The organism is Mammaliicoccus fleurettii (assembly GCF_002018435.1).
In the GTDB taxonomy this organism is placed as follows: Bacteria; Bacillota; Bacilli; order Staphylococcales; family Staphylococcaceae; genus Mammaliicoccus; species Mammaliicoccus fleurettii.
This window is the reverse complement of the sequence record NZ_MWJM01000002.1, coordinates 1-230,686: the sequence shown is the minus strand read 5'-3', so window position 1 is coordinate 230,686 and position 230,686 is coordinate 1. Positions and strand designations below refer to the sequence as shown.

The window sequence follows — 230,686 nt, the reverse complement described above, 5'->3', positions numbered from 1 at the left end:
TAGTTATATTAGAGAGAATTTGCAAGTTGAAAATCCAATAGCACGAATTATGCCGAATACAAATGCACACGTTGGGCATTCTGTTACAGGAATTAGCTTCTCAACTAACTTTGGTCCAAATTCTAAACAAGAAGTATTAACGCTTATCGAAGCATTTGGTACTGCTTTAGAAGTAAAAGAAGACCATTTACATCAAGTAACTGCCATTACAGGTAGTGGTCCTGCATTTCTATACCACGTATTTGAACAATATGTAAATGCTGGTACTAAACTTGGTATCGAACAATCACAAGTTGAAGAGTCTATAAAAGAATTAATTATTGGTACAGGTAAAATGATCGAACGTTCAGATTTAAAAATGGATCAATTACGTAAAAACATTACATCTAAAGGTGGTACAACACAAGCAGGATTAAATGCTTTAAGTAATCATGATATCGAAGCTGTTTTCTTAGATTGTTTGAATGCTGCTGTAAAAAGAAGTATCGAGCTTGCTGAAGCTGAAGAAGATTAATAAAAAAGATGAAAGTATCAATACGATACTTTCATCTTTTTTTCGATTAAGCCTAATCTGTTTTTATCTCAATAGTTATTACTACATATTTATAGAAGACTTCTTATTTATATTTGAAAATGATCATAATCTTTTACAAAGTAAAATTCTTGATCTGTATTTTTTATTAAGGATTGTTCTATTTCTTTTATATCTTCTAGTTCATATCGATTAGATAAATGTGTGAACAATCCTTTTTTAACGTTTTCATCTCTCATTAATTGAAATACATCATCAATATGACTATGAAAATAAGAATTAGCTAAATTTTTATCGCCTTCTATATATGTCGTTTCATGCACTATTACGTCTGCATCTTTAGCTAGAATTAGTTCATTTTGACAAGGCATAGTATCTCCAAATATCGTGATAACTTTACCTTTCTTCTTTGGTCCCTTGAAATCTTTTGATTGATAAGTTTGATTATTATATTCGAATGTTTCATTAGCTTTAACTTCTTGATATTTTGGGCCAGGTTCAATACCTAAAGCCTTAAGCTTTTCTACATCTAATTTACCTTCTATGTCTGGTGCTGTAATTCTATAACCAACAGATAAAATACCATGCTTTAAAGGCAAAGCTTGAATATGAAAACTATCTACATTTAATTCAGTTTCTGTATTAAACTCATTTACTGTAATTTGATAATTTAAATTTGATTGTGATATTTCTAGAGCCGTATGAATAAATTTTGCAATTCCTTTTGGCCCTATTATCGTTAACGGTTTATCTTTACCACCTTGGAAGGAACGACTCGTTAATAATCCAGGTAATCCAAATATATGATCACCATGTAAGTGCGTTATAAATATGTGACTTACCTTACCCAGCTTTATGCCTGTATGCAATATTCTGTGCTGAGTTGCTTCTCCTACATCAAATAACCAAATTTGATTTTCATGTGGAAGGCAATTAAAGGCAATAGATTGTGTATTTCTTTCTTTAGTCGGTAGTCCGGCACTTGTGCCTAAAAATGTTAGTTCCATCGTCTTCCTCCTTACGAAATTATTATAACATGTTCTTAACTGCGATTTATAAAAATACATAAATAAACCTGTTATTATACAAATTACTGAATAAATTGAAAATTAACAGTTTAAATTGAAGAATATCAATTAGTAACATGTTATAATAAATGATATTGTAAATAGCAACAAAGTTAGAGAATCGAGGTAAATAAATGACAACCGAAACTAAAAATATCCCATGTTTAATTACAATATTTGGGGCAACAGGTGATTTAAGTCATCGTAAATTATTCCCATCTATTTTTCATTTATATCAACAAAACCAACTAGATGACCACATTGCAATTATTGGTGTTGGACGAAGAGATTGGTCTACTGAAAAATTCAGAAATGAAATTAAAATTTCAGTAGAAAAGCATGTTCAAGATACAGATAAATTAGATGAATTTATGGAACATGTATTTTATCAATCACATGATGTGAGTGACCCTTCTAGTTATGAAGCGTTATTAACTTTTTCAAATGAATTAAATTCTAAATATCAATTAGAAGGCAATAGATTATTTTATCTAGCTATGGCACCTCAATTTTTCGGAACTGTAACTGACTTCTTAAAATCATCTGGCTTAACTGAGACTGACGGTTTCAAAAGATTAATTATAGAAAAACCTTTTGGTACTGATTTAGCATCTGCAGAAGAATTAAATATACAAATAAGACGATCATTTAAAGAAGAAGAAATATATAGAATAGACCACTACTTAGGCAAAGATATGGTTCAGAACATTGAAGTGTTAAGATTTGCTAATGCTATGTTTGAACCATTATGGAATAATAAATACATTTCAAACGTACAAGTAACTTCATCTGAAATTTTAGGTGTCGAAGATCGTGGAGGCTATTATGAAAATAGTGGCGCACTTAAAGATATGTTCCAAAATCACATGTTACAAATGGTAGCTTTATTAGCAATGGAACCCCCTATTAGTTTAAATAGTGAAGACGTTAGAAATGAAAAAGTAAAAGTTTTACGTTCTATAAGACCTCTAAATGAATCAGAAGTAAAACAAAACTTTGTTAGAGGACAATATGACAAAGGTCAAATTGACGGAGAACAAGTTAAAAGTTATAGAGAAGAAGAGAAAGTGGCTGATGATTCTAACACACCTACTTTCGTTGCAGGTAAATTATTAATCGATAACTTTAGATGGGCTGGCGTACCATTCTTTATTAGAACTGGTAAAAGAATGAAGAAAAAAGGTATTCAAGTTATTGTTGAATTTAAAGAAGTACCTATGAACTTATATTATGACCGTGATTCAGAATTAGAATCAAATTTATTAGTTATCAACATCCAACCTAATGAAGGTTTATCATTACATTTAAATGCTAAAAAACAAGTTCAAGGCATTGAAACTGAACCAGTACAATTATCATATTCAATGAGTGCTCAAGATAAAATGAACACCGTAGATGCATATGAGAATCTAATATTTGATTGTCTTAAAGGCGATGCTACCAACTTCACTCATTGGGAAGAACTAAAAGCTACATGGAAATATGTAGATGTAATACAAAATGTGTGGGACAATGATAAAGCACCATTCCCAAATTATAGAGCTGGCACTAATGGACCAATAAAAAGTCAGCTATTATTGTCTATCGATGGATTTAAATGGTGGGACGATATTAACTAATCTTTCTACCAACAGGAGTGACTGAACATTGGAAGTAATTAAAGTTTTACAGAGAGCGATTGTGTACATAGAAGACCATTTACTGAGCAATATTGATTTGCAAACTTTAAGTGAACATGTAGACAAATCACCATTTCATTTGAATCAAACATTTACAATGGTGATTGGTATGACGCCTATTGAATATCAAAATGCGAGAAAAATGACAGAAGCGGCTTTTGATATACTTGGTGGTCACTCAAGAATACTAGATATTGCACTTAAGTATGGCTATAAAGACGCTAACACTTTCGCACATGATTATAATGAATATCATGGTATAAGTCCTTTACAAACAAAGACACATCAATCTATGTTAAAAATCAAAAAACGTGTATCTATAAAGTTAACAGCAACTGAGACGGAACCTTTAAATTATTCATTACAGTATAAAGATGATTTAAAATTAGTTGGTAAGAATCATCATTATCATTCAAACGAACTAGATAATCATTTTTTAATACCTGATTTATTAGAAATGTTATTAGAAAATAAATATATCGAAGATTTCATTAAATATAATGATGTAAAACCCCATCAATTATTTATTGTTAGAAGACCACTTATAGATGGACTAGAAGTATTTGTGGGTGTTCCTAGTGATCGCTACCCAGGTCATTTAGATAATTATTATTTACCTGGACATCACTTCGCAACATTTAATTTACAAGGTGAATTAGATTTTGTAGTAAGTGAAGCCTGGCACCATATTGAAAATCAATGGCAACTTAAAATGCCCTATTTGCATGATGACTTTTACGTAGAAGTTTACCCATTAGATGTTAACTTTAATCAGGAAATATCAAAAGTACAACTATGGGTTCCAATCGATCATAAAAGATTGAATTAATCAAAATGATAAGTGAAAGCACCTCGTTAATTTAGTTTTTATTATTATTAATTAAATTATACGAAAGTGCTTTTTTGTATAAAAATAATTATTTATCACGATTTTGTAGTGCTGACGCCTGAGGAAATAGTATGCGCGAGAGACTACAGGCTCGAACCATACCCTCTGGCAAATGCACGTACAAAATCAAAAGATTTTATATAAATAGATACTGTTAACGATTTTGTAAAGTGCGGACGCCTGAGGGAATAGTATGCGTGAGAGACTACAGGCTCGAACCATACACTCTGGCAAATGCACGAACAAAATCGAAAGATTTTATAAAAAATAAGCATATCACTGTAAACTTTAAAAAATCAGTTTAGTGATATGCTTATTTATTTTGAGTTAGGAAATATGTTCCAAACTCTATTTATTTAGTCCACTCAGTGTGGAAAATACCTTCTTTATCTTTGCGCTCATAAGTATGTGCACCAAAGTAATCACGTTGTGCTTGAATTAAGTTGGCTGGTAAATCTTCTGATCTATAACTATCGAAATAGTTTACAGCTGAAGAGAAACCTGGTGTTGCAATACCAGCTTTTATAGCTGTTGCTGACACTTCTCTTAATGAACCTTGATATTTAGCAACAATATCATTGAAGTATGGATCTAATAATAAGTTCGTTAAATCTTTATCATTATCATAAGCTTCTTTGATTTTTTGTAAGAATTGAGCACGAATGATACAACCTTCTCTCCAAATCATAGCTAATTCGCCTAATTTCAAGTCCCAGTTATTTGTTTCACTCGCAGTTTTCATTTGAGCAAACCCTTGAGCATAACCACAAATTTTACTCATATAAAGTGCTTGTCTGATTTGTTCTAAGAATGCCTCTTTATCTCCATCGAATTCTGTAACTTCTGGATTAAATGCAGTGCTTGCTTTAACTCTTTCATCTTTAAATGATGAAATAAATCTAGCAAATACTGATTCAGTAATAATAGTCAATGGAATTCCTAATTCTAAAGCATTAATTGAAGTCCATTTACCAGTACCTTTTTGTCCAGCTTTATCCATAATTTTTTCAACTAATGGTGTTCCATCTTCATCTAATTTGTTAAAGATTTCACCAGTAATTTCGATAAGATAACTTTCTAATTCGCCAGTATTCCATGACTTAAATGTTTCTGCAATTTCTTTATGATCCATGTGTAATACACGTTTCATTAAGTCATAACTTTCTGCAATTAATTGCATATCTGCATATTCAATACCGTTATGCACCATTTTCACATAGTGTCCCGCACCATCTGGTCCAACGTATGTCACACATGGTGATCCGTCAGATGCTTTTGCAGAAATACTTTCTAAAATTGGTGCTACCAAATCATAAGCTTCTTTCTGTCCACCAGGCATGATTGAAGGTCCAGTTAATGCACCTTCTTCTCCACCTGAAACGCCAGTACCGATGAAGTTTATTCCACTCTCGTCTAAGAATTGATTTCTACGAATAGTATCTAAATAGTTCGTGTTTCCACCATCAATAAGAATATCGCCTTTATCTAATAATGGTAATAAGCTATCAATCGTTTTATCTGTTGCTTCACCAGCTTTTACCATAAGTAAAATTTTTCTTGGTTTCTCTAATGAATCTACGAATTCTTCAATAGAATAGTTCGGATGTATATTTTTGCCTTTTGATTCTTCAACCATTTGGTCGACTTTTTCTTTAGAACGGTTATATACTGAGACTGAGTAGCCACGTGATTCAATATTCCAAGCCAAGTTTTTACCCATTACAGCTAAACCAACTACGCCTATTTGTTGTGTCATGAAATTAACCTCACTTTTTTTCATTTTCTAGTATATTTTAACATAATTTGAATTGGTTTCGCGTCTTATAGCACCTTAAAATTAAATGAATACGTTTACATTAGTGTTTTTTATGCTAATTCAGATATTGCGACTATTTGCTCTGTAATTTTTTGTAATTCTTCAACTGGCATACGTTCATTTTTAGTATGAATATATTCGTAACCAACACCTAATACTACAGTAGGTATTCCAAATCCACTTATAATATTACCATCTGAACCGCCACCTAATTTTACAAGTTCTGGTTGACGACCTATTTTTTCTGACGCTTTAATAGCTAATTTTACAACTTCATCTTTTTCAGATAAATTAAAGCTTGGGTACATGATTTGTACATTTACTTCAGCAGTACAACCAAATTCTTCTGCTGTTTTTTCAAAAGCTTCTTTCATATGTGATACTTGTTGATTCATTTTTTCGTCATTTAATGATCTAGCTTCTGCAAGTATATATACGTGGTCACTAACGATATTAGTAGCTGTACCACCTTCAAATCTACCAATATTAGCAGTCGTTTCTTCATCAATTCTTCCTAAACTCATATGACTAATAGCTTTAGCAGCAATATTTATTGCAGATACTCCTTTTTCTGGTTCTAATCCAGCATGAGCAGTTTTTCCTTTAATAATTGTTTCAATTTTAGCTTGAGTTGGAGCTGCAACAACTGTTGTTCCAACTTTACCAGGAGCATCAATTGCATAACCAAATTTAGCATTTATGTCTTCAGGGTTTAATGCTTTAGCACCTACTAGTCCTGATTCTTCGCCAACAGTAATGATAAATTCAATATCTCCATGCTTGATATTGTCATCTTGCATAACTTTGATTGCTTCTAATATCGCTGCCAATCCAGCTTTGTCATCTGATCCTAAGATTGTTTCACCCTTTGAATATATATAACCATCTTCACGTAGTTCCGGTTCAATATTATTCCCAGGAGTTACTGTGTCCATATGGCTTGTAAAATAAATTGGAGTTTTGCTACTATCCTGACCTTTTAATTTACATATTAGGTTTCCTGCCCCATAACCCGTTTCAGTTGCTGAATCATCTTCTTTAACTTCTAAACCTAGTTCAGTAAATTTTTGTTTAAGTAAGTCAGCAATTTTTCTTTCATTTTTAGTTTCAGAATCAACTTTTATTAATTCTAAGAATGTATTAAGTAATCTTTCTTCATTGATCATGATGGTCCCTCATTTCATTTATTTAAATATCTCATTAACTAGTGTATAATAGTTAATAAATATATACAAAATTATTGTTCAAAGTGAGGGTTTCCATGCTAAACAAGAAAGTTCGTAAAATAGTCATCATAGTAATGTTAGTAGCAATAGTTGCAGCATTAGTACTATCTGGTGTTTTGCCATTTCTACTATCATAAACTAAAAATAGCGAGATATAATTATCTTTCTCAAAATAAATCACCCAATCCATTGAATTCATTTTCGGATTGGGTGATTTTTTTAAAATATTAACTTATAAACTTACTATTTTTTCAAACTACCAAATTGTGATTTGATTAATAAATATTCCTCAACTTCATTTAATAATTGAATGAGTGCTGCTATACTTTCGAGTTCTTCATGAGTTCTAGGTAAGTCTATAGATTGTAATTTAATTTTTATTTCGTATAAACTATGCAATCTCATTAATGAGTAATCTTTACTTTGAACATTCTGAGAAACATCAAGCATTAATTCACTACATAAATAATGAGCGTGATTACTGTGTTGCATTGATTCAATCAAATTTTTCATGCGTTTCAATAATGAGAGTTGTTCTTGTCTCATATCAAAATAATGATAGTAAGAATTTTCATTTCTAACAAAATGATTTTTAACTTCTCTGAACGCTAATGATTTAGCTTTTTTAATATTTTGAGATACTTGATCAAATGAAGGTGTATTTATTTTTTTGTTAGGGTCTTTTAAGGATTCACTAAATACAAAAGTAATAATAATAAAGTCATCTTCAATTTTTCTTTTATATTGATTGAGTTTATGATCTAAACTAGGCATAAACATATTCATGATTAATGCAATACCGATACCTATAATTAGTAATAAAATTTCATTTATGATTAAGTGAAAATCAATTGTTTTAGCCATGTATAAATGTAAAATTATAACACAACTCGTTACAATTCCTTCTTGAACGCCTACCATAACTGTGACTGGAATAAATAATAAAACCATTATCCCTAATATTATAGGTGTGCTACCTAAATATGTGAAAAATACAGATCCTATCATTATCGCTATGAAACACGCTATAAAACGATATATAGCTGCTTCAAAAGACTTGATCCTTGTATCTTTAATGCAAAGTACAACGAGAATTGCACTTGAAGCGTAATTATCTAATCCTATTAACTGAGAAAGGATGACAGCTAATGTCATCCCTAAGGCAGTCTTTAAAGTTCTATAACCAATTCTATACGGTTTTATTTGCATAGGAAATTAACCAATCCTTTATAATTCTGCACAATGTTCTTCAAATAATGCTTGAATGTTTGTAATAACACTCATTGGATCATGTCCTTCAATTTCATGTCTTTCAATCATTTTAACAATTTTTCCATCTTTAAGAAATGCAAATGATGGACTTGATGGTGGATAACCTTCAAAGTAATCTCTAGCAGTTTCTGTAGCTTCTTTATCTTGACCAGCGAATACTGTAACTAATTGATCAGGTAATTTATCATAGTGTAGTGCGTGTTGAGCTGCTGGTCTAGCTATACCACCTGCACATCCACAAACTGAATTTACCATCACAAATGTTGTTCCTGGTTTATTAAAAGTTTCTTCAACTTCTTCTTTTGATGTTAATTGTTTGTAACCTGCTGATTCAATCTCATTTCGAGCAGAACTGACTACATCATTCATATATAAATTGAAATCCATTTCCATATAAAAAGCCTCCTGTAATAATAGATAAGTCTATTTTACAGGAGAATTAAAGTTAAAACAATGACAAGGTTTCATTAATATATAGAAGTGTTCTCAACAGTCATGCTTTGTATTCTTTCTTTTACATATTTCAAAAATTCACCAGCCATTAAACCATCTAATATTCTATGATCAATTGATAAAGATAAATTGACCATATCGCGTATGCCAATCATATCATTTACAACGACTGGTCTTTTTACTATTGATTCTACTTGTAAAATAGCTGCTTGAGGGTAATTAATAATTCCCATAGAAGAAACAGATCCAAATGAACCTGTATTATTCACAGTGAAAGTTCCACCTTGCATATCTTGAGAAGTGAGTTGATGTTTTCTACCTCTAGTAGCTAAATCATTTATTTCTTTTGCAATACCTTTAATAGATTTATCATCTGCATTTTTAATAACTGGAACGTATAATTTATCTTCACTTGCAACTGCTATAGAAACGTTTATATCTTTATGAATTTTAATTTCATCATTCGCCCAAGTACTATTAAGCATTGGATATTTTTTCAAACCTTCTGCTACAGCTTTAACAAAAAATGCGAAAAATGTTAAATTATAACCTTCATTTTGCTTGAAGGAAGTTTTATGATGCTGTCTTGTTTTAACAAGATCTGTAGCGTCTACTTCAACCATCATCCAAGCATGTGGAATTTCATTAACACTTTGAACCATTTTATTAGCTATTGCTCTTCTTACGCCATTTATAGGAACAGAATCTCCAGGTATATTTGTACTTTCGTTTGATACGTTTTGGAAACTCGCATTGGATACTTCAGTCGTTTTTTCTTCAACATTTTGTTGAGTGTTAGATACATCAACCGTACCATTTTCAATCGCATTTAAAATATCTTTCTTTGTCACTCTACCTAGGTTGCCAGTACCTTTTACATTCTCTAAATTAATGTTGTTTTCACTTGCTAATTTAAATACAACAGGTGAATATTGACCATTATTTAATTTATTATCTGAATTATTTTTGTTAGCAACATTATCTTCTTGATCAGTTTCTGCTACTTGTAAGCTATCATGAACTACTTCAGAAGAACCAACATTTTCATCTGTTGGAATATCGCCTTCTACTTCCATACGACAAATAATAGTCCCAACATCAACAGTTTCGCCTGCTTCGACAACGATTTCTTTAATTGTACCACTATATGTTGAAGGTACTTCAGCTGTAACCTTATCTGTAATCACTTCACATAATGCATCATATTCTTCAATCGTATCTCCGGGTTTAACTAACCATTGTTCGATTGTACCTTCATGAACACTTTCTCCAAGTTTCGGCATCTTTACGTCCATAATTTAACCTCCTAAAATTCAGCTAATGTTCTCATTTTTTGTTCTATTTTCTCTGGATTCATCATAAAGAAGTCTTCCATTGGCGGTGAAAATGGCATAGCTGGTACGTCTGGACCTGCAAGTCTTGCTATTGGCGCATCTAAGTCAAACAAACAGTTTTCAGCTATTATAGCTGAAACTTCACTTATAACACTACCTTCTAAATTGTCTTCTGTAACAACCAATACTTTACCAGTCTTTTTCGCACAATTAATAATAGTTTCTTTATCTAATGGATATATTGAACGTAAATCCACAATTTCAGCATCGATACCTTCTGTTGATAATATTTCAGCTGCTTGAAGTGCATAGTTTACACATAAACCATACGTAAACACTGTAATATCAGATCCTTCTCGTTTAACATCCGCTTTATCTAATGGCACAGTATAGTATTCTTCAGGTACTTCTTCTTTTAATAATCGATAAGCTTTTTTATGTTCAAAATACAATACAGGATCGTTGTCTTCTATTGATGCAAGTAATAGGCCTTTAGCATCATATGGACTTGATGGAATAACAACTCTTAAACCTGGAGTTGAACAAAATATACTTTCAATACTTTGGGAATGATAAAGCGCACCGTGAATTCCTCCACCAAAAGGACTTCTTATCGTAAGCGGACAATCCCAATCATTATTTGATCTATATCTAATTTTTGCAGCTTCATTAATGATTTGATTAGTCGCTGGAACGATATACTCAGCAAATTGAATTTCTGCTACAGGTCTTTTTCCCATCATAGCCGCTCCAATTGAAGCACCCACAATATTAGATTCTGCTAATGGTGAATCTAACACTCTGCCATTACCGTATTTATTATATAGATTTTTAGTAGCACCAAATACGCCACCTTTAAGGCCAACGTCTTCTCCAATTACAAATACATTATTGTCTTTTTCCATTGCTTGGTCCATTGCTTGATTAATTGCATCAAGATAAGATAACTTAGGCATTTTTTTCGCCTCCTTGATCATATACATGTGTTAAAGCTTCTTCAGGTAGTGGATAAGGTGCTTTTTCAGCATTTTTTGTAGCAGTATTTATTTCCTGTTTAATTTCTTCTTCAATTTGATTAAACCACGCATCATTAGCAACTTCATTTTCAACTAAATATTCTTTGAATTTAATCATACAGTCATTTTCTTTTTCAAGTTTCATTTCATCTGAAGGACGATAATTATCATCATCATCTGATGAGTGAGGCGTCAACCTACTACATAGAGCTTCAATCAAGGTTGGTCCTTCACCATTTATTGCACGTTCTCTTGCACGCTTAACAGCTTCATAAACAGCTATTGGGTCATTACCATCAACTTGTTCTCCAAAAGCACCATAACCTGCTGCTCTTGACGACAGGTCATCTGTCGCATATTGCAAGTGACTTGGTACTGAGATAGCGTATTTATTATTTTCAATGATACAAATATAAGGTAATTTATGGACACCTGCAAAATTCATAGCTTCATGAAAATCACCTTGACTCGTACTACCTTCACCAAGAGTCGCAAGAGCAATACTTTTTTTGCCATCCATTTTTAATGACAAACTTGCTCCAACTGCATGCAGCACTTGTGTAGTAACACATGATCCTTGTGTTAGGATATTTAAATCTTTTTTACTGAAGTGTGAAGGCATTTGCTTACCACCACTTGACGTATCACCTTGTTTTGCAAATGCAGCTAACATAGATTCTTCAGCTGAAATACCACGCGCAGTTACTAGAGCTAAATCTCTATAGTAAGGTGCTAATACATCTTCATCTTTCAAAGCAAAATATGTACCAATTTGAGTTGCTTCTTGACCTTGGCAACTAATGACGAATGGCAATTTACCCGCACGGTTTAGTAACCACATTCTTTCGTCAATTTTTCTTCCTAATAACATCCATTTATAAATTTCTTTTAAGTCTTCATGCGTTAATCCGACAGTCTTATAATCTAACATCTAATCTCTCCTCTTTAGACGTGAATAGCACGATTCTCAGATTTTAGTCCTAATTCCATAAGCACTTCTCCTATAGATGGATGTGCATGTACAGTAGTTGCTAATTCTTCAGTTGAGCCATTCATAAATGTAAATAGAGCTGCTTCATTAATCAATTCTGTTACTTTAGCACCAATCATATGAATACCGAGCACTTTTTCATTTTCAATATCTTTAATTAAAATACATTCACCTAATCCATTGTTCTCAATTACAGATTTGCCAATAGCTTTAAATGGCACTTTAAATTTTTTAAAAGAAATGTTTTCATTTTTAGCATCTTGTTCAGTCATGCCAATTGAAGCCACCTCTGGATTTGTATAAATACATCTAGGTATTGTTAAATAGTCTAACAAAATTGGATTTTGATCGAACATATGTTCAATCGCAATTGTCCCTTCTTTTGTTGCAACGTGGGCTAATTGGTAATTACCAATTACATCTCCAACAGCATAAATATGTTTATCATCAGTTTGATAAACATCATTCGTAATTATATAGCCTTTATCATCAGTTTTTATTTTAGTATTGTTTAAGCTAAGCTCTTCAGTGTTTGGTGTTCTACCAACAGCGACCAATACTTTATCAAAGGTTTCGTTACTATCTTGAATCTGAACTTCAACATGATTATCTTGGACAAGAATATTTTCTTCTGACAATGGCAATTTTTCATATATTTTAATACCATTCTCTTCAAATGAGCGTTTAATTGTCTTACTAATTTCTTGTTGCTCATTAGGAATGATAGAATCACCTGCTTCAATGACAGTAACTTCTACTCCTAAATCATTCAATAATGAAGCAAATTCAAGACCAATTACACCACCACCTATAATTAAAATATTATGAGGTAAACTTTCTAATTGCATCATATCGTCACTAGAAATGACTGTATGATGATTAAATTTTAAAAATGGTAATTCAACAGGTCGAGATCCAGTTGCTATAAGCACATTATTGTTCACAAGAAGTTCTGATTCTCCATTTTCAAACTCAACGGAAACTGTTCCAGCTTGAGGTGAAAACAGTGAAGGTCCTAGTATTGTGCCATTCCCTTCATAAATATCTATTTTATATTTCTTCATCAGGCTTTGAACACCACTGTACATAGTTGAAACTGTTTCATCTTTTTTCGCAACGATATCTGTCATTTCAAAATCTGCTGAAGCTGTTTTTATACCATATTCATTCGAATGGTTAATATATCTTAAAATTTCACCTGTTTTTAAATACGATTTCGTCGGAATGCAACCTTTATGCAAACATGTCCCACCAATTTTGTATTTCTCTACTATTGCTACTTTTTTTCCAAGTTGAGAAGCACGTATTGCAGATACATAACCTGCAGTTCCTCCACCAAGAATTACTAAATCATATTCTTTAGACATAGTATTACTCCTTATTCATATGACTTGGTACTAATTTTACCGTAAAAGAGGTCCAAAACACCAACATTTAGGGCATGCATTTCTTTTTCACCTTCATATATAGTAACATTTTGTAGCCAAGATACATATTGTTTTACTTTATTTATTATATATTTTGAATAACTTAAGCCACCTGTAATAATAATTTGATCCACTTGACCTTCAAGTACAACTGCACAAGAACCGATTGATTTCGAAATTTGGTAACACATAGCATCTAATACTAATTTCGCTGCTTTATCGCCATTTTCCATTAATTGTTCAACTTTAAGACAATTATTAGTACCAAAGTATGATAATAAGCCAGAATTTTTACTCAGTTCATTATTTGCTTCTATAGAGTTGTAGTCATGGTCAATCGCCCATTTTAATAGCGCATCATTTGGTATAGAACCTGCCCTTTCAGGACTAAGTGGTCCTTCACCTAATAAACCATCATTTACTTCAATAACTCTACCTTTTCTGTGAGCGCCTATACTTATACCACCACCAAGATGAGCTACGATGACATTTATATCTTCGTAATTTTTACCAATTCCATCTGCATATTGTTTAGCAACGGACTTCTGATTTAGTGCATGGAAAATACTTCTTCTTTCAATACCTTTTATTCCAGTTATCCTTGCTTCAGGAAGTAATTCATCTACTACAACAGGATCTACAATATAAGAATCTATATTGAGTTCTTGAGATAGTTCATATCCTATAACACCACTTAAATTAGACGCATGAAACCCATATTTAAATGATTTTAAATCATGATACATTATGTTATTTATTAAATAAGTGCCACCTTCTATCGGCTTTAAAACACCGCCTCTACAAGCTATAGCATCTATAGCTTGTAGAGTTATTTGGTGTTGTTCTAATGATTTCTTGATACTTTCAAGTCTAAATGGGACTTGATCAATTAACGGAAGATTTGTTTGATCGACATTATGTCTTATAACATCTTCAAATAACATATCATAATCAGAAAATACTGCAACTTTAGATGATGTGCTTCCTAAATTAAGTACAAGAATTTTTTTCATTAGTTTTTACCTCTAGATATAATTGATCTTTCCGTTTTTAAGAAATTACTTCTTACTTTCATCAACTGATCAATACGTTCTTCTGCTAAAATTTCTGCAGCGCGAGCTGTAGTAATGTTATCTCTTTTACTAATTTCAAATACTTTATCCATTTGATCATAGATTTTTTCAATATTTGAAATAGCACGTGTTTCATTATAGCCATCTAATTCATCTGCTACATTAATAACACCACCAGAGTTAGCTACGAAATCTGGTGCATATACAATACCTTTTTCTTCTAATTGAGCACCGTGTTTATCAATATCTTGTAATTGATTATTTGCACTACCACAAACAGCTTTAACTTTTAAACGATTAATTGTATCATCATTTAATACGCCACCAAGTGCACATGGTGCAAATATATCTGCATCTACGTCATAGATATCGTTAATACCTACACTTGTAGCATTAAAATCATTTAAAACTCTATCTATAGCTTCTTGATTAATATCTGTAACAACTAATTTAGCACCAGCTTCATGTAAATAGCGACATAAATCATAAGCAACATGTCCTACACCTTGTACTGCAACAGTTTTTCCATCTAATTCATCTGTACCAAACGCTTCTTTAGCAGCACGTTTCATTGAAACAAATACACCTAAAGATGTTTTTGGACTCGGATTACCACTTGATTGATGACTTTCAGATAGGCCAACTACATAATCAGTCTCTTCAAAAATGATATCCATATCATCTTCAGTTGTACCTACGTCTTCAGCTGTTATGTATCTGCCATTTAAACTTTCTACATATCTACCTAAAGCTCTAAATAAAGCTTCTGATTTATCTTTTTTAGGATCTCCGATGATTACTGTCTTACCTCCACCAAGATTTAATCCTGCAGCAGCGTTTTTATATGTCATACCTCTTGAAAGGCGTAATGCGTCATTGATTGCTTCTTCTTCATTTTCATATGGCCACATTCTGCAACCACCAAGTGCTGGCCCTAATGTTGTATCATGTATTGCAATAATCGCTTTTAATCCTGAACTTTTATCGTGACAAAATACAATTTGTTCATAGTCATATTTCTCAATCGTTTCAAATAACATAATAATCCCCTTTTCATCCTTTAATATATTAACTCTAAATCTAATTTTACATCAAATGTTTTATTTATCAAATAAATTAACGAAAAATGATAGCGCTTTCAAGAAGTAAAAATTTTTAGAAAATTCAAAATAAATTGATATAAAAGCAATGTAAACACTTTCATTTAACACTTTAATGGAGTATAGTTATTTATTTATTATTATAATATACTAAATAAGCATTAAAGCACTACAAATCGAATGGAATTTATCTCGAGAAGAATCTGAACGGGACGTTAAAATTATTGGTATTTTTGCACCAATAATCACAGAAGCTACATCTGCTTTTGATAAATACACGAGCGATTTATATAAAATATTACCACTTTCAATTTGCGGCACTACAACACCGTCAACATTACCAGAAATTTCAGAATCTATATTTTTAATAATCGAAGCTCTTTTATTGATTGCAGCATCAAATGCCATTGGGCCTTCAATTTCTAGATTTGCCATTTTATTTCGAATTCCTGAAACGACTGCATCAGCATCTACCGAGGACTTCATTTTAGGATTCACTTTTTCAATTGCAGATAAAACTGCTATTTTTGGAGATTGAATACCTATTTTTTGTAGACATGTTATTAAATTCGTCGTAATATCTATTTTTTGTTCTACATTAGGTTCAATATTCATCGCAACATCTGATACAGTTAGCATTTTATGATATTCAGGAATATTAAATAATGCAATATGACTCATTCTATCTGTTGTTTTTAATTTATATTTATTATTTAACACTTCTTTTAATAAAGTAGAAGTATCTATTAGACCTTTCATTATTAAATCAGCTTGTCCTTCATCTACTGATTTAACGCACTCAGAAACAGTATGTGCTTCATCATCTGTTTGTATAATTTTAATTCTATTTAATTCATCATGGGTTAAATTGAATGATCTAATCAACTCATCTTGCGGCTGTTCATCAAATAATATAAAATTCGCTTGAGTGTATTTTATAGCTTTAACTATTGCTTTAATAACCCCTTCATCATTTGATTTACAAACTGCAATTGTTGCTGAAATATTTTGACCTTGATTTATCATATCTTTAAATTGCATTTAATCCCCTCCTTCTAATATCATAATCAAATTTTGATGATTATTCCATTTTTTCAATGTTTACTTTTAATCATTATCTCATATATAATATAAGTTATTAATCAATAGGAGTTTTAACTTATGCAAAAGTACATTGCATTACTCATTTTAGTAATACCAGGAATAATAGCAGGATTAGGTATTAAGTGGATGAGAGACGCAGTTTTTGGTGAACTTGTTCCACAATTACAATTTATCTGGCTGCAATTTTTCTTAGGATTCATATTTTTCGTATTCGGTGTTATTTTTATTGGTGGATATATTTTACATCGTGAAAAGAAAAATAAAAGAGCGCAAGAACACTTTATGAAAAAAAATAATACAAAAAAAACTGATAAATCATAATTTGATTTATCAGTTTTTTTCATTTTGTGTTTCTTTATACTTTTTGTAAAGATGCGTAATCAACTCACCATTTGTTGGTCTTAAGTAAGATTTTTCACTATTATACCAATACGTTTTTAATTCTTTTTCCCAAGCTAATTTAATTGCATGTCTGATTGAACGCTCTACATTATTAGCTTGAACGTCATAATAATCTGAAATAAGTGGGTATAATTCTTTAGTTAATTGCATTTTGTGTGTATGTTTAAGCATTAAATGAACACCACATTTAATATATTTATAACCGTTCAAATTATATGAAAAGCCTATCTTTTCAAGTAATAAATCTAAAGCGTCTATTTCAGAAATATTTGTTTCACTTGTATTTAATACGCGTTGTATTGTATTTAGTAAGACATCAAATTCAATAGGCTTAATTAGAAAGTAATCTACACCTAATGAAACAGATTCTTTTAATACATCATCGCTTACGAATGCGCTCATACATATTACTTTATATTGTTTATTTGGGTTAATATATTTTTTAAGCAAAGTCATACCATCAATATGTGGCAAGATTAAGTCTAGTAGAAGAACATCGAAAGCTTCTCCACTTAAAATATCAAGAGCTTCTTTACCATTGTATCCAATATTAACTATCTCAATATCATGATTTTTTAGATACTGAGCCATTTCACTTACATATGCTTTCGAGTCTTCTATAATTGCTACCTTAATTACCATGCTAACACCCTATCAAATCATTTTATTTTAAATTTTTATTTTGTAAAATCATTTCTTTAGCATGTTGTTTAGTTAATTCTGTAACTTCAACACCTGAAATCATTCTTGCTATTTCATCTATTTTATCTTCACCATTTAATTGTTTGATTGAAGTAGTTGTTCGATCGTTTACTGTTTCTTTAGTTATATATAAATGATTATCACATATTGCAGCCACTTGTGGTAAATGTGATATACAAATTACTTGTAAAGATTGCGAAATTTGATGCATCTTTTCTGCCATTTTTTGAGCTACTCTACCAGATACACCAGTATCAACTTCATCAAATAATATTGCAGTTTGTCCTTTTGATGATACAAATATACTTTTTAATGCAAGCATAATCCTAGATAGTTCACCACCAGAAGCTATTTTATTTAGACTTTTTAGTGGTTCACCTTTGTTTGGACTAATTAAAAATTCAACTTCTTCTAATCCATAAGCGCTAGGTTTAGTTTTAGTGAAAGTTATCTCTATATTTGCATCTTGCATATGTAGATTTTGAACTTCTTCTACTAATCTATCTCTTAACTTCAAAGCAACTTGTCTTCTCTTTGTTGAAAGCACTTGACCATATTTCATTACATCATCATATAAATTATTTATTTCATCTCTTAACTGCGTTGTACTTTGTTCATAATTTTCAATTTTAAATATTTCATCATCAATTTTATCTCTATATTTTATTAATTCGGCTATACTCTTACCATATTTACGATTTAAATCTGTGAGTACATTTAAACGTGATTCATAATCATTTAATAATGACTCATCAAAATCATTTGATGTTAATTCATTATATAACTCATGTTTGTAGTCTTCCAAAGTATAATACATTTGATCTAGTTCTTCACTAAACGATGTATATTTATCTGGAATAATATCATTAATATGTTGAATCTCTTGATTGAGTTCATATATTTTATCCGTAATGTTCTCTTCACTGCTCAGTAAGAAATGTGCTTTATTAAGACTTTCGTTAATCTTTTCATGATTTTGAAGCATTTTAATTTCTTTATTTAAAAAGTCAATTTCATCTTCTTTTAAGTCTGCATCTTGTAATTCATCACGTTGGAATTTTATTAAATCTAATCGTTGTAGTAATGCTTGATCTTGAGATTCTAATTTTTCTAATTCTTGCTTTTTCGAACGATAAGAATGAAAAGCTTTTTCAAATTGATCAATTTCTGATTGATAAGTCCCATCCGCAAAATCATCAAGCAGAGATAAGTGATACTTAGGCTTTAATAATACTTGCGTCTCATGTTGTCCGTGTATATCCAATAATTCTTGCATGACGGTTTTTAAATCAGATAAAGTAACATTTTGATTATTTAATTTACAAATACTTTTACCAGATGAGAAGATTTCTCTTTTTACAAACAAAAAATCTTCATCGTAATCAATATCTAACTCATTTAAGATTTTATTTACGTTTGGTACATTATCAATATCAAATACGCCTTCTATAGTCGCCTTTTGCTCACCATGTCTTACAAAGCTTTGCGATGCTCTTGCACCTACTAATTGGCCGATTGCATCTATAATGATAGATTTACCAGCGCCTGTTTCACCACTTAATACAGTTAGTCCATCTGAAAAATTTATTTCTAAAGATTCAATTATAGCGAATTGTTTAATCGTAAGTGCTTGTAACATAGTATTTAAAATCTCCTTTAAAGCATATTAAAAATTCTATCAGTGATAACTTCAGCAGCATCTGTATCTTTACATATGATAAGACAAGTATCATCTCCACAAATAGTACCAATAACTTCTGTCCAATCAATTTGATCAATGATTGCCCCAATTGATTGAGCATTGCCTGGTAATGTCTTTAATACTAATAAATTATCCGCACCATCAATTTTAACGAATGAATCCATTAAATATCTACCTAATTTATCAATCGGATGATATTTTCTATCTCTAGGTAAACTATAAATGTATTGACCAGAAGGAGCTGGAACTTTTATTAGTTGTAATTCTTTTATATCACGAGAAATCGTAGCTTGTGTAATATTCAATTCGTATTCATTTAATCGCTTTACGAGCTCTTCTTGAGTTTCTATTTGTTCGTTAGAAATTATTTCTCTTATCTTAATTTGACGCATTGTTTTGTTCGCCATTTCATACACCTCTGTTAATGAATATTTATACACTTATAATAGCATAAAATTAACAAAAATAGTAATGTAAGCGCTATTAATATATTAAAAGACGCTTTAGAACTACTAAAGCGTCACTTTCAATATAATTATTCATATGTTTATAAATATTATTTTATTAAAGATTTTGCAAGTGATTTAATTTTTGCTTTAGAGATACCTATATCTTCTAATAATAAATCTACATCACCATGTTCGATATATTCATTATCAATACCAATTCTACGTAATACATTCTTATAATCATGATCTTTTAAGAAAGTTGCTATTTGGCTTCCTAATCCACCTGTTAACATTGATTCTTCTATCGTAATAATAGGCATAGACTCTTTGCCTAATTCATGTAGCATTTCAAAGTCCATAGGCTTAATAAATCGTGCATTAATGACATTAACATTAATACCTTCTTTTAATAATTCATCTGCAATATCAGAAATGAAATTAACAGTTGGACCATAACTAATTAAAGATAAATTACTTCCTTTTCGTTCATACGTCCATGTGCCAATGTCTAAAATTTCATGTTCTTTAGTATCCCTTAGCATAGGAGCATTTCCACGAGGATATCTTATAGCCATAGGACCATGATCTGTTTTAAATGCTGTATTTACCATATCAATTGCTTCATTACCGTCTTTAGGCATCATAATAGTAAAATTCGGAAATTGACTTAAAAATCCAACATCGAACACACCTTGATGTGTTTCACCATCCGCACCTACAAGACCTGCTCTATCAACACCAAATAATACGTTTAAATTCTGTCTATCTACATCATGTAATAATTGATCATACGCACGTTGCATAAATGTTGAATAAATCGCTACATACGGTTTCATACCTTGAGTTGCTAATCCAGCTGCCATCGTAACGGCGTGTTGCTCGGCAATACCAACATCAAAAAATTGATCTGGTAATTCTTGCTGGAACTTAGTTAGTTTTGAACCTACTGGCATTGCAGGTGTAATAGCAACAACACGTTTGTCTTGTTTAGCGTACTCTAGAACTTGATTACTCATTAATGCACTCCAAGCTGGTCCTTCTTCATTACCTTTAATAACCTCACCAGTTTCAAGTTTATAGGGTCCAAGACCATGCCAAGTACCAATAGTATCTACTTCAGCAGGTTTATAGCCTTTACCTTTTTTTGTTACAACGTGTATTAACACAGGTTTATTTATTTGTTTAGATGTATTGATAGCTTCATCTAATTCTTTGAAATTATGACCATCGACTGGTCCGATATATTTAATGCCTAATTCTTCAAAAAATATACCATCTACAACTAAATACTTTAAACTATCCTTTATTTTGTCTGCTGAAACTCTTAAACGATCTCCACCAGGAAGTCTATTCATAAAACTTTCAGCATCAAACTTAAATCTATTGTAGTTGTGATTTGTTCTAATTCTTCCAAACATATTATGCATAGCACCTACATTAGGCGCTATACTCATTTCATTATCGTTTAATATAATCGTTAAATTAGTTTTGTCATGTCCTATATGGTTCAGTGCTTCAAGTGCCATCCCACCTGTCAAAGCACCATCACCAATAACAGGTACAACATGATTTGTGTTTCCTAAAATATCACGTGCTTTTGCCATCCCCATAGCAGCTGATAATGAAGTAGAGCTATGCCCAGCTTCCCATACATCATGCCGAGACTCTTTCGTTTTAGGAAATCCACATAAACCTTTATATTGTCTTAAAGAATTGAATTCATGACCTCTACCAGTTAAAATTTTATGAATATAAGATTGGTGTCCAACATCCCATATAATTTTATCTATAGGACTATTAAAATGTTTATGCAAACTAAGCGTTAATTCAACCACACCTAAGTTAGCTCCAATATGTCCACCAGTTATTGAACATGTTTCTATTAAAAATTTTCTAATTTCACTGCTTAACTGTTCAAGTTCTTGATTAGATAAATCTTTGATAAAGGATGGATTTTTTATGCTAGATACATCCATTGTTTAACCACCTTCAGCACTATTTCTTACGAAACGATCTAACGCTTTAGTTTACTGTTTTTAATTTTCTCTATTTGCAAATAATTGAGTAAGTGATTTCAGTTCATCAATATTATATTTATCTTCTAATTGTTCAAGTAAATACAATGCTTGATTTACGTGTTGTTCTAAAGCAACTTTAGTATTTGTCTTACCTAAGAGTGAAACATAAGTACTTTTATTATTATTTTCATCGCTTCCAACTGATTTACCGATTTTATCAAAGTCACCTTCAATATCTAATAAATCATCTTTAATTTGAAAGATCAAACCTAACTCTTGGCTAAAAGAATCTAGTAGTAAAAATGTTTTGCTATTAACTTTTGCTATTGTACAAGCAGCAACTACAGAGAAACGTATGAGTGCGCCAGTTTTATATCTATGGATTTTACGTAGAGTGTCTAGTGATATTTCTTTATCTTCACTGTCCATATCTAATACTTGACCACCAACCATTCCTTGATGACCAGCTGATTCTGAAAGCAATCTAATAATTTTAACTTTTTCTTCTGAGCCTAAATATGTATCTTTAGTAATAAGTTCGAATGCTTTAGTTAATAATGCATCTCCAGCAAGTATTGCAGTAGCATCTCCATAAACTTTATGATTTGTCTTCATACCACGTCTAAAATCATCATTATCCATAGCAGGTAAATCATCATGTATTAGAGAATAAGTATGTATCATTTCTAGTGCTTTCGCAGTTTCCATACCTTTTTTGATATCAATTTTAAGCATCGATAATGTCATTAAAAGTAAAACAGGTCTTATACGTTTTCCACCAGCTGATAATGAATATCTCATGCTTTCTTCTAGCTTAGTTTCAACTACTGGATCAAGCTTTGTAGATTTTATAGCTTCATTAAATTTGTCTACATAATTATTCATGATCTGACTCATCTGAATCACCTTCTTTTTGAACAAGTTTATTTACTTTTTCTTCAGCTTCTTTAAGTTTCAATTCACATTTACTACTTAATTCGATTCCACGTTGATAAAGTTCAATAGATTCTTCTAATGAAATATTTTCTTCATCTAGTTTACCTACGACTTTCTCTAATTCAACCATCATTTCTTCAAAAGTTTGTTCTTTAGCCACATTGTCACCTAATTTCTTTTACATTAGCTTCTATTTTACCATCTTTTAAATTGATAGTAATGTCATCTTCTACATTTAAATCATCTTTACTTGTAATGATTTTATCATTTTTTTCAATTATTGAATAACCTCTAAGCATAATTTGCGTTGGACTCAGTGCATCTAGTTGGGCCAACTTGCTTTTAAGTATTTGCTTTTTCTGCGTAATAATCCTGTTGATAAGCTGATTTTGCATAATATTTAATCTGTCATAATCTTGTCTATATTGTATTGTTTTATTATAGATTGGAGCTATTCTCAATTTATTTTGCAATATATCTATTTTATGTTTATTTTGTAAAATAGTTTGTTCTAAATTTCTAGTTAATTGTTTTTGATAATCGTCTAATTTCTGTGTTTCTTGATCATATAATAATGAAGGTGTCTTCAATTTATAATATGATGAGAGCTGCTTTAATTTTTGTTTATCTTGTTGAATACTTTGAGTAACATGTTTTGTTAAATATTGACGAGCATTAGCAATTAGTTGATATAGTGCATTAATATCTGGTGTCGCTATCACAGCTGCTTGTGTTGGTGTAGCTGCTCTAACATCACTTACAAAATCACTTAAAGTGGTATCCGTTTCATGACCTACAGCAGAAATAATAGGTGTGGAACAGTTATAAATTGCTTCTACAACTTCCCTTTCATTAAAACTCCACAAATCTTCAATAGATCCACCACCACGACCAACGATAATAACATCAACGTCCATTGCGTCAGCTTGTTGTATATTGTTAATGATATTATCCTTAGCTTCTTTACCTTGTACTAGTGTGCTAATTAATACTTGCTCAGCAAGTGGATAGCGTTTGTCTAAGGTAGAACAAATATCTCTAATTGCTGCCCCAGTAGACGCAGTTAATACAGCTATTTTTCTAGGATACTTAGGAATATTTAATTTATGTTCACTATTAAAATATCCTTTTTCCATTAATTCTTTTTTTAGAGCTTCAAATTTCTCATATAAAAGACCAACACCATCTAATTGCATCGATTGAACATATATTTGATACGATCCTCTAGATTCATATATACCAATACGTCCTTCAATTAACACTTGGTCGCCTTCTTTAGGTTCAAATGACAGTTGATTAGCATTTGACTTAAACATCATCGCACTTAATACACCTTTATCATCTTTTAAAGCAAAATAAAGGTGTCCACTTGAATGTCTTTTGAAATTTGATATTTCACCCTTTATAAATACATTTTGTAAATGCGGATCTTGATCAAATTTATATTTGATATATTTTGTTATAGCTGTAACTGATAAATATTTATCCATTTATATCACTCTTTATTATTTTGATAAACTGCTTAATACACCGTTTATAAATTTATAATGATCGTCATCACTGTATATTTTGGCAATTTCAACTGCTTCATTAAAAATTACCTTCTGCGGTGTATCTGTATAATTTAATTCATATGATGCCATTCTTAAAATGATACGATCTGTTTTAAGCAGACGTTCTAATGTCCAATTTTTCAAATGAGGTTTGAATATTTCATCAAGTTCTTCTTTTTTGTCAGTGACTTCATTAACAAAATTCTTAACATATAAATATTGTTCACCTTTGAAATCATCAACTAAGTAGTTAATTGCTTCTTCTACCGTTAATTCTGTTTTGTTATTTTCTAATTGATATAATGTTTTAAAGACGAGTTCTCTTAATTCTGTTCTTTTCATATTCTTCTCCTTCAAAGAATAAGAGGATGCACGCATCCTCTTAATTAATCATTTTTTATTATTGGAAATGTATATTAACGATATGAACATTAACTTCTTTAGGAGTTAATGCAGTCATCGTATTTAATGCTTGTTTAATTTCTGATTGAACTTTTCGTGCAGTTTCAGAAATTTTTGTACCATAATCAAATGTACAATAAACATTAATATAAATGCCTTCATCTTTTATATCGACTTTTATACCTTTACCAAAATTCTTTTTCCCGAATTTTTCTAGGGAATTCTTATTAAAAACGGATTGCATATGAGATACACCTTTAATATCAGTAGTAGCAATACTCGCTATTACCTCAATTACTTCTGGTGCAATCTCAATTTTACCTAAAGAAGGCTTTTCATTCTCAATTGTTTTAGCCACTTGAATCCCTCCCTATTTATCTTCATTATTTATAATATCATGAATCTCTAGGAAATTGGTATTAAAATCACCTGATTCAAACACATCGTTTTCTAACAATCTTAAATGGAATGGGATAGTCGTATCAATGCCTGCAACTAAAAATTCTGTTAACGCTCTTTTACCTATTTGTATAGCTTCAGTTCGGTCTTTTCCATGCACGATTAGTTTAGCTACCATTGAATCGTAATATGGCGGGATTGTATATCCTGTGTAACAAGCTGAATCTATTCGAACACCAAATCCTCCTGGTGTTAAATATTGATTAATTTTACCTGGAGAAGGCATAAATTTCTTAAATGGACTTTCAGCGTTAATTCTAAACTCGATTGCATGCCCATTTAAATTAACTTCATCTTGTGTTAATGGTAAAGTTTCACCACTGGCAACTTTAAGTTGTAACTTAACTAAATCCATACCCGTAACCATCTCTGTTACTGGGTGTTCAACTTGAATACGTGTATTCATTTCCATAAAATAGAATGCTTCAGCATCTAAATCGTAAATAAACTCAATCGTCCCTGCGTTTTCATAATTAACAGCTTTTGCTGCTCTAATTGCCGCTTCACCCATTTCTTTTCTCATAACTTCTGAAAGAACTGGAGAAGGAGATTCTTCTACTAACTTTTGCATACGTCTTTGAATCGTACAATCACGTTCTCCTAGATGGATAACATTACCTTCCGAATCGCCCATTACTTGTATTTCTATATGTCTAAAGTTTTCGATGAATTTTTCTAAGTAAAGCCCTTTATTACCAAATGCTGTTTCAGCTTCTTGTTGAGTCATTCTAAATCCAGTTACAAGTTCTTCTTCATTTCGCGCTATTCGTATACCTTTACCACCACCACCGGCAGTTGCTTTAATTATTACAGGGTATCCAATTTGTTTAGCACATCTTTTTGCAATTTTAACTGTATCTACTAGACCTTCACTACCAGGTACAACAGGTACATCAGCTTTAATCATTTCTTCTTTAGCTACATCTTTTATACCCATTTTTTGTATCGATTGGTAACTAGGTCCAATAAATTTAATTTGGCACGCTTCACACATTTCAGCGAAGTCACTATTTTCAGCTAAGAAACCATATCCTGGATGGATGCCATCACATCCTGTTGATTTTGCTATTGAAATAATATTAGGTACATGTAAGTATGAATCTTTAGATTGTGTTGGTCCTACACAATAAGCTTCATCTGCAATTTGAGTATGTAATGCATCTTTATCAGCTTCTGAATAAATTGCAACTGTTTGTATGTCTAGCTCTCTACAAGCTCTAATGATTCTTACAGCTATTTCCCCTCTATTAGCAATTAATACTTTTTTCATATTATTTCACCTTGAATAACGGTTGGCCATACTCTACCATTTGTCCGTCTTCAACTAATATTTCAGTGATTTCTCCAGAAACCTCTGCTTGTATTTCATTAAATAGTTTCATAGCTTCTAAAATACAAACAGTTGAATCAGCATCAACATGTGAGCCTACTTGTACATACGGACCTTCGTCTGGAGATGGGGATTTATAAAATGTTCCTACCATTGGTGCATTAATAGTTAAACCACTTGGTGCCTCTGCTTCAACATTTTGTTGAGGAGAAGGTTGAGAAATTTGTTGTGGTTGTTCAGCAACTACGTTCGAAGTACCTTGGCTATAAATAATTTCTTGCTTAATTTCTTTTTTTAAAGTTAATTTAAAATCTTTATCATTAATGTCAATTTCAGTTAAAGAAGAATTGTCTAGTACATCAACTAATTCTTTAATTTGTTTTAAGTTCATTTGAAAATCTCCTTTTAAATTCTAATTCTTTACACTTCATACATTTTACTTTAGTGGTCATACCAATTCAAGAGATTTTAATATTTAATCAAAAATGACCAATAGAATTTATATCTATTGATCATTTTATCATTTATTCTTTCTGATTAACCTCTTGATACGTAACTACCATCAGTAGTGTTTATAACAAGTAAATCTCCTTCATTAACAAATAAAGGAACATTTAAACTGTAACCCGTTTCTACTGTCGCTTGTTTAGTTGCACCTGTAGCAGTATCACCTTTGATACCTGGTTCAGTTTCAGTTACTTGTAATGTTACTGTATTTGGTAATTCAATACCAATTGTTTCGCCTTCATAAGATTGAATATGAACTTCCATATTTTCTTTAATGAATTTAAGTTCGTATTCTAATCTTTCCTCTGGTAATTCTAATTGATCATAAGTTTCGTTATCCATAAATACATGGCTATCACCATTTGCATATAAATATTGCATGCGACTGTTTTCAATTTGAGCTTTTTCTACTTTTTCGCCAGCTCTGAAAGTTTTTTCTTGGATCGCACCAGTTCTTAAATTTCTTAATTTAGAACGAACAAAAGCTGCACCTTTGCCTGGTTTTACGTGTTGGAAATCTAATACTTTCCAAATCCCATTTTCAACTTTAATTGTTAAACCTGTTTTAAAATCATTAACTGAAATCATTCATTTTCCTCCTATTTATACCTTCTTATAAAATAATAAGGTCTTTTGAAGTTTTAGTAAAGCGTTGTAAGCCATTTTTTGTAACTAATACATCATCTTCTATTCTAACTCCACCTAATCCATCTATATATATACCTGGTTCTAATGTTATACACATATTTTCTTCAAGTACAATATCTGATTTTTGGGATAGTCCAGGTCCTTCATGCACCTCTAAGCCAATTCCATGCCCTAGAGAGTGACCAAACGCATCTCCATAACCATATCCTTTAATAATATCTCTCGCAATTGAATCTGCCTCTTTACCTGTCATACCTGGTTTAATTTGCTCTAAAGCAGCTAATTGAGCTTCTAATACAATATTATATATTTTTTTCATTTCTTTTTTCGGTTCACCTATCGCAAATGTTCTCGTCACATCACTTACATATCCTTCATATAGTGCACCATAATCTAATGTAATCATGTCACCATGTTCAATTACTTTATTACTTGCTACACCATGAGGTAGTGCACCACGATGACCTGAAGCAACTATTGTATCAAATGATGAACAAGTAGCCCCTTTACTTCTCATAAACATTTCCATTTCATTGTTTACTTCATTTTCAGTCATCCCTGGTTTAATCCATTTAAGGATATGTTCATATGTTTCATCTACTATATCAGCAGCTTTTTGAATTTGTTTAATTTCAAATTCATCTTTAATCATTCTAATCGTTTCAATTACACCTTCAATAGAAGAAAGCTCAACATTTTCTGTATTCAATGATTGATAATTATTATAAGTTATTAAATCAGCTTCAACACCAACTTTTTTATACTTACCTTGTTCAATTAATTCATTTATTTTTGCTAACATTGGACCTTCTTGATTTATAACTTCAAAATCTTTAGCTTGATCATTTGCTTGTTGAATATATCTAAAATCTGTAATTAATTGGGAATCATCTTGTGTAATTAACAGACTACCACTAGTACCAGTAAATCCAGAAAGATATCTAGAGTTATATGGTGAAAGTATGACTACTGCATCTAATCCTTTTTGATTCATAACTTGTCTCAATTTATTAATTTTCATATTTATCCCCTTTCTATTTGTACAATAAATCTATATACATTAAAATAATAGCATACATACAATAAATTTTTCACAGTAAAACATTGGGAGTTAATAAACATGAGAAAAACAATAATAGCAATCATGGCAAGTTCAGTTGTATTATCAGCGTGTGGTAATGATAAAGTTCAACAACTAGAAGAAAAGAAATCAACATTAAAAAGCGATAATAGAAAACATAAACAAGAAGTTCTAGATTTAGAAGATAAAAACAAAACATATAAACAAAAAGAATCGAGTATAGAAAGCTCAATAAAACAAACTAAAAAACAATCTACCAAACAATTTACAACTCAATATTTAAAATCATCAACTCGTTTTGTGAATGAAACTAAGACAAATATCTCGAGTTACAACAAAATCAAAAAAGATGTAACAACTAAGTTTAATGATGAAGATACAAAAAGTGAACTTGATAACATATATAATGATCAAAAGACTATTACAAATAAATATAAAGACGAAATGAAAGGGAAATCTATCCCGGAAGATTATAAAGATTTGCATAAAAGTATGCTAAAATTATCCAATGGAATCGAAAAAGTATTTAAAGATTTAAATGAAGCTTATAATAAGAAAGATAAAAAAGCAGTAGAAAAATCAATCAATCAGTTAAATAATTTAGACAAAGAAATAGGACAAATTAAGTGAGTACAAAGTTGATTTGTGCTATATTTAATAGACTAACAAATTAAGGTGAGATTCTATGAAAAATGTTTTATTTTATTTAATTATTGCAGTGGCACTATTCGGGTTAATTATGAACCTTGATTTCTTTATAATGGGATTTATTAGAATGATTATTTCACTCATAATATTTGGGTTAATCATTTATTTGATTTACTATTTCTTCTTCTTAACACCAGATCAAAGAAAATATAAGAAAGCTATGCGTAAACAAAAGCGTAGAAATAGATAAAAAAAGAGACCTCTGTGGTCTCTTTTCAGAGTGTCGACAAAGTCTTAGACTTTGCCGGCATTTTTTTATGCGCATGCTTTCCGCGGGCATGTTCTCAGCCTGTAGTCTTCGAATCATGCTTTTCCCGCAGGAGTCAGCGCAAAAAAATGCCAAATATTAACAAATTATTTTATAATATAGATGAAATTTAATTTAGGAGTTGATTCTATGTTAAATAAATGTACGGAAAACAAAACCTATATTAGAGAAATCCGTAGACATGTTTGGCAAGATGATTTAGACATAATCGAAGATTTAAGATTTATAGATACAATTAAAAAAGCATATAAATTAAGAAGTCAAACAGTAGATAGACGATTTGGCGATGCAAAAGAACAGACTAGTTTAAACGCAGTTTAAGCTTAAATTTAATAAAACATACTTATTAAAACAAACTGAAAGAGACCTCTGTGGTCTCTTTTTTTTACTATTCGACTAATGCGCAATGTAAGAATATGAATATTAATATGTCCTTTATTTTCTATACGTCCATTCTTCTGATTTATATTTTTCTTCTAATTGTTTAATCTCTGTTAGTTGTTCATCCGTAAAGTTCAAAGGCTTATATTCTATATCTAACCCTTTTTTAAATCCATCATGAAATGCTTGTTCCATTTCTTCAATAGTAATATGTCTGTCAGCTAAATCATTTATGGCCACTGCTTTATCCACGAATGCTGCTTTCATTTTATCTTTCAATCTATCATTTCTATATATGAACATATCAAATAATTCGTCTACATCTATATCTTGTAAAATAGATCCATGTTGTAAAATAACACCCTTTTGTCTCGTTTGAGCACTCCCTGCTATTTTTCTACCCTCTACTACAAGTTCATACCAACTTGGTGCATCAAAACAAACTGAACTCCGAGGTGTCTTTAATTTATCTCTTGCTTCTTTTGTCTTAGGAATAGAAAAATAAGCATCAAAGCCTAATGATTTAAATCCTTCTAATAATCCTTCTGATATTACTCTATATGCTTCTGTAACTGTTTTAGGCATATTTGGATGCGATTCTGGAACGATAACACTATATGTCAGTTCTTTGTCGTGTAAGACGCCTCTACCACCTGTTGCACGTCTAACAAGTCCATAACCTTTTTCTTTAACTTTCTCAATATCTATTTCTTTAGTTAGTTTTTGAAAATACCCTATAGATAATGTTGCAGGGTTCCATGTATAAAACCTGATTACAGGGTCTATTTCTCCTCTGCTTACGAAGTTCATGAGTGCTTCATCTACTGCCATATTATAGTATGGATCATTTGATTTTGTGTTTATAAAGTGCCAAGTTTCTTTCACAATTAAAAACTCCTATTCAATTAATTCTATATACTTGTCTATTTTAGCAAAAAAATTTTGATAAATCTCACAAGAAATCTTATAATAGTAGTATCGACTTGAATTGGGAGGAATTAGACCATGAATTATTGGTACATCGCGCTCATAGTCCTAGTCTTGATTATCATTTATATGGCAATTAACTATTCATTGAATAAGCGCGCAGTTAAAGAATTAGATCAAAATGAGTTTCACAAGGGTTTAAGGAAGGCACAAGTTATCGATTTACGTGAAAAGGCTGATTTTGAATATGGTCATATCATCGGGGCAAGAAACATACCAATGAGTGTCTTTCGTACAAGATACCAAGGGTTACGTAAAGACCAACCTATTTATTTTTGTGATGCAAATGGTGTAGCAAGTTCCAGAGCTGCAAGAATGATGAAGAAAAAAGGTTATACAGACTTGTACATGCTTAAAGGCGGATATAAAAAATGGACTGGGAAAGTTAAGTCTAAATAATAAAAAAGGATGAATTCTAATTGAATTCATCCTTTTTTATTAATTTTTTTCTTCTTTTAGCAACTCAAATTTTAAAACAGGTTTTCTAGCTGCTTGTGTTTCATCTAAACGTCCTATAACAGTAGTATGTGGTGCATCTAAGACTGTTTCTGGATTCTCTTCCGCTTCTTTTGCAATTTGTATTAAAGTATCACAAAAAGCATCTAAAGTTTCTTTTGATTCAGTTTCTGTTGGTTCTATCATCATACATTCTTCCACATTTATTGGGAAGTAGATTGTAGGTGGATGGAAATTGAAATCTAATAGTCGTTTTGCAATATCCAATGTTCTTACACCAAGTTTTTTCTGTCTAGAACCACTTATTACAAATTCATGTTTACAATGTTGCGTATATGGCGTATCGAAATGATCTTGTAATCTTCTCAACATGTAATTCGCATTTAGAACTGCTGTTTCAGAAACAGCTTTTAATCCATCTGGCCCCATCGTTCTAATGTAAGTGTAGGCTCTTAAGTAAATGCCAAAATTACCGAAGAATGGCTTAACTCGACCAATAGAATTTGGCATATCATGTTCGAATTTGTAAGAATCATTTTCTTTCACAACTGTTGGTTTAGGTAAATATGGTATTAAATCTGATTTAACGCCAACAGGTCCAGATCCAGGTCCACCGCCACCATGTGGTCCAGTAAACGTTTTGTGTAAGTTTAAATGTACTGCATCAAACCCCATGTCTCCTGGTCTTACTTTACTCATTATGGCATTTAGATTTGCACCATCATAATAAAGTTTACCACCAGCTTGATGGACGATTTCTCTAATTTCTACAATATCTTCTTCAAATAAACCTAATGTATTTGGATTTGTTAACATAATTGCAGCAGTGTCATCACCTACAACTCGTTTTAAATCTTCTATATCTACTAACCCTTTTTCATTTGATTTAACTGTAACAGTATCAAATCCTGCTACTTTAGCTGATGCTGGATTCGTACCATGTGCAGAATCTGGAACGATTACTTTAGTTCTATTAAAATCATTATTTGCTTCGTGGAAGGCTTTAATCATTAATAGTGCAGTCCATTCACCATGAGCTCCGGCTGCAGGTTGTAATGTTACTTCATCCATTCCAGTAATTTCTTTTAAATGTTCTTGTAAGTCGTATATTATTTCTAGTGATCCTTGTACTGTTGATACATCTTGTAATGGATGTGCATTAGCAAATCCAGACATTCTTGCTACTTTTTCATTTATTTTAGGGTTGTATTTCATAGTACATGAACCTAAAGGATAGAAACCTGTATCTACACCATGATTTTTATTCGACAATTCTGTATAGTGTCGCATTAAATCTAATTCACTAACCTCTGGCAACTCGGCTTTTTGTTTTCTAGTAAATTTATCTCCTAGTATTTCTTGAACATTTTGTGTTTCAACTTCTTTTTCTGGTAATGAATATGCAAATCTATCTTTTCTAGATCTTTCAAAAATTAATTCACTTGATGGTTTACGCACTATATTCACCTACTTTTTGGATAAATGTATCAATATCATCTTTAGTTCTTAGTTCAGTTACGGCAATTAGCATGTGATTTTTAAAGTCGTCATTCATAAATCCTAAATCAAAACCACCTATTATACCTTCTTCTAATAAATCTTTATTGATGTCACTAATAGATTTATTAAATTTAACAACAAATTCATTAAATGAAATACTTTCTAGTACTTCAAAGCCTGCTTCTTGCATTTTACGTTTCATATACGTCGTATTTTCCATATTTAGTTTTGCCATTTCATATACACCATTTTTACCTAATGCACTCATGCATACTGATGCAGCCAAAGCATTCAATGCTTGGTTAGAACAAATATTTGAAGTAGCTTTATCTCTTCTTATATGTTGTTCACGAGCTTGTAGTGTTAGCACAAAGCCTCTATTACCATCTTCATCTTGTGTTTGACCAACTAAACGACCTGGTAGTTTTCGCATTAATTTCTTAGTAGATGCAAAATAACCACAATGTGGGCCACCGTATTGGGCTGGAATACCGAATACTTGAGCATCCCCAACGACGATATCTGCTCCAAATTCTCCAGGAGGTGTAATTAAACCTAGTGCTAATGGATTACTAGAAACGATAAACAATGCCTTTTTATCTTCAATCAATTGTTTAATTGCTTCTAAATCTTCTAATGAACCAAAGAAGTTCGGATATTGAACACAAACAGCTGCAGTATCATCATCGATAACTTCTTTTAATTTATCCAAATCAGTTACTGTGCCGTCTAAGTCAACTTCGACAACTTCAATATCTTGGGCTTTAGTATATGTTTTAAGCACTTCTATAGACTGGTAATGTACTGACTTAGATACAATTACTTTTTTCTTTTTTGTGTGTCCTGCAGCAAGTACTGCAGCTTCTGCAAAAGCAGTACCTCCATCATACATTGACGAATTTGCTACATCCATTCCTGTTAATTCACATATTAATGTTTGGAATTCAAATATAGCTTGTAATTCACCTTGAGAAATTTCAGGTTGATATGGTGTATATGCAGTATAAAATTCAGAACGAGAGATGACATGATCTACTACAGTCGGTATATAGTGATCATAAACACCTGCTCCTAAAAATGACGCATGTGTTTCACTCGTAATATTCTTATTAGCAATTTGTGATAATTCTCTTAATAATGTAGTTTCTGGTTTTTTCTCTTTAATATTCAGTGTTTTATTAAATCTTACAGATTCAGGTATATCAGTAAACAATTCATCTACAGATTTAATACCTATGAAATCTAACATTTCTGATTTATCTTTTTCAGTTAAAGGTATATAGCGGTGACCCATTTTATTCACTCCTATGATTTAAATGATGATTTTTTTACAATTTTAGCTTTTACTTGTCTTTTTCTTACTTGAATTAAAATGTCTTTATCTAGTTCAAACGCTTCTTTCTTGATTAATCCCATCGCTATTGCTTTTCCAGTTGATGGCGATTGAGTGCCTGATGTGACATATCCAATTTCATTACTATCAACATCTAAAATTTTATAATCCGTTCTAGGTATGCCTTTATCAATCACTTCAATACCAATTGATTTTCTTTCTGCACCATTTTCTTTCTGGTCTTTAAGTACAGACTTACCAATAAAATCTGCCTCAATTAACGGTTTGACTGCAAATCCAATACCTGCTTCATAAGGTGTGATTTGTTCAGATAAGTCTTGACCATGTAGCGGTAGAGCAGCTTCTAATCTTAGTGTATCGCGAGCGCCTAAACCACAAGGCACGACGCCTTCACTTATGAAACCATCCCAAATTTCTTTAGTGTCTTCAGATTGACAATATACTTCAAAACCATCTTCACCTGTATAACCTGATTGTGACAAAATAACTTCTTTACCAAATAAACTAACTTTTTGTTGAAACTCAAACATTTTCATTTCACTTACATTTACATCTACTAATTTTTGAACTAAATCGCGAGCTTCTGGTCCTTGAATAGCTAATTGACCATATTCTGAAGATTTATTTTCAATGTTTACATTAAATCCTTCAATTTTTTGTAACCATTCAAAATCTATATCAGTATTACCAGCATTAACAACTAAGAAATAAACTGATTCATCCAATTTATATATAACTAAATCATCAACAACCCCACCTTTTTCGTTACAAAGTGTTGTATATTGTGCTTTCGTTTCATTTAAAATTGAAGAATCGTTTGTTAAAGCATATTGAACAAATTGATCTGCTTCTTCACCAGTAACAATAATTTCACCCATATGGCTAACATCAAAGATGCCAACTTTTGTTCTTACAGCATTATGTTCCTCTTTAATACTTGAAAATTGAACTGGTAATGCCCAACCAGAAAAATCAATAACTTTAGCACCTTGATCGATATATGTTTGATATAAAGGTGTTTTCTTTAATTCTGTAGTCATCATACCTCTCCCCTTCTAAATATGTATAATAAAAAAACAGGGTAGCTTTCGCTACCCTGTTGAAGTACTCTTCAGGAATGCGTCACAAAGTTATCCTTTTGCCTGAGAGATTCACTCAAAAATGGTTTGCTCCTTCGGCGATGAATATAACATTCACTCTCTCTAACTTTGATCATTCGCAATTATATATGCTTATAAAGATTCAATAATCTCACTTGCAACTACTTCTTCAGGTCTGCTTGCATCAATATGTTTGTATGCGATTTCATTATAACTTAATTCTCGTTTTGAATACAAGGTTTTTAATTCATTTAAAGATTTACCTCTTGCATTCGGTCTATTATTATCATGATTAATTCTATTAAATAGTATTTCAATATCACATTTTAACCAGAATGTATTCAAATTATCTTTCAAAATATCTTTCGAAAGTTCAGATTCTATAATACCACCACCAGTTGAAATAATAACATCTTTACCAATCCATTTTTGCAAAGCTTTATATTCTAAATCTCTAAAATATGCTTCACCAAAATTTTCAAATATTTGTGGAATTGGTAATTGTGTAATTTCAACGATATAAGTATCTATATCTACTAAAGGCCTGTCATAATGTTCACTTAACAATTTACCTATCGTTGTTTTGCCAACACCCATAAAACCAACTAACACTATCGACATTAAATCTACTCCTTAGTTGTTACATTTCAACTTAAACTTTATTCTATCTCATTATTCAGAAAATAAAAAGTCTAATATTATTTATTATTTAAAATTATTTTTATTTCTCGTTGATAGTACTGCTCTAAATTATGATAAATATTTAATTTATAACTATATTGAACTAAATAAAATGATAGAAAAGCTGAATAAATAAATAATATCCCTAGTACAAAAGGCAGAATAAATCCTTCATTTTTAAATATAAATTTCTTCATGAACTTTTTTGTCACCCTTCCTAATCAGTAAATCTAATTTGAGGGTATTTTGATGTAATTGCTGTATATTCAATCTTTCAACATTATTTAGTAATGTAATATTACCTTTACCGTTTATACTTTTAAAAATTTTTGAATTTAATAAAGTGTATTCTGTTGAGTTTTTATTGCGAATACATTTTATCCTCGTGTTTGAATAATCGATGATAACCTTACAATCTTCAATTTCTTCAGATAAATCTTTTCTAAACATGATTAATTCGTAATTAGTATGGTCGATAGCATTATCTTTTAAAGTATAAATACTTTTAATTAATATAGGTATAAGCGCGAGTATAATTAATAAAAATGATAAAGACAGCAACATCTCGATCATAGTAAACCCTTTATTATTTTTTAACACAAACTTTTTCATTTTTCATTTCATCTTCCAAGCAAATTTGATTTTTTAAATTTAAATATTTATATCGATTTACATCATATTTAAAATCATCGCTGGGAGATTGAATCGTTTGATATAACAACTGATATAGTTTTATTTTATTATGTTCTTTTTCAATATTTTTATTTAAAGAAGTCACTAATGGTAATAAAGTTCCACTCAATAACATGATAATAAATATCGAAAGCATAAAATCTATAAAAACATACCCGTTATTATTCTTCAACAATTCTATATCTCCCTTTCTCAATCCGAAATATAATTTTATATTTTTTGTTGTTAAAAATGATTTTCAAAGTACCAAACTGATTGATATTTCCTTCACCATCATATACTAACGTAGTAAACTTATTATCTTTTGAAATATTTCCTTTATATAAAGTAAGTGTCTGAATTTGATTTCTTTCTATTTGATAATAAATTTTCTCTGAATTAGGTTTAAACCAAACTAAAATCGGCTTTTTTGTAGCAATAGATTTTGTTTCTAAATACTCTAACTTTGTTTCTAAATCATATATTCCATTTGTTAAATCAACTTTATCGATTGCATTAATTGATAAGAACATTGTTAACATCATAATCATGCTTAAAATTGAAATTACAAATATCATTTCAATTAAAGTAAATCCTTTATTGCACATTAATTAGCAACTACTTCGCCATTTTGCAAAGTTATTCTTTCGCCTGATTTACAAGTAAGCTGTTTATCATTGATATAACCATCACTTACTAAATCATTTACAGAATTCGGTTTAGCATCATGCTTTAACGTATAAGCTTCAACTTGTCCAGCTACCATCTTTACTTGAGCTTGACAACCAGTACTTTTAACTGTTTCCGATTGCTTACTAATGTTAGGAATGATGATAATCAACAAGATACTTATGATTAAAAGTACTATCAACATTTTCACTAATGTGAAGCCTTCTTTTTTACAAAATAATTTAAAACTTTTCATCTACTACACCCTTTCATTTTATTCCTTCTACCATCTGTAACATTGGTAAAATTATAATTAAATAAAGCGTTATAATTAGTAATGCTAAAATGCCAAATACAATTGGCTGAATCCATTTCAAATGTTTTATAAAAGTTTTTTCTAGTTTGTCTAACATAAATACACTGAAATAATGCAATTCCATATCTAACTTTGATTTGTTTTCTCCGTGTTTAATATAATGAATTAAATGCTCCTCGAAACATCCTAATTTTTTTATGGCATCCGGGAACGATTCACCTTTTTCCATAGATTTATTAATTGATAAGCCAATGTACTTTAAAAAGCTATCTTTTGTTTGCATCATGTATATTTCAATTATTTTATTAAGCGTTATTCCGTTTTGTATAAAAAATGAAAAGTCCCTAGATATTCTATATGAGTGATACATAGATATATATTTGTTTATTAAAGGTATTTTATTGGAGAATGAAATTCTTTTAGACACGTCTTTACTACTATAATTTAAGTAAATGATGAGGAGAATAAGTACTAAACTTAAAAACAATGTAAAAATAGTTGTGGGTAAATAAGAAAAAATTGTCGTTATTACTTTTAATGAAGTTGAAATTTCAACATTCATAGATTCGTATATTTCACTAAATTGAGGAATGATTGTCTGGTTTACTGCAGCTAATAACATGAAAAAAATGCAGAATAATAAAGCAGGATATTGAATTGTTTTTATAAATCTTTCTTTTACTTGCTCAATTTTTCTTAAATATAAAATGGAATGATCAACTGTTTCAATCAAGTTTCCATATTGTTCACCAAAATATATTTGAGTTAAGATTACTTGAGGATAATTTAAAAATTTTAGAACTTCGTGTAATTGTCCAGTATCTTTGACTAGTCCAATTACTTTTATCTTTAATTCTTTTTTAGACAATTGAGGAAATTGATCATTCAACAATTGAATTGCTTCTAACAAGGTAAAACCTTGTTTCAACATGTCTGAAAGTCTTATTAGATATAATACTTTTTCTTTTTTTAAGACATTGCCTTTATTCATTAAAATCACACACCATATACTTAACAATGTCATCAGTGAATAAATAAGTCATAACTCTACTGCGACTGGAGTCATTTTGTTTAACTAAGCGCTGATTTGCGATACATGATATACCTTGTTTAATTTGTTCAGTAGTAATACCTAATTCGATTAACCTGTGTATTGCGCCAATATTATTTTTAGCATGCATTGTTGAAAGTACTAAATGACCACTTAAACTTGCTTGAATAACTTGTTTAGCAGTTTCTTTATCTCTAATTTCACCAATCATAATGACATCAGGATCACACCTTAAAATGGCTTTGAATGACTGATTATAAGAGATATTTGCTTTTTCATTAACAGAAACTTGTACAATACCATCTAAAGTTTGTTCAACTGGATCTTCAATAGTGATAATATGTTTGTTTTTCACTTTTTTTAAATCATGCATTAATTCATACATCAATGTGGACTTTCCCGATCCAGTGGGACCAGTAAACAGAAATAATCCTTCAGCATTATATATTTCATTTCTAATTTTTTTAAAATCTAAATCATCCTTACTAAATCCTCTCTCACTAAAATATTGTGGCGTTATTCTAATAGCGCACGATTCAATACCTAAGCTAATTGGTATCGTGGATATTCTCAAATAATAACTTATCTCATGCTCATATAAATATTGTCCGCTTTGTGCTTTATTCCTTTCACTTACATCTAAATGAGAGATGAATTTCATATAAATTAATAATCTACTATACAACTTCGAATCCATCGATAAATCATAGTGATTATTATCGCCATTGATTCTCATTTGGATAATAACCTTATCAGCAATTACTGGGATAAAGTGTATATCACTAGCTTCTAATTTCACTGCGTCATTAATAATTGATTTGAATAATTTCTCCATAATCTCCTCCTCATATATATAAACGCTTTCAATTTCGCTGATTACTTCTATGATAGTTTTTAATTTGCTAAAAATGCTATTTACTTTTGTATAGAGTAACTTTATAATTAAATGTGAATAAGAAAGTAAACACAGAGGGGGTTCTTAAGAAGATGGATAAAGTTTATAAAACTCTAGGCTTCTGGACTGCTATATTTGCTACAATGTTTTATGTCGGAGGAATGGACATGATGGCGTATTTCTTTGTAGCACAGACAGGATTTTTCGTATTATTGGGATACTTAAAATTAACAGAAAGAATGTATATGTATATATTCGCTATTTATTTAGTATTATGTTTTGTTGGATTTACATATTATTCAACATTCTTATTAGAGCCAGGCTTCGGTCATCATTAAAAAAAGCATTACACATTATGTGTAATGCTTTTTTATTTAACTAAACCCATTTAAATATGGATTTGTCATTTCTTCTTCAGAAATAGTTGATTCGGGACCATGTCCTGGGAAAATTGTAGTATTGGGATCTAATTCTAATAATTTATCTTCAATTGATTTAATTAAAGTTTCAGTATCACCTTTATATAAATCCGTTCTACCTATTCCACCTTTAAATAAAGTATCCCCAACAATTGCAAAATCTCCAAAAACGAATGACAAGCTACCTGGTGAATGCCCTGGTGTATGTAGAGCTTCAAACTCAAACTCTCCTATTTTGTGAGTTCCTTCATCCATAACTAAAGGTACTGTATGTTGTACAACTTGAGGTAATTGATATGCTGCGAATTTTTTAGATCCATTTTTCACTGTATCTGTTAACCATGATTTTTCTTCTTTATGAACATATACATCGACGTCATATTTTTTAACGACATCATCAATGCCACCTATATGGTCAAAATGAGCATGTGTAAGTAGAATACCACTTAACTTTTTATTAAATTTCTCTATGCGTTTGTTTATAAATTGTCCATTATCACCCGGATCAATTACTAGCAGTTCCTTGTCTCCTTCGATAATATAACAGTTAGTTTCAACTATTCCTAAAGAATAACTATGTACTTTCATTGTATTTCCTCCTCTTTTTTTAAAAAGTACCTCGACAAAATCACATATTAATTATACAATTAATATGATAATAAAAGAAAACGTATTGGGGGTATTGGAATGCCATTTATCGACACAGGGGAACTATTTGAGTTGTTTGGAATAAAAATCCATATCGGCGTTAATATTTTCTCTTTATTAATGCTTGCCGTTTTTATTCTTGCAATATTTGGTTTGATTTCAGCATTCAAAAACAAAAATATTTTGGGCATTCTTTTTGGTGCAATAACTGTAGTATCTTTTGGCTTTTTCTCATTAGCAACAATATTTACATACGGTTATCCAATTTTGCATCATTAAAGAAAAGACGAGTTTACACTCGTCTTTTTTTATTTGTTTAAATGTCTGTTAACTGATTCTAACTTTTCATTCATTTTTCTTGATTTGTCTCTTCGATCATCAATTCTTATGTTAGTACATACTCTATCCAAACCTTTATTAAATGGACTTTCATGAATTTCTTGAATTACTTCAAATAAATCTTTCAAGTCACCTTCGATTAAAGTGTTCATAGGTGTAAGTTGGAAATCAATTTTTCCAGATTGTTTATGTTTTTCTAAAATCAACTGGATATCTGCTATATATTCACTTACACTCGGTCCTTCTGTTCCTACCGGTATTACAACAACATCAACGATTGCCATTATTGATTCTCCTTTTCTAGTACATATGTCTTAATAAGGCCAGCTGCACCAATTATACCTGCATCATTGCCTAATTGTGCTACTTCAATGTGCGTATCTTCTTGAGCAGGTTTAAAAGTCATTTCTTCATAATGCTTTTTAATGAATTCGATAAGAATATCTCCAGCTTTACTAACGCCTCCACCAATTATAATATACTTTGGATTCGTCATAACACTAATTACGCTTGCTGCATAAGCTATGTAGCCACCCACTTTATCTATAATAAACAAACTGAATTCATCACCAGCTTTAGCAGCATCAAATACATCTTTAGCCGTTACGTTCTTGCTTGCGATTAATTCATGCAGTCTAGACTTCATATTAATATTTGGATAATAATGATGAACTAAATTTATAACTCCTGTTGCAGATGCAACTGTTTCCAAACAACCTTTTAATCCACAATTACATTGAAATCTTTTCTTTTGATCTACTAAAAAGTGACCGATCTCTGCTCCTGAACCATTATGTCCATGAATTAACTCACTATTGGATACAATTCCACCACCAACACCAGTTCCAAGTGTGATACATACGACATCACTTTCATTTCTTCCTGCACCTTTAAACTTCTCACCTAAAGTTGCTACATTCGCATCATTATCAACATAAACTGGGCCATCAAAATATTGTTGCATAAGTTTTCTTACTTCAATATTTCCTTTCCAATTTAAATTAACTGCACCATGTACAATACCATTGTCAAAATCGATAGGTCCTGGAACACCAAGACCCATACCGATTATATTTTCAATGTCTATATTTTTACGATTCATATGGACCATAAATGAATCGTAAATGTTTTCTAATATACCTTCTCCAGTTCTATTCGTAGAAATTTCCCATTTTTCTTCAATATTTAAAGAACGATCAAATATTCCTAATTTACATGTTGTTCCGCCTATATCTGCTGATAAAATATGTGTCATTTTTTCTCAATCCTTCTTTGGTTAATAATGAGTCTTGCTTGTAAAAATGTGTCTTTGTCAATTAGCATAGATTGATACATGGTTTTGATTTCTTGTTCCATCATTTCTAGTTGATCATCTTCATTTTTAAAATAAATGATATATCCAAACTTTTTTAACAATTGTTGTACATCATATAAGTTTTCCATATATTAACTCCTAAATGCAGTTATTTCTTTCTTTAAAGCTTTATAGCGTTTATTATCTTTATCAAGCTTCAATGATTGATTTATAAATTTACTGGCTTTATCATAATCGTCTTTAGCTCTATAACCTAACGCTAATTGATAATTTAACTGTCCAGATTTTGGAAAAACTTTTAAACCTTTTTCCCATTCTAATATTGCTTCATTTAATGAAGTTTTATTTGCAACAATCAATCCACTTAAAATATATGTTTCATCTGATTCAAAATCTTTTTCTTTTATTTGTTTTACCATTGTTTCAGCACTATCAAAATCACCGTTATTCATAGCATTTTTCGTTAATTCATCATATATATAATGCTGCTGTCTACTAAAAATAACTATGATTAGAATAATAATTAAAACTATAAACCCAATGATATAATATAATTTGAATTTATCATGTTCCATCCAACGATATATAATATACATTAGGATAGCACCACCTATAAATCCACCTAAATGTGCAAAATGGTTCACATTATTAATGAATAAGGCTAATAGTGAAATGATTGCAATGCCAATAAAAGTTTGCAATACAAATTGTTTATTTATATTTTTTCTAGTAAATAAGTAAACAATAAATGCACCAATCAAACCAAATATTGCACCACTCGCACCAATCGATATAGATTCTGTGTCAATACTTAAAGATACTAATCCTGCAAATAGCCCAGATGCCATGTAAATCGTAAACATCTTGACCGATCCTAATGCACCTTCAATTAATTTACCAAATATAATAAGTGAAAATACATTCATTATAAGATGTGTAAAATTGGCATGTAAGAACATAGATGTTAATAATCTATACCATTCCCCATGTACAACATTAAAATGTACTAGACCACCGTAATCTACTAAATTTATTTGCGCTACTTGATTAAATATTAATACTAAAGATAACCAAACAATCACATTAATTGCTACTAAAATATATGTAACTGGTGAGAATTTCAACATAAAACTATCAATAAAACTGGCATTAAGTAGCTTGTTTTTATAAGTTGTTACGGCCGATGTCTTTGAGCGTTTAATTTGCTGCTTAGTAATTAAATGCCCTGAAACTTTTTGAAAATCTTCCACATTACTTAAAGCGTAATACCGTATTTTTGGACGCTTATAATGATTAAACTCTGTGAAATCTATTTCTTTATCCGTTACATAGTATATATCTAGTTGTTCAAAACTAAACCCTATACTTTCAATCAAATTGCTTAAATGATCTGTTGTTTTCTCAAAATCAAAATCAACTTCTTGATGTGTCGGGGTCTTATGTATAAATCTTTTAACGATTTTTTTAGATTCATGCGTTAACCAAATTTCTGATTCATCTTCATCAATCGATAATATATTAAACCCTTCTGTATATACTAAATAATAAATCGATTTCCACATTTGCTTTATTTTATCCATTTATTCTTCTCCATTTAAAACGTTTGGTAATATAATTTCTTCAACAGGTATATCATGTTCTTCATATTCAAAAGATTTAATTTGGAATGGATATACTAAGCTAAGCGTATCTCCACTATATTGAGATAAGAACTTATCATAATAACCACCACCATAACCAATTCTATAACCTTCATTATTAAATACTACACCAGGCACAATTATCAAATCAATATTGTCCTCTATTTCTGTTTCTTTATCTATAAATTTAATGCCTTTTTCGTCTATTGCAATTGACTCTAAATCTGTTAATCGCTGGAATTTCATCATTTTTGTATTGTAATTTGTTGTAGGTACATAAACCTTTTTATTATCCTTCAATATTTTTTGGATAATCGGCAAAGTATCTACTTCATGATCCATGCTCATTACAATAGCTACAGATTTTGCATTTTGATATTTATAGTGCGCATATAATTGTTCATGTAAATTAAAATCATAATCGTCCTTCTGAGACTTTTGTTGATTTTTCATCAAACCTAATATTTCTTTTCTCAAATCTTTCTTCATCGTCATGAGTTTAACACTTCCCAATTATTATTTCATTTTTACCATTTTATACATTTAATGATAACACAAGAAATACTGTGAAAGGTAGTTGTAGGTCTCCTAAAAACGAATAAAAAACACATCACCAAAGCTGGCAATGTGTTCTTATTCGTTTTACTATTTTGTTTCTCTATGAAGAGTGTGTTTACCGTCACGAGCACAATATTTTTTCATTTCAATTCGCTCTGGGTTATTACGTTTATTCTTTTTAGAGATGTAGTTTCTTTCACCACAATCAGTACATGCTAAAGTTACATTTACGCGCATGATGAACCCTCCTATTCTTATTTCAATTAATATACGACCTTATTATAATACCATCTATGGTTATATAATTCCAGTATTATTTTTCAACGGCTTCATAGTGTTTGCCTGTAATATAATAATAACAGCTTTCACTAATATTTGTAATGTGATCACCAATTCTTTCTAAATATCTTGCAGCTAAGTGTGCTTGTGCAGAAATGAATGGGTCATTGTCTATTAAATAAGTCGTATTATTAATCTCTTTATACAAATCATCAATATCATCATCACGTTCAATGATTTCTTTAATTAATAATATATCTTTATTATTAACAGCAGTTTCTAGATCTCTAAGCATTAACATAGCCAATTTACCCATTGTTTTTAATCTCATTAATATAAAATAATCAGTAATTTTAGCTCTTTTTCTAATTTGAGCTATATTAGTTGAGTTATCTGCCATTCTTTCTAGCTCTGAAGCAATTTTTAAAGCTGAAATCATTACACGTAAATCAGTGGCAATTGGTTGCTGTTTTGTAATTAACATAACGACTTTTTCATTTATATCATATTCCATTTGATTAATTTTTTTATCATATGCAATTAGATTTCTAGCATTATCTTTTTTCTCATCACTAAGAACGGAAATGGATTGCTCAATCATATTATAAACTTCTTTGCCAAGTTTAAACAAATCTTCAATAAGTAGGTTTAACTCGCCTTCGTATTTTTCTCTAATAACCATATTAACCAAATCTCCCAGAAATATAGTCTTCAGTTTTCTTATCACTTGGATTTGAGAAAATTTTATTCGTATCATCAAATTCATTTACATATCCATTTAAGAAAAATGCTGTCTTGTCTGAAATTCTAGCAGCTTGTTGCATATTATGTGTCACGATAATAATTGAGTATTTTGATTTTAAGTCTTGAACAAGTTCTTCAACTTTTAATGTAGAAATAGGATCTAATGCAGATGTTGGTTCATCCATTAAAATTACATCTGGCTCTATTGCTAAACATCTAGCGATACAAATTCTTTGTTGTTGTCCACCAGATAGTCCATACGCATTTTTATCAAGTCTATCTTTACATTCATCCCATATAGCTGCACCTTTTAAAGAACGTTCAACAATTTCGTCTAATACTTTTTTATCCGTAATTCCATGAATTCTTGGTCCATAAGTTATATTGTCGTAAATAGACTTAGGAAATGGATTTGGTTTTTGGAATACCATACCTACATTCGTTCTTAATTCTTCAACACTATATTTTTTATCAAAAATATTTTTATCTCTATAAATGATTTCACCAGATGTTTTAACACTTGGAATTAACTCGATCATTCTATTTAATGTTTTAATATAAGTTGATTTACCACAACCTGATGGACCAATTATCGCTGTTACTTCGTTTTCAGTGATATCAAGATTAATATTTTTTAATGCGTGAAAATCACCATACCATAAGTCTAGGTTATTCGTTTTATATACAATATTTTTATCTTCAACCGCTATTTCTTTATTCTTTGTCATTTCATTTGAAGATATATTTTGAGATAAATCTCTAATTTTTACGTCTGTCATTTTAATGACCCCTCTTCATTTTGATTTTATAGTTTTCTTTGATATTTATTTCTAATGTAAATTGCAACTGAGTTCATAAGAATTAATATTACGAGTAGAACAATAATTGCTGCTGATGATACAAATTGGAATTCGGCTTGTGGCAATTTAGCCCAATTGTATATTTGCATCGGCAATGCTTGGAATGATTCAAAAATACTATTTGGCGTTTTCATTAATATTGCAGGTATACCTATTACAACCAATGGTGCTGTTTCACCAAGAGCTCTTGATAACGCAAGGATTGTTCCTGTCAAAATACCTGGTATAGACGCAGGTAATACAATATTTTTAATCGTTTGCCATTTAGTACTTCCTAGACCTAATGATGCTTCTCTAATCGAAGAAGGAACTGATTTAATCGCTTCTTGACTAGCTACAATTATTATAGGAAGAATCATTAATGACATTGTTAAAGCAGCTGCAATAACTGTTTTGCCTAATGATAAATTCTCAATCCCTGCTCCACGAACAAATATCGTTAATCCTAGTAAACCAAATACAACTGATGGTACACCAGCTAGATTCGATATATTTACTCTAATAAATTTCGTAAACCAATTTTCTTTTGCATATTCAACCATATAAATCGCTGTACCTACACCTAAAATAATTGATATTGGTGCAATCGTCATCATTAGCCAAAGTGTTCCTAATAATGCACCTTTAATACCAGCTCGTTCAGGTGAAGTAGAAGAAAAGTTAGTGAAGAAATCAGTACTTAGATAAGGAATCCCTTTTTTAAATATGTCAAAAAGCAGTATAGCTAATACGATTAATCCAATTAAGGTACATACAAAAAATATCGATTTGATTACTTTATTTTTCAATAATCTCGTTGGTAATTTTTTTTGAACAACGGTTTGATCAACTAAATTCACTTCTGACATATTAATACTCCTCTCTAAAGCGCTTAGTAATCCACTGAGAAATAATATTCATGATAAAAGTGAATATAAACAATGTGAAACCAACCGCATAAATACTATAATAAATATCCGAACCATATGTTGCGTCACCAGTAGCAACTTGAACGATAAACCCTGTCATCGTTTGTATTGAACCAATTAAGCTAAAGCTTGAATCTGGTGTACTACCAGCTGCTAATGATACTATCATCGTCTCTCCAATTGCTCTTGAGATTGCCAATACAATAGAAGCAATAATCCCTGATAAAGCTGCTGGAAATACAATTTTTGTAGCTAGTTCAAATTTTGTTGCACCTAAGCCAAGTGCACCCTCTTTAATCGATTCCGGCACTGAACTCATAGCATCTTCACTCATACTTGTAATCATTGGTATAATCATGACCCCCACAACTAAACCAGGACTAATTGAGTTAAAGCTACCTAAATCAGGGAAAATCCCTCGTAATATAGGTGTAACAAATGTTAAAGCAAAGAAACCATACACAATTGTAGGAATACCTGCCAGTATTTCTAAAACTGGTTTAATCAATCTTCTTGATCTGTCTGAAGCATACTCACTTAAATAAAGTGCTGCTCCTAATCCAACTGGTACTGCAAATATAGTAGCAACAGCAGTTACTTTTAATGTACCTAATATAAGAGCGAATATTCCATATTTAGGATCAGAAGAAAATGGTGCCCAATCCTTAGTAAATAAAAATTCAAATGGATTTACTCTTGTGAAAAATGTTACCGTTTCAGTAACTAGTGTAAACAATATCCCGATTGTTGTAAGTACAGAAACTGAAGCTATTAGTAATAAAACAATTGGAACAGCTTTGTCAGCAAAAACTTTCCCTTTGTTATTATTATTTCGTTTTATAAGTTCCTGTACTGAACTTTGTTCTTTCATAAAAATAACTCCTTCATTTTGAAAAAGGGCGACAATTAAGCGCCCTTTGTATTGATTTATTAATGATTATTTTTTAAACTTTTCTAATGTTTCTTTGTCTTTTTTGTATTCTTCATCTTTCAATGGAACGTATCCTGCATCTTTAGCAGCATCAGCTGAGTTATCAATAACATATTCCATGAATCCGTAGAATGCATCGTTATCTTCTAATGATTTATTCTTCGCATATACGAATAGTGGTCTACTTAATGGGTAAGAACCGTCATTAACAGATTCATCAGTAGGTTCTACTGCTTTACCTTCATCACCTTTAATTTTCACTGCTTTAAGTGAATCTTTATTTTCTTGATAGAAGTTGTATCCAAAGAAACCGATAGAATCTTTGTTATCTTGTACAGATTTAACAATTACGTTTGTATCAGCATTTTTCTCTGATTGTAGATCTTTTTCATCTAATACTTCTTCACTAAAGAAGTCGTATGTCCCGTGTGATTGGTCAGGAGAAAAGGCTTTAATTTTTTTATCTGGGAATTTTGAGTTAACATCTTTCCAAGTTTTAGCTTTCCCGCTATAAATTTTTGCAAGTTCGTCCATGCTTAGTTCTTCTACAAAGTCATTATCTTTATTAACCGCTACAGTTAAACCATCTTGAGCAACTTTAAACTCAGTATAATCAATTTTTTCTTTTTTTAATTTTTCTTTTTCTTCATCTTTAATATCTCTAGATGCATTTGAGAAATCTGTCTCACCCGCGATAAATTTCTCAAATCCTCCACCTGTTCCTGATACACCGATTGAAACTGAAACATCAGGTTGTTCAGCAGAAAAATCTTCATTTATTTTTTCCATTACTGGTGCAACAGTAGATGAACCGTCACCTTTAACTTCACCGCTTAATTTTTTATCATCTGAAGATTTAGTATCCCCTGAATCAGATTTTTCAGCTGCTCCACCACAAGCTCCTAATAATAGTGCAGAACTCAAAGCTGTTGTTGACCCAATTAATTGCCACTTTTTCATGTTAAATCCTCCTAATTAATAACGCCTTAATCTTTATTACACCTTTACTTTACATTTTCTTTATTAAGTACAAATAAATTGAATGTAAATTTTGTGTTAACATTTTATGTAAACGTTTTAATTTAACGCAAAAAAACTGAGACAATTACATTGTCTCAGCGTTATCATTATATCTGTTATTATTTTTTATCTTTAAAATAGTAATTTATAATATCTCTACCTAAATCTCCACCTGGTAACCATGGTTCTGGTACTGGTTGATTTGTGTAAGTTATTGAGAATGATAGTTCTGGATTTTTTGCTGGAGCATAACCAACATAAGTAGAATTTACTTTTGGTTTTCCATCTTTAAACACTTCAGCTGTACCTGTTTTACCTGCAGATCTTACAACAGTATCATTAAAACTAGAATATCCAGTTCCTTCTTCTTCATTAAATGCCATATCAAAACCTTTTTGTACTTGTTTGATTTCTTTATCACTATTATTTACTTTGTTCATCACTTCACCTTTAAATGACTTTTTAATAGGTCCAAGTGAATCTTCATTTGTAGAATTTCTTATTTCTTTAGCTAAGTGTGGTTTTAACCTATATCCATCATTAGCAATTGTTGCTGCATATTGGGACAGTTGTATTGGTGTATAAGTATCAAATTGTCCAATAGCTAAATCAATATAGTTACCTGGGTTATCTTTAATAGGTTCTATTTGACCTGCTGACTCGTTTGGTAAATCAATACCTGTTTTTACACCTAATCCTACTTGATTAAGTCCTTTACGTAATTTTATTCCAGCTTGTTCAACATCTGTCGGTAAGGACATACCGTTTCTATACGGTGAATCTGCTAGTAAAAGTGCTGTTTTATACATGAATACGTTTGAAGAATGCATTAATGCTTCAGCATCAGTTATTGTCTTTTTACCGTCTTGGTTGAAATAAGAACGTTTAGTTAATCCACCATTGAATTTCAACGGTTCATCGACCATTTTATCTCCAACATCTAAAACGCCATTTTGGTAACCCGTAAGTAACGTTGCACCTTTCACTGATGAACCTACCGTATATTGACTAGTAAAGTTACCGATATGATTATCAGTAATTTCTCCGTTCTCATCAATATCTCGACCCGCCATCGCTAAGACGTCTCCATTTCTTGGATCTTGTACAACTACCATAACTCTATCCATATCTTTTGCGCCTTCACTACGCAATGACTCAATATGCTTATCTACATACTCTTCTACTTTTTTCTGTAATTCAATATCTATAGTTAATACTAAATCATTACCTCTGGATCCTTCTGATATTACTTCTGAACTTGTAATCTTTCCAGATTTATCTGTAACGTATTTCATTTTTTTCTTAGAACCCTTTAATATATCTTCGTATTGATATTCTAAATATGATTTACCTACTCTATCATTTCTAGAATAACCTTTAGCTAAATAATCATCAACAAGCTCTTTCGGTAATCCTTCTTCTTTACTAGATACATTACCAAATAATGTTCTTAAAGTTTCTCCATATGGATATCGTCTTTCCCAATCCATAGTTGTATTAACTCCTGGTAGTTCTGATAAGTGTTGTGATACAGCTGCATATTCATCATTTTTCACACCTTCATTTTTTATAACTACAGGGCTAAGTTGAGAGCCTCCATTCATTTCTCTAAAGATTGCTAGAATTTGTAAATCTTCTTTTGATAGCGTATTTGTATATTTAGAAGTAACTTTGTTATATAGTGCTTCATCATATTCTTCCTGGCTAATATTGCCATCTGAGAATAAAGCTTGTTCATCTTTCATTAACTTTTGAACTTCAACTTGATTTCTTAAAATCCAAAAGTCTTGTTTATCTCTATCCGTTATATTTGATGTGTCCATCTTCATTAAATGGGATAGTTTTTCAGCGATTTCTAAAATATCATCCTGACTTGTTCTTCTATCTCTCGTATATGTAATTGCTTTTTTAGATTCGTTATCTACTAAAACTTTGCCATTTCTATCATAGATACGTCCTCTAGGTACGGATTCATTAACTGTGATTGATTCCGTACTATCAATTGTCCTTTTGTATTCTCCGCCTTTAACAATTTGCAAGTAACCTAAACGCATTATGAGTACAGAAAACAATATGACTACAACTGCTAATATAAGACTTACTCGTTTGTTCATTAAAAGGCGAAATGCTTCTTCTTTAGATTTCTTTTTTACTCGTTTCAACAACTAAACCTACCTTTGTAACTCTATATTAATAATTTCATCATATATGATTATGACGTACATTGCTATTGATAAAGTTAAAATTTTATAAAAAAAGCCGAGACAATAAAATTGTCCCGGCCCCTATTAGATAGTCGAATTATTTTGCTGCTTGATATAATTCGTTAACTTTATCCCAATTAACAACATTCCAGAATGCATTAATGTAGTCTGGACGTCTATTTTGATAGTTTAAGTAGTAAGCATGTTCCCAAACATCTAAACCTAAAACTGGAAGTTTACCTTCTGAAATAGGATTGTCTTGGTTTGGAGTTGAAACGATTGCTAATTCACCGTTATCTACAACTAACCATGCCCAACCTGAACCGAAACGGCCAGCTGCAGCAGCTGCAAATTCTTCTTTGAATTTGTCTAATGAACCGAATGTAGAACTAATTGCGTCAACAACTTCTCCTGAAGGTTCAGAAGCATTTGGAGTTAATAGTTCCCAGAATAATGAGTGATTATAATGTCCGCCACCATTGTTTTGAACTGCAGTACGAATATCGTCTGGAACTGAATTTAAATTCTTAACGATGTCTTCGATAGATTTACTTTCTAAATCTGTACCTTTAACTGCATCATTTAGTTTTGTTACATAAGTGTTATGGTGTTTCGTATGGTGAATCTCCATAGTTTCTTTGTCGATGTGTGGTTCTAATGCATCATATGCATATGGTAATTTTGGTAATTCAAAAGCCATAAAAAATCATCCTCCTCATTTGTTTTACATACTTATCTTATCAAGATTAAAGTTTTATAACAAACAATTTGTTTATATAATATTTAAAAAATTTTGTTTTCTAACTTATCATGTTGCAACTCTTGTTTTTTATCATTATTATTGAGTCAAGAAGAGGTGAAATTATGCAGTACATGAAAGAACTAAAAAGGTTATTTAAACACCCTAATAAATATCCTATGTTTAGAATAACTAAATTAAGATACATATTTCTACATATTCTATTACTCAGTTTTATATTAATATTACCTAATACAGTTCAATACATACAAATCACTCAAAACTTATCCACCCTAGCAAATGAACAAGTAGATGAAATACCTAATTTTAAAATAGAAAATAACAAAATGATTTTATCTTCTGACAAAAACATCAAAATGAACGATAAACAATCCATTATTTTCACAAGTTCTAATCAATTTAATATGGAAGCTAATCATCTTATCGTTTTCAAACCTGACCATATTGAAATATCAAATTACAATGACTATACCGAAATCAGTTACGGTTCTTTATCAACTGTTGTCACTGATCAAGATGATTTAATTAAATTCATAGATACGATCAATGATTCCAAGTACTTCTATTTAAGTATGATAATTATATTCTTATTAATAATTCAATTTATCAGTCTATCAATTAAAATTGGTATTCTAGCATTAGTAGGTCATTTATTAGGTATGTTACTTCGAAAGAAAACACGATACATGACATGGTTTAAAATGATGACGTTTATAATAACGCTTCCAACTTTAGTACTCTTATTAGGTATAGTTGCGTCGAATACTTTATTAATCCTTGTTTCATGGTGTATAATTGTGATTGGTATTCTCATAACAGTGTTTTACTTACCAAATGGAAAGAAACATGCTAATGTAAAATAATAAGCAAATCTATACAAAGGAGTCTTATCATGTCAGAAATCATTCATCGTACTAAAACTAGGCCTGTTAAAGTTGGGGATTTAACGATTGGCGGTTCAGATGAAGTCGTTATTCAAAGTATGACTACTACAAAAACATATGATGTCGAAGCAACAGTAGCAGAAATTAAACGTTTAGAAGAAGCTGGTTGCCAAATTGTTCGTGTCGCTTGTCCAAACGAAGAAGACGCATATGCAATTAAAGATATTAAAGCCCAAATAAACATTCCATTAGTTGTTGATATTCATTTCAACTATAAACTTGCTTTGATTGCTATTGAAAATGGCGCAGATAAGATTCGTATTAATCCTGGAAATATTGGTAGACGGGAAAAAGTTGAAGCGGTTGTTAAAGCGTGTAAAGAAAAAGGAATTCCTATTAGAATTGGTGTAAATGCTGGATCGTTAGAAAAACATATTATTAAAAAATATGGTTACCCTACCGCAGATGGTATGGTTGAAAGTGCCTTGCATCATATAAAAATACTAGAAGATCTAGATTTTCATGATATCATCGTTTCAATGAAAGCCAGTGATGTTAATCTAGCCATAGAGGCATATACGAAAGCTGCACAAGCTTTTAATTACCCATTACATCTTGGCATTACAGAAAGTGGTACGCTTTTCAATGGTACAGTTAAATCGTCTGCAGGCTTAGGTGCAATCTTAAGTTTAGGTATAGGTAATACTTGTCGTATTTCTTTATCAGCAGATCCAGTAGAAGAAGTTAAAGTAGCAAAATCACTACTTAAAGCATTCGGTTTAGCAAGTAATGCTGCAACATTGATTGCTTGTCCTACTTGCGGACGTATAGAAATAGATTTAATATCTATAGCTAATGAAGTAGAAGAATATATCTCTAATCTTCAAGTACCTCTTAAAGTAGCCGTTCTTGGATGTGCAGTAAATGGTCCAGGAGAAGCAAGAGAAGCCGATATCGGTATTGCTGGTGCTCGAGGTGAAGGCCTTTTATTTATGAAAGGTAAAACAGTTCGTAAAGTACCAGAAGAAACAATGGTAGACGAATTAAAAAAAGAAATAGATAAACTAGCTTTAGAAATGGAACAAAATAAAGAAATTCAAAACTCATAAATATAATGTTTGAGGCTGAGACAATTAATTTGTCCCAGCCTTTCATTAAATAATATATAAAGGTGATTTTTATGAACCAAAAACCAAGACTAGGAATAGATATAGATGGGACTGTCACTTGCCCAAAAACATTTGTCCCTTATTTACAAAGAGACTTTAATGAACAATTGAAATATGAAGATATTACAGAATACAATTTAGCAAATGTCTTAAATTGTGAAGAAGAAGAAATGCTTAACTGGTTTAAAAATAATGAATCATATATTTACCAAAACTCTCCAGTTGCAGAAGGCGCTAAAGATATTTTAAGCCAACTTCAATATCAATATGAACTATATTATATAAGTGCCAGGCATAACTATTTAGAAGACATAACAAAAGAATGGTTTAATTTGCATAACATTCCATTTGATCAAATTACATTAACAGGTAGTCATAACAAATTAGAAATAACTAAAAATCAGAATATAGATGTATTTTTTGAAGATAAATTAGACAATGCTGAAGACATCAATCACCAACTAAATATTCCAGTATTTTTATTCGACACACCATATAATCAAAAAGAACTTCAATCTGGTATATATAGAATAAACAGTTGGCATGAAGTATCTCCATTATTAAATAAATTATAAATTATAAATTAAAGAGCTTGGACATAACTATCCTAGAATTCTATTAAGAGCAGAAATTCAATTTTAATAATGAATTTCTGCTCTTACTTTTTAAAAATCATTTAAGTAGCTTATAGAATTTGTTGGCATTTTTATGCGCATGCTTTCCGCGGGCATGTTCTCAGCCTGTAGTCTTCGAATCATGCTTTTCCCGCAGGAGTCAGCGCTAAAAAATACCAAATATTAATTAAATATTTATAATATAGGTGGAATTCATTCAAGAGTTCACTCTATGTTTAATAATCTACTTATTAAAACAAAAAACAAACTGAACTTATAAATTTAAGTTCAATTTGTCCACAGTACAAAATAGTGATTAGAGAAACCATTTTTCTATTTAAAAATAAATATTGAGAGTGATTTTGTGAAGTGCTGACGCCTGAAGGAATAGTATGTGGGAGAGACTACAGGCTCGAGCCATACCCTTAGGCAAGCATGCACGAACAAAATCGTAAGATTGTATAAAAGGTAGGCAAGCATGTACGTACAAAATCGTAAGATATTAAAAAATAAGCATATCACTGTAAACTAAAAAATCAGTTAAGTGATATGCTTATTTATTTTATACTGTTTTACAATGCTCACATTTACCATATACCTCAAGTTTATGTGATGAAATTTCTACGTTTGGTAGTTGTTGCTTAATTGAATCCATTGGACAGAAATCGATGACTTTTGTTGTTCCACACGAATCACATATAAAGTGATGATGGTGGTGGCTTTGACATGAAATACGAAACTTCATTTCACCGTCAATTTCAGTACTTTCAATTATATTTAAGTCTTTAAATAAGTATAAATTACGATAAATTGTATCGAAAGACAAACCTGCATAATCATCTTTTAAAGCTTCTTGTATATATTTTGCTGTTATATATTTATCTTCGTTAACGAATAAAGAAATGATATCACGTCGTTTATTGGTATACTTATGACCATCATTCTTCAATATTTGAATGGCTTCTTCTACTTTCAAGATGATAGCCTCCTTTTTTTATCAATACTTTACTATATGCAATACTTGCAAGTAATTCTATAATTAACAATCCTACTATAATACCTCCAGGTGAAATATTCAGATAGAAGGAAAGTATCAGACCAACAATGACAGATAATTCACCAAATATAATACTTAGTGCAATTAATTGTTTAAATCCTTTCGCAAGTCTCATACTAGTAGCAACTGGCAATGTCATTAAACTACTTACAAGTAATATCCCTACTACTCTCATTGAAGCCGAGATAACCAATGCAACAATAACTATAAATAAGAGTTGAATCCATTTAGGCATCCCTATTACTTTTGAATATTCTTCATCAAAAGATAGCACGAAAAGTGATTTATACAATAACATGACAAAAATTAACACGATTAAAGTAATAATAATGATTGTAAATAAATCACTCATATTTACTGCGCTGATAGAACCAAATAAATATCCAAATAAATCTTGGTTAAATCCATTAGCTAATGAAATGAAGATTACACTTACACCAATACCACCACTCATAATAATCGGTATAGCGATTTCTTGATAATGTTTATATTCAGTTCTTAATTGTTCAATGAGTAAAGCACCAGCTATTGAAAATATAATACCGAACCAAATCGGGTTAATGGAAGCAAACAAAGGACTAATACTCATTAAGAATAATCCCATTGAAATACCACCTAAAGTAACATGGCTTAAAGCATCTGCAATAAGCGATAATCTTCTAACTACAATAAATGCACCGATTAGAGGTGCAATTAAACCAACTAAGACACCACTTATAAATGAATATCTTATAAAATCAAAATTTAAAAACGCATCAATCATTCTTTAAACACCCCTCACATAGGAGGTTTAAAGAACTTATATTATTAAAGTACTCAATCTCACTTTCCATATACTATCTCCTTACCGATACTTATCTACTAGTTCTATTTATTTAACAAGCTCTTCTAATTGTTCTTCTGCACAGCAATCACGATCATGTTGGTGGTCAACAAATTGTACTGGATGTCCATAAATTTTAGATATTGAAACTTCATCTAGTGATTTGAATGATTCACTTGTCCCATGGAAATGAATATGTTGATTTAAACAAGCAACTTTACTTGCTGTATCAGCAACGACACCAATATCATGTGTTACGAGTATAATTGTTATGCCTTCTTGTTTTAATTGTGTAAGTAGTTGGTAAAATTCTGATACGTGTCTTGCATCTATACCAACTGTAGGTTCATCTAATATTAAAATGCTAGGCTTAGAAATTAAAGCTCTCGCTATGAATGTTCTCTGTTGCTGTCCACCGGATAGTTGTGCGATATTCTCGTTTTTAAGTTCGATTATATTTAATCTTTCTAATATTTCATCGACTTTTTTCGCATCTTCATTATTAAACCATTTGAACAAACCTTTATTTTTAGTTAATCCACTCATGACAACTTCTTTAACAGTTGCAGGAAATCCTGAACTAAACGCATTAGATTTTTGTGATACGTAACTAATTTTTTCCCAAGATTTATATTGATTTATTTTTTTACCACTTATGAATATATCACCTTTTTGTAAAGGTAAAAGTCCTAATATTAATTTAAGTAAGGTTGATTTCCCTGAACCATTTGGTCCTACTATTGCTAGAAAATCACCTTTATAAATTTGTATATTGATATGGCTAAGCGCCAATTTATTTGGATAGCTATAACTTATATCTTTTAATTCAAAAATTGGTGTTTCTTTTTCCACATTCATCACCTCGTCAATAGAATACTATACAATGAAAATGGATTAATGTAAATAGGAATGTTTACGAATAAAAAAAGGAATGCTATTAATTTAGCATTCCTTAAGTATTATTTATTGATTAAAAATTTTATCTTTTAAATCTGGATCGAAAGTACCATTTTTAATCATTTCAATTTCGTATTTATATGGTGGTTTTTTATTCTTTTTATCATCACCTACATAAGGTGTTTCTAAGATTTTAGGAACATTAGTAAAGGCTTCATGATGAACAATATAATGTAATGCATCATAACCTAAAGAACCAAAGCCAATGTTTTCATGTCTATCTTTTTTAGCACCTTGTGGGTTTTTACTATCGTTTACGTGAAGGACTTTTATTCTATCAATACCGACGATTTTGTCGAATTCGTTTAATACACCATCAAAGTCTTCTTTAACGTTGTAACCAGCGTCGTTAGTATGACAAGTGTCAAAACATACTGATAATCTTTCATTATGATCTACACCATCAATAATTTGTGCAAGTTCTTCGAATGTTTTACCACATTCTGAACCTTTACCCGCCATAGTTTCTAAAGCTATACGAACATCGTTATTATTCGTTAAAACTTCATTTAAACCTTCAATAATTTTTTTAATTCCTTTTTCTTCTCCAGCACCTACATGAGCACCAGGATGAAGTACGATATCTTTAGCTCCTAAAGCTTCAGTACGTTCAATTTCAGATTGTAAGAATTCAACACCTAAATTAAATACTTCAGGCTTTGTAGTATTCGCAATATTAATGATATATGGTGCATGCACAACAATATTTGATAAACCGTATTCTTTCATTGCTGCTTGACCATTCTCAATATTTAAATCTTCAATTTTTTTACGTCTTGTGTTTTGAGGTGCGCCAGTATAAATCATAAATGTTGAAGCATTATAACTTGCCGCTTCTTCCGCTGCTTGAAGCAACATCTTCTTACCACTCATTGATACGTGTGATCCGATTAACATATATGACACCTATCCTTTTCTGCTTTGTTTTTTAGTTCTTTTAGAATGTGCTTTCTTTTCTTTGAATTTCAATTCATCTAATTCACGTTTGAATTTCTTCTTATAACCAGGTTTAACTTTATTTTTGTTATTTCTTTTAATTTTTTGTTTAAGCGATTTCTCAATATTATCTTCTTTTTTAACACGTCTTGTTCTATTTTGACGATCTTTTATTTCTACAAATTCGTCATTTTTAATATCAACATGTTTAAGTTTATAATTATTCTTCTCAATTTGAGTTATTAGATCATCTTCGTCTGGTGTATATAAAGTGATTGCTACACCTTTATAGTCACCACGACCAGTTCTACCTACTCTATGCGTAAAGAAATCAATCTCTTTAGGTAAATCATAATTAATAACGTGACTAACACCTTCAATATCAATACCTCTTGAAGCTAAATCACTTGCTACAACAAATTCAAAATCTAATTGTTTAATACGTTTCATTTGTTGTGTTCTTTCTCTAGGTGTTAATCCACCATGAATAACACCAACTTTATATCCTTCTTCAGATAAATGAGCGACTAATTCATCAGCTCTATCACGACTATTTGCAAATATAATTGCTAAATAAGGATTTATAACTTTCATAACTTTTAAGATTTTTGTTTTTTTCTCTTCACCTTTAGTAGGAATTAAGTAAAAATCAATATTATCTTTATTTGAAGATGCTGTTTCAATTTCAACAAATTCAGGATTGCTTAAATATTTATTTAAGAAAGGATGTAATGCTTTAGGAATTGTTGCACTAAATACGGAAATTTGTGCTTTTCCATCTAATCTACTCGCAACACTATCAACCTTAGGCATAAACCCTAAATCAATCATTAAATCTGCTTCATCAATAACAACTGACTTAGCTAAATGTAAATCTAAAGCTCTTTCAACAGCCATATCATCAATTCTGTTTGGCGTTCCTACAACTACATGTGGTGTGTTTTTAGATTTATCAATATCTCTCGATTTATCAGTTCCACCAATATATAAGCTTACTTTAACACCTGTTTTAAATTGTGCCAAATGTGATGCAGCGTCATATAATTGTTTAGCCAACTCTCTCGTTGGAGCTAAAATAATTATTTGTGGTTCTTTTATATCAACATCAATTTTATCAAATAATGGTAATAAAAAGGCGTGAGACTTACCAGTACCAGTCTGAGATTGACCTATAATATTAGATCCTTTTTTAATCTTAGGTATAACTCTACGTTGTATTTCTGTCGGCTGATCAAAGTGTAAATCTTCAACTGCCTTTACTAATTCATTTTCTAACTGAAAATGTTCAAACGGATGCTTAGACATAAGCGACCCTCCTCGTTTCTTTTTCACTTCATACATTATATAGTAAATACGTAGTTTATGATAGGCTTAAAGATTTATTTTGAATTTTTATTTAGTTTCATTCAATCTTAAGTGTTGTTATAATAGATATTAATAAGGAGGGCAATTAATGGAGATTATAAAAATTACCCCTAGAGGCTATTGTTACGGCGTTGTAGATGCTATGGTGATTGCAAGAAATGCTTCACTAGACAAATCACTTCCTAGACCAATTTATATACTTGGCATGATTGTTCATAATAAACATGTAACAGACGCGTTTGAATCAGATGGAATTATTACTTTAGATGGACCAAACAGATTAAAGATTTTAGAGCAAATAGAAGAAGGAACTGTAATCTTTACTGCACATGGTGTGTCACCTGAAGTAAAAAAACGTGCTAAAGAAAAAGGACTTGTTTGTATCGACGCAACTTGCCCTGATGTAGACAACACACATCAACTTATAAGAAAAGTTAAATCAGAAGGATACCATGTCATTTATATTGGCAAGAAAGGTCATCCAGAGCCTGAGGGAGCAGTTGGTGTTGCTCCAGATATTATTCACCTCGTCCAGACATTAGATGATATAGAAGATTTGCCAGAAGATATTAAAGATAAAAAACTCATCGTAACTAATCAAACAACGATGTCACAATGGGATGTTAAACATTTAATAGATAAACTACAAACTAATTACCCGCACATCGAAGTTCATGAAGAAATTTGTTTAGCAACACAAGTAAGACAAGAAGCTGTTGCTAATCAAGCAAATCAAGCTGACTTATTAATAGTTGTAGGCGATCCAAAAAGTAATAACTCTAATAGACTCGCACAAGTATCCAAAGAGATTGCACACACAAATGCATATAGAATTTCTGATTTAAGTGAACTAAAACTAGAATGGTTACAAGACATTGGAAGTGTAGCCGTTACTGCAGGTGCATCAACACCTACTCCAATAGTAAAAGAAGTCATTGACTATATTAAAAACTATGATCCAACTCATGTGCCAACTTCAGCTCTTAAGAGTAATGTACCTGTTGAAAAAATATTACCTAAGATTAAAAAACCACAACCAGTAACAATAATGGAATAAAAAAACTGCCGACTTTTTCGGCAGTTTTTTTACATATAACAATAAGGATCTGTATTGATTTTAGAACTTTTTATTTCTATTGATTGATTTGTCCATTCTTCTAATAATGACTTCAATCCTTCTCTCATTACATATTCACTATAATGATTTATATCTAGAACATTAATACCATCCATTTTGGCATCTAATGCTTCGTGATGCTTAACATCACCAGTTATAAATAAATCTGCTTGTTTATTTTGTGCAAGTTGTGCGTACTCTATTCCAGCGCCACCAACTATTGCCACTCTATTTATTTTCGCCTCTTTATTCCCTATAAATCTAACAGCTGGAATGTGTAGTTTTTCTTTATAGTGTTCAACAAATTCATTTATTGATTGTGTTTTATCTAATTCTCCAACTATTCCTAATCCTATTCTAGAAGTCTTCTTCATTTCTATAAAATCAAAAACAGGTTCTTCATACGGATGATTTTCATAAATAAGTTGTTTAGCTAGTGACTTATCTTTTCCATCTACCATAAGCTCTAATTTAGTTTCATAAACCGTTTCAGTCTTATGAGATTGTCCAATATGCGGGTTAGCATTCTCACTTGGTTTAAATTGACCTTTTCCTTGCGATTGGAAAAACACTTCGCTATACTCTCCTGTTTGTGCTAAATGATGTTTGTTAAATGCAGACTTCATTAGTTCCACATCTTTATCTGGTATAAATATCTGTACTTTGAAATAACTTTCTTCTTTGTCATCTAGAACAGACATGTTTTTCAAACCTATTTGGTCACCTATCATGTAACTTACACCTTTTGGATACACATCTAAGTTTGTGTGAAGCGCGATTAAATTAATATCATTTTGAATCAGTTTTTTTAGAATCAGTCCATAACCTTTTTCTGTAATGTTTTTAACACCTTTAAAAATAAGTGGATGATGCGCAATAATTGTATTTAAATCGTTTTCTATTGCTTCATCTACTACTTCCATAGTGCAATCTAGTGTTGTTAATATGCCCGTCACTTCACTATCTTCAGTTCCAATTAATAAACCAACATTATCCCATGATTCACTACTTGAAAATGGAATATGTTTATTAATGACATTTAGTAATTCTTGAATAATCATTTAAGCACCTCTTTAATTTGAAGTATTTGTTGATTAATTTCATTATACCTAATTTGATCATCATGATGTTCTAACTGTTTACTAATTTTATTTAACGATTCAAGTTCTCTCTGCCATTTTTCATAAAACAAATCGCTTTTATTTTTTAATAATATTGGTCCAAATCTCATTTCTTTTTCATCTAGTAGCATTGTTCCTTTTTTAGCGACTAATATTTCATATATATGTTTTTTATCTTTTATTAATTGTTCGTCATAAATTTTATATCCAATTTTTTGTAACACTTGTCTAATTGGTAACGCATGTATATTTGCTTGTAATATTAAATCAGGATATTTGTTTAATTTATGTTGACCTTCTTCAATAATTTGTGCAATTAATGGTCCACCCATACCACATATCGTAATAACATCTATTGTTTCGTCAATCACTTCTAAACCATTTCCAAGTTTAACTTCAATACTATCTGTCATACCATAAGTTTTAGTGTTCTGTTGTGCTGCCAAAAAAGGACCTTTAACTACTTCTCCAGCTATCGCTTTGTTAATTAAGCCTTTTTGTATAGCATATATTGGTAAATAAGCATGATCAGATCCAATGTCAGCTAATTTATTATGATTGAGGTATTCGCTCACCTTCGTTAAACGTTTGTTTATCTGGATCATCATTTTTTCCTTTCATAAAAAAAATCTTTTGCAATAGCAAAAGATTTTTTTGTGTTATTTAGCGCCGTCTTTTAAGTATTTGACAAGTGTGTCTAAATCTTTGTCTGAAATAGTCGCTTCATCGTGGGCAGGCATTGAACCTTTACCATCACGGATGATTTTTTTCATTTCGCCAGCTTCTTTAGAAGAACCAGCTAATTTAGGTCCCATTCCACCTTCAAGATTTTGTCCATGACAACTTGTACAATTATCTTTTGCGAATGTAGCTGCGTCAAACTTCTCAGTTTTTTCACCGCCACCGCCTTCTTTTTCTTCCTCTTTGTTAGCACCATGTGCTGACATGAAGAATATTAATCCCACACCGAGTAATAATATCAGAATAAACGGGATAACAGGATTACGATTCATTCATACAACCTCCCTTTTGTTAAACCTTCATACAATTATATTTTATATTAAAACAAGGCATTGTCAAAGGCTTTTTGGGATTAATATAAACTTTTCGTGATTAATCCATAAAATCTTTCAATCGCTTACTTCTAGATGGATGTCTTAATTTGCGTAAAGCCTTAGCTTCAATTTGACGAATACGCTCTCTAGTAACGCCAAATACTTTACCAACTTCTTCTAATGTTCTTGTTCTTCCATCATCAAGACCGAATCTTAATCTTAAAACATTTTCTTCTCTATCAGTAAGTGTATCTAATACATCTTCTAATTGTTCTTTTAACAATTCATAAGCAGCGTGATCAGATGGACTTTGCGCATCTTGATCTTCAATGAAGTCTCCTAAATGACTATCATCTTCTTCGCCTATAGGTGTTTCTAGTGAAACTGGTTCTTGTGCTATTTTTAAAATTTCACGCACTTTTTCTGGAGGTAAATCCATTTCTTCGCCAATTTCTTCAGGAGATGGATCTCTACCTAAATCTTGTAACAATTGACGTTGAACACGTATTAATTTATTGATTGTTTCAACCATATGAACTGGAATACGGATTGTACGTGCTTGGTCTGCGATAGCTCTAGTTATCGCTTGACGAATCCACCAAGTTGCATATGTCGAGAATTTAAATCCTTTATTAAAATCGAATTTTTCAACTGCTTTAATTAGACCCATGTTACCTTCTTGAATAAGATCTAAGAATAACATACCTCTACCTACATAACGTTTAGCAATACTAACTACAAGACGTAAGTTTGCTTCAGCAAGGCGTGATTTAGCAATATCATCACCTTTTTCGATACGTTTAGCCAATTCTACTTCTTCTTGTGCAGTTAATAAATTAACTCGTCCAATTTCTTTTAAATACATTCTAACTGGGTCATTTATTTTTACGCCTGGAGGAGCACTTAAATCATTTAAATTTAATTTATCATTTGTATCAGTTGAGTCTTTTTCATTGATTAAATTAATTTCATTCTCGTTAATTAAATCAAAGAAATCATCCATTTGATCTGGATCCATTTCGAAGTTTTGTAATTTATCTGCAATCTCTTCATGACTTAAATGTCCTGCTTTTTTACCTTGTTCAATTAATTGATGCTTTACTTGATCAATAGTAAGTACTGCTTCATTATTAGCGCTATTAATTTTGTTTAATTCTTTATCAGACATGAATAGGCCTCCCGGTTTATTAACTCTTACATTCTATTCCGATTATATTGTACAATTTGTTCTAAATACTGTCTTTGTAGTGCGATGTCGCCTGCTTGCATTGCCTTATTCAATTGTTCATTTAAATATTCTATTGATGTTTCTACTTGCTCATTAGGATGAATGACATTAATATAATCTTCCACTTCATCCGTTTCTGGTTCATCATTGATTGATAATGAATCTAAATACATTACTGTCTCCATGATTTGATGTTCTTCAATGTAACTTGAAAAATCACTAATGTTAAAAACATCATTATTCTTATAATACCCGTTTAAACGTGAAAAAATCACTCTATTATTCAATGAAGTGAAGTCTTCTTGATTAATCCTAGAATGATATTCTAAAAATAACTGTTTATGATTCATAAAATGTTTTAACAACGCTTGTTCAGCTCTACCAATTTTATCTAGTTTTTTTTCCTTTAATTCAGGAACGACATAATTATAATCAGCATTATTTTGAACAATATTCGGCGATAGTCGATTTTTAAGACTGTTAACATCTACTTTATACAAATCAGCTACTTGTTGCAATACTTTTTTTCTTAAAAATTCAGAACGAATCAGATTGATATCATGAACTAACTCTTCTAAATGCTGTCCATGCTTTAAATCATTGTTTTCGTTGGCATAATATAATTGTTGAGCCTTAAACCCTACATAAGATTGTTTTTGCCCTTCTACAAATGATTTAAACGCTTCACTTCCATATTCAGAGATATAGTCATCTGGGTCCATTTTTTTAGGTAAATTTACAACAAAGACATTTAAACCTTCATTTAATAATTCTTTACCAACATTCATCGCTGCTTCTTTACCTGCGAAATCTCCATCATACAGTAATGTTACGTTTGACGCCAGTTTTTTGACCATAATAATATGTTCTTTTGAAAGAGCAGTTCCCATTGTAGCAACAACTTGTTTTATATCCGCTTCTGATGATTTAATAACATCCATAAATCCTTCTAGGAGAATGACTTCATCATTTTGTCTAATGAATTTTCTAGCACGATCAATGTTATATAACATTTTTCTTTTTTGGAAAATTGGCGTCTCTGGGCTATTCAAGTACTTAGGCGATTGGTCCGTATATGTACGACCGGAAAATCCAACCGTTTTACCTTGAAAATTCAATAACGGAAAAATAATCCTATCCCTAAATCTATCAAAATAGTCAAACGTTTCATCATTACGACTTAATAATCCAGCTTCATAGGCAATCACAGCATCGTAGCCATTTTTTTCTAAAAAGTCATGTGTAAATTTAGAATGGTTTGGAGCATATCCTATCTTTCTATCATTTATAAGTTCATCTGTGAATCCTCTTGATTTTAAATAGTTTAAGGCTGCTTCGCCTTCTTCTGTATGTTTCAATATGTAATGATAATTATTTGCCATAAGCTCGTGCATTTCTATCATTTTTATGTGATCATCAACCATTGAATCAGTTGCAGAAGGTTCTTGCTTTTGAATATGAATATCTACTTTATCGCCTAACTCTCTAACAGCATCAACAAAGGATACACCTTTAATTTCTTGAATAAACTGAAAGACGTTACCACCTTTTTTACAACCAAAACAATGGCATATTTGTTTATCTTCTGATACTGAAAATGAAGGTGTTTTTTCGTCATGGAAAGGACATAACCCTATATAGTTACGTCCTCTTTTTTCAAGCTTTACATATTCGCTTACCACATCTAAAATATCGTTTTTTTCACGAATTTCTTTTATTACATCTTGTTCTATACGCATCATTTCACCCTTTATCGATTTTGTTGAGTAATAATTTTTATGATGTCATTTGCTGTTTCTTCAATTGCTTTATCCGAAACGTCTAAGACAGGGCAACCAATCTTTTCAACAATTTCTTCAAAGTATCTTAATTCCTCTTCAATTCTATCATCTTTAGCATAATCTGCATCATCACTTAGACCTAGTTGAATTAGTCTAGCTCTTCTAATTGCATTTAGGTTTTTTTGATTGATTTTTAATGCTATACATTTCTTAGGATCTATATCAAATAACCCTTCTGGAGGTGCAACTTCTGGAACTAACGGTACATTCATTACTTTATAACGCTTATGCGCTAAATATTGAGAAAGTGGTGTCTTTGAAGTTCTAGATACACCAATAAGTACAATATCAGCTTTTGGTAAACCTCTAGGATCTCTTCCATCATCATATTTAACTGCAAATTCTATTGCTTCAATCTTTTTAAAGTAGTCTTCATCAAGTTTATGAATATTACCTGGTTCATTAAGTGGTGATTCATTTAATTCATTACTTAAAATACTCATTAAAGGTCCCATAATATCAACATTTTTTATATTATTTTCTTCTAGTTTTTCTTTTAAGTATAATCTCATTTCAGGTTTAACTAATGTATAAACTACTATAGAATTTTGTTCTAATGCTAATGAAACAACTTCATTAATATTACTTTCATTCTCTATATAAGGTAATCTGACAATATCTAATGCATTGCCTTCAGTTTTATATTGAGATGTACATGCCTTAGTAACCAGTTCGGCTGTCTCGCCTACTGAATCTGACGCTATAATTATTCTTATTTCTTCCATTTTAAATTTATCCCCCTACTCATCTTCAATTAATGAAACAAATGCTCTTGTTATAGTTGTTTTTGTTATTCTACCTTTTACTTTCATCTTATCGCCTTTTAATTTTTTCACTACAGGTAATGCATCTATTTGTTTATCAATTAATAATTTTGCCGCGTATATTAGTAAATCGTCTTCCAAACATACCGTTATGTTAGGCATTCGACTCATATTTATACTTACTGGTGTTTCTTTTAAACTCTGTCCACCTATTGCTGCTCTTAGCAAATCTTTTCTGGAACAAACACCTATTAAATAACCTTCTTTATTAATTACAAATAATGTACCGACATCTTCTAAAAACATTTTACATATAGCTTCATATACAGACACACTTTCTTCTATAACAACTGGTATGGCCATAGATTCTTTAATTGTCATCTTCTTAATAGAATCACTTAACAACTGTGTGCTCGATTTTCCTGTATAAAAATATCCAACTCTTGGTCTAGCATCTAAATAACCAGCCATAGTTAAAATAGCTAAATCAGGTCTTAAAGTTGCCCTAGTTAAATTTAATCTTTCAGCAATTTTTTCACCTGTTATAGGACCATTATTTTTAACAATTTGTACAATATGTTCTTGTCTTTGATTTAATTCGATTGCTCTCACCCCTTCAAACACAACTCAGTTAGATTAATTATAACATGTATCGCAAATTTTGCTCAATTTGAATATCTGTTTTTACTTGATAAGTCTTACATACCATGCTATATTTTAAATAACTTTGAAATTAAAAGCGAGTTAAGGTTGGTGAAAGCTTAACATTAAAAGTTCTGGCTTATAAAATTTCATATAAAGAGAGTGGCTACACTAATTTGGGTGGAACCGCGGGTTATATACTCGTCCCAAGGCATTATTTAATGATGTCTTGGGACTTTTTTAATTTAAATAAGGAGTGAATTATTTATGGCAAATGATATGGACAAAGTAGTAACGTTAGCAAAACACAGAGGATTTGTATTCCCTGGTAGTGAAATTTATGGTGGTTTAGCAAACACTTGGGATTACGGTCCACTAGGTGTTGAATTAAAAAATAATATTAAAAAAGCATGGTGGCAAAAATTCGTTCAACAATCTCCATACAATGTTGGATTAGATGCTGCAATTTTAATGAACCCAAGAACTTGGGAAGCTTCAGGTCATTTATCTAACTTTAATGATCCAATGATTGATAACAAAGATTCTAAAATTCGTTATAGAGCTGATAAACTGATCGAAGACTACATGCAAAATGTTGAAGGCGACGAGAACTTTATCGCTGATGGCATGAGCTTTGACGAAATGAAACAACTTATCGATGACAAAGGTATTACATGTCCTGAAAGTGGAACAGCAAATTGGACTGACATTCGTCAATTCAACTTAATGTTCAAAACTTTCCAAGGTGTAACAGAATCATCAACAAATGAAATTTTCTTACGTCCTGAAACTGCTCAAGGTATTTTCGTGAACTATAAAAATGTTCAACGTTCAATGCGTAAAAAATTACCATTTGGTATCGCACAAGTTGGTAAATCTTTCAGAAATGAAATTACACCAGGTAACTTTATTTTCAGAACAAGAGAATTTGAACAAATGGAACTTGAATTCTTCTGTAAACCAGGCACTGAAATTGAGTGGCAAAATTACTGGAAAGAATTTGCTGCAAAATGGTTAAAAGATTTAGGAATTAAAGAAGAAAACACTAAGTTACGTGACCATGATGATGATGAATTAAGTCACTACTCTAATGCAACTACTGATATCGAATATAAATTCCCATTCGGTTGGGGTGAACTATGGGGTATCGCTTCAAGAACAGATTTCGACTTGAAACAACATAGTGAATTTAGTGGTGAAGACTTTAATTATCATGATCAAGAAACGAATGAAAAATTCGTACCATATTGTATCGAACCATCATTAGGTGCTGACCGTGTTACATTAGCGTTCTTATGTGATGCTTATGAGGAAGAAAACGAAGGCGAAAAAGAACAACGTACAGTTCTACACTTCCACCCTGCATTAGCACCTTACAAAGCAGCTATTTTACCATTAAGTAAAAAGCTTTCACCTGATGCAATTAAAGTATATGAAAAATTAAGCGAAAAATTCGCAATTGACTTTGACGAATCACAATCAATCGGTAAACGTTACCGTCGTCAAGACGAAATTGGTACACCATACTGTATTACATTCGACTTTGATTCTTTAGAAGACAATCAAGTTACAGTTCGTGATAGAGACACAATGGAACAAATTCGTATGCCAATTGACGAAGTTGAAAGCTTCTTAGCTGAAAAAATTAGATTCTAAATAAAAAAAGAGCAAAGACTTTTCGATAAGTCTTTGCTCTTTTTTATATATTTAAGTTTTCTAGTTGTTTTAGTAATTTTTTTGTTCTGAATACAATTCCAACATATTCATCATACATATTATCAATCAAAGTTACGATTTCTTTCTTAACTTGATCATTAATTGTAAAGCTATTTAAATGTTGTATTGGTAGCTGGTACATTAAATTCATAAAATATAATGCTCTATTTGAAATTCGATAAGCATGTTCATCATTTACGAGTGCTTGGTTACTTAATGGGCCATTATATTTAAAGCTATACGCATTTAATTGTTGTTGATCCATATCACCTGTAATGACACATGCATTAAATCTAGGTTCATAACCATATTTAGGCATACATTTCAAAGCGACTATCATACTCATTGTATCGGCATCAACGCCTTTTTCAACAGCTTGAAATACACTTAAAAGCAAGTCATAGAAAAATACATCATGTTCATCTTCTTCCAACGCTTTATCAACTATCTCTATACAATAAGCACCATAAGCACTTTTAAAAATATCGCTTTGCATCATTCTATGACTATTTATAATATCAGCTGACGACAACGTTCCCATACCTTTAAACTTTGAAAAAATAAACAAGCCATGTACAAAGGGCTGTGTAGCACCTTGTAAAGGATGACTTGTTTTTTTAGCACCGCGTGCCATTAATGGAACTTTATGTCCATGTTCATTTAATATAGTTATGATTTTATTATTCTCACCATAATTTACTGAGCGAATGACAAATCCTTCTTGTTTATAAAGCATTTTATCATCGCCTCCATTCTAAATATTACTCGTCTTCTCTGTAACCAATTTGCTTAATGAAATTAGGTTTATTACGCCAGTCTTTTTGAACTTTTACCCATAGATCTAAATATACTTTCGAACCAAGTAACATTTCTATGTCTCTACGTGCACGTTTCCCTATTTCTTTAAGCATTTTACCACCTTTACCGATAACAATGCCTTTTTGAGAATCACGTTCTACATAAATTGTAGCTTCAACATGCACCTTTTCACCTTCAACTTTAGTCATTTTATCAACACTAACGCCAATTGAATGTGGTATTTCTTGGCTAGTTAAATGTAGTGCTTTTTCTCTAATCAATTCTGATACAACAAATTGCTCAGGATGGTCAGAAATTTGATCTTTAGGATAATACATTGGACCTTCTTCTAAATATTTCTTGAATTGTGCTAGAAGCGTCTCAATATTTAATCCTTCTAGTGCAGAGATAGGTACTATTTCTGCAAATTCCATTCTTTTTTGATATTTTTCAATCTCAACTAGTAACTGATCTGGATGTACTAAGTCTATTTTATTTAATACTAAAAATACTGGCGTCTTAGTATCTTTTAACAAATCAATGATAAATTCATCGCCTTTACCGATACTTTCATCTACATTAACCATAAACATAATTAAGTCTACTTCTTTTAATGTATTTTTGGCGATTTTCATCATGTAATCACCTAACACATGTTTAGGCTTATGGATACCTGGTGTATCAATAAATATCATTTGAGAATCATCAGTTGTTAAAACACCTTGCACTTTATTTCTTGTCGTTTGTGCTTTATCTGACATAATTGCTACTTTATGACCTATTACTTTATTCATAAAAGTAGATTTTCCAACATTAGGTCTACCTATAATAGATATAAAACCTGATTTAAATTCATTCATTTATTCTAAATCCTTTCCTGAGAAACCTAAAGGTAATAAATCATTAACAGTAGTTTCAATTCTTTCATCTGTTTGATGTGTTAAATAAACAGGCATGTCATCATCACAAAGCTCTTTTAAGACTTGTCTACAAGTACCACATGGTGATGAAGGTTTATCTGCATCAACAGTTATTGTAATACATTTGAAGTCTCCAGGTCTATAGCCATCTGACATTGCAGCAACTAAAGCTGAGCGTTCAGCGCATATTGTAGATGGATATGCAGCATTCTCAATATTTGCACCATAATATGCTTTGCCATCTTTAGTGATTAAATATGCACCAACATTAAATTTCGAATATGGTGTATAAGCCCTTTTCTGTGCTTCTCTTGCGCCATCGTACCACTCTTGTTTAAATTCCATAATTCTTCCCCCTTATACTTACTATATAATTTTTGGTAAAAATATAATTATCCCGATTATTGCTGCCATAATTGATGACATTAATACAGCTAATGCAGCTGTATCTTTTGCATGTTTAGCAAGTGCATGATATTTATCTGTATACATATCAACAACATATTCTATAGAAGTGTTTAAAATTTCTGTTATTAAAACACTAAATATTGCAAGTATAATCCATAGCCATTCGTTTTGATTTAAATTTAATATTAAACTAACAATGATGACAATAATTGCAAATGCTAAATGTAAAATAAAATTACGGTCTTTCTTCAGTATCGTTATTAAACCAGCTAAAGGAAATTTAAAACGATTAATAAATTTAATCACGAGTTAAACCAAATTCATTTAAAATTTCATCTTGTCGAGAAAACATTTCTTTCTCATCAACTTCAGTCATATGGTCATAACCTAATAGATGTAAGAAGCCATGTAATGCTAAGAACCCTAATTCCCTACTTAAACTATGATTATATGAATCAGCTTGTTCCTTAGCGACTTCTAAACATATGATTATATCCCCTAATACTCTAGGAATATCTAGCCCTTCAATCTCTGGTTCATCCTCTTCAAGTGAAAATGAAATGACATCAGTAACTTTATCTTTATCTCTATAATCACGATTAATAGCTTGTATTTCTTCTTCATCGACAAATGAAATAGAAAGCTCTGCTTCTTGAGTTATATTTTCTTTTTTAGCAGCAAATGTCAGTAATGATTCAATTTGATTTTTTGTATCTTCATCAATCACTTGTTGTTCATCAATAAAATCCATTGTTAGCATATTAAATCTCCTCTTCGTATGCATTTATTATTTTACCTACTAATGGGTGTCTTACAACGTCTGTTTGTTCTAAATAAGACATTGAGATACCTTTGACTCCACTTAATCTTTGGTCAGCTTCAATCAGACCACTTTTAACGCCTTTTGGTAAGTCGATTTGTGTTCTGTCACCAGTAACAACCATCTTAGATCCAAAGCCTAACCTTGTTAAGAACATCTTCATCTGTGGATGCGTTGTATTTTGTGCTTCATCAAGAATAACAAAGGCATCATCAAGTGTTCTACCTCTCATATAAGCTAAAGGAGCAATTTCAATTGTACCTCTCTCAATTAATCGAGCCGTTTGCTCTGTACCCAGTACTGTATGTAGGCCATCATATAGTGGTCTTAAATAAGGATCTACCTTTTCTTTCAGGTCACCTGGTAAGAATCCTAGTGATTCACCTGCTTCGACTGCTGGGCGCGTTAATACGATGCGTTTAACTTGTCCTAGACGCAATGCTCTTGCTGCCATTACAACGGCTAAGAACGTCTTCCCTGTCCCTGCAGGACCTATACCGAAAACTAAGTCATTTTTTTTAATATTATTAATATAAACTCTTTGGCCCATTGTTTTTGCTCTTATTATTTTACCATTACTATCTTTAGTAATTTCTTCGTCATATAAATTAATAAGCTGATCTATTGTGCCTTTTTCAGCCATTTTAACAGCAGCTTGAACATCATTGATTGTTATACTTGCTCCACTTTCAATCACTTTTAGTAAGTTCATTAGGACTTTTTCTGCTTTTTCAACATTTTCTAAACGTTTTCCGCGAACACTAATTTCTTGTCCTCGAGTTAAAATATCCACCTCGAGTTCATTTTCAATATATTTTATATGCTCATCTCCATTACCTAATAATGCTTGAGCTTGATCCATATTTTCGATTTGAATTAATGTAGGCATTAAATATCTCCTTTATAAGTTGAATTGTTAACACTTTAAATGTACCAAACCTTACTATAACGTGCAATCTTATGCACTTTATTTTGCATATTATTTAATTTTTCTTGTGAAGTTATCAAATGACTTACTTTTTCAAATTCACGTAATCTATTACTGTTATTTAATTTAATTTTAGGATTGATACGCATAAGCGCAATGATAAATTCTCTTTCTTCAAGCGGACTAACCTTTTCAACTAATTCACCACTTGATACGATTTCTAACATGCTATTACCTTCTATAGATTTAGTCATGTTAATTTGCTCAATTTCAAAGATGTTATATGTGTTTTTAAAAAGACCTCTTCTAATCGTTAAAAAATGTTCTTTTATTGTGTACCTTTCAAAAAGAATGTTTAAAATAATAAGAAATACCAAGACGAAAGTTATCATTATTAAGTATTTGTTACTAATAAAAAGAGGTATTAAAGCAATTAAAAACACTATAAATGAAATCAATATAGATAAAAAACTAAGCTTTTTCTTAAATACCATTTTTATCACACCTTCTTGATTCCTACTTATATTGTAAGACTAAATGGTATTTTTGTGAATAAAAAAACAGGCTGAGACAATTAATTTGTCTCAGCCTGTATCAATATATTAGCAGTAGATGACTGAATTGAATATATGATTATATTAAGCTTATTTCAACTCATTTGGTCTTTTAAGTATTTCTGACCAAATTATACCGTTAACCACTTGGTTCTCATCAACGTTTATAGCTTCATCATTAAATTTATGTTTACTGTTCAAATAAAGTTGTTTAACCATTGAGCGTCTTGTTCTCTCAGAAAGTTGAGTATTCTTAATAATTTGTTCTGCCTCAGCTTCAATTTGAGAAATGTTATCTCTTTGTAAGTTTGATAAAGAATTTTTTTCATCTTGACTAAATTGTAATAGTTGTTTTATTACTTGCTCTTGTTTTTTAGGTCTATTTTTATGAATTTGCTCTTTTTTCTCATTTATATACGCATTTTCATGTTCATTAGATGTGTGTTGAGCAGTATTTTCTTTAGGTCTTTCACTTACTTTAGGTTGTTCAACGTCAATATTATATTGTTTAAGATGAGTTGCAAGTTGATCAGCTAAATTTTTATAGTGACCTGACATACGATCAGTAGAACTCGTTTCAGCTTTTTGTTTATAAGATTCGTATTTATTAACTAAATCTTGTAATTGTTGCTGAGCTTTATCTGTTTTTTCTGTTGCTTGTTTATTTACTGGATTTGGTCTTTGATTATTTTGGGGTTGTTTATTCTTTTTCTTTTTAGAGCTACCTTCAATAATTCCACTAACTACACTAAAAATCACCCAAATAACAAAGACGATAATGCCTATTTCCATTTCAAATCACCTCTCTTATTGGTTCGGTGAATTAGAATCTTGTGGCTTTGTACTCTTGTTAATTGCTTCTCTCATGCCAGTATCAGCTTCTACATTTTTTAAATTGTAGTAATCTTTAACACCTAAATTACCTGATTTAAGTGCTTCTGCCATTGCAAGTGGTACTTCTGCTTCTGATTCAACAACTTTAGAACGCATTTCTTGTACTCTTGCTTTCATTTCTTGTTCAGTTGCTACAGCCATAGCACGACGTTCTTCGGCTTTAGCTTGTGCAATGTTTTTATCTGCAAGTGCTTGTTCAGTTTGAAGATCTGCACCAATATTTTTACCGATATCTACATCAGCTATATCGATAGATAAGATTTCAAATGCTGTACCTGAATCAAGACCTTTACTTAATACAGTTTGAGAAATACTATCTGGATTTTCTAGAACTTTTGTATGGTGTTGACTTGAACCAATTGTAGAAACAATACCTTCACCAACACGAGCGATGATTGTATCTTCACCAGCACCACCAACTAAACGTTCAATGTTAGCTCTAACTGTAATTCTGGCTTTCGCTTTCACTTCAATACCGTTCATTGCAACACCTGAAATAAATGGTGTTTCAATAACTTTAGGGTTTACTGACATTTGAACTGCTTCTAAAACGTCACGGCCAGCTAAATCTATTGCTGCACCTCTTTCAAATGCTAAATTAATTTCTGCTCTTTGTGCCGCAATAATCGCATCTACGACTCTATCAACATTACCTCCAGCTAAAAAGTGAGACTCTAGTTGATTTGTTGTTAATGCTAAACCTGCTTTGTGTGCTTTAATTAATGGATTGATAACACGTCTTGGTGATACACGTCTTAAACGCATACCGACTAAAGTACCAATTCCAACTTTGACACCTGCTGCTACAGCTGAAATCCATAATCCTACTGGAACAAATGAGAATAAAATCATAAGCAGTACGATTAAAATGACAGCAATAATTATAAAGGCAATTAAACCTGATAACATATGCAATTCTCTCCTTCACTATCTTAAATTTCTCTTACAACAACTCTTGTACCTTCAACCTGTACAATCTTTACTTGTTTATCATTCTGAATAAATGTACCATCTGAAACAGCATCTATTCTTTCATCATCAACAAGGATAATGCCTGAGGGCCTTAATGCAGTGTATGTTGTACATATTTTGCCAATCAAATGACTTCTATCTTCGTGAGATGTATAGCCAGATTCTTTATTTGTAGAATCTCTAAGAATGACTTTATCAAAGAATGGTATTTTACGATTAAATCCTTTCACTAATATCACCCACTCTATCGTCGTTAAAATTAATGCTACAGCAATAATCATACCCATAACTAATATATTCTCTCCAACTAATATAAAACTACCTATAATAGCTACAAAGCCTAGGATACCCAAAATTGCGCCAATAACAAATAATTCAATTATTACTAATAACGCTCCAATACTAAAAAGTAAAACAGAAATCAAACTTATTTCATCAATTATAACGTAACCTATAAAGAATATAAGTGTACAAATGAAACTTAAAATTCCAGCAAAATTAATATGTTCAGAATATAATTGATAAAGAGCGCCAAGAAAAATAATACAAGTCAAAATTAACGTCACTAGAGGCGAAGTTATAAAGTCGCCAATAGTTGAAATACTATGACTTGAAACAATACCTAAATTCAAATTATGTTGAATAAAAGCAAATATGTATTCATACGCTGATGTCAATAATCTCACCCCTCATTAATATTATACAATAAAACAACTACGAACTAAAACGTATACACGTATTATTTTATATATATATGTACTTAAATATTTTTAATATAAGCAAAAGAACACATAAACAAGATGTTTATGTGTTCTTCATACATTTTAAACGTTAAATTTGTTCATTATAATTAATTAATATTCATTGAGGGAGTTCAATAAACTATTAATTATTTAACTTTACGTTTACGAGCTGCTTCTGATTTCTTCTTACGCTTAACGCTTGGTTTTTCATAGAACTCACGTTTACGCACTTCTTGAATCGTACCGCTTTTTGAAACTGTACGTTTAAAGCGACGTAATGCATCTTCGATTGATTCGTTTTTACGAACTACTGTTTTAGACATCTGTATTTCCCTCCCTCCAAATATCAACAAAGCTTTATATGTCATTTACATAGTAAATAAATTACTATGTACTTTAACATTATAAAATAACTCATTTTTTAAGTCAATAATCATTTGTTATGAATATTAAAATGTAACTAATCTTTCATCTTTATTAGTTGCATGATTGACTACTTTTACAAGTTTTCCTTCATTTATAGGATAACCTGGTGTCATTACTTTAACTTTCACTATTTCACCAATTAATGTTTCATCGCCATCAAATTCAATCTTCATGTAATTATCAGCATAACCAATTAATTTCCCTTCAGATGAACCACTCTCTTCGGGAATAACTTCTAAAACAGTTTGATCAAATTTAGATGCATAGTCTTTTGCTAATTGGTTAGATAACTCAATTAGGCGATGCACACGATCATTCTTAACATCTTCATCAACTTGATCTGTCATTCGTGCAGCTGGTGTACCTGTTCTCATAGAATAAGGGAATACATGTAATTCTGAAAATTGGTGTTTCACGATAAAATCATATGTTTCTTGAAATTCTTTTTCAGTTTCACCAGGGAAACCAACAATAACATCACTTGTTACAGCTAAACCAGGTAATGCTTTATGAAGTTTCTGCAACCTTTCAGAGAAGTGTGCCATCGTATACTTTCTTCTCATACGTTTTAACACAGTATCTGATCCTGATTGTAATGGAATGTGTAAATGTCTTACTACTTTAGTAGACTTATCAATTACATCAATCACCTCATCAGTAAGTTGACTTGCTTCAATTGAAGAAATTCTAATTCTTTCAAGATTCTCAACTTGTTCCAAATCTCTAAGAAGTTGTGCTAAGTTATAGTCTTTTAAATCTTCACCATAGCCACCTGTATGAATACCAGTTAAAACGATTTCTTTATATCCTGAATTAACTAAAGTTGTTGCTTGACTCACAACTTGTTCAGGATCTCTTGATCTCATTAAGCCTCTTGCCCACGGAATGATGCAAAATGTACAGAAGTTATTACATCCTTCTTGGATTTTTAATGATGCGCGAGTTCTGTCAGTAAAATATGGTACTTCTAATTCTTCATATTTTCTGTTCTTCATAATATTACCTACACCATTAATTGGTTGTCTACTTTGCTTATATTCTTCAATATAAGAAAGTAATTTATGTCTATCTTGAGTACCTACAACTATATCAACACCAGGTATTGCCATGATTTCTGCTGGAGAAGTCTGAGCGTAACAACCCGTTACACAAACAACTGCATCTGGATTTTTACGAATAGCTCGTCTGATTACTTGTCTACTTTTTTTATCCCCAGTGTTTGTAACAGTGCATGTGTTTATAATAAACACGTCAGCATTTGTTTCAAATTCTACTCTTTCGTAATCATTTTCCTTAAATAATTGCCAAATCGCTTCAGTCTCATAGTGATTAACTTTACAACCTAAAGTATGGAACGCTACTGTAGCCAAATATATTCACCTCATTAATTCTAATTGATAGCTTAAAGCAGCTAAAGCATACAATGGAGCAGTTTCAGCCCTTAAAATTCTAGGTCCTAAACTCATCTTTACTGCATCTTTAAAAAGATGGACTTCACTTTCTGTTAAGCCACCTTCTGGACCAAAAATAATTAAAATTTTCTGTCCATGTTTAAGATTAGAACCAATTTGATGTAATTTACTTGTTTCCCCACGTTTTGCCTCTTCTTCATAAGCTATTAATATATAATCATATTCATTCATATTATCATAAATACCTTTAAAATTCGATTTATACTTAATATCTGGAATTGTAAGCCTCATACTTTGCTCGCTTGCTTCTTTTACAATTTTTTGCCATCTTTCGAGTTTCTTATGAAGTTTCTTTTCTTCTAATTTAACAATTGATCTTTCTGATTGAACCGCAATAAAATGATGAGCACCCATCTCTGTTGCTTTTTGAATCATCCATTCGTATTTGTCACCTTTAATGAGTCCACTAGCAATTGTGACTTCAATAGGAAGTTCAGTTTGTCTTGTTGTATCTTCAAGTGTAAGTACTTCAATACAATCATCATGATAAGCAGTTATTTCAGAAATTAGAGATTTTTTATCTTTAAAAGTTAAAATAATTTTTTGTTCCACATTCATACGCATCACATTTTTAATATGATGTATATCATCAGTATTATGTATAAAAAAACGCTGATTTAACTCAGCGTTTTCGAGTAAGAAATATCTTTGCATCATTTCTCCTACTTTCTAGCTCTTATTGAAACCCATCCATCTTCTCGTAATACTTTTTCGATAGTATAACCAGTTTCTTTTAGTTTTCCAATAATTTCATCAGATTTTTCTTCTATAATTCCAGAAGTAATAAAGTAACCATTATCGTTTAGCCTTGTATAACTATCCTCAATCATTAAATCAATGATATGTGCCAAAATATTTGCAATAATCACATCATACTGTTCAGTTTCTTCAGTCAATAAATTACCTGTATCAGCTAATATATCTTGCTCACAATTATTTTTCTCGAAGTTTTCCTTAGCAACTTTAATAGCTAAATCATCTAAATCTACAGCTTTTATTGATTTGACACCAAGCAAATGACAAGCAATACTTAAAATACCTGAACCAGTACCAACATCAATAACTTTATGGTTTGGGTTCACAACTTCTTCTATATGTTTCAGACACATGCTTGTTGTTGGATGGTCACCAGTTCCAAATGCCATTCCGGGATCAAGTTTTATACATAAATCATCATCTTGGTTATCATATTCTTCTTCTTCCCAACTTGGTACTATAGCAAATCTCTCAGAAGCTTTAAATGGATGGAAATAATTTTTCCACTCATTTTCCCAATCAGATTCTTTAATTATTGTTTTAGAAAAAGAAAGAATTTCTGAATTTATTCCTTCGACATCAGCAATTGAAACTTTAATTTCTTTTTCTAAATCATCTGTAAAGACTAATTCATTAAAGTAACATTTTATCCTAATATCGTTATCAGGATAGTCGTCAGGATTCAACTCATATATTTCACCATATACATCTGCATGGTCTTTTTCTAATTCAGCTGAATCTTCAATTACTACTCCATTTGCTCCTAATTCATTTAAAAGAGCAGTAACAACTGGTTCTGCTTCTTTATTAATCATTATAGAATACTCAATCCAATTCACAGGCTATTCTCCTTTAAAAAACTTTTTGGCTCTATCTTTTAAACTAGATGGTTGTTCTGTTAAATCTTCTCCACCAATTTCAGCAAACTCACGAAGAAGTTCTTCTTGTCTTTCTGTCATTTTATCTGGAGTTACAACTTTAACAGTTACAAAATAATCACCTTTTCCATAACCATGAACATTTTGTACACCTTTTTCTCGTAGTCTAAACTGTTTACCTGTTTGAGTACCTGCAGGAACAGATAGAGATACATTACCAGTTAGTGTAGGGACCGTTATTTCATCACCAAGTGCTGCTTGTGGGAATGAAAGGTTTAGATCATAGAATATATCATCGCCTTCACGTCTGAATTTATTATGAGGTTTAACTCTAAATACTACATATAAATCACCAGCTGGACCACCATTAACACCTGGACCACCTTTGCCTGCAAGACGTATTTGTTGGTCATTATCAACGCCTTCAGGTACTTTAACTTTAATTGTAACTTTTTTGTTTTGTGTACCTTTACCATGACAATCTGAACATTTTTCTTCGAATATTTCTCCAGAACCTTCACATTCAGGACAAACTTTTTGAGTTTGCATTCTTCCAAGAATAGTATTTTGTTCTACTGTTACATGTCCTTGACCATTACAATAAGTACATGTTTTTTTCTTAGTTCCTGGTTTAGCGCCTTTACCATGACAAGTATCACATTCAACGTCTTTGCGAACTGTAATATCTTTTTCAGTACCGAATACAGCTTCTTCAAATGTTAGAGTCATACTGTATTGTAAATCATCACCTTGTCTTGGAGCGTTAGGATCTCTTCTAGCACCACCGCCACCAAAGAATGAACCAAATATATCTTCAAATCCACCGAATCCAGAGAAGTCTTGTCCACCAAATCCTTGTGAACCACCGAAACCTTGTTGCGGTCCATTATGTCCAAAACGGTCATATTGAGCACGCTTATTTTCATCACTTAATATTTCATAAGCCTCAGATATTTCCTTGAATTTAGCGTCAGCACCTTCTTCCTGATTAATGTCAGGATGGAACTTTTTTGATAATTTTCTATAAGCTTTTTTTATTTCGTCTTTAGAAGCATCTTTAGATACACCTAGCACTTCATAATAATCTCTTTTTGCCAATATAATCTCTCCTTTACACACTGATTTATAATACGGATATGCATTAAAAAAGTCAAAGCCAATCACATTGACTTTGACTTTTTAATAATGAGTATTATTTTTTATCGTCTTCGTTAACTTCTGTATAATCAGCATCAACTACGTCGTCATCGTTTGAAGTAGATTGGCCTTCAGCTGATTCAGCACCTTGTTGTGCTTGAGCAGCTTGTTCATACATTTTTACTGATAATTGTTGAACGATTTCTTGAAGCGCATCTTTTTTAGTTCTGATGTCTTCTATATCAGTGCCTTCTAATGCTTTTTTCAATTCTTCTTTAGCATCTTCAGCTTTAGCTTTTTCGCTTTCATCAACATTATCACCAAGATCAGTTAATGTTTTTTCAACAGTAAATACCATTTGGTCTGCTTCATTTCTTACATCTATTTCTTCACGACGTTTTTTGTCTTCTTCAGCATTTTTTTCTGCATCTTGTACCATACGATCGATTTCTTCATCAGATAATGATGAACTTGATTCGATTGTAATTTTTTGTTCTTTGTTTGTTCCTAAATCTTTAGCTGTAACATTTACGATACCATTTTTATCGATATCAAATGATACTTCAATTTGAGGTACGCCACGTGGTGCTGGTGGAATATCAGTTAATTGGAATCTACCAAGTGTTTTGTTATCTGCTGCTAATTGACGTTCACCTTGTAACACGTGAATATCTACTGCTGGTTGATTATCAGCTGCTGTAGAGAACACTTGTGATTTAGATGTTGGAATTGTTGTATTTCTTTCAATTAATACTGTAGATACGCCACCCATAGTTTCAATACCTAAAGACAATGGTGTAACATCAAGTAATACTACATCTTTAACATCACCAGTGATAACGCCACCTTGAATAGCTGCACCCATTGCTACAACTTCATCAGGGTTAACACCTTTGTTTGGTTCTTTACCAATTTCTTTTTTGATCGCTTCTTGTACAGCTGGGATACGAGTTGATCCACCAACTAAAATTACTTCGTCAATTTCAGAATTAGATAAACCAGCATCTTTCATAGCTTGTTTAGTTGGACCCATAGTTCTTTCAACTAATTCACTTGTTAATGATTCAAATTTAGCTCTTGATAAAGTAGTTTCTAAGTGTAATGGTCCATTTGCTCCACCTGAAATGAATGGTAATGAAATTTGTGTTGAAGATACACCTGATAAATCTTTTTTAGCTTTTTCAGCTGCGTCTTTAAGACGTTGTACTGCCATTTTATCTTGTGATAAATCTATACCATTTTCTTTTTTAAATTCTTCAACTAAGTGTTTAATGATAACATCATCAAAGTCGTCCCCACCTAGTTTATTGTCACCTGCTGTAGCTAATACTTCAAATACACCGTCACCTAATTCAAGGATAGATACGTCGAAAGTACCGCCACCAAGGTCAAATACTAATACTTTTTGATCAGTTTCAGTTTTATCTAAACCGTATGCTAATGCAGCTGCAGTAGGTTCGTTAATGATACGTTCTACTTCTAAACCAGCAATTTTACCAGCATCTTTAGTAGCTTGACGTTCAGAGTCATTGAAATATGCAGGAACAGTGATTACTGCTTTAGAAACACTTTCTCCTAAATAGCTTTCTGCAGTTGATTTTAAGTTTTGTAAAATCATTGCTGAAATTTCTTGTGGTGTATACTCTTTATCTTCTACTTTTTCTTTATAATCAGTACCCATATGACGTTTAACTGATTGAATTGTGTTAGGGTTTGTTACTGCTTGACGTTTAGCAACTTCACCAACTTGTGTTTCTCCATCTTTAAATGCTACTACTGATGGTGTTGTTCTGTTACCTTCTGGGTTTTGAATTACTTTAGGTTCTCCACCTTCTAATACTGATACTACTGAATTTGTTGTACCTAAGTCTATACCTATTACTTTACTCATAATAATTATTCCTCCAATTTATAGTTACGTTTGAATTAAATTATTTATTCGTTCACTTTAACCATTGCTGGTCGAAGAACGCGGTCTTTTAATTTATAACCTCTTTGTAGTTCTTCAGTTACGACACCTGATTCGAAATCAGGATTACTATCTTGCATTACTGCTTGATGTATATTTGGATCGAATTGTTTATTATACGATTCAATTTCTTCTAATCCATTATCTTTCAATGATCTTAGTAAATCGTTATAAACCATATCAACACCCTTTTTGAATGTTAAAAAGTCTTCAGATTCGCCATCTTGTTGTAAAGCGCGATCCATGTTATCTAAAGCAGGTAATACATCAGTAAGCACTCTTTGTGCTTGATAGTCTTTCATGATACTAGATTCTTGTTTCATTCTACGTTTATAATTTTCAAATTCCGCATATAAACGTAAGTATTTTTCTTCTTCTTCATCAGCTTTTTGTTTTAATTGTTCGAGTTCAGCTTCCGGAATTTCGACTAACTTTTCTTCTTCAACCTCTTCTACATCTTCTACTGAATCATGAGTATTTGCTTCTGCTTCTTCAGTAGCGACAGATTGAGCTTGATCATTTGTTTCGTCGAATTGTTCATTTTGCTTTTCTTCCGTCATTTCATGCCCTCCATATTTTCTTATTTAAAAATGATTCAGTAATTGAATCACTTTGTTATAATGCATAGCAGTTGGACCGATAACGGCTAAATGACCGCTTATATCTCCAGAAATTTCATAATTTGTACTTACAATCGATATACCATGTAAGTCTTTATTAATTTCTTGTCCAATATTGACACTTATTGAATCATTAGTCGTTTCATTTAAAAATTGAGCAATGCGTTCTGATTCAAGATATTTTAATATAGATTGAATCATCGTTATATTCGTAACATCCATTGCCTCAATCAGGTGCATCTTTCCACCTAGAAACATTTCTTCACTTTGATTATTAATTTGAGTTAATAATGCATGTTTAAACTTCTTGATAAAGTTGCGATCTATGAATGACAACGTTAATGATTCTAACGTGTTTATCATTGTAGATAAAGTATTTTGCTTAAAATGTTGATTTAAATAGTTCATTAGTTTCTCTATTTGTTGCTGATTCAAAGATTCTAATACCTGAACATGAACTTTCTCAACATATCCATCAGTAAATACAATGACACTCATTAAATGAGTAGGGTTGACTCTAACAAAATGAATTTCAAATATATATCTTGAAAATTTATTTGGTCCAAGTACAACAGTCGTATAATGTGAACGATTTGATATTTCTAAAGCTAACCATTTGAGCATAGCATTTACATCGTATTGGTTTTCATCATGGAATTGATTAAACCAATTTGCGCTTTTCTTACTTTGTGACTTAGACTTTAGTAATTGATCTACATAATGTCTAATTCCACTTTCAGAAGGAATACGCCCAGATGATGTATGTGTCTTTTCTAACAAATCTAAATCTTCAAGTTGCTTCATTTCATTTCTAACTGTTGCTGGACTTATAGGCAATTGATGCCTTTCGATAATCGACTTAGAACCTATTGGTTGTCCTAACTCAACATAATCCTCAACAATCACATTTAATATTTGTAATTGTCTCTCAGTAATCATGTCATCACCTCGATTAGCACTCTCTCTTATCAAGTGCTAATTACAATTTATCAAATTGGTCAAAGAAAGTCAACGTTAAAGCATTCGATTTTTCAAAACTTTTTTCAAAATAATAATTAACTTAACAAAAATCTCTCAAACACTTCATTACCAATGTTTTGACCCCTATTACTCAAACGTAAATAATCATTTTCATCTATTAATAATTCTCTTGAAGTTAATTCATTAACATGATCACCGAACACATCTTCTATTGATCTTTTGAATTTATTTTTAAATTTAGACTTGGAAACACCTTCAGTCATTCTAAGACCAAGAAACATTTCCTCTTCCATTTGTTCTTTAATAGATACATCGCTGCTTTGTAATTTAGGCATTTCATTATGACTAATCTTTTTAATGTATTGATTAACGGGGTTAATGTTTCCATATCGAACCCCTTTTATATAGCCATGCGCACCTGCACCAAATCCGTAATATTCTTCGTTTTTCCAATAAACCATATTATGTAGGGATTCATGTCCAGACTTTGAAAAGTTTGAGATTTCATATTGATTTAAATTTGAATTTTTCATTTTTTCCTTTAAATGCTGATACATCTCTTCCCCTAAATCTTCATTTGGTAATTTTAATTTACCTTTTCTATATAAATTATAAAATTGAGTTTTTGGTTCAAGTATAAGTGCATAGCTTGAGATATGATCAACATCTAGCGCTAATGCTTTGTTTAGTGAGTCATCAAATTGTTTTAATGTTTGTCCTGGCAAATGAAACATTAAGTCTAGACTAACAGAATCAATTTGATGCTTTCTAGATAAGTTGACTGCTTTTTCAATATCTCCACTATGATGTGTTCTTCCTAACACTTTAAGCAATTCATCGTCAAATGTTTGAACACCTAACGACAATCTATTTACGCCATATTGTTTTAATAATTTTATTTTAGCTTCAGTCAATTCATCTGGATTAGCTTCAAAAGTATATTCTTTTGTAATTACGAACAAGTCATTAATCGCTTGAAGCAATTTTTCTAATTGTAGTTCTGATAAAGCTGTAGGTGTACCACCACCTACGAACATTGTTTCAACTATTTTATCTTCCCTAGTTGCCATTTCTTTAATCAAGCAATCTAAATATTCATCAACTGGTTGATTGGCTATATAAAACTTATTAAAATCACAATAAGTACAAATTCTCACACAGAAAGGTATATGAATATATACACTTTTAGCCATATAAACTCTCCTTTAAAAATAGAAACAGCTACATATTATGCAGCTGTTTCAAAATTAGTCTTCATCCATTTTAAGTACAGCTAAGAATGCATCTTGAGGTATTTCAACATTACCTACTGATTTCATTTTAGCTTTACCTGCTTTTTGTTTTTCAAGTAATTTACGTTTACGGCTAATATCTCCACCATAACATTTTGCTAATACATTTTTACCCATCGATTTAATATTTGTACGTGCGACTATTTTATTACCAATTGCTGCTTGAACTGGCACTTCAAATTGTTGTCTTGGGATTAATTTTTTTAATTTTTCAACTATTACTTTTCCTCTATCATATGCAAAATCTTTATGAACGATAAAACTTAATGCATCCACTTTTTCACTATTTAAAAGTATATCCATCTTAACTAATGTACTTTCTTGATATCCAATTAGTTCGTAATCAAACGAAGCATAACCTTTTGTATTAGATTTTAGCTGATCGAAGAAATCAAACACAACTTCTGATAATGGAATTTCATAAATAATATTCACTCTAATATCATCTAAATAATCCATTGTTTTAAAGTTACCACGTTTTTTCTGACACAGTTCCATAACAGCACCGACATAATCATTAGGAACCATCATTGTTGCTTTAACATATGGTTCATAAATTGTATTTATTTTTTGTGGGTCTGGAAATTGTGACGGATTATCTATTTGAACTTTTTCTCCATCTGTTAGTTCACATTCATATACAACTGAAGGAGCAGTAGCAATCAATTCAATATTAAACTCTCTCTCAATTCTCTCTTGAATGATTTCCATATGCAATAATCCTAAAAATCCAGTTCTAAAACCAAATCCTAGTGCTTGCGAAGTCTCAGCTTCAAATTCTAATGAAGCATCATTAAGTTGTAATCTCTCTAACGCTTCTCTTAAATCATTATATTTACTATTATCAATCGGATATAATCCACAGAATACCATTGGATTCATTTTTTTATATCCTTGTAGTGGTTTTTCAGCAGGTCTATTCGCTAATGTTATAGTATCACCAACGTTTGAATCTCCAACATTTTTAATAGATGCAACAATATAACCTACATCACCAACTGATAAATTTTGAACTGGAAGTTGTTTAGGTGTATTAATACCTACTTCTGTAACTTCAAATGTCTTCCCAGTAGACATCATTTGAATTTTATCTCCTGCTTTAACAGAACCTTCAACTACTCTAATTGAAGAAATTACGCCTCTGTATGCATCAAATGAAGAATCAAATATTAAGGCTTGTAATGGATTCTCAGGATCACCTTCAGGAGGCGGAACCATTTCTACTACTTTTTCTAAAATATCTTCAATTCCAATATTGGCTTTAGCACTAGCTAAAACGGCATCACTTGCATCTAAACCAATTACGTCTTCAATTTCTTGTTTCACACGTTCAGGCTCAGCAGCAGGCAAATCAATTTTGTTAACCACTGGTATTAATTCCAAATCGTTATCTAACGCTAAATAAACATTAGCTAAAGTTTGAGCTTCTATCCCTTGAGCAGCATCTACTACTAATATCGCACCTTCACACGCTGCCAAAGAACGTGAAACTTCATATGTAAAGTCGACATGTCCTGGTGTGTCTATTAAGTGTAAAATATATGTTTCCCCATCTTTTGCTGTATAGTTCAATCGAACAGCATTAAGTTTAATCGTAATACCACGTTCTCTTTCAAGATCCATAGAATCAAGCAATTGTGCTTTCATGTCTCTTGTCTCTACAGTTTTAGTATTTTCCAATATTCTATCTGCTAACGTTGATTTACCATGGTCAATGTGAGCAATAATTGAAAAGTTTCTAATTTTATTTTGGCGCTCTAGGCGTTTAGTTCTGTCCATTTGAACTCCAACTTTCTCGTTAATTTTACATCTCTTAAATGTAAGTCGCATCTTTGATATGATACCGTCTTTATGAAATAAATGCAAACGTATTACCAAACTAACAATAAAGTGGTATGCTTTATAAGGAATGTGCAAATAATGATTGCACTTATGTCCTACATTTGATAAAATATTTTTTGTTGCAATCAAATAATTTTTGATCACGGACAACATACTTAGGAGGTGACTCTCATGCCAAACATTAAATCTGCAATTAAACGTGTTTCTGTAACAGAAAAGAAAGACGCTGCAAACATATCACAAAAAAATGATATGCGTTCAGCTGTAAAAGCTGCTAGAACTGCTATCGAAAATAATGCTGATAACAAAGGTGAATTAGTTTCATTAGCTGTTAAAAAAATTGATAAAGCTTCTAAAAAGAACTTAATCCATTCAAATAAAGCTGATAGAATTAAATCAAGCTTAATGTCTAAAGCTAACTAATTATTAAAGCTACAGAATTTTCTGTAGCTTTTTTATTTTTATATTTTTAAGATGAATAGTTCTAAAATAAGCACTTTATCCATATATGAAGATTTTAAATCATAGTCTGTTTCTGCACATACATCAATTGTTGCTAACAATCTTTCTAAAGATAATTTCCTCACTATACGAAGTGCAAGTTTAACTCTATATGGATGAACGCCTATTGTTTTAGCTATTTGTTGTTCACTATAATGCTTACTAGCTAATATTTTACATTGATAATATAACCTATAATTACTTGTTATCAATGCTAATAGTTTAATAGGCTCTTCTTTCATATTAATTAAATCTTTCAATAAGTTTATAGACTTCTCTTTCTGCCCTTTTTGTATATATTCTGTAAGTAAAAATACGTTTTGCTCTAACGAACGACTCACAATATCTTTTACATCTTGTTTATTTATTACCGCTTCATCGCCTATAAATAATACTAATTTATCAAGTTCAGCTTTTATTATATTAAACTGTATACCTGTAAGCTCTAAGAACGCTACTAATGCATCTTCTTTAATATCTTTGTATTGTTCATTTAAATAAGACTTAATCCACTGTTTTATTTCTTGCTCTGTCATTTGATCAATTTTATTTAATCTAGCATTTTTCTTAACAGATTTGACTAACTTTTTCCTTTCATCTAACTTTTCATTGAATACATCAAAAACAACTAATGTTTCCCCGTCATATTGCTCAATAAAACCAATCAATTGATCAACATTTTGATTAATATTATTTGTTACTTTTTCTCCTGTAAAAAGGTATGCATTCTTAATATGTACTACTTTCTTATCTGAGAGGAATGGTAAAGTTAATGCTTCTTCAATTGCGCTCGAAATGGATGTCTCATATAAATCATATTTTACATAGTTGAACTCATCGCGTTCTCCATCTAAATATTGATTGATAATTTCGTCAGATTTTTTCTCTATTAGTGCATCTACTGCACCATAATTCAACACAATATTATCTTCCAAAATAAGTCTCCCTCTCTTATAAAGTTCTAATTAAGTATAGCATTTTTAAGTTTATTATCATATAATGAATGTAAGTATAGGAGGGAGTCATATGAACAGATTTGAAGGTGAAAATACTCAAGGGCGTAACAATGACGTTAAAGACTCTGGAATGGGATTTTTAGTTGGTTTCTTATTCTTGGCTGCAATTTATATAATTGCTCAAGTATTTAGTTTACTTCCAAATTAAGATTTACATAATAAGACCATTTTTATAAAGCGTACAAAAATTCAATGATTTTTGTACGCTTTTTTATTATACTCATTTAATCCATTATTGACTCTAATACTATTTTCTTCGATTACAAAGTTTATCACTCCATAATTTTGTGTATTAAAGACTTTACATTTATTTCCTTCAAGCTTTTTTACTATTTTCTGGCTTGGCAATCCATATCTATTGTTACGACCTGAACTAATGACACATAATTTAGGGTTTACTTTATATAAAAATTCATCACTTGTACTAGTTGAACTACCATGATGACCAACTTTTAAAAGATCATAGTTTTGTTTTAAATCACTTATTATAATATCTTCTACTCTTTCTGTTGCATCTCCTGTTGCTAGTATTTTTTTATTGTATGCTCTTATTTCTGTAACGATAGAAGTATCATTTTTATCTTCATGATTTTCACTATCATTATTATATAATTGATAAATAGATTCACCAATTTTTAATTTATTAATATTTCTACTATCTATTATACTTGTGCTAGTATTAGCAACTTCACTTATTAATAACTTTAAATATGGACTATCCCACGTCTTTTGATTGATAACTAAATTTTTAATTTCAACTTTCTTTATCAAATTGCTCAATTCACCCATATGGTCAGCATGAGGATGCGAAATGATTAAATAATCAATTCGATTATAGCCATTCTCATGTAATTCAGGGACTAGCACTGAATCAGTATAAGTAAATTCTTTATTCCTAATTTGCCATTTTTTCTTATTTCTCTTATCTTTGCCTCCTGTATCAATCATAACTACTTTATCTACATCTTGATGATAAGCAATCATTGCGTCTCCTTGACCTATATCTAAAAACTTCAAAACCACCCTATCATAATTCGGTCTTATGGATATAGCTAAAATTAATATTGAAAATATAGTTATGGATTTAACGATATGTTTTTTAAGCACTAAAATTGAAATTGATACTACAACTATAAATATTAAAAAATATAAAAATCCATCTAGATTTCTAACAACTAAATCATTGATTGGTATATTATTTATTTTCTCAATTAAGTCAATTGTTTTACTTAGTAAGGTTTCAATAACATCACTCAATAAAAATGGTACTTTTTTAAATATGATAAATATGATTAAAAATGTCATTACGAGAGGAAATATTATTAGCTCAAAAAGTGGAATAAAAATAAAATTACTTATAAAACCGAGCCATTGAAAAGTATTAAAGTGGAGAATCAAAATAATAAATGAGGATAATTGCGATATTATATTTATGGTGAATATTTTATAGAAGGTTGTAAATGTTTTAATAATTGGAATACATAATAGGATAAATGTGGAAATAATATAAGATAATTGGAAGCCAATGTCAAATATGACATAAGGATTATAAAGGGTATATAAAATGAATGTAATAGATAAAATTTGCAATGAATCAATATTCGTAATTCTTTTAATAACCATATATACCATAACGACACCAACAGCTCTTAAAACGCTCGGACTTAAACCTGTCAAAATGGCGTATAACGGCAATGCTATAAAAATAATCAACTCCGCATGGTTGTATTTCACATTAATTCTTAGTAAAAATCGAAATAAAAATACATTGACTAATGCAACATGAGAACCACTAACAGCATACAAATGATAAATTCCTAATTTTTTTAATTGCTCTATTCTTTCAGATGATAAATAACGTGTTTCACCTAAAGTTAAGGCAATAATATCATCTATATTTTTTACGTCTAGTTTTTTAAGATTTTGTATTAACCTCTCTCTGTATAGTTGTCCCTTCTCAATAACATTTAAATAACGCTTTTTACAACTTCCTACTGAAAAATTTTTCAGTTTTAATACTCCGTCTATTTCATGCTCTAGCAAATATTCGTTATAATTAAACTTTAAATTGTTAGTGTTAGGCAACGTGATTGTTTTGTTATAAGTAATGATGCAATTCTTCATAAATGGCATTGTGTTTAAAAGCTTATTTTTTTCATGTTCATTTTTCAATTTGTAAAACACTTTATATGATTTACCATTTATATCGCCATTAGCTTGAAAAAAATCTCCATCTATAAGCACTTTATCTCCAAATTCTATTACGTTAGTGTAACTTTTATGATCAATAGGAATATTAAAAGAATCAATTTGAGGTAATAATAACTTTGGATATGTTAAATAGCCCATGAAGATAAACGATAAACTCATTATCATTATTTTAAACGAGTGGAGCTTAATAAAACAGCTTAACGAAATGATAATGAGTATGGATAATCCTACATATAAATTTAGATGAAAAATATAGCCACATAATAAATAAAGTGCAAAATAAAACCACATATATTTATTCAACCATTAATTCAAATATTTAATAATATCTTGTGGATGAAAATCAATTTTTTCATAATGTACACCTGACTGTTCTAATAACTGAATTGCATATGTATGATTATGATAATCTTCAGCATAATAAATTTGTTTAATACCTGCTTGAATTATTGTCTTAGTACAATTTAAACATGGAAAGTGTGTAACATATATTGTTGCGCCTTCTGTAGAAACACCGAGTTTAGCACATTGAATAATAGCATTCATTTCAGCATGTATTGTTCTAATACAGTGACCATCTACCACTAGACAACCATTATCGATACAATGTTCTTCTCCAGAAACTGATCCATTATAGCCACCAGCAATTACTCTATTATCTTTCACGATTGTAGCGCCAACCGATAGTCTTTCACATGTTGATCTTAATGATAAGAGATGACTTTGAGCCATAAAATATTCTTTCCATTGTATTCTTTCCATTCCATATCGACCTACCTTTCATATAACCTTATTGTAATTATTTAAAAGTGTAATTGCAATTTCAATCTAATACAATATATTCCTTTAATGATTCAACTGTTTTTTCTCCAAAACCTTTAACTTTTTTTAAATCTTCAATAGTCTTAAACTCGCCTTTTGTTTCCCTATATTGTACGATTGCTTCTGCTTTATTAGGACCAATACCTGGTAATTTTTCTATTTCTGCTTTATCACCTGTATTTATATTAACTTCTATCTTGTTTTCTGTGGGCTGATTTAACATTGCACTAGAAACATGTTCTCCTTGTGATGGCACATAAATATACATTTGGTCCTTTAATTTCTCAGATAAGTTTATTTTTGTAATATCTGCGTTGCCTTTTATTTGTGCTTTCTTTAATACATCATCCACTCTATCTGATGTTTTCATGTTATATGTATTCGGAAAATTGACTGCACCTTTCACATCTACAATGACATTTTTATTTGCTTTTTCTTCTGGTGATGACTTTGCTAACTCTTGTTTATCTTTGTTCTCAATGGATGTTTCAATCGTCTCACGATGAATTGAACGATCTTCCATATTCATTTGTTCTGAGTCTGGCTCAATAAATAAAAATTTAAATACAACAAATAATAAAATTACGCCTATTAAAACGAAATGATAATTGTTACGTATCCAATCTTTTATTTTTATAACATTATTCAAAAAAACACCTCCTACTTTATTAAACGTAAGAGGTGTAAATGATTACTTATTTTTGCGCAACAATAAAATGTCTATCGCCATCTTCATTGTAATCATCGATATTAAAATCTGTAAAAACGTTCTTCACTTCAAAACCAGCAAATTCTAAAAGTTGTTTATATAATGGTATTTCAAATGTTATTTGATAATGTTCTTCATCAAATCTTTCGTATAAACCATCTTCTCTTTCAGCAAAAAATGACATTTGATGATATACACTATTCGGTTCTTCGCCTGCAATTGCTTGCCAAGTTAAAGTTAAGTGTTCTGATTCATCAATATAGTTACAATTATTAAACTGGTGATTCATTTTATGAATTGAATGAACATCAAAAATTAGTAAACCATCTTTCTTTAAGTAATTGTTTATATAGTTAAATACTTGAAGAACATCTTCCGGATCAGTAACATAGTTTAAACTATCACAAAATATCGTAATGACATCATAATTTTTGGGTAAATCTAAATCTCTCATATCTTGGCAATACCAATCAATATTTGGATTTCGACTTTCAGCTATTTCTAACATTTCAGCACTTAAATCAAGGCCACTAACATTACCAAAGTCTAAAAGTTTAGTAGTTAGTCTCCCAGTGCCACAACCAATATCTAAAATTTCATTATCATTACTTTTTAAAAAATGACCGACTATTTCTTTCCATTTGTCATATGGCTGATCATGAGTTAATAAGTCATAATAATTGCTCATACGATTGTATGCCATTAATTAGCAACCTCATCTAAAGTAATGAATGGTGGTGCATCTTTATATAATCTTTCTAAATTATAATAATCACGTTCTTCTCTATGGAAAACATGAACAACTACATCACCTAAGTCGATTAATATCCATCTTGCTTCGTTAAAACCTTCTAATCTTTTTACATTTATGTCATTAATTTCAGCTTCATCTTTAACATTTCTAGCGATAGCTTGAACTTGCTTATCACTATTACCATGACAAATAACAAAATAATCCGAAATGTCACTTATACCTTGCATATTAATTGCTATAATATCTTCAGCACGCTTATCATCACATGCTAATATACTTTGTTTCATTAATTCATTCGAATTCATTTAACCATTCCTTTATTGTTCTGAATGCAAATTATAATAATTCAAACATTCAATAGTTTTTAAGTGTACTGTTTTATCTTTATTAATTAAATGTAAGACAGTACGTTTTGAAATTTCATAAACAGCTTTATCTAAGCTACGTTCTTTGAATACGATATCTCTAATTTCTTCAACACCCGGTGTAGTTCTTTTAGGCTCGATATAATCAGCGATAAAAATAATTTTTTCAGTCTTGTTCATTTGAGCTCTACCTGTTGTATGACTATATATAGCATAATAAATTTCTTCATCATCTATATCATATAGATCTTTAAGACGAGCTGCAGCAACTGGTCCATGTAATATCTCTGATCCATAGCTTAATAAATCATGCCCTAAATCATATTGAGTCACACTTTGATATAAATCTGAAAGCTCTTCATATTTACATAAATCATGCAAAATACCTGCTAATTCAACTTTTTTAGAGTCACCATCAAAAATTTCTGCTATTTTTTTTCCTGTTTCTGCTACTCTAATTGAATGATTATATCTTTTTGAAGGCAAAGTTTCTTCTACTAACTTTACTGCTTTTTTAATTTTCATACAATCGTCCCCTTTTGATATATGTTTCAATTCTTGGTGTAACCAACATCTTTATAGATTGACGATTTTTAGATCGATTACGAATGTCTGTTGAACTTACATCTATTCTAGGTATGTGTAAAGCTAACATACCTTCATGAACATCTTGGGTATCGACTTCTCTATTAACAACTACAAAAGTTAACATATTTTTCAATTCCTCTATGTTTTTCCATTTATTCAAATTTTCATATTGATCGGAACCAATAACAAAATAAATTTGATAATTAGGATATTCACTTTGAAATTCTTTTATTGTATCAAATGTATAACTTGTACCTTTTCTATCAAGTTCTCTTTTATCAACTACACCAAATTGTAAATCTTCAATCGCTAATTCTAACATATTTACACGTTCAGATTCTATAAGATAAGCATCATTATGTTCTTTAAGTGGAGACTGATAACTAGGTAAAAATATAAATTCATCTGGTTGAATAAAATGATATGATTCACTCGCGACTAACATATGACCAATGTGAATAGGGTTAAATTGGCCACCATATATCACTAATTTTTCCATAAAAATTAAGGCAGTTCTATTTTTTTGTTTTCGTTAGATTCTTTATATATAACAATGATATTTCCAATAAGTTGTACGAGTTCACCATTAGTCTGTTTTGCAAGAGTCGCCGCTATTTCTTTATGATCATCCATATTATTTTGTAAAATATGCACTTTAATTAATTCTCTTTTTTCTAATGCTTCTTTCACTTGTTCTATCATATTTTCATTTAATCCACCCTTACCTATTTGAAAAATCGGGTCTAAATGATGTGCTTCTTTTCTTAAATATCTCTTTTGTTTACCAGTTAACATAATTATCTCCTTTTTAATTCGTTTTTTACTTTATTTTTCATTTCTTCAATAACTGCTTCTTTGCCAGTCCATATTTTAAAGCTTTCAGCACCTTGATATACAAACATATCCAACCCATTGTATATTGCTAAACCTCTTTTTTCACAAGCTTGTAAAAAAGGTGTTTTATTTGGGATATAAATAATATCACATACTAAAGTATTTTTATTTATATTTTCTATTGGAATAATGAGTTCACTGCTACTTTCATTCATCCCAACAGGTGTCGTATTTATAATAATATCAAAAGTATTTAGTATATCCTTAACGTCTGTTAAGCTCATAGCTTCTACATCTAGTTTCCAGTTATCAAACCTATTTATACTACGATTAGCAACAGTAATTTTATTATTGGTAAATTTCATCATTTCTGACACAATGCCTTTACTAGCACCACCAGCACCGAGCACTAAAATATTATCTTTATCTATTGAGCCATGCTTGTCTATTAAGCCTTTAACAAAGCCAATACCATCAGTATTATAACCTATCCACTTATCATCTTTCACTAAAACTGTATTTACTGCTCCTATATGCTCTGCACTTGGAGATATTTCATCTAAATACGGAATAATTGATTCTTTATGTGGAATCGTAATATTAAAGCCATTTAATTCATTTTCTTTAATAATTTCTTTAATGTACTGAAAGTCTTGAGGTGATACGTCCAAAGCGCTATATTGATCATTTCTACCTAAAGCATTAAAATTAGCTACATGCATAATAGGTGAAAGAGAATGGCTTATAGGATGACCAATAACTCCAAATTTCATTTAAATCACCTCTTATAAAATTGATGTTCTCAATGTAACTTCCACTTCTTCAGGTGCAATTACATGTACTTCAGCACCAGCATCAACAGTCACAAATCCTAAACCAGAAATCATAATATCTTGTCTTTCAAATTCAGTTGTAACTTCAGTTTTCTTTAAACGGTCAAAATCAAAGTTTGTAGGATCATATGGTGGCTTTAGAATTTCACCAATTTGACGATTCCATAAATCATCAGCATTTGCTAACTTTGTTCTATGAATATTTAAATCATTAGAAACGAAACATGTTAAAGAACGTCTGCCACCACTTACATAATCCACTCTAACTAATCCACCTAAGAATAAACTTTGTTCTTCATTTAATTGATAAACTTTTGGTTTTATTTCTTTTTTAGGCATTACAACTTTTAACTCTTTGTCCGTTACATAATGTGTCATTTGATGACTTTGAATAATACCTGGTGTATCAAACATATAAGAGTCATCATCTAGAGGGATATCTATCATATCTAAAGTTGTTCCAGGGAAATGACTTGTTGTAATGACTTCTTTCTCACCAACACTTTTCTCAATTAATTTATTAATTAATGTTGATTTCCCGACATTGGTTGTACCTACAACGTACACATCTTTACCGTCACGAACTTTTTCAATTATATCTAGTAAGTCATCAATTCCTTGATTTTTATATGCAGATATTAAAACTACTTCATCAGGATTTAAGCCGTAATCTTTTGCTCTACTTCTAAGCCATATTTCTACTCTTCTTTTATTAATTGCTTTAGGTAAAATATCCATTTTATTTGCTACTAGGACAACTTTTTTCTTACCTACTATATCTTTTAAACGATGTATCATTGATCCTTCTAAATCAAATACATCAACTACATTAACAATCAAACCATCTTCGTTATGGAGTGATTTCAGCATATTTAAAAAGTCTTCACTTGTTAAATCAACATCTTGAACTTCATTATAGTTTTTAAGTCTAAAACATCTTTTACAAATGACATCTTCTTTACTCAAACTAGATTGTGGAACATAACCTGCTTCTTTCGGATTATCAGATTGAAGTGTTGCACCACAACCAATACATTTAGCTATTTCTGTCAAATTTATTCCTCCCAATTAATTAAACCTTTTCTCTTGAAATAGTTTAGGAATCTTCTCTCAATTAAGCGATTGAATTTTGTAACTAAACCATCTGTTTTTTTCACTGGTACTACCATTATTGTATAAAGTCCATTTCTATTACCGCCAAAGACGTCAGTTAACATTTGATCACCTATCACAACGACTTCAGATTTATTAACGTCCATTAAATTCGAAGCTTGTCTAAATGCTTTACCTCTTGGTTTGCGTGCTTTGAAAATATAATCAATGTTTAACGTCGATGAAAATGATGCGACACGTTCTTGATTATTATTTGATACAATCGTTACGGTAATATTTTGTTCTTTCATCTCTTCAAACCATGTTCGTACTTCATCAGTTGGATCTTTAACATCCCAACCAACTAAAGTATTATCTAAATCTGTAATGATTGCTTTTATATTTTTTGATTTTAAATGTTCAGGCTTAATATCAAAAATAGACTGAACATATTCATTTGGCAAAAAGTATTTAGTAAAAATTCCCATTATTACACCTCAATATTATTCTTATTTTAACATAAATTAAAAGGACATTCCTTTTAGTTGAATACAAAATAAAAGTGTTGCAAATCGAATTAGATTCGCAACACTAAATATTATTCAGTAATTTCACGGTCAGATTCTTTTTCAACATCTGTATTCGCAAAAATCACAAAACCAACAAGTGCTGTAGCAATGACAGCGATAGCCATTAATATTAACATGATACTGCCTCCTTATGCCACTCTATTTAATAATAATTTTACAATTTTACTGGAATTCACGCAAGCTACTTTTAAGAATTCTTCAAAAGTAACATCTGATTCTTTATCTGCTAAGTCTGAAACTGCTCTTGTAACAATGATAGGTACGTTAAATTGGTGACACGTTTGTGCTATAGCGCCAGCTTCCATTTCAACGACGCTTGATGTAGGAAAGTTAGATTTGATTTCTTTACGCTGTTCAAACGATCCAATAAAACTATCACCAGTTGCAACTTCTCCAACAATACCATTTAAGTTCAGATTCTCTATAGATGACTTCGCAAGAGATATCAATTCTTCTTTTGTTTCATAATATTCTGGCATACTTGGAACTTGTCCAAATTTATAACCAAATGCAGTCGCATTAACATCATGATAATAAACTTTATTACTGATGATTATATCTCCAATATTTAATTGATTGTCTACTGATCCAGCTGACCCCGTATTAATAACAAGTTCTGGATTGAATTCATCAATTAATAATGTAGCTGTAATAGCAGCATTGACTTTACCAATTCCACTTTGTGCAAGTATAATTTCTTTGCCCTCTAATTGGCCTCTATAAAAAATAACATGTGCTTTTTGGATTGTTTCTATATTTTCAATAGATGACTTTAAAATTTCAACTTCTTCTTCCATTGCTCCAATTATACCAATCATGCTTATCACTCCATCATTTTCATTCTTATTTATATTAACATAATTAGCATACTTTGAAACATGTTTTTAGTTATTCCATAAATCTTGTAATCCTTGTAATGATAATATGCCAGCAATTAATGTAGTTAAGACGGCAATGATACCAATTATAATCATCCAAGCTGGATGTTTATAATCACCAACAATACTTTTCTTTCTAGATGCTATAAGAATTGTTCCTAATGTGATTGGTAATATTAGTCCATTTAATGCTCCCGCAATGATAAGTAATTTTACTGGTTTACCTATTGTTAAGAAGACAATAGATGAAACGACAATAAATATAATTATAACTAAATTTCTATGATTTTTAATAGATGGATGTAATGATTGGATAAAGGTTGTACTTGTATATGCACAACCAATTACTGACGACAGTGCTGCTGCAAACAAAACAACTCCAAACACTTGTTTACCGACTGGACCAAGTACATGTTCAAATACTGATGCAGGCGGATTATCTGGATTTAAAGTAAAACCAGTTATTACTACACCAAGAACAGCTAAGAATAAAAATACGCGCATAACACCTGTTGTTAAGATTCCTGATATTGCTGCTCTATTAACAAATGGTATGTAATGTTTTCCAGTGATACCTGCTTCAAGTAATCTGTGTGCACCTGCAAATGTGATATAACCCCCAACAGTTCCACCCACAAGTGTAATAATTGGTACAATCAGCTTATTTATATCGTCTGGTGCAACCATTTTTTGTGCTGCTTCAACTACTGGTGGTTTTGTTAAAACCATTACGTATGCAACTATTGCGATCATCAGTACACCTAAAATTTGTGTAATAATATCTACAACTTTTTGTGCGTTTCTAACTATAAATATTAGAATTGCTAATACACCGGTAATTCCGGCACCTATTCTAACGTCTATCCCAAATATAGCATTTAAACCGAGTCCTGCACCAGCTACATTACCAATATTAAAAGCTAAGCCTCCTATAGCAATTAAAATAGCAATAACTGTTCCTAACCCCTTAAACACGTCATTCGCTATATCTTGCCCACCTTTACCAGCAACCGTGATCACGCGCCATATATTAATTTGAGCACCAATGTCAATTAATATAGATGCGAGAATAGCGAAGGCGAAACTCGCCATAAATTGTTCAGTGAATACTGCAGTCTGCGTTAAAAATGCTGGACCGATAGAAGAAGTAGCCATTAAGAAAACAGCACCCCATAAAATTCTTCTATGTTTATTTGTGTATTCAAACGGTTTGTTTAAATCCTCATACCCTTTATTCTGTTTCATAAATTAACCTCCTAGTTCATTGCACTAATTTGTATACTTTCAGATTTAAATTGATTCACAATTTTTTTAACAAAGTCTAGTGCATGTTGGCCATCGCCATGTACACAAATAGTGTCCGCTTCAATCGATATTTCATTGCCATTTATCGTTTTAACTTTAGATTCTTTAACCATTTTAATCACTTGTGTAACAGCTTTTTCAGTATCTTTAATGAGTGCACCTTCTTTTTTACGAGAAACAAGTTGTCCATTATCTTCATAAGCTCTATCAGCAAAAACTTCGCTTTTATAAGTTAATTTGTGCCTTTTACAAGATTCGATTAATTCACTATTTGACAAACCTACAAACAATAGCTGATCATCGAAGTCTTTTACTGCTTTAACAATTGCATCAGCTATCTCAGGATTTTTCGCACCCATTTGGTAAAGTGCACCATGAGGTTTAACATGATAAATCTTAGTATTATGAATTTTACAAAATCCTGACAACGCACCTAGTTGGTAGATCACTAAGTCGTATACTTCATTTGGTGTAACATCCATATTTCTACGACCAAATCCATTTAAATCTTGAAATCCTGGATGGGCACCAATGTGTATATTATGTTCAACAGCCTTTTTAACCGTTTCATTCATAACATGTTGGTCACCTGCATGAAATCCACAAGCTATATTTGCAGAAGTAATCAACGGTAAAATAAGTTCATCATTACCTAGTTTATAATTACCAAAACTTTCTCCTAAATCGCAATTCAAATCAACTTGTACCATGTAGCATTCTCCTTAAACAATTTTATGTTCATGTAAAAATTTAATCGTAATATCATTTTTTATATATGGTTCATAGCTTAATACGCGATATAGAAAATCTAACGTAGTTGGAAAACCATCTATTACAGTTTCTTCTAAAGTACCTTTCATCTTCTCAATTGCTTCCAGTCTATCTGTTCCTTTAACCAATATTTTAGCAACTAAAGAATCATAATACGGTGGTATTAAATAATTATCATAAAGCATACTATCCACTCTCGTATTAAATCCATTTGGTAAATGTAATGCTTTTACTTTTCCAGCTGCAGGTCTAAATTCTTTTTCAGGATTCTCAGCATTTATTCTACACTCGATCACATGACCATCAAATCGAATATCTTCTTGACCAATTGTTAAGTGCTCGCCATTTGCCATTAATATTTGCTGTTTTATTAAATCTACACCCGTTAATAATTCCGTTACAGTATGTTCTACTTGGATACGCGTATTCATCTCTAAAAAGTAATATCCATCATCCGTTAGTAGAAATTCAATTGTTCCTGCACTTTCATAATTACAGGCTTTAGCAGCTTTAACTGCATCATCATGGAGTGAAGTGCGTGTATGTTCATCAAGTGCTGCGCAAGGTGCTTCTTCAATTAGTTTTTGGTTTTTTCTTTGAATAGAACAATCTCTTTCACCTAAATGAATGACTTCATCATGACTGCTTCCTAACACTTGTACTTCAACATGTCTTGCCTTATCAATAAATGTCTCAATATATACACGTTTGTCGCTAAAATATTTCTCGCCTTCTGATTGTGCCTCTTTAAAGCATTTTTCTAATTCAGATTCGTCATTAACAATTCTTATACCTTTACCTCCGCCACCACTAGCAGCTTTTATTACAAATGGATAATCAACTTCTAATGCAACATTACGTGCTTCTTCAATCGTTTTAACTTCACCAATCGAACCAGGAATAATAGGAACATCAGCATGATACATTGTTTCTCGTGCTTTGATTTTATCTCCCATTAAATCCATTGTATTATAGCTTGGGCCAACGAAAATAATTTTCTCTTCTTCTACTCTTTTTCTAAAAGTAGTCGATTCAGATAAGAAACCATATCCTGGATGAATAGCGTCAGCTTTGCTCATTTTACAAGCTTCTAATATTCGATCAATGTCTAAATAACTTTCGGCAGATTGATTTGGTCCAATACAAATAGCTTCGTCAGCTAGTTGAACATGCAAACTATTTTTATCGACTTCAGAATATATTGCAATTGTTGTAATGTTCATCATTCTACATGTTCTTATGATTCTAACAGCGATTTCTCCTCTGTTTGCTATTAATAAACGTTTAATCATTTCAATCCCCCTTTACTTTAATGTGATGATGATTTGTCCATATTCTACTGGATCTCCATGACTAATATGAATATCTTCAACAACTCCGTCATATTCACTCATAACTTCATTCAATACTTTCATTGATTCTATGTACCCTACTGTTTGACCTTTCTTAACTTCATCTCCAACTTTAACGAGTGGATTGCTTAATTGTTCTTCATCTTGTAAATAAAATGTTCCTAAGATTTCTGCATCAATAGTTGCATGATTATGTTGTTGTTTATTTTCCGAAATATTGTTATCCTCTTCACTTACTACAGTTTCAGGACTCGTTACTTCAGATACTTTATTTTTTAAATCTAATTCTAATTCAATAGATTTGTCTTTATAATTCATATAAGAAACGTCATTTCTTTTCATTAATTTGATTACTTCTTCTATTTTTTTGATATTCACGCTTTATTCCCCTTTTATAAGTTTTGCAATTTTTTTAGATTTTGGTCTAATATTACTTAAATCTTTATATTTGTTTAATTTAATAGATTTTATGTCTTGATTCATTTGATGAATATAATCTTTGTAATCTTTTGTAGCTTCTTCTACAGAAACCCACTTAAATTCAATATGGTCATGTGCTTTTAATTGAGCAAGTTTTTCTCGACCTGCAAAACTAACTGTAGCAATTTTGGTATATCCCCCTATTGTTTGGCGATCATTTAAAAGTATAATAGGTTGCCCATTATTAGGTACTTGAACACTCCCTGGTGCGATTGGTTCAGATATAATATCAGCATTTTCTAAATGAACTAAATTTTTGTTACCATTTAATCTATACCCCATTCTGTCTGACATTTCAGAAATACTATATGTTTGATTTACTAGTAACTGATGAGATGCCGTATCAAATTGATCAAATTGAAGTCCTTTAACGATTGGAATTGTATGAGGTTCTTCTATACTTTTAATGTTAAAAGTATTGCCTATAATGTCATGATTTAGCGCTTTTTCATTGAAATAAAATACATCATTTCGTTTTAAAGTTCTACCATTATATCCGCCTATTCCACTTCTCGTATGTGTGGAAGCGCTTTCTAAAATGTGTTTAATTTTTAATGATTTATGAAATGCCAAATAACCTCTTGCACCTGATTTAATTGTTTGTATTTTAAGAATTTGTCCCTTCTCAACATATACAGCAGTATTCACCGGAATTTGTTGTTCATCTAAAAAAATCTCTGCATCTTGAGCTACAAAAGCAATTATATTTGAAGCATTAAATTGTAATACAGGTCCATTCATCGTAATTTCTAGAACTGCCCCATCATCATTATCAACTAATGCATTAGCTAAATTATATAAATATTGACTCATAACTCCTGCTACAGAGAAGCCATCTTTTTCATATTTTGTTCTTCCAATATCTTGTACAGTTGTAAATAGACCTGGCTTTATACATTTCATTTCATTTCACCTACCAATTGACTATAATCAAATCGTTCTCTTTTAATTTCTAAATCAATTTTGTTAAATTCTTCTTCATCTATAGATTTAAATGAAATATAATCGCCTGCTTCATATAAAATCATAGGATTTCTCTCTAAATTAAATACATCAATTGGTGTACGACCAATAATTTGCCATCCGCCAGGAGACTCTTTTGGATATAAGCCAGTTTGATTATGAGCTATACCGACAGAACCTGATTTAATTTTACTTCTAGGTGTCTCTTTTCTTGGTGTATATATTTTTTTATTTAATCCACCTAAAAATGGAAATCCTGGTAAAAAACCTATTGCATATATTAAATATTTTTCTTCTGTATGTAATTTTATAACTTCAGCTTCAGTTATGTTTGCATGTTCTGCTACAACACTTATGTCTGGACCATGTTGTTCCCCATAAACAACTGGTAAAGTAATTAATTTTTTAGATTTAACATTATCTTGTAAATTAAAATTAACGTTTTGCAGATTCAACTCTTTAATTAAAGTATCAAAAGAATATTGTTGTGCATCAAAGGCTACCATTAATGATCTATATGAAGATGTCACACTCAATATTGCTGGATGATTAACACCCTCGATATATAACGATATAGTTGAAATTTTTTCTCTTATCATAGAATCAATTTCATTCTTTTCATAAATCATAAAGTGCGTTTCGTTAATTTGCTGAATATCCAATATACCACCCCTTTAAACATTCTTTGTATAATATTCAGATTATTATAACTTTTTCTCTTTATCATAATATCATGATTTCCGCATTAAAAAAAAGAGGCATAGACAAATTAATTGTCTATGCCTCTAGCTATTATAAGTTCTAGTCTATTTTTACAATTTTAACTTTCATTTCATTGCCATTTGGTAATGGGACGTTAACTTCGTCATTAATTTTTTTACCAATTAAAGCTTTAGCTATTGGAGATTCATTTGAAATTTTGCCTTCAAATGGGTCAGCTTCTGCAGAACCTACAATTTTATAACTTTCTTCATCATTACCTGGAATCTCAGTAAATGTTACAGTTCTACCAATTTGAATATCATTTTTTGAACCATTATCTTCAATAATTTGTGCATGACGAATCATGTTTTCGATTTTTTGAATTTCTTGTTCAATAAAACCTTGTTCATCTTTTGCAGCATCATACTCAGAGTTCTCAGATAAATCTCCGAAGCTACGCGCTACTTTTATTTTTTCAACGACTTCTGGTCGTTTAACTGTTTTTAATTCTTCTAACTCTTTTTCTAATTTGATATAGCCTTCCTGTGTCATAGGAAATTCTTTTTGTGTTTCCATTCTTCCATCTTCCTTTACTTTGTAATTATTTAAATATTTTTAACTAAGGATTGAATCTTTGTTGTCATGATATCAATAGCTACCTTATTACTACCACCTTCAGGGATGATGATATCCGCGTATTTCTTTGTTGGTTCTATAAACTGGATATGCATCGGTCTTACAACTGATAGGTATTGATCAATTACTGATTCCATAGTACGTCCTCTATCTTTAATATCTCTTGTTAGTCGGCGTAATATTCTCAAATCAGCATCAGTATCAACATAAATCTTAACATCCATTAAATCTCTTAAACCTTCGTTTTCTAAAGCAAATATACCTTCAAGTATTATAACATCTTTAGGTTCGAATCTAATCGTTTTATCACTTCGTGTATGATTTGAATAATCATACGTTGGCACTTCTATTGCATGTCCTTCTTTAAGGTTCTTTAAGTCATGCGTTAATCTTGCATTGTCGAAAGCAAATGGATGATCATAATTTGTCTTTAATCTATCGTCAAATGACATATGTGATTGATCTTTATAATAGTAATCTTGCGCAATTAATGCAACACTATATCCATCTAAGTTTTTCATAATTTCGGATGTTACAGAAGTTTTTCCTGAACCAGAACCCCCTGCAATACCTATAATAGTAGTCTTTCCCATCAAACGATTCCCTTTCTCATCATGTTATTTGGATAAATCGGGCTATCCACTTTTATTTGTACAATTTGTAGTGGATGTCTTGCCGCATCTAATTCTTCTCCATTTTCATCATAAATTTTATTTATGACTTGTGTGAAATTATCTATTTCAGGACCAAAAAACTCTATTTCTTGACCAGGTTTAAAATAATTTCTTTGTTGGATGGTAGCTATTTGTGATTCTGCGTCATAGTCTAACACTAATCCACAAAAATCAAAAGGTGTTTTTTTATTTGCTTCTTTTCCAAACATTTGTTCTTCAAATTGCGGAACACCTTCAAAGAATGCAGGAGCAGTATCTCTGTTCGCACATTTATCCAATTCAATTAACCATCTAGGATCAATTTTAAAGTTTTCAGGGTCTTCAGCGTAACGATCGATTACTTTTCGATATACTGATACGACTGTCGCAATGTAATGAATAGATTTCATACGACCTTCAATCTTTAATGAATCAATACCAATGTCCATCATTGTAGGGATAGATTCAATTAATTTCAAGTCTTTTGGACTCATTGCAAATGGTGTAATGTCTTTACCATCGAAATATGGCTCTAATTCGCCATCATTTTCTACTGAAATTAGATCATAATCCCATCTACAACTTTGGCAACATCCACCTCTGTTAGAGTCTCTTGCAGTCATATGATTACTTAATGTACATCTTCCAGAATAAGCAATACACATAGCTCCGTGAATAAAGGTTTCTATTTCTATATCAACTTTTTCTTTCATTTCTCGCATTTCTTCTGCACTTGTTTCACGCGCAAGTACTACTCTTTCAAGACCTTCTTCTTTCCAATACTGTACAGCACGGTAATTAGATAAAGATTGTTGTGTGCTCAAATGAATCTCTAGATTAGGGGCCACTCTTTTACATGTTTCTATAATAAGTGGATCAGCTACAATGATTCCATGTGCTCCAGTTTCATTTAAATTTTTTAAGTAGTCTTCTAGCCCTGGAATATTTTCATCATGAGCAAAGATATTAGTTGTGACGTATATCTTCGCTCCATATTTAGCAGCAAATTCTACACCTTCTTTAATTTCATCCATAGTGAAATTATCGGCGTTAGACCTTAATCCATATTCTTGACCACCTAAAAAGACTGCATCTGCTCCGTAATGGACAGCAATTTTCAGTTTTTCTAAATTGCCTGCTGGTGCTAGTAATTCTGGTTTTTTTACTTTGGTCTTACGACTAGCTCCAATAGGTTCTAAAACCTTCATTTTTATCATTCCTTTAATTTAACTTAATAAACAGTTTGTTTAAACATGAATCCTTGATCCATAGGACGATGATCTTTTTGAACTTCTTCAATTGGTTCGAGTAACATAAATTTTTCATCTTCATACAATTCAGGGTTATCATTAAATAAATCAATGGCTTGTCTGTATTGTTCAGTCACAATATTAATATATTCTTCAGATTGAAGAACACCATCAATTTTAAAAGAGTCGATTTGAGCAGTTAACAAATCTTCTAAATCTTCTATTAAACAAATATCATTAGGACTCATAATATGTGTGCCATTACCATCTTCATAAATTGGATATTTATTACTTCTCTCTTCATCATATAAAAGCATATCTTTATTTTCATTTCTATTTTCAATTTTCATTACTTGATCTTGATACATAAAATAATTTCCAAGTAATTTTCTTTTTGATTGGAACATGCAAGTCATACCGTGGACTTGAACTTCAATTTCAACATTGCTTTTTTCTTTAATTTCTAATACTTCATCAATACTTAATTCACGAGCCAGAACAGCACGTGAAGAGCCTCTATCTCCCCAATAATTACATTGGAAGTGGTTCGTTACAATAGTTTCAGCACTCCAGTTTAATGGGATAGGATTTTCACGATGTTTCATTGACATAACAACGGCAGGATCGCCAAATATAATTCTATCTGCTTTCAATTCATGTAATAAGTCAATATAAGCTTCTAAATCTTTTATGTGCTCATTATGAAAAATACCATTTACAGCAACGTATGCTTTTTTGCCATGTGCATGAATCAATTTTATAGCTTCTCGAAGTTCAGGTTCTTTAAACTCACCAGCAAGTCTTAAGCCGAATTTTTCTTCACCTATGACAAATGCATCAGCACCTAACTCTATTAGTTTCTCGATATGTTGGACCGATTTAGGTGTCACTAATAATTCTGTCATTTCGTATTCTCCTTTTTAGAAATAGCCATACCATCACCTATGTTTATCAATGTAGTATTAAAGTCAGAACGATTCATTAACCATTGATTATATTGTTGAACTTTCTTAACCATTTGTTTAACATTTCTATTTCTAACAATATCTATATCACTAACAAATCCATGATATAAAATATTATCAGTGATGATAATGCCATCATCATTAAGAAAAGGTTCATATATTTCAAAGAATTTCTTTGACTGCGCTTTTGCAGCATCAATAAATATTAAATCAAACTTTTGATTATTCTGTAATAATTCGTATCCCACTGAAGCATCAGCAAATACAACTTGAACTTGTTCTTCAAAATCATATTGTTTAATATTTGTTAATGCTTGTTCATACATTTCTTCACTTCTCTCAATAGTCCAAACTTTAATATTAGGATGACATGAAGCAAAATGCATTGCGCTATAACCAATTGCTGTTCCTATTTCAAGAATATGACGTACATCTTTAATTCTAATCATTTGTTTAACAAATTCTGTTGATATTTTGTCCATTATTGGAACGTTATGCTCTGTAGCATATGCTCTTAGTTCATCTATATTTGATGAATCTTGAAAAAGCAATTGTTCGATATATTCTATATCTTTTTCCATGTTACAACTTCCTTACACTTGAATATAATAAAAAACCCAACTAGTGCTTTGACTAGTTAGTAATTTCAATCATACCATTAATATGTTTTCATAAACATTAGATATTTTACCATATTTCCAGATAAATAGTAAGTATAATTACAAAACAAGAACGCTTATAAATCTTACAATAGCGTTCTTGTTTTACATTTTACTATTTTTCTCTATTCTTTTCTTGTTCTTTTAATGTTTCCGCAAATAATATTTTGCCACTTTTCGTGATTGTATAATAATAATATTCTGTATCAGGTGGGTTAATTGTAGAACTTGCAGTTTCATCTGACACGTTACTAATTGGTCCAACTGGAAAACCTTTGTATTCATAGGTATTATATTTAGAATTATTTTTGTAATCTGCATCAGTTAAAGTTTCATTTGGTTCTTTTTTTGTTGCATAACGTACCGTTTCGTCTGAATTTAATGCAATTTGTGGATTATTTTCTATTCTATTCAAGAGTAAAGAAACATATCTAGATTTATCTGTAATTTTTTTCATTTCTAACTCAACCATTGATGACAATGTCAAATACTCATGGAAAGTAATTTTCTTTTCTTCATAATTTGCACGATATTTAAAACCGCCGTTGTCATTGTAAACTTTATATGTGCTATTATAAGTCTCTTTGAGCATAGCTTTCGTTAATTCATCAATTGATACATCATTATTTGAAAATTGATACGTAGATGGCGCTAAATAGCCTTCTAATGGATAACGGATATCTTTATTTAGTACTTCATCAGTAAGCATTTTAGGATATTTTTTCTGTAATTCTTTAATATAATCTTGATCACGCATTTTCTTCAGAAAGTTTTCACGAGTAATTGAAGTATTCTCCTCTATTATACCTGCAATAAGTTCAATATTAGAACCTTCCCTAATTTCAAATTGAACCGCCGTTTTTTGAAATACCTTTCCAGATTCTAAACTTTTAGCTATTTCTTTAGGTGACATAGAAGGTGAAAATTTATATTCTCCAGCTTGAAAACTCGAAATATTATTTAATTTTAAATAATATTTGAAAATAGTAGCATTTCTTATGATTTTCTTGTCAGATAGTTGATGGCTTAACGATTCAATGTTTGTATTTGGGTTCACATTAACGATTATTTGTTCATTGCTATCTGCATTTACTGGTCTCACATTTACTCCTACAACTATTAACCCAACAATAGTTATTAATAAAAATAATAAAAAGAGGATACTGATTATAGTTAAACTAATATACTTCGATAATAATCTAGCATCTTTATATATACTATTTTTTCCCATATGTAACTCCTTATGTAAATTAAATACCCCTAATGATTATATCACATTAGGGGTAAAGTGTACTATTACATATTAATTTTTAAGCTTCATCCATTTCAGTATTAACGATTTCTTCAATCATGTCCCACTCTTCGTCAGTTTCAACAGGTAATAATTTACCACCTTCACCGTCGTCATTAGCTTCATTAATCATAGGGATTAATTCGATTTCTTCATCATCATCAGTGCCTTCTTCAGCTAAAATGATATATTCTTTCTTGAATTCAGGATGATAAAACTCTAAAACTTTACGATATAGAACTTCATTTTCATTTTCGTCGATTAAAGTTAATAATTCTTCCTCATTGTTGATTTCTAAATGTTCTTCATGGTTATGTTCAGTCATTATTCATTCTCCTCATCTTTATTTAATAGAATCTAAATATCCTTGTAAAATAAATACAGCGGCCATTTTATCTATAACTTTTTTTCTTTTTTTACGGGAAACATCTGCTTCTAATAATGTGCGTTCTGCTCCGACTGTGCTCAGTCTTTCATCCCACATCACCATTTTTAATTCTGGTCTTTCTTGTTCAAGTAAGTCCTTAAAATGAATTGATGCCTCACCACGGGGGCCAATAGAGTTATTCATATTTTTAGGCAATCCAATAATGACAGTATCAACATCATATTGATCTATTATTTTAATTAATTCATCAATTCCAAACTCTTCTTTTTCTTCGTTAATACGGAGCGTATCAATTCCTTGAGCTGTCCAACCCATCGCATCACTAACAGCTACACCAATTGTTTTACTTCCTACGTCTAAACCTATTATCCTATTTTTAAGCATTGAGTTCATTTTCTTGCTTTAAATAATTCGATACTAATTCTTCCATAATATCATCTCTATCTAAGCGTCTAATTTGATTTCTTGCTTCGTTATGTCTAGGAATATAAGCTGGGTCGCCAGACAGTAAGTATCCAACTATTTGGTTAACTGGATTATATCCTCGTTCTTCTAAAGTGCGATAAACATTTTGTAGTACTGTTTTGACATCTTCATTCGGAAAATCATCATAGTTAAACTTCATTGTTTTATCAAAATTATTCATCTATTTTTACACTCCCTAACTCCATTAACTTAGTATTGATTATATCATATTCTATTAACACTTAAAATTATAGAGTTTTAATGTAGTTTTTAACAAACTGTAAAGCTTCTGTTACTTTTGATGGATCTGTTCCGCCCCCCTGAGCCATGTCAGGACGACCGCCACCTTTACCATTAGTTATTTGAGCAGCTTCTCTAATAATATCTCCAGCTTTAACTTTATCTGTTAAGTCTTTCGGTACTGAAGATACTAATGAAACTTTTTCACCATTAACACTTGCTAATAATAATATAGTATCTTGCATTCTTGATTTATAATCATCCATTATTGATCTTAACACTTTAGCATTTTCCGCTTCTACTTGTACAGATAATACTTTAATACCGTTAATTTCTTCTACACTATCTTCAATATTACCTGATTTTAATTCAGTAATTGTTTTGTTTTTTTGTTGAAGCTCTTTATCTAAGTCTTTATTTTGTTGTTGTATTTGATCAATTTTTTCAATTGTTCTCGCTTGATCTTTAACTTTAACATGTTTCATTACATCTTTTAAAATTTCTTCTGTAGCTTTTAATGTTTCATAAGCTTTTTTACCAGTAACTGCTTCAATTCTTCTTACACCTGCACCAGTACCTGATTCTGAAAGAATTTTAAATAAACCAATTTCGCTAGTATTTCTAACATGTATACCACCACAAAGTTCGATTGAATAAGATGACATTTCAACAACTCTAACTACATCTCCATACTTTTCACCAAATAGAGCCATTGCACCTTTATCTTTAGCTTGCTCAATTGGCATTTCTTGAATTGAAACGGGAATATTTTCCCATATTTTTTCATTAACAATTTGTTCGATGGTTTCAAGCTCTTCTGCTGTTACTTGTCCAAAATGTGAGAAGTCAAAACGAAGTCTTTCACTTTCAACTAATGAACCAGCTTGATTTACATGTGAACCTAGCACTTCTTTTAATGCTGCATGCAATAAATGCGTTGCTGAATGGTTTTTAACGATTGATTTACGAGCTACCTTATTAACAACCGCTTCAACTGTTTTACCAATTTGCACTTGTCCAAATGTAATACGTCCAGCATGTAAGTTTTGACCATTTGGAGCTTTAATAACTTCTGTTACTTCAATTTCAAACTCGTCATGTCTAATAACACCTTTATCTGCTACTTGTCCACCAGAAACAGCATAGAATGGTGTTTCTTTTAAAATGAACTGGATATCTTCTCCACTTTCAGCATGATCGACTAATTGTCCGTTTAAAATAATATCAGTAATTTCTGATTGAATTTCTGATTGTTCATATCCAACAAACTTGCTTGGCGTCGTAATTTTACCTAAAACTTCATTTTGAACTTGCATGGATTGAGTTTTTTGACGTGCTGCTCTTGCTCTTTCACGTTGTTGACGCATTTCATCTTCAAATCCATCATTATCAATTGTGATACCTTCCTGAGCTGTAATTTCTTCAGTAAGTTCAATTGGGAAACCATAAGTGTCGTATAGTTTAAATGCATCTGAACCTGAAAGTATATTATCTTTTTGTTTTGCTGAATTCATCATTGTATTTAGAATTGCTAATCCATCTTCTAGTGTTTCGTGGAAACGATCTTCTTCAGATTTAACAACTTTTTTAATGAAATCACTTTGTGCTTTTACATTTGGATAATAAGGTTCCATAATTTCTGCAACTATATCTACTAATTTATATAAAAATGGCTCATTAACATTAAGTGTTTGACTAAAACGTACTGCTCTTCTTAGTAATCTTCTTAATACATATCCTCTACCTTCATTTGCAGGTAAAGCACCATCTCCGATAGCAAAGCTTATTGTTCTAATGTGATCGGCTATAACTTTAAACGCAATATCTTGTTCTTTAGATTGTAAATATTTCACTCCACTAACTGCTTCAACTTGTTCAATAATTGGAATAAATAAATCTGTATCATAATTTGTTGGTACATCTTGTGCAATTGAAGTCATACGTTCTAGACCCATACCAGTATCAATATTTTGATTTGGTAATGGTGTATACGTATGGTCAGCATTATGATTGAATTCACTAAATACTAAGTTCCATACTTCAAGATAACGTTCGTTCTCTCCACCTGGATACATTTCTTCAGCTGGATCTTCCTTGCCGTATGTTTCGCCTCGGTCATAGAAAATTTCTGTATTTGGTCCAGATGGTCCTTCACCTATATCCCAGAAGTTACCTTCTATTCTTATAATTCTGCTTTCCTCTAAACCAATCACTTCATGCCATAAATCATATGCTTCAGTATCTTCTGGATGAATGGTTACATATAATTTTCCAGGATCCATAGCCATCCATTTATCACTTGTTAAGAATTCCCATGCATATTCGATAGCTTCTTTTTTGAAGTAATCGCCAATTGAAAAATTACCTAACATTTCAAAGAAAGTATGGTGTCTTGCTGTAAAACCAACATTCTCAATATCATTTGTTCTGATTGCTTTTTGTGCATTAACTATTTTTGGATTTTTGGGTACTTCTCTACCATCAAAATATTTTTTTAATGTAGCAACACCTGAGTTAATCCATAATAAAGTATCATCATCAATTGGCACTAAAGGTGCTGAAGGTTCTACCATATGTCCTTTTTCAACGAAAAAGTCTATATACATTTGTCTAATTTCACTTGCTTTTAAATTTTTCATTATATTCACTCCTCAAATAAAATAAAAAACGCCCATCCCTCGTAAAAGGGACGAACGTATCGCGGTACCACCCTAGTTATGACAAAATGTCATCACTTTAAGTTTATTCAATTTCTATAAAAGAAGTAGCGTTCAATATATATTGTCATGTTTCGCACCAACCAACATGTCTCTTGTAGCAATATATGATTTACTCGGCTTCTTTATTAGTATTCTATTAGATTATAAGCACTGCGTTTTTAGATGTCAATTATTTCATAAAATCATATGGTGTTTTATCTTTCATATTAATCATCGGATCAATTTCATACATAGTCTCTTCAGTTAAAATCAAATTTTTCATTTGTATAGGCTCGTTTGTATTTTCATTATCTTTGTCATCTTGAAAATACATTTTTAATTTAGTATCGAATGAAGTCATCCGACCATGCCCTAGTGTTTGTATACCTTGGTTAAATGCTTTCTCTTCACCACAAATAACTAATGATTGTTTAGCACGTGTAAGTCCTGTGTATAAAATGTTCTTCTGCAACATTCTAAAGTATTGTCTGACGATAGGCATAATAACAATTGGAAATTCAGAACCTTGTGATTTGTGTATAGAACAACAGTAAGCATGCGTTATTTCTGATAAATCTTGTTTAGTATAAGTAATTTCATTTCCTTCATAATCTACAATTACGACATCTTTACCAAGTGCGTTTTCTTCTGCTTTATACACACCGATGACAACACCTATATCACCATTAAACACATTGTCATCTGGACGATTTATAAGTTGTAACACTTTATCATTTTCTCTATATTCAATATCACCATACTCTAAATACCTAGTCGATTCATCTTTAGGATTCAGTATATCCTGTAACAGCTCGTTTAATTTATTAATACCAGCTGGGCCACGATAAATTGGCGCTAACACTTGAATATCTTGCATATTATAGCCTTTGTTGACTGCACCTTGTACAACTTTTTCTACGACTGTTGCAATTTGATTACTGCTACATGGAATAAATGATCGATCATGATGTTTCTCATTAATTGAAACTGTCATACCATTTTTAATTTTATGAGCTAAATCAATAATTGAAGACCCTTCTTGTTGTCTATATACCTCAGTTAAATTAACTCTTGGTATTACTTCAGAATCAATCAAATCTTTAAATATTTGGCCAGGACCAACTGAAGGTAATTGATCTTCATCTCCAACGAAAATAATTTGAGCATAATCAGGTACTGCTCTTAAAAATTGATACATTAACCAAGTATCTACCATAGACATTTCATCCAATATAATTAAATGTGCATGTATATCATTATCTAGTACATCATCAGGCTGAGTATCTTTGCTCCACCCTATTAATCTGTGAATCGTCATAGCCTCTAAATCAGTTGATTCACTAAGCCTTTTAGCTGCACGTCCAGTTGGGGCAGCTAATACTATTGGAAAATCAGATCCTTCTTGATAATCGTCATAATTTAAACTCACACCGTGAATTTCAGAATATAATTCACATATTCCTCTTATAACGGTTGTTTTACCAGTACCAGGACCTCCAGTTAATAGCATCATTTTATTGTTAATTGCAGTTTCTAATGCTAATTTTTGTCCATCCGCATATGATACATCATTCATTTCTTCTATTTGCCCAATATGTAGTTGTAAATCACTTTTTTCAATGTCTTTCAATTCATCTTGATGTTGATATAGGCGATGTATAATTTGAACACTTTTAGCTTCCGAATAATATAAAGAAGGTAAAAAGCAGTTATTATCTTCGATTATAAGCTTTTTATCTTCATTCATTTCAATTATCACGCCATTTAATTGATCTTTATTTACCACTTCTGATTGATTATGATTTAACAGTTCGTATGCACCATTTATGAGAATATCTATCGGTAAATACGTATGACCATTTTGTAAGGACTGTTGATCTAAGAAATAGCTTAATCCAGCAATAAGTCGATCATGATGGTCTTTAGATATACCAACTTGTTCAGCAATTTGATCAGCTCTTTGGAAACCTATACCATTTATATCCATAACTAATCTATAAGGTGTTTGTTTAAGAACATTCAGTGTTTCTTCTTTATAGACTTGATATATAGACATTGCTAATTTAGGACCAAATCCAAGTTCATTAAGTTTAATCATAATGCGTTCTATAGCTTGATTTTCTCGTATAGATGCTGCAATCGTATCTCTTTTTTGTTTATTAAGCTTTGGTATTTCTTTCAATACATCTGGTTCATCAATAATTTTTTGAAGTGCATCTTCACCTAGTTTATCAACTATTGTTTCAGCAGTCTTTTTGCCTATACCTTTAAATAAATCACTAGATAAATAATGGATTACACCTTGTTTAGTTTGAGGTAGTTCTTTTTCAAAAGTTTCTGCTTGTAATTGCTTACCATATTTTGGATGGTTTGTAACTTTACCTTTAAAAAGATATGTTTCTCCTTCAACAATTTGAGGAAGATAACCAACAATTGTGACTTCTTGGTCAAAATCTTCATTTGAGTCCATCACATCTACTTTTATAACGGTATAGTAGTTATCACTATTTTGAAATAAGATTCGAATAACTTCACCTTTTACATGTGAAAGATCAAATAAAGATAAGTTTTCCAATGTTAGTCCTCCTCTTCTTGTAATTGTTCAAACATATTTATCGCATGACCACTTAGTAAATGATCTGGCTGAATGTTGACTGCTTTTCTAAAATAAATCAATGCTTCTTCTGGATCTTCATTTTTCATATACTTAGCTAATCCTAAATTGTATAATGCATCAACATGATTAGGGTCTTTTTCAAGTACATTTTCTAATTGTGAAATTGCTTCTTCAAACATTTCCAATTGGCAAAGTGTTAAACCATATTGAAAACCTATTTCTACATCATCAGAATTCAATTCATTTGCTCTCATAACGTAAGGCAATGCTTCAGTATGCGCACCTAACTCATTAAAACACATACCTAACATAAAGTTAGTATCAGAGTCATTTAACCCTTTTTGTATAGCAAATTGATATAGTTTAATCGCTTCGTCAAACCTTTGTTGATTGTAATATAAATTTGCAAGACTATAATATGCTCCACCGTGCTCTTCATTTACTGTTATTGCCTTTTGGAAGAACTTCTCTGCCTTTTCAAGTTCATCCGCTTCTGACAAAATAGTACCTGCATTAATATAATTTGTTACTTCATTTGGATTCTCTTCAATATTTTCAAATAAAAATTTGAGTGCTTGATCAAATTTTTTATTTTCTATTAATTTTACGATTTCATTTTCACTATGCATGATTTAACTCCTTTAAATATCATTAATTGTAATTATAACAAAAATAAATAGAGGTGCATCAGAAAAGATAGCACCTCTATGAATTTATACCATATAATCTAATTGTTTTTCAGTTTTGTAAACTTCATCAATAGTTGCGCCACCTAGACAAACTTCGCCATCATAAAGTACAACTGCTTGGCCGGGCGTGATTGCACGGACAGGTTGATCAAATGTCACTTTAATTTGATTGTCAGAAATTTTTTCAACTGTAACGTCTGTATCTTTTTGTCTATATCTAAATTTAGCTGAGCATTTCACAGGTTGTGAGAAATCTATGTCATTAACAAATGATATATCAGATGCAATTAAGTAATTACTATATAAAGCATCATGATGAAAACCTTGTTCTACATATAGAATATTTTCTTTTAAGTTTTTGCCAACTACAAACCAAGGATCACCGTCTCCGCCAATACCGAGTCCATGTCTTTGTCCAATAGTGTAATACATTAAACCTGTATGTTCACCCATATCAACACCATCTAAAGTTTGCATTTTACCATTTTGTGCAGGTAAATATTGAGATAGAAATGTTTTAAAGTTTTTTTCACCTATAAAACAAATACCAGTTGAATCTTTTTTCTTAGCAGTTGCTAAATTTTGTTCTTCTGCTATTCTTCTTACTTCACTTTTTTCTAATTCGCCAATTGGAAACATTACTTTAGATAATTGTTCTTCAGTAAGTTGATTTAAGAAATACGTTTGATCTTTATTATTATCTACTCCACGCAACATTTCTACTTTATCACCTTCACGATTTACTCGTGCATAGTGTCCTGTCGCTACGTAGTCAGCACCTAATTTCAAAGCATGATTTAAAAATGCTTTGAATTTAATTTCTTTATTACACATAACATCCGGATTAGGCGTTCTTCCTTTTTTATACTCATCTAAGAAATACGTGAATACTTTATCCCAATATTCTTGTTCAAAGTTCACCGCATAATATGGTATATCTAATTGGTTACAGACTTCTATTACATCGTTATAATCTTCAGTTGCTGTACATACACCATTTTCATCTGTATCGTCCCAGTTTTTCATAAATATTCCTACAACATCATAACCTTGTTCTTTCAATATATGTGCTGTTACAGAACTATCTACGCCCCCGCTCATTCCTACGACTACACGGGTAGATTGATTATTCATTTTCTTCCTCCTTAAATTGATTATATATTTTCATAATTGCATTTACGATATAGTTAATTTCTTCTTCTGTTGTTAATGAGCTAAAGCTAAATCTAACTGATTGCTTCACTCTTTCGTCCTCACCATACATAGCCTCTAATACATGTGAAGGTAAAGTTGATCCCGCTGTACAAGCTGAACCACTTGAAACGTATATATTAGACATGTCTAATAAAGTAAGCATCGTTTCAACTTCGATAAATGGAAAGTACAAATTCGTAATATGACCTGTTGTTTCAACCATGCTACCATTTAATTCAAATGGTATTGCTCGTTGCTGTAAGCCGACTATTAATTTTTCTTTTAAGTTCATTAAGTGAATATTATTCTCATCCATATGTTCATATGCATCCGTTAAAGCTGTTGCCATTCCACAAATATATGGAACATTTTCAGTACCAGCTCTTCTCTTAAGTTCTTGTTCTCCACCATGAATAAAGGTATCTAGCTGTAATCCTTTTTTTACTAATAGTGCGCCGATTCCTTTAGGACCACCAAATTTGTGTGCCGTAACACTTAACAAATCTATAGGCATTTCATCAAATTCAATTGGCATATGACCTATTGCTTGAACTGCATCAACATGAAAGGTAATATGACGCTCTTCCAAAATTTCAGCTATTTCATATAACGGTTGTACAGTACCAACCTCGTTGTTTACTAACATAATAGAAACTAATGTCGTTTCAGAAGTAATCGTTTGTTTTAATTCTTCTAAATCTATACTTCCTTCAGCATTCACATTTATATATGAAACATCAAAGCCATCACGTTCAAGTTCTTCAAAAACATGTAATACAGAATGATGCTCTATTCTACTCGTTATAATATGGTTGCCCAAATGTTTTCTTTTTTTCGCGATTCCTTTAATTGCTGTATTATTAGACTCTGTTGCACCGCTTGTAAAGATAACTTCATTTGGAGTAGCACCTAATATCGATGCAATTTCTCTTCTAGCTTGATCTAAATACTTCCTTCCATCTCTTCCAATAGAATGAATTGACGATGGATTGCCATAGTGTTCAGATAGTATTTCTGTTATTTTCTCTGTAACAATCGGTTTAACTGGAGTAGTTGCTGCATAATCTGCATATACTTTCATGTTGAACGTCCTTTCTTAGTTTTCAATGTACCTATTCTAGCACCAATTTAAGAAAATGACTAGAACTCTGTTTCTCTATTTCTTTCGTCGGTATATTGCTCTAATTCATTTAATTGATTTTTAATAGAATCAGCATTTAATGGATTCTCAATTTTAAGATTTTCATGTACCAAATCTAGATTCTTTATTGTCCAAATTTGATCTTTAAGCTTTTCTTTAAAATATTTATCATGTGAAATGATAAGTGTTGATCCTTGAAAAGATTGAATTAATTGTATGATTTTTTCTTGCATTTCAATATCAAAATAGTTAGTTGGCTCATCTAATATGAGTATATGTGGATTTGAAAAATACAATTTAACAAACTGTATTCTACATTTTTCACCCATAGATAAATTGGCAACAACATCATTAATTCTATTTTCATTAAAATAAAAATTCGCTAAAATTGTTCTTGCTTCCGCTTCTTTCATTTCTTGAATAGACATTATTTCTTCTAACACAGTATTTTTCATATTTAAGTTATTAAAATCTTGTGAAAAATAACCTATTTCTAATTCAGGATGTACGATTACTTCTCCCTCATCAGGTGTCAGTTGACCTAGTATCAACTTGATCAAAGTAGATTTACCTGAGCCATTTTGACCTTCAATGATAACATTTTGATTTCGCTTAATATGAAAAGAGACATCATTAAAAATAGGCTTTTCATTATATGAAAATGTCACATTTTCAAATTTAACTAAATAATGAGATTTGAAGGCGTGATGTTGCATTGAAAATGTTTTTCCTTCCTCTTCAGGATCTGATAAATTGGTTTGTTCAAGTTTTTTATTCATTTGATATTCTTTCGATTTAAACTTTTTCGCAAGCTTGCTAAGTTGTTTTTGTTGATAAGGATTTCTTACTGAAGCTTTTTGTGAAGCTTTTTGATACCATTCTTTATATTTTTTAATTGTTTCTTCAATTGCTCGTTGCTCTTTTTCTTGTTTTTCGTATTGTAGCTTAATCGTTTTATATTCTAAATCTTTTTGTTGCTTGTAATTGTCATACTGACCTGAGTATTTTGTTGCACCACTACTACTCAGTTCCAAAATTGCGTCTGGTGTTTCATTTAAAAAAGTCTTATCGTGAGAAACAAATAATATTGCACGTTTTTCTTGTTTAAATGCATTAGTTAACCATACTTTCATTTCTTCATCCATATGGTTAGTTGGTTCATCAATTAATAATAATCGTGCTTTATCTAATTTAACTTTCAAAAACGAAACTTTTGTTTGCTCACCACCACTTAAAGTAGAAATTAATTGATCAAAGTGCCTTTCTGTTAATCCTAACTTTTTTCCTTCAATTATAATGTTTTGCTCAATTTCGTAACCGTCTAATTCAATATATCTATTTATATTATCCAAATCACTTAGATTTTCTCTTAACGATGATAATTGTGGATAAGTTAACATAATATACTCCATGACATTTAAAGTTCCATATTTAGTTAAATCTTGTTCCATCATTGCTGTTTCAATATTTTCTTTATGATGGATTTTATTTAAAAGTGTAGATTTTCCGATACCATTTATGCCGACTATTGCCAAATGTTCATTTTCTTCAATAATAAATGTTAGTGAAGGTATGAGCAGTTTATTGTCAATCTCTAAAGACTTTTTTTCAAATAAAAATAGCATAATGTTGCCTCCTTATTCCATGCATTACACAGTAAGACACACCATTACACTATTTTAAAATATAATGGTAGCATCAAAATGTAGACATATTTATCCAATCATCATTGTGTAACACAATGGTATTTTTACGTTTTAACATGACGTCGTAAAAATTATTGGATATCCATGCCTATTATTGATGCCACCTCTCTTTAAATTTGGGTTTATTATAACTATAACTATGAAAATAGTCAACTTTTGTTGAGCAGTTAAATAGTGCAACAAGATTACGCTTGATATACTTGCCAATATACAATTAAGTAAGGAGAGTCATATAAATGAAATCTAATTTCCCAGTCTCTGCATTGAACCTTGTCCCATTAAGAAAGGGAGAAACAGAGCAAGACGCTATTAAAAACATGGTCACATTAGCACAAAATGTAGAGAAGTTAGGCTATGAAAGATACTGGATTGCTGAGCATCATAATGCACCTAACCTTGTAAGTTCAGCTACAGCTTTACTCATTCAACATACTTTAGAACATACTGATACAATACAAGTTGGTTCAGGTGGAATAATGCTACCAAATCATGCACCACTCGTTGTAGCAGAACAATTTGGCACAATGGCAACGATGTTTCCTGAAAGATTAAATTTAGGATTAGGACGAGCACCTGGTACTGATATGATGACAGCCTCAGCATTGAGACGTGACTCACATAAAGGTGTTTATACTTTTGGAGATGACATTAAACAATTACTACAATATTTTGGTCCAGAAGAAAATCAATCTTATGTTAGATCTTATCCAGGTGTAGATACAAACATACCCATTTATGTACTAGGATCTTCAACTGACTCTGCTCATTTAGCAGCGCGTTTAGGATTACCTTACGTTTTCGCAGCTCACTTTGCGCCAGAGCAAATGTCACAAGCTATAGAAATATATAGAGATTTATTTGAACCATCAGATTATTTAGACAAACCTTATGTAACAATTTGTTTAAATGTTATTATAGGAGAAACAGATGAAGAAGCAACATTCCTTTCATCAACAATGCATTTAATGTTTTTAGGAATTGTTAGAAATTCACGTTTACCTTTACAACCACCAACAGACCAATTAGAAAATATATGGTCACCACAAGAACAATACATGTCACAATCTAAGACAAACACTTCGTTTATTGGTAGTGAAGAAACAGTTAAACAACAATTTTTAGACTTCCAAGAAAAATATAACGTAGATGAAATAATGGCAGTTAGTTATATTTATGATTTAGATAAACAATATAAATCATTTGAATCATTCAAAAATATCGTTGATGATGTATATGGAGAATAATTAAGAGTAGACAAATTAAAAGAGTCCGGGGCCACAAAGCCCTGGACTCTTTTAATTTATTTCAAGTTACTATTTATGAATTCCTGAATACTACTATTAAATAATACACCACTATTATGACTATCTGGAACGCCACCATAATGTAGTCCAATTACTTGATTATGAGCATTAAATATTGGAGATCCTGAGTTACCACCATATGTACTTAAGTCATATGTTAAGTCACTACCTGAAGCAGACAATACATTACCTTTACTTTCCCATAATGTTGCGATTGGTTTATCTCCAGGATAACCTGTTACTGTAATGTCATCGCCTTTTTGAACAGTTGATGTGTTAGCTAATGTGGCTGGTTGTACCGCATCACCTATAGATTGTCCTTCACTATTTTTACCAACTGTTACGACAGCTAAATCTTCTCCACCTGGTGCTGTTTTATAATCAGTTGCTGTAAATGTTCCAGCTGGGTAATTTCCATTTCCATTTGCTGCTGGAGAAAATTTTAATACTGAAGCATCTCCATTTGTAGCATTTACAACGTGCTTATTTGTCAATACAGTATTTTTACCGATTACAACTCCAGAGGCTATCGATGTTCCACCAATTTCAGTAAAAGCAATTGATTGATAATGTGCTGATGTTGTATTAGTTATTTGTTCACGATCATTTTTAGGTAATATGACTCTTGATGAAGGATCATCCGTTTTGGCATTTGCTTCTAAAGGTAATCCTACAAAACTTAATAATAAAACTGCAACTACGGTTAATATGTAAGCTTTAATATTTTTCATATAATCTCCCCTTTTTTGTAGTGTACAACTATCTTAATATGAATATTAAATCAAAGGAGAAAATTACACTACTTAACCAAATTTCATGCCTAACTGTCATTACAATTCTTTTTAAAGTACAGTTAGGCATGAAATTAAAACAGTTAGGAATTTTTTCCATAAAAAAAGTAGAAATTCAAAGGAAACTGAATTTCTACTTTTTTATATCCCTTTCTGGTATTATTCTGCATACTGTACCAGATTTAATTGTTAAATGATTATATATAGAACATATACCCTTCTAATTCATCTTGATTTGTATAGTTTGCTAAATATTCTAAAGTTGTATTGTCTAATACTTCTTTAACAGCATCACGAATACGAATCCACAATTGTTGTTGTGCTGGTGGTTCATCTTCTATACCTTCAACTGGTGTAATTGGTCCTTCTAACAATCTAATCACATCACCAGCTGTTATATCTGATGGTGCTTTTTGTAATTGATAGCCCCCTTTGGCACCTCTTACACTTTTAATAAGACCAGCATTACGTAATGGTCCTACTAATTGTTCTAAATATAAATCACTTAAATCATTTTCTTCTGCGATAGACTTTAACGATGTACATCCTTGACCGTAACGCTTAGTCAACGATATCATAAGTGTTAAGCCATATCGGCCTTTAGTTGATATTTTCATGTACTACACCTCTTATTTTCTTTAAAAAATATTGTTAACTTATTTTATCATTTTTTATACAATTTGAGTAATTAGAAAGGTTGATCACAAATGAAAAACGAACCATTAGCATATAGAATGCGTCCTAAAACGATCGACGATGTTATAAGTCAAGAGCATTTAGTAGGTCCTAAAGCCATTATTAGAAGAATGGTCACTACTAAAAGATTAACTTCTATGATTTTTTATGGACCTCCAGGTATTGGTAAAACAAGTATTGCTCAAGCTATAGCTGGCAGTACTCAATATAAATTCAGACAACTAAACGCCGTTACTAATACGAAAAAAGATATGCAATTAGTAGTTGAAGAAGCGAAAATGTCTGGTCAAGTCATCCTTTTATTAGATGAAATTCACAGACTTGATAAGGCGAAACAAGATTTTCTCTTACCTCATTTAGAGTCTGGCAAAATCGTTCTTATTGGGGCAACAACATCAAATCCCTATCACGCCATAAATCCAGCAATAAGAAGTAGAACGCAAATCTTTGAACTTTTCCCATTAGAAGAATCTGATATTGTGATTGCTTTAAATAGAGCTTTGGAAGATGCAGAAAACGGTTTGGCAACATATGCACCCGAAGTAGATGATGATGCTATTCAGTATTTTGCAAAAGCTAGTTATGGGGATGTTAGAAGTGCTTTAAATGCATTAGAACTAGCTGTATTAAGTGCTGAAATACTCGATGAAAAGCGTCATGTTACAATTGAAGATGCTCAAGTGTGCATTCAAAAAAATGCTTTTCAACATGATAAGGATGGCGACCAACATTATGACGTTATGAGTGCATTCCAAAAATCAATAAGAGGTAGCGATGTTGATGCTGCTTTACATTATTTAGCTAGACTAATTGAAGCAGGTGATTTACCTACCATTGCAAGACGTTTACTTGTTATTAGTTATGAAGATATTGGCTTAGCTTCACCAGGTGCAGCTGCAAGAACGTTATCTGCTATTGAGGCAAGTGAACGTCTAGGCTTTCCAGAAGCACGTATACCACTTAGTCAAGCTGTAATCGAATTATGTTTATCTCCTAAATCGAACTCAGCGATTGTATCTATAGACGAAGCTTTATCTGATATTAGAAATGGCAAAGCTGGTTTAGTTCCTAAACATTTAAAAGATGGACATTATCAAGGCGCTAAAGAATTAGGAAATGCCATTGGATATAAATATCCACATAACTATGAAAATAGTTATGTGGAACAACAATATTTACCTGACACCCTAAAAAACAAGCAATATTATCATCCTAAACTAACATCCAAATCTGAACAAAAATTTGCTGAAATATATAAAAACTTAAAAAAATGAGGCTGGATATGTCCAGTCTCATTTTTATTTCAAAGTCTTTATTATTTATCTTTGACTCTTTTTACTGGTATATCTTTTAATATATTATTAACGACATAACTCGCACAAATTAAACCTACAACACTAGGCACAAACGCATTTGATGATGGAGGCATTTGAGCTTTTCTCACTTTTGCATTTTTATCTCCAACAACTTCTTTAACATCTTCACGAATCATAATTGGACTTTCATCACTAAAGACTACATTAATTCCTTTATGAATTCCCATCTTTCTTAATTTAAGACGTATAATTTTCGCCATTGGATCAGTATGTGTTTTAGAGATATCTGCGATTTCAAATTTAGTTGGATCTGTCTTATTAGCAGCACCCATACTTGAAATAACGTCTATACCTCTTTCTAAACATTCTTTCATTAAGTGAACTTTATACATAATAGTATCACTTGCATCTACAAAATAATCAATATCATACTCATTGAATAACGCTTCATATGTTTCTTCTGTATAAAACATGTGGAGTGACGTTACTTTACAGTCAGGATTGATTAATTTGATACGCTCTTCCATTAAATCAACTTTAGATTGGCCAATTGTAGTTGTTAAAGCATGTAATTGTCTATTTACATTTGTTATGTCTACATCGTCTTTGTCTATTAATATTATATGTCCGATATTTGTTCTAGCTAATGCTTCGGCTGCAAATGATCCTACGCCGCCAACACCAAGTACAACAACTGTTTTACTTTTCAGTAGGTCTAAACCTTCTTTTCCTACAGCTAATTCATTTCTTGAAAATTGATGTTTCATAGTTTAATTAACTCCTTTACACAAAAATACGCAAGACATAAAGTCTTGCGTACCGATAGAATCCAATTGTGCCGTAATATTAAGTGCTCGATCATTTTGGCCTGCTATATACAGGTGGGTGCCCTGTTTCTTATTTTGCATGTCCTCCTTACGAGGCGTATGCGCTATTAAGAAAACCAATTAAGCTCCCTTGATCAAAAGTGTTAGGTCAAAATATAAAAAGCTTATTACGAACACTTCAGATGACTACCTTATAAATTTATTTTATCATAATTCTTCTAAATAACAAGTATTTAAACTTTTAATTATTTTTCATCTAAATCAAGTTGCAAATGTAATTCATGTAACTGACTATCAGATACTTTACTTGGTGCATCTGTTAATAAACATGAAGCACTTGCAGTCTTAGGAAATGCAATTGTATCTCTTAAGTTTGTTCTGCCTGATAAAAGCATTACTAGTCTATCAAGACCCAATGCGATACCACCGTGTGGAGGCGCACCATATTTAAATGCTTCAATTAAGAATCCAAATTGTTCTTGAGCTTGTTCTTCAGTAAATCCAAGCGCTTTAAACATTTTTTCTTGAAGTTCAGATTTATGAATTCTAATAGAACCTCCACCTAATTCAAAACCATTAAGAACAATGTCATAAGCATTAGCTTCAACATTAGTTGGGTCTGTTTCCAACATTTCTTCATGCTCTTTTTTAGGAGCTGTAAACGGATGATGAGCAGCTACATAACGATTTGAATCTTCGTCATATTCAAATAATGGCCAATCTGTTACCCATAAGAAATTATATTTGTTAGGATCGATTAATCCACGTTCTTTACCAAGTTTGTTTCTTAATTGTGCTAAACTTGCTGCAACAACATCTTTCTTATCTGCTACAAATAATACTAAATCTCCAGCATTTGCTTGTGTATTACTTAATAATTCAGCAGCATGTTCTTCGCTAAAGAATTTACTAATAGGTCCATTTAATCCTTCGTCTGTTACTTTCACCCATGCTAATCCTTTTGCTCCGTAAATATTTGCGAAAGCTTGTAATTGATCAATATCTTTTCTTGAATAATCATTTGCTGCACCTTCTACAACAATTGCTTTAACTTCTCCACCATTTTCAACAGTAGATTTAAATACTTTAAAGTCCATTTTGGCTGCAAGTTCAGATAAATTTATTAATTCCATACCAAATCTTGTGTCTGGTTTATCAATTCCGTATCTATCCATCGCTTCAGCATAAGTCATACGTGGGAATGGAGTAGTAATATCAATACCTTTGACATCTTTCATAATACGTTTCATTAAACCTTCATTCATTTTGATAACATCTTCTTGATCTACGAAACTCATTTCAATATCAATTTGAGTAAATTCAGGTTGTCTATCTGCTCTTAAATCTTCATCTCTAAAACATTTAACAATTTGATAGTATTTATCAAATCCACCAATCATTAATAACTGTTTAAATATTTGAGGTGATTGAGGTAAAGCATAAAATTCACCATCGTGAACTCTTGAAGGTACAAGATAGTCTCTAGCCCCTTCAGGTGTTGATTTTGTTAATACAGGTGTTTCAACTTCATAAAATTCACCTTCATCTAAATAATTTCTGACTGAACGTGTAATTTGATGTCTCATTTTGAACGTTTGAGCTAAACTTTCTCTTCTTAAATCTATATAACGATATTTCAAACGTACGTTTTCATCAATATCATTCATATCTGTAATAGAAAATGGTGGTGTTTCTGACTCATTTAAAATAATGATATCAGATACTTGTACTTCTACTTTACCCGTTTTGATTTTGTCATTAACTGACTTTTCATCTCTTTTAGTTACTAGTCCTTTTACTTGAATAACGTATTCAGAACGAACCTTTTCAGCAACATTCAACGCTTCTTGAGAGAAATCAGGATTAAAGACAATTTGTACGACACCTTCACGGTCACGTAAATCAATAAAAATTAATCCACCTAAGTCACGTCTTTTTTGAACCCATCCATTTAAAGTAACTGTTTGTCCAATATATTCTTCCGTAATTTTTCCAGAGTATGTTGTTCTCTTATCCATTATGATTCCACCTTTAAATAATTCTCTAATTCTGATAATGACACAAGTGTCTTCTCACCTGTCTCCATATTTTTCACTTCAATTTCTTCTTTTTCTAATTCATTGTCACCAATAACTATTGTATTTCTAGCATTCAATCTATCTGCTTGTTTCATTTGGCCTTTTAACTTTCTGCCAAGATAATCTTTATCACAACTTATACCAGCAATTCTTAGTTTGTTGATTAGTTGAACTGAGAATTGATCAGCTTTTTCACCCATAGTCGCAATGAATAAATCAATCGTATCTTCTTGTTCTATTTCAATTCCTTCTGCTTCAAGTGCAAGCAATAATCTTTCAATACTCAATGCAAATCCTATACCTGTCTCTTTTGGACCGTCTAGTAATTCTAATAAGCCATTATATCTGCCACCACCACATAACGTAGTAATTGCCCCAAATCCTTCAGCATTACTCATTACTTCAAAAGCAGTGTGTGTATAATAATCTAATCCTCTAACAAGATTCGTGTCAATTTCATAGTCAATACCTATTTCATCTAATAAGTATTTAACATCATCAAAGTATTGTTTAGAATAATCATTTAAGTATTCTGTAATTTTCGGTGCATTTTTAACCGCTTCTTTATCTCTATCAACCTTACAATCAAGGATACGCATTGGATTAGTGTATAATCTACTTTGACAATCACTACAGAAAGTATCAATCACTGGCTCAAAGTGAGCTTGTAATGCTTTCGTATAATCTGCTCTCGATTCAGCATCACCAATACTATTTATAACGAGTTTCAAATCTTTTAATCCAAATGATTTATAAATGTGAACAAGCATAGATATGATTTCAACATCTATTGACGGATTTTCTGAACCAATTGCTTCTACACCAAATTGAACAAATTGGCGATAACGTCCTTTTTGTTTTCTTTCGTATCGGAACATTGGACCATTATAATATAATTTTACTGGTTGATTAGGTTCGCCTTGCATTTTATTTTCAATGTAACTTCTAACGACACCTGCAGTGCCTTCAGGTCTTAATGTAATACTTCTATCACCTTTATCTTTAAAAGTGTACATTTCTTTTTGTACTACATCAGTTGAATCACCTACACCTCTACTAAATAACTCAGTACTCTCAAAGATAGGCGTTCTAATTTCTTTATAATTATATAATCTCATTAATTCGTGCAATTTATTTTCAATGTATTGCCATTTATAAGTATCTTTTGGTAATAAATCTTGTGTTCCACGTGGTATATTTATCATAAAAATTCCTCCTTTAAAATATAAAAAGTCCCTTGTATGTATTTACATACAAGGGACGAATTCTCCGTGTTGCCACCCTAATTAGTATTCAATTAGTTTGAATACTCACTTAACAACATGTTAACGGGTGTTAACCGATCTTACTTTCATAAGATTCCCTCTTCTTGTGTTCAAAAGTACACTCGGTATCCTTATAACTCTCAGCAACTGTTATAATCTCTGTCCTCTACCTGAATTGTATACTATTCAAGAATATACGGTATATAAGATATTTAATAATTTATATTAATATTAAACCCATAAGTAGAATCAGTCAATATCTAATTTGAAAAGTAAACTTTCAATCCATCTACTATTCCAGATTCAACTATATGTCGATATTTTCGATCTACTATTAAATCTTCATCAGTTGGATTACTAATATATCCTAATTCTAATAATACACCAGGCATTTTAGTTTGACGAATAACTTGGAAGTTTTCGTTTCTAACGCCTCTATCTGAAAGAATTGATTTTTGATTAATGGATGTGTGTAACGTTTTTGCAAAATCTTGTTGACTATCATGATGATAATAAACAGTTAAGCCATGAGGTCCAGATGAATCAAGAGCATCATTGTGAATGCTTATAAATACATCCCCATCTTCTTGTCTGTCTTTTAATTTAATGTACTCATCTTTATCTCTTGTCATTTTAACTTTTGCGCCTTCATCTTCTAGCATCTTTTTAAGTTCTTTAGCTGTTTTTAAAGTAATTTCTTTTTCAGTTACATTTTTATTTTTAGAACTCGACGCACCTTGATCACTACCGCCATGACCAGGATCTAACACAATAACTTTATCTTTTAACGGTTTTAAAACTGGATTTACATCTTCTTTTATATCTAAATTAGTATGCCATCCAGCTATCCAGCCTTTTTCATTATTATCATTTTTAACTTCAAACCATTTATCTTGTCTATCCGTAATTTCAAAATCATCACCTTTTTTGACATCAAAAATGATTGGATAATATGCTGCTGGTCCAGTCCTTAGCTCATTATCTTCTTTCATGGTTAATGTCTTAGGTTCACCTTCATTAGGTATTATTAAATTTATAATAATAATCAATAATACTAATAGTAAAACAGCTGCACTTATAACTGGTACTGGCTTTATCTTTCTTTTTTTAAACCATAAATTAATTCGGTTCATTGAATGTTACCATCCTTACTCTCAAAAATAATTGTAATAGGTCCATCATTCGTTAAAGCCACTTCCATATGTGCGCCAAATTCACCTGTTTTTACTTTAATATTATATGCTTCTAGTTGCTCATTAAAATATTCGTATATTTTTAAAGCTTCGTCTGGACTTTTCGCATTCGAAAATCCTGGTCGATTCCCTTTCTTAACGGAAGCATAAATCGTAAATTGTGATATAGATAATATTTCACCTTCGACTTGATGAATATCTAAATTCATTTTTCCATCACTATCTTCAAATATTCTAGTTTTTGCAATTTTCTTAGCTAGAACTTCTGCATCTTTATAAGTTGATTCTTCTCCTACACCAACTAATAATAAAAAACCTTTATTTATTGCATTTTGAGTATTATCAGATGTTACTTTTGCTTGGCTGACTTTTTGCAAAACAACTTTCAAAAACATTCACCTCTTAATTCCATACACGACTAACTGTATAAATATCACCTAATTGTTTAATGCGATCAACGATTCTATAGACATCATTGACATTTTTAACCATAACACTAATGTTTATAACAGCATTTTTATCTATATCAGCTTTTCCAGAAACTTTTACTAATTGTACTTTAATTGCATTAACAACTTGTAATACTTCATTGAGTAAACCATTTCTGTCATATCCGGTTATTTCTAAATCTACTTGGTAATTCTTTTGTTCATTGATGTTCTTAACCCATTCGACATTTATTAAGCGTTCTGTTTCGTTTACAATGTTAGGACAATCTTTGCGATGTACTTTAACACCATGACCTTTTGTAATATATCCTATAATTTCATCACCAGGTATTGGATTACAACATTTTGAAAGTTTGATTAGCATATTATCTAAACCTTCAACATAAACACCGGTTTCAGTTCGAATATCTTCTTTAATCGGGATTGATTTACTTACTTCTTGAACTTGGTTAAGTGATTGTTTTTTACGTTCTTGTCTAATTTTCTCTGAAAGTCTATTCACAGCTTGTAATGAAGTAATACCTCCAAAACCTACTGCTGCATATAAGTCAGATTCATTTGAGAAATTGTATTTGTCATTTACGATTTTGATATTTTCTGAAGTAAGTACTTCATCAACATTAAATCCTTGTTCTTTAATTTCTGCTTCTATCATAAATTTACCTTTTTCAATATTGGCAGAGCGATCTTGCTTTTTAAAGAAACTACGAATTTTACTTTTTGCACTTGAAGAACGGACAATCTTTAACCAATCTCGACTTGGTCCATAAGAATGTTTGCTTGTCCTAATCTCTACAATATCCCCAGTTGATAATTTATAATCGATCGGTACTATTTTTCCGTTCACTTTTGCACCGATCATTTTATTGCCTATCTCACTATGTACAGAATATGCAAAATCAATTGGCACTGCACCATATGGTAATTCAACAACATCACTTTCTGGTGTGAATACATAAACTTTATCACTCTGTAAATCATACTTTAATGACTCCATAAATTCTTCTGCATCTGGAGACGTGTTGTCTGTTTCAGCTATTTCTTGTAACCAGCTCATTTTTTGTAAATATTCTTCTGATTTATTGCTTAAATTTTTTCCTTCTTTATAAGCCCAATGCGCTGCAACACCATGCTCAGCTATTTCATGCATTTCATAAGTTCTAATTTGAATTTCTAGAGGGTCACCATTCGGACCAACAACTGTTGTATGGAGTGACTGATACATATTTTGTTTGGGCATAGCAATATAATCTTTAAATCTACCAGGCATAGGTTTCCATAATGTGTGTACAAGTCCTAGCACTGCATAACAATCTTTAATAGATGGCACAATTACTCTAATAGCCAATAAATCAAAAATTTGTTCGAATTGTTTTTTTTGCTTAACCATTTTTCTATAAATGCTGTAAATATGTTTCGGTCTACCACTAATATCGCCAGAAATATTCATAACTTCCATTTCTGAACTAATATCTCTAATAGCATTTGAAATATATGTTTCACGTTCACTTCTTTTCTTTTTCATGAGATTAACAATTCTGAAATATTGAACACTGTCAATATATCTTAATGAGATATCTTCTAATTCCCATTTAATTGTATTAATCCCTAACCTATGTGCAAGTGGTGCATAGATTTCTAACGTTTCTTTAGCAATTCTTTTTTGCTTTTCTTTAGGCATTGCCTTTAAAGTTCTAACATTATGTAGTCTATCAGCTAATTTAACTAAAATTACACGGACATCTTTAGCGATAGCTATAAATAATTTACGATGATTTTCAGCTTGTTGAGTTTCTTTCGATTTATATTTAACTTTTTTTAATTTAGTAACACCATCAACGATTATTGCAACTTCTTCGTTAAACATTTCTACTAAGTCATCATACGTATAAGGTGTATCCTCAATAACATCATGAAGGAATCCAGCAACAATTGTCGGACCATCCAATTTCATCTCTGTTAAAATACCAGCAACTTGTATAGGGTGCATAATGTAAGGCAAATTATTCTTTCTAATTTGTCCTTGATGCGCTTTAAAAGCCAAATCATAACTTTTTTCAACTAGACGATATGCATCTACAGATAAATAGCTTTTAGCTTTATATAATACATCATCAGCACTATAAGGATATTCTTTATTCATAGGGACACCACCTCATCATATTAAATCTCTTTAATATTACTATTATAGCAATTTTTAATAGTAATACGCCACCGTTAATTGTGACTATTTTATTTTATTTTCGTAGCTATCCTTATCAGCAAGTTTGCTAGAATCTGCTTTTAACGCAACGCTTATCAGCACTATACAATAATTATAAATAAAAAACTGCCAACAAAGTTTGAGTTTGTCGACAGTCAGAAACAAAATATTCACATAGTGACTATTTTGTTATTATTTTATTCATCATAAGAAATTAGGGAAACAACATCATAACCTTTAAGTTTATCAATACCATTTAAATATTTTAATTCAATTAAGAAAGCTATTCCTACTACTATACCACCTAATGATTCTACTAGATGTATAGCAGCCTCAATTGTGCCTCCTGTTGCTAATAAATCATCTGTAATTAATACGCGTTGTCCTGGTTTAATAGCATCTTTGTGCATAGTTAATACATTAGATCCATATTCTAAATCATATTCGTAACGAATCACTTCACGAGGTAATTTACCTTCTTTACGTACTGGAGCAAAACCAATACCCATAGCATATGATACTGGACAGCCAATGATAAATCCTCTAGCTTCTGGTCCAACTACTAAATCTACTTCTTTATCATGTGCATATTGAACGATTTGGTCTGTAGCATATTTGTAAGCTTCACCATTATCCATTATTGTAGTGATGTCTTTAAAATTGACGCCTTCTTTCGGCCAATTCTGTACTTCTGAAACATATTGCTTTAAATCCATTATATTTCCTCCTCAGTGTTGCTTAACAACGATTGAACCCAGTTAATTAGAGACTGACTGTCATTGTACAACAATGTCTTTTCTATTTCTATTTGTTGTTTCCTTGCTTGATATAACGGTGCGTTTTGTATTTCATTTTTTTCCGCATCTTTATTTATTTCAATTATACCATTTTTTATTGTAATAAAGTTCAGCTCATAAAAGCAATTTAAAATGAATTTTAATTGATTAGGTTTAATTTTTAATGTTTCACATATCTTCATACCATCAGTTTGAATGTTAGTTTCTTTTTTGCTATATAACGCTTTGTATACCGCTTTAAACTTCTGTTCATTAGGTATGCCCTCAAAATAAGAATTTGATTGTCCTTTAAATACTAAATAATATTTTTCAGCCTTTATTCCATTCAATGTACGCTTAAACGCTTCAATATCATCTGGTAAATCTCTTAAAACACACGTTTCAATTTCATTATCAAAAGTTTCACCATAATGAATATACTGATCATTCACTTTTTCTTCTGATTGATTAATAATAAATAAAGCATTCTCTTGATTGATTTTTAATAAATCATGTTTATTTTTGCTTCTATAATCAAAAACAGTATGGTCATTACTTAATTCTAAATCTTTAAGTATTATTTGAGGTGACTGATGACTGTTCCATTCATTAACATTTAAGCTTCCAGCAACATTAATCAATGTATCATTTGATATATCATGGACCAATTGTCCAAAATTCCAATGTAAAGCTGCTATATTTTTATCAGTTAAAGTTAGTTTAAGATGTTTCTCACCTTGTCCGATTCCTTTTGCAGATTTAACTTGCACATTCTTTATAGAAAACAATGGTGCAGCTATATCTGTTCCAAACGGTCGTAATCTTTCTAAATCAAAAATATTATCTACAGTTATATCTGATGTTTCTATCTCAGCATCAACAATTAATTGTGGCAATAACGGTTTACCATCAGATAGCTTAGCCATTTCTTCATTCAAAGCTTTTTTTAAAGGTTCTACCGCATCAATTTCTAAAGTCATCCCTGCTGCCATATGATGGCCACCGAATTTTTGAATAAGTTCTCCATGTTTTTGAAGAAATTCAAACATTGAAACTTGTTCGATACTTCTTGCAGAACCTTTAGCATGATTCTTATCTATATCCACATTGAGTACGATTGTTGGTAAATGATATTTTTCAACTATTCTTGAAGCGACAATACCTAGTACGCCTTCATTCCAATTTTCTTTTGCAAGAATTAGAAATTGTGCATTTTGTTGTTTTTCTATTTCAGCTAACTCCATCGCTTCTTCAGTAATCGTTTCAACTATAGATTTTCTTTCTGTATTAAATTGATCCACTTCTTCAGCAAGGAAAGTTGCTTCATCATAATCTTCACTCATAAGCAATTCACCAGCTAACCTAGCATCATCAAGTCGGCCAACAGCGTTTAATCTCGGTCCAATAATAAAGCCTACAGTTTGTTCAGTTACTTCGTCATGATAATCAGCAACTTCTAATAAAGCTTTAATTCCAGAAGATGGATTCTCATTTAATACTCTTAATCCTTGTTTTACCATATACCTGTTCTCGTCTGTTAAGCTCACTAAATCGGCAATCGTACCGATTGCGACTAATCCAAGAAATGATTCTGGCAAATTATTTTTAAGCGCTTTTGATAGTTTATATGAAACACCGACACCAGCTAAATACTCAAATGGATAATTAAAATCTGGATGCATCGGATGCACGATTGCATATGCATTAGGCTTTGTTTCGCCAAACTCATGATGATCTGTAACAATAACATCTATGCCTAATTCATTTGCTATATCAATTTCATGATGTCCTTGAACACCATTATCTACAGTAATAATTAAAGTCACGCCTTCATCATGTGCATTTCTAAAAGCTGCTTCACTTGGCCCATATCCTTCTGTAAATCTATTTGGAATATACCATCCAACAGTTGCACCAAGTGATTCTAAAGTCTTCACAAGAATAGTAGTTGAGGTTACACCATCAGCATCATAGTCACCATAGACTAATATTCTTTCGTCATTTTCTATTGCTTTATGTATTCTTGTAGTCGCTTTTTCCATATCACTTAACAGCATAGGATCATGGAATAAAACTTCTTTAGATAATAACTTTTCAATTTCATCTTCAGTTGTATAACCTTTAGAAATTAATGTTTTTTCTAACAGTGGGGAAATATTAAATTTTTTTATTATTTGTTGATCAATACCTTGATTACTATCAGATACAAGCCATTGATAACGCGCTTTAGTCATAACAAATCTCCTCATTTCTACTCAAAACATTATACATGAAATATCTTACTTTCTCTACTAAACAATTTAAGCATAACAAAAGCAAGCATCTACAACCAATGATTACGATTCATAAAATATATTCAATTTTAAGCATAAAAAAACCTGCCCTCTTTTGAGGACAGGTTTCAACAATGATTAAACTAATATTTTTTCGTCGTTTGATTTTTTCTCTTCATAAACAACTAATTTACCATTCTCTGATTTCTTAAGTTGTCGTTTTTTCAATATACCCCATAATGGGACTGCAACGAATACAGATGAGAATACACCTGAAACTAAACCAATTAATAAGGCTAGTGAGAAGTTGAAGATACTTGAAGAACCAAGTATTAATAAAGCTACAACAACTATTACTACTGTTAATACTGTATTAATCGATCTTGTCATTGTTTGTCTAATTGAAGAGTTAACAATCATATCAATTGTTTCTGGTTTTGTAATGACTTTAACTTTACGTAAGTTTTCTCTTACACGGTCAAACGTAACGATCGTATCATTAATCGAATAACCAATAATTGTTAGTACTGCAGCGATGAATGTTATATCAACTTCAAGTCTGAATAAGCTGAATACTGCAACAATCATGAACACATCATGTAGTAAGGCTAATACGGCTGTTGTACCCATTCTCCATTCAAACCTGAATGTTACGTATAAAACAATACCTATAGCCGCGTAAAGCATAGCTTTTAGTGCGTTCATTGCCAACTCTTGGCCGACAACTGGTGATACTGTACTAACGTTCGGATCATGTCCTAATTTATCTCCAAAGTCTGATTTAACCTTTTTGATTTCAGACTTATCTAAAGCATCTTTAAATTGGACTGTTGCCATCTTATTACCTGATCCACTCGTTGTAACTTGTGAAGGTTCTAATCCCATATCTTTAAACTGTTTAGACACTTGTTCAGTTTTGATTGCTTGATCTGATTGTAAATCAACTCGAGTACCACTTGTAAAGTCGATACCTAAATTCAATCTAAATATAGATACAATAATCGCACCAACAATGATCGTGATAACACTAAACGTTAATAATGGTTTAGCTAACTTAACAAAGTTAATTTTATCATATGGTGTTTTTAAGTCGTGAATATCCAATCTTTCACTTATATCATGTCTATCTTTCTTAGAAACGCCAAACCAGTTATATTTTTTCTTAAAGTAGTTTGAGTTTACAAGTAATGACAATAAGATTCTAGTAAAGAATACAGAAGTAACGAAACTCATTAAAATCGCTAATAATAACATAGTTGCGAAACCTTTTACGGAACTTTCACCAAATACAAATAATACTAATGCCGCTAAAATTGTTGTTAAGTTAGCATCAAGTATTGTAATGAATGAAGAACCAGAACCTTTTTTAAAGGCTTGTTGTAATGTCCTTCCTATACGCAACTCATCTTTAATCCGCTCATACATAATAATATTAGCATCGACTGCCATACCTACACCTAAAACTAAAGCTGCAAGTCCAGGGAGTGTTAACACACCTGAAATAAAGTTGAAAGCTAGTAATGTTAAGTACACATAAGCACTTAGCGTTATTACAGCAACAATACCTGGTAATCGATAATAAATGAGCATAAATAAGAATATAATGCCTACACCAATTGAAGAAGCAAGCACTGTTTCATTTAATGCATCTTTACCAAATTGAGCACCAACAGATGTAGAATAAACTTCATCTAGTTTAACAGGTAATGAACCTGAATTTAATAAATCAGCAATTTGTTTAGCTTCTTTAACACCTTTTTCTCCATCGAAGCCACCAGAAATTTCTACATTTTCTGAATTAATTGGCTTACTAACAGATGCTGCTGAAATATACTTAGGCTCTTTACCTTCTTGCTCTTTTTTAGCCTCTTTAGCGTAACTATCTCCTTTTTCATAATCCATCCAAATAACCATTAGATTAGGATTCATTTTAGAGACTTTTTCAGTTACTTCTTTAAATTTCTTAGCATCTTTCAATTTCAATGTAACTGCAACTTCGTTTGTATTATCTTTAAATCCTTGTTTAGCGCCACCTTGAACTAAATCTTTACCAGATAATAAAACTCTGTCTTTAGCATCTCTGATTGTTAAATTTGCTTGTGTAGAAAGTACTTCACGAGCTTCATCTTGGTCTTTAATACCAGCTAATTGAACGCGTATTCGGTTACCTTCTTCAACTTGAATCTTCGGTTCAGAGACACCTAATACGTTAACACGTGACTCTAATGTTTTTGCAGTTGATTTAACAGCTTCAGTATCTATCTTGTCACCCTTATCTAAAGGATTAACTTGATATAATACTTCAAATCCACCTTGTAAGTCTAAGCCTAAATTTACATTCTTTGTTATATCTTTTGTAGTTGATCCTATTAAACTAAAAACCAACACTGCAAGAAGTAAAAAGGCTACAATTCTACTCCGCTTTTTCACGATAACACCTCTTACGTAATTTGATTCACTATATATGTTATAGCATACATTAGCAGTGATTGAATAGCCATATCATTCATATATCAAAAAAAGACATGGATAACCATGTCTTTTAACATTAAATATGATAAATAATAATAAACCAATTTTCTTAAAAAGTAAACAATTTTATGAAGGGTCTACTTGTTTAATAGCTGGTTTTTCAAATGTGATTTCTTGACCTTTATCATTAACAGAAACAACAACGATTGATTCGTCAACTGCTCTAACTGTTCCTTTAATTCCACCGATTGAAGTTACTTTTTGACCTACTTCTAAACGGTTTAATAATTCACGATGCTCTTTTGCTCGTTTTTGTTGTGGTCTAATCATTAAGAACCAAACAAGTGCAAAAATTAAAATAATAGGTAATAGTTGTACTAATACTTCCATATTCAAGCTCCTTTAAAAGTTTTTGGGGTTATCTACATTTAGTCCATACTGTTCAAAAAATTCATCTTTAAAATCAAGTAATCGATCTTCTCTTATTGCTTGGCGTATATTCTCCATAAGTTTTAATAAGAAATACAAATTATGATATGTAGTAAGACGAATTCCAAATGTTTCATCTGCTTTAATCAGATGACGCAAATATGCTTTAGTATAGTTTCTACAAGTGTAGCAATCACACTCAGGATCTAGTGGTGATAAATCCTGCTGATATTTAGCATTCTTAATCACGACTCTACCTTGAGAAGTCATGCATGTACCATTTCTTGCTATACGCGTTGGTAATACGCAGTCAAACATATCGATACCTCTTATAGAGCATTCAATCAATGCATCTGGAGAACCAACTCCCATTAAATATCTTGGTTTATTAAATGGCATTAATGGCGCAGTGTGTTCAACCATTCTGTACATTACAGGTTTCGGTTCACCTACTGATAAGCCACCAATTGCATAGCCAGGAAAATCAAGTGAAACTAAATCTTTAGCACTTTGCTCTCTAAGATCCTTGTATTCTCCACCTTGGATTATGCCGAATAAAGCTTGATCTTCTGGACGTTGATGAGCTTCAAGACATCTTTCAGCCCATCTAGAAGTTCTTTCAATAGAATTTTTTACATATTCATATTCAGAAGGCATAGGAGGACATTCATCAAATGCCATCATTATGTCTGAACCAAGATCATTTTGAATATGCATAGCTTTTTCAGGACTTAAAAACAATTTAGAACCATTTAAATGATGTCTAAAATGCACTCCTTCTTCTTCAATCTTTCTCATATCACTTAAACTAAATACTTGAAAGCCTCCAGAATCAGTAAGTATCGGTCCATCCCAATTCATAAACTTATGTAATCCACCCACTTTAGAAATGATATCACTTCCAGGTTGTAACCACAAATGATAGGTATTACTTAAAATGATTTTAGCTTCCATTTGTTTAAGTTCTTCAGGACTCATTGTTTTAACCGTTGCTTTTGTTCCGACAGGCATGAACATTGGTGTTTCAAATGAACCATGTGGCGTATGAACAATTCCTAATCTTGCACCAGACTGTTTACAAGTCTTTATGTGCTCATATGTTACTGCAGGCATGTTGTTACTCCTTTTCTATATTAATATCATTGCATCTCCAAAACTAAAAAATCTATATTTTTCATCTACTGCATGTTGATATGCATGAAGTATATTTTCTCTTGTTGAAAGTGCTGATACAAGCATTATTAAAGTAGATTTTGGTAAATGGAAATTTGTAATAAGTCCATCAATTGCTTTAAACTCATATCCAGGATAAATAAAGATATCTGTCCATCCACTTGCTTCTACAAATCCATCATTTTTAGATCGAATCGTTTCTAAAGTTCGTGTAGATGTTGTGCCAACCGAAATGATTTTATTACCTTCTGATTTAACTCTATTTAATAAATCAGCAGTCTCTGCTGTCATCTGGTAATATTCAGAATGCATTTCATGATCATCAATATTATCAACACTTACTGGTCTAAATGTACCTAAACCAACATGTAAAGTAATGAATGCAATATGAACACCTTTCGCAGCAATTTCTTGTAATAAATGTTCAGTAAAATGTAATCCTGCAGTTGGTGCTGCAGCAGAACCAACTTCTTTTGCATAAACAGTTTGGTATCTATCTTGATCTTCCAAGCGTTCTTTAATATATGGAGGTAGAGGCATTTCGCCTAGTTCATCTAATCTTTCTTGTAGAATTCCTTCATAGGAAAGTTTCATAATTCTTACGCCTTGCTCTAATTCTTTAACGCAAGTCGCAATTATTTTCCCTTCACCGAAAGACACAGACTGACCTACTTTTATTCTTTTTGCAGGTTTAATTAATACTTCCCATTCATTATCTTCATGTTGAGTAAGCATTAGCATTTCAACCTTTGCACCTGTTTCTTCTTTTAAACCAAACAATCTAGCTGGCATCACTTTAGTGTCATTTAAAACTAAACAATCGCCTGGCGCAAGTTGGTTTACAACTTCTTTAAATGTTAAATCTTCTAATTCACCTGTTTTTTTATTACATTTAAGTAACCTACTGCTTTCTCGATCTAACAGTGGTGTTTGTGCAATTAACGATTCAGGTAAATCAAAATCGAAATCTTCAATATTCACAAACTTTGCCTCTTTCCTAATGCTTTTTATACTCGAAGTGATCATAACTAATTGCAGTAGCACGACGACCACGAGGTGTTCTTTCTATAAAGCCTTTTTGTATTAAATACGGTTCGTAAACATCTTCTAATGTAATACGTTCTTCACCAATTGTTGCAGCTATTGCATCTAATCCAACCGGTCCACCTTTATAATTATTCAAGATACATTGCATAATTTTATAATCTATATGGTCGAGACCTTCTTTATCAACTTGCAATAAATCAAGCGCATGCTTCGTTATATCTATTGATATAGACTGATTACCTTTAACTTGAGCAAAATCACGAACTCTACGCAATAATCTATTTGCTATACGTGGTGTACCTCTACTACGTTTAGATAGTTCATTGGTACTTTTATCGTCTATCTCAACATTGAAAACTTCTGCAGTACGTTTAATAATTTCTTCTAAGCTTTTATCATCATAATATTCTAATCTCAAATGAACACCGAAACGATCTCTTAAAGGCGCTGATAAACTACCTACTCTAGTAGTTGCACCGACCAATGTAAATGGCGGCAAATCAATCCTAATACTTCTCGCTTCTTCACCTTTACCTACAACAATATCTAAGAAAAAATCTTCCATAGCAGGATACAAAACTTCTTCAACAACTCTACTCAGACGATGTATTTCATCTATAAATAACACATCTCCAGGTTGTAAAGCAGAGAGAATTGCAGCTAAATCTCCTGGTCTTTCAATTGAAGGACCACTCGCAGTTCTTAAGTTTACATCCATCTCATTAGATATAATATGAGCTAAAGTTGTTTTACCTAACCCTGGTGGTCCATAAAGTAGACAATGATCTAAAGGCTCTTCTCTTAATTTTGCAGCTTTAATAAAAATATCTAAATTAGATTTAATATTATGCTGACCTATATATTGACTTAAAGTGTCTGGTCTTAACGACAATTCATTTTGGATATCATCGTTATGTTCATGCTCATCCATTAATCGCTCATCCAAAAAATCACCCCATTTACTGAATAAGTAATGCTAAACCTCTTTTAACACATGCATCGACTGTATCAAATGATTCTTTTTCTAGACGTTTTTTAACTTTACTTAATTCACGTTTTGAATAACCTAAAGCTTCTAAAGCTAATAAAGCTTCTTCTAACAAGTCGTTATCTGAATGACTATTATTAGAAAATAGCTCTGACTCTTCGGTAATTATTAATTTTCCTTTTAAGTCTAATATAATTTGTCTTGCTGTTTTCTTACCAATTCCAGGGAATTTAGTTAAATAAGCTTCGTTCTCATTTTCAATAGCAATTGCCACTTCATTTGGTGTGCTAGATGCCAAAATAGCTAAAGCTGATTTAGGTCCTATCCCAGTAACTTTGATCAAACTTAAAAACATATCTTTTTCTTCAAGATTAACAAATCCATACAATAATTGAGCGTCTTCACGAACAATTAATTGTGTATATACTTGTGTTTCTTGATCCAGTTTTGACTGAAAACGATATGAATTTGGTGTTTGAATTTCATACCCTATACCATTTGTTTCTACAACAATATGTGACGGATATAACTGTGTAACTTTTCCCTTAATATATGCATACATTTAAATAACTTCCTTTACATGCTCATTCCGATGACTTCTACTTCATCTACATACGGACTTTCTTTTATTGCATCCATTAGTTCATCTAATGATAATTCAATATTTGTTGCATTTAATGAAATTGTAATAGTTGCTCTATTTTTCATTGGTAAGCTTTGATGAATCGTAAGAACAGAGCCTTTAACTTCAGCAATTTTATTTAAAACTGTAGCAAGCATACCAATTTCATCTTGCACATATAAAATTAAAGTTAAATTCCTCGTCTGTTCTTCCAATCTATCTATAGGAAAAATCGTATCTTTATATTTATAAAACGCACTTCTTGATAAATTAAATTCTTTAACTGCATCATAAATTGTTAGATTGTTATTTTTCAATAACGCATTTTTAACTTTAATAGTTTTTTGAACAGATTCTGGTAAAACATCTTCTCTAATTAAATAAAACCTTTTTGTTGATTCATTTGATTTTTTCAATTGGAACACGCCCTATTCGACAAATTCAAATTCTCCACCTAATATTCTAACTATATCACCATTTGATGCTCCACGTTCTCTTAATGCATCATCAATACCCATTGAACGCATTTGTCTTGCAAATCTTCTTACAGCTGCATCACGATTAAAGTCAGTCATCTTGAATAATCTCTCTATAGAGTTACCAGATACTACATATGCTCCATCATCATCTCTTGTAATTACAAAATGATCTCTAGATTTCTCATGTTTATATACAACTCTATGAACACCAGTTTCTTCTTCAACACTATCAAAATCCATGCCTTCTGTTTCATCCAGTAAATCTGCAATTTCATACAATAACTGATCAACATTTTTTCTAGTAACAGTACTTATTGGAAGTATTTTGACATCTTCTTCTAACTGTTCTTTAAACATGTCTAATTGTGTCTCTGAATCAGGTAAATCCATTTTATTAGCTACAACAATTTGTGGTCTTCTAGAAAGATTCTCGTTATATGATTTTAATTCTCGATTAATTGTAACATAATCATCATATGGATCTCTTCCTTCCATTCCACTCATATCAATAATATGAACGATTACTCTCGTTCTTTCAATATGTCTTAAAAATTGATGTCCTAAACCGACACCTTCTGATGCACCTTCAATTAAACCTGGTAAATCGGCCATTACAAATCCTCTACCATCATTTGTTTGAACGACACCAAGATTTGGTTTAATCGTTGTAAAATGATATGCACCAATTTTCGGTTTAGCTTTAGATACTATAGATAGTAATGTAGACTTACCAACACTTGGGTAACCTACAAGTCCTACATCGGCCATTAATTTAAGTTCTAATGTGACTTCTAGCTCTTCGCCTGGTTCACCATTTTCACAGAAATCTGGTGCGGGATTACTAGCAGAAGCAAACCTTGAATTACCTCTACCACCACGTCCACCTTTTGCGACTGTAGCGCGTTGACCATGTTCAACAAGGTCAGCTAAAACTTCTTCATTTTCAATATTTTTAATAATTGTACCAGGTGGCACTTTTAATATTAAGTCATCTGAGCCACGACCATGCATGTTACTACTTTGACCATTTTCACCTTTCTCTGCTTTAAACTTACTTTGGAATCTAAAGTCTAATAAAGTACGTAAACCTTCATCTACCTCAAATATAACGGAAGCACCTTTACCACCGTCACCACCAGCTGGACCACCAAATGGAACATACTTTTCACGACGAAAAGCAACTAAACCGTTACCACCATCACCAGCTTTCAACGAAATCTTGACCTGATCTATAAACATGTTTACACCTCTAATTCATTTATATTGATAAAAAATTCTATTTCTTTTGCATTATCGTTTCCTGATAAAATTTCAAAATTATAATCGGAAAACATTGTTTTTAATTGATTGTCACTTAACGTCAATTCATTAAGAAATACATCCAAAATGACAAATTCTTCTTCTACATTTAAACATAATCTTATTTGAATATCATCTTGTTGACTTTTAATAACTGTTTTTAAATATTGGTAAATTTCCAATAAAATGTTGTCTGCTAATTCTAGATTGTTCTGATAATAGTTATGATTTGAGCATTCAATTTCAAATGTCCATTTAGAGCCTGACGTAGATATTTTGTGTTCAAATACTTCACGCACAAATTTTCTACAAGGTGCATTTAAAAACAACTGTTCTTGCTTTAAATCTTTGTATAACTCATCAAGTAATGAATTAACCTCTTCATCTTTGCCTAACTGTTTATATGTATATAACAATTGGAATTGATTCACAAAATCATGTCTCGACTTTAAATACACATCTAAATTATTCATTTTATCACCTATATTATCAATATTCATAACATTAATTATAACATTATCACTATACGATTAAAAAAAGAAACACCAGAAAAAATTCTGGTGTCTCAATATAGTGATTATTCAGCAGCTGCGTATACAGATACTTTCTTTTTGTCACGACCAAAACGTTCGAATTTAACAACGCCGTCGATTTTAGCGAATAATGTATCGTCTCCACCGCGACCTACGTTTTCACCAGCGAAAACTTTAGTTCCACGTTGACGATATAAGATAGAACCACCTGTTACGTATTGACCGTCAGCACGTTTAGCACCTAAACGTTTTGATTCAGAGTCACGTCCGTTTCTTGTAGAACCTACCCCTTTTTTCGATGCGAAAAATTGTAAGTTTAATTTTAACATGAGTTACACCTCACTTGTAATTTAGTTTAATATATTGTCCATATTCTTCTTCAATTGTCTTCAAAGAAATTATGAGACCTTGTAATAATGTTTGTGCTTGTTCATTTTCTAAGTTTACACTACGTATATGAAAATATCCACCGTCGTCACTGTAATCTATATCAGGTGTTTCATCAGTTAAGCCAATGATTGCATTTGTTGCACCAAAGACGACTGCTGAAGCTCCAGCACAGACTAAGTCTTTGCCATATTCACCTGAATCAGCATGTCCAGACATCTCAACATCTGTAACTTGCCCTTCTTGATTCAAACTAATATCTACATTAATCATTGCTTACGCGTTGATTTTTTCGATAGTTAATTTAGTGTAAGGTTGACGATGACCTTGTTTACGTTTGTAGTTTTTCTTTGCTTTGTATTTGAAAACAGTGATTTTTTTACCGCGTCCTTGTTTTTCAACTTTAGCAGTAACTGAAGCACCTTCAACAACAGGTGATCCAACTTTAACTGAATCTCCACCTACAAATAATACTTGGTCAAAAGTGAATGAATCACCTTCATTTACGTCTAATTTTTCAACCCAAATTGTTTGACCTTCTTCTACTTTAACTTGCTTTCCGCCAGTTTCAATTATAGCAAACATACTTGCACCTCCTAATTTTTTAAGTCACGCCATTCATAGGTGACATTCGTACTTTATATACCTATGATCGAGCGGTTGTATGTAGCCTGAAACTACTCAACTTCAATAGATTACCACCTACAGCCTATGATGTCAATATTCTTTAACTAATTTGTATTTCTTTCTAATAATTTTAGAACAAACGGAAAAATTATGATTAAACAAATTAAATTAAAGAAAACTGTTGGTATAAATCTAAATAGAATAATTTGGATAATATTAATTGAAGCAATTCCTAAAAATCCATAAAAAATCATTACCCATATTTCTAACAACACAACTGAACATATTAAAAGTATTACCATCATTAATATGTCTCTATAAAATACTTTGAATAATTTATCCATCATTATTACAAAAATAGTATAGCCAAATGTATATACCCCGTATATGCCACCAAAATAGATATCAGTGAATATTCCAGTTACGATGGCTAAAATTATTGCTACTTTAGGATTTTTGTACACTGCAATAATTAATAAATATAAAAATGTTAATCTTGGTACGACTATAAATGTTTCATTAAAGACATTTATTGGAGATAGACGCGTTAATATGATATCTAAATAGAATAATATAACGCCAATTAAAGGAATAACGTAAAATCTCATTATTCCTCACCACTTTCTTTTGAAGAAGGTATTGTTTCCGGATCTCTCTTCGCAACGTATACGTGGTTCAAGTCTTTAATGTTTGTAGATGTTTTTATGTATGCAACTTTAGATAATCCATACTCATCATTTTCTACCTTTTCAACTTTCCCAACTAGTAGTCCTTTAGGAAGCTGATCGCCTAAACCGTTTGTAACTACTTTAGATCCTTTTTTTATATTGTATTTATTATCTATATCACTGATAACTAATAAATCTTTATCTTCATCATATCGATTTATCATACCGAAAATATTTTCTTCATCTTGTTGAATATCGACTGATAGTTTACTTGTCTTCACGCTAGTAGATATTAACTCTACTTGTGAAGAAAATTGATTAGCTTTTTTAATTCTTCCAACTAAACCTTCACTCGTAATAACAGCCATATTTTCTTTCATTCCACTTTTTTTACCTTTATCAATAATGATTGTATTCATCCATTGATCAGGACTTCTACCAATAACAGTCGCTGAAATTGGATTAAACTGTGAAATATCTTTCATATCTAACTCTTTTTTCAATGATTTATTTTCTTTTTCTAATCTTGCTTTATCAGCTTTAATTTGGTCTGTACTTTTAACTTCTTCTTTTAATTTGTTGATGTCTTCATCCGATGTGAAGATATTTGAGAAAAAGTCTGATACAAAAGTAACTGGATAAGAGATAATTCTTCCACCAAAAGAAGATGTATCACTCGCATATTGTTCACTAAGCGATGCTGATTGTGCTCTCACTGAATAACCAACTATTACAATTAATAAGACCATAGAAATAAGAAAAAACATTAATTTATTATTTTTAAAAAAATTCGACAATCTAAACACCTCTTAATCTTCAAATGTCTAAATAACAATGATATTACTATTTTAGCTTACAGTTCACTTTAAATAAAGTGAGAGACCGTCGAAATTAAAAATTAATATGAAGTTTTTGGTAATAATTTTATATCTGAGTTCATTTCACTTAAATCATTAATTAAATCTTGCTCAGTTTGATACACATACATTTTCGATTCACCAAACTTATACAAAATATACTCAGTACCACGTTGACCAGCTACATAATCGTCATCGTAACCCATACGCTCTAATCCCGAAACATCCATAAATTCGCTTTTATTTATCCATTTAAATGCATGCTTTGTTTGACTTAAAGGAACATTTTGTAACAATGGATTGTCTTCTACTTCATATGTAGCATTTGCTCGTTGTGGCGCAATTTCTTCAGTTTCTTGATTATCACTATTATCAAATGGATTTAAATCGCTAATAGCAGGAACATTTCTGTACACAATTACGACTATAATTACAATTGCCAATAATGCTAATAAATTTCTAATTAACCTAAATAACCATCTCAATATTATAGACACCTCTCATTCATATATATTATACAAAAATATAATATAAATCATCATCGGGCTTTGGACTGAACTCTATAATCATTCTGTAGTCTGATGTATTTTTATCAATTCTCATATATAATCTCATTAAGAGGTGAAAATAATGGAATTAATATATATATTCTTAGCTATCTTGTTTTTAATTATCTTTTTCCGATTTTTTGTTGGGTTACTAAGAGTTGTCATAAAATTAGCTATTATTGCTTTAGTAATTTACTTCATATATCAAGGTGTTCTTTACTTTATGTGACCCTTAATGAATATCACTTGATTTTTATTAAAGAAGAAGCCGAGACAATAATTTGTCTCGGCTTCTTCTTTTTATTTATTTAGTAATTTTTTTAACAAGAATAAAGTAAGTGATACTAAAATACCCCACACTATGCCTGCACCAATTGATCCAAGAATAACACTAAATGAAAGTGATGATTCACTATTTGTTAATGTAAGTAATATTGATGAAAGAAATACACCTATAACACCTAATGCCATTATAATTCCATAGTCTTTTTTTACAATCGCTCTTTTCTTTCGTTGAAAAATAGATATTATGAATAACAATGGTAAAACAACTAAAATAAATGTAATGATTTGCAAATCAAAAACTCCTGACTCATTTTTATTTATATTATACCATTGTATCATTCATAAACATCATTAATTTCTATGTCTTCACGCATAATATAATCATTTTCAAAAATACTTATAAATTCTCCATCCCCAATAATGATATGATCAAGTAAATCTATTCCCATTAATTCACAGCAATATAGAATTCGTTTAGTCGTTTTAATGTCTTCTATAGATGGTGTTGGATCTCCGCTCGGATGATTATGAGCTATTACAATGGATGCCGCCGAATGTTTGATTGCCTCTCTTAATAAATCTCTCGGGTGTACTACTGCCATATTCAAAGAACCTATAAATATAGATTGTTCATGTATAATTTGATTTTTAGTGTTTAATAGCAACGCAACAAAGTGTTCTTGCTTTAAATATCTTAGTTTCTCCATCAAGTAATTTGCTACATCTTGTGGCTCATTTATTTCAAATTTATCCAATACTGTATTACTATGCATTCTTTTAGCTAATTCAATGACAGCTAAAATAGTAATGGCTTTAGATTCTCCTATTCCATTTACTGTTAATAATTCAGGCAAAGTAAGGTGCCTTAATTCTCTAGTGTTCTCTACTAAATTTAACACTTTATTTGCACATTCTAAACTCGAATATTGTTTACTACCAGAATTGATGATTATTGCCAATAACTCTCTATTAGTTAGTTTATCCGGACCATAAGATTTTAATCTTTCTCTCGGTTTATCTTCGTGTTGTAAATCTTTAATTTTAATGACCATGTAAGCCTCCTAAAAAATAATAATTAAGTTGATGATTAAAAATCAAAACAAATAGTGTAGAAACTGTGATAAAAGGAACTAAAGGAACTTTCTTCATAAGATTTTTACAAGCACAAGAATAAAGTAAGACGAAAATTCCTGCAATAATGAACGTGAACATAAACATTAATAAAAATTGAGAATTGGATAGTATAATACTTAATAAAGAAAATAGTTTTATATCACCGTATCCTATACTTTTATTAGAAATAAAATAAACACAATGAAGTAAAAACAGAATAAGAATTGATAATAAAAAACCTTTCAACGACATATCAAAAAGCACTAAAGCTGTTATAAACATTATAATTAATACATGGTTAGGAATAATATAGTGCTTCATATCATAAATAGATAAAGGGATTAAAAATATGACTAAGAAATAATATAATAGAGGATCAAACGGTGTATTGCATATTAGAGGTATTAAAAAAAGTGTTCCTAGTATAAGTTCACATAAAAATAAATCTAGAGATATCCTACTCTTGCAAAATCTACATTTACCTTTTAAACATAAGTAACTGATAATTGGAATAAGATCTCTAAACAAAATATTTTTACAACAATTCTCACACTTAGAACGACTATGAAACATATTATAATTTATGTTTGTTGTACTTGTGAGTTGATACATATAACTAGCTAAAATTGCCCCCAACAAAAAGAGTAAAGCCATTATTTCATTCTCCTTTTTTGATATATATAAATATACCAAAACAACTCGTTAAACGTATAACTACAGTTTTTGAACTTATGAGTATGCCATTATAAACATTAAAATATTATTCATAAAAAAACTTGAAAAACTCTATGTAATAACATGAGTTTTTCAAGTTTTGTAATATTTATAAAAGTTAAAAACCTAATCCTAAAGCAACGAATATTCCAGCCATACATATAACAACCCATAGTACTAATAACTTCCATATAAATTTCACCCATTTAGTATAAGAAATTCCGGCAACAGCCAATCCACCCATTAAAGAGGCGGAAGTTGGGAATATACTATTACTCACTGCGTCTCCATATTGGAAGGCAAGTACTGCCATCTGTCTATTTATACTTAATAAATCAGAAATCGGAACCATAAGAGGCATAGTTGTCATTGCTTGGCCCGATCCTGATGGTATAAAGAAGTTTAAAATCATTTGAATAACGAACATCATACCAACCGTAATACTAGCTGGTAAATCTTGAATGGTGTTTGTTAAATAATACACTATAGTATCTATAATTTTACCATTTTCTAATACGACAACAATTGCTTTAGCAAATCCTACAATTAAAGCACCGAACAAAATAGATTTCATTCCTTCTACTAAAGCATCAAAAGTTCCATTAAACCCTAGACCACCGATAAACCCTGCTAATAAACCTGCTAATAAGAAATTAGCACTCATTTCATTAAAGGACCATCCGAATGTAAAAATACCAAATACGTTAAAACAAATTGCCGCGACTAGCAAAACTAAACAAAATGATTGTCGTTTTGTAAATCTGCCAATCTTAGGTTGGTCAGCAATATTATGTTGTTCTTCTTGTTCTAATTCATATACTAAACTTTTCTTTGGATTTTTCTTAACTTTTCGAGCATATAACATTACATAAATGATGCCAACAATCAATACACATATATAAATGATCGTTCTAAATTGCCAGCCTGAAAACAGAGGAATTTCAGCGATTTTTTGTGCGACTCCAACCGTAAATGGATTGAGCATGCCTCCTAGAAATCCTGCTGCTGCCCCCATTATAATCATTGCTGTACCAGTCATCGCATCATACCCAACTGCTCTTGCGATTGCTATACCTATCGGAACAAATATAATAGTTTCTTCAGCCAATCCAATAGAAAAACCGAGTAATGAGAAAATAAACATCGTTAGAGGAATCATAAATTTGCCGTTTTCCCCTAACTTGTTCATTGCAGCATTTACACCATTTGTAATAGCGCCAGTCTTATGTATAATACCAAAAGCGCCACCTACTAGAAATATGTAAAAAATAATATCCGCGCCACTAATTAAACCTTCAGGAATCGATCTAAAGATTTCTAAAAATCCAGATGGTTGACTGTCTACTAAATGATACGTACCTGATACAACTTCTTCTCGATCATTTACAGTTTTACGTTCAAATTCACCTGAAGGTATTACATAAGTTAGCAAGCAACTTATCGCAATAATAAATAGTAAAATCGCATATGTATGAGGATTTTTGAATTTTATTTTCTGTTTATTGTTTTCTTTCATATAATCTCCCCTTTAGTAATATATATTACTCATACCCTATTTTTCAGAATATAATGAATTTTTACACATAAAAAGATAACGACATTTTTCATTTTGTCGTTATCTTTTAACTCATTTATTATTGAACAAACAATTTTCTTACTTCACTTATAAAATACAAACTACCGGTTATAACAAGTAATTCACCATCATATTCATCGATAAAGCTATTATAATTTTGAATCTTTTCAATGTGATCATGTTCTAAGTAATCATAAACTGCATCTATTGGTAATGCTTTTGGAAAATCAAATGTCGTTACATAGAATCTGTTCGCTACGTCTTCTAAACTGTTTAACATTTTTCCAATAGGTTTTCCTTCAATAGCTGCAAACAATACGTCAATTTTTTTATCAGAATAATACTGATTCAAAGTATTAACTAACGCATCTATACTTTCTTTATTATGAGCACCATCAATTAATATGAGAGGCTGATCTTTAACTTTTTCAATACGGCCTGACCAAGTCGTATTCTCAATGGCATCTATCATTTTATTAAAGTCTAATTGTATAATCCCTCTTTGAAACATTTCAATGAGCGTTGTAATTGCAAGTGCAGCATTTTCATGTTGATGTTGACCAATCATTTTTAGTTGAATATTTTCAAGTTCATAACTTTCATATCTGTAAGTAAATTCAGCATCATCAGAAATAACATGAATATCTCTATCTAATTCTAAACCTTTATTATAATTAGTTTCTACAACTTCACGCACAAAATGTAGCGCATCTTTAGGTTTAATTGAATAAACAAGAGGTACACTTGGTTTAATTACACCAGCTTTTTCCCTAGCAATATCCATATAAGTTTCACCTAATATATTTGTATGGTCTAAACCGATACTTGTTAATACTGTCATAATTGGTTGGAATACATTAGTTGAATCATTTAAAGCTCCTAATCCTGCTTCAACTAAAACAAAATCAACAGGGCGTATAGATCCAAAATATACAAACATAATTAATGTGATAATTTCAAATTCTGTAGCTGGTCCTAAATCAGTTTCAGTTTCAAGTCTTTCTGAAATTGGTTTAACTATTTGAACTAAGTCAACTAATTCATCGTTAGTTATCGGAACACCGTTAATGCTTATTCTCTCATTAAATGTAACGATATATGGTGAAGTAAAAGTACCAACTTCATAATTATTTGCTACAAGTGCATTTCTTAAATAACTGACTGTTGATCCTTTACCATTCGTACCTACTACATGAACTGCTTGAATATTATCTTCAGGATGGTCCAGTTTACTGAGCATCCACTTCATTCTTTTAACACCTGGTTTAATACCAAATTTAGTTCGTTCGTGTATCCAGTGTAAACTATCTAAATAATCCATTAGCTTTCCTAGCCTTTCAATTGTTCAATTCTAGCTAGTACACCATCATATTTTTCTTGATAATTAACTTTTTTATCTTTCTCTTCGTTAATAATCTTTTCAGGTGCATTAGCAACGAACTTCTCATTGCTCAATTTTTTATTAACACGATCTAATTCTTTTTGCCATTTATTAAGTTCTTGCTCAAGTCTTTCTATTTCTTTATCCATGTCAATTAATCCTTCTAATGGTAACACCACTGTAGCACCAAATACAACTTCAGTCATCGCTTTTTCAGGTATTTCTATAGAAGTATCGATAATTAACTCACTTGGATTACAAAAACGCATTAAGTAATCTTTATTATCTAAAAGTTGCTCTTTAACTTTTTCGTCTTTTGCTTCGATATGAATTGGCACTTCTTTAGACATTGGTGTATTCACTTCACGTCTAGCTTGTCTTACAGATTTAATAATTTCAACTAACAATTGCATTGAAACTTTACTGTTTTCATTTGATAATTCTGGTTTAACTTCTGGCCATGAAGCGTTTATGATTGTTTCTCCTTCATGAGGTAGAGCTTGCCATATATGTTCTGTTACAAATGGCATTAATGGATGTAACATTCTCATTGTTTGATCCAGTGTGTAAGCTAATACTGAACGCGTCATTTGTTTTTTAGACTCATCTTCACCGTTCATTGGTATTTTACTCATTTCAATATACCAATCACAGAACTCATCCCAAATAAAGTTATAAAGTACGCGACCAACTTCACCAAATTCATATTTATCACTTAAATCTGTAACATTTGCTATAGTTTCGTTTAATCGTGTAAGAATCCATTCATCAGCAACAGATTTTTCACCTGATAAATCTATATCTTCAAACTTAAATGATTCACCAATATTCATAATACTAAAACGAGAAGCATTCCAAATCTTGTTGATAAAGTTCCAAATAGCTTCAACTTTTTCAGTAGAATAACGTAAATCGTGTCCAGGTGATGAACCAGTAGCTAAGAAGTATCTTAAGCTATCCGCACCATATTCGTCTATAACATCCATTGGGTCAACACCATTACCTAATGACTTACTCATCTTACGGCCATCTTCAGCTCTTACTAAACCGTGTAACAAGACATCATTGAATGGTTTTTGTCCAGTAAATTCAAGCCCTTGGAAAATCATTCTCGATACCCAGAAGAAAATAATATCATAACCTGTAACTAATGTGTTAGTTGGATAATAACGTTTAAAGTCTTCATTGTTTTCGTCTGGCCATCCTAATGTAGAAAACGGCCATAATGCAGAACTAAACCATGTATCAAGAACATCTTCATCTTGAGTCCAATTTTCAATATCTTCTGGCGCTTCTTCTCCTACATATGTTTCACCTGTCTCGTTATGATACCAGGCTGGAATTTGATGACCCCACCATAGTTGTCGAGAAATTGTCCAGTCGCGGATGTTTTCCATCCATCTATTAAATGTACCTTCAAATCTGTCTGGAACAAAATTAATACGATTTTCAGTATCTTGGTTATCTAAAGCTTGTTTAGCTAGAGGTTCCATCTTCACAAACCATTGAGTAGACAAGTAAGGCTCAACTACTGCCCCACTTCTTTCTGAATGGCCAACTGAATGCTCATGTTCTTCAACTTTAATTAACTCTCCAGTTGCTTTTAAATCTTCAATTAATTGCTTACGGCATTCAAAACGATCTAAACCATTATATTTACCAGCAAGCTCATTCATTGTACCGTCTTCATTCATAACGTTAATTTTTTCTAGTTGATGTCTTTCACCAATTTCGAAGTCATTAGGATCATGAGCAGGTGTTACTTTCATTGCTCCACTACCAAATTCAATATCAACATAATCGTCACCAATGATTGGTAATTCACGACCAATAATTGGTAAAACAACAGATTTACCTATTAAGTGTTTATATCGATCATCGTTTGGATTAACAACAATTGCAGTATCTCCAAGCATCGTTTCAGGACGTGTTGTTGCTATTTCAATAGCACCTTCTCCTTCTTTAAACGGATACTTAATATGATAGAAATGCCCTAATATATCTTCATGTATAACTTCTATATCAGAAATTGCTGTTTTAGTTTGTGGATCCCAGTTAATAATTCTTTCTCCACGATATATCAAACCTTTATTATACATATCAACAAACACTTTTTTAACTGCTTGTGATAATCCTTCGTCTAATGTAAAACGTTCACGACTATAGTCTAAACCTAAGCCTAACTTAGACCATTGTGCACGAATAAAGTCTGCATATTCTTCTTTCCATGACCAAGCATGTTCAAGGAATTTTTCTCTACCTAAATCATGTCTAGTCAATCCTTGTTCTTTTAATTTGCCTTCAACTTTAGCTTGGGTTGCGATACCTGCATGGTCCATACCAGGTAAATACAAAGTATCATACCCTTGCATTCTTTTCATTCTAGTTAAAATATCTTGTAAAGTTGTATCCCATGCATGACCTAAATGTAGCTTACCAGTTACATTTGGAGGCGGAATAACAATCGTATACGTTTCTTTGTCCTTATTTTCACTTGGTTTAAAATAATCATTTTCTAACCAATGTTGATAACGGCCTTCTTCAACCTTTTTAGGGTTATATTTAGGTTCCATTTCCATTATTTATCACTCCTTTTTAATATAAAAAAACCCGTCCTAAATGAATAGGACGGGTTAAACCGTGGTACCACCTAAATTCAATATAATTTCTTATATTGCACTTTAACGATTATCGCTCGCACACGCATTAATCTACTTAGTTTCAATTAACGTTCAAATTAAGGCTACCTTCAATCATCATTAATATGTATTCACACCAACCATACACTCTCTTCAAATAATCAATGATTTACTCTTCCTTGTTAAATATTTAATTACTTTAATAATATAAGCACTTTCAATATAAGTCAATATTGAAAGTACTAATTACCGTATTTCTTAGACCTTATGCTTAAGAAAACCTTTATTAATGGTGAAATAATTAGAAGTATAAAAAATATCCTAAAAATATGATAGCTTGAAATCATTGCGACATCTCCACCAGTTTCAAGCGCAACTACTATAATTTGTGCCATTCCACCTGGAGCAGCACTTAAAAACAAGTCATTAATATTGTCATCAATAAAAAGATCAAAAATAAACACAAGTATAAAAGCACCAAGTATTAACGAGACATTTTGGAATGCTATTGCAAACACAGTCTTTTTAGTCAGATTATTTATTAAATCAGATATTTGAACCCCTATTCTTATTCCGAATAACACTTGAGCAATTATAATCAACTGATAATCTAAAGAGAAAACCTGTTCAGTATATAAATTCCAAGTAAGAAGAACAAAAATTGGTGCAAGTAAGTGAGGAACAGGAAACTTAATCTTGTAGAATAATAAAAATAAAATAATTATTCCTACAATCAACGTAATATATCCAGTTAAATCTAAAACTGAAAATATGGAAGGTGCTGCATCAATTTGTCTAGAACTTGAACCATTACTACCATATATTGAAGAAATAATAGGAACTAAGATTACAACAAACATAATTCGTGATGTTTGAGTAAGTGTAACGATGAGTAAGTCTGCTTTTTTATTTTCTTCCGCCATAACAACCATTTGGCTTAGAGCTCCAGGGATTGCACTTAATAATGCTGTTTCAAATGAAACATTGGCTATCTTTTTAAAGACTATAGATATAATTAAAGCGAGTAATATGATAAATACTGACATTAATACAATCTGCAACCATTCATCTTTTATATCATGAAGTACATCAAGTGTAAAAGTAGAACCCATTTGAACTCCTAAAATGAGTAATCCTATATTACCTAACCAATTCGGCCATTTAATCGAGCGTTTCATCAATTTTATAACGATAATGCTAGCAAATATCGGACCAAATAACCAAGGTAAAATCATATGAATGCTTTGGAGTATAAAGCCAAGTATTATAGCTAGCAAACTTACAATTATTATGTTCTGTTTATTTCTATGCATCAATTAACACCTCATGTAAAATTATACCATTATTAAAAATATAAATTGAGGATATAATTGTTATTTTGTAATTCTAGATAGTGCTGTATCAAATGCTTGAATTGTTTTTTCTATATCTTCTTTAGTATGAGCTGTTGATAAAAAAGTACCTTCGAATTGTGATGGTGGCAAGAATACACCTTCTTGAGCCATTTCTCTATACATATTACTAAACATTTCTAAATCTGATGAATTAGCTTCATCAAAATTAGTAACTGGACCTTTATTCAAGAAATAACCTATCATTGAACCAGCACGATTAACTGTTATTGGTACTTCATGTTTAGAAAACACATCTTTCAGACCTTTTTCAAGTAAATCTCCTAATTCATTAAAATAGCTATAACTATCTTCAGTTAGCTCACTTAAAGTTGCAAAGCCACTCGTCATAGCCAATGGATTTCCTGAAAGTGTTCCTGCTTGATAAACATTACCAACTGGCGCTATTTCTTCCATAATTTCTCTTTTACCACCGAAAGCACCTACCGGTAATCCTCCACCAATAACTTTTCCTAGACAAGTTAAGTCAGGCGTAACACCAAAATACCCTTGTGCACAATTGTATCCTACTCTAAATCCTGTCATAACTTCATCAAAGATTAATACAGAACCATATTCTTTAGTAATATCACGTAAACCTTCTAAGAAACCTTCTACTGGTGGTACTACACCCATATTACCGGCAACAGGTTCTACAATAACACCTGCGATATCATCACCAAATTGTTCAAAAGCCACTTTTACAGCATCAATATCATTATAAGGAACTGTTATTGTATTTTTCGCAGTGCCTTCAGGTACGCCTGGAGAGTCTGGTAATCCTAAAGTTGCTACCCCAGAGCCAGCTTTGATTAGTAATGAATCACTATGTCCATGATAACAACCTTCAAATTTCAATATTTTATTTCTGCCAGTATAACCTCTTGAAAGTCGTAATGCTGCTAATGTTGCTTCTGTTCCTGAAGATACCATTCTTACCATCTCAATAGATGGAACACGTTCAATTACGAGTTGTGCCATTTTATTTTCAAGCTCTGTAGAAGCACCAAATGAAGTTCCTTTATCTACCGCTGCGTGTAAAGCTGTTTTAACTTTTTCGTGAGAATGACCTAAAATTAAAGGCCCCCAACTTAATACGTAATCAATATATTCATTACCATCTACATCATATATCTTTGATCCTTTACCGTGATCCATAAATATCGGCGGTGTATCTACAGATTTAAATGCTCTAACTGGACTATTTACACCACCAGGCATTAAATCTACTGCTTCTTTGTATGCTTCAATTGATTGTTCGTATCTCATATTAATAGTCTCCTCCATCTAGATATTTACAAATATCTTTTGCGAAATAAGTAATAATCATGTCTGCTCCAGCACGTTTCATTGAAGTCATTTGTTCCATAACAATTTTCTCTTCATCTATCCAGCCATTTAGTGATGCTGCTTTTGTCATACTATATTCGCCACTTACGTTATACGCAACAATAGGTAAGTCAGAACGGTTACGCACATCTCTTATAATATCTAAATAACTTAAAGCAGGTTTAACAATCATCATGTCGCAACCTTCTTTAATGTCACTTTCTAATTCTCTAAATGCTTCTAAGCGATTGCTCGGGTCCATTTGATATGTTTTACGATCACCAAATGAAGGCGCACCTTCTGCAGCCTCTCTGAAAGGACCATAAAAACTAGATGCATATTTAATACCATAGCTCATAATCGGCATGTTAATAAATCCTGCTTGATCAAGTCCTGCTCTTATTTCAGCTACAAATCCGTCCATCATGTTACTTGGTGCAATAATGTCTGCTCCAGCTTTCGCTTGTGAAACAGCTGTTTTAACAAGTAATTCTAATGACTTATCGTTATCTACATCGCTTGTTGCTTCATCTATCACACCACAATGACCATGATCTGTGTATTCACAAAGACAAGTATCTGCCACAACTAATAAATCTGGGAACTTACTTTTAGATAAACGAGTCGCTTTTTGAATAATGCCATCATCGATAAATGCACCAGTACCACAAGCATCTTTCTCATTAGGAATTCCAAAGAACATTACACCTCGAATACCTAGGTCATATGCCTCTTTTAATTCTTCTTCTAACAGGTTTAAACTCAATTGATAAATCCCAGGCATTGATGAGATTTCATTTTTAATATTATCTTCTTCAATCACAAATATAGGATATATTAAATCAGATTTATGAACATACGTTTCTTTTACCATATTTCTCATTGATTGTGATGATCTTAATCTTCTATGTCTATCAAATTTCATAATTTTACCTCTTTCAAGATTGTATTTATCATATCTTCTAAAGTAGATTCTAAAGCTATTTTAGAAGTTTGATGATATGTATTTAATTTTTGTTGAGTGATTTCTCCAATTGCATATACTTCTACGCCATGACCAATTTCTTTGTAGGTTTCAAAATAACTTGAAACTGCTGAAGAACTTGAAAATGTTATATGCGTAACTTTATTGTTTGTAATTAGTTCATGCACCTTATGAACATTATCAGTATTTGTTACTGGCTCATATATATTCAGCCTTTGAACTTGATTACTCCATTCAGATAACTGAGTTGTTAATTTATCTCTTGCTTGTTTACTGCATGGTATCAATACAGATTGATTAAAAAGTTTGTCTTTAAAATCATTTAACATGCCTTCTTGCGTAAATGTTTCCGGCATTGTATCAACAGGTATATTAAGTTTTTCAGCTATTTTTTTCGTTTTAGAACCAATTACTGCAATATGATTAACTTGTATCTTTGGTAAATATGGTTCAAAAATTTTAATAGCATTTACAGACGTAAAAATAAGCCAATCATAGTGGGGTTTTAAACAAGACTGTTCAAATTGGATAGGGACAATATCTATAAATGGATAATGTCGAATCTCTACGTCTTCACGTTGAACAGTTCTTGTACTCGTAACCACTATAATCGGCTTCATTTTAACTACTCCTTATTATGCTTCTTCATTTAATTTCTTAATAATTTCATATGCACCTTGGGATTTTAATTCTTCAGATACTTGTTTACCGATTTCTACTGGATCGGTACCTACTTTTGTAGATTCATATCTTTCTTTACCATCAGGTGACATAATTAATCCTGTAAATGAAATTTCATTGCCATCTTTTGTTGCATAACCTGCAATTGGAACTTTACAACTTCCATCCATTTCATTTAAAAATGTTCTTTCGCATGTTACACACGTTTCCACTTTTTCATCATGCACAGATTTTAGAATATCTAATAATTCTTTGTCATCACTTCTACATTCTATACCTAATGCACCTTGACCTATTGCTGGAACCATTGTATCCTCTTGTAAATATTCAGTAACGATATCTTCGCTCCAACCCATGCGCTTTAATCCTGCAGCAGCAAGTATTATAGCATCAAAATCCTCAGTTTCTAATTTCTTCAATCGTGTATCGATGTTCCCTCTAATCCATTTGATTTCTAAGTGAGGATATTTAGCTAAAATTTGGGCACCACGTCTTAAAGAACTAGTACCAACAATACTGCCTGGCTTTAATTCTGCAAGTTTAACATGATTATTAGCAATATATGCATCAAAAGGAATTTCTCTCTCAGGAATACATCCAAGCGTTAATGCTTCCGGCAATTCGCTAGGCACATCTTTAAGTGAATGAATAGCAAAGTCTATTTCATGATCAAATAATGCTTGTTGTATTTCTTTTACGAATAAACCTTTACCACCAACTTTAGACAATTGAACATCGACGATTCTATCGCCTTTAGTTACGATTTCTTTAATTTCGATATCTAAATCTGGATGCTTTTCTTTCAATTTATCTATAAATTGCTGACTTTGTGTCATTGCTAATTTACTTTTTCTAGAACCTACAATAATTTTACGCATAACTTCCTCCATTATTGTTTAATTAAACCACTGATGAAATCCCGAAAACTTTGAGACCACCAAATAATTTATCATACACACTAAAAATATCATAATATTCGCTATTACTAACGTTTTAGTATTGATTGATTTTCTTACTCTTAAATATAAATAAACACCATAAAGTAGTAAAACAATTAAAGAACCGATCACTTTCATATCTATCCATATCTCACTACCAATTATAATTAAGCCCCATTGTATACCTAATATTAAACTAATAAGTAACACTAAAAATCCTATTAAAGAAAATCTAAAAACATTTTGCTCTAGTTGTTCAATACTACCTATTCTAAAGAACTTTTGATTGAACTTTTTCTCTTTTAGATTTTTTCTCTGGAGTAAATATAAAATTGCATGTGATGTACTCAATGCAAACAGAACATAGCTTAATATAGCTAAAGAAATATGTATTAATAGTAATTCATTCATAATATTAGATGCCGTATTTTCCGTATCATATTGCTCAGGTCTAAATGTATGAATAACTAAAAATACAAATCCAATTAAATTAATAATAAAGACTGTTAAATCCGTTGATTTAAAATAGTTTAAAACTAATGAAACTGTAATAATCATCCATGTATAAAAATAAAATCCTTCAAATATCGTCAAGATTGGAAATTGTTTTGTTGTAACAATATACATGCACAAAAAGATTGTTTGAAAAATCCAAACAATCCCCAGTGCATAATACCCAAGCTTTCTTACTTTAGAATTTTTTTGAATAAAGTCATAGAAATAGCACCCTAAACAAATCATGTAAATAACTAAGACAATTTCATGCAAACGTACCGCAATTACATCTTGCATAGCATCACCATATATTTTGATTAAGTTTCAACTGTGTTAGGAGACAATTGACTTCTTTTTATTTCTTTCTTTGTATCATTTAATCGATCTACTTCATTCGTAATATTAAAGATTTCTTGGAATAATTCTAATTTTTCTGCTGATTTTTTATCAGTTGATAATTCTTTAGCTTGAGTTATCGGATCTTTTAATAATTGATTTACGATACTTTTCATATGCTTAGATATAACTTTTCTTTCTCTTTCAGTCATATCAGGTAGTTTTCTTTCGACACTTACCATTGTTTCTTCTTGTATATGTGATGCTTTACCTCTAAGTGCTGTAATTATCGGCACAACGCCTAGCATATTCACCCATTCTTCATGCTTATCAATTTCTTTAGCAATAAGCAATTCTATTTCACGAGCTGCTTGCTCACGTTCAGCTAGATTTGCATCTACAAGGCCGTTTAAATCATCCACATCATAATTAAACATTAGTTCTAAGTCATTCACTTCAGGATCTATATCCCTTGGCACAGCAATATCAATTAATACAAGTGGTTTATTTTTTCTAAAGCGCTCAACATCTTTCATCATATCTTTAGTTAATACATAATGTTCCGCACTCGTAGAACTAATGACGATATCAGCTTCCATCAACGAACATTGTAGTTCATTCATGCTTTTAGCTACACCTTTATATTGCATAGCTAATGCTTCAGCTTTTGCAACAGTTCTATTTAAAACAGTAATGTCATTTACACCACTACCATTCAAATTAGCTACTGCTAACTCAGCCATTTCTCCTGCTCCAATGATTAATGCTTTCTTATTATCTAGTTTGCCAAGTACTTTTTTCGATAATTCCACAGCTGCATATGAAACTGATACGGCATTAGAAGCTATGTCTGTTTCGTGATGACCACGTTTAGCCAATGTTATAGCTTGTTTGAATAATCGATTAAACATAGTACCTGTTGTAACCTCAGTTTGTGCAATTTGAAACGCATCTTTCATCTGTCCTAAAATTTGCGTTTCACCTAGAACCATTGAATCTAAACCAGATGTTACTCTGAACAAATGTTCCACTGCTTCATTCTCAGTTAACACATTTGTATAAGATTTAATCGTATCTAACGATTGGTCAAACCAATCAGCTAAGAAAGACTGAATATAATATTTACCAGTGTGTATTTGATCTACAACAGCATATACTTCAGTTCTATTACATGTCGATAAAATGACACATTCTAAAATTGATTTTTTATTACTAAGTGTTACGAGTGCATTCTCAATTTCTTGATCATTAAATGCTAGTTTTTCTCGCATCGCAACATCTGCAGTCTTATAGTTTACGCTTACTACAACAACATGCACTTCTAACGCCCCCATTAATTTATGTCCAATGTCTAAATTATAACATTTCTAATTTAGGAATGTGAGGATTTTGTTTAAATAAATTGTGACAATAATGCCCATATATTGTCTGTCTTATCTTTATTTAATGAAGAATAACTTATTAATTTATCCTCAGAATCAACCTCTAATGTTTCTCGTATGATTTTTAAATGTTTTTGAACTTTACCTTTTGGTATCTTATCCTCTTTAGTTGCGATAATTATTGTAGGTATTTCAAAATGTTTTAAATAATTATACATCAATACATCATCTTGAGTCGGTTTGTGTCTTATATCCACTAATTGAATGACACATTTTAACTCATTTCTAGTCGTTAAATATTGTTCTATCATCTTACCAAACTGTTCTCTTTGTTTTTTACTCACTTTTGCATATCCATATCCTGGTACATCAACAAATACAAGTTGTTCATCTATATTAAAGAAGTTTAAAGTCTGTGTCTTCCCAGGTTTAGATGACGTTCTAGCAACTTTTTTTCTTGATATTAATGTATTAATAAACGTTGACTTACCAACATTAGAACGCCCACTTAGAGCAATCTCTGGCAAACCAGTTTCAGGATATTGCTTTGGATCAACTGCACTTATAATTATATCTACGTTATTCGGATTAATTTTCATTGTTTTCTCCTACAAATTTGTTTCTTTTATTATATCTTATATTGGCTACATTTTAAACAAACCACAAAGATTAAAGGCTGAGACAATATATTGTCCCAGCCTCTAATAGATTAATAAAGTTTATGCTGATGTTTTTTCATCATTTATTAAGTTACCTTCACTATCAAATAAGTTAGGTAATTTATTATCTCTAATTGTATCTTCAGTAATCACTACTTTACTAACATCGTTGCTTGAAGGAATATCAAACATAATATCAATAAGAGCTTCTTCAATTATAGAACGTAATCCACGTGCACCAGTTTTACGTTCTATAGCTAGTTCACTAATAGCTGTTAATGCATTTTCATCAAATTGTAATTCAACGTCATCTAATTCAAGCATTTTAGTATATTGTTTTACTAATGCATTCTTAGGTTGAGTTAAGATGTTTTTCAATGCATCAACATCTAATGTTTCAAGATTAGCTACAATAGGAATTCTGCCGATAAATTCTGGAATTAAACCATAAGATTGTAAATCTTCAGGTCTAATTTGTGATAGTAATGACTCTTCATCACTAATTTCTTCACCAGAACTACTAAATCCAATGATTTTTTCACCTAATCTACGTTTAATGACTTCATCGATTCCATCAAATGCACCACCAAGAATAAATAGTATATTTGTTGTATCTATTTGAATGAATTCTTGGTTTGGATGTTTTCTACCACCTTGTGGCGGAACGCTAGCTGTTGTACCTTCAAGAATTTTAAGCAATGCTTGTTGAACACCTTCACCAGAAACATCTCTTGTTATAGATGTGTTTTCAGATTTACGTGCGATTTTGTCAATCTCATCAACATATATAATACCCTTTTCAGCACTTTCAACATCAAAGTCAGCTGCTTGGATTAATCTTAAAAGTATATTTTCTACGTCTTCACCTACATAACCAGCTTCCGTTAAACTAGTTGCATCTGCTATTGCAAATGGAACGTTTAATGATTTGGCTAATGTTTGAGCAAGTAATGTTTTACCACTACCAGTTGGCCCAATTAATGCGATATTACTTTTTTGTAAATCAACACCATCTTCACTTTCTGAAGGTTGTTGAACACGTTTATAATGGTTATAGACAGCTACTGCTAATGATTTTTTAGCATTTTCTTGTCCGATAACATAATCATTTAATTGCTCCATAATTTCTTTAGGTGTAGGAACTTCAGTAAATTGTTCTGGCTCTTGTGACTTCAATTCTTCTTCAACTATTTCAGAACAAAGCTCTATACATTCATTACATATATAGACACCACTACCAGCTACAAGTTTTTTAACTTGATCCTGCTCTTTACCACAGAAAGAACATTTTAAGTTTTCTTCACCATCGTTAAATTTAAACATTTTTACACCCCTATTCTTTTTAGACTATACTAAATGTTTTTTACTTTTTCAAATTAAACGAACTAAAAAAGAATAGTAGCAGAAAAATTCTGCTACTATAATTAATTTATACCGAATAACAATTATTCTCCAACTGATTCAGCAACTAATAAGTCGATAACTTTTTGAATTTTAAGGTCGTTAACTAAAATATCGTTATTACCTAATGTTGATTTAATATCTTCAACAGATAATCCAAATTGTTCGCTCATTTTAGTCAATTCTGCTTCAACATCTGAATCAGAAACTTCAATGTTCTCAGCATCAGCGATAGCTCTTAAAGTTAAATTAGTTTTAACACGTTTTTCAGCGTCTTCTTTCATTTGTGCTTTAAGTTCTTCTTCTGATTGGCCAGAGAATTGATAGTATAATTCAAGGTTTAAACCTTGTTGTGAAATACGTTGTTCGAATTCTTGCATCATACGATCTAATTCTGTGTTAATCATAGCTTCAGGAATTTCAACTGTAGCGTTATCAGAAGCTTTAGTAATTGCTTCTTCTTTTTCAGTTGCTTCTGCTTGATTTAATTTAGCATCTGCTAAATCTTTACGTAATTTTTCTTTATATTCATCTACTGTATTAACTGATTCGTCAAGCTCTTGAGCTAACTCATCATCTAATTCTGGAATTTCTTTAGATTTTACTTCGTTAATATCACATTTGAATGTTGCTTCTTTACCAGCTAATTCTTCAGCATGGTATTCTTCAGGGAATGTAACAACAACTTCTTTGCTATCGCTAGCTTTAAGACCAATAAGTTGTTCTTCAAATCCTGGAATGAATGATCCAGAACCAATTTCAAGATCATAACCTTCAGCTTGTCCACCTTCAAATGCTTCGCCGTCAACATAACCATCAAAGTTAATGTTTACAACGTCACCTTGAGCGATTTCGCCTTCTTTAACTGTTAATTCAGCTTGACGACTAACTGCTTCTTCTAAAGCTTTATCGAATTCTTCGTCAGTTACTTCACGATCTTGTTTTTCTATAGCTAGGCCTTTATAGTCACCTAATTCAACTTCTGGTTCAACTGTTACAGTAGCTTCAAAGATAAGTTCTTTACCTTTTTCCATTTGTGTAACGTCGATTTCCGGACGATCAACTGGGTTGATTTCTGCTTCTTCAACTGCATTACCATATGCTTCAGGTAAAATGAAATCTAATGCATCTTGGTATAATGATTCAACACCAAATCTTTGTTCAAATAATGGTCTTGGCATTTTACCTTTACGGAAACCAGGTACATTAATTTGTTTAACAACTTTTTTGAATGCTTTGTCTAAACCTTTATCTACTTCTTCTTTAGGAACCGTAACAGTTAATAAACCTTGGTTACCTTCCTTCTTTTCCCATGTTGCTGTCATGTATAAAAACCTCCGTGATTAACCTAATTTTATAAATTTTCAACTCTTTAATTATAACATAGCTTTCTGATGTTTCAACTATAGTGTTTACATTCATTATAATTTTTCAATAAAATCTATGAATTTGTCCCAATCTGCTTGATTAACACTATTGTAGCTAGCGTCTATAATAAAACGTTCTGATAAAAGTTTCAAGTAACATGCAATTAAAGTTTCATCTTCTAGCTCGCTAAAATCAATTGGATACATTACGATAGCATGTTGATTCAATAAACTTTTAGCTAATTCAATCGATGAAGGACTATCAATTTCAAGTTGATCTATTACTTTAGGTATTATATTTTTGTTTAAATTTGTTCTTTCAATGCCATCTAATTCTATAGGATTAACAGTTAAAAATTCGTTTAATTTTTCGAATTTTACTTCAGCAGACCATTCACTTAATCTTAAATACTCTAAAATCAAACTTTGTACATTGGGATGCAATGTTTCATTCTCTATAATCTGAGCTAAAGTTAAATTAAACACCCCTAAATGATTATCAATTAAGTCGATTAAGAGATTAATTTGTTCTTCAAATTGTGTTTCTTTAAATGCTCTCAAAATTTCTGATGCTTTTAACTGTCTTTGATTAAGTTTGTCTTTTGCCATATCTTGAATAGGGAGCAGTGCCATCCTAGTAGAATGTTCAATATTTTCATCTTTAATTTGATTAATGATTTCAACTACTGTTTGATATTGTTCTAAATAATATAGGCTTTCTACAAAATAAATAACAATCTTATCATAATAGTCATGCCCTTGATTTAGCAATATACTTGCTTCTTCTCTCAATTCTAAATAATGACCACACGCTTTTAAAACTTCACATTTTTTTAATGATAGGTCTTCATCCATTGCAAAATGTTGTTCATATAATTCGAACACTTGATACGCTTCATCAAATTGTTCCTTTTGTATAGCAGTATTAATATTTTGTATGAGTTGGTTTTTCAGTTTTGGAAATGGAATGATTTCACTCAAGGTTACTCACCTCTTCTGTATATACCATCTATAATAAGACTACTCCATGTTTCATAGTTTTCATTATTAGATAACTCCGATTGGTTGACCCAATTAATTTTCAATGTGTCAGTTTCGATAGCTTCGACACTTTCTTTTTGGACTTTTAATTTAAACACTACGCCAATATGAACTTTACCAACTTCATTCTGATCATCATTGATAAATCCGATTAACTCCATATTTTCTACATCTTTTTTACTCAAACCAACTTCTTCTTCAAGTTCTCTTGCAGCATTTTCTCTTATCACTTCTTCAACATTAGTAGCATTAGGAACATCATTCATATGTCCACCTACACCTATTGAACTCAATCCGTGAAGTCTACCTTCTCCACCACCAGTTAACCTTTCATAAACTAACACTTCGTTATTTTCATTTTCTAAAATACAATATGAAATCAACTGTTTATATGATGGATCTTCTTCCATGTCTCCACGTCTTTTAGTTTCGTATTGATTAATTGTTTCGTAAATATATTTTGTTTCTTCATCTTGGATAGATTTAAATCCATCGAATTGATATGTTTCATTATTAAAAATTGTCTTTCTTGGTACCACTGTTATCATTTCATCAAATTTAGACATAATAATCTCCTTATTCTTATTTCTACACTATTTTATCAAAGCGTTTATAAAGCGTAAAGGAGTTGGGTCTGTTCGTTCTTTTTTTAATAACATCTTATGATATTGTTCGTGCATGCTTATCTACCTTTTTTATACAATCTCACGATTTTGTTCGTGCATGCTTCCCTACTTTTTTTATACAATCTCACGATTTTTTTCGTGCATGTTTGCCTGCCTTTTTATACAATCTTACGATTTTGTACGTGCATGCTTGTCTACTTTTTTATACAATCTTACGATTTTGTTCGTACATGCTTGCCTACTGTTTTATACAATCTTACGATTTTGATTGTGCATGCTTGCCTACCTTTTTATACAAACTCACGATTTTGTTTGTGCATGTTTACCTACCTTTTATACAATCTTACGATTTTGTTCTTGCATGCTTGCCTAGGGGTATGGTTCGAGCCTGTAGTCTCTCACGCATACTATTCCCTCAGGCGTCAGCACTTACAAAATCATCGTAATAACTAACCATATTTATATAGAAAAATGATTGCTCTAAGTGCTACTACGGATAGTGGCCAAATTGAACTTGAATTTATAAGTTCAGTTTGTTTTTTTGTTTTAATAAGTAGATTTGTTGAACATAGAATCTACTCTAGGATAAATTCCACCTATACTATAAATATTTAATTAATATTTGGTATTTTTTAGAGTTGACTCCTGTGGGGGAAGCACGAGCAAAAAAATGCCAACAAGTCTAAGAGTAACCGAAATGATTTTTACAAAAAATAAGAGCAGAAATTCAATGAAGAATTTCTGCTCTTATATAGAATATATTATTTAGCTAATGCGTCTTTAGCTTTAGTAGCTAATTCAGCAAATGCTTTTTCATCTGAAACAGCGATTTCAGAAAGCATTTTACGGTTGATGTCAATACCAGCTAATTTAAGACCATTCATTAAACGGCTATAGCTGATGTCGTTTTGACGAGATGCTGCATTAATACGTGCAATCCATAATTTACGGAATTCACGTTTTTTCTGACGACGGTCACGGTAAGCATAGTTACCTGATTTCATTACTTGTTGTTTAGCAACTTTATATAATGTATGTTTTGATCCAAAGTAACCTTTAGATAATTTTAAAACTTTTTTACGACGAGCTCTCGTCACTGTTCCACCTTTAACACGTGGCATTATAATTCCTCCTTAAAATGGACCATTAGTCCTCTATGTTTATTATTTTACGTACGTTAACATTTGTTTAACTCGTTTAGTATCTGATTTAGAAACTAATGAAGCTTTACGTAATTTACGTTTCGCTTTAGTAGATTTGTTTGCAAATAAGTGTGAAGTAAATGATCTAGAACGTTTTAATTGACCTGAACCAGTTCTTTTAACACGTTTAGCTGCTCCACGATGAGTTTTCATTTTAGGCATTGAGATTTCCTCCTATTATTTCGGTTTATTTGTCGTTTGAAATTGGCGCTAACATTAAGAACATTGAACGCCCTTCCATTTTAGGTCTTTGTTCAACTGTTGCTATATCCTTACAAGATTCTGCAAAGCGTTCTAACACGCGTTGACCAATTTCTTTATGCGTAATCGCACGTCCTCTAAATCTAATAGATACTTTAACTTTATCTTCTTTAGATAAGAATTTTTGTGCATGTTTCAATTTAGTTTCAAAGTCATGTTCTTCGATAGTTGGACTTAATCGAATTTCTTTTACACTAACAATTTTTTGTTTCTTACGCATTTCTTTTTCTTTTTTCTGTTGTTCGAATTTATATTTACCGTAATCCATAATTCTTGCAACAGGTGGTTTAGCATTTGGCGCTACTACTACTACATCTAAATCTACTCTTTCAGCCATTTCAATGGCTTCAAATTTTGATTTAACACCAATTTGTTCCCCATCTTGGCCAATAAGGCGAAGTTCTTTCGCACGAATTTTGTCGTTTATTTGAGTCTGATCTTTAGCTATGGTTGACACCTCCTAGAATTTTACGAAGTCGTCCAAGAAAAAAAGAACGAATGCACAATGCACCCGCTCTCCTCCATAAACATTAAAGGTTTATTGTACCTGCTAACTGCTTTACGCGTCACTACAGGTGAGAAGCGGGTATGCCTCTACTTGGTCCGTTTCGTATTCAACAAAACTAATCTTACCAATTATAAACCTTTATGTCAATCTTTATTTAATATTATTTTCAAATTCTTTCATATCGATATCTTGACTTAAATCAACTTGTTTAAGTGGTATCATTTTTGTTTTATATTTCACTTTATGGAAAATAAAGAATGCTAAAAATACTGGAATACCCATATATGTGATGAAGAATCTTCTTGGTTCAAACTCACCAGTTTGTATGAAGTCAACATCTTGACCGACAATTACAATTGCACAAAGTGCAAACGCAAATAACGGACCAAATGGGAATAGCTTTGCAGTATATTTCAATTTTGATTTATCATAATTTTGTAGATCAAATGCTCTTCTAAATCTAAAGTGACTGATTGCTATACCTAGCCAAGCAATAAATCCTGTCATACCTGATGCTGCGATAATATACTCATACGCCCCACCACTTAAATGCTCTATAGCAAATATTAGAACGACAACTACTGCAGTAGCCATAAGTGCTGTATAAGGCACCCCAAACTTATTTGTTTTAGAAAATACTGGCGAAGCAAGTTTATCTTTACTCATAGAGAATAACATTCTCACAGATGCATACATACCAGAATTACCTGCTGATAATACTGAAGTTAATATTACTGCATTCATAAATGAAGCAGCAAATGCTAAACCAGCATTTTCAAATACCAATGTGAATGGTGATTTTGCTATTTCATCGCCACCCATTAAGTTTGGATTAGTATAAGGAATAATCATACCAATTACAAATATTGCTAAAACATAGAATAATATTATTCTCCAAAATACTTGTTTAATTGCTTTAGGTACTGCACGTTCTGGATTTTCAGACTCACCTGCAGTAATACCTATTAACTCTGTACCTTGGAAAGAGAATCCTGCTACTAAGAACACACCTAGAACTAGCAAGAATGTATTAACATTGGAATCTCCGAGGAACGGTGCATCTCCAGCTACAAAGTTTTCGAATCCTAAATACTCTCCACCTAGTAATCCGAATATCGTTAATAACCCAATCCCGATAAAGATTATAACTGTAGCTACTTTAATGAAAGCAAACCAATATTCACTTTCTCCATATACACGTACAGATAATGAATTCAGACCAAATATAATGGCCATAAATATGACACTCCATAACCATGATGGAATAATTTCTAACGGTTCCCAATAGCTGACAACTTGTGAAGCAATTGTAATGTCAGCAGCAACAGTAATAACCCAGTTGAACCAATAATTCCATCCTAATGCAAATCCTAATGAAGGATCTACAAATCGTGTTGCATACGTACTAAAAGATCCTGAAACTGGCAAATATGTTGCCATTTCTCCTAAAGAAGTCATAAGGAAGAACACCATTAATCCTACGACAGCATATGCTAATAATGCTCCACCTGGTCCAGCATCTCTAATCGCACCACCAGAAGTCATAAATAAACCAGTACCTATACAACCTCCAATGGCAATCATAGAAATATGTCTATCTTTAAGCTTTCTTTGAACATTGTTCGTTGATTTTTCTTGAGCCATTGTTTTTTCCCTTTCTTTATTCCACAATCGAGCCACTAAAAAAAATCGCATATCATTAAGATATGCGACCTATATATGATCATTCCATACAAATTGGTAGCACATCACTTAGTGTGACAGTCCAGTATTTATTCAACACTGGCCCAATAAATAGTATTATGGATACTATTTATTTCGGCAACGTCCCCTTTCATCATTTCAACATACGCGCCATTACGCTTCTGAATAATTACTTTTGAACATCGCAACCTCTAACTCATTACTGAGGAATATTTAATTAAATTTCACTATTAAAACTATACCCGATGAAACGAGTAATTTCAATAGATTATTACTTTTTCAATCTAATTTCATCAACTAAGCTCCAAATAAATTCATCTTTTTCAACTGTATTAGAATCTTTAGAACCGTACTGGCGAACATTCACTTCTTGATTTTCCATTTCTTTGTCACCAACAACGAGCTGATAAGGTATTTTTTTCATTTGAGCTTCACGAATTTTATATCCCATTTTCTCATTTCGATCGTCAATATGAACACGTACACCTTGAGATTTCAAATCTTCTTGAATTGTTCTAGCGTAATCATAATGTAAATCAATATTTACAGGAATGATTTCCACTTGTTTCGGTGCTAACCAAATTGGGAATACACCTTTTGTTTCTTCTATTAAGAATGCAGTAAATCTTTCCATAGTAGAAATAACGCCTCTGTGAATTACGACTGGTCGATGTTCTTCACCATCATTACCGATATAAGTTAAATCAAATTTTTGAGGTAATAAGAAATCAAGTTGAGCTGTTGATAAAGTTTCTTCTTTACCCATTGCTGTTTTTACTTGTACGTCTAATTTCGGACCATAAAAGGCCGCTTCCCCTATAGCTTCTTCATAAGGTAATTCCATTTCATCAATTACTTCTTTAAGAACAGTTTGTGCTCTATTCCACATTTCATCATCGTCAAAATACTTTTCTTTATCTTCTGGGTCACGATAACTTAATCTAAATGTATAATCTTCGAATCCAAAGTCATCGTATACATCAAGAATCATATTTACAACACGTTTAAATTCTTCTTTAATTTGATCAGGTCTTACAAAGATATGTGCATCATTTAAAGTCATACCTCTAACACGTTGTAAACCAGATACTGCACCACTCGCTTCATATCTATGCATCATTCCTAATTCTGCAATACGTATTGGTAATTCTCTGTATGAATGACGGCTATTTTTATAAATCATCATATGATGTGGACAGTTCATAGGTCTAAGAACTAATTCTTCATTTCCTAGATCCATTGTAGGGAACATGTCTTCGTGATAATGATCCCAGTGACCAGATTTTTTATAGAAATCAACGTTTGCCATAATTGGAGTATAAACATGGTCATAGCCCATTGCTACTTCTTTATCTACAATATAACGTTCTAATTCACGTCTAATAACTGCACCATTAGGCAACCATAATGGTAGTCCTGCTCCAACATCTTGGTTAGTAGTAAATAATTCTAACTCTTTACCAATTTTTCTATGGTCACGTTCTTTTCTTTCTTCTAAAACTTTCAAATACGCTTTCAATTCTTTCTTATCGAAAAATGCAGTGCCATAAATACGTTGAAGCATCTTATTATTTGAATCGCCTCTCCAATAAGCACCAGCTGTTGATAATAGTTTGAACTCTTTAATTTTTGAAGTTGATGGTACGTGAACGCCACGGCATAAATCAGTGAATTCACCTTGAGTGTATAAAGTTACATTTTCATCTTCAGGTATAGCATCTATTAATTCCAATTTATATTCATCATTTTTAAAGAAATCTTTTGCTTCGTCGCGTGTTACAACTTTACGTTCAATCTTAAAGTTTTCATTTACGATTTGCTTCATTTCTTTTTCTATAGTTTCGAAGTCGTCACTAGAAATTTTGTGTTCAGTATCTACATCATAATAGAAACCACCTTCAATAACAGGACCAACACCAAACTTTACATCACCGTATAATCTTTGTAATGCTTGAGCCATTAAATGTGCTGTAGAATGTCTTAATACTTCTAAAGCATCATCACTACCTGGTGTAACGATTTCTAGCTCCCCATCATTTTCCAAAGGTCTTGTTAAATCTACTAGTTGATTATTAAATTTACCGGCAACTGCTTTTTTTCTTAATCCTGGACTAATAGATTGAGCAATTTCTTCAGTTGTAGTGCCTTGTTCAAACCCTTTCACATTACCATCTGGAAATTTAATGTTTATTTCACTCATAACGACTTCCTCCTCATTTTTTCTATTAAAGAACATAAAAAAGAGACCTCATCCAAAGGGACGAAATCTCTCGCGGTACCACCCTCATTAACGCACTCAAAAACTGAGCACGATAACTCTACATAAGATAACGGTCTTGAGCCGTATGTGGATTAACACATCATGTATGAGGGAGTAACAATTTATATTGCATTATCTCAATTCCAGCGATATGAGACTCTCTGTAAATGCTTTATAGACGTCATGTCCTCTAAATTTTTATATTCATTTAAGATAATTCAATTATACAACTCTATTTTAAAATATCAAGTTAAATTTAAGCTCTATAATTTTTACCTTCTAGCTCGTAATCTTCAGTTATTGTTTTGATTCTTTCCATAATACGACTCGCTTTTGTAATTTCTGCACCTTGTCTCGTCTTACTTAAATGAAACTCTAATTCATCAAAGTTAAAATTAGAACTAAAAAATGTCGGCAATTTGTGAACCATTCTATAATGTAACAATGGTCCTAATATTTCATCTCTTACCCATGGTGTTAATTCTTCCGCACCAATATCATCCAACATCAATACTTTTGCTTCACGAGCTGATTCAAATCTATCACTAAAGGAACCATCATTAAATCCATTTTTCAACACTCTAATAAATTCTGGTAAATAAATTATTGTAGATGGCTGTTTTTTTAATTTAAGTTGGTTAGATATCGCACCTAGAATATATGATTTACCTGTACCAAAAGGACCATGAATATAAAGACCTTTTGTATCTTCTCCAGCAACAATTTTATTGCATATTTCCATGGCTTTTTTAATAATAGTCATCCTCGACTCATTATCAACATATATATCTTTAATTGTTGCCTTTAAAGTTTCTTCTGGCATTTGGAATGACGTGACAAGATTTGATTCAAATTTACGTTCATCATATTCAATTTTATTTGGACAAGGTAAATACCTTGTTTTTATGTGATCATTTTCAATATATAATTCTGGTACATGCCCTTTTACGAAATTTATACATTTACTATAACTCGCACATTTTTCACAGCATTTAGATTGGTCTTTATAAGCTTGTAACTGGTCTAAATCAGTCTCAATTATTTCATTTGTTAACTCTGACTGGTGTTCATCTAAAAATGCTTTAACTTCTTTATGATTGAGTGTATCTTTTTTTATCTTTTCCAATCTCTTTTGAAAATCTTTATTTTGTTTTAAATGTTGACCTAATGGTTCCATTAATGATCACCTTCTTTCCAAAAAGCTTCCATTTCTTTTTGAAGCTCTTGTTTTCTTTTTTCAAATGCAGCGTTCGATTCGTTATTTTTCTGTTGTTCATCTTTTGGTTTTTCAGATGACTTTTGTTTCAACAACCATTCAGGTGTTTTTTCAATTGATTTTAACTTAAATGAGTTATTCGATGTATTAATACGCTCTTTTTTCTTTTCTTCAGTTTGTTTATCAAGTTTTTTAATATGATGATACGCCTCTTCAGCAGAAGTTAATTTTAGTTTTTTCCAATTTGAAGCAATTTCTTCAATATATGCTTTCGGTAGCTGCATGTTTTTTGTAAACATTACATATTGTAACAATATATTCAATACGCCAAACGGTAATTTCTCTCTTGTTATAATATCTTCAACAACCCTTTTTTGGGCAGTCGTAGGTTCTGATTTTGTAAATGATGACAACATCTCAATCGGACTAGTTGTATCAAGTAATTCAAACCATGACAACAGAGAATCTACTTCCTGCTGTGAATCATTTAGTTCAGATTTGGGTTTTTCTCGTTTTAGTTCTAACGCAGGAAGTTCACCTTCGTGCTCAATTTGATATATGGAACGTGCATGTTTTCTTAAATCTTGTAGAGAAATCGTTTGATTTTCTGTTATTGATTTTAAAATAATTGATTTCATTTCAACTGGCGTAATGCCATATAAAGTTGCTATTTGAATAATGACTTCTTTAGTTTGTTTGTTCAATATTTCTTTAGAAATCAAATGATTATTCAATAATAACTCCAACATTTCAAAATCAAATTGCACATCCGATAAATCAAGCCCTTTACTTTTAGTGTCTAATTTAATTTGAATATCATCTTGATGTTCTAATTCTGATAACTTAGGAATTTTAAACACATCAGTGAAACTTTTCGTCACTTCATTATATTCTGTTGTTGATATACTTTTATCTTTGTATCTATTTTTTAATGAAATATATCTCGCTTTACCGATTTGTTGGTATAAAAATACCGATAACAATGGGTCATTGAAAAACTGTTCTGTTGTTGCTGGTTGTTCTAGCATATATACAAATGTTTGTTCTTGTTGATTAGTCTTAAAGAAAGTTTTTAATAAACCAATACCTTCTAACAAATCGAGTGAATCTCTAAAACTAGATAAATTAATTTTCAAATCATTCATTATCGTGTAATGGTTATATGCTTCTATTTCATTATGATAGTTAAATTGTGATAAATATAAATAAACACCAATTGCATCTGTTCCAATTAATGGCGTGTATAAGCTGATTAATATATCTTGATGAACATGTGTATAATTATAATTTGATTTAACATAAAAACCATCACTTGGTTTTACGCCATTAAAATATTCCGCCATTAATACTCACCTTACTTTCGGTCTTTCAATATACCTTGCATTGATTTTAATAATTGATCGACATCTTTAAATTCTCTATATACTGAAGCGAATCTTACATATGAAACTTGATCCACGTCCATTAAATGTTCCATAACTTTTTCCCCAATATCATTGGAAGATACTTCTGTAATACCTTCAGATCTTAATTCTTTTTCTACTTGATTCGTAATATCTTCCAACTTTTGATAAGCAACCGGTCTTTTCTCACATGATCGAACCAATCCATTTAATATTTTATCTCTATTGAAAGTTTGTCTAGCTCCATCTTTTTTAACGACTATTAGTGGCGTAAGTTCTACCCTCTCGAAAGTTGTGAAACGAAAGCCACATGATTCACATTCTCTTCTTCGTCTAATTGCAACTAAATCATCAGCATGTCTAGAGTCTACTACTTTAGAATTTTCGTATTTACAGTTTGGACATCTCATTCGTTTCACCTCTTATATACATTTAATTTCATACATAAATTATACAGTAGTTTCGTATATTTTTAAACGCTCACTATTTTACATAGGGTATACAATAATACATTTATCACTTAAAAGAAATTATTTTAATAAAAAGAACGTAATGTGGAATTAGTTTTACCACATTACGTTCTTCTCGTAAATTATATTAATTATGAAATTTTTTGTTCTCTAACTTCTGATAAAATATTTGCAACTTGTTCAGCTAATTCTACAACTCTCATTGAATAGCCCCACTCATTGTCGTACCAAGCTAATACTTTAACTTTATTTGAATCGATTACCATTGTAGATTGCTCGTCAACAATTGCCGAATGAGGATCTGTATTAAAGTCTATAGATACAAGCGGTTCATCATTTACATCCATAATACCTTTCAATGGACCATTACTTGCTTGACGTAATGCATCGTTAACCTGTTCAACTGTCACATCTGTCTTTAAATCTACTACTAAATCAACAAGAGATACATTGGAAGTTGGAACTCTCAAAGCCATACCGTGCATCTTACCTTCAAGTTCAGGAAGTACGAGTGCTAAAGCTTTAGCAGCGCCTGTTGAAGTTGGGATAATACTATCAGTACAAGAACGAGCTCTTCTTAAATCTTTATGCGGATTATCTAGATTTTTTTGATCATTAGTAAAAGCATGAACAGTTGTCATTAATCCATTTTCAATGCCAAAAGTATCATTAAGTACTTTAGCAACAGGACTTAAACAATTTGTTGTACAAGATGCGTTAGATAATATGTCATACTTATTCAAATCAATCGCATTATCATTCACACCTCTTACGATAGTTTGAACTTGACCACCTTTAGAAGGTCCAGTTAATATAACTTTTTTAGCACCAGCATCAATATGAGAAATTGCTTTATCTCCATGATTGAATTTACCAGTTGCTTCGATAACGATATCGATATCTAAAGTTCCCCATGGCAATAATTTAGGATCTCTTTCAGAAACTAGTAGTATTTTATGACCATCTATAACAATACCATCTTCAACCGCTTCAATTTCTCCATCTAATTTACCGTGCGTTGAATCATATTTAATTAAATGTGCAATTGTTTCTGGTGGATAAGAAGCATTGATAGCTACAATGTTTAAAAAATCAGATTTAAGTGAACCTCTCAATACCATTCTTCCAATTCTTCCTAAACCATTAATTGCAATATTTTTCGTCATAGTCGAGAACCCCTTTTAATGTGATATACTATTTATTGCAATTAGTATATCACATTAAAAGTTTATTGAAAACGTTTTCTAATATGTTTTTTAAAAATTTATCATTAGTTTAATGTAAATAAAAATAAGCAATAAAAATGCTAATGTATCAAAAAAACACTCTCAGTCCATTAATTCCAAACAGGCTGAGAGTGTTATATATATTTTATAAGAATTATTACTTTAACGACCTATATATTAAAGTTGTTTGTGAGTAATGTTTCTATATTTTGAGTTAAATCTACTAATGATCCATTATTGTCTATAATAACATCTGCCATTTCTTTTTTTTCTTCAATAGGCATTTGTGATTTGATTCTTGATAATGCTTCTTCATCAGTTAATTGATTACGCTGTTTCAAACGAACTATTTGTGTTTCCTTTGTAGTATAAACCAACCATGTTTCATCTACTGTATCTTGAAGATTGTTCTCAAATAATAATGGTATATCCATAATGACATTTTTATCTTTTTTTAACCCTAACTGTTTTTCTTCTTCCATAATTTCTCTAACAATAGGGTGAACAATGTTATTAAGTTTTTTCCTCATGTCTTCGTCTTTAAAAACGATTGATCCTACATACTGTCTATTCATTTCACCATTTAATATTGCTTTTTTACCAAATACTTCTTCTACTTGTCGAAGCCCTTTACTACCTGTTTCAACAGCTTTTCGACTTGCAACATCAGCATCAACAATATAAAATCCACGTTCTTTTAACATCTTTGAAACGGTTGATTTACCCGTTGCAATGCCTCCTGTTAAGCCTATGACTTTCGGCATTTTTTCACCTACTTTTGACAATTTGGACAATAATGTGTATTTCTTGTCGCTATAACTTTCTGGAGTACTGGTCCACCACATTGACCACATACTTTTTTACCATATATTAAATGTTTCTCTTGCATCGTTCCTTTTTCACCGTCTGCATTATAATAGTCTGATATACTCGATCCACCATTATCTATTCCTTCTTGCAGGACGTTAACCACTTCTTTAAACACTTTCTCTCTCTCATTTACTGTTAAATCTTTTATAATTCTCGTAGGTAAAACACCTGCTCTTAATAAAGCTTCACAAGCGTATATATTCCCACAACCTGATATAACAGTATGATCCAATATAGCAACTTTTATTGGTTTATTAATAAATTTCTTTGACATAATTTTTTCCAGATAATGTTCATAAGCTTCTTTTACAAATGGTTCAGGTGCTATTTTCAGTACAGAAGGATACTCATTCAACTCATCTAACGCTCTCAATTCACCAAATCTACGAATGTCTGTATAAATAAGTTTCAATCCATTATCTAATGCAAAAATTACATGCCAATGCTTTCTATGATTTTCTATTTCTATATTAGATAGCTCAGGAACAGTAAAAAATGCGCCAGTCATTCCAAAATGACACATAATGATTTTACTTTCTGATTCTTTTTCAATTTCCATAAAAATATATTTACTTCTTCTATATACATTTATGATTTTAAATTGTTCTGTTCGTTCCTTAAACAATTCTAAAGTTGTTCCTTTTATAATTGTTTCTTTCCCAACTTCTTTTCCAATTTTCACTTTATCTGAAAAAGTTACATTTTGAATAGTTGCACCTAGTATTCTAGGTGTAATCACTCTTTTAACACTTTCAACTTCTGGTAATTCCGGCATATTCAATCTTCTTTCTATTACTTATTTTGCATCGTACCATGTTTCTCCATAACTTGATTCTACACTTAATGGCACTGATAATTCGAGTGCATTATCCATGATATCTTCAACGAATGGTTTAAATGTTTCTAATTCGTCTTTCGGAACTTCAAAAATCAATTCATCGTGTACTTGTAATAACAATTTAGCTTTAAATTCTTTTTCTTTCATTTTATTAGAAAATTGAACCATTGCTAATTTTATAATGTCAGCTGCGCTACCTTGAATTGGTGTGTTCATTGCAGTTCTTTCTGCAAAACTTCTTAAATTAAAGTTTCTATTCGTAATATCAGGTGTGTATCTACGTCTATGAAGCAATGTTTCCACGTAACCTTTTTGCTTAGCATCTTGAACGATAGTATCCATATATTCTTTTACTTTAGGGAAACTATCTAAATAATCATCTATGAATTTTTTAGCAGCTTTTCTTGTTATACCTAAACTTTGGCTAAGTCCATAATCACTTATACCATATACAATTCCAAAGTTTACTGCTTTTGCTTGTCTTCTCATATTTGAGGTTACTTCCTCTTTTTCTACGTTAAACACTCTCATCGCAGTAGTTGTATGGATATCTTCATTAGCAGTAAAAGCTTCTTTCATATGTTCGTCACCTGTTATATCAGCCAACACTCGCAACTCGATTTGTGAATAGTCAGCAGCAAAAATAACGTGATTTTCTTTACTTGGACGAAATGCTTTTCTGATTTTTCTACCTTCTTCTAACCGTATCGGTATATTTTGTAAGTTAGGTTCTATTGAGCTTAATCTACCAGTTTGAGCCAAGGTTTGATTAAATCTAGTATGAATCTTACCTTCTGAAGTTATCATTTTTTGTAAGCCTTCAATGTAAGTCGATTGTAATTTAGCAAGTTGTCTATAAACTAAAATATCTTCAATAATTGGATGTTCATTTCTCAATTGTTCTAATACATCAACTGCTGTAGAATAGCCTGTTTTTGTTTTTTTAATAATAGGTAATTTTAAATCTTCAAATAAAACTACACCTAGCTGTTTAGGTGAATTTATATTAAATTCACTTCCAGCATGATTGTGAATCTGTTCAATCAATTTATCGATACGAACTTTTAAATCTTCTTGCATTTCAACTAATGTATCTTTATCTACAGTTATACCGATATATTCCATTTCAGCTAATACTCTTGCTAATGGTAACTCTAAATCATCATGTAGACTAAGTTGCGCTCTTTCTTTCATTAGCTCGACCATTTTTTCTTTTGTCTCAAATATTGCAGTTACTTTTTTAGCAATACATTCAAAAAGTACTTCACGTTCAGGAACATGTAGCTTTTTACCTTTACCATATATACTTTCATCATTTGGTACATAATAAATGCCAAACTCAGAAACAACTGAGTACACATCATCGATTGTTCTAGATGGATCCAATATATAACTAGCGAGCATTGTATCAAATTGAATATTTTCAACTTTAATACCTAATCTTTCACATAAAATAATTGTCTTTTTAGAATCATATGCTGAGAATTTCACATTCCCATTTTCTAACCAAGCGTGTAAGTCTTTATTTTGTTCGAGTTCTTCAAGTGAAATGACATACGTTTTATCATTGGCATGAATTGCAAATCCAAGAATATCAGCCTTTAAATAATTGTTTTCGTTTGTTTCAAAATGTATAGCTGCTTCTTTAATATTTGCAAAATCAAAATCTTTTAAATGATCTTGATATTCTATGATGCGATCGTCTGATGCTTCAGTACTCGCATCCATTTGATCAAGTAACTGTTTGAATTCTAAAGTTTTGAATAATTTAATTTTTTCCTCATCACCATTATCCGTTAACTTCAAATCATCTATCGTTACTTCAATTGGACTATCTCTATTGATTGTGGCAAGTTCTTTACTAAGCTTTGCATTATCTTCATTATCTATAAGTTTTTCTTTCATTTTAGATTGTTTTAATTCATCTATATTATTATAAACGCCATCAACAGTATCATATTGTTTCAACAATTTAATCGCAGTTTTCTCGCCAATTCCCGGTACACCAGGAATGTTATCAGACTTATCACCCATAAGTCCTTTCATTTCTATAATCTGCTTTGGTTCTAGTCCATCATATTTTTCTGAAATAAATTCAGGAGTATAATGATCAATATCAGTTACACCTTTTTTTGTATAATAAATCGTTACGTTTTCACTAGCTAATTGTGTTAAGTCACGATCACCCGTAATAATGATTGTCTTTAAATTTTTTTCATCAGCTTGTTTTGATAGTGTACCGATAATGTCATCTGCTTCATAATTTTCTAATTCATAATGTTTAATATGATAGCTTTCTACTAACTGGCGTATATATTGTAATTGGCTTCTTAGTTCATCTGGCGTCTTCTCTCGTCCACCCTTGTATTCACTGTACATTTTATTTCTAAACGTAGTCTTCCCTGCATCAAATGCAACCATAAAGTGTGTAGGTTCTTCTTCTTTTATAATTTTATCTAAAATCATTGTAAAACCATATATTGCATTAGTATAAACACCAGCTTTATTAGTTAATAAAGGCAATGCAAAAAACGCTCTAAATGATAAACTATTACCATCAATCAGTACCAATTTTTCCAATGTAGGATACCTCCATTATTATATTGATTTTATTTTATCATACCTCACACTATAATCAGATTGTTTCGCATAAAATAAAAAAAAGCGAAATACATATGTATTTCGCTCAATCATCAAAATGAAGGGGTCTATATTTATTCTATCTATCAATAATTAATTCAGCATGAATAAATTGTAAAGATTCTATAAAGATTATTTATTAAATAGCTTCACAATAAAATCAGAACCTTTACCGACTTCTGATTCTACTTTAATTTGTCCATTATGTGCTTCAATGATATGTTTTGTAATTGATAATCCTAATCCTGTTCCACCTGAATCTCTACTTCTTGCTTTATCCACTCTATAAAATCTTTCAAATATTCGTCTTTGTTCATCTACTGATATACCAATACCATTGTCTTTAACTGAAATGACTTGGCCATCTCCATCATTTTTGATTGTAAGAACAATATGACTAGATTTTGGTGAATAACTAATTGCATTTGTTAATAAATTAATCAAAACTTGAGTGATTTTATCTTTATCTCCAAATGAAATAACATTTTCGTCTATTTTGTTTATTATTTCTATGTCTTTCTTCATAGCAACATTGGCAACTGTATTTATTGTATGTTCTCCTATTTCAGTGAGAGATATTTGCTCTTTAGGAATTTCATCATTTTGTTCAATTTTTGATAAATCAAGTAAATCTTGAACTAACGACTGAATTCTATTAGACTCCTCAAGAATAATATTTAAGAACATATCTAATGATTCTGGATCATTTTTAGCACCATCTAACAATGTTTCTGCAAAACCTTTTATAGATGTTATTGGTGTACGTAACTCATGAGATACATTGGCAACAAAATCTTTTCGCATATGTTCTAATTTTTTTAATTTTGTTATATCATGCATAACGACAACCAAACCTAATAAGTTACGCTTTCTTCTAGATAACACAGGTATAACTGATACTTCAAAAAATTTATTATGAACATTATTAATAGTTATTTCAACTTGTTCAAACACCGGTTCTTCTAACTTTAATGATTCATTCATCATTTGAGAGATTTCAGCGTTTGGCATTACATCTTTAAATAATTGACCTTCTGCATTACCAACACGGTCAAATAAATCATGATATGTTTTATTCGCAATAACGATAACACCATCTCTATCTACCATCAATGTTGCACTAGGTATATTTTCTAATGTAGTCTCTAATCTATTTCTTTGTAATTTTTGCTCATTATTTAAATCATCTAAAGTTCTAGCAAGCTCATTTGTATTAATAAATAACTCTTTCGTTTCTTTAACATTACTTTCTGGAACTCTAACACGATATTTTCCTGAAGCTAATAATTTTGTAGCATAAGTTACTTCTTTTATTGGATGTATATAAGAAGTATTAATATATCTAACTACAAAATATATAAGCGGTAACATAAAGCATAGAACGAGTAATAAATACTTCCATATATCTTTTTGAATAATAGATATAGTATCCGTTTGCTTAGCTATAGCTATAGTATAGTCATTGTATTTTTTAGCATATAAAATTTCAGAATCAATTTTGTCAACTGAGAAATATTCATCAAAAGATTTTGCATCTGAAATTGCTTTCTTCTTTTCTTTTTTAAATAGTTTTGTATTATTTTCTGTTGAGTTATAGATTACTTTACCATTTTTTTCTAGATAAATATCTTGCTCAAACACATCAAGTATTTCGTTAATTTTTTCTGGTTCTTTTTTAGCGATGTTATATATTTTTTGAGATTCTGTTTTTAATAATTTTTGCTGTTGTTTAGAAATTAAATCATAACTAGAATTATGAAGGAAAAACCCTAATATAAGAAAACTTACAACAGTGACCGTTGTAAGTATAATTAATAACTTATTATAAAATTTAATCATTGTTCTTTGGTCTTTCTAACTTATATCCTAAACCCCTAACTGTTTTAATAAATTGAGGTTGCTTAGGATTCTCTTCAAGTTTATCCCTCAAATGGCTAATATGTACATCAACTATTCTAGAGTCGCCAGCAAATTCATAATTCCATACTGAATTTAACATATGTTCACGTGTTATAACTCGTCCTTGTCTTTCAATTAAATAAAGTAATAGTTCAAATTCTTTAGGTGTTAATTCTAATAATTCGTCATTTCTATAAACTTCAAAAAAGTCAGGTCTGATTCTAATAGAACCTAAAATAATATCTTCATCGTCATCTGAGTTTTGAGTTTCAACTTGACCGACACGTCGTAAAATTGCTTTAACACGAGCTACCACTTCACGGGGTGAAAATGGCTTCGTCATATAATCATCTGCACCTAATTCTAGACCTAATACTCTATCAAATTCGTCATCCTTGGCAGTAAGCATTAAAATTGGAACTTGATTTTTGTCAGAACGAATCGTTTTACATACTTCAATTCCATCTTTTTCAGGTAACATTACATCTAATACTAATAAATCAGGCTTTTCTTCGTTAACCATTTCTAATGCTTGAACACCATCGTAAGCTACGATTACTTGGTATCCAGCTTGTTCTATATTATATTTCAGCAATGTAACGATAGATTGTTCATCGTCTACAACCAATACTTTTTGTGACATGCAAGGTCCTCCTTAAGCGATTTAATATAATTATAACTTAAATTATTAAAAAAATAATGCATATTTAGAGAACTTTACAAAAAGTTAACACTTTCTAAACATTAAGGCTGATTCTTTACCGAATCAGCCTTATTCCTATTATTTTATTGTAAAATATCTCTAACAACTTTAACTGATTCAGCAGATTCATCTAATAGTTCTTTTTCTTCATCAGTTAAGTCTAATTCAAGGACGCTTTCTATTCCATTTTTACCTAATACAGTAGGCACACCTAAATATATATCATTATATCCATATTCGCCTTCTAAATATGCAATTGAAGGCAATACTCTTTTTTGATCTTTCAAGATTGCTTCAGTCATTTCTATTAAAGCTGCACCAGGTGCATAATAAGCAGAACCATTCCCTAATAGGTTAACGATTTCAGCTCCACCTTTTCTAGTTCTATCTACAATCTCATTAATTTTATCTTGTGATAATAAATTTTCTAATGGTACACCACCAGCTGTAGAATATCTAATTAAAGGTACCATTGTATCACCATGACCACCTAATACGAATCCTGTAACGTCTTTTACAGATAAATCTAAAGCATCTGCGATAAATGTTCTAAATCTTGCAGTATCAAGGACACCAGACTGACCGATTACTCTTTCTTTTGGTAAACCTGATTCTTTATAAACTGTATAAGTCATTGCATCAACAGGATTTGTTAATACTATAATAACTGTATTAGGTGAATATTTAACGATTTGTTCTGTTACTGATTTCATTACATTTTGATTTGTTTGAACTAAATCGTCACGTGACATACCTGGCTTTCTCGCAATACCAGCCGTAATAATAACAACATCTGAGTCTTTAGTATCTTCATAGTTTGAAGTACCTATTACTTTTGAATCAAAAGATAATACTGGAGCACTTTCTGCTATATCGAGTGCTTTTCCTTTAGTAGGATTTTCTGACTGTGGCATATCCACCAAAACAATGTCACCTAATTCCTTTTGAGCTGCAATGAAAGCAGCAGTTGCACCAGTAAATCCTGCACCAATTATTGATATCTTCTTCCTTGCCATAATATTCATCTCCTTATAAATAAAAGGAAGGTTATAAATAACCTTCCTCAATTAATGCTTTATTTATGGTAAATTTTTAATTAATTCATCAGCAAATTCTGAAGATTTAACTTCAGTCGCGCCATCCATTAAACGAGCAAAGTCATATGTTACTACTTTAGAAGCAATTGTTGCTTCTACAGATTGAGTTACTTTATCTGCAGCTTCTTGCCATCCTAAATGTTCTAACATTAATACACCACTAAGTAAAACTGATGAAGGGTTTACTTTGTCTAAACCAGCGTATTTTGGAGCTGTACCGTGAGTAGCTTCAAATATTGCATGTCCAGTTTCATAGTTAATATTCGCTCCTGGAGCAATTCCAATACCACCAACTTGAGCTGCTAATGCATCTGAAATGTAGTCACCATTTAAGTTCATAGTCGCTACAACATCAAATTCAGCTGGGCGAGTTAAGATTTGTTGCAAGAAGATATCAGCAATTGAATCTTTAACAATTAACTTACCTTCTGCTTCAGCATTTGATTGTGCTTTGTTTGCTGCATCTTTACCTTGTTCTTCAACAATTTTATCATATTGTTGCCAAGTAAATACTCTATCACCGAATTCACGTTCTGCAAGATCGTAACCCCATTTTTTGAATGCACCTTCAGTGAATTTCATAATGTTACCTTTATGTACTAAAGTAACATTTCTACGATTGTTATCGAATGCATAGTTAATAGCTGCTCTTACTAGTCTTTCAGTTCCTTCTTTTGAAACTGGTTTGATACCTATACCTGAAGTTTCTGGGAATCTAATGTTTTTAGCACCCATTTCATTTTGTAAGAAGTCTACTACTTTTTTAACATCATCTGTGCCTTCTTGGAATTCAATACCAGCATAAATATCTTCTGTATTTTCACGGAAGATAACCATATCTGTATCTTCTGGACGTTTAACTGGTGAAGGAACACCTTTAAACCAACGTACAGGACGTAGACAAGTGAATAAATCTAACTCTTGACGTAAAGCAACGTTTAGTGAACGAATACCTCCACCAATTGGAGTTGTTAATGGTCCTTTAATTGCGATTAAATATTCTCTAATTGTATCTAAAGTCGCTTCAGGTAACCATTCGCCAGTTTCATCGAATGCTTTTTGACCAGCTAAAACTTCTTTCCATTCGATTTTCTTCTCACCATTATATGCTTTTTCTACTGCAGCATCTAATACTCTACTTGCTGCATTCCAAATATCTGGACCAATTCCGTCTCCGATAATAAATGGTACGACCGGGTTATTTGGAACATTTAATACGCCTTGATTTGTTGTGATTTTTTCTGCTGTCATTATATTATTCCTCCATCTAATTTGTGTTATTTATATTATATTAACTATATTATCGTTTTTCAATCGCTTCGTATTTACGATCACGCGCGCCAGTGTATTCAGCTCTTGGTCTCATTATTCTATTTGTTCTATATTGTTCAAGAATATGAGCTGTCCAACCTGACATACGACTAACTGCGAAAATTGGTGTAAATAAGTCATGATCAATACCCATACTATGATATACAGTAGCACTATAGAAATCTACATTAGGTAATAATCCTTTTTCTTCTTTCATTATTTCAGCAATGCGTAATGAAATTTCAAATAATTCTTTTTGACCTGATTCATCTGTTATACGACGACTCATTTCTTTTAAATATTTAGCTCTTGGATCACCATTTTTGTATACTCTATGTCCAAAGCCCATGATTTTTTCTTTATTTGCTATTTTTTCTTTAATATAATCGTCTGTTTTATCGACTGTACCAATTTCAGTTAACATTTTCATAACTTGCTCGTTAGCGCCACCATGTAATGGTCCTTTAAGAGCTCCAGCTGCTGCAGTTACACCTGAATACATATCAGATAAAGTTGAAACTGCAACTCTCGCTGTAAATGTAGATGCATTAAATTCATGGTCTGCATGTAAAATTAAAGCTTTATTGAAACCTTCAACTTCAACATCAGTTGGAATTTCTCCTCTTAACATATATAAGAAGTTTGCTGCATATGTTAATTCTTTTTTAGGTTTAACAACTTGCTTACCTTGTCTCACACGTGAAAATGAAGCTACTAATGAAGCTATTTTCGCTTGGATTCTAATTGCACGTTCATAATTAGATTCTTCGTCGAATACTTCTGCTTTAGGATCAAAATGAGCAAGATAAGATAACGATGTACGTAATCCTGTCATTGGGTGTATTTTATCCGTTGCATAATCTTCAAAGTGACTATACATTCTTGGATTTAAAGTCATATAATCAAATAACTTCCCATTTAATTCTTCTAATTCTGCTTTATTAGGTAATCTTAAATTCCAAAGTAAAAACATTACCTCTTCAAATAATGCATTTTCAGTTAGATCATCTATTTCATAACCTGCGTAAGTTAATTGATTATCTATAATTGAACTAATTTCAGTTTCAGAAGCAATGATACCTTCTAAACCTTTTGCTACTTGTGCCATAATAATATCCCCCTTACTAAATAATTGCCCATATATGTAATGGCTTTCATATTACATTATATATAATTTCTGTTGATTTGTGAATGCGAAGACCTTTGAAACTTGAAAAAAGTTAGTAATTGAAATTAAATTAAATTAAACAAATGTAAATTTATCGTTTTTATAATATTCATATAATAAATTAAATATACCTCCAAAACGTGAACAACAAAGGATTTTTAAGATAATTATATCTTATCACATTTATCAGATTTAGTCCTTTTTACACTTTAAACATTCATTTTTATTATTATATATGATAAAAATTATAAATCATGATTTAAGTAAAATTTAACCATTAATATACTTAAGTTTTTAATTGCTATTTTCTGACAGCAAGTGCATAATAAAAACATAAAATTTTGAATATGAAAGAAGGAAATAGGTTTTATGTCTAATAATTTACAAAGGGAGTTGAGTAATAGACACGTACAGCTTATTGCTATAGGGGGAGCAATCGGTACTGGTTTGTTTTTAGGCGCTGGAGAAACAATTCATTCTGCCGGTCCATCAATTCTGCTTACCTATATTATTATAGGATTAATACTATTTTTATTTATGCGAGCTTTAGGTGAAATCTTACTGTCAAATACTGATTTTCATTCATTCGCAGATGTAACTCATACATATATCGGACCATTTGCTGGATACATAACAGGATGGACTTACTGGTTCTGTTGGATCGTAACAGGCATGGCTGAAGTTACAGCAGTTGCAAAATACATAAGTTTTTGGTTTCCAAATATACCAACATGGCTAACAGCATTATTTACTATACTCGTTTTAATGTCCTTGAATTTAATGACTGCTAAACTATTTGGAGAATTAGAATTTTGGTTTTCGATTATCAAAATCACAACAATTGTAGCACTAATAATTGTAGGAATTATAATGATTGTTATGGCGTATGAAACACCTTATGGTACTGCATCAATAACACATATATGGGATCATGATGGAATATTTCCAAATGGTATGAATGGATTCTTCATGTCATTCCAAATGGCTACATTTTCTTTTGTTGGAATTGAATTAATAGGTGTCACTGCAGGTGAAACGAAAGACCCTCACAAAACAATTCCGAGAGCAATAAACAGTGTCCCTATTCGTATTATGATTTTTTATGTAGGTTCACTAATTATCATCATGTCTATTACGCCATGGGATAAAATTGATCCTGCAGAAAGTCCATTTGTTAAACTATTTGGCCTCATAGGGATTCCAATAGCTGCAGCAATTATTAACTTTGTAGTTCTTACAGCTGCAGCATCATCTTGTAATAGTGGAATCTTTTCAAATAGTAGAATGCTCTATGGTTTATCTCAAAATGGACAAGCTAATAAAAGATTTGGCGAAACAAACAAGACAGGTGTTCCTTATAAAGCTACACTATTCAGTTGTTTTTTATTAATGATTTCTGTAATTCTAAACTACGTTATAAAAGATGCTGGAGAAGTATTTAAATACGTTACATCAGTTTCAACCGTTTTATTTTTAGTTGTATGGTCGCTGATTATTATTGCTTATATTAAATATCGTAAGATTTCCCCTGAGTTAAATAAAAGTTCTAAATTCAAATTGCCAGGTGGCGTACCAGTAGCATGGATAACATTAATATTCTTTATCTTTGTATTCATTTTATTGATGACAAACAAAATTACCTTAATCGCTATCTTAATCACTCCAATTTGGTTTATCCTTTTAACTTTGATGTATTTTATTCAAAAGAAAAAAGTATTTAAATAAGATAAAGAGCTTGGACACAATGTCCTAGAGATATAAAAAAGAGTAGAAATTCATTGTTGAAAGTGAATTTCTACTCTTTTTATATATAGGTTATTCACACTTCTTTCGACTTGTGTGAATATAGCTATCCTTGCTTACACTTCTCCTGACTTTTGTGAATATAACTATCCTTACTTACACTTCTCTCGGCTTGTGTGAATATAAAGGACCTATGACAAAGAGGATGAGACAAATTAATTGTCTCATCCTCTTTTAAAGTTAATCTATATATTAAAGTACGTTAGCGTATCCTTCATATATTTTATGTTGTTTAGGATCTAATGTAATTAAAGTACCGTCTACAATTTTTTGACGAGCATCTTCTACTCCAACTATTGTTGCAACGCCTAAGTTAAGTCCAACTACAGCTGCGTGTGAAGTTAAACCACCTTCTTCAGTTACAATCCCTTTTGCTTTTTCTAAGTAAGGAACCATTTCTGCATCTGTAGATTGTGTAACTACGACTGATTCACTTAAATCTTTTCCTTTTAAATCTTCAGCTTTATTTACAACTACTGCTTTACCTACTGTTGAATTATGACCAATACCTTGACCTTTAGCTAATTCATCCCCAACTAAATGTATTTTCATTAAGTTAGTTGTACCTGATTCTCCAGTAGGAACACCTGCTGTAATAATGATTAAATCACCATTATCAACTAAACCAGTGTTTACTGCTGTTGATACTGCATTGTTTAATAACTCATCCGTATTTTGCTCACCTTTTTTAACAACCGGTAAAACGCCCCATACTAATGTCATATGACGAGCAGTTGTTTCGTTTGGTGTTACAGCAATGATATGTGAATGTGGTCTATATTTAGAAATTGTTTGTGCAGTTGCTCCACTTTCTGTTGCAGCTACGATTGATTCTACATTCAAGTTTAATGCTGTATGTGCCACTGATACACCTATAGCATTTACTAAGTTTGTGTCTATCATTTTTGAACGATCTGACAATAATTTTTTGTAATCTTGTGCATCTTCAGCAGCTACTGCGATATTTTGCATAGTACGTACAGCTTCTTCTGGATATAATCCAGCTGCAGTTTCACCAGATAACATTACTGCATCTGTACCGTCATAAATAGCGTTGGCTACGTCACTTGCTTCAGCTCTTGTACAACGAGGATTTCTTTGCATTGAGTCTAACATTTGTGTAGCTGTAATAACTGGTTTACCTAATTTATTACATTTCTTAATTAATTGTTTTTGAACCATTGGTACAGCTTCTGGTAAGATTTCAACACCCATATCACCACGAGCTACCATTAATCCGTCTGAAACTTGAAGAATTTCATCGATATTTTCAATTCCTTCTTCATTTTCAATTTTAGGAATAATTTTAATTGTATTGTTTTCTTTTTCTTCTAAAATTCCACGAATATCTAAAACATCTGAAGGACGTCTTACGAAACTTGCAGCTATGAAATCTACATTTTGTTCAATACCAAAACGAATATCGCTAGCATCTTTCTCAGTAATACCTGGAAGATTTACTTTAACACCTGGTAAGTTAACACCTTTTTTATTTTTAAGTTCTCCTGTATTCTCTACATGACAAACGACTTCACCTTTAGTAACGTCTATAGATTTAACAGTAAGTTCTATTAAACCATCATCAAGTAGAATTGTTGAACCAACTTCAAGGTCTTCAGCTAATTTCTCATAAGTTACTGAAAATGCTTCAGGAGTACCTTCAACTTCTGTTGTTTTAACTGTAACTTCACTACCTTTAGTAAGTTCAATTAAACCATTTTTCATATTATTCGTTCTGATTTCTGGACCTTTAGTGTCAAGTAAGATACCAATGTTTTTGTTTAATTTTGCACTTACTTTTCTAATTGTATCTATACGACCTTTATGTTCTTCGTGACTGCCGTGAGAGAAGTTCAATCTAGCGACGTTCATCCCTGCAAGCATTAATTTTTCTAACATTTCTTCTGATTCTGATGCTGGACCTATCGTACATACAATTTTTGTCTTTCTCATTTTAAAATGACCTCCATAGTTTTTACTTGATTTAAATAGATAATTGATGCGCTAATTCATACATTTTGTTATCGATATTATGTTCTGATTGGAATATTCCATCAAAGTGAGTACATGTTAACTCATTTTGTTGAATGCCAACTGCTTTAGCACTTTCACCTTGCATAAGTAATTCGACAGCGTATCCACCTAATCTTGATGCTAATACTCTATCCATACCTGTAGGTGTACCACCTCTTTGAATATGACCTAAACATGAAACGCGTGTATCAATGTTGATATATTTTTTTAATTCTTCGCCGCATTGATTACCTGTCATAACACCTTCAGCACATACAATAATTGAGTGTTTCTTACCACGATCCATGCCTTGTTGGATTTTTTCAGCAATTTCTTCTATGTCCGCTTTTACTTCTGGAATTAAAATTGTTTCAGCTCCAGCAGCTAATCCTGACCATAATGCTAAATCCCCAGCATCTCTACCCATAACTTCGATAATAAAAGTACGTTCATGACTTGATGCCGTATCCCTAATTTTATCAACAGACTCTATAATTGTGTTAAGAGCTGTGTCAAAGCCGATTGTGAAGTCAGTACCATTTATATCATTATCGATTGTACCTGGTACACCAATTGTTTTAAGGTTCTTTGCTTCTTCACTTAATCTTTGTGCGCCTCTATAGCTACCATCGCCTCCGATAACAACCAAGCCTTCTATACCTCTTTTTTCAAGGTTATCGATAGCTTTAGCACGAACTTCTTTTTCTTTAAATTCTGGACACCTTGCAGAATAAAGGAATGTTCCACCTCTTTGAATCATGTCACCTACTGAGCCTAATTCAAGTTTTTCAATATTATCATTGATTAAACCTAAATATCCTTGGTAAACACCATAAACTTCAATATCATGATAAATAGCTTTACGAACAACCGCACGAATAGCTGCGTTCATCCCTGGTGAATCTCCACCACTCGTTAATACTGCAATTTTTTTCATAAATATACAGACCTCTCTTGTTATATGTTTGTTAATTTAAAAATAACACAAATAATTGCTTGATTCCATTAAAACTAACGTTATTTAGATATGTAAACGTCTTCTTAAACAAAGATTCTAAGTTTTGTAATATTCGGAATCTTGAAAACGCTATACATTTATTTCTATTATGCATATATACTCATAACAAAGAAAAAGAAAAGTCTTTTAAACAAGACTTTTCTTTTCCATGTTTGTTATTAATCAATATAACTTCCTATATTACGATACTTTTTAAACCTATCTTCAACTAAACTTTCTGGAGATAATGTTTTTAACTCAGACATATGTTTGTTAATTGAAGTCTTTATAAGTGTTGCTTGGTTTTCTAAATGTTTATGTGCTCCACCAAATGGTTCTTTAACCACTTCATCTACAACCCCTAATTCAAATAAATCAGGAGCAGTAATTTTCATCGTTTCAGCTGCCATTTGTGCTAAACTTGAATCTTTCCATAATAATGCAGCTGCACCCTCAGGAGAGATTACAGAATACGTACTATTTTCAAGCATAAGTAAACGGTTCGTAACACCTAAACCAAGTGCTCCGCCGCTTCCTCCTTCACCAATTACGATAGAAATAACGGGAACAGTTAATGAAGCCATTTCAATTAAGTTTTTAGCAATTGATTCACTTTGGCCACGTTCTTCAGCAGCTTTACCTGGATACGCACCTTTTGTATCAATAAAGGTTATAATAGGACGGTTGAATTTTTCTGCTTGTTTCATTAATCTCAAAGCTTTACGATACCCTTCAGGATGTGCCATACCGAAGTTTCGGTAAATATTATCTTTCGTATCTTTACCTCTTTGATGACCAATAACTGTTACAGGTAATCCATTAAAATAAGCTAATCCACCTATTAATGCTGGATCATCTCTAAATGTACGATCGCCATGTAATTCTATAAAGTCATCAAATATATATGGAATATAATCTAGCGTTGTTGGTCTTTCTTGCAACCTAGCAACTTGTACTCTATCCCAAGGCTTTAAGTTTTTATATATTTGTTCTGTTTCTTTAGACAAAGTTGCTTCTAATATTTCAATTTCATCTAATAAATTAACACCATGCTTTTCTTGATAAGCTTTTAGAGATGCTATCTTCTCTTTAATCTCTTCTAAAGGTTTTTCAAATTCAAGCATTATCTCTCACCTCGTTGTGATGCATCTTAAGAACAGTACTTAATGTTTTGTACATATCTTTTCTATGTACAACTTTATCAAGTTGTCCATGATCTAGTAAAAATTCTGCCGTTTGGAAATCATCAGGTAGTTTTTCACTTATAGTTTGTTCAATGATTCTTCTACCTGCGAATCCAATTAATGCTTTTGGTTCTGCAAAATTTAAATCCCCTACAGATGCGAAACTAGCTGAAACGCCTCCTGTAGTTGGATGTGTCATATAAGAAATAAAAAGTAAACCTTTATCACTATGACGTTTGATTGAAACGCTTGTTTTAGCCATTTGCATAAGTGAAATTATACCTTCTTGCATCCGTGCACCACCACTTGCTGTAAATAATACAAATGGTAAATCATGATCTGCACAATAATCTACTATTCTACAAATTTTCTCTCCGACTACTGCACCCATACTACCCATTCTAAATCTGGAATCCATAACGCAAATACCATAAGGGATACCATCTATTGTTGTAACACCTGTAACAACAGCATCATTAAGACCTGTTTTTTGTCTATCTTTTTCAAGCTTATCTTCATATCCAGGAAATTCTAAAGGATTTGAAGCAGTCATACCGACATCGAATTCTTTAAACGCGTCTTCATCACTTACAGTTTTAATTCTGTCGTGAGCACTAAGCGCAATATGATGATCACAATTAAAACAAACATTTAAATTTTGTACGAGTTCTTTCGTATACATAATTTTTTTACATTTTGGACATTTAGTCATAATACCTTCTGGCACGTCATTATCTTTACTGTTTTGAACAGTTACATATTTTTTCTTTTTTTGGTTTCGATTGAACAAGTCTTTAAACATGTCACTATCCCCCTGATCTTATTTACAATTATCTCTTTCAAATCTATCACTATATTGAGAGAGTAGTTTCCAAATCATATACATAATTTGATTATTATTAGAAGAAACAAGTTCTTCTTTTGAATTTGTTTCGATGCTATTATGTTCTTCACAAAAATTTTCAATCATCCATTTAAGCTCATTTATTTCATCTAATTGAGATTCATTATGGATCAAAAACCTACCAATCAAATCAAAAAGTTGGTGTTGGTACATATCACTTAGAAATGTACCTTCACCTCTCCTAGTATGTATTACACCGAGAAGCTCTAATGCTCTAAGAGCTTCTCTTATACTTGAACGCCCGACATTAAGTGTCTCACTTAAAAATCTTTCAGAAGGTAGCTTTTCGCCCACTTGAATATTTTTTTCAACAATAATTGATTGAATTTGTTCGACAATCTTGATTAAACCTTTTTGCTTATTTTTATCCAATGTGGTGCCTCCTTCCCAAACTATGACAAGTCAGCTAATTCGTATGTTTTTCGCTCAATTTCATCTAAATCGACTTCAATACGTGCTACGCCTGATTCCATACCGGCTTTAGCTACAGCTCTTGCAACATAAGGTGCAACTCTTGCATCAAATGGACCAGGTATTACATAGTCTGAATTTAATTCATCTTCTGAAACTAAGTTAGCAATGGCTTCTACAGCCGCTTGTTTCATTTCTTCGTTTATATGTGTTGCTCTAATATCTAAAGCACCTCTAAATATACCAGGGAATGCTAATACATTATTAATTTGATTTGGAAAATCTGAACGTCCTGTGCCTATAACTTTTGCACCAGCTTCTTTTGCAATATTAGGCATAATTTCAGGAACCGGATTGGCCATAGCAAAAATAATTGGGTCCTCTGCCATAGTTTCAACTAATTCTTTTGTTAATGCGCCTTCTACTGAAACACCAACAAAAACATCAGCTTCTTTAATAACATCTTCTAGTTTTCCTTCGATTTTGTCTTTATTAGTCCATTTAGCCACAAAATCTTTTGTAGGATTCATTCCATAAGGACGATCTTCATAAATTGCACCTCTAGAATCACACATAATCATGTTTCTTACGCCATAACTATATAATAATTTTATAATTGCAATACCAGCAGCACCAGCGCCATTTAAGACTACTTTTATATCGGATAATTTTCTGTCAGTAATTTTGAGTGCATTTATTAATCCAGCCACTGTGACGATTGCAGTACCATGTTGATCATCATGAAATACAGGTATTTTAGTTTCTTTTTTAAGTCTCTCTTCAATTTCAAAACATCTAGGAGCTGAAATGTCTTCTAAGTTAACGCCGCCATAGTTAGGTTCTAATAGTTTAACTGTGTTTACAATTTCATCAACATCTGTCGTGTTTAATGCTATTGGTACGCCATCTACGCCTGCAAAGCTTTTAAATAATACTGCTTTACCTTCCATAACTGGAATACTTGCTTCAGGACCAATATCTCCAAGACCTAATACAGCAGTACCATCAGTAATAACTGCTACAGCATTTGATTTCATTGTATAGTCATATACTTTACGTACATCTTCATGTATATCTTTACATGGCTCAGCAACTCCCGGTGAATAAGCAAGGCTTAATTCCTCTTTATTAGTAACTTTAACCTTTGCGTAGACACCTAATTTACCTTGTTTTTCTTTGTGCATATATAGAGCATCGTCTCTTAGTGACAAAATGATCATCCCTTCATTTTATGTATCTATCCCTTTATTATACATGAAATTTTATTATTTAAATTAAAAAATTCTTCACAGTGGTCAGACCACCATGAAGAATACTATATCATAATTTATTTAATTAATAAAGACTATAAAAGTCGTACATTTTCATAACCTACTATATTTATAAATTCTTCAAAATCACCTTTATTCAAATTTAAATATCCAAGTGATTTTGAGGTAAAATCATCATCGTTAAAGTATGTTACTTTAATTTTACTTTCCTCTGATTTTGTTACCCATTCATCCAGACTTGTCACATTTCTAACCACAACTTCTTTAGTAGTTGCTAACTTTTCTTTTTTAAAGTCTTCTAACGTTTCTATACTATTAATAATGATTTGCATCTTTCCATTTCTTTTCTCAAACTTACCTTGAATAATAATTGGTACGCTTATAATTTCAGTTGTTTCAATTAGTTTATATGCATCTGGAAAAATAACACCTTCCACTTCATTTATACCATCAATTATATTTACAAAAGCCATATTTTGCCCTTTTTTAGTCCTAATTTTTCTTAATGAAGCAATCATGACTAACATAGGTACTTTGTCATTTTGTATTCTAATTGGATAAATAGATAAATATTGGAGTTCTTTGAATAATGATAGAATAGGATGTTCAGTCGCATAAAATCCTAAATATTCTTTTTCATATTCACTTTTCATAAGACTAGGCATTTCTTCAACTTCTTTGAATTCTTTTTTTACATTTAAGCCTAGTTCTGCAAGTAAATTATTGGCATCTCCAACTGACTCACTACTTTCATAAACATCGTCAATTGACTGTAACATGGTAGCTCTTGTTTGACCGAAAGTATCTAATGCACCTGAATAAATAAGTGATTGTATCATTTTTTTATTTTTCACTTTATTAGGAAGTCTATGAACAATATCATACATGTCTTTATATTTACCATTTGTCTTTCTTTCATCGACAATACTTTTGACACTTTGATAACCAACACTTTTTATTGCCCCAAGTGACGTGTAAATTCCGTCTGAAGTTGCTTTATAAAACCACTCACTATCGTTAATGGATGGTGGATAAATTTTAACACCTATTCTTTTCAATTCAGTTACCATTTGTTCAGTTTTCACTTCATTACCTACTACATTGGATAGTATAGAGGCATAAAAATAAGTCGGATAATGAACTTTTAAATATGTCATGATATATGCAATTTTACTGTAAGCTACAGCATGAGCTTTCGGATAACCGTAATCAGCAAATTTAAGAATTAAATCAAATATTTTTATTGCTGTTGATTCCTCGTACCCACGTTCTAAGCTTCCGTTAACAAAATGCTTTCTTTCATTTTCTAGTACTGCTCTATTTTTCTTACTCATCGCACGTCTTAGAATATCCGCTTCACCATAAGAAAATCCAGCAAATTTGCTTGCAATTTGCATAATTTGTTCTTGATAAATAATAACACCATATGTTGATTTCAATATACCTTCTAAATCTGGATGTAAGTATTCAATTTGTTCATTCTGTCTACGCCGTTTTATATAAGTAGGAATTTCTTCCATTGGGCCAGGTCTATAAAGAGAAGTTACGGCAACAATATCCAAGAAATGATCAGGCTTTAATCTTTTTAATACACTTCGAACGCCTTGTGATTCAAGTTGGAATATTCCTGTAGTTTCCCCTCTTGATAAAAGCTGAAAAACTTTAGCATCGTCGAAAGGTATTTCTTCAATATCTATATTTTTATTTTCTTGATATTTAACTTGATTAACGACTTGTTGAATAATAGATAAGTTTCTTAATCCAAGAAAGTCAATTTTCAGCAAGCCTATTTTTTCAGTTTCTGTCATTGTCCACTGTGTTAAAACACCCGTGTCACCCATCATAGTAGGAACAAATTGATGTAATGATTGGTCATTTATAATAATACCCGCTGCATGAGTAGACGTATGACGCGGTAATCCTTCAAGTTGTTTACTGAGTTCAAACCATTTTTCATGTAAATGATTTTGATTAACAAATTGCTTAAATTCTTCACTCTCATAAGCTTCGTTCAGTGTAATACCTAATTTATGTGGTATCAGTTTAGATATATAATTTAAAGTCGCATCATCAAACTGTAAAATTCTTCCTACATCTCTTGCCACCGCTCTTGCTTGTAAATGACCATATGTAACAATACCTGCTACTTTATTGTCTCCATATTTATTTTGTACATATTGAATTACTTTATCTCTTTTAGTATCTTGAAAATCAATATCAATATCTGGCATTGTTACACGCTCTGGATTTAAAAAACGTTCAAATAACAGATCAAACTCTATCGGATCAATCGTCGTTATATTTAAAATATAACTAACTAATGAACCTCCTGATGATCCACGTCCTGGTCCGACTAGTACATTTTGTTCTTTAGCATATTGAATCAAATCACTAACAATTAAAAAGTAATCAGCATAGCCCATTGAGACAATAATGTCATATTCGTATTTTAATCTTTTTTCATATTCTTCATTGAATTGTGGGTATCTTTCTTTATTAATCATTAACAATTCCCAAAGGTATTCATTACTTGTTTTATGCTCTGGTGTGTCAAATTTAGGTAATAAATCTTGATGATATGTAATTTCAACGTTACATTTTTGCGCTATCTCATCAGTATTTTCAATATATTCATTTGAAACATCTATATTCGGTAATTCTTTTTCAGATAAGAAATGTCTGTTTATATTCTTGTTAAAATCACTAATCGTTAATTTTTCATTATTTTTAATCGCTTTTAAACCAATCAAACTATCTCCGTCATCTTGATTCAAATATAATGCAGATTGTATATACACTTTTTTATGTGTTAATTCCGCACTAGAATTATGAGATAAATATTTATCATCATCATTAATTTGAATTGCTTGGAATAAATAGGCATTATCTGGGCTAAGTTGTTTTGCTATAATGATTAACCCATCAGAATAAGTATTCAACCACTCAACAGGCGTTGAAAACCGCTCTTTAAGAGAAATTGCTGATGATAGTTTAATTAAATTATGATAACCAATATTGTTTTTTGCTAATAAAACGCATTCAACTTGATTAAGTTGATCATCTAAATATACTGTTAATCCAATAATCGGCTTTATATTTACCTTTAAACATTCATCATAAAATTGTAATGCACCGTGCATAACATTTAAATCCGTTAAAGCTAGCGCTTGATAATTTTCATCTTTACCTTTTTCAACGACATCTGAAATTCTGATGCTTGAATTTAATAAATCATATGATGAATGAATATTTAAATGACTTACCATGCGCTACACCTCCTAAATTTCAGATTTAATATCTGCAGTTAATGCATCAAACTCTTCCCAACTATATACGGAGGCACCTGAAGCATTTGGATGTCCACCACCATTATACTTAGCAGCTATGTGATTGATTGTAATTCCTTTTGAACGTATTCTACATCTAATTTCTTTACCTTCATCGACAGCAAATACCCATGCTTTAAGTCCTTTAATATCTGCAACTGTATTTACAAATAATGAAGCTTCGTTAGGTTTTAAATTAAATTTTTCAAGAATGTCTTTCGTAATTTTTATAGAACAAAAGCCTTCACCATCATAATTGAAGTTTTGTAATATATAACCTTGAAAGTGTAATAACTCAGGTTCACGTTCACTTAATTGATTGAGTAGTCTATTACGTTCAAACTCTTGCGTCATCAATTGTGCTGCAACTTCCATAGTATGTGGTGTTGTGTTATCAAACAAGAATCTTCCAGTATCTCCAACAATACCTAAATATAAAACTCGGCTTGCTCGCTCACTTACATTTGAGTCATTCAAATTCCATGAATGATTTAAATCAAAGATTATCTCACTAGTCGATGATGCATTTGTATTAACGAAATTAATATCACCATATGAATCAACTGGTGGATGATGATCTATTTTAATTAGTTCTGAACCTTTGTTAAATCGTTCATCATCAATTCTAGGTGAATTAGCTGTATCACATACAATCACTAGTGCACCATTATAAGTATCATCAGATATTTCATCTAAATCACCTATAAATTCTAAAGTAGGTTCTGATTGCCCTACTGCATATATATTCTTTTCTGGAAAAGTATCTTGTAATATATATTTCAATCCTAACTGTGAACCGTATGCATCAGGATCCGGTCTCACATGTCTATGTATTATAATTGTTTCATATTGCTTAATTTTATTTAATATTTCTTCCATTGTTATCCTTCTTTCTTTATATTTACTTATATTTTATTAATTGATATAATTCGATTTGGTAGGAGGAATAAATCATGTCACCTGAAATTATGTCCACATTTGTTGCTTTAGCAGTAACAATTATGATTCTAGCTTTAATATTTGCAATTTTAAATCTTGCGCGTTCATTTAGAACAAAACGCGATGTTAGAAAAGCCTATCATAAAGCTCGCTCTAGATTTTATTTCGGTATATTTATGATAGCATTTGCAGTTGATCAAGTATTTTTATTTCCAACTTTAGTAACGTATATCATTGTAATCGTATTATTATTCTTTGGTATTTTGAATCTTACTTATGGTTATAAAGCAAGCAAATACTTTAAAGGCAACTTACCCATTGAAAATAAAGCTTGGGAAGAGTTCGAACAAAAAAAGCATAATTAATTTCTTTAAAAGCGTTGTATTTATAACGCTTTTTTATTTTTCGAAAATTTGACACATAAGTAAAGCTTTGGCAACTGTTGCACTTCCACTAACCATAGTCACTTCAAATTTAGCAAATAATCTTCCGATATCTAAAGTAGAGATTTTCACTTCGACTTCATCATCTATTTGAACAGTCTTTATATAATAAATATCTATATGTTCAATCATAATTTCAGATTTTTTCATTTTTCGTATTTCATAACGTAATGCTTCTTCAATGACAGCAATATATACAGATTTCGTCATCATACCAAATTGATTTGTAAGTTGTGGCGATATATTTACAACAACATTTCCATTAACCATCGTTATTTGTTTCGCAATTTGGTCATGAATTGTTTCTCCAATTTGTGGTTGTTTACTCATTAACTGCATAGTCTTTAATACATCTTCTCTTGATATAATACCAATCAATTCTTTAGAACTAGAAACAACTGGTAACAATTCTATACCTTCCCAAATCATGAGATGCGCACAGGTTGCAATCGTTGTATTCAAATGTGCAACTATAGGTGATTTAGTCATTAATGGTTTAATACTTCTATCTAGTTCTTCATTCACAATGTCTTTACTTGTCAAGATACCCACAACTTTCGATTCACTGTCAATTACAGGAAAACGTGTGTGAGAAGTAAGTTGGGATAATTCATTCCAATCTCTTACTTTTTGCGTGTCATCAAGATGAGAAGTTGATTCTATAGGTATCATAATATCTTCGACCATTAGAATTTCTTTCTTAATCATTTGATCATAGATGGCTCTATTAATAACATTTGCTACTAAAAAAGTGTCGTAATTTGAAGAAATAATTGGTAGTTCAAATTCATTAGCATATTCAATAATTTCTTCATTTGCTTCAAACCCACCAGTAATTAGTACTGCCGAACCTCTCTTTAAAGCTTCCAATTGAACATCAGCGCGGTTACCCACTATAAGCAATGTATTTTTAGTTAAATATTTTACTACATCATTTAACTCCATTGCCCCAATAGCAAATTTGGATAATGTTTTATATAAACCTTGCTTTCCGCCTAATACTTGACCATCTACTATTTTAACAATTTCGTTAAAAGTTAAATTCTCAATTTGTTCTCTAGACTTACGCTCAATTCTAACAGTACCAACTCTATCAATTGAAGCTACGAGCCCTTTGTTATCCGCTTCTTTTATTGCTCGATAAGCAGTACCTTCTGAGACATTTAAATCTTTGGCTATCTGCCTGACAGAGATTTTATGTCCAACAGATAACGACTCAATGTACTTTATAATTTGTTCATGTTTCGTCATGTTTATACCCTCTATCAAATTTAATGAATTACTTTCTATTATACATTTTTGAGTGGTTAAATGATATGTTTACAAAAGAAAAGTGGTTGCGTTTATATGCAACCACTTCTAATCTCTATTTTATAATTCGACGTATTCTCCTGCTTTTAGAATACTTACTTCAGATGACGTAACAGCCTTTTCAAACTCTTTAGGATCTTGCTTAATATAATCAAATGTATCGTAATGTATTGGTACTACTTTTTTAGGTTTAATAAATTCATTAATTGCATAACTTGCATCATCAATTCCCATCGTGAAATTATCGCCAATTGGAATGAAACATAAATCAACTGGATGTCTATCTGCAATTAATTTCATATCGCTAAATAATCCTGTATCTCCTGTATGGTAAATCGTTCCAGCTTCAGTTTCTAATACAATCCCTGCTGGCATACCTAAATAAACAATTTCACCATTTTCTTCTGTAATGCTATTACTATGAAATGCTTGAACGTATTTAACTTTACCAAATTTGAATTCAACATTGCCTCCAATATTCATTGGATGTAAGTTTTCAAGATTATATTTATTTGATAAATAATCAATCGCTTCTGGGAAAGCAATTACTGTTGCACCAGTTCTTTTTGCAATGCTAGCAGTATCACCTAAATGATCTCCATGACCATGAGTTAAAATAATATAATCGACCTCTACTTCATCTGCTGTTAAATCTGACATTGGATTTCCAGTAATAAATGGATCCACAATCACTTTTTGTCCTTTACTCTCAAAATAGATTACTGATTGTCCATGAAATGATACTTTCATGACTTTCCCTCCTCATATTGTCTTTTCCATATGTTATATACCCTAAATTTGAATTTATGAATCAAGAAGTCTAAAATAATAATGTAAGAAAGAGAAGCGGGAGGCATAATAATGAAACATAATGAAATTACAACATTTTTAAAAGAAAAAGGTGTAGATGCGGCATGGATAACAACTCCATTAAATATTTTTTATTTAACGGGTTATTTATCTGAGCCTCATGAACGATTATTTAGTTTATTAATTACTAAAGATGGTGACGAAACTTTATTTTGTCCAAAAATGGAAGTAGAAGAAGCTAAGAACGCTGGTTTCAAAGGCAATATCGTTGGTTATTTAGATACTGAATCACCTTTTGATATAATCGAGCAACAATCTTATAAAACATTTGCAATAGAATCTGAACATTTATCTGTTAAAAGACTTCGTGAAATTGAAAAAGCTTTTAACGTAGAAACAATTGTCGATATTGATCAAGTATTAAAAGATATTAGAAATGTTAAAACAGATAATGAAATTGAAATGTTACAAGAAGCGGCTAAATATGCAGATTTAGCTATTCAAGCTGGTGTTGAAAAGTTAGAAGAAGGTATTTCTGAAATAGAAGTATTAAATCATATCGAAACAACGATGAAACAACATGGCATTTCAAAAATGAGCTTCGATACTATGGTGTTGTTTGGCGACCATGCTGCTGCTCCGCATGGTACACCTGGAGATAGAAAGTTAAAAGACAATGAATATGTGTTATTTGATTTAGGTGTAATTTATAAAGGTTACTGTTCAGACATAACTAGAACAGTTCCATTCGGTACACCATCAGAAAAAGCTAAAGAAATTTATAATGTTGTACTTAATGCAAACAAACAAGCTATAGACATGATAAAACCTGGTGCTAAAATTTCAGACTGCGATAAAGTAGCAAGAGATATTATTAGTAATGCAGGTTATGGTGAATACTTCCCTCATAGACTAGGACATGGACTCGGATTAAGTGTTCACGAATTCCCTGACATCTCTAGTACAAATAAGGATGAATTCCAAGAAGGTATGGTATTAACAGTAGAACCAGGTATTTACGTTCCTACAGTTGCCGGCGTTAGAATTGAAGATGATATTGTCGTAACTAAAGACGGACATAAAATTTTGACTGGATATAAAAAATGATCAAAGAAGCTTGCGTAGAAACAATTACTCAAATAAATAACGCTATTAAAAACGGTGCTAACAGAATAGAACTTTGTGATAACCTTTCAGTAGGTGGCACAACGCCAAGCTATGGAATGGTAAAAATAGCAGTAGAACTTTGTCATCAAAACAATGTCGAAGTTGCAGTTATGATTAGACCACGTGGCGGAGATTTTAATTATGATTACTTTGAATACGAAATAATGAGACAAGACATCATACAATTAAAAGAATTAAATGTTGATGCCTTTGTATTTGGTTGCTTAGACGAAAACGAACACTTAGATGAATGGAAAATGCAGTCTTTAAAAGAAGCATGTGGTGTAATACCAGCCGTTTGTCATATGGCATTTGATTCCATCAATCCGTACAACCAACTTAAATCATTAGATTGGTTAATCAACCAACAATTTACTCGTTTATTAACACATGGCGGACCAAGTGACACTTCAATATTCGATAACGTAAACCATCTCGGCAAATTGTTAATCCATTCAAAAGGAAACATAACAATCATGCCAGGTGGCGGACTAAATAAAGATAATTTATCAGCATTAACAGAAGATATCCCATTTGATGAAGTCCACGGTACGAAAATAGTATAAGTATTAATATAAATCCGCATCTCATTAAGGTATGAGATGCGGATTTTAGTGTGTTATGGTATGAGATGATTACACTTCTTTCCACTTGTGTCATCATAGGCATCCTTAGTTACACTTCTCTCGACTTGTGTCACCATGGACATCCTTAGTTACACTTCTACTGACTTGTGTCACCAAGAGCATCCTTAGTTACACTTCTTTAGACTTGTGTCAGCAAGAGCATCCTTAGTTACACTTGTTTCCACTTGTGTCAGCATGGGCATCCTTAGTAACACTTCTTTAGACTTGTGTCAGCATGGGCATCCTTAGTTACACTTCTTTAGACTTGTGTCAGCATGGGCATCCTTAGTTACACTTCTTTAGACTTGTGTCAGCATGGGCATCCTTAGTTACACTTCTTTAGACTTGTGTCAGCATGGGCATCCTTAGTTACACTTCTCTCGACTTGTGTCACCAAGAGCATCCTTAGTTACACTTCTTTAGACTTGTGTCAGCAAGAGCATCCTTAGTTACACCTCTCTCGACTTGTGTGAACATAAACACTGATATTCATAATATTCACTAAAAAACTAAACTTAGATTTTTTCATATTATTCTATATAAAATCTTTTATTTCGCACATTTTGACTTTTAAAATGTTTTTGACACACTCTTCTAACTGTATGAGCTTGTACTGGTTGACACCACTCTATTGCCTCTTTTAATTTAAATGGCTTTCTTTTGATTATAAAAAGTTCTTGTAAGTTAGAATAAATAATATTTTCACTATTTAAATGTTCCTTACAATAATAGCAAAAATATTTTCTTTGAAACTTACTAAAAGATATCGTATACATTTTTCTACATTTTGGACATCTTAATCCTGATGCTACTTTATCTTTTACTAAAGCAATATTCTTATGATAATATGTCGAATGGATTGATTCAAATTGTTTCAATATAGTCAAAATCACTTCATTATCTAATTCGTGATGGGTATCAATGATTTTAAAAAGTTGGGGAATTTCATGAAGAAGTATAATATTTGGTGGTCTTTCTCCGACTATATTAAAGTGAGGGTTTGTAAATATAATAAATGTTTGTATTTCTCTGCTAATACCCGTTTTATTTAAAATATTTTGTACTTCTTTTTTTATCTTAGCTACTTGTAGCATTGGTGAATGATATTTCTGTCCATTTGAACTTTTAATATAATCATCTTCAAAGAACCATTCATTACTATAGTGCTTAATTTCGAAAATAAAAATTTTCTCTGATGCTGCAACCAAAAAATCAATTTGTACATGATTTGACACACTTATTTCAAAGTTACTTATATATTTGATATTTTCTATTGTATCTAATACTGACTTAAAGTACTTTTCTCCTTCATCTCCTAATTGGTCAACATACATTTCTTTTCTTTGCTCTATTGAAAAATTTGTTCTTCCTTCTAAAGCTCTTAAATAAATTTTATAGTCTTTACTATTCATTTGCTCACCTTTCTCGTCGTTGTTATAAGTAAATCAATAAAATTACATACAAATTATAGTTGTTCATATTTATTTTCTCAAGCTGCAAAAAAACAAAAAATCCTGTCTCAGGCTTTAGAGAGACAGGTTTTTTTCAATTTCTGCTTATTTTAATATTTCTTGATATGGTGTGAATTCTTTATCAAAAGCTTTAGCTACTTCTTCATAAGTTAATTTACCATGAATTGTGTTTAAACCTTTTGCTAGTGCTTCATTATCTTGACATGCTTTTACATAGCCTTTGTTTGCTAATTGAATTGCATATGGTGTAGTTGCATTATTTAATGCAATTGTAGATGTTCTTGGAACTGCTCCTGGCATGTTAGCAACTGCATAATGTACTACGTCATGTTTTACGTATGTTGGATCATCATGTGTTGTAATTCTGTCTGAAGTTTCGAATGATCCACCTTGGTCAATTGCGATATCTACTAAAACTGAACCTGGTTTCATTTTTTTAACCATATCTTCAGTTACAAGTTTCGGGGCTTTTGCTCCTGGAATAAGTACTGAACCAATAACTAAATCACTTCCAACTACTGCTTCTTCAATATTTAAAGGTGATGACATCATTGTTTGAACACTTGCACCAAATAAATCGTCTAATTGTTGTAAACGTGTTGGATTTAAGTCAATAATTGTTACGTCTGCGCCAAGTCCAACTGCCATTTTAGCAGCATTTGTACCAGCTTGTCCTCCACCAATTATTGTAACTTTACCGCGTTTAACACCTGGAACACCAGATAATAGTATACCAATTCCACCATTAGTTTTTTGAAGAAATTGCGCGCCGATTTGTGTCGACATTCTACCTGCAACTTCACTCATTGGAGCTAATAATGGTAATGAACGATTGCTTAACTGTACAGTTTCGTAAGCTATTGATGTAACTTCTTTTTCTAATAATGCGTTAGTTAAAGACTCTTCTGCTGCTAAATGTAAGTATGTAAATAAAATTAAATCTTTTTTGAAAAATTGATATTCTTCTTTAAGTGGTTCTTTAACTTTCATAACCATATCTACATTCCAAGCTTGTTCTTGACTAACAATTTCTGCGCCAGATTGTTTATAATCTTCGTCAGTGAATTGTGAACCAATTCCAGCTTCTGTCTCAACTTTAACTACATGATTTTGTGCGATTAAACTAGCTACGCCACTAGGTGTTAATGCCACCCTATTTTCATTATTTTTAATTTCTCTTGGTACCCCTATAATCATTTTACATTCCTCCTTGACTCAATCTTAACGCCACTAATTTGAAAGCGCAATCATTATTATTTATTTTTTATATTATCTTTATTTTCTAAATTTTCAAATAATTATTACTGCATTTATACTTTAACATATTTCTCATAAAACTGTTCAATATTTCCTTTTATTTAAAAGTTTAAATGTTATTTTTTCAGAAAATTATGATATAATTAAACAAAAGAACTAGGAGGCGGTTTTTATGTTAACTTACAAAAATATTTTAATAGCTGTAGATGGTTCAACTGAGTCAGAATGGGCATACAACAAAGCTGTGGCAGTCGCTAAACGTAATGATGCAAAATTAACAATCGTCAATGTTGTAGATTCTCGATCTTATGCAAGTGTCGAGGCTTACGATACTCAAATAGTAAATAAAGCTACTAGCTTTGCTGAAAGTTTACTATCTGGATATAAAGAATTCGCTGAAAAAAATGGCGTTTCTAATGTAGCAACTAAACTTGAATTTGGTTCACCAAAAACAGTTATTCCTAAAAAATTAGCAATAGATTATGATGTAGACCTTATTATGTGTGGTACTTCCGGCTTAAATGCTGTTGAACGATTTATCGTAGGTTCAGTTTCTGAATCAATCGTGCGAAATTCACCTTGTGACGTTCTAGTTGTTAGAACAGAAACAATGCCAGATGACTTCGAACCTATTGTAGCTACACAAGAATTATTTGATGAACACCATGAAAGTAAATAATTCTTACAATATAAAAAAGCGTTCAGTATAACTGAACGCTTTTTTCTTATATTTATTTATTATCTACATTTTGATTTTTTAAATTTTGTTTGTTTTCTTGTTTTTGTTTTCTAGATTGTTCTTTAGCTACTCTTCTCGTTACTATTCTGACTAAACGCATTAACGCTCTCTCTGGTCTCATAAATATCCTCCTCAAAATAGACATTAATTAGTTATATCCAATCAAGATAATTTTAAACATATATATATTCACTTTAAGTGCGGTTTTTACTAAAAAATTCGCATAAAAAAACTGTCAACAAAGTCTCATACTTTATTGACAGTTTAAGAACGACACAAATTGTGAAGTTCTTTAATATATTAACCTAAGTTACCGAATTTCAATACATCACGTGCAATCATGACTTCTTCATCTGTTGGAATTACAATTACTTTGACTGGTGAATGTGGGTAATTGATAAATGCTTCTTCACCATGTAATCCAGTGTTTAGGCGTTGATCCCAATAAACACCCATAAACTCTAATCCTTCTAATACTTTAGCACGTACAGTATCAGAGTTTTCACCAACACCTGCTGTAAATACAATTGCATCTAAGCCGTGCATTCTTGTTGCATATGAACCCATATATTTATGAATTCTAGATGCGAATACATCCAATGCTAATTTAGCACGTTCATTACCTTCATTTGCATCTTGCTGAATATCTCTTAAGTCACTAGATGATCCTGAGATACCAAGAAGACCAGACTCTTTGTTAAGAATATTTAATACTTCTTCTGCATTTTTACCTGTTTTTTCCATTATATATGGAATTAACGCTGGGTCAAGGTTACCTGAACGTGTACCCATCGTAACACCTGCTAAAGGTGTGAAGCCCATTGATGTATCTACAGATTTACCGCCATCAATAGCTGCAATAGAAGCGCCATTACCGATATGACAAGAAATAATTCTAAGTTGATCTAATGGACGATCTAATAATTCAGCTGCTCTTTCTGATACATATTTATGACTTGTTCCATGGAAACCATATTTACGAATACCATAATCTTTATAGAAATGATATGGCAAACTATATAAATATGATTCTTCAGGCATAGTCTGGTGGAATGATGTATCAAATACAGCAACATGTGGAATACTTGGTAATAATTTTCTGAATGCTTTAATACCCATTAAATTGGCTGGATTGTGTAATGGTGCTAAATCAGTTAATGTTTCGATTTTAGCCAATACGTCATCTGTAACAAGTGCAGATTCAGGGAATAGTTCCCCACCATGTACAACACGATGTCCTGTACCTTGAATATCATTGATGTCATTAATAATATTATGTTCTTTCAATGCATCTAACATAATATTTACTGCAACATCATGATTTTCTATATCTAATGTTTCAGTTATTTTTTCTCCATTTACAGAAATTGAGAAAATTGAATTTTTTAACCCGATACGCTCGATTAACCCTTTAGTGATAACTTTTTCATCTGGCATTTCAAATAATTGAAATTTTAAAGATGAGCTACCGGCATTAATTGCTATTATTTTTGTCATTTAGACTTCCTCCTGATAATACTTTTCTATACTATTTAAACACTAATACAGTTATGAATCAAGCATTAACACAGTTTATGAAGAATGATTTTTTTCCATCCATTCATCTACTTCAGATAAAAACGTTTGCAATTGTGATTGTGCCTTAAAGTCAGGAATATTAGCAAGCAATACCTCTACACTCTTAGTATTTCCTTGATCTTTCTTTTGTAGGATCAATAGTGATTTACGTGACTGTTCTGTTTTGAATAATGAGTTAGGGAAATTCAAGAATGCTTGCATTTCTGTCTCTGTTGCAATATATTTTTGCAACTGTTTCACTTCTTCACCTTCAAATAATTTTGTAGGAACTATTAAAAAGACATATCCCCCAGGCTTAGTTGCAGTTACAGCTTGCTCTAATAATAAATAATGACTATAACTATGACCTTCACTAAAACCTAATTTCATTTCTTTACTACGCTCATCAACAGGATAATAGCCTACTGGTAAGTCACCAACTATTACATCTGCTTCCTCTAATGGTAAAGGCATAATCGCATCTTGTGGATATACATCAAATGGTATTTCTAAAAAGTTAGCTAAATGAATGCTTACACGTTGTAAAACTGGATCTACTTCAATTAAATGATGCATAACTGTTTTTTCTTGGTTTTGTTCATTAATTGTTGCACTTAAATGTCCAGTACCACTTGCGATATCTACTATATTTAGTGATTCTCTATTTTTATTAAATAAGTTTACAAGATAACTTAAAATAAACCCGATTGAATCAGGCGTCATTTGATGATTCGGTTGAATAACTTCTTCTTTTAATAAACTTAAATAAGCAAATTGGAATGCTTTTCTACGTTCTTGTAAAGTAGATTGCTCTAACAAATCTCTTTGGTTCGTATAAATTTCTTCCATTGCTAATCCTAAATTTTCAATATAGCTTTGGCCATTTTCGTCATGGAGGTCTTTACTTTTTACATCAAGTTTTTCAAATAATATTTCCATTATATTCTTTTCTTCAGTCATAATTGCCCTCTTTCGTATAAAAAGCTGTCCAATCTAATGGACAGCGATTTATGGTTGTTAATTAGTTTAAATTTCTAAAAGCTTCTAAAGCTTTATCATAGTCAGGATGGTTAGTACCTTCACTCACTACTTCAGCGTAAACTACTTTATTATCTTTGTCCAAAACAAATACTGAACGAGCTAATAAACGAAGTTCTTTCATTATAACACCAAAGTTTTCACCGAATGATAAATCACGGTGGTCACTTAATGTAACAACATTTTCTAAACCTTCAGCTGCACACCATCTTTTTTGTGCGAATGGTAAGTCATTAGATATCGTTAAGATAACTCCATCTTGTTCATTTGCAGCATCTTCGTTGAATTTACGAGTTTGTTGACTACAAACTCCTGTATCTAAAGAAGGTACGGCACTAATAAGTTTCTTTTTACCTTCATAGTCTTTTAAAGTCTTTTCAGATAAATCATTTGCTAATACAGTAAAATCTGGTGCTACTGAACCTACTGTAACTTCCTTGCCTAATATTGTAACTGGTTCATTCTTGAATGTAACTTGCGCCATTAAAAAAAGCCTCCTTATTCTTGATAAATATATTTTATCATGATTAAAGAGACTTTAAAATTTTTTTGTTTATAACATGCTTATCTTGTAGCCTTTTGGAAGTCGTTTCTTAGTTGAATATATTTATTTTTAAGCACTACTGTCTCACCAAAATAGTCGTGAATACCTTTATGTTTTTTATTAAAAGCTACAACTAAATATGGTATTCCTAATAATGCACCTGATATAATTCTTCCAATCCACTCTCTAAATAGTACATCTTTCAACTTCAGCGATTTTGCATCTTCTCTGTATACACTTAATCCTAGAATCATTTTACCGAGTGTTGCTTTAAAATAATATGTCATAAGTACAAAATATAAATAAAATATTAAGGCACTTACTATATTTCCAACGCTAAAGTATGGCACAAATAAATATTCATTTTTAATTTGTGTTAATGCAAATAGAGGACTTAACACTATTCCTTTAAAACCTGCTAAAGCCAATATATCAATGATATAAGCTAAAAATCTAACCCAGAATCCTGCAAATACGATGGATTTTATATCAGACATGTGTTTATTAACTGTACGCTCAATAACACTTTGTTCACGAGTTGTAGCGACTTGTTCGTAACTTGCTTCAGTCATTTAAAATCCCTCCTTACTCACCATACAAGTACATAGGTTGTGGTGATTTATTTGCTTTAACTAAAGATTCATATTTACTTAAATCATCTAAGCCCATCATAGAAGATATTTTACTTTTAGCTCCCATTGGGAAGTTTAAGAATCCTGATGATGTATCATAAGTTACGACTTGTGCATTTTTAGATTTAATATCACTTCTTAAGTCTTTAATTGCATCATCTTCATAACCAATCTCATCAATTAATCCATTTGATTTAGCTTGTTGTGCAGAATAAATTCTACCGTCAGCTAATTTTTTAACTTCAGATTCAGACATATGTCTACCATCTTTAATAACATCTACAAATTGTTTGTAGCTATCATCAATGATTGATTGCATAATATTACGTTCTTCTTTAGTCATATCTTTCATTGGATTTAATATTTGTTTATGCTTACCAGATGTTACGGATTCATCTTTAACACCTAAGTCATTGGCTAAATCTGCGTAATTTATACTTGAAATAATAACACCTAAAGAACCAGTTAATGTTTGAGAACCTGCATATATTTTATCTGCTGGTGTTGAGATATAATAACCACCTGAGGCAGCCATATTCTTCATTTGAACATATACTTTTTTATCTTTGGCTTTTATTTCTTCTAATTTTTTATGTATTTCATCACTCTCATATGTTCCTCCGCCTGGAGAATTCACTTCTAGTAGTACACCTTTAACGCTTTTATCTTTCTTGATTTTATCAAGTTGTTTTAAAAATGCTTGATGGTTATATCCTCCATCACTGAATAGTGATTCTTCCGCACCTGTATCTTGAATTGTACCATTCACAGATAATTTTACGATTTTATTACTACTATCACTACCAGATTGAACCGACTCGCTAATGCCATCTGAATCTGTCACAGTTTTTTTCCATGAATCATCCAAAAATATGCCAACAGTACTGACAACAATACCACCTACCACAAGAATAACAGCGATGATAATAGCAATAATTCTTTTAGACATAGTATCTTCCTTTCTATTTTAAATATTTACATTTATAATAATAACAGACTTTAATAATAACTGTAACTTTTGGGAGGAACAAATTATGGCAACAAAAAAACATATTTACTTATTCACTTCAAAAGATAGCGATGTCTTAGAGACTCGAAAAAAAATACAAAACCAAATGGAACCACATGGCTTTGAATTTGTATCAAATTATGATGATGCAGACATTATTGCTTCAATTGGTGGCGACGGTGGTTTCCTTCAAGCATGTAGAAAAACAAATTTCAACAAAGATAAAGTTTATATTGGAATAAAAACAAGATTAGATCAAAATTATTTATATGTTGATTTTAGCGTTGATGATATACCACATTTAATTAAATCAATAGATTCCGAAGAAGTTATGGTAAGAAAATACCCAGTACTAGAAGTAAATTTAAACAATCAAATGTCTTATATGTGTTTAAATGATTTTTACATTAAATCTAGCGTTATCAAGCCAATGAAGATGGAAATATTTATAGATGATGAATACTTCGAGGCATTTAACGGAGATGGATTATTGATATCTACACCAACTGGATCTACAGGTTATAATAAATCTTTAGATGGCGCAATTATAGATCCTAAAATAAGAAGTATGCAATTAACAGAAATTGCATCATTAAATAATAATAACTTTAGAACAGTAAGTAGTTCTGTTGTATTAGGCGATACAAGAACACTTAAAATTTCACTTGATAAAGAAGGCAATTATTATCCAATCATGGGTCTAGATAATGAAGCACTAAGTGTACAAGAAACTGATTTTATAAGCCTTAGAATTAAAGATAAATATATAAGAACACTTAAATTACCTCAAAATTCATTTTGGAGCAAAGTTCAAAGAAAATTCTTATAAAATTTTATAATTTCGTTCGTGCATGCTTGCCTATTTTTTATACAATCTTACGATTTCGTTCGTGCATGCTTGCCTATTTTTTATACAATCTTACGATTTTGTTCGTGCATGCTTGATTATTTTTTATACAATCTTACGATTTCGTTCGTGCATGCTTGCCTAGGGGTATGGTTCGAGCCTGTAGTCTCTCACTCATACTATTCCCTCAGGCGTCAGCACTTCACAAAATCGTTGAAATTATCTATTTTAATACAAAGATTAGAGGCTGAGACAAATAAATTGTCTCAGCCTCTAAGTTATAGAATAACTAAATTTGCACTAATTGGGAAAAGTGTAATCATGGATAGCTATATATACACTAATCTATAGAAATGTAAGCATGAGTACCTATATTTACACAAGTCGGAAGTAGTGTGAATGATTTTCACAAAAAATAAGAGCAGAAATTCAATTTTAATAATGAATTTCTGCTCTTTTTAATTTTCTAAGGCATTTATGCTCACGCTCTTTACATGAAATGACTATTAACGTAGTCGTATACATTTTTAAGTATTAATAGAATTGTGACTACTATAAATAAGACTTTTACATAGGATACACCTTTTCTTATAGCAAATGTAACGCCTAAATATGAACCGACTACCATAGCTGCTGCCATGCTGAATCCATAAATATAATTCACTTGTCCTAATATCATAAATAAAAGTAAAGCGCCTAGATTGGAAGCTAGATTTAAAAATTTAGCATTGCCTGCTGCATGTAAATAATCCAGTCCGATTAATAACAACATAAATAAAAAAAATGATCCGGTACCTCCACCTAAAAATCCATCATAATATCCGATTACTATAACACCTATTATGAATAAGATTGCTTTTTTAAGTGATAATTTCTTATATTTATTGATATCTCCCCAATCTTTTTTAACAATTGAGTAAACAGTCACTAATGCTAATATTATAATTGCGAGTGGTTTTAAATATTCTGGTGGTAAATATGTAGCAGTAATCGCACCAAATATTGAACCGACAAAACTTAATGGAAACAATTTTCCTACTATATCAAAATCTACTTTTCTAGCTTTTATAAACTTCATTGTACTCGTAAACGTTCCAAATGAACTTGCTAATTTATTTGTACCTAAAGCTGTTGCTGGATCCATACCTACAGCTAATAATGCTGGTAAAGAAATAAGTCCTCCTCCACCAACTACGGAATCTATAAATGATGCTATTAAACCAAATAAAATAATAATAAGTAAAATATTTAAATCAAATTCCATCTGGACATCTCCTCTACTTTAATGATAGCGACATCCCAACGTCATTATTAAAGTAGTTCATCCATCCACTCATCTTTTTGTTGCTGTATATCATCATGTTTAGAAATTGTAATTGTTTCTACATTTTTTACCGCTTCTTCGATTAATGGACCAAAATCAAATTTAGACTCAAAATATTCAACTTTTTCAAGTTTAGGATTTGTTTTTGGATTTTTTGGTGTAAATATTGTACAGCAATCTTCAAATGGTTGTATTGATAATTCAAATGTATTTATTGCTTTAGCTTTTTTAACGATGTCTTCTTTATCAAAAGTAAGTAACGGTCTTAAAATTGGCATAGATGTCACGCTATTGATTGCATACATACTACCTAAAGTTTGACTTGCAACTTGTCCAAGATTTTCACCATTGACGATTGCAAGTGCACCAATTTCATGCGCTACTTTTTCAGTTACTCTTAACATCATTCTTCTAGTACTCGTCATAGTAAAACTTTCTTCGACTACTTTATGAATTTGTTTTTGTAATTCTGTAAAAGGAACAATATGTAGTTTGATGTCTCCAGTTAAATTTGCAAGTTGCTTTGTTAAATCAATAACTTTTTGTTTCGCTTGTTCGCTTGTATATGGGGGACTATGAAAATGTATAGCTTCAATCGTCACGCCTCTTTTCATTACTTCCATTCCTGCTACTGGTGAATCAATTCCACCTGAAAGCATAAGTAATGTTTTACCACCCGTTCCTACTGGCAATCCTCCTACTCCTTCGAGTACTCGGTTATACATATAAATGGCATCTTTACGTACTTCAACTTTAATTTTATGATCAGGTTGCTTAACATTTACTGTTATATTTTCAGTGTTTTGAAGAACGTGTCCTCCTAGTTCTTGTTGCAGTTGAAATGTATCTAGTTCAAATGTTTTATCTGCTCTTTTTACATCAATTTTAAAAGTATCACCATCATTGAAATCCTCAGCAAACTTTATAGCAACTTCTTTCATAATGTCCAATTCTTTTTCAATTCTTATTATTGGACTTACTGAGTGTACGCCGAACACTGTTTGGATACGACTCATCATTTCTTCAATATCTGAACCTTCATGTACATCTATATACATTCTGTCACGATTAGCACGTACTTTATAACCTTGAAGTGGCATTAATCTACTTTTAATATTTGCTTTTAATTTATTAACGAACATATTTCTATTACCTGTCTTAAGGGTCAATTCCCCATATCTAACCAATATGTGATCATAATTCATATTTTAATAACTCCTTTACCTCATTATATACTTTGTCAAAGGCATCTTTAAATGCTTCTATTTGTTCGTTTGTTAAATCTGGTGCAATGCTTATTCTTATACTTCCTTCAATTATAATATTGCTTAGCCCCATAGCTTTCAATGTTTCATTATGAGAACTTTTTTTGGAAGAACATGCACTTGTAGTGGATAAATAAATTTCATATTTAGAAAATGCGTTAACTAATACTTCTCCTTTAACTCCTGGAAACGATACATTCAATATATATGGTGCAGCATCTATAGGAGAATTAATTAAAACCCCTTCATACTGATCAATAAATTGACGTATTTCTTTTCCTTTTTCAGTTAATAATTTAATATTACTATCCATTTGAGCATTCATTTGTCGCATTGCTTTTGTTAAAGCAATATTCACGGGAGCATTTACTGTACCACTTCTAATACCATACTCTTGTCCACCACCAAAAATAATTGGCTGAATCGTTTTTGCTTGCTTAAAGGCTAAAATACCAGAGCCTTTTAGTCCATGAAATTTATGCGCACTTAAACTATAGCTATCTACTAAATTAATATTTAAATTAACTTTACCAAATCCTTGAACACCATCTACGTGAAAATGTACTTTTGGATAGTCTTTTAAAATATTACTGATTTCTTCAATTGGTTGAATTTGTCCCATTATATTATTCACATGCATACACGTTACAAGTACAACGTCATCGTTAAGTAATTTTTTCAATGATGTAATATCTAACTTTCCATTCTCTAACGTGTTGATATATTGTAGGTTAAAACCTTGTTCTTCTAGTGCTCTCATAGTTTCTAGAACAGAAGGATGTTCAATTTTTGTAGTTAAAATTGTTTTACCAAACCTTTTCTTCGCTTGAGCCATACCTTGCAATGCTATATTATTTGATTCAGTCGCACCGCTCGTAAAAATGATGTCAAACTTATCGTTTAAGTTTAAGTACTGTTTTATATTATCTCTAGCTTTATCAATTAAATGAGCAATTTTCACACCTGCTGTATGAGGACTGTTCGGATTAAAAAAATATTGTGTATTCATTTGAATATATGATTGAATAACGTCCTCATTAGGTTTCGTAGTTGCAGCATTATCAAGATATATCATACTGTCACCTCTTTTTTTCATTATATAATGATACCATAAGTCATTTGCTATAGATATACTTATTAGCTCACAAAAGCATGTAGATAACATTTAGGGGCTGAGTAAATTCGTAGAATTCTTCATTAGGTATCGTTTCAACAATTTGATTTACAAAATGCGCAATATCATTTTTTGGAATTAAAACTTCAATATCTAGTGGTAGCGTTAATTGAGACATGTTATAATTTTTATACATAAAGCACCTCGTTAATTTATTTTTTGTGGTTATTAATTAAATTATGCGAAAGTGCTTTATTTTTTTGTATAAGAATTGATATTTTGTCACGATTTTGTAAAGTGCTGACGCCTGAGGGAATAGTATGCGTGAGAGACTACAGGCTCGAACCATACCCCTAGGCAAGCATGCACGTACAAAATCGTAGATTTTATAAATAAAGAAAAAAGAGCTAATCCGAAAATATGGATTAGCTCTTTTTATTTGAGAATGGGTATTTATGTCTCAGCCTCTATAGTTCTACTATTTTTTATTAACTTCTTCTTCAATTTTTTCACTGATTCCAGGTTCAACTTTTTCAAGTGCTGTTTCAGCAATTTCTACAGCTCTCTTATATCTATTATTAGCAAAGAGTCTTTCTGCTTCATTAAGACTTTTATTCAGTTCATTGTTTTCTTTTCTGTATCTATTACCATACTGAATTAATGTTTCTGCATGAACTGCATTAATTAAAACATCCGTCGTTTCATCTTCGAACTTATTCATTTGTAGTACAATATTACTCACTTTATCTTTAACATATTGTACATTGATTGGTCTTTGACTGAAGATTTTATTAACTTCACGAATTTCATGATCAATTTCATTCTTCATAATGATGAATCTTTCAGGTACACTAGGTAAATTCGACGCCAATAAATTTCTATATATTTCTTCTTTTTTAGATTGAACACGTAATGTGTTTTGTTGAGCAGTTGCTTCATCTTCTCTAAGTGAAACTAAGTGATTTTGAATTTTTTGTTGATTATCATTTATCACTTTAACATGTTCTTCAATATATAATAAGTTATCTTCCACTTCACTATATCGAACATTTGTCTTAGCCATTTCACCTAATATTTCATCATAAACACTGATAAGATTTTGTATTTCATTCTCATACTGTCTAACTTTATGAACATCTTCTTCTGAAATATAGTAATTTTCTCTAACATATTCAATTTCAGTTTGAAGTGTGTAGTTCATATCTTTTGCGTGGAATAATTCGTCTGTAATAATTTCTTTAGATTGTTCTACAGTATTTTTAGATTTCACTTCATGTTCAATCAAATCATACATATCATCTAAAGTATCATTTATTTCAATTATAATGTTCTCAGCTTTAGTCAATTCTAGTCTACCTATTAATGGTTCAACTAAATTAAGTTTGCCACGTAATGTTTGTAAAGTACCTTCAACTTTAACGTGTTCAAGATTATATCCTTCGACTTTTAAATCTCTACAACCAAATTTCAAGTCTTGGAACTGACCTGGTAATTCTTTTTGAACATCTTTAATCAACAATGGAATTTCATTCATATCTTCTTGCATGCGTTTCATATCTGTATTGAGTTGATCTATATGACCACTTGCTTTAATATAATGCCCATCTTCAACAAGTTCTTCATATTGCTCAATTCTAGGTAAAAATGCTTCAATATTTTTCTCAATAAGTTCTGCAGCATCACCAAATTGATGTCTGTTAGCTAATACTTCCCTTTTTGTTTCTCTATAAATTTGTTTAGATTCATCGTATAATTGGTCGCTTGTTTCTACTGTTGTCATTAATTCTGTAACACTCTGAGTTAAACGCGTATATTTCTTCTCTATACCATCCATGATTTTATTAGCATCAGCAATACTTTCTTCTGATTGAGAAAACTTAAATTTATCTAATTCTGCATCTGCGTCGTGAATTTTTGCATCTACAACTTTTAAATCTTCTTGTAAAACAGTTTGCCATTCCCTTTTGAATTGATCATACTTGTCCTTAGCTTCACCATGTATATTTAATTTTTTAAGTTTAGCTAATTCATCTTGAAAAGGTAATTGTTTAATTTTTTGCTTACGCTGCTCGGTCTCAGTAATCAAATTTCGCTTTGATGTACGCAACCATAACATTATACCAATACCAATTAATATAATGATTATAATTGCAAGTGTTATATAAATTGCCATTATGTATTCTCCTCCTAAATCGTTCTCTTTATTATAACGTAAAATATTTATCCAACAAACCTTTTTCTATGCAAAACATATTCAAAATCTTAAAATAGAGATATAATTCAAAAAAATAATGAAATGAGGAACAAAAAATGCCAGAAAATCAATTAGACTATACATTACTTAGTAGACAACTTGATGGTTTATTATCAGGTGAGAAAGATTTAATCGCTAATTTAAGTAATACTTCAGCATTTATCAATCAATTCTTACCAAATATAAATTGGATAGGTTTCTACCTTTTAAAAAATAATGCATTAAAACTAGGACCATTTCAAGGTTTACCTGCCTGTGTTGATATCGAAATAGGAAAAGGTGTATGTGGTACAGCTGTTTCTCAAAAAAAATCTCAACTTGTAGAAGATGTTAATGCATTTCCAGGACATATAGCTTGCGATGCAAATAGCCAATCTGAAATCGTTATACCTATATACTATAACAAAGAAATAATTGGTGTGTTAGATATCGATGCCCCAGTTAAATCACGATTTAGCAAAGAGGATTTACAAGGTTTAGAATTACTTGTTCAAACTCTTGAACAGCATATTCATATTTAAAATATAAATTGACATCCCCCTTCCAAAAAGGTATACTATTCTTTGTGTGAATTAACGAAAGTAGCAGTTAAATATTATAGGGCTCTATGTTATTCCCAAAGAAGGTGTGTTGTGTAACCGCGGCTGCAAGGTGAAGACACAAAAACATAACATATCCTTATGAGCATTTAACATTCTTTCTTGTTTCTTCATAACATTCAAACAAGAAAAAGGAGGAACTTCATTATGGCAAGATTTAGAGGTTCAAACTGGAAAAAATCACGTCGTTTAGGAATTTCATTAAGCGGTACAGGTAAAGAATTAGAAAAACGTCCTTACGTACCAGGTCAACATGGTCCAACTCAACGTAAAAAATTATCTGAGTATGGTCAACAATTACAAGAGAAACAAAAATTACGTTTCATGTACGGAATTAACGAACGTCAATTCCGCAGTATTTTCGAAAAAGCTGGTAACATGAAAGGTGTTCATGGTGATAACTTCATGGCACTATTAGCTTCTCGTTTAGACGCAGTAGTTTACCAATTAGGTTTAGCTCGTACTCGTCGTCAAGCACGTCAATTAGTTAACCACGGTCACGTAACTGTAGATGGCGCTCGTGTAGACATTCCATCTTACACTTTAAAACCAGGTCAAACTATTAGCATTCGTGAAAAATCACAAAAATTAAACATCGTATTAGAATCAGTAGAATTAAGTCACCACGTACCTGATTACTTAACTTTCGATGCTGACAAATTAGAAGGTACTTTCGTACGTGTTCCTGAACGTAGCGAATTATCAGCTGAAATCAATGAACAATTAATCGTTGAGTACTACTCTCGTTAATAGTTATTGCAAAAACCACTTTCAAATTGAAAGTGGTTTTTATGTTTTTGATTATTTAATTCCCCTTATGTTTTCAACCATTGTTCTATTTTTTGAGGATAATCCGTTATGATGCCATCTACATTTAAATTAATCATTTTTCGAACAGTCTCATCGTCATTAATAGTATAAGGCATTACTTTCATATTTACTTTGTGTGCTTCGTCGACAAATTTTTTTGTAACTATTTTATAATTTGGATTTATGAATGTCGCATATTCCCCTATTTTTCTTATAGAATCTCTACTTATGAATCGATCTTTCTTTTTAATGAGAACTCCTAACTCAATTCTAGAGTTTAAACTTTTAAATTTTTGAATGGATTTTTTGTTAAAAGATTGTATGATGATTTGTTGTTCATTGATGTCATTAGCAATTAAGGATTCAAGAATTTGTTCTTCTATACCCGGATATTTTTCTGGTTGCTTAACTTCGATTAAAAGTTTAATATCTGTATTTCTAATTAAATGTAATACATCGTCAAATAAAGGTATACGTTCTCCTATAAATTCTTCACCTTTCCATTTGCCTATATCATATTTTTGTAATTCCTTATAAGCTAAGTTTTTTATTTCGCCTTTTTCTAGTGAAGTGCGTTCTGTTGTAGGATCGTGCATTATAACAAGTTTATGATCTCGCGTTCTATGTATATCGATTTCGAGCATGTCTATATTTAATGTAAGTGCAAATTTATAAGATGCTATTGTATTTTCTGGTACTAGCGAAGGTACCCCTCTATGTGCTACTTTAATTATAGATTGTGGATTATACACATTCATTGTCTACTCCTTAATAATCAGTCATACTATAGATTATACCCAAATATATTTATTTAAAGAAAGGAACATTATAATGACAACACATATTTTTGACTTAAAAGGAACTTGGACTAAAGGTAGAAATGCTTCTGGTCATATAACTACAACTAATTTATCTACTCGAGTATCTATTCCAGAGGTTATGGATGGACCTGAAATTGGTACAAATCCAGATGAAATGTTACTCGGAGCTGCATCAACTTGCTACATGATTACTTTAGCTGCGATGATTGAACGTTCTGAAATTGAAATTGAAAGAATTGAAGTGAATTCAAAAGGACATGTTGATGTTGAAAATGACGTGATCACTTATAAAAAAATAGAACATTTCCCTGTAATTTATTTAAGTGAAGAACCTGATGAAACGCTACAAAAAAAATTAAATAGACTCGTTCAAAAAGCTGAAGAATCATGCATGGTTACGCGTGCATTAGCTGGAAATGTTCAAGTTATAGCAACTGGAGAAATAAGATTTTAAAATGAAAGCGTTTTAATCAGAATTTTCAATAAATTCACTATTATTTTATTATTTTCTCTGCTACAATATAGAACATAAATTCAGTAAGGAGTGTTTATATATGTATCAGCATGATTCTTTATTACTCGCACCAGGTCCTACTACTGTTCCAAGGGAAATATTAGAAAGAATGAATCTTCCTATGACAGGACATAGAACTAAGGAATTTAGTCAAATCATTCATCAAGCATCAAGAGATTTACAAACAATTTTTGGAGCAAAGCATCCTGTAGCTATTTTAACTTCCTCAGGTACAAGTGCTCTTGAAGCAGCTATGGTTAATATAGCCAATCCAGAAGATAACATTGTGATAATTGTTTCAGGAGCATTTGGCGATAGGTTTAGAAAGATAGCTTCTTCATACCCTTTCAATGCACATATTTTTGAAGTTGAATGGGGAAAAGGTGTTGATTTAAAAGAATTCGAAACATATTTAAACTCACTTAATGTAGATATTAAAGCTGTATTTACACAATTTTGTGAAACTTCAACTTCTGTAAAACACCCTATCAACGAATTAGGAAAATTAGTAAAAGCATTTAATCCTGATATTTATTTTATTGTTGATGGCGTAAGTATCATCGGTGCAGTTGAAGTTGATATGGAAGAAGATAATATCGATGTTCTCGTTTCAGGTAGTCAAAAGGCAATTATGTTACCACCTGGAGCTGCTTTTGTAGCATATAATGACAGAGCAATTGAACGATTTAAAGAAGTGACGACTTCAAGATTTTATTTAGATTTAAATAAATACATAACTTCTTTAAATGATGATTCAACTCCATTTACACCTGCTGTATCACTTATTAGAGGTGTTCAAGCATATTGTGATTTAATTCGTGAAGAAAAATTTGAAAATACAATTAAAAGACACGAAGTATGTAAAACTGCAGTTAGGGAAAGTTTAAAAGCGTTAGGTATGACTTTGTTAGTTGAAGATCAATTTGCTTCCCCTACTGTAACTGCTTTCGTACCAAACAAAGATGAAGTAAAACAAATTAAAGATGAATTACTTAGCAGATTCAATATTACTATCGCAGGTGGTCAACAACATCTCAAAGGTACTATTTTAAGAGTTGGTCATATGGGTAAAGTTTCTCCTAATGATATGTTGCAATTTATAAGTGCATTAGAAATTATACTTTCAGAAATTCGTGATGAATCAGTAATTGGTAAAGGTGTTTCTAAATTCCAGGAGGTCGTAAATCAATATGTTTAAAGTAATCGTAGTAGATCCAATTTCAGAAGAAGGTTTAAAGAGTTTAACTGACCATGAACAATTTGAAGTAGACATAAATACTGGTCTAAGTGAATCAGAACTTATTAACATTATAGATAGCTATGATGCTTTAATCGTTAGAAGTCAAACCCAAATTACACCACCTATTTTAGATGCAGCAAAAAACTTGCGTGTTGTCGCTAGAGCTGGTGTAGGTGTTGATAATATTGATATAAACTATGCAACTAAACAAGGTATTTTAGTTATTAATGCTCCTGATGGAAACACCATTTCAGCTACTGAACATTCAATGGCTATGATATTATCTATGGCTCGTAACATTCCTGAAGCACATCGTTCATTACAAGATGGTAACTGGGATAGAAAAAAATACCGCGGCACAGAATTATACAAAAAAACACTTGGTGTAATCGGTGCTGGTAGAATTGGACTTGGCGTTGCTAAACGTGCTCAAAGTTTCGGTATGAATATTCTTGCATTTGACCCTTATTTATCAAGTGACGATGCAAAGAGATTAGAAATCACAAGAGCAACAGTTGATGAAATTGCTGAACAAGCTGATTTTATAACTGTCCATACTCCACTAACACCAAAAACGAAAGGTCTTGTAAATGAAGACTTTTTCAATAAAGCTAAACCAAACTTACAAATCATCAATGTTGCTAGAGGTGGAATCATCGATGAAGATGCACTTATTAAAGCTCTAGATGAAGGGAAAATAGAGAAAGCAGCACTTGATGTGTTTACAGAAGAACCTGCGAACAACACGCCATTAACACAACATGAAAAAATCATTGTAACGCCACATCTTGGAGCTTCTACTATTGAAGCTCAAGAAAAAGTTGCTGTCTCAGTTGCTAATGAAATCATCGACATTTTCGAAAACAATAATGTTCTTCATGCAGTTAACGCCCCTCAAATGTCAGGTGAAGTTGAAGAAGAATTAAGACCATTTGTTGAATTAAGTAGAACAACTGGTGAAGTTGGTATACAACTATTTGAAAAAGGTCCAAGAGAATTAAAAATTAAATATCATGGCGAAATAGCACTTGATGACACTAGCTTAATTACAAGACAACTTGTAATGGGCGTATTGCAACAAGATTTAGGTGATCATGTTAATTTAATCAATGCATTAGTACTTCTAAATGAGCAAGGCGTTACGTACCAAATTGAAAAAAATAGTAAAAAGTACGGATTCAGTAACTATATAGAATTAGAATTAGTAAATAAAGAGCATTCTATAAAAATAGGTTCAACCGTATTAAATGGCTATGGTCCAAGAATCGTTCGTATCAACGATTATCCTGTAGACTTTAAACCAGAAAAACATATGCTATTAATTCATCATAATGATCAACCAGGAATTGTAGGTAAAATGGGACAAATCCTTGGTGAACATGGGATTAATATCGCTTCAATGCATTTAGGAAGACATTCTATAGGCGGCGAAGCATTAATGGTATTGTCAATTGATGATGAAGCTTCTGAAGAAACAATAGCTGATTTATTTGCTATAGAAGGCTTCCAAAGCATAAATAAAGTAGAACTTAATCAATCATTATAAACAATAAAGCTGAGACATAACTCAAAACAAATAAGCATATCACTTAACTGATTTTTTCTAGTTTAGTGATATGTTTTTTTATAAGTTTTACGATTTTGTTCGTGCATGCTTGCCTAGGGGTATGGTTCGAGCCTGTAGTCTCTCACACATACCATTCCCTCAGGCGTCAGCACTTCACAAAATCGCTCTCAATATCTATTTTTATACAAAGATTAGAGGCTGAGACAAATTAATTGTCTCAGCCTCTTAGTTATAGAATAGCTAAATTTGCACTAGTTGGGAGAAGTGTAATCATGGGTAGCTATATTTACACTAGTCTAAAGAAGTGTAAGCTTGGGTACCTAAAGTTACACTAATCTATAGAAGTGTAAGTATGGGTACCTATAGTTACACTAGTCTAAAGAAGTGTAAGCATGGGTATCCATATTTACACTAGTCTAAAGAAGTGTGAGCATGGGTACCTATAGTTACACTAATCTATAGAAGTGTAAGCATGGGTAGCTATAGTTACACTAGTCTAAAGAAGTGTAAGCATGAGTATCTATATTTACACTAGTCTAAAGAAGTGTAAGCATGAGTAGCTATATTTACACTAGTCTAAAGAAGTGTAAGCATGAGTATCTATATTTACACTAGTCGGAAGTAGTGTGAATGATTTTCATAAAAAATAAGAGCAGAAATTCAATTTAATAATGAATTTCTGCTCTTTATAAATTTCTAGGACATTTATGTCCAAGTCTTTTATTTTTACTTTTTTATAATAAAATATTTCTAATATCTAATACATTATTTACAATATAATCTGCGTCATAAGACTCTAATTCAGCTTTAGCTGCTTGACCTTTTAATCCTGTTAATGTACCTATAAAAGTGGCCCCTGTCTTCTTAGCACTTAATAAATCTGCTAATGAGTCACCCACAATATATATGTTTTCATTTTCAAAAATCATTTTTTGATTCTGTATATATGTTAAATATTTCTCTGAATCATTACCACTATTGGCAATTAAATAACTAAATGGATTCGGTTTACCAAGTGGTTTGTGTTCCGGGTATGTTGTTTCAGCATTCAGCACTTCAGATGCAGTACCAATGTGAAATTCATCAAATTGTTTTAACCACCCTATTGTTTCAAACGGTACTAATGTTTCAGTTCTCGGTCTTCCTGTAGCAATACCTATTTGATATCCGACTTGTTTTAAATCTTCGAGTAGTTGTGTAACCTTATCAATATCTGCTAAAACAACTTCTTCTTTAATATATCCATTCTTATATGTTGTTCTAGCTGTTTTATGTTCTACTTCTTCATATAATTCTGTACCTAAATACCACTCTTGATATACTTCTTGAGCAATATCCCAGAATTTACTCTTGAGTTCAAAAATTGAAGCATCTTCAACGTTAAGTTCCTCTTTTGCAAAAGCAATTAAATCATGATAAATATTTTCTTTACCTGATGTTGCTTTAGATAAAAATTGTAACGGCGTTTCAATATTAATTTGCGCCCCATTAAGTTTGTTTGCATAATCTTTTAATGTTGCTTCACTGAAATTATCGTTACTGAGATCTAATTTTGAACCTTCTACTTTTTTTAACAATTCAATTAAATGAGTACTTATTACAATAAAAAGCATATCCCAATTTGAATTTAATCCTAAAGACTTTAATTGATTCAAAATTTTGTCATCAATAAACATATCTTTTCTAATTTGCTGTATATCATTTTCCGTTAAATTCTCTAAACTTATTGAGCTTTTTAAATTCAGAAATGATTGACTATGTAATAATTCATAAACAGTCAGCGCTGATACATCGAAACATCTTTCTTCACTCAAAAACACACCATCTACATCAAATAATACTTGTTTCATAATATGCCTCCATTTTTTGAACATTCTGATTATAATTTTAGCATAGTTTCAAATTGAAAACAGTACAATTAAAGCATCTTGAGGATGTAAACGCTTTACATAAATTAGTTCTACTTTTAATGCGCCTCTTATCAGTAATTTTGCTTAGATCTGCTTTTAACGTACCTCTTATTAGCAATTTTGCCTAGAATTGCTTTTAACATACCTCTTATCAGCAATTTTGCCTAGAACTGCTTTTAACACACCTCTTATCAGCAATTTTGCCTAGTTCTGCTTTTAACGTACCACTTATCAGCAATTTTGCTTAGAATTGCTTTTAACACACCTCTTATCAGCAATTTTGCCTAGAACTGCTTTTAACGTACCCCTTATCAGCAATTTTGCCTAGAACTGCTTTTAACACACCTCTTATCAGCAATTTTGCCTAGAACTGCTTTTAACGTACCGCTTATCAGCAATTTTGCCTAGTCCTGCTTTTAACGAAGTCAAGTCCATAATTTTGTGTAATATCTTTAGATGTAATCAACCATTGGTTTTTCTATGGTATTAACAAAATATATCTGCTTGGTTTTTAGCTGATATATTTTGTTAATCTCTACTAATTTTTAAAAAATTAGTAGTAATTCTAAGTAATAAAAGGTCGTTTCGAACTATCAAAATTTTCTTGGATATCCATAAGTACAGCACCAATTAATCTAAAAGCAGAGTCTAAATTAGGGAAAGT

General features: G+C 31.3%; 232 protein-coding genes, 1 other RNA gene, 2 riboswitches and 3 other annotated features (1 of these 238 cut by a window edge). Of the genes, 32 read left to right on the top strand and 201 right to left on the bottom strand.

The window, feature by feature from the left end; all coding sequences use genetic code 11:
• Positions 1-514, top strand: partial view of a pyrroline-5-carboxylate reductase gene (gene proC / locus B2G86_RS02675; RefSeq protein WP_078356599.1) — the 3' portion only. 302 nt of this gene lie to the left of the window's left edge; 514 of the gene's 816 nt are visible here — the last part of the coding sequence; the start codon falls outside the window, past its left edge; its stop codon occupies positions 512-514.
• A 107-nt stretch (positions 515-621) separates the two neighbouring features.
• Here the strand turns inward: proC and rnz are convergent, their stop codons facing one another.
• Positions 622-1,539, bottom strand: a complete 918-nt coding sequence (gene rnz, locus B2G86_RS02670; protein WP_078356598.1) for a ribonuclease Z — start codon at positions 1,537-1,539, stop codon at positions 622-624.
• Between the two features lie 194 nt (positions 1,540-1,733).
• On the opposite strand from rnz, the gene zwf reads away from it, so the two are divergent.
• Both zwf and B2G86_RS02660 read left to right on the top strand, forming a co-directional pair.
• Positions 1,734-3,218: a glucose-6-phosphate dehydrogenase gene (gene zwf / locus B2G86_RS02665; protein ID WP_078356597.1), complete on the top strand. Its 1,485-nt coding sequence runs from the start codon at positions 1,734-1,736 to the stop codon at positions 3,216-3,218.
• 28 nt (positions 3,219-3,246) lie between these two features.
• On the top strand, positions 3,247-4,107 hold the full coding sequence (locus tag B2G86_RS02660) for an effector binding domain-containing protein (protein WP_078356596.1): 861 nt from the start codon (positions 3,247-3,249) through the stop codon (positions 4,105-4,107).
• A 412-nt stretch (positions 4,108-4,519) separates the two neighbouring features.
• On the opposite strand, the gene gndA is transcribed toward B2G86_RS02660, so the two are convergent.
• A complete protein-coding gene (gndA, locus tag B2G86_RS02655; protein ID WP_078356595.1) occupies positions 4,520-5,923 on the bottom strand; it encodes an NADP-dependent phosphogluconate dehydrogenase in 1,404 nt (467 codons plus the stop codon).
• 110 nt (positions 5,924-6,033) lie between these two features.
• Positions 6,034-7,149, bottom strand: a complete 1,116-nt coding sequence (locus B2G86_RS02650) for a M20/M25/M40 family metallo-hydrolase (RefSeq protein WP_078356594.1) — start codon at positions 7,147-7,149, stop codon at positions 6,034-6,036.
• A gap of 95 nt (positions 7,150-7,244) precedes the next feature.
• On the opposite strand from B2G86_RS02650, the gene prli42 reads away from it, so the two are divergent.
• Complete coding sequence (gene prli42, locus B2G86_RS13280) at positions 7,245-7,346, top strand: stressosome-associated protein Prli42 (RefSeq protein WP_157946502.1); 102 nt, start codon at positions 7,245-7,247, stop codon at positions 7,344-7,346.
• Positions 7,347-7,452: 106 nt separating this feature from the next.
• On the opposite strand, the gene B2G86_RS02645 is transcribed toward prli42, so the two are convergent.
• The 9 genes from B2G86_RS02645 to B2G86_RS02605 form a co-directional block, all read right to left on the bottom strand.
• Entirely contained in the window at positions 7,453-8,418 is a 966-nt protein-coding gene (locus tag B2G86_RS02645) for an aromatic acid exporter family protein (RefSeq protein WP_078356593.1), read from the bottom strand.
• 18 nt (positions 8,419-8,436) lie between these two features.
• Positions 8,437-8,874: a BrxA/BrxB family bacilliredoxin gene (locus B2G86_RS02640; protein WP_078356592.1), complete on the bottom strand. Its 438-nt coding sequence runs from the start codon at positions 8,872-8,874 to the stop codon at positions 8,437-8,439.
• Between the two features lie 74 nt (positions 8,875-8,948).
• Positions 8,949-10,229, bottom strand: a complete 1,281-nt coding sequence (locus tag B2G86_RS02635; protein WP_078356591.1) for a dihydrolipoamide acetyltransferase family protein — start codon at positions 10,227-10,229, stop codon at positions 8,949-8,951.
• 11 nt (positions 10,230-10,240) lie between these two features.
• Positions 10,241-11,224 carry an alpha-ketoacid dehydrogenase subunit beta gene (locus B2G86_RS02630; protein WP_078356590.1) on the bottom strand — a complete coding sequence of 328 codons (984 nt, stop codon included), beginning with the start codon at positions 11,222-11,224 and terminating at the stop codon, positions 10,241-10,243.
• A complete protein-coding gene (locus B2G86_RS02625; RefSeq protein ID WP_078356589.1) occupies positions 11,217-12,215 on the bottom strand; it encodes a thiamine pyrophosphate-dependent dehydrogenase E1 component subunit alpha in 999 nt (332 codons plus the stop codon). Before B2G86_RS02625 ends, B2G86_RS02630 begins: the two co-directional genes overlap by 8 nt.
• Positions 12,216-12,229: 14 nt before the next feature.
• Positions 12,230-13,642 carry a dihydrolipoyl dehydrogenase gene (lpdA, locus tag B2G86_RS02620; protein ID WP_078356588.1) on the bottom strand — a complete coding sequence of 471 codons (1,413 nt, stop codon included), beginning with the start codon at positions 13,640-13,642 and terminating at the stop codon, positions 12,230-12,232.
• Between the two features lie 11 nt (positions 13,643-13,653).
• On the bottom strand, positions 13,654-14,715 hold the full coding sequence (gene buk, locus B2G86_RS02615) for a butyrate kinase (protein WP_078356587.1): 1,062 nt from the start codon (positions 14,713-14,715) through the stop codon (positions 13,654-13,656).
• A complete protein-coding gene (locus tag B2G86_RS02610) occupies positions 14,715-15,815 on the bottom strand; it encodes a Glu/Leu/Phe/Val dehydrogenase dimerization domain-containing protein (protein WP_078356586.1) in 1,101 nt (366 codons plus the stop codon). The genes buk and B2G86_RS02610 overlap by 1 nt, the downstream gene beginning before the upstream one ends.
• Before the next feature lie 210 nt (positions 15,816-16,025).
• Entirely contained in the window at positions 16,026-16,916 is an 891-nt protein-coding gene (locus B2G86_RS02605) for a phosphate acyltransferase (RefSeq protein WP_078356585.1), read from the bottom strand.
• A gap of 120 nt (positions 16,917-17,036) precedes the next feature.
• On the opposite strand from B2G86_RS02605, the gene B2G86_RS02600 reads away from it, so the two are divergent.
• Positions 17,037-17,300, top strand: coding sequence for a DUF2627 family protein (locus tag B2G86_RS02600; RefSeq protein WP_078356584.1), 264 nt, complete (start codon positions 17,037-17,039; stop codon positions 17,298-17,300).
• Positions 17,301-17,309: 9 nt separating this feature from the next.
• Here the strand turns inward: B2G86_RS02600 and B2G86_RS02595 are convergent, their stop codons facing one another.
• From B2G86_RS02595 to B2G86_RS02535, 13 genes are all read right to left on the bottom strand, one after another.
• On the bottom strand, positions 17,310-18,023 hold the full coding sequence (locus B2G86_RS02595; RefSeq protein WP_078356583.1) for a response regulator: 714 nt from the start codon (positions 18,021-18,023) through the stop codon (positions 17,310-17,312).
• Positions 18,024-18,045: 22 nt separating this feature from the next.
• Positions 18,046-19,722, bottom strand: coding sequence for a DNA repair protein RecN (gene recN, locus B2G86_RS02590; protein WP_078356582.1), 1,677 nt, complete (start codon positions 19,720-19,722; stop codon positions 18,046-18,048).
• Positions 19,723-19,739: 17 nt separating this feature from the next.
• Positions 19,740-20,192, bottom strand: coding sequence for a transcriptional regulator AhrC/ArgR (gene ahrC / locus B2G86_RS02585; protein WP_078356581.1), 453 nt, complete (start codon positions 20,190-20,192; stop codon positions 19,740-19,742).
• A gap of 149 nt (positions 20,193-20,341) precedes the next feature.
• Complete coding sequence (gene dxs, locus B2G86_RS02580; protein ID WP_078356580.1) at positions 20,342-22,210, bottom strand: 1-deoxy-D-xylulose-5-phosphate synthase; 1,869 nt, start codon at positions 22,208-22,210, stop codon at positions 20,342-20,344.
• Between the two features lie 60 nt (positions 22,211-22,270).
• A complete protein-coding gene (locus B2G86_RS02575) occupies positions 22,271-23,149 on the bottom strand; it encodes a polyprenyl synthetase family protein (protein WP_088368988.1) in 879 nt (292 codons plus the stop codon).
• Positions 23,130-23,321, bottom strand: coding sequence for an exodeoxyribonuclease VII small subunit (xseB, locus tag B2G86_RS02570; protein WP_237687672.1), 192 nt, complete (start codon positions 23,319-23,321; stop codon positions 23,130-23,132). The genes B2G86_RS02575 and xseB overlap by 20 nt, the downstream gene beginning before the upstream one ends.
• Positions 23,322-23,352: 31 nt before the next feature.
• Positions 23,353-24,678 (bottom strand): exodeoxyribonuclease VII large subunit, encoded by a 1,326-nt coding sequence (gene xseA / locus B2G86_RS02565; RefSeq protein WP_078356578.1) that lies wholly within the window; start codon positions 24,676-24,678, stop codon positions 23,353-23,355.
• A 15-nt stretch (positions 24,679-24,693) separates the two neighbouring features.
• A complete protein-coding gene (nusB, locus tag B2G86_RS02560) occupies positions 24,694-25,083 on the bottom strand; it encodes a transcription antitermination factor NusB (protein WP_078356577.1) in 390 nt (129 codons plus the stop codon).
• Positions 25,084-25,141: 58 nt separating this feature from the next.
• Entirely contained in the window at positions 25,142-25,501 is a 360-nt protein-coding gene (locus tag B2G86_RS02555; protein ID WP_078356576.1) for an Asp23/Gls24 family envelope stress response protein, read from the bottom strand.
• 12 nt (positions 25,502-25,513) lie between these two features.
• On the bottom strand, positions 25,514-26,872 hold the full coding sequence (gene accC, locus B2G86_RS02550) for an acetyl-CoA carboxylase biotin carboxylase subunit (RefSeq protein ID WP_078356575.1): 1,359 nt from the start codon (positions 26,870-26,872) through the stop codon (positions 25,514-25,516).
• Between the two features lies 1 nt (position 26,873).
• Entirely contained in the window at positions 26,874-27,323 is a 450-nt protein-coding gene (accB, locus tag B2G86_RS02545) for an acetyl-CoA carboxylase biotin carboxyl carrier protein (protein ID WP_078356574.1), read from the bottom strand.
• 146 nt (positions 27,324-27,469) lie between these two features.
• On the bottom strand, positions 27,470-28,027 hold the full coding sequence (gene efp, locus B2G86_RS02540; protein ID WP_078356573.1) for an elongation factor P: 558 nt from the start codon (positions 28,025-28,027) through the stop codon (positions 27,470-27,472).
• A 25-nt stretch (positions 28,028-28,052) separates the two neighbouring features.
• The gene (locus B2G86_RS02535; RefSeq protein ID WP_078356572.1) at positions 28,053-29,108 is read right to left on the bottom strand and encodes a M24 family metallopeptidase; all 1,056 of its coding nucleotides are present in this window, start codon (positions 29,106-29,108) and stop codon (positions 28,053-28,055) included.
• A 99-nt stretch (positions 29,109-29,207) separates the two neighbouring features.
• Between B2G86_RS02535 and B2G86_RS02530 the strand changes: the two genes are divergently transcribed.
• From B2G86_RS02530 to B2G86_RS02520, 3 genes are all read left to right on the top strand, one after another.
• Positions 29,208-29,798 carry a hypothetical protein gene (locus B2G86_RS02530; RefSeq protein ID WP_078356571.1) on the top strand — a complete coding sequence of 197 codons (591 nt, stop codon included), beginning with the start codon at positions 29,208-29,210 and terminating at the stop codon, positions 29,796-29,798.
• A gap of 55 nt (positions 29,799-29,853) precedes the next feature.
• The gene (locus B2G86_RS02525; RefSeq protein ID WP_078356570.1) at positions 29,854-30,066 is read left to right on the top strand and encodes an SA1362 family protein; all 213 of its coding nucleotides are present in this window, start codon (positions 29,854-29,856) and stop codon (positions 30,064-30,066) included.
• Between the two features lie 207 nt (positions 30,067-30,273).
• Positions 30,274-30,465: a hypothetical protein gene (locus B2G86_RS02520; protein ID WP_078356569.1), complete on the top strand. Its 192-nt coding sequence runs from the start codon at positions 30,274-30,276 to the stop codon at positions 30,463-30,465.
• Positions 30,466-30,579: 114 nt separating this feature from the next.
• Here B2G86_RS02520 and B2G86_RS02515 read toward each other — a convergent pair whose 3' ends face one another.
• Positions 30,580-31,410, bottom strand: a complete 831-nt coding sequence (locus tag B2G86_RS02515; RefSeq protein WP_078356568.1) for a lipoate--protein ligase family protein — start codon at positions 31,408-31,410, stop codon at positions 30,580-30,582.
• Between the two features lie 120 nt (positions 31,411-31,530).
• Here B2G86_RS02515 and B2G86_RS02510 point away from each other — a divergent pair, with 120 nt between their 5' ends.
• A complete protein-coding gene (locus B2G86_RS02510; protein ID WP_078356567.1) occupies positions 31,531-31,911 on the top strand; it encodes a rhodanese-like domain-containing protein in 381 nt (126 codons plus the stop codon).
• A 39-nt stretch (positions 31,912-31,950) separates the two neighbouring features.
• Here B2G86_RS02510 and gcvPB read toward each other — a convergent pair whose 3' ends face one another.
• From gcvPB to comGA, 10 genes are all read right to left on the bottom strand, one after another.
• The gene (gene gcvPB, locus B2G86_RS02505) at positions 31,951-33,426 is read right to left on the bottom strand and encodes an aminomethyl-transferring glycine dehydrogenase subunit GcvPB (RefSeq protein WP_078356566.1); all 1,476 of its coding nucleotides are present in this window, start codon (positions 33,424-33,426) and stop codon (positions 31,951-31,953) included.
• Positions 33,419-34,762: an aminomethyl-transferring glycine dehydrogenase subunit GcvPA gene (gene gcvPA, locus B2G86_RS02500; RefSeq protein ID WP_078356565.1), complete on the bottom strand. Its 1,344-nt coding sequence runs from the start codon at positions 34,760-34,762 to the stop codon at positions 33,419-33,421. Before gcvPA ends, gcvPB begins: the two co-directional genes overlap by 8 nt.
• An 11-nt stretch (positions 34,763-34,773) precedes the next feature.
• Positions 34,774-35,862, bottom strand: a complete 1,089-nt coding sequence (gcvT, locus tag B2G86_RS02495) for a glycine cleavage system aminomethyltransferase GcvT (RefSeq protein WP_078356564.1) — start codon at positions 35,860-35,862, stop codon at positions 34,774-34,776.
• Positions 35,863-35,942: 80 nt separating this feature from the next.
• Positions 35,943-36,038, bottom strand: a riboswitch (glycine riboswitch).
• Positions 36,039-36,054: 16 nt separating this feature from the next.
• Positions 36,055-36,543, bottom strand: coding sequence for a shikimate kinase (locus B2G86_RS02490; RefSeq protein WP_078356563.1), 489 nt, complete (start codon positions 36,541-36,543; stop codon positions 36,055-36,057).
• 237 nt (positions 36,544-36,780) lie between these two features.
• Positions 36,781-37,215, bottom strand: coding sequence for a competence type IV pilus minor pilin ComGF (gene comGF, locus B2G86_RS02480; RefSeq protein WP_078356561.1), 435 nt, complete (start codon positions 37,213-37,215; stop codon positions 36,781-36,783).
• Positions 37,190-37,468 carry a competence type IV pilus minor pilin ComGE gene (comGE, locus tag B2G86_RS02475; protein ID WP_237687667.1) on the bottom strand — a complete coding sequence of 93 codons (279 nt, stop codon included), beginning with the start codon at positions 37,466-37,468 and terminating at the stop codon, positions 37,190-37,192. The genes comGF and comGE overlap by 26 nt, the downstream gene beginning before the upstream one ends.
• Positions 37,458-37,883 carry a competence type IV pilus minor pilin ComGD gene (comGD, locus tag B2G86_RS02470; protein ID WP_078356559.1) on the bottom strand — a complete coding sequence of 142 codons (426 nt, stop codon included), beginning with the start codon at positions 37,881-37,883 and terminating at the stop codon, positions 37,458-37,460. The genes comGE and comGD overlap by 11 nt, the downstream gene beginning before the upstream one ends.
• The gene (gene comGC / locus B2G86_RS02465) at positions 37,883-38,200 is read right to left on the bottom strand and encodes a competence type IV pilus major pilin ComGC (RefSeq protein ID WP_078356558.1); all 318 of its coding nucleotides are present in this window, start codon (positions 38,198-38,200) and stop codon (positions 37,883-37,885) included. The genes comGD and comGC overlap by 1 nt, the downstream gene beginning before the upstream one ends.
• A 13-nt stretch (positions 38,201-38,213) precedes the next feature.
• Positions 38,214-39,251, bottom strand: coding sequence for a competence type IV pilus assembly protein ComGB (gene comGB / locus B2G86_RS02460; RefSeq protein ID WP_078356557.1), 1,038 nt, complete (start codon positions 39,249-39,251; stop codon positions 38,214-38,216).
• The gene (comGA, locus tag B2G86_RS02455; RefSeq protein WP_078356556.1) at positions 39,244-40,146 is read right to left on the bottom strand and encodes a competence type IV pilus ATPase ComGA; all 903 of its coding nucleotides are present in this window, start codon (positions 40,144-40,146) and stop codon (positions 39,244-39,246) included. The genes comGB and comGA overlap by 8 nt, the downstream gene beginning before the upstream one ends.
• A 152-nt stretch (positions 40,147-40,298) precedes the next feature.
• Between comGA and B2G86_RS02450 the strand changes: the two genes are divergently transcribed.
• Positions 40,299-40,544 carry a DUF2626 family protein gene (locus B2G86_RS02450; protein ID WP_078356555.1) on the top strand — a complete coding sequence of 82 codons (246 nt, stop codon included), beginning with the start codon at positions 40,299-40,301 and terminating at the stop codon, positions 40,542-40,544.
• Between the two features lie 36 nt (positions 40,545-40,580).
• Here the strand turns inward: B2G86_RS02450 and B2G86_RS02445 are convergent, their stop codons facing one another.
• A complete protein-coding gene (locus tag B2G86_RS02445; protein ID WP_078356554.1) occupies positions 40,581-41,213 on the bottom strand; it encodes an MBL fold metallo-hydrolase in 633 nt (210 codons plus the stop codon).
• A gap of 99 nt (positions 41,214-41,312) precedes the next feature.
• On the opposite strand from B2G86_RS02445, the gene B2G86_RS02440 reads away from it, so the two are divergent.
• Positions 41,313-41,552 carry a DUF2759 domain-containing protein gene (locus tag B2G86_RS02440; protein ID WP_078356553.1) on the top strand — a complete coding sequence of 80 codons (240 nt, stop codon included), beginning with the start codon at positions 41,313-41,315 and terminating at the stop codon, positions 41,550-41,552.
• A 29-nt stretch (positions 41,553-41,581) separates the two neighbouring features.
• Here the strand turns inward: B2G86_RS02440 and B2G86_RS02435 are convergent, their stop codons facing one another.
• The 13 genes from B2G86_RS02435 to B2G86_RS02375 all read right to left on the bottom strand — a co-directional run bounded on the left by B2G86_RS02435 (position 41,582) and on the right by B2G86_RS02375 (position 52,771).
• Positions 41,582-41,896 (bottom strand): MTH1187 family thiamine-binding protein, encoded by a 315-nt coding sequence (locus B2G86_RS02435; protein ID WP_078356552.1) that lies wholly within the window; start codon positions 41,894-41,896, stop codon positions 41,582-41,584.
• Positions 41,896-42,867: an ROK family glucokinase gene (locus B2G86_RS02430; RefSeq protein WP_078356551.1), complete on the bottom strand. Its 972-nt coding sequence runs from the start codon at positions 42,865-42,867 to the stop codon at positions 41,896-41,898. Before B2G86_RS02430 ends, B2G86_RS02435 begins: the two co-directional genes overlap by 1 nt.
• Positions 42,864-43,055, bottom strand: coding sequence for a YqgQ family protein (locus B2G86_RS02425; RefSeq protein WP_078356550.1), 192 nt, complete (start codon positions 43,053-43,055; stop codon positions 42,864-42,866). Before B2G86_RS02425 ends, B2G86_RS02430 begins: the two co-directional genes overlap by 4 nt.
• Positions 43,056-43,058: 3 nt before the next feature.
• Positions 43,059-44,507: a rhomboid family intramembrane serine protease gene (locus B2G86_RS02420; protein WP_078356549.1), complete on the bottom strand. Its 1,449-nt coding sequence runs from the start codon at positions 44,505-44,507 to the stop codon at positions 43,059-43,061.
• Entirely contained in the window at positions 44,508-45,062 is a 555-nt protein-coding gene (locus B2G86_RS02415; protein ID WP_078356548.1) for a 5-formyltetrahydrofolate cyclo-ligase, read from the bottom strand.
• Between the two features lie 150 nt (positions 45,063-45,212).
• Positions 45,213-45,362, bottom strand: coding sequence for a 50S ribosomal protein L33 (gene rpmG, locus B2G86_RS02410; protein ID WP_016911879.1), 150 nt, complete (start codon positions 45,360-45,362; stop codon positions 45,213-45,215).
• A gap of 76 nt (positions 45,363-45,438) precedes the next feature.
• Positions 45,439-46,086: a phosphate signaling complex protein PhoU gene (gene phoU / locus B2G86_RS02405; RefSeq protein ID WP_078356547.1), complete on the bottom strand. Its 648-nt coding sequence runs from the start codon at positions 46,084-46,086 to the stop codon at positions 45,439-45,441.
• A gap of 1 nt (position 46,087) precedes the next feature.
• Positions 46,088-46,876: a phosphate ABC transporter ATP-binding protein PstB gene (gene pstB, locus B2G86_RS02400; RefSeq protein WP_237687674.1), complete on the bottom strand. Its 789-nt coding sequence runs from the start codon at positions 46,874-46,876 to the stop codon at positions 46,088-46,090.
• Positions 46,877-46,953: 77 nt separating this feature from the next.
• Positions 46,954-47,856, bottom strand: coding sequence for a phosphate ABC transporter permease PstA (gene pstA / locus B2G86_RS02395; RefSeq protein WP_078356545.1), 903 nt, complete (start codon positions 47,854-47,856; stop codon positions 46,954-46,956).
• A 1-nt stretch (position 47,857) separates the two neighbouring features.
• A complete protein-coding gene (gene pstC, locus B2G86_RS02390; RefSeq protein ID WP_078356544.1) occupies positions 47,858-48,787 on the bottom strand; it encodes a phosphate ABC transporter permease subunit PstC in 930 nt (309 codons plus the stop codon).
• Between the two features lie 66 nt (positions 48,788-48,853).
• Positions 48,854-49,807: a PstS family phosphate ABC transporter substrate-binding protein gene (locus B2G86_RS02385; protein ID WP_078356543.1), complete on the bottom strand. Its 954-nt coding sequence runs from the start codon at positions 49,805-49,807 to the stop codon at positions 48,854-48,856.
• Between the two features lie 179 nt (positions 49,808-49,986).
• Positions 49,987-52,032 carry a peptidoglycan D,D-transpeptidase FtsI family protein gene (locus B2G86_RS02380; RefSeq protein ID WP_078356542.1) on the bottom strand — a complete coding sequence of 682 codons (2,046 nt, stop codon included), beginning with the start codon at positions 52,030-52,032 and terminating at the stop codon, positions 49,987-49,989.
• Positions 52,033-52,168: 136 nt separating this feature from the next.
• Positions 52,169-52,771, bottom strand: a complete 603-nt coding sequence (locus B2G86_RS02375; RefSeq protein ID WP_078356541.1) for a superoxide dismutase — start codon at positions 52,769-52,771, stop codon at positions 52,169-52,171.
• Positions 52,772-52,935: 164 nt separating this feature from the next.
• Between B2G86_RS02375 and B2G86_RS02370 the strand changes: the two genes are divergently transcribed.
• The 3 genes from B2G86_RS02370 (at position 52,936) to B2G86_RS02360 (ending at position 55,459) form a co-directional block, all read left to right on the top strand.
• On the top strand, positions 52,936-53,694 hold the full coding sequence (locus tag B2G86_RS02370) for a DUF1189 family protein (protein WP_078356540.1): 759 nt from the start codon (positions 52,936-52,938) through the stop codon (positions 53,692-53,694).
• A 29-nt stretch (positions 53,695-53,723) separates the two neighbouring features.
• On the top strand, positions 53,724-54,824 hold the full coding sequence (gene ispG / locus B2G86_RS02365; RefSeq protein WP_078356539.1) for a flavodoxin-dependent (E)-4-hydroxy-3-methylbut-2-enyl-diphosphate synthase: 1,101 nt from the start codon (positions 53,724-53,726) through the stop codon (positions 54,822-54,824).
• A gap of 71 nt (positions 54,825-54,895) precedes the next feature.
• Positions 54,896-55,459, top strand: a complete 564-nt coding sequence (locus B2G86_RS02360) for a 5' nucleotidase, NT5C type (RefSeq protein ID WP_078356538.1) — start codon at positions 54,896-54,898, stop codon at positions 55,457-55,459.
• 601 nt (positions 55,460-56,060) lie between these two features.
• On the opposite strand, the gene B2G86_RS02355 is transcribed toward B2G86_RS02360, so the two are convergent.
• From B2G86_RS02355 to B2G86_RS02335, 5 genes are all read right to left on the bottom strand, one after another.
• A complete protein-coding gene (locus tag B2G86_RS02355; protein ID WP_078356537.1) occupies positions 56,061-56,474 on the bottom strand; it encodes a Fur family transcriptional regulator in 414 nt (137 codons plus the stop codon).
• The gene (locus B2G86_RS02350) at positions 56,437-57,318 is read right to left on the bottom strand and encodes a metal ABC transporter permease (RefSeq protein ID WP_078356536.1); all 882 of its coding nucleotides are present in this window, start codon (positions 57,316-57,318) and stop codon (positions 56,437-56,439) included. The genes B2G86_RS02355 and B2G86_RS02350 overlap by 38 nt, the downstream gene beginning before the upstream one ends.
• Positions 57,319-57,426: 108 nt before the next feature.
• Positions 57,427-58,236, bottom strand: coding sequence for a metal ABC transporter ATP-binding protein (locus B2G86_RS02345; RefSeq protein WP_078356535.1), 810 nt, complete (start codon positions 58,234-58,236; stop codon positions 57,427-57,429).
• 105 nt (positions 58,237-58,341) lie between these two features.
• On the bottom strand, positions 58,342-59,232 hold the full coding sequence (locus B2G86_RS02340; RefSeq protein ID WP_078356534.1) for a deoxyribonuclease IV: 891 nt from the start codon (positions 59,230-59,232) through the stop codon (positions 58,342-58,344).
• A gap of 9 nt (positions 59,233-59,241) precedes the next feature.
• A complete protein-coding gene (locus B2G86_RS02335) occupies positions 59,242-60,576 on the bottom strand; it encodes a DEAD/DEAH box helicase (RefSeq protein WP_078356533.1) in 1,335 nt (444 codons plus the stop codon).
• 148 nt (positions 60,577-60,724) lie between these two features.
• Here B2G86_RS02335 and B2G86_RS02330 point away from each other — a divergent pair, with 148 nt between their 5' ends.
• Positions 60,725-61,693: a 4-hydroxy-3-methylbut-2-enyl diphosphate reductase gene (locus tag B2G86_RS02330; protein ID WP_078356532.1), complete on the top strand. Its 969-nt coding sequence runs from the start codon at positions 60,725-60,727 to the stop codon at positions 61,691-61,693.
• Positions 61,694-61,722: 29 nt separating this feature from the next.
• On the opposite strand, the gene B2G86_RS02325 is transcribed toward B2G86_RS02330, so the two are convergent.
• The 7 genes from B2G86_RS02325 to ccpN form a co-directional block, all read right to left on the bottom strand.
• Positions 61,723-62,814 carry a Nif3-like dinuclear metal center hexameric protein gene (locus B2G86_RS02325; RefSeq protein ID WP_078356531.1) on the bottom strand — a complete coding sequence of 364 codons (1,092 nt, stop codon included), beginning with the start codon at positions 62,812-62,814 and terminating at the stop codon, positions 61,723-61,725.
• Positions 62,811-63,479 carry a tRNA (adenine(22)-N(1))-methyltransferase gene (locus B2G86_RS02320; RefSeq protein ID WP_078356530.1) on the bottom strand — a complete coding sequence of 223 codons (669 nt, stop codon included), beginning with the start codon at positions 63,477-63,479 and terminating at the stop codon, positions 62,811-62,813. Before B2G86_RS02320 ends, B2G86_RS02325 begins: the two co-directional genes overlap by 4 nt.
• A gap of 54 nt (positions 63,480-63,533) precedes the next feature.
• Positions 63,534-63,887: a c-type cytochrome gene (locus tag B2G86_RS02315; RefSeq protein ID WP_078356529.1), complete on the bottom strand. Its 354-nt coding sequence runs from the start codon at positions 63,885-63,887 to the stop codon at positions 63,534-63,536.
• A gap of 100 nt (positions 63,888-63,987) precedes the next feature.
• Complete coding sequence (gene rpoD / locus B2G86_RS02310) at positions 63,988-65,097, bottom strand: RNA polymerase sigma factor RpoD (RefSeq protein WP_078356528.1); 1,110 nt, start codon at positions 65,095-65,097, stop codon at positions 63,988-63,990.
• A gap of 26 nt (positions 65,098-65,123) precedes the next feature.
• Positions 65,124-66,896 (bottom strand): DNA primase, encoded by a 1,773-nt coding sequence (dnaG, locus tag B2G86_RS02305; RefSeq protein WP_078356527.1) that lies wholly within the window; start codon positions 66,894-66,896, stop codon positions 65,124-65,126.
• An 11-nt stretch (positions 66,897-66,907) separates the two neighbouring features.
• Positions 66,908-67,723: a pyruvate, water dikinase regulatory protein gene (locus tag B2G86_RS02300; protein ID WP_078356526.1), complete on the bottom strand. Its 816-nt coding sequence runs from the start codon at positions 67,721-67,723 to the stop codon at positions 66,908-66,910.
• A 15-nt stretch (positions 67,724-67,738) separates the two neighbouring features.
• Positions 67,739-68,374 (bottom strand): transcriptional regulator CcpN, encoded by a 636-nt coding sequence (gene ccpN, locus B2G86_RS02295; RefSeq protein ID WP_078356525.1) that lies wholly within the window; start codon positions 68,372-68,374, stop codon positions 67,739-67,741.
• A 297-nt stretch (positions 68,375-68,671) separates the two neighbouring features.
• Between ccpN and B2G86_RS02290 the strand changes: the two genes are divergently transcribed.
• Positions 68,672-70,060, top strand: coding sequence for a glycine--tRNA ligase (locus B2G86_RS02290; protein WP_078356524.1), 1,389 nt, complete (start codon positions 68,672-68,674; stop codon positions 70,058-70,060).
• A gap of 43 nt (positions 70,061-70,103) precedes the next feature.
• Here the strand turns inward: B2G86_RS02290 and recO are convergent, their stop codons facing one another.
• The 20 genes from recO to lepA form a co-directional block, all read right to left on the bottom strand.
• Positions 70,104-70,856 (bottom strand): DNA repair protein RecO, encoded by a 753-nt coding sequence (gene recO / locus B2G86_RS02285; RefSeq protein WP_078356523.1) that lies wholly within the window; start codon positions 70,854-70,856, stop codon positions 70,104-70,106.
• Positions 70,857-70,881: 25 nt separating this feature from the next.
• A complete protein-coding gene (gene era / locus B2G86_RS02280; protein ID WP_078356522.1) occupies positions 70,882-71,778 on the bottom strand; it encodes a GTPase Era in 897 nt (298 codons plus the stop codon).
• Positions 71,779-72,183 carry a cytidine deaminase gene (gene cdd, locus B2G86_RS02275; protein WP_078356521.1) on the bottom strand — a complete coding sequence of 135 codons (405 nt, stop codon included), beginning with the start codon at positions 72,181-72,183 and terminating at the stop codon, positions 71,779-71,781.
• A gap of 21 nt (positions 72,184-72,204) precedes the next feature.
• Positions 72,205-72,552, bottom strand: coding sequence for a diacylglycerol kinase family protein (locus tag B2G86_RS02270; protein WP_078356520.1), 348 nt, complete (start codon positions 72,550-72,552; stop codon positions 72,205-72,207).
• Positions 72,545-73,006: an rRNA maturation RNase YbeY gene (gene ybeY / locus B2G86_RS02265; RefSeq protein WP_078356519.1), complete on the bottom strand. Its 462-nt coding sequence runs from the start codon at positions 73,004-73,006 to the stop codon at positions 72,545-72,547. Before ybeY ends, B2G86_RS02270 begins: the two co-directional genes overlap by 8 nt.
• A gap of 1 nt (position 73,007) precedes the next feature.
• The gene (locus B2G86_RS02260) at positions 73,008-73,955 is read right to left on the bottom strand and encodes a PhoH family protein (protein WP_078356518.1); all 948 of its coding nucleotides are present in this window, start codon (positions 73,953-73,955) and stop codon (positions 73,008-73,010) included.
• Positions 73,956-73,990: 35 nt separating this feature from the next.
• A complete protein-coding gene (locus B2G86_RS02255) occupies positions 73,991-74,386 on the bottom strand; it encodes a PH domain-containing protein (RefSeq protein WP_239700847.1) in 396 nt (131 codons plus the stop codon).
• A gap of 252 nt (positions 74,387-74,638) precedes the next feature.
• Positions 74,639-75,340 (bottom strand): hypothetical protein, encoded by a 702-nt coding sequence (locus B2G86_RS02250; RefSeq protein ID WP_078356516.1) that lies wholly within the window; start codon positions 75,338-75,340, stop codon positions 74,639-74,641.
• Positions 75,341-75,355: 15 nt separating this feature from the next.
• On the bottom strand, positions 75,356-76,351 hold the full coding sequence (floA, locus tag B2G86_RS02245; protein WP_078356515.1) for a flotillin-like protein FloA: 996 nt from the start codon (positions 76,349-76,351) through the stop codon (positions 75,356-75,358).
• Positions 76,352-76,374: 23 nt separating this feature from the next.
• Positions 76,375-77,091: an NfeD family protein gene (locus B2G86_RS02240; RefSeq protein ID WP_404932018.1), complete on the bottom strand. Its 717-nt coding sequence runs from the start codon at positions 77,089-77,091 to the stop codon at positions 76,375-76,377.
• Positions 77,092-77,303: 212 nt separating this feature from the next.
• Positions 77,304-77,480, bottom strand: coding sequence for a 30S ribosomal protein S21 (rpsU, locus tag B2G86_RS02235; protein ID WP_016910862.1), 177 nt, complete (start codon positions 77,478-77,480; stop codon positions 77,304-77,306).
• A 126-nt stretch (positions 77,481-77,606) separates the two neighbouring features.
• Complete coding sequence (mtaB, locus tag B2G86_RS02230; protein ID WP_078356514.1) at positions 77,607-78,953, bottom strand: tRNA (N(6)-L-threonylcarbamoyladenosine(37)-C(2))-methylthiotransferase MtaB; 1,347 nt, start codon at positions 78,951-78,953, stop codon at positions 77,607-77,609.
• 6 nt (positions 78,954-78,959) lie between these two features.
• Positions 78,960-79,709, bottom strand: a complete 750-nt coding sequence (locus tag B2G86_RS02225) for a 16S rRNA (uracil(1498)-N(3))-methyltransferase (RefSeq protein WP_078356513.1) — start codon at positions 79,707-79,709, stop codon at positions 78,960-78,962.
• Positions 79,710-79,717: 8 nt separating this feature from the next.
• The gene (prmA, locus tag B2G86_RS02220; protein ID WP_078356512.1) at positions 79,718-80,650 is read right to left on the bottom strand and encodes a 50S ribosomal protein L11 methyltransferase; all 933 of its coding nucleotides are present in this window, start codon (positions 80,648-80,650) and stop codon (positions 79,718-79,720) included.
• A gap of 3 nt (positions 80,651-80,653) precedes the next feature.
• Complete coding sequence (dnaJ, locus tag B2G86_RS02215) at positions 80,654-81,787, bottom strand: molecular chaperone DnaJ (protein ID WP_078356511.1); 1,134 nt, start codon at positions 81,785-81,787, stop codon at positions 80,654-80,656.
• 94 nt (positions 81,788-81,881) lie between these two features.
• Positions 81,882-83,717, bottom strand: coding sequence for a molecular chaperone DnaK (gene dnaK / locus B2G86_RS02210; protein WP_078356510.1), 1,836 nt, complete (start codon positions 83,715-83,717; stop codon positions 81,882-81,884).
• A 44-nt stretch (positions 83,718-83,761) separates the two neighbouring features.
• On the bottom strand, positions 83,762-84,355 hold the full coding sequence (gene grpE, locus B2G86_RS02205) for a nucleotide exchange factor GrpE (RefSeq protein WP_078356509.1): 594 nt from the start codon (positions 84,353-84,355) through the stop codon (positions 83,762-83,764).
• 24 nt (positions 84,356-84,379) lie between these two features.
• Positions 84,380-85,354: a heat-inducible transcriptional repressor HrcA gene (gene hrcA, locus B2G86_RS02200; RefSeq protein WP_078356508.1), complete on the bottom strand. Its 975-nt coding sequence runs from the start codon at positions 85,352-85,354 to the stop codon at positions 84,380-84,382.
• A gap of 116 nt (positions 85,355-85,470) precedes the next feature.
• Positions 85,471-86,589 carry a radical SAM family heme chaperone HemW gene (gene hemW, locus B2G86_RS02195; RefSeq protein ID WP_078356507.1) on the bottom strand — a complete coding sequence of 373 codons (1,119 nt, stop codon included), beginning with the start codon at positions 86,587-86,589 and terminating at the stop codon, positions 85,471-85,473.
• Positions 86,590-86,643: 54 nt separating this feature from the next.
• Entirely contained in the window at positions 86,644-88,467 is a 1,824-nt protein-coding gene (lepA, locus tag B2G86_RS02190) for a translation elongation factor 4 (protein WP_078356506.1), read from the bottom strand.
• Positions 88,468-88,701: 234 nt separating this feature from the next.
• On the opposite strand from lepA, the gene rpsT reads away from it, so the two are divergent.
• Complete coding sequence (rpsT, locus tag B2G86_RS02185; protein ID WP_078356505.1) at positions 88,702-88,953, top strand: 30S ribosomal protein S20; 252 nt, start codon at positions 88,702-88,704, stop codon at positions 88,951-88,953.
• Between the two features lie 38 nt (positions 88,954-88,991).
• Here the strand turns inward: rpsT and holA are convergent, their stop codons facing one another.
• The gene (gene holA, locus B2G86_RS02180; RefSeq protein WP_078356504.1) at positions 88,992-89,966 is read right to left on the bottom strand and encodes a DNA polymerase III subunit delta; all 975 of its coding nucleotides are present in this window, start codon (positions 89,964-89,966) and stop codon (positions 88,992-88,994) included.
• 91 nt (positions 89,967-90,057) lie between these two features.
• On the opposite strand from holA, the gene B2G86_RS02175 reads away from it, so the two are divergent.
• Positions 90,058-90,195: a YqzM family protein gene (locus B2G86_RS02175; protein WP_078356503.1), complete on the top strand. Its 138-nt coding sequence runs from the start codon at positions 90,058-90,060 to the stop codon at positions 90,193-90,195.
• Between the two features lie 41 nt (positions 90,196-90,236).
• On the opposite strand, the gene B2G86_RS02170 is transcribed toward B2G86_RS02175, so the two are convergent.
• The 33 genes from B2G86_RS02170 to sal(C) form a co-directional block, all read right to left on the bottom strand.
• Positions 90,237-92,417 (bottom strand): DNA internalization-related competence protein ComEC/Rec2, encoded by a 2,181-nt coding sequence (locus tag B2G86_RS02170; protein WP_241837731.1) that lies wholly within the window; start codon positions 92,415-92,417, stop codon positions 90,237-90,239.
• 147 nt (positions 92,418-92,564) lie between these two features.
• On the bottom strand, positions 92,565-93,020 hold the full coding sequence (locus tag B2G86_RS02165; RefSeq protein ID WP_078356501.1) for a ComE operon protein 2: 456 nt from the start codon (positions 93,018-93,020) through the stop codon (positions 92,565-92,567).
• Positions 93,021-93,081: 61 nt separating this feature from the next.
• Positions 93,082-93,729: a helix-hairpin-helix domain-containing protein gene (locus B2G86_RS02160; RefSeq protein ID WP_078356500.1), complete on the bottom strand. Its 648-nt coding sequence runs from the start codon at positions 93,727-93,729 to the stop codon at positions 93,082-93,084.
• A 46-nt stretch (positions 93,730-93,775) separates the two neighbouring features.
• Positions 93,776-94,492, bottom strand: a complete 717-nt coding sequence (locus B2G86_RS02155; protein ID WP_078356499.1) for a class I SAM-dependent DNA methyltransferase — start codon at positions 94,490-94,492, stop codon at positions 93,776-93,778.
• Positions 94,492-94,848: a ribosome silencing factor gene (gene rsfS / locus B2G86_RS02150; RefSeq protein ID WP_078356498.1), complete on the bottom strand. Its 357-nt coding sequence runs from the start codon at positions 94,846-94,848 to the stop codon at positions 94,492-94,494. Before rsfS ends, B2G86_RS02155 begins: the two co-directional genes overlap by 1 nt.
• Before the next feature lie 12 nt (positions 94,849-94,860).
• Positions 94,861-95,433, bottom strand: a complete 573-nt coding sequence (gene yqeK / locus B2G86_RS02145) for a bis(5'-nucleosyl)-tetraphosphatase (symmetrical) YqeK (RefSeq protein ID WP_078356497.1) — start codon at positions 95,431-95,433, stop codon at positions 94,861-94,863.
• Complete coding sequence (gene nadD / locus B2G86_RS02140) at positions 95,423-95,995, bottom strand: nicotinate (nicotinamide) nucleotide adenylyltransferase (RefSeq protein WP_078356496.1); 573 nt, start codon at positions 95,993-95,995, stop codon at positions 95,423-95,425. Before nadD ends, yqeK begins: the two co-directional genes overlap by 11 nt.
• A 5-nt stretch (positions 95,996-96,000) precedes the next feature.
• A complete protein-coding gene (yhbY, locus tag B2G86_RS02135) occupies positions 96,001-96,291 on the bottom strand; it encodes a ribosome assembly RNA-binding protein YhbY (RefSeq protein ID WP_078356495.1) in 291 nt (96 codons plus the stop codon).
• Between the two features lie 2 nt (positions 96,292-96,293).
• Complete coding sequence (aroE, locus tag B2G86_RS02130) at positions 96,294-97,103, bottom strand: shikimate dehydrogenase (RefSeq protein ID WP_078356494.1); 810 nt, start codon at positions 97,101-97,103, stop codon at positions 96,294-96,296.
• 12 nt (positions 97,104-97,115) lie between these two features.
• Complete coding sequence (gene yqeH, locus B2G86_RS02125; protein WP_078356493.1) at positions 97,116-98,216, bottom strand: ribosome biogenesis GTPase YqeH; 1,101 nt, start codon at positions 98,214-98,216, stop codon at positions 97,116-97,118.
• 2 nt (positions 98,217-98,218) lie between these two features.
• Positions 98,219-98,743: a YqeG family HAD IIIA-type phosphatase gene (locus B2G86_RS02120; RefSeq protein WP_078356492.1), complete on the bottom strand. Its 525-nt coding sequence runs from the start codon at positions 98,741-98,743 to the stop codon at positions 98,219-98,221.
• Between the two features lie 230 nt (positions 98,744-98,973).
• A complete protein-coding gene (gene mtnN, locus B2G86_RS02115; protein ID WP_078356491.1) occupies positions 98,974-99,663 on the bottom strand; it encodes a 5'-methylthioadenosine/S-adenosylhomocysteine nucleosidase in 690 nt (229 codons plus the stop codon).
• A 66-nt stretch (positions 99,664-99,729) separates the two neighbouring features.
• Entirely contained in the window at positions 99,730-100,968 is a 1,239-nt protein-coding gene (locus tag B2G86_RS02110; RefSeq protein WP_078356490.1) for an NRAMP family divalent metal transporter, read from the bottom strand.
• Between the two features lie 11 nt (positions 100,969-100,979).
• On the bottom strand, positions 100,980-101,738 hold the full coding sequence (gene pxpA / locus B2G86_RS02105; protein ID WP_078356489.1) for a 5-oxoprolinase subunit PxpA: 759 nt from the start codon (positions 101,736-101,738) through the stop codon (positions 100,980-100,982).
• Positions 101,739-101,750: 12 nt separating this feature from the next.
• Positions 101,751-103,091, bottom strand: coding sequence for an acetyl-CoA carboxylase biotin carboxylase subunit (locus B2G86_RS02100; RefSeq protein ID WP_078356488.1), 1,341 nt, complete (start codon positions 103,089-103,091; stop codon positions 101,751-101,753).
• A 12-nt stretch (positions 103,092-103,103) separates the two neighbouring features.
• Positions 103,104-103,529 (bottom strand): acetyl-CoA carboxylase biotin carboxyl carrier protein, encoded by a 426-nt coding sequence (locus tag B2G86_RS02095; RefSeq protein WP_078356487.1) that lies wholly within the window; start codon positions 103,527-103,529, stop codon positions 103,104-103,106.
• 3 nt (positions 103,530-103,532) lie between these two features.
• A complete protein-coding gene (locus B2G86_RS02090) occupies positions 103,533-104,534 on the bottom strand; it encodes a 5-oxoprolinase subunit C family protein (protein WP_078356486.1) in 1,002 nt (333 codons plus the stop codon).
• Positions 104,531-105,256, bottom strand: a complete 726-nt coding sequence (gene pxpB, locus B2G86_RS02085) for a 5-oxoprolinase subunit PxpB (RefSeq protein WP_078356485.1) — start codon at positions 105,254-105,256, stop codon at positions 104,531-104,533. Before pxpB ends, B2G86_RS02090 begins: the two co-directional genes overlap by 4 nt.
• 139 nt (positions 105,257-105,395) lie before the next feature.
• Positions 105,396-105,872 carry a transcription elongation factor GreA gene (greA, locus tag B2G86_RS02080; protein ID WP_078356484.1) on the bottom strand — a complete coding sequence of 159 codons (477 nt, stop codon included), beginning with the start codon at positions 105,870-105,872 and terminating at the stop codon, positions 105,396-105,398.
• Between the two features lie 29 nt (positions 105,873-105,901).
• Complete coding sequence (gene udk / locus B2G86_RS02075; protein ID WP_078356483.1) at positions 105,902-106,525, bottom strand: uridine kinase; 624 nt, start codon at positions 106,523-106,525, stop codon at positions 105,902-105,904.
• Positions 106,525-107,793, bottom strand: coding sequence for a peptidase U32 family protein (locus B2G86_RS02070; RefSeq protein WP_078356482.1), 1,269 nt, complete (start codon positions 107,791-107,793; stop codon positions 106,525-106,527). Before B2G86_RS02070 ends, udk begins: the two co-directional genes overlap by 1 nt.
• Before the next feature lie 23 nt (positions 107,794-107,816).
• Complete coding sequence (locus B2G86_RS02065; RefSeq protein ID WP_078356481.1) at positions 107,817-108,740, bottom strand: peptidase U32 family protein; 924 nt, start codon at positions 108,738-108,740, stop codon at positions 107,817-107,819.
• A complete protein-coding gene (locus B2G86_RS02060) occupies positions 108,737-109,381 on the bottom strand; it encodes an O-methyltransferase (RefSeq protein WP_078356480.1) in 645 nt (214 codons plus the stop codon). Before B2G86_RS02060 ends, B2G86_RS02065 begins: the two co-directional genes overlap by 4 nt.
• 193 nt (positions 109,382-109,574) lie before the next feature.
• Entirely contained in the window at positions 109,575-110,690 is a 1,116-nt protein-coding gene (gene mltG / locus B2G86_RS02055) for an endolytic transglycosylase MltG (protein WP_078356479.1), read from the bottom strand.
• A gap of 79 nt (positions 110,691-110,769) precedes the next feature.
• Positions 110,770-111,075, bottom strand: a complete 306-nt coding sequence (locus tag B2G86_RS02050; protein WP_078356478.1) for a DUF1292 domain-containing protein — start codon at positions 111,073-111,075, stop codon at positions 110,770-110,772.
• 18 nt (positions 111,076-111,093) lie between these two features.
• Positions 111,094-111,522: a Holliday junction resolvase RuvX gene (gene ruvX, locus B2G86_RS02045; protein ID WP_078356477.1), complete on the bottom strand. Its 429-nt coding sequence runs from the start codon at positions 111,520-111,522 to the stop codon at positions 111,094-111,096.
• Positions 111,515-111,784: an IreB family regulatory phosphoprotein gene (locus tag B2G86_RS02040; RefSeq protein WP_078356476.1), complete on the bottom strand. Its 270-nt coding sequence runs from the start codon at positions 111,782-111,784 to the stop codon at positions 111,515-111,517. The genes ruvX and B2G86_RS02040 overlap by 8 nt, the downstream gene beginning before the upstream one ends.
• A 67-nt stretch (positions 111,785-111,851) precedes the next feature.
• Entirely contained in the window at positions 111,852-114,482 is a 2,631-nt protein-coding gene (gene alaS, locus B2G86_RS02035; RefSeq protein ID WP_078356475.1) for an alanine--tRNA ligase, read from the bottom strand.
• 250 nt (positions 114,483-114,732) lie between these two features.
• Positions 114,733-117,117: an SF1B family DNA helicase RecD2 gene (recD2, locus tag B2G86_RS02030; RefSeq protein WP_078356474.1), complete on the bottom strand. Its 2,385-nt coding sequence runs from the start codon at positions 117,115-117,117 to the stop codon at positions 114,733-114,735.
• A gap of 2 nt (positions 117,118-117,119) precedes the next feature.
• Positions 117,120-117,788, bottom strand: coding sequence for a tetratricopeptide repeat protein (locus B2G86_RS02025; protein ID WP_078356473.1), 669 nt, complete (start codon positions 117,786-117,788; stop codon positions 117,120-117,122).
• Between the two features lie 84 nt (positions 117,789-117,872).
• A complete protein-coding gene (gene mnmA / locus B2G86_RS02020) occupies positions 117,873-118,982 on the bottom strand; it encodes a tRNA 2-thiouridine(34) synthase MnmA (RefSeq protein ID WP_078356472.1) in 1,110 nt (369 codons plus the stop codon).
• Positions 118,975-120,123 (bottom strand): cysteine desulfurase family protein, encoded by a 1,149-nt coding sequence (locus B2G86_RS02015; protein ID WP_078356471.1) that lies wholly within the window; start codon positions 120,121-120,123, stop codon positions 118,975-118,977. The genes mnmA and B2G86_RS02015 overlap by 8 nt, the downstream gene beginning before the upstream one ends.
• Positions 120,124-120,182: 59 nt before the next feature.
• Complete coding sequence (gene sal(C) / locus B2G86_RS02010) at positions 120,183-121,808, bottom strand: ABC-F type ribosomal protection protein Sal(C) (RefSeq protein WP_078356470.1); 1,626 nt, start codon at positions 121,806-121,808, stop codon at positions 120,183-120,185.
• 317 nt (positions 121,809-122,125) lie between these two features.
• Between sal(C) and B2G86_RS02005 the strand changes: the two genes are divergently transcribed.
• The gene (locus tag B2G86_RS02005) at positions 122,126-123,133 is read left to right on the top strand and encodes an LLM class flavin-dependent oxidoreductase (RefSeq protein ID WP_078356469.1); all 1,008 of its coding nucleotides are present in this window, start codon (positions 122,126-122,128) and stop codon (positions 123,131-123,133) included.
• Between the two features lie 56 nt (positions 123,134-123,189).
• Here B2G86_RS02005 and B2G86_RS02000 read toward each other — a convergent pair whose 3' ends face one another.
• Positions 123,190-123,924: a trypsin-like serine peptidase gene (locus tag B2G86_RS02000; RefSeq protein ID WP_078356468.1), complete on the bottom strand. Its 735-nt coding sequence runs from the start codon at positions 123,922-123,924 to the stop codon at positions 123,190-123,192.
• Positions 123,925-124,181: 257 nt separating this feature from the next.
• Entirely contained in the window at positions 124,182-124,601 is a 420-nt protein-coding gene (gene cymR / locus B2G86_RS01995; RefSeq protein WP_078356467.1) for a cysteine metabolism transcriptional regulator CymR, read from the bottom strand.
• Between the two features lie 90 nt (positions 124,602-124,691).
• On the opposite strand from cymR, the gene B2G86_RS01990 reads away from it, so the two are divergent.
• Complete coding sequence (locus B2G86_RS01990; RefSeq protein ID WP_078356466.1) at positions 124,692-125,954, top strand: replication-associated recombination protein A; 1,263 nt, start codon at positions 124,692-124,694, stop codon at positions 125,952-125,954.
• 41 nt (positions 125,955-125,995) lie between these two features.
• Here B2G86_RS01990 and B2G86_RS01985 read toward each other — a convergent pair whose 3' ends face one another.
• From B2G86_RS01985 to B2G86_RS01870, 24 genes are all read right to left on the bottom strand, one after another.
• A complete protein-coding gene (locus B2G86_RS01985; RefSeq protein WP_078356465.1) occupies positions 125,996-126,763 on the bottom strand; it encodes a tRNA threonylcarbamoyladenosine dehydratase in 768 nt (255 codons plus the stop codon).
• A 55-nt stretch (positions 126,764-126,818) separates the two neighbouring features.
• Positions 126,819-127,011, bottom strand: a non-coding RNA gene (gene ssrS, locus B2G86_RS01980) — 6S RNA.
• A 57-nt stretch (positions 127,012-127,068) separates the two neighbouring features.
• Positions 127,069-128,841 carry an aspartate--tRNA ligase gene (gene aspS, locus B2G86_RS01975; RefSeq protein ID WP_078356464.1) on the bottom strand — a complete coding sequence of 591 codons (1,773 nt, stop codon included), beginning with the start codon at positions 128,839-128,841 and terminating at the stop codon, positions 127,069-127,071.
• Positions 128,841-130,106, bottom strand: a complete 1,266-nt coding sequence (gene hisS, locus B2G86_RS01970) for a histidine--tRNA ligase (RefSeq protein WP_078356463.1) — start codon at positions 130,104-130,106, stop codon at positions 128,841-128,843. Before hisS ends, aspS begins: the two co-directional genes overlap by 1 nt.
• Before the next feature lie 320 nt (positions 130,107-130,426).
• Positions 130,427-131,299 carry an N-acetylmuramoyl-L-alanine amidase family protein gene (locus B2G86_RS01965; protein WP_078356462.1) on the bottom strand — a complete coding sequence of 291 codons (873 nt, stop codon included), beginning with the start codon at positions 131,297-131,299 and terminating at the stop codon, positions 130,427-130,429.
• The gene (gene dtd / locus B2G86_RS01960) at positions 131,296-131,748 is read right to left on the bottom strand and encodes a D-aminoacyl-tRNA deacylase (RefSeq protein WP_078356461.1); all 453 of its coding nucleotides are present in this window, start codon (positions 131,746-131,748) and stop codon (positions 131,296-131,298) included. Before dtd ends, B2G86_RS01965 begins: the two co-directional genes overlap by 4 nt.
• Positions 131,749-131,761: 13 nt before the next feature.
• A complete protein-coding gene (locus tag B2G86_RS01955; RefSeq protein ID WP_078356460.1) occupies positions 131,762-133,951 on the bottom strand; it encodes a RelA/SpoT family protein in 2,190 nt (729 codons plus the stop codon).
• Positions 133,952-134,208: 257 nt separating this feature from the next.
• A complete protein-coding gene (locus B2G86_RS01950; RefSeq protein ID WP_078356459.1) occupies positions 134,209-134,727 on the bottom strand; it encodes an adenine phosphoribosyltransferase in 519 nt (172 codons plus the stop codon).
• On the bottom strand, positions 134,727-137,021 hold the full coding sequence (gene recJ / locus B2G86_RS01945) for a single-stranded-DNA-specific exonuclease RecJ (protein ID WP_078356458.1): 2,295 nt from the start codon (positions 137,019-137,021) through the stop codon (positions 134,727-134,729). The genes B2G86_RS01950 and recJ overlap by 1 nt, the downstream gene beginning before the upstream one ends.
• A 177-nt stretch (positions 137,022-137,198) precedes the next feature.
• Positions 137,199-139,490 carry a protein translocase subunit SecDF gene (gene secDF, locus B2G86_RS01940; RefSeq protein ID WP_078356457.1) on the bottom strand — a complete coding sequence of 764 codons (2,292 nt, stop codon included), beginning with the start codon at positions 139,488-139,490 and terminating at the stop codon, positions 137,199-137,201.
• Between the two features lie 168 nt (positions 139,491-139,658).
• On the bottom strand, positions 139,659-139,922 hold the full coding sequence (yajC, locus tag B2G86_RS01935; protein ID WP_016911527.1) for a preprotein translocase subunit YajC: 264 nt from the start codon (positions 139,920-139,922) through the stop codon (positions 139,659-139,661).
• Between the two features lie 12 nt (positions 139,923-139,934).
• Positions 139,935-141,074, bottom strand: coding sequence for a tRNA guanosine(34) transglycosylase Tgt (gene tgt / locus B2G86_RS01930; protein WP_078356456.1), 1,140 nt, complete (start codon positions 141,072-141,074; stop codon positions 139,935-139,937).
• A 15-nt stretch (positions 141,075-141,089) separates the two neighbouring features.
• A complete protein-coding gene (gene queA / locus B2G86_RS01925) occupies positions 141,090-142,115 on the bottom strand; it encodes a tRNA preQ1(34) S-adenosylmethionine ribosyltransferase-isomerase QueA (protein ID WP_078356455.1) in 1,026 nt (341 codons plus the stop codon).
• A gap of 16 nt (positions 142,116-142,131) precedes the next feature.
• The gene (gene ruvB, locus B2G86_RS01920) at positions 142,132-143,112 is read right to left on the bottom strand and encodes a Holliday junction branch migration DNA helicase RuvB (protein ID WP_404932019.1); all 981 of its coding nucleotides are present in this window, start codon (positions 143,110-143,112) and stop codon (positions 142,132-142,134) included.
• 28 nt (positions 143,113-143,140) lie between these two features.
• Positions 143,141-143,731 (bottom strand): Holliday junction branch migration protein RuvA, encoded by a 591-nt coding sequence (gene ruvA, locus B2G86_RS01915; RefSeq protein WP_078356453.1) that lies wholly within the window; start codon positions 143,729-143,731, stop codon positions 143,141-143,143.
• 14 nt (positions 143,732-143,745) lie between these two features.
• Positions 143,746-144,207, bottom strand: coding sequence for an ACT domain-containing protein (locus B2G86_RS01910; protein ID WP_078356452.1), 462 nt, complete (start codon positions 144,205-144,207; stop codon positions 143,746-143,748).
• Between the two features lie 12 nt (positions 144,208-144,219).
• Positions 144,220-145,509, bottom strand: a complete 1,290-nt coding sequence (obgE, locus tag B2G86_RS01905) for a GTPase ObgE (RefSeq protein WP_078356451.1) — start codon at positions 145,507-145,509, stop codon at positions 144,220-144,222.
• A 2-nt stretch (positions 145,510-145,511) separates the two neighbouring features.
• Entirely contained in the window at positions 145,512-146,042 is a 531-nt protein-coding gene (locus B2G86_RS01900) for a Spo0B domain-containing protein (RefSeq protein ID WP_078356450.1), read from the bottom strand.
• Between the two features lie 104 nt (positions 146,043-146,146).
• A complete protein-coding gene (gene rpmA / locus B2G86_RS01895; RefSeq protein ID WP_016911519.1) occupies positions 146,147-146,431 on the bottom strand; it encodes a 50S ribosomal protein L27 in 285 nt (94 codons plus the stop codon).
• 10 nt (positions 146,432-146,441) lie between these two features.
• The gene (locus B2G86_RS01890) at positions 146,442-146,762 is read right to left on the bottom strand and encodes a ribosomal-processing cysteine protease Prp (protein ID WP_016911518.1); all 321 of its coding nucleotides are present in this window, start codon (positions 146,760-146,762) and stop codon (positions 146,442-146,444) included.
• Between the two features lie 3 nt (positions 146,763-146,765).
• Positions 146,766-147,074, bottom strand: a complete 309-nt coding sequence (rplU, locus tag B2G86_RS01885) for a 50S ribosomal protein L21 (RefSeq protein WP_016911517.1) — start codon at positions 147,072-147,074, stop codon at positions 146,766-146,768.
• Between the two features lie 12 nt (positions 147,075-147,086).
• Positions 147,087-147,161: a sequence feature (ribosomal protein L21 leader region), on the bottom strand.
• A 59-nt stretch (positions 147,162-147,220) separates the two neighbouring features.
• Positions 147,221-147,724, bottom strand: coding sequence for a rod shape-determining protein MreD (mreD, locus tag B2G86_RS01880; RefSeq protein WP_078356449.1), 504 nt, complete (start codon positions 147,722-147,724; stop codon positions 147,221-147,223).
• Positions 147,724-148,581 carry a rod shape-determining protein MreC gene (gene mreC, locus B2G86_RS01875; protein ID WP_078356448.1) on the bottom strand — a complete coding sequence of 286 codons (858 nt, stop codon included), beginning with the start codon at positions 148,579-148,581 and terminating at the stop codon, positions 147,724-147,726. The genes mreD and mreC overlap by 1 nt, the downstream gene beginning before the upstream one ends.
• A gap of 101 nt (positions 148,582-148,682) precedes the next feature.
• Positions 148,683-149,126: a DUF4930 family protein gene (locus tag B2G86_RS01870; protein ID WP_078356447.1), complete on the bottom strand. Its 444-nt coding sequence runs from the start codon at positions 149,124-149,126 to the stop codon at positions 148,683-148,685.
• A gap of 145 nt (positions 149,127-149,271) precedes the next feature.
• Between B2G86_RS01870 and B2G86_RS13365 the strand changes: the two genes are divergently transcribed.
• A complete protein-coding gene (locus B2G86_RS13365; protein WP_191092288.1) occupies positions 149,272-149,418 on the top strand; it encodes a hypothetical protein in 147 nt (48 codons plus the stop codon).
• Between the two features lie 71 nt (positions 149,419-149,489).
• Here the strand turns inward: B2G86_RS13365 and B2G86_RS01865 are convergent, their stop codons facing one another.
• The 35 genes from B2G86_RS01865 to B2G86_RS01695 form a co-directional block, all read right to left on the bottom strand.
• Complete coding sequence (locus B2G86_RS01865) at positions 149,490-149,813, bottom strand: hypothetical protein (protein WP_239733477.1); 324 nt, start codon at positions 149,811-149,813, stop codon at positions 149,490-149,492.
• A complete protein-coding gene (gene radC, locus B2G86_RS01860) occupies positions 149,810-150,526 on the bottom strand; it encodes a RadC family protein (RefSeq protein ID WP_078356445.1) in 717 nt (238 codons plus the stop codon). The genes B2G86_RS01865 and radC overlap by 4 nt, the downstream gene beginning before the upstream one ends.
• Complete coding sequence (locus B2G86_RS01855; RefSeq protein ID WP_078356444.1) at positions 150,516-151,241, bottom strand: prepilin peptidase; 726 nt, start codon at positions 151,239-151,241, stop codon at positions 150,516-150,518. The genes radC and B2G86_RS01855 overlap by 11 nt, the downstream gene beginning before the upstream one ends.
• Positions 151,242-151,419: 178 nt before the next feature.
• Positions 151,420-152,817, bottom strand: a complete 1,398-nt coding sequence (locus B2G86_RS01850) for a YfcC family protein (RefSeq protein WP_078356443.1) — start codon at positions 152,815-152,817, stop codon at positions 151,420-151,422.
• A gap of 118 nt (positions 152,818-152,935) precedes the next feature.
• A complete protein-coding gene (locus tag B2G86_RS01845) occupies positions 152,936-154,198 on the bottom strand; it encodes a bifunctional folylpolyglutamate synthase/dihydrofolate synthase (RefSeq protein WP_078356442.1) in 1,263 nt (420 codons plus the stop codon).
• A gap of 8 nt (positions 154,199-154,206) precedes the next feature.
• Positions 154,207-156,837 carry a valine--tRNA ligase gene (locus tag B2G86_RS01840; RefSeq protein ID WP_078356441.1) on the bottom strand — a complete coding sequence of 877 codons (2,631 nt, stop codon included), beginning with the start codon at positions 156,835-156,837 and terminating at the stop codon, positions 154,207-154,209.
• A gap of 42 nt (positions 156,838-156,879) precedes the next feature.
• Positions 156,880-157,092: a binding site (T-box leader), on the bottom strand.
• Positions 157,093-157,139: 47 nt separating this feature from the next.
• Positions 157,140-158,210 carry an AbrB family transcriptional regulator gene (locus B2G86_RS01835; protein WP_078356440.1) on the bottom strand — a complete coding sequence of 357 codons (1,071 nt, stop codon included), beginning with the start codon at positions 158,208-158,210 and terminating at the stop codon, positions 157,140-157,142.
• Positions 158,211-158,270: 60 nt separating this feature from the next.
• Positions 158,271-159,557, bottom strand: a complete 1,287-nt coding sequence (gene hemL / locus B2G86_RS01830; RefSeq protein ID WP_078356439.1) for a glutamate-1-semialdehyde 2,1-aminomutase — start codon at positions 159,555-159,557, stop codon at positions 158,271-158,273.
• 1 nt (position 159,558) lies between these two features.
• On the bottom strand, positions 159,559-160,542 hold the full coding sequence (gene hemB, locus B2G86_RS01825) for a porphobilinogen synthase (protein WP_078356438.1): 984 nt from the start codon (positions 160,540-160,542) through the stop codon (positions 159,559-159,561).
• Entirely contained in the window at positions 160,539-161,222 is a 684-nt protein-coding gene (locus B2G86_RS01820; RefSeq protein ID WP_078356437.1) for a uroporphyrinogen-III synthase, read from the bottom strand. The genes hemB and B2G86_RS01820 overlap by 4 nt, the downstream gene beginning before the upstream one ends.
• A 15-nt stretch (positions 161,223-161,237) precedes the next feature.
• Positions 161,238-162,161 carry a hydroxymethylbilane synthase gene (gene hemC, locus B2G86_RS01815; RefSeq protein WP_078356436.1) on the bottom strand — a complete coding sequence of 308 codons (924 nt, stop codon included), beginning with the start codon at positions 162,159-162,161 and terminating at the stop codon, positions 161,238-161,240.
• A gap of 18 nt (positions 162,162-162,179) precedes the next feature.
• Positions 162,180-163,013 carry a cytochrome C assembly family protein gene (locus B2G86_RS01810; RefSeq protein ID WP_078356435.1) on the bottom strand — a complete coding sequence of 278 codons (834 nt, stop codon included), beginning with the start codon at positions 163,011-163,013 and terminating at the stop codon, positions 162,180-162,182.
• A 20-nt stretch (positions 163,014-163,033) separates the two neighbouring features.
• Positions 163,034-164,371, bottom strand: a complete 1,338-nt coding sequence (gene hemA / locus B2G86_RS01805; RefSeq protein WP_078356434.1) for a glutamyl-tRNA reductase — start codon at positions 164,369-164,371, stop codon at positions 163,034-163,036.
• 74 nt (positions 164,372-164,445) lie between these two features.
• Entirely contained in the window at positions 164,446-165,033 is a 588-nt protein-coding gene (gene yihA / locus B2G86_RS01800) for a ribosome biogenesis GTP-binding protein YihA/YsxC (protein ID WP_078356433.1), read from the bottom strand.
• A gap of 120 nt (positions 165,034-165,153) precedes the next feature.
• Positions 165,154-166,416: an ATP-dependent Clp protease ATP-binding subunit ClpX gene (gene clpX, locus B2G86_RS01795; RefSeq protein WP_078356432.1), complete on the bottom strand. Its 1,263-nt coding sequence runs from the start codon at positions 166,414-166,416 to the stop codon at positions 165,154-165,156.
• 122 nt (positions 166,417-166,538) lie between these two features.
• Positions 166,539-167,819 (bottom strand): trigger factor, encoded by a 1,281-nt coding sequence (gene tig / locus B2G86_RS01790; protein ID WP_078356431.1) that lies wholly within the window; start codon positions 167,817-167,819, stop codon positions 166,539-166,541.
• Positions 167,820-167,915: 96 nt separating this feature from the next.
• Positions 167,916-168,842, bottom strand: coding sequence for a hypothetical protein (locus B2G86_RS01785; protein ID WP_078356430.1), 927 nt, complete (start codon positions 168,840-168,842; stop codon positions 167,916-167,918).
• A gap of 2 nt (positions 168,843-168,844) precedes the next feature.
• Complete coding sequence (locus B2G86_RS01780; RefSeq protein ID WP_078356429.1) at positions 168,845-169,468, bottom strand: NUDIX domain-containing protein; 624 nt, start codon at positions 169,466-169,468, stop codon at positions 168,845-168,847.
• 821 nt (positions 169,469-170,289) lie between these two features.
• Positions 170,290-170,649: a 50S ribosomal protein L20 gene (gene rplT / locus B2G86_RS01775; RefSeq protein WP_016910906.1), complete on the bottom strand. Its 360-nt coding sequence runs from the start codon at positions 170,647-170,649 to the stop codon at positions 170,290-170,292.
• A gap of 42 nt (positions 170,650-170,691) precedes the next feature.
• A complete protein-coding gene (rpmI, locus tag B2G86_RS01770; protein ID WP_078356428.1) occupies positions 170,692-170,892 on the bottom strand; it encodes a 50S ribosomal protein L35 in 201 nt (66 codons plus the stop codon).
• Positions 170,893-170,917: 25 nt separating this feature from the next.
• Positions 170,918-171,448: a translation initiation factor IF-3 gene (gene infC, locus B2G86_RS01765; RefSeq protein ID WP_078356427.1), complete on the bottom strand. Its 531-nt coding sequence runs from the start codon at positions 171,446-171,448 to the stop codon at positions 170,918-170,920.
• A 23-nt stretch (positions 171,449-171,471) separates the two neighbouring features.
• Positions 171,472-171,597, bottom strand: a sequence feature (ribosomal protein L20 leader region).
• A 52-nt stretch (positions 171,598-171,649) separates the two neighbouring features.
• A complete protein-coding gene (locus B2G86_RS01760) occupies positions 171,650-173,143 on the bottom strand; it encodes an amino acid permease (protein WP_078356426.1) in 1,494 nt (497 codons plus the stop codon).
• Positions 173,144-173,232: 89 nt separating this feature from the next.
• Positions 173,233-173,405: riboswitch (Lysine riboswitch) on the bottom strand.
• A 69-nt stretch (positions 173,406-173,474) separates the two neighbouring features.
• Complete coding sequence (thrS, locus tag B2G86_RS01755) at positions 173,475-175,403, bottom strand: threonine--tRNA ligase (protein ID WP_078356425.1); 1,929 nt, start codon at positions 175,401-175,403, stop codon at positions 173,475-173,477.
• A gap of 316 nt (positions 175,404-175,719) precedes the next feature.
• On the bottom strand, positions 175,720-176,640 hold the full coding sequence (dnaI, locus tag B2G86_RS01750; protein ID WP_078356424.1) for a primosomal protein DnaI: 921 nt from the start codon (positions 176,638-176,640) through the stop codon (positions 175,720-175,722).
• Entirely contained in the window at positions 176,640-178,022 is a 1,383-nt protein-coding gene (locus tag B2G86_RS01745; protein WP_078356423.1) for a replication initiation and membrane attachment family protein, read from the bottom strand. The genes dnaI and B2G86_RS01745 overlap by 1 nt, the downstream gene beginning before the upstream one ends.
• Positions 178,023-178,033: 11 nt before the next feature.
• Positions 178,034-178,492: a transcriptional regulator NrdR gene (nrdR, locus tag B2G86_RS01740; RefSeq protein ID WP_078356422.1), complete on the bottom strand. Its 459-nt coding sequence runs from the start codon at positions 178,490-178,492 to the stop codon at positions 178,034-178,036.
• Between the two features lie 191 nt (positions 178,493-178,683).
• On the bottom strand, positions 178,684-179,718 hold the full coding sequence (locus B2G86_RS01735; protein WP_078356421.1) for a glyceraldehyde-3-phosphate dehydrogenase: 1,035 nt from the start codon (positions 179,716-179,718) through the stop codon (positions 178,684-178,686).
• 230 nt (positions 179,719-179,948) lie between these two features.
• Positions 179,949-180,542, bottom strand: a complete 594-nt coding sequence (gene coaE / locus B2G86_RS01730) for a dephospho-CoA kinase (RefSeq protein WP_078356420.1) — start codon at positions 180,540-180,542, stop codon at positions 179,949-179,951.
• 8 nt (positions 180,543-180,550) lie between these two features.
• Positions 180,551-181,423 (bottom strand): DNA-formamidopyrimidine glycosylase, encoded by an 873-nt coding sequence (gene mutM, locus B2G86_RS01725; RefSeq protein WP_078356419.1) that lies wholly within the window; start codon positions 181,421-181,423, stop codon positions 180,551-180,553.
• A 21-nt stretch (positions 181,424-181,444) separates the two neighbouring features.
• Positions 181,445-184,066: a DNA polymerase I gene (gene polA, locus B2G86_RS01720; protein ID WP_078356418.1), complete on the bottom strand. Its 2,622-nt coding sequence runs from the start codon at positions 184,064-184,066 to the stop codon at positions 181,445-181,447.
• 192 nt (positions 184,067-184,258) lie between these two features.
• A complete protein-coding gene (gene pnpS, locus B2G86_RS01715; protein ID WP_078356417.1) occupies positions 184,259-185,965 on the bottom strand; it encodes a two-component system histidine kinase PnpS in 1,707 nt (568 codons plus the stop codon).
• On the bottom strand, positions 185,958-186,668 hold the full coding sequence (locus tag B2G86_RS01710; RefSeq protein WP_078356416.1) for a response regulator transcription factor: 711 nt from the start codon (positions 186,666-186,668) through the stop codon (positions 185,958-185,960). The genes pnpS and B2G86_RS01710 overlap by 8 nt, the downstream gene beginning before the upstream one ends.
• A gap of 143 nt (positions 186,669-186,811) precedes the next feature.
• Positions 186,812-187,744, bottom strand: a complete 933-nt coding sequence (mdh, locus tag B2G86_RS01705) for a malate dehydrogenase (protein ID WP_078356415.1) — start codon at positions 187,742-187,744, stop codon at positions 186,812-186,814.
• A 63-nt stretch (positions 187,745-187,807) separates the two neighbouring features.
• Entirely contained in the window at positions 187,808-189,076 is a 1,269-nt protein-coding gene (icd, locus tag B2G86_RS01700) for an NADP-dependent isocitrate dehydrogenase (protein WP_078356414.1), read from the bottom strand.
• A gap of 49 nt (positions 189,077-189,125) precedes the next feature.
• Positions 189,126-190,244: a citrate synthase gene (locus tag B2G86_RS01695; RefSeq protein ID WP_078356413.1), complete on the bottom strand. Its 1,119-nt coding sequence runs from the start codon at positions 190,242-190,244 to the stop codon at positions 189,126-189,128.
• A gap of 429 nt (positions 190,245-190,673) precedes the next feature.
• Between B2G86_RS01695 and B2G86_RS01690 the strand changes: the two genes are divergently transcribed.
• Positions 190,674-192,029: an amino acid permease gene (locus B2G86_RS01690; protein WP_078356412.1), complete on the top strand. Its 1,356-nt coding sequence runs from the start codon at positions 190,674-190,676 to the stop codon at positions 192,027-192,029.
• 270 nt (positions 192,030-192,299) lie between these two features.
• Here the strand turns inward: B2G86_RS01690 and pyk are convergent, their stop codons facing one another.
• From pyk to B2G86_RS01650, 8 genes are all read right to left on the bottom strand, one after another.
• Positions 192,300-194,060, bottom strand: coding sequence for a pyruvate kinase (gene pyk, locus B2G86_RS01685; RefSeq protein WP_078356411.1), 1,761 nt, complete (start codon positions 194,058-194,060; stop codon positions 192,300-192,302).
• 31 nt (positions 194,061-194,091) lie between these two features.
• Positions 194,092-195,057 carry a 6-phosphofructokinase gene (gene pfkA, locus B2G86_RS01680; protein WP_078356410.1) on the bottom strand — a complete coding sequence of 322 codons (966 nt, stop codon included), beginning with the start codon at positions 195,055-195,057 and terminating at the stop codon, positions 194,092-194,094.
• 239 nt (positions 195,058-195,296) lie between these two features.
• Positions 195,297-196,241 (bottom strand): acetyl-CoA carboxylase carboxyltransferase subunit alpha, encoded by a 945-nt coding sequence (locus B2G86_RS01675; RefSeq protein WP_078356409.1) that lies wholly within the window; start codon positions 196,239-196,241, stop codon positions 195,297-195,299.
• Positions 196,234-197,103 carry an acetyl-CoA carboxylase, carboxyltransferase subunit beta gene (accD, locus tag B2G86_RS01670; RefSeq protein WP_078356408.1) on the bottom strand — a complete coding sequence of 290 codons (870 nt, stop codon included), beginning with the start codon at positions 197,101-197,103 and terminating at the stop codon, positions 196,234-196,236. Before accD ends, B2G86_RS01675 begins: the two co-directional genes overlap by 8 nt.
• An 18-nt stretch (positions 197,104-197,121) precedes the next feature.
• Positions 197,122-197,577, bottom strand: a complete 456-nt coding sequence (locus B2G86_RS01665) for a FadR/GntR family transcriptional regulator (protein ID WP_078356407.1) — start codon at positions 197,575-197,577, stop codon at positions 197,122-197,124.
• 20 nt (positions 197,578-197,597) lie between these two features.
• The gene (gene ystJ / locus B2G86_RS01660; protein ID WP_078356406.1) at positions 197,598-198,827 is read right to left on the bottom strand and encodes an NADP-dependent malic enzyme; all 1,230 of its coding nucleotides are present in this window, start codon (positions 198,825-198,827) and stop codon (positions 197,598-197,600) included.
• A gap of 134 nt (positions 198,828-198,961) precedes the next feature.
• A complete protein-coding gene (locus B2G86_RS01655; protein ID WP_078356405.1) occupies positions 198,962-202,153 on the bottom strand; it encodes a DNA polymerase III subunit alpha in 3,192 nt (1,063 codons plus the stop codon).
• A 12-nt stretch (positions 202,154-202,165) separates the two neighbouring features.
• Positions 202,166-203,092 (bottom strand): DHH family phosphoesterase, encoded by a 927-nt coding sequence (locus B2G86_RS01650; protein ID WP_078356404.1) that lies wholly within the window; start codon positions 203,090-203,092, stop codon positions 202,166-202,168.
• Positions 203,093-203,166: 74 nt separating this feature from the next.
• Between B2G86_RS01650 and B2G86_RS01645 the strand changes: the two genes are divergently transcribed.
• Positions 203,167-203,517: a YtpI family protein gene (locus tag B2G86_RS01645; RefSeq protein WP_078356403.1), complete on the top strand. Its 351-nt coding sequence runs from the start codon at positions 203,167-203,169 to the stop codon at positions 203,515-203,517.
• Between the two features lie 33 nt (positions 203,518-203,550).
• Here the strand turns inward: B2G86_RS01645 and B2G86_RS01640 are convergent, their stop codons facing one another.
• The gene (locus B2G86_RS01640; RefSeq protein ID WP_078356402.1) at positions 203,551-204,846 is read right to left on the bottom strand and encodes a DRTGG domain-containing protein; all 1,296 of its coding nucleotides are present in this window, start codon (positions 204,844-204,846) and stop codon (positions 203,551-203,553) included.
• A 120-nt stretch (positions 204,847-204,966) separates the two neighbouring features.
• The gene (locus B2G86_RS01635) at positions 204,967-205,656 is read right to left on the bottom strand and encodes a metal-dependent hydrolase (RefSeq protein ID WP_078356401.1); all 690 of its coding nucleotides are present in this window, start codon (positions 205,654-205,656) and stop codon (positions 204,967-204,969) included.
• A 111-nt stretch (positions 205,657-205,767) separates the two neighbouring features.
• Here B2G86_RS01635 and B2G86_RS01630 point away from each other — a divergent pair, with 111 nt between their 5' ends.
• Together B2G86_RS01630 and B2G86_RS01625 are read left to right on the top strand one after the other, a co-directional pair.
• Positions 205,768-206,823 (top strand): M24 family metallopeptidase, encoded by a 1,056-nt coding sequence (locus B2G86_RS01630; protein ID WP_088368987.1) that lies wholly within the window; start codon positions 205,768-205,770, stop codon positions 206,821-206,823.
• Positions 206,820-207,449 (top strand): copper homeostasis protein CutC, encoded by a 630-nt coding sequence (locus tag B2G86_RS01625; protein WP_078356399.1) that lies wholly within the window; start codon positions 206,820-206,822, stop codon positions 207,447-207,449. Before B2G86_RS01630 ends, B2G86_RS01625 begins: the two co-directional genes overlap by 4 nt.
• Positions 207,450-208,039: 590 nt before the next feature.
• Here B2G86_RS01625 and B2G86_RS01620 read toward each other — a convergent pair.
• Positions 208,040-208,921: a nuclease-related domain-containing protein gene (locus B2G86_RS01620; protein WP_078356398.1), complete on the bottom strand. Its 882-nt coding sequence runs from the start codon at positions 208,919-208,921 to the stop codon at positions 208,040-208,042.
• A 144-nt stretch (positions 208,922-209,065) separates the two neighbouring features.
• Positions 209,066-210,178 (bottom strand): alanine dehydrogenase, encoded by a 1,113-nt coding sequence (gene ald, locus B2G86_RS01615; protein ID WP_078356397.1) that lies wholly within the window; start codon positions 210,176-210,178, stop codon positions 209,066-209,068.
• Between the two features lie 232 nt (positions 210,179-210,410).
• Here ald and B2G86_RS01610 point away from each other — a divergent pair, with 232 nt between their 5' ends.
• A complete protein-coding gene (locus tag B2G86_RS01610; RefSeq protein WP_078356396.1) occupies positions 210,411-210,917 on the top strand; it encodes a universal stress protein in 507 nt (168 codons plus the stop codon).
• 52 nt (positions 210,918-210,969) lie between these two features.
• Here the strand turns inward: B2G86_RS01610 and B2G86_RS13545 are convergent, their stop codons facing one another.
• The 6 genes from B2G86_RS13545 to sppA form a co-directional block, all read right to left on the bottom strand.
• Positions 210,970-211,098, bottom strand: a complete 129-nt coding sequence (locus B2G86_RS13545) for a hypothetical protein (protein ID WP_256681917.1) — start codon at positions 211,096-211,098, stop codon at positions 210,970-210,972.
• A gap of 179 nt (positions 211,099-211,277) precedes the next feature.
• Positions 211,278-212,474, bottom strand: coding sequence for an acetate kinase (locus tag B2G86_RS01605; RefSeq protein WP_078356395.1), 1,197 nt, complete (start codon positions 212,472-212,474; stop codon positions 211,278-211,280).
• A 75-nt stretch (positions 212,475-212,549) separates the two neighbouring features.
• The gene (locus B2G86_RS01600) at positions 212,550-213,494 is read right to left on the bottom strand and encodes a class I SAM-dependent methyltransferase (protein WP_078356394.1); all 945 of its coding nucleotides are present in this window, start codon (positions 213,492-213,494) and stop codon (positions 212,550-212,552) included.
• Between the two features lie 61 nt (positions 213,495-213,555).
• On the bottom strand, positions 213,556-214,056 hold the full coding sequence (tpx, locus tag B2G86_RS01595) for a thiol peroxidase (RefSeq protein WP_078356393.1): 501 nt from the start codon (positions 214,054-214,056) through the stop codon (positions 213,556-213,558).
• Positions 214,057-214,136: 80 nt separating this feature from the next.
• A complete protein-coding gene (locus tag B2G86_RS01590) occupies positions 214,137-214,688 on the bottom strand; it encodes an RDD family protein (protein ID WP_078356392.1) in 552 nt (183 codons plus the stop codon).
• 13 nt (positions 214,689-214,701) lie between these two features.
• A complete protein-coding gene (gene sppA / locus B2G86_RS01585; protein ID WP_078356391.1) occupies positions 214,702-215,697 on the bottom strand; it encodes a signal peptide peptidase SppA in 996 nt (331 codons plus the stop codon).
• 85 nt (positions 215,698-215,782) lie between these two features.
• On the opposite strand from sppA, the gene B2G86_RS01580 reads away from it, so the two are divergent.
• Positions 215,783-216,586, top strand: coding sequence for an NAD kinase (locus B2G86_RS01580; RefSeq protein WP_078356390.1), 804 nt, complete (start codon positions 215,783-215,785; stop codon positions 216,584-216,586).
• A 508-nt stretch (positions 216,587-217,094) separates the two neighbouring features.
• Here the strand turns inward: B2G86_RS01580 and B2G86_RS01575 are convergent.
• From B2G86_RS01575 to ezrA, 4 genes are all read right to left on the bottom strand, one after another.
• Entirely contained in the window at positions 217,095-217,868 is a 774-nt protein-coding gene (locus B2G86_RS01575) for a sulfite exporter TauE/SafE family protein (protein WP_078356389.1), read from the bottom strand.
• Positions 217,869-217,915: 47 nt separating this feature from the next.
• Positions 217,916-219,133 (bottom strand): tRNA uracil 4-sulfurtransferase ThiI, encoded by a 1,218-nt coding sequence (thiI, locus tag B2G86_RS01570; RefSeq protein ID WP_078356388.1) that lies wholly within the window; start codon positions 219,131-219,133, stop codon positions 217,916-217,918.
• On the bottom strand, positions 219,123-220,268 hold the full coding sequence (locus tag B2G86_RS01565; protein WP_078356387.1) for a cysteine desulfurase family protein: 1,146 nt from the start codon (positions 220,266-220,268) through the stop codon (positions 219,123-219,125). Before B2G86_RS01565 ends, thiI begins: the two co-directional genes overlap by 11 nt.
• Before the next feature lie 517 nt (positions 220,269-220,785).
• Entirely contained in the window at positions 220,786-222,480 is a 1,695-nt protein-coding gene (ezrA, locus tag B2G86_RS01555; RefSeq protein ID WP_078356386.1) for a septation ring formation regulator EzrA, read from the bottom strand.
• A 137-nt stretch (positions 222,481-222,617) separates the two neighbouring features.
• Between ezrA and B2G86_RS01550 the strand changes: the two genes are divergently transcribed.
• Both B2G86_RS01550 and rpsD read left to right on the top strand, forming a co-directional pair.
• Entirely contained in the window at positions 222,618-223,082 is a 465-nt protein-coding gene (locus B2G86_RS01550) for a GAF domain-containing protein (RefSeq protein ID WP_078356385.1), read from the top strand.
• A 225-nt stretch (positions 223,083-223,307) separates the two neighbouring features.
• Complete coding sequence (gene rpsD / locus B2G86_RS01545) at positions 223,308-223,910, top strand: 30S ribosomal protein S4 (protein ID WP_078356384.1); 603 nt, start codon at positions 223,308-223,310, stop codon at positions 223,908-223,910.
• 65 nt (positions 223,911-223,975) lie between these two features.
• Here rpsD and B2G86_RS01540 read toward each other — a convergent pair whose 3' ends face one another.
• Positions 223,976-224,728 (bottom strand): glycerophosphodiester phosphodiesterase, encoded by a 753-nt coding sequence (locus tag B2G86_RS01540; protein WP_078356383.1) that lies wholly within the window; start codon positions 224,726-224,728, stop codon positions 223,976-223,978.
• A gap of 73 nt (positions 224,729-224,801) precedes the next feature.
• On the opposite strand from B2G86_RS01540, the gene B2G86_RS01535 reads away from it, so the two are divergent.
• The 3 genes from B2G86_RS01535 to serA all read left to right on the top strand — a co-directional run bounded on the left by B2G86_RS01535 (position 224,802) and on the right by serA (position 228,091).
• Positions 224,802-225,245 carry an SACOL1771 family peroxiredoxin gene (locus B2G86_RS01535; RefSeq protein WP_078356382.1) on the top strand — a complete coding sequence of 148 codons (444 nt, stop codon included), beginning with the start codon at positions 224,802-224,804 and terminating at the stop codon, positions 225,243-225,245.
• A gap of 100 nt (positions 225,246-225,345) precedes the next feature.
• Positions 225,346-226,503, top strand: coding sequence for a pyridoxal-phosphate-dependent aminotransferase family protein (locus B2G86_RS01530; RefSeq protein WP_078356381.1), 1,158 nt, complete (start codon positions 225,346-225,348; stop codon positions 226,501-226,503).
• On the top strand, positions 226,496-228,091 hold the full coding sequence (serA, locus tag B2G86_RS01525) for a phosphoglycerate dehydrogenase (RefSeq protein ID WP_078356380.1): 1,596 nt from the start codon (positions 226,496-226,498) through the stop codon (positions 228,089-228,091). The genes B2G86_RS01530 and serA overlap by 8 nt, the downstream gene beginning before the upstream one ends.
• Positions 228,092-228,846: 755 nt before the next feature.
• On the opposite strand, the gene B2G86_RS01520 is transcribed toward serA, so the two are convergent.
• A complete protein-coding gene (locus B2G86_RS01520; RefSeq protein WP_078356379.1) occupies positions 228,847-229,962 on the bottom strand; it encodes an HAD family hydrolase in 1,116 nt (371 codons plus the stop codon).
• Positions 229,963-230,686: the final 724 nt, after the last annotated feature.

Coding starts and splice junctions, on each gene's coding strand:
- B2G86_RS01540 (WP_078356383.1), bottom strand. CDS start 224,728: ATGAATGTGTATAATCCACAATCTATAATTAAAGTAGCACATAGAGGG.
- yqeK (WP_078356497.1), bottom strand. CDS start 95,433: ATGAAAATTAAAAAAGCAGTAAAGTTAGTAGAAGAAACTTTGCCTTCA.
- aspS (WP_078356464.1), bottom strand. CDS start 128,841: ATGGATAAGAGAACAACATACTCTGGAAAAATTACGGAAGAATATATT.
- xseA (WP_078356578.1), bottom strand. CDS start 24,678: ATGGATAAATATTTATCAGTTACAGCTATAACAAAATATATCAAATAT.
- hemC (WP_078356436.1), bottom strand. CDS start 162,161: ATGCGTAAAATTATTGTAGGTTCTAGAAAAAGTAAATTAGCAATGACA.
- rpsT (WP_078356505.1), top strand. CDS start 88,702: ATGCCAAACATTAAATCTGCAATTAAACGTGTTTCTGTAACAGAAAAG.
- B2G86_RS02490 (WP_078356563.1), bottom strand. CDS start 36,543: ATGTCGATAGTGTTAGTTGGTTTTATGGGTGTTGGCAAAACAACGATA.
- B2G86_RS01675 (WP_078356409.1), bottom strand. CDS start 196,241: ATGCTTGAATTTGAAAAACCTTTAGAAGAGATTAAAGAGAAGATAGCA.
- mutM (WP_078356419.1), bottom strand. CDS start 181,423: ATGCCGGAATTACCAGAAGTTGAAAGTGTTAAAAGAGTGATTACACCT.
- ahrC (WP_078356581.1), bottom strand. CDS start 20,192: ATGGCGAACAAAACAATGCGTCAAATTAAGATAAGAGAAATAATTTCT.
- rplU (WP_016911517.1), bottom strand. CDS start 147,074: ATGTTTGCTATAATTGAAACTGGCGGAAAGCAAGTTAAAGTAGAAGAA.
- B2G86_RS01735 (WP_078356421.1), bottom strand. CDS start 179,718: ATGACGAAAAATATTGCAATTAATGGTTTAGGAAGAATTGGAAGAATG.
- cdd (WP_078356521.1), bottom strand. CDS start 72,183: ATGGAATTTAAACAAGAGTGGTACGATGGCGCAAGAGAAGCACAGAAA.
- B2G86_RS01640 (WP_078356402.1), bottom strand. CDS start 204,846: ATGACGAAACATGAACAAATTATAAAGTACATTGAGTCGTTATCTGTT.
- yihA (WP_078356433.1), bottom strand. CDS start 165,033: ATGAAAATTAATCCGAATAACGTAGATATAATTATAAGTGCAGTTGAT.
- rplT (WP_016910906.1), bottom strand. CDS start 170,649: ATGCCACGTGTTAAAGGTGGAACAGTGACGAGAGCTCGTCGTAAAAAA.
- B2G86_RS02640 (WP_078356592.1), bottom strand. CDS start 8,874: ATGGAAATGGATTTCAATTTATATATGAATGATGTAGTCAGTTCTGCT.
- B2G86_RS01890 (WP_016911518.1), bottom strand. CDS start 146,762: ATGATTAATGTAGATATTAGTTTGAATCAAGAAGGGCAAGTTACAGAT.
- B2G86_RS01780 (WP_078356429.1), bottom strand. CDS start 169,468: ATGTCTAAATTTGATGAAATGATAACAGTGGTACCAAGAAAGACAATT.
- B2G86_RS02650 (WP_078356594.1), bottom strand. CDS start 7,149: ATGATCAATGAAGAAAGATTACTTAATACATTCTTAGAATTAATAAAA.
- comGA (WP_078356556.1), bottom strand. CDS start 40,146: ATGGAGAAATTATTCAAATCAATTATTAATGACGCAGTGAAATTAGAA.
- B2G86_RS01620 (WP_078356398.1), bottom strand. CDS start 208,921: ATGAATAGTAAAGACTATAAAATTTATTTAAGAGCTTTAGAAGGAAGA.
- recN (WP_078356582.1), bottom strand. CDS start 19,722: ATGTTACAAGCACTTACGATTAAACAATTCGCTATAATTGAATCTTTA.
- rpoD (WP_078356528.1), bottom strand. CDS start 65,097: ATGTCTGATAAAGAATTAAACAAAATTAATAGCGCTAATAATGAAGCA.
- B2G86_RS01605 (WP_078356395.1), bottom strand. CDS start 212,474: ATGACAAAAATAATAGCAATTAATGCCGGTAGCTCATCTTTAAAATTT.
- mreD (WP_078356449.1), bottom strand. CDS start 147,724: ATGAGATTTTACGTTATTCCTTTAATTGGCGTTATATTATTCTATTTA.
- B2G86_RS02600 (WP_078356584.1), top strand. CDS start 17,037: ATGCAAAAGTACATTGCATTACTCATTTTAGTAATACCAGGAATAATA.
- B2G86_RS01635 (WP_078356401.1), bottom strand. CDS start 205,656: ATGAAAGTATCATTTCATGGACAATCAGTAATCTATTTTGAGAGTAAA.
- B2G86_RS01900 (WP_078356450.1), bottom strand. CDS start 146,042: ATGAATAATTTAGATGTGTATTTAAAGTCGAGACATGATTTTGTGAAT.
- B2G86_RS02345 (WP_078356535.1), bottom strand. CDS start 58,236: ATGAATGTGGAAAAAGAAACACCAATTTTTGAATTAAAAGATATAAGT.
- B2G86_RS02575 (WP_088368988.1), bottom strand. CDS start 23,149: ATGAGTCAGATCATGAATAATTATGTAGACAAATTTAATGAAGCTATA.
- B2G86_RS02415 (WP_078356548.1), bottom strand. CDS start 45,062: ATGACGATGAAGAAAGATTTGAGAAAAGAAATATTAGGTTTGATGAAA.
- gndA (WP_078356595.1), bottom strand. CDS start 5,923: ATGACACAACAAATAGGCGTAGTTGGTTTAGCTGTAATGGGTAAAAAC.
- B2G86_RS02170 (WP_241837731.1), bottom strand. CDS start 92,417: ATGAGTTTATCGTTTATCTTCATGGGCTATTTAACATATCCAAAGTTA.
- rpsD (WP_078356384.1), top strand. CDS start 223,308: ATGGCAAGATTTAGAGGTTCAAACTGGAAAAAATCACGTCGTTTAGGA.
- coaE (WP_078356420.1), bottom strand. CDS start 180,542: ATGCCGAAAGTCATAGGCTTAACAGGAGGCATTGCAACGGGTAAATCA.
- lepA (WP_078356506.1), bottom strand. CDS start 88,467: ATGGACAGAACTAAACGCCTAGAGCGCCAAAATAAAATTAGAAACTTT.
- radC (WP_078356445.1), bottom strand. CDS start 150,526: ATGGTCATTAAAATTAAAGATTTACAACACGAAGATAAACCGAGAGAA.
- rpmI (WP_078356428.1), bottom strand. CDS start 170,892: ATGCCTAAAATGAAAACTCATCGTGGAGCAGCTAAACGTGTTAAAAGA.
- grpE (WP_078356509.1), bottom strand. CDS start 84,355: ATGACGGAAGAAAAGCAAAATGAACAATTCGACGAAACAAATGATCAA.
- pxpA (WP_078356489.1), bottom strand. CDS start 101,738: ATGGTACAAGTTGATTTGAATTGCGATTTAGGAGAAAGTTTTGGTAAT.
- comGB (WP_078356557.1), bottom strand. CDS start 39,251: ATGAATAAAGGCAATGTCTTAAAAAAAGAAAAAGTATTATATCTAATA.
- serA (WP_078356380.1), top strand. CDS start 226,496: ATGTTTAAAGTAATCGTAGTAGATCCAATTTCAGAAGAAGGTTTAAAG.
- B2G86_RS01645 (WP_078356403.1), top strand. CDS start 203,167: ATGTCACCTGAAATTATGTCCACATTTGTTGCTTTAGCAGTAACAATT.
- B2G86_RS02520 (WP_078356569.1), top strand. CDS start 30,274: ATGTTAAATAAATGTACGGAAAACAAAACCTATATTAGAGAAATCCGT.
- B2G86_RS13545 (WP_256681917.1), bottom strand. CDS start 211,098: ATGAGACCAGAGAGAGCGTTAATGCGTTTAGTCAGAATAGTAACGAGA.
- mtnN (WP_078356491.1), bottom strand. CDS start 99,663: ATGATTGGTATAATTGGAGCAATGGAAGAAGAAGTTGAAATTTTAAAG.
- era (WP_078356522.1), bottom strand. CDS start 71,778: ATGAATGAATTTAAATCAGGTTTTATATCTATTATAGGTAGACCTAAT.
- B2G86_RS02375 (WP_078356541.1), bottom strand. CDS start 52,771: ATGGCTTTTGAATTACCAAAATTACCATATGCATATGATGCATTAGAA.
- yajC (WP_016911527.1), bottom strand. CDS start 139,922: ATGGAAGTATTAGTACAACTATTACCTATTATTTTAATTTTTGCACTT.
- B2G86_RS01630 (WP_088368987.1), top strand. CDS start 205,768: ATGAAACATAATGAAATTACAACATTTTTAAAAGAAAAAGGTGTAGAT.
- B2G86_RS01950 (WP_078356459.1), bottom strand. CDS start 134,727: ATGGATTTAAAGCAATATGTTTCAGAAGTACAGAATTGGCCGAAAGAA.
- B2G86_RS02060 (WP_078356480.1), bottom strand. CDS start 109,381: ATGGAAAAAGATATAGAATATATCGAACAATTGCTTTTTCAAGATTCA.
- B2G86_RS01650 (WP_078356404.1), bottom strand. CDS start 203,092: ATGGAAGAAATATTAAATAAAATTAAGCAATATGAAACAATTATAATA.
- tgt (WP_078356456.1), bottom strand. CDS start 141,074: ATGCCTGCAGTAACATATGAGCACATAAAGACTTGTAAACAGTCTGGT.
- efp (WP_078356573.1), bottom strand. CDS start 28,027: ATGATTTCAGTTAATGATTTTAAAACAGGTTTAACAATTAAAGTTGAA.
- B2G86_RS02445 (WP_078356554.1), bottom strand. CDS start 41,213: ATGAAAGTACATAGTTATTCTTTAGGAATAGTTGAAACTAACTGTTAT.
- accD (WP_078356408.1), bottom strand. CDS start 197,103: ATGTTTAAAGACTTGTTCAATCGAAACCAAAAAAAGAAAAAATATGTA.
- ezrA (WP_078356386.1), bottom strand. CDS start 222,480: ATGGCAATTTATATAACACTTGCAATTATAATCATTATATTAATTGGT.
- B2G86_RS02440 (WP_078356553.1), top strand. CDS start 41,313: ATGCCATTTATCGACACAGGGGAACTATTTGAGTTGTTTGGAATAAAA.
- B2G86_RS02605 (WP_078356585.1), bottom strand. CDS start 16,916: ATGCAATTTAAAGATATGATAAATCAAGGTCAAAATATTTCAGCAACA.
- B2G86_RS02610 (WP_078356586.1), bottom strand. CDS start 15,815: ATGTTATTTGAAACGATTGAGAAATATGACTATGAACAAATTGTATTT.
- mnmA (WP_078356472.1), bottom strand. CDS start 118,982: ATGAATAATCAATCTACCCGTGTAGTCGTAGGAATGAGCGGGGGCGTA.
- xseB (WP_237687672.1), bottom strand. CDS start 23,321: ATGATGGTTGAATTAGAGAAAGTCGTAGGTAAACTAGATGAAGAAAAT.
- alaS (WP_078356475.1), bottom strand. CDS start 114,482: ATGAAAAATTTAAAAGCAAGTGAAATTAGACAAATGTATATAGACTTT.
- B2G86_RS02525 (WP_078356570.1), top strand. CDS start 29,854: ATGAAAAATGTTTTATTTTATTTAATTATTGCAGTGGCACTATTCGGG.
- aroE (WP_078356494.1), bottom strand. CDS start 97,103: ATGAAATTTGGAGTTATTGGTCATCCTATAAGCCATTCTCTTTCACCT.
- B2G86_RS01590 (WP_078356392.1), bottom strand. CDS start 214,688: ATGACTGAAGCAAGTTACGAACAAGTCGCTACAACTCGTGAACAAAGT.
- B2G86_RS02430 (WP_078356551.1), bottom strand. CDS start 42,867: ATGACACATATTTTATCAGCAGATATAGGCGGAACAACATGTAAATTA.
- rpmG (WP_016911879.1), bottom strand. CDS start 45,362: ATGCGCGTAAATGTAACTTTAGCATGTACTGATTGTGGTGAAAGAAAC.
- nadD (WP_078356496.1), bottom strand. CDS start 95,995: ATGGAAAAATTAGTGATATATGGTGGCCAATTTAACCCTATTCACATT.
- B2G86_RS01760 (WP_078356426.1), bottom strand. CDS start 173,143: ATGGCTCAAGAAAAATCAACGAACAATGTTCAAAGAAAGCTTAAAGAT.
- rpsU (WP_016910862.1), bottom strand. CDS start 77,480: ATGTCTAAAACAGTAGTTCGTAAAAACGAATCAATCGAAGATGCATTA.
- pstB (WP_237687674.1), bottom strand. CDS start 46,876: ATGACAAAGAATAAAGAAATAGCGGTTGAAGATAAAAATATTGTATAT.
- pnpS (WP_078356417.1), bottom strand. CDS start 185,965: ATGATTAAATTTTATAATAAGTTATTAATTATACTTACAACGGTCACT.
- B2G86_RS02025 (WP_078356473.1), bottom strand. CDS start 117,788: ATGCATAGTGAAAATGAAATCGTAAAATTAATAGAAAATAAAAAATTT.
- B2G86_RS02385 (WP_078356543.1), bottom strand. CDS start 49,807: ATGAAAAAGTGGCAATTAATTGGGTCAACAACAGCTTTGAGTTCTGCA.
- thrS (WP_078356425.1), bottom strand. CDS start 175,403: ATGAGTGAAATAAACATTAAATTTCCAGATGGTAATGTGAAAGGGTTT.
- B2G86_RS02450 (WP_078356555.1), top strand. CDS start 40,299: ATGGATAAAGTTTATAAAACTCTAGGCTTCTGGACTGCTATATTTGCT.
- B2G86_RS01985 (WP_078356465.1), bottom strand. CDS start 126,763: ATGAAACATCAATTTTCAAGAAATGAATTAGCTGTAGGAAAAGAAGGT.
- hemL (WP_078356439.1), bottom strand. CDS start 159,557: ATGAGATACGAACAATCAATTGAAGCATACAAAGAAGCAGTAGATTTA.
- comGF (WP_078356561.1), bottom strand. CDS start 37,215: ATGAAAAAGTTTGTGTTAAAAAATAATAAAGGGTTTACTATGATCGAG.
- B2G86_RS02510 (WP_078356567.1), top strand. CDS start 31,531: ATGAATTATTGGTACATCGCGCTCATAGTCCTAGTCTTGATTATCATT.
- recO (WP_078356523.1), bottom strand. CDS start 70,856: ATGCTTTATAAACAAGAAGGATTTGTCATTCGCTCAGTAAATTATGGT.
- yhbY (WP_078356495.1), bottom strand. CDS start 96,291: ATGTTAACTGGTAAACAAAAGAGATATTTAAGAAAAGAAGCACATCAT.
- pstC (WP_078356544.1), bottom strand. CDS start 48,787: ATGAAAGAACAAAGTTCAGTACAGGAACTTATAAAACGAAATAATAAT.
- B2G86_RS02090 (WP_078356486.1), bottom strand. CDS start 104,534: ATGAAATGTATAAAGCCAGGTCTATTTACAACTGTACAAGATATTGGA.
- B2G86_RS02335 (WP_078356533.1), bottom strand. CDS start 60,576: ATGTCTAAGCATCCGTTTGAACATTTTCAGTTAGAAAATGAATTAGTA.
- B2G86_RS02155 (WP_078356499.1), bottom strand. CDS start 94,492: ATGGCATACAATCGTATGAGCAATTATTATGACTTATTAACTCATGAT.
- B2G86_RS01865 (WP_239733477.1), bottom strand. CDS start 149,813: ATGATACAATGGTATAATATAAATAAAAATGAGTCAGGAGTTTTTGAT.
- icd (WP_078356414.1), bottom strand. CDS start 189,076: ATGACAGCAGAAAAAATCACAACAAATCAAGGCGTATTAAATGTTCCA.
- nusB (WP_078356577.1), bottom strand. CDS start 25,083: ATGAAAAGAACAGAATTAAGAGAACTCGTCTTTAAAACATTATATCAA.
- B2G86_RS01535 (WP_078356382.1), top strand. CDS start 224,802: ATGACAACACATATTTTTGACTTAAAAGGAACTTGGACTAAAGGTAGA.
- B2G86_RS02315 (WP_078356529.1), bottom strand. CDS start 63,887: ATGAATCGTAATCCTGTTATCCCGTTTATTCTGATATTATTACTCGGT.
- B2G86_RS02645 (WP_078356593.1), bottom strand. CDS start 8,418: ATGCAAATAAAACCGTATAGAATTGGTTATAGAACTTTAAAGACTGCC.
- tpx (WP_078356393.1), bottom strand. CDS start 214,056: ATGGCGCAAGTTACATTCAAGAATGAACCAGTTACAATATTAGGCAAG.
- B2G86_RS13365 (WP_191092288.1), top strand. CDS start 149,272: ATGGAATTAATATATATATTCTTAGCTATCTTGTTTTTAATTATCTTT.
- B2G86_RS02260 (WP_078356518.1), bottom strand. CDS start 73,955: ATGCCTACATTAATTCAAATCGAAAATATGGATCAAGCTCAAGCATTA.
- rnz (WP_078356598.1), bottom strand. CDS start 1,539: ATGGAACTAACATTTTTAGGCACAAGTGCCGGACTACCGACTAAAGAA.
- B2G86_RS01690 (WP_078356412.1), top strand. CDS start 190,674: ATGTCTAATAATTTACAAAGGGAGTTGAGTAATAGACACGTACAGCTT.
- dnaI (WP_078356424.1), bottom strand. CDS start 176,640: ATGGAACCATTAGGTCAACATTTAAAACAAAATAAAGATTTTCAAAAG.
- B2G86_RS01845 (WP_078356442.1), bottom strand. CDS start 154,198: ATGGATTATTTAGATAGTTTACACTGGATACACGAACGAACTAAATTT.
- B2G86_RS02165 (WP_078356501.1), bottom strand. CDS start 93,020: ATGGAAAGAATACAATGGAAAGAATATTTTATGGCTCAAAGTCATCTC.
- B2G86_RS02330 (WP_078356532.1), top strand. CDS start 60,725: ATGGAGATTATAAAAATTACCCCTAGAGGCTATTGTTACGGCGTTGTA.
- B2G86_RS02120 (WP_078356492.1), bottom strand. CDS start 98,743: ATGGGAATTTTTACTAAATACTTTTTGCCAAATGAATATGTTCAGTCT.
- B2G86_RS02255 (WP_239700847.1), bottom strand. CDS start 74,386: ATGATAACTTTCGTCTTGGTATTTCTTATTATTTTAAACATTCTTTTT.
- B2G86_RS02175 (WP_078356503.1), top strand. CDS start 90,058: ATGAACAGATTTGAAGGTGAAAATACTCAAGGGCGTAACAATGACGTT.
- prli42 (WP_157946502.1), top strand. CDS start 7,245: ATGCTAAACAAGAAAGTTCGTAAAATAGTCATCATAGTAATGTTAGTA.
- B2G86_RS01550 (WP_078356385.1), top strand. CDS start 222,618: ATGCCAGAAAATCAATTAGACTATACATTACTTAGTAGACAACTTGAT.
- B2G86_RS02100 (WP_078356488.1), bottom strand. CDS start 103,091: ATGATTAAACGTTTATTAATAGCAAACAGAGGAGAAATCGCTGTTAGA.
- ruvA (WP_078356453.1), bottom strand. CDS start 143,731: ATGTATGCATATATTAAGGGAAAAGTTACACAGTTATATCCGTCACAT.
- B2G86_RS02320 (WP_078356530.1), bottom strand. CDS start 63,479: ATGATCCAGATAAACAAACGTTTAACGAAGGTGAGCGAATACCTCAAT.
- rsfS (WP_078356498.1), bottom strand. CDS start 94,848: ATGAATTCGAATGAATTAATGAAACAAAGTATATTAGCATGTGATGAT.
- B2G86_RS02595 (WP_078356583.1), bottom strand. CDS start 18,023: ATGGTAATTAAGGTAGCAATTATAGAAGACTCGAAAGCATATGTAAGT.
- recJ (WP_078356458.1), bottom strand. CDS start 137,021: ATGACTAAAGCGCGTTATCAATGGCTTGTATCTGATAGTAATCAAGGT.
- B2G86_RS01840 (WP_078356441.1), bottom strand. CDS start 156,837: ATGGAAATGGAACCTAAATATAACCCTAAAAAGGTTGAAGAAGGCCGT.
- clpX (WP_078356432.1), bottom strand. CDS start 166,416: ATGTTTAAATTTAACGATGGTGAAGAAAACTTAAAATGTTCTTTCTGT.
- pfkA (WP_078356410.1), bottom strand. CDS start 195,057: ATGAAAAAAATTGCAGTATTAACGAGTGGTGGAGATTCACCAGGGATG.
- B2G86_RS02250 (WP_078356516.1), bottom strand. CDS start 75,340: ATGGAAATAGGCATTATCGTCTTTGTTATTTGGGTGATTTTTAGTGTA.
- B2G86_RS02300 (WP_078356526.1), bottom strand. CDS start 67,723: ATGGAAGAAATAAGAATAATTATAGCGTCAGATTCAGTAGGCGAGACA.
- accC (WP_078356575.1), bottom strand. CDS start 26,872: ATGAAAAAAGTATTAATTGCTAATAGAGGGGAAATAGCTGTAAGAATC.
- B2G86_RS02635 (WP_078356591.1), bottom strand. CDS start 10,229: ATGGACGTAAAGATGCCGAAACTTGGAGAAAGTGTTCATGAAGGTACA.
- B2G86_RS02225 (WP_078356513.1), bottom strand. CDS start 79,709: ATGCAAAGATATTTCTTACTCGAAAACGCTGAGTTAAATCAGCGTTTT.
- mltG (WP_078356479.1), bottom strand. CDS start 110,690: ATGGGAAAAAATAGTATATATAAAGATGCTAGATTATTATCGAAGTAT.
- B2G86_RS02050 (WP_078356478.1), bottom strand. CDS start 111,075: ATGACTGAACATAACCATGAAGAACATTTAGAAATCAACAATGAGGAA.
- B2G86_RS01575 (WP_078356389.1), bottom strand. CDS start 217,868: ATGGAATTTGATTTAAATATTTTACTTATTATTATTTTATTTGGTTTA.
- pstA (WP_078356545.1), bottom strand. CDS start 47,856: ATGTCAGAAGTGAATTTAGTTGATCAAACCGTTGTTCAAAAAAAATTA.
- buk (WP_078356587.1), bottom strand. CDS start 14,715: ATGAAAAAAATTCTTGTACTTAATTTAGGAAGCACATCATCTAAAGTT.
- comGC (WP_078356558.1), bottom strand. CDS start 38,200: ATGAAAAGTTTTAAATTATTTTGTAAAAAAGAAGGCTTCACATTAGTG.
- B2G86_RS02015 (WP_078356471.1), bottom strand. CDS start 120,123: ATGAAAGTATATGCAGATTATGCAGCAACTACTCCAGTTAAACCGATT.
- B2G86_RS02630 (WP_078356590.1), bottom strand. CDS start 11,224: ATGCCTAAGTTATCTTATCTTGATGCAATTAATCAAGCAATGGACCAA.
- B2G86_RS01990 (WP_078356466.1), top strand. CDS start 124,692: ATGAAAAACGAACCATTAGCATATAGAATGCGTCCTAAAACGATCGAC.
- udk (WP_078356483.1), bottom strand. CDS start 106,525: ATGGGAAAGACTACTATTATAGGTATTGCAGGGGGTTCTGGTTCAGGA.
- B2G86_RS01855 (WP_078356444.1), bottom strand. CDS start 151,241: ATGGCTTTACTCTTTTTGTTGGGGGCAATTTTAGCTAGTTATATGTAT.
- B2G86_RS01625 (WP_078356399.1), top strand. CDS start 206,820: ATGATCAAAGAAGCTTGCGTAGAAACAATTACTCAAATAAATAACGCT.
- B2G86_RS02110 (WP_078356490.1), bottom strand. CDS start 100,968: ATGAAACAGAATAAAGGGTATGAGGATTTAAACAAACCGTTTGAATAC.
- hrcA (WP_078356508.1), bottom strand. CDS start 85,354: ATGATTACTGAGAGACAATTACAAATATTAAATGTGATTGTTGAGGAT.
- B2G86_RS02065 (WP_078356481.1), bottom strand. CDS start 108,740: ATGACAGAATTATTAGTGACACCTAAATCGGTCCAACATATCGAGAAA.
- hemW (WP_078356507.1), bottom strand. CDS start 86,589: ATGGCTAAAAGTGTATATATTCATATACCTTTCTGTGTGAGAATTTGT.
- nrdR (WP_078356422.1), bottom strand. CDS start 178,492: ATGAGATGTCCAAACTGTAAATACGAAAATTCTAAAGTAGTAGACTCT.
- dnaK (WP_078356510.1), bottom strand. CDS start 83,717: ATGAGTAAAGTAATAGGTATAGACTTAGGTACAACAAATTCAGTAGTA.
- B2G86_RS02325 (WP_078356531.1), bottom strand. CDS start 62,814: ATGATTATTCAAGAATTACTAAATGTCATTAATAAACATATTCCATTT.
- B2G86_RS01565 (WP_078356387.1), bottom strand. CDS start 220,268: ATGATATATCTTGATAATGCTGCAACTACGAAACCTAATGAGGACGTT.
- rpmA (WP_016911519.1), bottom strand. CDS start 146,431: ATGTTAAAATTAAACTTACAATTTTTCGCATCGAAAAAAGGGGTAGGT.
- B2G86_RS01530 (WP_078356381.1), top strand. CDS start 225,346: ATGTATCAGCATGATTCTTTATTACTCGCACCAGGTCCTACTACTGTT.
- sppA (WP_078356391.1), bottom strand. CDS start 215,697: ATGTCTAAAAGAATTATTGCTATTATCATCGCTGTTATTCTTGTGGTA.
- accB (WP_078356574.1), bottom strand. CDS start 27,323: ATGAACTTAAAACAAATTAAAGAATTAGTTGATGTACTAGACAATTCT.
- cymR (WP_078356467.1), bottom strand. CDS start 124,601: ATGAAAATATCAACTAAAGGCCGATATGGCTTAACACTTATGATATCG.
- dxs (WP_078356580.1), bottom strand. CDS start 22,210: ATGGATGTATCTAGCATAAAAAATCCATCCTTTATCAAAGATTTATCT.
- zwf (WP_078356597.1), top strand. CDS start 1,734: ATGACAACCGAAACTAAAAATATCCCATGTTTAATTACAATATTTGGG.
- tig (WP_078356431.1), bottom strand. CDS start 167,819: ATGACAGCAACATGGGAAAAGAAGGAAGGTAACCAAGGTTTATTAACT.
- B2G86_RS02535 (WP_078356572.1), bottom strand. CDS start 29,108: ATGAAAATTAATAAATTGAGACAAGTTATGAATCAAAAAGGATTAGAT.
- B2G86_RS02425 (WP_078356550.1), bottom strand. CDS start 43,055: ATGGAAAACTTATATGATGTACAACAATTGTTAAAAAAGTTTGGATAT.
- ald (WP_078356397.1), bottom strand. CDS start 210,178: ATGATTATAGGGGTACCAAGAGAAATTAAAAATAATGAAAATAGGGTG.
- greA (WP_078356484.1), bottom strand. CDS start 105,872: ATGGAAACACAAAAAGAATTTCCTATGACACAGGAAGGCTATATCAAA.
- B2G86_RS02435 (WP_078356552.1), bottom strand. CDS start 41,896: ATGGCAATCGTTGATGTTGTTGTAATACCGGTAGGAACAGAAGGACCG.
- thiI (WP_078356388.1), bottom strand. CDS start 219,133: ATGAATTATGATCACATATTGGTTAGATATGGGGAATTGACCCTTAAG.
- B2G86_RS02350 (WP_078356536.1), bottom strand. CDS start 57,318: ATGATTGATGCGTTTTTAAATTTTGATTTTATAAGATATTCATTTATA.
- B2G86_RS02625 (WP_078356589.1), bottom strand. CDS start 12,215: ATGTTAGATTATAAGACTGTCGGATTAACGCATGAAGACTTAAAAGAA.
- B2G86_RS02530 (WP_078356571.1), top strand. CDS start 29,208: ATGAGAAAAACAATAATAGCAATCATGGCAAGTTCAGTTGTATTATCA.
- ispG (WP_078356539.1), top strand. CDS start 53,724: ATGTCAGAAATCATTCATCGTACTAAAACTAGGCCTGTTAAAGTTGGG.
- gcvT (WP_078356564.1), bottom strand. CDS start 35,862: ATGACTACAGAATTAAAGAAAACACCTTTATATCAAACATATATCGAT.
- B2G86_RS02360 (WP_078356538.1), top strand. CDS start 54,896: ATGAACCAAAAACCAAGACTAGGAATAGATATAGATGGGACTGTCACT.
- B2G86_RS01965 (WP_078356462.1), bottom strand. CDS start 131,299: ATGAACCGAATTAATTTATGGTTTAAAAAAAGAAAGATAAAGCCAGTA.
- lpdA (WP_078356588.1), bottom strand. CDS start 13,642: ATGTCTAAAGAATATGATTTAGTAATTCTTGGTGGAGGAACTGCAGGT.
- B2G86_RS01810 (WP_078356435.1), bottom strand. CDS start 163,013: ATGCAAGATGTAATTGCGGTACGTTTGCATGAAATTGTCTTAGTTATT.
- B2G86_RS02340 (WP_078356534.1), bottom strand. CDS start 59,232: ATGTTAATCGGATCACACGTATCAATGAGTGGTAAGAAGATGTTGCTT.
- B2G86_RS02370 (WP_078356540.1), top strand. CDS start 52,936: ATGCAGTACATGAAAGAACTAAAAAGGTTATTTAAACACCCTAATAAA.
- B2G86_RS02070 (WP_078356482.1), bottom strand. CDS start 107,793: ATGAAGGTTTTAGAACCTATTGGAGCTAGTCGTAAGACCAAAGTAAAA.
- B2G86_RS01600 (WP_078356394.1), bottom strand. CDS start 213,494: ATGACTGAAGAAAAGAATATAATGGAAATATTATTTGAAAAACTTGAT.
- B2G86_RS01850 (WP_078356443.1), bottom strand. CDS start 152,817: ATGAAAGAAAACAATAAACAGAAAATAAAATTCAAAAATCCTCATACA.
- B2G86_RS01580 (WP_078356390.1), top strand. CDS start 215,783: ATGGCAACAAAAAAACATATTTACTTATTCACTTCAAAAGATAGCGAT.
- dnaG (WP_078356527.1), bottom strand. CDS start 66,896: ATGCGTATAGAACAAGATGTAATAAAAGAAATTCGTGAAAAAAACGAT.
- mdh (WP_078356415.1), bottom strand. CDS start 187,744: ATGGCAAGGAAGAAGATATCAATAATTGGTGCAGGATTTACTGGTGCA.
- ybeY (WP_078356519.1), bottom strand. CDS start 73,006: ATGCTAACAATGGATTTTATTGATGAACAACAAGTGATTGATGAAGAT.
- ruvX (WP_078356477.1), bottom strand. CDS start 111,522: ATGCTTAAAAATAGGATAATAGGTTTAGACGTAGGAAGTAAAACAATT.
- pyk (WP_078356411.1), bottom strand. CDS start 194,060: ATGAGAAAGACAAAAATTGTATGTACGATAGGTCCAGCATCAGAATCA.
- B2G86_RS02420 (WP_078356549.1), bottom strand. CDS start 44,507: ATGGATAAAATAAAGCAAATGTGGAAATCGATTTATTATTTAGTATAT.
- hisS (WP_078356463.1), bottom strand. CDS start 130,106: ATGATAAATATACCACGTGGAACACAAGATTTATTACCAAAAGATACT.
- obgE (WP_078356451.1), bottom strand. CDS start 145,509: ATGTTTATAGATCAGGTCAAGATTTCGTTGAAAGCTGGTGATGGTGGT.
- B2G86_RS02040 (WP_078356476.1), bottom strand. CDS start 111,784: ATGAATAATTTTGATAAAACAATGAAGTTTAACTATGATGATTTTCCG.
- B2G86_RS01610 (WP_078356396.1), top strand. CDS start 210,411: ATGTTAACTTACAAAAATATTTTAATAGCTGTAGATGGTTCAACTGAG.
- B2G86_RS01835 (WP_078356440.1), bottom strand. CDS start 158,210: ATGCATAGAAATAAACAGAACATAATAATTGTAAGTTTGCTAGCTATA.
- B2G86_RS02000 (WP_078356468.1), bottom strand. CDS start 123,924: ATGAAAAATATTAAAGCTTACATATTAACCGTAGTTGCAGTTTTATTA.
- B2G86_RS01820 (WP_078356437.1), bottom strand. CDS start 161,222: ATGAAGCCGATTATAGTGGTTACGAGTACAAGAACTGTTCAACGTGAA.
- B2G86_RS01955 (WP_078356460.1), bottom strand. CDS start 133,951: ATGAATAAAGAATATCCTTATAGTGCTGATGATGTATTATATAAAGCT.
- phoU (WP_078356547.1), bottom strand. CDS start 46,086: ATGGTTATTAGAGAAAAATACGAAGGCGAGTTAAACCTACTTATTGAA.
- B2G86_RS01745 (WP_078356423.1), bottom strand. CDS start 178,022: ATGGCGGAATATTTTAATGGCGTAAAACCAAGTGATGGTTTTTATGTT.
- hemB (WP_078356438.1), bottom strand. CDS start 160,542: ATGAAATTTGATAGACATAGAAGATTAAGATCATCACAATCAATGAGA.
- B2G86_RS01695 (WP_078356413.1), bottom strand. CDS start 190,244: ATGGCACAAGTAGCAAAAGGTTTAGAAGGTATCATTGCTTCTGAAACT.
- B2G86_RS01710 (WP_078356416.1), bottom strand. CDS start 186,668: ATGTCACAAAAAGTATTGGTTGTAGACGATGAACAATCTATCGTTACA.
- B2G86_RS01655 (WP_078356405.1), bottom strand. CDS start 202,153: ATGGTAAGTCATTTAAATATTCATTCATCATATGATTTATTAAATTCA.
- comGD (WP_078356559.1), bottom strand. CDS start 37,883: ATGTGCAATAAAGGATTTACTTTAATTGAAATGATATTTGTAATTTCA.
- B2G86_RS01520 (WP_078356379.1), bottom strand. CDS start 229,962: ATGAAACAAGTATTATTTGATGTAGATGGTGTGTTTTTGAGTGAAGAA.
- ruvB (WP_404932019.1), bottom strand. CDS start 143,112: ATGGATGAGCATGAACATAACGATGATATCCAAAATGAATTGTCGTTA.
- B2G86_RS02005 (WP_078356469.1), top strand. CDS start 122,126: ATGAAATCTAATTTCCCAGTCTCTGCATTGAACCTTGTCCCATTAAGA.
- gcvPA (WP_078356565.1), bottom strand. CDS start 34,762: ATGGGTCACCGCTATATACCTTTAACTGAAAAAGATAAATCAGAAATG.
- floA (WP_078356515.1), bottom strand. CDS start 76,351: ATGTTATCAGGTTTAATTGCCTTTATAATTATTGCTGTCATTTTAATC.
- B2G86_RS02290 (WP_078356524.1), top strand. CDS start 68,672: ATGGCAAATGATATGGACAAAGTAGTAACGTTAGCAAAACACAGAGGA.